199 protein-coding genes, 4 tRNA genes, 2 rRNA genes and 3 pseudogenes (2 of these 208 cut by a window edge) are annotated in these 226163 nt (G+C 30.7%); 104 read left to right on the top strand and 104 right to left on the bottom strand.

What is annotated here, in order from left to right; all coding sequences use genetic code 11:
• Positions 1-1579 (top strand): 23S ribosomal RNA (locus CW731_RS08115); it begins 1305 nt to the left of the window's first position.
• Between the two features lie 111 nt (positions 1580-1690).
• Positions 1691-1800 (top strand): 5S ribosomal RNA (gene rrf, locus CW731_RS08110).
• 265 nt (positions 1801-2065) lie between these two features.
• Here the strand turns inward: rrf and CW731_RS15950 are convergent.
• From CW731_RS15950 to CW731_RS08085, 6 genes are all read right to left on the bottom strand, one after another.
• On the bottom strand, positions 2066-2215 hold the full coding sequence (locus tag CW731_RS15950) for a transposase (protein WP_368356663.1): 150 nt from the start codon (positions 2213-2215) through the stop codon (positions 2066-2068).
• A gap of 1238 nt (positions 2216-3453) precedes the next feature.
• The gene (locus CW731_RS08105; RefSeq protein ID WP_100946249.1) at positions 3454-4917 is read right to left on the bottom strand and encodes a glutamate synthase subunit beta; all 1464 of its coding nucleotides are present in this window, start codon (positions 4915-4917) and stop codon (positions 3454-3456) included.
• A gap of 4 nt (positions 4918-4921) precedes the next feature.
• A complete protein-coding gene (gene gltB / locus CW731_RS08100) occupies positions 4922-9433 on the bottom strand; it encodes a glutamate synthase large subunit (RefSeq protein WP_100946248.1) in 4512 nt (1503 codons plus the stop codon).
• A 215-nt stretch (positions 9434-9648) separates the two neighbouring features.
• Positions 9649-10890, bottom strand: coding sequence for an ammonium transporter (locus CW731_RS08095; protein ID WP_100946247.1), 1242 nt, complete (start codon positions 10888-10890; stop codon positions 9649-9651).
• A gap of 70 nt (positions 10891-10960) precedes the next feature.
• Positions 10961-11299, bottom strand: a complete 339-nt coding sequence (locus tag CW731_RS08090; protein ID WP_100946246.1) for a P-II family nitrogen regulator — start codon at positions 11297-11299, stop codon at positions 10961-10963.
• A gap of 208 nt (positions 11300-11507) precedes the next feature.
• Positions 11508-12317 carry an outer membrane beta-barrel protein gene (locus CW731_RS08085; RefSeq protein WP_232734650.1) on the bottom strand — a complete coding sequence of 270 codons (810 nt, stop codon included), beginning with the start codon at positions 12315-12317 and terminating at the stop codon, positions 11508-11510.
• A 268-nt stretch (positions 12318-12585) separates the two neighbouring features.
• Between CW731_RS08085 and CW731_RS08080 the strand changes: the two genes are divergently transcribed.
• Positions 12586-13368, top strand: coding sequence for a tRNA pseudouridine(38-40) synthase TruA (locus tag CW731_RS08080; protein WP_100947656.1), 783 nt, complete (start codon positions 12586-12588; stop codon positions 13366-13368).
• Positions 13369-13531: 163 nt separating this feature from the next.
• Here the strand turns inward: CW731_RS08080 and CW731_RS08075 are convergent, their stop codons facing one another.
• Positions 13532-14674: an acyl-CoA dehydrogenase gene (locus CW731_RS08075; RefSeq protein ID WP_100946245.1), complete on the bottom strand. Its 1143-nt coding sequence runs from the start codon at positions 14672-14674 to the stop codon at positions 13532-13534.
• Between the two features lie 92 nt (positions 14675-14766).
• Here CW731_RS08075 and CW731_RS08070 point away from each other — a divergent pair, with 92 nt between their 5' ends.
• The 33 genes and pseudogenes from CW731_RS08070 (at position 14767) to CW731_RS07905 (ending at position 50475) form a co-directional block, all read left to right on the top strand.
• Complete coding sequence (locus CW731_RS08070) at positions 14767-15825, top strand: anhydro-N-acetylmuramic acid kinase (RefSeq protein ID WP_100946244.1); 1059 nt, start codon at positions 14767-14769, stop codon at positions 15823-15825.
• A gap of 188 nt (positions 15826-16013) precedes the next feature.
• Positions 16014-17246 carry a Glu/Leu/Phe/Val dehydrogenase dimerization domain-containing protein gene (locus tag CW731_RS08065; RefSeq protein WP_100946243.1) on the top strand — a complete coding sequence of 411 codons (1233 nt, stop codon included), beginning with the start codon at positions 16014-16016 and terminating at the stop codon, positions 17244-17246.
• A 14-nt stretch (positions 17247-17260) separates the two neighbouring features.
• Positions 17261-18664, top strand: a complete 1404-nt coding sequence (gene nhaD / locus CW731_RS08060; protein ID WP_100946242.1) for a sodium:proton antiporter NhaD — start codon at positions 17261-17263, stop codon at positions 18662-18664.
• A gap of 143 nt (positions 18665-18807) precedes the next feature.
• A complete protein-coding gene (locus tag CW731_RS08055) occupies positions 18808-19497 on the top strand; it encodes a MotA/TolQ/ExbB proton channel family protein (RefSeq protein WP_100946241.1) in 690 nt (229 codons plus the stop codon).
• A complete protein-coding gene (locus tag CW731_RS08050; RefSeq protein ID WP_100946240.1) occupies positions 19498-19890 on the top strand; it encodes a biopolymer transporter ExbD in 393 nt (130 codons plus the stop codon).
• Between the two features lies 1 nt (position 19891).
• Positions 19892-20719 (top strand): energy transducer TonB, encoded by an 828-nt coding sequence (locus tag CW731_RS08045; RefSeq protein WP_100946239.1) that lies wholly within the window; start codon positions 19892-19894, stop codon positions 20717-20719.
• 68 nt (positions 20720-20787) lie between these two features.
• Positions 20788-21996, top strand: a complete 1209-nt coding sequence (locus CW731_RS08040) for a folylpolyglutamate synthase/dihydrofolate synthase family protein (RefSeq protein WP_100946238.1) — start codon at positions 20788-20790, stop codon at positions 21994-21996.
• Positions 21997-22056: 60 nt separating this feature from the next.
• Positions 22057-22134: transfer RNA gene (locus tag CW731_RS08035), tRNA-Val, on the top strand.
• Between the two features lie 124 nt (positions 22135-22258).
• Positions 22259-22336 (top strand) — tRNA-Val (locus CW731_RS08030).
• Positions 22337-22683: 347 nt separating this feature from the next.
• A complete protein-coding gene (locus CW731_RS08025; RefSeq protein WP_100946237.1) occupies positions 22684-23619 on the top strand; it encodes a Gfo/Idh/MocA family protein in 936 nt (311 codons plus the stop codon).
• Between the two features lie 23 nt (positions 23620-23642).
• A pseudogene (locus tag CW731_RS15805) lies at positions 23643-23787 on the top strand (glycerol-3-phosphate cytidylyltransferase); the annotation flags it as partial.
• Between the two features lie 5 nt (positions 23788-23792).
• A pseudogene (locus tag CW731_RS15800) lies at positions 23793-23926 on the top strand (UDP binding domain-containing protein); the annotation flags it as partial.
• Between the two features lie 176 nt (positions 23927-24102).
• Positions 24103-25083, top strand: coding sequence for an SDR family oxidoreductase (locus CW731_RS08010; protein ID WP_100946236.1), 981 nt, complete (start codon positions 24103-24105; stop codon positions 25081-25083).
• Between the two features lie 2 nt (positions 25084-25085).
• Positions 25086-26369, top strand: a complete 1284-nt coding sequence (locus CW731_RS08005; protein WP_100947655.1) for a nucleotide sugar dehydrogenase — start codon at positions 25086-25088, stop codon at positions 26367-26369.
• Between the two features lie 80 nt (positions 26370-26449).
• Positions 26450-27499: a dTDP-glucose 4,6-dehydratase gene (gene rfbB / locus CW731_RS08000; RefSeq protein ID WP_100946235.1), complete on the top strand. Its 1050-nt coding sequence runs from the start codon at positions 26450-26452 to the stop codon at positions 27497-27499.
• A gap of 4 nt (positions 27500-27503) precedes the next feature.
• Positions 27504-28382 carry a glucose-1-phosphate thymidylyltransferase RfbA gene (gene rfbA, locus CW731_RS07995; protein ID WP_100947654.1) on the top strand — a complete coding sequence of 293 codons (879 nt, stop codon included), beginning with the start codon at positions 27504-27506 and terminating at the stop codon, positions 28380-28382.
• Between the two features lie 1373 nt (positions 28383-29755).
• Positions 29756-30133 carry an HU family DNA-binding protein gene (locus tag CW731_RS07990; protein ID WP_100946234.1) on the top strand — a complete coding sequence of 126 codons (378 nt, stop codon included), beginning with the start codon at positions 29756-29758 and terminating at the stop codon, positions 30131-30133.
• Between the two features lie 1696 nt (positions 30134-31829).
• Positions 31830-32261: an adenylyltransferase/cytidyltransferase family protein gene (locus CW731_RS07980; protein ID WP_100946232.1), complete on the top strand. Its 432-nt coding sequence runs from the start codon at positions 31830-31832 to the stop codon at positions 32259-32261.
• Positions 32261-33589, top strand: a complete 1329-nt coding sequence (locus tag CW731_RS07975; protein ID WP_100946231.1) for a UDP-glucose/GDP-mannose dehydrogenase family protein — start codon at positions 32261-32263, stop codon at positions 33587-33589. Before CW731_RS07980 ends, CW731_RS07975 begins: the two co-directional genes overlap by 1 nt.
• Complete coding sequence (locus CW731_RS07970) at positions 33589-34620, top strand: NAD-dependent epimerase (protein WP_100946230.1); 1032 nt, start codon at positions 33589-33591, stop codon at positions 34618-34620. The genes CW731_RS07975 and CW731_RS07970 overlap by 1 nt, the downstream gene beginning before the upstream one ends.
• Before the next feature lie 47 nt (positions 34621-34667).
• On the top strand, positions 34668-35927 hold the full coding sequence (locus tag CW731_RS07965; RefSeq protein ID WP_157812208.1) for an oligosaccharide flippase family protein: 1260 nt from the start codon (positions 34668-34670) through the stop codon (positions 35925-35927).
• The gene (glf, locus tag CW731_RS07960; protein WP_100946228.1) at positions 35924-37030 is read left to right on the top strand and encodes a UDP-galactopyranose mutase; all 1107 of its coding nucleotides are present in this window, start codon (positions 35924-35926) and stop codon (positions 37028-37030) included. Before CW731_RS07965 ends, glf begins: the two co-directional genes overlap by 4 nt.
• Positions 37011-38012 carry a glycosyltransferase gene (locus tag CW731_RS07955; protein WP_100946227.1) on the top strand — a complete coding sequence of 334 codons (1002 nt, stop codon included), beginning with the start codon at positions 37011-37013 and terminating at the stop codon, positions 38010-38012. The genes glf and CW731_RS07955 overlap by 20 nt, the downstream gene beginning before the upstream one ends.
• A gap of 64 nt (positions 38013-38076) precedes the next feature.
• Positions 38077-39033: a glycosyltransferase gene (locus CW731_RS07950; protein ID WP_157812207.1), complete on the top strand. Its 957-nt coding sequence runs from the start codon at positions 38077-38079 to the stop codon at positions 39031-39033.
• A 158-nt stretch (positions 39034-39191) separates the two neighbouring features.
• The gene (locus CW731_RS07945; protein WP_157812206.1) at positions 39192-40289 is read left to right on the top strand and encodes a hypothetical protein; all 1098 of its coding nucleotides are present in this window, start codon (positions 39192-39194) and stop codon (positions 40287-40289) included.
• Positions 40286-41521, top strand: a complete 1236-nt coding sequence (locus CW731_RS07940) for a glycosyltransferase family 1 protein (RefSeq protein WP_100946224.1) — start codon at positions 40286-40288, stop codon at positions 41519-41521. Before CW731_RS07945 ends, CW731_RS07940 begins: the two co-directional genes overlap by 4 nt.
• Positions 41518-42354, top strand: coding sequence for a glycosyltransferase (locus tag CW731_RS07935; RefSeq protein WP_100946223.1), 837 nt, complete (start codon positions 41518-41520; stop codon positions 42352-42354). Before CW731_RS07940 ends, CW731_RS07935 begins: the two co-directional genes overlap by 4 nt.
• Before the next feature lie 5 nt (positions 42355-42359).
• Positions 42360-43274 carry an NAD-dependent epimerase/dehydratase family protein gene (locus tag CW731_RS07930; RefSeq protein ID WP_100946222.1) on the top strand — a complete coding sequence of 305 codons (915 nt, stop codon included), beginning with the start codon at positions 42360-42362 and terminating at the stop codon, positions 43272-43274.
• Positions 43275-43277: 3 nt separating this feature from the next.
• Complete coding sequence (locus CW731_RS07925) at positions 43278-44228, top strand: glycosyltransferase family 4 protein (RefSeq protein WP_100946221.1); 951 nt, start codon at positions 43278-43280, stop codon at positions 44226-44228.
• Positions 44229-44241: 13 nt separating this feature from the next.
• Positions 44242-45342, top strand: coding sequence for a DegT/DnrJ/EryC1/StrS aminotransferase family protein (locus tag CW731_RS07920; RefSeq protein ID WP_100946220.1), 1101 nt, complete (start codon positions 44242-44244; stop codon positions 45340-45342).
• A 31-nt stretch (positions 45343-45373) separates the two neighbouring features.
• On the top strand, positions 45374-47269 hold the full coding sequence (locus CW731_RS07915) for a nucleoside-diphosphate sugar epimerase/dehydratase (RefSeq protein ID WP_100946219.1): 1896 nt from the start codon (positions 45374-45376) through the stop codon (positions 47267-47269).
• Between the two features lie 45 nt (positions 47270-47314).
• Positions 47315-48100: a polysaccharide biosynthesis/export family protein gene (locus CW731_RS07910; RefSeq protein WP_100946218.1), complete on the top strand. Its 786-nt coding sequence runs from the start codon at positions 47315-47317 to the stop codon at positions 48098-48100.
• A 2-nt stretch (positions 48101-48102) separates the two neighbouring features.
• Positions 48103-50475 (top strand): polysaccharide biosynthesis tyrosine autokinase, encoded by a 2373-nt coding sequence (locus tag CW731_RS07905; protein WP_100946217.1) that lies wholly within the window; start codon positions 48103-48105, stop codon positions 50473-50475.
• Between the two features lie 57 nt (positions 50476-50532).
• On the opposite strand, the gene CW731_RS07900 is transcribed toward CW731_RS07905, so the two are convergent.
• Complete coding sequence (locus tag CW731_RS07900) at positions 50533-51273, bottom strand: tyrosine-protein phosphatase (protein ID WP_100946216.1); 741 nt, start codon at positions 51271-51273, stop codon at positions 50533-50535.
• Positions 51274-51426: 153 nt separating this feature from the next.
• Between CW731_RS07900 and CW731_RS07895 the strand changes: the two genes are divergently transcribed.
• On the top strand, positions 51427-52281 hold the full coding sequence (locus tag CW731_RS07895) for an N-acetylglucosamine kinase (protein WP_100946215.1): 855 nt from the start codon (positions 51427-51429) through the stop codon (positions 52279-52281).
• On the opposite strand, the gene murF is transcribed toward CW731_RS07895, so the two are convergent.
• Both murF and gldJ read right to left on the bottom strand, forming a co-directional pair.
• Positions 52271-53527, bottom strand: a complete 1257-nt coding sequence (murF, locus tag CW731_RS07890) for a UDP-N-acetylmuramoyl-tripeptide--D-alanyl-D-alanine ligase (protein ID WP_100946214.1) — start codon at positions 53525-53527, stop codon at positions 52271-52273. The genes CW731_RS07895 and murF overlap by 11 nt on opposite strands.
• 65 nt (positions 53528-53592) lie before the next feature.
• On the bottom strand, positions 53593-55272 hold the full coding sequence (gene gldJ, locus CW731_RS07885; RefSeq protein ID WP_100946213.1) for a gliding motility lipoprotein GldJ: 1680 nt from the start codon (positions 55270-55272) through the stop codon (positions 53593-53595).
• Positions 55273-55471: 199 nt separating this feature from the next.
• Between gldJ and porU the strand changes: the two genes are divergently transcribed.
• The 7 genes from porU to CW731_RS07850 all read left to right on the top strand — a co-directional run bounded on the left by porU (position 55472) and on the right by CW731_RS07850 (position 65758).
• Positions 55472-59014, top strand: a complete 3543-nt coding sequence (gene porU, locus CW731_RS07880) for a type IX secretion system sortase PorU (protein WP_100946212.1) — start codon at positions 55472-55474, stop codon at positions 59012-59014.
• Positions 59015-59061: 47 nt separating this feature from the next.
• The gene (gene porV / locus CW731_RS07875; RefSeq protein ID WP_100947653.1) at positions 59062-60192 is read left to right on the top strand and encodes a type IX secretion system outer membrane channel protein PorV; all 1131 of its coding nucleotides are present in this window, start codon (positions 59062-59064) and stop codon (positions 60190-60192) included.
• A gap of 78 nt (positions 60193-60270) precedes the next feature.
• Positions 60271-60753: a cytidine deaminase gene (cdd, locus tag CW731_RS07870; RefSeq protein WP_100946211.1), complete on the top strand. Its 483-nt coding sequence runs from the start codon at positions 60271-60273 to the stop codon at positions 60751-60753.
• Complete coding sequence (locus CW731_RS07865) at positions 60754-61137, top strand: group III truncated hemoglobin (RefSeq protein WP_100946210.1); 384 nt, start codon at positions 60754-60756, stop codon at positions 61135-61137.
• A gap of 127 nt (positions 61138-61264) precedes the next feature.
• Positions 61265-62329, top strand: coding sequence for a 3-oxoacyl-ACP synthase III family protein (locus tag CW731_RS07860; RefSeq protein ID WP_100946209.1), 1065 nt, complete (start codon positions 61265-61267; stop codon positions 62327-62329).
• Between the two features lie 259 nt (positions 62330-62588).
• Positions 62589-64124 carry a glutamine-hydrolyzing GMP synthase gene (guaA, locus tag CW731_RS07855; protein WP_100946208.1) on the top strand — a complete coding sequence of 512 codons (1536 nt, stop codon included), beginning with the start codon at positions 62589-62591 and terminating at the stop codon, positions 64122-64124.
• Positions 64115-65758: a LysM peptidoglycan-binding domain-containing protein gene (locus CW731_RS07850; RefSeq protein WP_100946207.1), complete on the top strand. Its 1644-nt coding sequence runs from the start codon at positions 64115-64117 to the stop codon at positions 65756-65758. The genes guaA and CW731_RS07850 overlap by 10 nt, the downstream gene beginning before the upstream one ends.
• Positions 65759-65845: 87 nt before the next feature.
• Here the strand turns inward: CW731_RS07850 and CW731_RS07845 are convergent, their stop codons facing one another.
• Both CW731_RS07845 and ccsA read right to left on the bottom strand, forming a co-directional pair.
• Complete coding sequence (locus tag CW731_RS07845) at positions 65846-66361, bottom strand: hypothetical protein (RefSeq protein ID WP_100946206.1); 516 nt, start codon at positions 66359-66361, stop codon at positions 65846-65848.
• Between the two features lie 110 nt (positions 66362-66471).
• A complete protein-coding gene (ccsA, locus tag CW731_RS07840; RefSeq protein WP_100946205.1) occupies positions 66472-69615 on the bottom strand; it encodes a cytochrome c biogenesis protein CcsA in 3144 nt (1047 codons plus the stop codon).
• A gap of 110 nt (positions 69616-69725) precedes the next feature.
• Between ccsA and CW731_RS07835 the strand changes: the two genes are divergently transcribed.
• Positions 69726-70301 (top strand): hypothetical protein, encoded by a 576-nt coding sequence (locus CW731_RS07835; protein ID WP_100946204.1) that lies wholly within the window; start codon positions 69726-69728, stop codon positions 70299-70301.
• A gap of 310 nt (positions 70302-70611) precedes the next feature.
• Here CW731_RS07835 and CW731_RS07830 read toward each other — a convergent pair whose 3' ends face one another.
• Complete coding sequence (locus tag CW731_RS07830) at positions 70612-72138, bottom strand: GH3 auxin-responsive promoter family protein (RefSeq protein ID WP_100946203.1); 1527 nt, start codon at positions 72136-72138, stop codon at positions 70612-70614.
• Positions 72139-72321: 183 nt separating this feature from the next.
• On the opposite strand from CW731_RS07830, the gene CW731_RS07825 reads away from it, so the two are divergent.
• Positions 72322-72666, top strand: coding sequence for a hypothetical protein (locus CW731_RS07825; RefSeq protein WP_100946202.1), 345 nt, complete (start codon positions 72322-72324; stop codon positions 72664-72666).
• Between the two features lie 90 nt (positions 72667-72756).
• Here the strand turns inward: CW731_RS07825 and scpA are convergent, their stop codons facing one another.
• The 26 genes from scpA to CW731_RS07700 form a co-directional block, all read right to left on the bottom strand.
• A complete protein-coding gene (scpA, locus tag CW731_RS07820; protein ID WP_100946201.1) occupies positions 72757-74820 on the bottom strand; it encodes a methylmalonyl-CoA mutase in 2064 nt (687 codons plus the stop codon).
• Positions 74813-75133: a hypothetical protein gene (locus CW731_RS07815; RefSeq protein ID WP_100946200.1), complete on the bottom strand. Its 321-nt coding sequence runs from the start codon at positions 75131-75133 to the stop codon at positions 74813-74815. The genes scpA and CW731_RS07815 overlap by 8 nt, the downstream gene beginning before the upstream one ends.
• A gap of 19 nt (positions 75134-75152) precedes the next feature.
• Positions 75153-76505: a methylmalonyl-CoA mutase subunit beta gene (locus tag CW731_RS07810; RefSeq protein WP_100946199.1), complete on the bottom strand. Its 1353-nt coding sequence runs from the start codon at positions 76503-76505 to the stop codon at positions 75153-75155.
• Positions 76505-76819 carry a septum formation initiator family protein gene (locus CW731_RS07805; protein WP_100946198.1) on the bottom strand — a complete coding sequence of 105 codons (315 nt, stop codon included), beginning with the start codon at positions 76817-76819 and terminating at the stop codon, positions 76505-76507. The genes CW731_RS07810 and CW731_RS07805 overlap by 1 nt, the downstream gene beginning before the upstream one ends.
• A 2-nt stretch (positions 76820-76821) precedes the next feature.
• A complete protein-coding gene (gene udk, locus CW731_RS07800; RefSeq protein WP_100946197.1) occupies positions 76822-77427 on the bottom strand; it encodes a uridine kinase in 606 nt (201 codons plus the stop codon).
• Between the two features lie 70 nt (positions 77428-77497).
• Entirely contained in the window at positions 77498-78499 is a 1002-nt protein-coding gene (locus CW731_RS07795; RefSeq protein ID WP_100946196.1) for an NAD(P)H-dependent glycerol-3-phosphate dehydrogenase, read from the bottom strand.
• Positions 78500-78668: 169 nt separating this feature from the next.
• Positions 78669-78742 (bottom strand) — tRNA-Thr (locus tag CW731_RS07790).
• A gap of 254 nt (positions 78743-78996) precedes the next feature.
• The gene (locus CW731_RS07785) at positions 78997-80301 is read right to left on the bottom strand and encodes a deoxyribodipyrimidine photo-lyase (RefSeq protein ID WP_100946195.1); all 1305 of its coding nucleotides are present in this window, start codon (positions 80299-80301) and stop codon (positions 78997-78999) included.
• Entirely contained in the window at positions 80298-80765 is a 468-nt protein-coding gene (locus CW731_RS07780; RefSeq protein WP_100946194.1) for an SRPBCC family protein, read from the bottom strand. Before CW731_RS07780 ends, CW731_RS07785 begins: the two co-directional genes overlap by 4 nt.
• Before the next feature lies 1 nt (position 80766).
• The gene (locus tag CW731_RS07775; protein ID WP_100946193.1) at positions 80767-81228 is read right to left on the bottom strand and encodes a TspO/MBR family protein; all 462 of its coding nucleotides are present in this window, start codon (positions 81226-81228) and stop codon (positions 80767-80769) included.
• 4 nt (positions 81229-81232) lie between these two features.
• On the bottom strand, positions 81233-81406 hold the full coding sequence (locus CW731_RS15570; protein ID WP_157812205.1) for a Lacal_2735 family protein: 174 nt from the start codon (positions 81404-81406) through the stop codon (positions 81233-81235).
• A gap of 5 nt (positions 81407-81411) precedes the next feature.
• On the bottom strand, positions 81412-81885 hold the full coding sequence (locus CW731_RS07770) for a glutathione peroxidase (RefSeq protein ID WP_198519867.1): 474 nt from the start codon (positions 81883-81885) through the stop codon (positions 81412-81414).
• Between the two features lie 5 nt (positions 81886-81890).
• Complete coding sequence (locus tag CW731_RS07765) at positions 81891-82574, bottom strand: SDR family NAD(P)-dependent oxidoreductase (protein WP_100946191.1); 684 nt, start codon at positions 82572-82574, stop codon at positions 81891-81893.
• A gap of 6 nt (positions 82575-82580) precedes the next feature.
• Complete coding sequence (locus CW731_RS07760; protein ID WP_087520715.1) at positions 82581-82796, bottom strand: hypothetical protein; 216 nt, start codon at positions 82794-82796, stop codon at positions 82581-82583.
• Between the two features lie 81 nt (positions 82797-82877).
• On the bottom strand, positions 82878-83102 hold the full coding sequence (locus CW731_RS07755; protein WP_100946190.1) for a hypothetical protein: 225 nt from the start codon (positions 83100-83102) through the stop codon (positions 82878-82880).
• Positions 83103-83104: 2 nt separating this feature from the next.
• Entirely contained in the window at positions 83105-83797 is a 693-nt protein-coding gene (gene folE, locus CW731_RS07750; protein ID WP_100946189.1) for a GTP cyclohydrolase I FolE, read from the bottom strand.
• Positions 83798-83862: 65 nt separating this feature from the next.
• The gene (locus CW731_RS07745; RefSeq protein ID WP_100946188.1) at positions 83863-84132 is read right to left on the bottom strand and encodes a TIGR03643 family protein; all 270 of its coding nucleotides are present in this window, start codon (positions 84130-84132) and stop codon (positions 83863-83865) included.
• A gap of 20 nt (positions 84133-84152) precedes the next feature.
• The gene (locus tag CW731_RS07740; RefSeq protein WP_100946187.1) at positions 84153-84575 is read right to left on the bottom strand and encodes a hypothetical protein; all 423 of its coding nucleotides are present in this window, start codon (positions 84573-84575) and stop codon (positions 84153-84155) included.
• Between the two features lie 103 nt (positions 84576-84678).
• Positions 84679-86169: a cryptochrome/deoxyribodipyrimidine photo-lyase family protein gene (locus CW731_RS07735; protein ID WP_100946186.1), complete on the bottom strand. Its 1491-nt coding sequence runs from the start codon at positions 86167-86169 to the stop codon at positions 84679-84681.
• Complete coding sequence (locus CW731_RS07730) at positions 86159-87691, bottom strand: cryptochrome/photolyase family protein (RefSeq protein ID WP_100946185.1); 1533 nt, start codon at positions 87689-87691, stop codon at positions 86159-86161. The genes CW731_RS07735 and CW731_RS07730 overlap by 11 nt, the downstream gene beginning before the upstream one ends.
• 1 nt (position 87692) lies before the next feature.
• Positions 87693-89003 (bottom strand): DASH family cryptochrome, encoded by a 1311-nt coding sequence (locus tag CW731_RS07725; protein WP_100946184.1) that lies wholly within the window; start codon positions 89001-89003, stop codon positions 87693-87695.
• The gene (locus tag CW731_RS07720) at positions 88973-89113 is read right to left on the bottom strand and encodes a DUF2256 domain-containing protein (protein WP_100946183.1); all 141 of its coding nucleotides are present in this window, start codon (positions 89111-89113) and stop codon (positions 88973-88975) included. Before CW731_RS07720 ends, CW731_RS07725 begins: the two co-directional genes overlap by 31 nt.
• A 2-nt stretch (positions 89114-89115) precedes the next feature.
• Positions 89116-90537, bottom strand: coding sequence for an SDR family oxidoreductase (locus CW731_RS07715; RefSeq protein WP_100946182.1), 1422 nt, complete (start codon positions 90535-90537; stop codon positions 89116-89118).
• An 8-nt stretch (positions 90538-90545) separates the two neighbouring features.
• Entirely contained in the window at positions 90546-91163 is a 618-nt protein-coding gene (locus CW731_RS07710) for a flavin reductase family protein (protein ID WP_100946181.1), read from the bottom strand.
• Positions 91163-92467 carry an AarF/ABC1/UbiB kinase family protein gene (locus tag CW731_RS07705; RefSeq protein WP_100946180.1) on the bottom strand — a complete coding sequence of 435 codons (1305 nt, stop codon included), beginning with the start codon at positions 92465-92467 and terminating at the stop codon, positions 91163-91165. The genes CW731_RS07710 and CW731_RS07705 overlap by 1 nt, the downstream gene beginning before the upstream one ends.
• Positions 92468-92474: 7 nt before the next feature.
• Positions 92475-93128, bottom strand: a complete 654-nt coding sequence (locus CW731_RS07700; protein WP_100946179.1) for a TetR family transcriptional regulator C-terminal domain-containing protein — start codon at positions 93126-93128, stop codon at positions 92475-92477.
• A gap of 227 nt (positions 93129-93355) precedes the next feature.
• Between CW731_RS07700 and CW731_RS07695 the strand changes: the two genes are divergently transcribed.
• The 7 genes from CW731_RS07695 (at position 93356) to CW731_RS07665 (ending at position 105538) form a co-directional block, all read left to right on the top strand.
• Entirely contained in the window at positions 93356-94450 is a 1095-nt protein-coding gene (locus CW731_RS07695; protein ID WP_100946178.1) for a formylglycine-generating enzyme family protein, read from the top strand.
• A 651-nt stretch (positions 94451-95101) separates the two neighbouring features.
• On the top strand, positions 95102-95680 hold the full coding sequence (locus CW731_RS07690; protein ID WP_100946177.1) for an RNA polymerase sigma factor: 579 nt from the start codon (positions 95102-95104) through the stop codon (positions 95678-95680).
• Positions 95681-95783: 103 nt separating this feature from the next.
• Entirely contained in the window at positions 95784-96899 is a 1116-nt protein-coding gene (locus tag CW731_RS07685; protein WP_100946176.1) for a FecR family protein, read from the top strand.
• Between the two features lie 197 nt (positions 96900-97096).
• A complete protein-coding gene (locus CW731_RS07680; RefSeq protein ID WP_100946175.1) occupies positions 97097-100465 on the top strand; it encodes a TonB-dependent receptor in 3369 nt (1122 codons plus the stop codon).
• A 10-nt stretch (positions 100466-100475) separates the two neighbouring features.
• Positions 100476-102140, top strand: coding sequence for a RagB/SusD family nutrient uptake outer membrane protein (locus CW731_RS07675; protein ID WP_100946174.1), 1665 nt, complete (start codon positions 100476-100478; stop codon positions 102138-102140).
• A gap of 46 nt (positions 102141-102186) precedes the next feature.
• Positions 102187-103452 carry a YdcF family protein gene (locus CW731_RS07670; protein ID WP_100946173.1) on the top strand — a complete coding sequence of 422 codons (1266 nt, stop codon included), beginning with the start codon at positions 102187-102189 and terminating at the stop codon, positions 103450-103452.
• 7 nt (positions 103453-103459) lie between these two features.
• Complete coding sequence (locus CW731_RS07665) at positions 103460-105538, top strand: glycoside hydrolase domain-containing protein (protein WP_100946172.1); 2079 nt, start codon at positions 103460-103462, stop codon at positions 105536-105538.
• Between the two features lie 220 nt (positions 105539-105758).
• On the opposite strand, the gene CW731_RS07660 is transcribed toward CW731_RS07665, so the two are convergent.
• Positions 105759-105833 (bottom strand) — tRNA-Pro (locus CW731_RS07660).
• Positions 105834-106027: 194 nt separating this feature from the next.
• On the opposite strand from CW731_RS07660, the gene trxB reads away from it, so the two are divergent.
• Complete coding sequence (gene trxB, locus CW731_RS07655) at positions 106028-106975, top strand: thioredoxin-disulfide reductase (RefSeq protein ID WP_100946171.1); 948 nt, start codon at positions 106028-106030, stop codon at positions 106973-106975.
• A gap of 79 nt (positions 106976-107054) precedes the next feature.
• Here trxB and CW731_RS07650 read toward each other — a convergent pair whose 3' ends face one another.
• From CW731_RS07650 to CW731_RS07620, 7 genes are all read right to left on the bottom strand, one after another.
• Positions 107055-107501: a KTSC domain-containing protein gene (locus CW731_RS07650; protein ID WP_100946170.1), complete on the bottom strand. Its 447-nt coding sequence runs from the start codon at positions 107499-107501 to the stop codon at positions 107055-107057.
• 64 nt (positions 107502-107565) lie between these two features.
• The gene (locus CW731_RS07645) at positions 107566-107958 is read right to left on the bottom strand and encodes a hypothetical protein (RefSeq protein WP_100946169.1); all 393 of its coding nucleotides are present in this window, start codon (positions 107956-107958) and stop codon (positions 107566-107568) included.
• Between the two features lie 14 nt (positions 107959-107972).
• Complete coding sequence (locus CW731_RS07640; RefSeq protein WP_100946168.1) at positions 107973-108932, bottom strand: M20/M25/M40 family metallo-hydrolase; 960 nt, start codon at positions 108930-108932, stop codon at positions 107973-107975.
• A gap of 124 nt (positions 108933-109056) precedes the next feature.
• Complete coding sequence (locus CW731_RS07635; RefSeq protein ID WP_100946167.1) at positions 109057-110853, bottom strand: acyl-CoA dehydrogenase family protein; 1797 nt, start codon at positions 110851-110853, stop codon at positions 109057-109059.
• A gap of 169 nt (positions 110854-111022) precedes the next feature.
• The gene (locus CW731_RS07630) at positions 111023-112213 is read right to left on the bottom strand and encodes an acetyl-CoA C-acyltransferase (RefSeq protein ID WP_100946166.1); all 1191 of its coding nucleotides are present in this window, start codon (positions 112211-112213) and stop codon (positions 111023-111025) included.
• 5 nt (positions 112214-112218) lie between these two features.
• Complete coding sequence (locus CW731_RS07625) at positions 112219-114624, bottom strand: 3-hydroxyacyl-CoA dehydrogenase/enoyl-CoA hydratase family protein (RefSeq protein WP_100946165.1); 2406 nt, start codon at positions 114622-114624, stop codon at positions 112219-112221.
• A gap of 11 nt (positions 114625-114635) precedes the next feature.
• Positions 114636-115094, bottom strand: a complete 459-nt coding sequence (locus CW731_RS07620) for a MarR family winged helix-turn-helix transcriptional regulator (RefSeq protein WP_100946164.1) — start codon at positions 115092-115094, stop codon at positions 114636-114638.
• A 179-nt stretch (positions 115095-115273) separates the two neighbouring features.
• On the opposite strand from CW731_RS07620, the gene CW731_RS07615 reads away from it, so the two are divergent.
• The 4 genes from CW731_RS07615 to CW731_RS07600 all read left to right on the top strand — a co-directional run bounded on the left by CW731_RS07615 (position 115274) and on the right by CW731_RS07600 (position 119664).
• Entirely contained in the window at positions 115274-116203 is a 930-nt protein-coding gene (locus tag CW731_RS07615) for an ABC transporter ATP-binding protein (RefSeq protein WP_100946163.1), read from the top strand.
• A 4-nt stretch (positions 116204-116207) separates the two neighbouring features.
• Positions 116208-117533 (top strand): ABC transporter permease, encoded by a 1326-nt coding sequence (locus CW731_RS07610; protein WP_100946162.1) that lies wholly within the window; start codon positions 116208-116210, stop codon positions 117531-117533.
• A complete protein-coding gene (locus tag CW731_RS07605) occupies positions 117534-118415 on the top strand; it encodes a mechanosensitive ion channel family protein (RefSeq protein WP_100946161.1) in 882 nt (293 codons plus the stop codon).
• Positions 118416-118500: 85 nt separating this feature from the next.
• On the top strand, positions 118501-119664 hold the full coding sequence (locus CW731_RS07600; RefSeq protein WP_100946160.1) for a sigma-54 dependent transcriptional regulator: 1164 nt from the start codon (positions 118501-118503) through the stop codon (positions 119662-119664).
• Between the two features lie 72 nt (positions 119665-119736).
• Here CW731_RS07600 and katG read toward each other — a convergent pair whose 3' ends face one another.
• A complete protein-coding gene (gene katG / locus CW731_RS07595; RefSeq protein WP_100946159.1) occupies positions 119737-121929 on the bottom strand; it encodes a catalase/peroxidase HPI in 2193 nt (730 codons plus the stop codon).
• Between the two features lie 299 nt (positions 121930-122228).
• Between katG and CW731_RS07590 the strand changes: the two genes are divergently transcribed.
• From CW731_RS07590 to CW731_RS07580, 3 genes are all read left to right on the top strand, one after another.
• Complete coding sequence (locus tag CW731_RS07590) at positions 122229-122870, top strand: peroxiredoxin (protein ID WP_100946158.1); 642 nt, start codon at positions 122229-122231, stop codon at positions 122868-122870.
• A 77-nt stretch (positions 122871-122947) separates the two neighbouring features.
• Positions 122948-123256 carry a co-chaperone YbbN gene (locus CW731_RS07585; RefSeq protein ID WP_100946157.1) on the top strand — a complete coding sequence of 103 codons (309 nt, stop codon included), beginning with the start codon at positions 122948-122950 and terminating at the stop codon, positions 123254-123256.
• Between the two features lie 2 nt (positions 123257-123258).
• Positions 123259-123516, top strand: coding sequence for a hypothetical protein (locus CW731_RS07580; protein ID WP_100946156.1), 258 nt, complete (start codon positions 123259-123261; stop codon positions 123514-123516).
• A 141-nt stretch (positions 123517-123657) separates the two neighbouring features.
• Here CW731_RS07580 and CW731_RS07575 read toward each other — a convergent pair whose 3' ends face one another.
• Genes CW731_RS07575 through CW731_RS15660 form a run of 3 tightly spaced genes read right to left on the bottom strand, consistent with a single transcriptional unit; the run spans position 123658 to position 125667 of the window.
• Positions 123658-124713, bottom strand: coding sequence for an FAD-dependent oxidoreductase (locus tag CW731_RS07575; RefSeq protein ID WP_100946155.1), 1056 nt, complete (start codon positions 124711-124713; stop codon positions 123658-123660).
• A 17-nt stretch (positions 124714-124730) separates the two neighbouring features.
• On the bottom strand, positions 124731-125507 hold the full coding sequence (locus tag CW731_RS07570) for an SGNH/GDSL hydrolase family protein (RefSeq protein ID WP_100946154.1): 777 nt from the start codon (positions 125505-125507) through the stop codon (positions 124731-124733).
• Positions 125497-125667, bottom strand: coding sequence for a hypothetical protein (locus CW731_RS15660; protein ID WP_198519866.1), 171 nt, complete (start codon positions 125665-125667; stop codon positions 125497-125499). The genes CW731_RS07570 and CW731_RS15660 overlap by 11 nt, the downstream gene beginning before the upstream one ends.
• Positions 125668-125764: 97 nt before the next feature.
• Between CW731_RS15660 and CW731_RS07565 the strand changes: the two genes are divergently transcribed.
• The 4 genes from CW731_RS07565 to CW731_RS07550 all read left to right on the top strand — a co-directional run bounded on the left by CW731_RS07565 (position 125765) and on the right by CW731_RS07550 (position 130460).
• On the top strand, positions 125765-126688 hold the full coding sequence (locus tag CW731_RS07565) for a DUF368 domain-containing protein (RefSeq protein WP_100946153.1): 924 nt from the start codon (positions 125765-125767) through the stop codon (positions 126686-126688).
• Positions 126688-127695, top strand: a complete 1008-nt coding sequence (locus CW731_RS07560) for a DUF368 domain-containing protein (protein ID WP_100946152.1) — start codon at positions 126688-126690, stop codon at positions 127693-127695. The genes CW731_RS07565 and CW731_RS07560 overlap by 1 nt, the downstream gene beginning before the upstream one ends.
• Positions 127676-128437 (top strand): shikimate dehydrogenase, encoded by a 762-nt coding sequence (locus tag CW731_RS07555; RefSeq protein ID WP_100946151.1) that lies wholly within the window; start codon positions 127676-127678, stop codon positions 128435-128437. The genes CW731_RS07560 and CW731_RS07555 overlap by 20 nt, the downstream gene beginning before the upstream one ends.
• Before the next feature lie 94 nt (positions 128438-128531).
• Positions 128532-130460, top strand: coding sequence for a DUF349 domain-containing protein (locus CW731_RS07550; RefSeq protein WP_100946150.1), 1929 nt, complete (start codon positions 128532-128534; stop codon positions 130458-130460).
• 73 nt (positions 130461-130533) lie between these two features.
• Here CW731_RS07550 and CW731_RS07545 read toward each other — a convergent pair whose 3' ends face one another.
• Both CW731_RS07545 and CW731_RS07540 read right to left on the bottom strand, forming a co-directional pair.
• Positions 130534-131307: a zinc ribbon domain-containing protein gene (locus CW731_RS07545; RefSeq protein WP_100946149.1), complete on the bottom strand. Its 774-nt coding sequence runs from the start codon at positions 131305-131307 to the stop codon at positions 130534-130536.
• A gap of 2 nt (positions 131308-131309) precedes the next feature.
• Positions 131310-132404, bottom strand: a complete 1095-nt coding sequence (locus CW731_RS07540) for a Nif3-like dinuclear metal center hexameric protein (RefSeq protein WP_100946148.1) — start codon at positions 132402-132404, stop codon at positions 131310-131312.
• A gap of 53 nt (positions 132405-132457) precedes the next feature.
• Between CW731_RS07540 and lpxK the strand changes: the two genes are divergently transcribed.
• Positions 132458-133480 (top strand): tetraacyldisaccharide 4'-kinase, encoded by a 1023-nt coding sequence (lpxK, locus tag CW731_RS07535; protein WP_100946147.1) that lies wholly within the window; start codon positions 132458-132460, stop codon positions 133478-133480.
• Positions 133481-133520: 40 nt separating this feature from the next.
• Positions 133521-133997, top strand: a complete 477-nt coding sequence (locus tag CW731_RS07530; protein WP_100946146.1) for a thioredoxin family protein — start codon at positions 133521-133523, stop codon at positions 133995-133997.
• Between the two features lie 68 nt (positions 133998-134065).
• Here the strand turns inward: CW731_RS07530 and CW731_RS07525 are convergent, their stop codons facing one another.
• The 6 genes from CW731_RS07525 to CW731_RS07500 all read right to left on the bottom strand — a co-directional run bounded on the left by CW731_RS07525 (position 134066) and on the right by CW731_RS07500 (position 139147).
• Entirely contained in the window at positions 134066-135166 is a 1101-nt protein-coding gene (locus CW731_RS07525) for an OmpA family protein (RefSeq protein WP_100946145.1), read from the bottom strand.
• Positions 135167-135254: 88 nt separating this feature from the next.
• On the bottom strand, positions 135255-136154 hold the full coding sequence (locus tag CW731_RS07520) for a Ppx/GppA phosphatase family protein (RefSeq protein WP_100946144.1): 900 nt from the start codon (positions 136152-136154) through the stop codon (positions 135255-135257).
• A gap of 6 nt (positions 136155-136160) precedes the next feature.
• Positions 136161-136649: a histidine phosphatase family protein gene (locus tag CW731_RS07515; RefSeq protein ID WP_100946143.1), complete on the bottom strand. Its 489-nt coding sequence runs from the start codon at positions 136647-136649 to the stop codon at positions 136161-136163.
• 35 nt (positions 136650-136684) lie between these two features.
• Positions 136685-137332: a pyridoxamine 5'-phosphate oxidase gene (gene pdxH, locus CW731_RS07510; protein ID WP_100946142.1), complete on the bottom strand. Its 648-nt coding sequence runs from the start codon at positions 137330-137332 to the stop codon at positions 136685-136687.
• A gap of 67 nt (positions 137333-137399) precedes the next feature.
• Complete coding sequence (locus CW731_RS07505; protein ID WP_100946141.1) at positions 137400-138587, bottom strand: TIGR03862 family flavoprotein; 1188 nt, start codon at positions 138585-138587, stop codon at positions 137400-137402.
• Positions 138588-138688: 101 nt separating this feature from the next.
• Complete coding sequence (locus CW731_RS07500) at positions 138689-139147, bottom strand: Lrp/AsnC family transcriptional regulator (RefSeq protein ID WP_100946140.1); 459 nt, start codon at positions 139145-139147, stop codon at positions 138689-138691.
• 160 nt (positions 139148-139307) lie between these two features.
• On the opposite strand from CW731_RS07500, the gene CW731_RS07495 reads away from it, so the two are divergent.
• On the top strand, positions 139308-140111 hold the full coding sequence (locus tag CW731_RS07495; protein ID WP_100946139.1) for a DUF1338 domain-containing protein: 804 nt from the start codon (positions 139308-139310) through the stop codon (positions 140109-140111).
• Positions 140112-140205: 94 nt separating this feature from the next.
• Here the strand turns inward: CW731_RS07495 and CW731_RS07490 are convergent, their stop codons facing one another.
• Positions 140206-140532: a multidrug efflux SMR transporter gene (locus CW731_RS07490; protein WP_100946138.1), complete on the bottom strand. Its 327-nt coding sequence runs from the start codon at positions 140530-140532 to the stop codon at positions 140206-140208.
• A gap of 105 nt (positions 140533-140637) precedes the next feature.
• Positions 140638-142068 carry a sodium:solute symporter gene (locus CW731_RS07485; protein ID WP_100946137.1) on the bottom strand — a complete coding sequence of 477 codons (1431 nt, stop codon included), beginning with the start codon at positions 142066-142068 and terminating at the stop codon, positions 140638-140640.
• A gap of 139 nt (positions 142069-142207) precedes the next feature.
• Between CW731_RS07485 and recR the strand changes: the two genes are divergently transcribed.
• Complete coding sequence (gene recR / locus CW731_RS07480; protein WP_100946136.1) at positions 142208-142825, top strand: recombination mediator RecR; 618 nt, start codon at positions 142208-142210, stop codon at positions 142823-142825.
• A 60-nt stretch (positions 142826-142885) separates the two neighbouring features.
• Here recR and CW731_RS07475 read toward each other — a convergent pair whose 3' ends face one another.
• The 4 genes from CW731_RS07475 to CW731_RS07460 form a co-directional block, all read right to left on the bottom strand.
• Complete coding sequence (locus CW731_RS07475) at positions 142886-143476, bottom strand: CopD family protein (RefSeq protein WP_100946135.1); 591 nt, start codon at positions 143474-143476, stop codon at positions 142886-142888.
• Between the two features lie 127 nt (positions 143477-143603).
• Positions 143604-144620: a ferrochelatase gene (hemH, locus tag CW731_RS07470; RefSeq protein ID WP_100946134.1), complete on the bottom strand. Its 1017-nt coding sequence runs from the start codon at positions 144618-144620 to the stop codon at positions 143604-143606.
• A gap of 54 nt (positions 144621-144674) precedes the next feature.
• The gene (locus CW731_RS07465; RefSeq protein ID WP_100946133.1) at positions 144675-145178 is read right to left on the bottom strand and encodes a TrmH family RNA methyltransferase; all 504 of its coding nucleotides are present in this window, start codon (positions 145176-145178) and stop codon (positions 144675-144677) included.
• Positions 145179-145238: 60 nt separating this feature from the next.
• A complete protein-coding gene (locus tag CW731_RS07460) occupies positions 145239-146123 on the bottom strand; it encodes a helix-turn-helix transcriptional regulator (protein WP_100947652.1) in 885 nt (294 codons plus the stop codon).
• A 205-nt stretch (positions 146124-146328) separates the two neighbouring features.
• Here CW731_RS07460 and hemA point away from each other — a divergent pair, with 205 nt between their 5' ends.
• From hemA to CW731_RS07390, 14 genes are all read left to right on the top strand, one after another.
• Entirely contained in the window at positions 146329-147564 is a 1236-nt protein-coding gene (gene hemA, locus CW731_RS07455) for a glutamyl-tRNA reductase (RefSeq protein WP_100946132.1), read from the top strand.
• A 10-nt stretch (positions 147565-147574) separates the two neighbouring features.
• Positions 147575-149164, top strand: coding sequence for a hydroxymethylbilane synthase (gene hemC / locus CW731_RS07450; RefSeq protein WP_100946131.1), 1590 nt, complete (start codon positions 147575-147577; stop codon positions 149162-149164).
• Positions 149165-149259: 95 nt separating this feature from the next.
• On the top strand, positions 149260-150225 hold the full coding sequence (gene hemB / locus CW731_RS07445; RefSeq protein WP_100946130.1) for a porphobilinogen synthase: 966 nt from the start codon (positions 149260-149262) through the stop codon (positions 150223-150225).
• A 79-nt stretch (positions 150226-150304) separates the two neighbouring features.
• Entirely contained in the window at positions 150305-151594 is a 1290-nt protein-coding gene (gene hemL, locus CW731_RS07440) for a glutamate-1-semialdehyde 2,1-aminomutase (protein WP_100946129.1), read from the top strand.
• 3 nt (positions 151595-151597) lie between these two features.
• The gene (locus tag CW731_RS07435; protein ID WP_100946128.1) at positions 151598-152044 is read left to right on the top strand and encodes a protease complex subunit PrcB family protein; all 447 of its coding nucleotides are present in this window, start codon (positions 151598-151600) and stop codon (positions 152042-152044) included.
• A gap of 5 nt (positions 152045-152049) precedes the next feature.
• Positions 152050-153078, top strand: coding sequence for a uroporphyrinogen decarboxylase (hemE, locus tag CW731_RS07430; RefSeq protein WP_100946127.1), 1029 nt, complete (start codon positions 152050-152052; stop codon positions 153076-153078).
• A 3-nt stretch (positions 153079-153081) separates the two neighbouring features.
• On the top strand, positions 153082-153426 hold the full coding sequence (locus CW731_RS07425) for a 5-carboxymethyl-2-hydroxymuconate Delta-isomerase (RefSeq protein ID WP_100946126.1): 345 nt from the start codon (positions 153082-153084) through the stop codon (positions 153424-153426).
• Positions 153427-153547: 121 nt separating this feature from the next.
• Complete coding sequence (locus CW731_RS07420) at positions 153548-154294, top strand: EI24 domain-containing protein (protein WP_100946125.1); 747 nt, start codon at positions 153548-153550, stop codon at positions 154292-154294.
• Positions 154284-155186, top strand: a complete 903-nt coding sequence (gene hemF, locus CW731_RS07415) for an oxygen-dependent coproporphyrinogen oxidase (RefSeq protein ID WP_100946124.1) — start codon at positions 154284-154286, stop codon at positions 155184-155186. Before CW731_RS07420 ends, hemF begins: the two co-directional genes overlap by 11 nt.
• Before the next feature lie 107 nt (positions 155187-155293).
• Positions 155294-156685 (top strand): sensor histidine kinase KdpD, encoded by a 1392-nt coding sequence (locus CW731_RS07410; protein ID WP_198519865.1) that lies wholly within the window; start codon positions 155294-155296, stop codon positions 156683-156685.
• Positions 156686-156690: 5 nt separating this feature from the next.
• On the top strand, positions 156691-157386 hold the full coding sequence (locus CW731_RS07405) for a response regulator transcription factor (RefSeq protein ID WP_100946122.1): 696 nt from the start codon (positions 156691-156693) through the stop codon (positions 157384-157386).
• A gap of 101 nt (positions 157387-157487) precedes the next feature.
• A complete protein-coding gene (locus CW731_RS07400) occupies positions 157488-158033 on the top strand; it encodes a hypothetical protein (protein WP_100946121.1) in 546 nt (181 codons plus the stop codon).
• Positions 158034-158219: 186 nt separating this feature from the next.
• Positions 158220-159548, top strand: a complete 1329-nt coding sequence (locus tag CW731_RS07395; RefSeq protein ID WP_100946120.1) for a dihydrolipoamide acetyltransferase family protein — start codon at positions 158220-158222, stop codon at positions 159546-159548.
• Between the two features lie 108 nt (positions 159549-159656).
• A complete protein-coding gene (locus CW731_RS07390; protein WP_100946119.1) occupies positions 159657-160391 on the top strand; it encodes a DUF6263 family protein in 735 nt (244 codons plus the stop codon).
• 77 nt (positions 160392-160468) lie between these two features.
• Here CW731_RS07390 and CW731_RS07385 read toward each other — a convergent pair whose 3' ends face one another.
• The 6 genes from CW731_RS07385 to CW731_RS07360 all read right to left on the bottom strand — a co-directional run bounded on the left by CW731_RS07385 (position 160469) and on the right by CW731_RS07360 (position 166175).
• Positions 160469-161155, bottom strand: coding sequence for a GNAT family N-acetyltransferase (locus CW731_RS07385; protein ID WP_100946118.1), 687 nt, complete (start codon positions 161153-161155; stop codon positions 160469-160471).
• A 68-nt stretch (positions 161156-161223) separates the two neighbouring features.
• Positions 161224-162840: a dihydrolipoamide acetyltransferase family protein gene (locus CW731_RS07380; protein ID WP_100946117.1), complete on the bottom strand. Its 1617-nt coding sequence runs from the start codon at positions 162838-162840 to the stop codon at positions 161224-161226.
• A 3-nt stretch (positions 162841-162843) separates the two neighbouring features.
• Positions 162844-163833: a pyruvate dehydrogenase (acetyl-transferring) E1 component subunit alpha gene (gene pdhA, locus CW731_RS07375; RefSeq protein ID WP_100946116.1), complete on the bottom strand. Its 990-nt coding sequence runs from the start codon at positions 163831-163833 to the stop codon at positions 162844-162846.
• A gap of 130 nt (positions 163834-163963) precedes the next feature.
• Entirely contained in the window at positions 163964-164635 is a 672-nt protein-coding gene (locus CW731_RS07370; RefSeq protein ID WP_100946115.1) for a hypothetical protein, read from the bottom strand.
• Positions 164636-164714: 79 nt separating this feature from the next.
• On the bottom strand, positions 164715-165383 hold the full coding sequence (locus CW731_RS07365) for a M15 family metallopeptidase (protein ID WP_100946114.1): 669 nt from the start codon (positions 165381-165383) through the stop codon (positions 164715-164717).
• Between the two features lie 30 nt (positions 165384-165413).
• Positions 165414-166175 (bottom strand): DUF1206 domain-containing protein, encoded by a 762-nt coding sequence (locus CW731_RS07360; RefSeq protein WP_100946113.1) that lies wholly within the window; start codon positions 166173-166175, stop codon positions 165414-165416.
• A gap of 429 nt (positions 166176-166604) precedes the next feature.
• Between CW731_RS07360 and CW731_RS07355 the strand changes: the two genes are divergently transcribed.
• Positions 166605-167051 carry a peptidylprolyl isomerase gene (locus tag CW731_RS07355; RefSeq protein ID WP_100946112.1) on the top strand — a complete coding sequence of 149 codons (447 nt, stop codon included), beginning with the start codon at positions 166605-166607 and terminating at the stop codon, positions 167049-167051.
• Positions 167052-167188: 137 nt separating this feature from the next.
• On the opposite strand, the gene gcvP is transcribed toward CW731_RS07355, so the two are convergent.
• Complete coding sequence (gcvP, locus tag CW731_RS07350) at positions 167189-170026, bottom strand: aminomethyl-transferring glycine dehydrogenase (RefSeq protein ID WP_100946111.1); 2838 nt, start codon at positions 170024-170026, stop codon at positions 167189-167191.
• Between the two features lie 190 nt (positions 170027-170216).
• Between gcvP and CW731_RS07345 the strand changes: the two genes are divergently transcribed.
• Both CW731_RS07345 and serA read left to right on the top strand, forming a co-directional pair.
• The gene (locus CW731_RS07345) at positions 170217-171041 is read left to right on the top strand and encodes a hypothetical protein (RefSeq protein WP_100946110.1); all 825 of its coding nucleotides are present in this window, start codon (positions 170217-170219) and stop codon (positions 171039-171041) included.
• A gap of 135 nt (positions 171042-171176) precedes the next feature.
• Positions 171177-173069: a phosphoglycerate dehydrogenase gene (serA, locus tag CW731_RS07340; protein WP_100946109.1), complete on the top strand. Its 1893-nt coding sequence runs from the start codon at positions 171177-171179 to the stop codon at positions 173067-173069.
• A 216-nt stretch (positions 173070-173285) separates the two neighbouring features.
• Here the strand turns inward: serA and CW731_RS07335 are convergent, their stop codons facing one another.
• Complete coding sequence (locus CW731_RS07335; protein ID WP_100946108.1) at positions 173286-174473, bottom strand: SH3 domain-containing C40 family peptidase; 1188 nt, start codon at positions 174471-174473, stop codon at positions 173286-173288.
• Positions 174474-174581: 108 nt separating this feature from the next.
• On the opposite strand from CW731_RS07335, the gene kynU reads away from it, so the two are divergent.
• The 10 genes from kynU (at position 174582) to CW731_RS07285 (ending at position 183280) form a co-directional block, all read left to right on the top strand.
• Positions 174582-175841, top strand: a complete 1260-nt coding sequence (kynU, locus tag CW731_RS07330; RefSeq protein ID WP_100946107.1) for a kynureninase — start codon at positions 174582-174584, stop codon at positions 175839-175841.
• 21 nt (positions 175842-175862) lie between these two features.
• Entirely contained in the window at positions 175863-177272 is a 1410-nt protein-coding gene (locus tag CW731_RS07325; protein WP_100946106.1) for an NAD(P)/FAD-dependent oxidoreductase, read from the top strand.
• Positions 177273-177415: 143 nt separating this feature from the next.
• A complete protein-coding gene (locus tag CW731_RS07320) occupies positions 177416-177934 on the top strand; it encodes a DUF1697 domain-containing protein (protein ID WP_100946105.1) in 519 nt (172 codons plus the stop codon).
• Position 177935: 1 nt separating this feature from the next.
• Entirely contained in the window at positions 177936-178340 is a 405-nt protein-coding gene (locus tag CW731_RS07315) for a RidA family protein (protein WP_100946104.1), read from the top strand.
• A gap of 49 nt (positions 178341-178389) precedes the next feature.
• Entirely contained in the window at positions 178390-179832 is a 1443-nt protein-coding gene (locus CW731_RS07310; protein ID WP_100946103.1) for an aldehyde dehydrogenase, read from the top strand.
• Positions 179825-180043, top strand: a complete 219-nt coding sequence (locus tag CW731_RS07305; RefSeq protein ID WP_100946102.1) for a DUF6500 family protein — start codon at positions 179825-179827, stop codon at positions 180041-180043. The genes CW731_RS07310 and CW731_RS07305 overlap by 8 nt, the downstream gene beginning before the upstream one ends.
• Positions 180044-180120: 77 nt before the next feature.
• Positions 180121-180897 carry an SDR family oxidoreductase gene (locus CW731_RS07300; RefSeq protein ID WP_100946101.1) on the top strand — a complete coding sequence of 259 codons (777 nt, stop codon included), beginning with the start codon at positions 180121-180123 and terminating at the stop codon, positions 180895-180897.
• 145 nt (positions 180898-181042) lie between these two features.
• Positions 181043-181573, top strand: coding sequence for a 3-hydroxyanthranilate 3,4-dioxygenase (locus CW731_RS07295; RefSeq protein ID WP_100946100.1), 531 nt, complete (start codon positions 181043-181045; stop codon positions 181571-181573).
• 200 nt (positions 181574-181773) lie between these two features.
• Positions 181774-182865, top strand: a complete 1092-nt coding sequence (locus tag CW731_RS07290; RefSeq protein ID WP_100946099.1) for an amidohydrolase family protein — start codon at positions 181774-181776, stop codon at positions 182863-182865.
• Positions 182858-183280 carry a hypothetical protein gene (locus CW731_RS07285; RefSeq protein WP_100946098.1) on the top strand — a complete coding sequence of 141 codons (423 nt, stop codon included), beginning with the start codon at positions 182858-182860 and terminating at the stop codon, positions 183278-183280. The genes CW731_RS07290 and CW731_RS07285 overlap by 8 nt, the downstream gene beginning before the upstream one ends.
• Positions 183281-183331: 51 nt before the next feature.
• Here the strand turns inward: CW731_RS07285 and CW731_RS07280 are convergent, their stop codons facing one another.
• From CW731_RS07280 to dnaK, 17 genes are all read right to left on the bottom strand, one after another.
• A complete protein-coding gene (locus CW731_RS07280) occupies positions 183332-183955 on the bottom strand; it encodes a hypothetical protein (protein ID WP_100946097.1) in 624 nt (207 codons plus the stop codon).
• A 22-nt stretch (positions 183956-183977) separates the two neighbouring features.
• Positions 183978-184397, bottom strand: a complete 420-nt coding sequence (locus CW731_RS07275; protein WP_100946096.1) for a DUF2141 domain-containing protein — start codon at positions 184395-184397, stop codon at positions 183978-183980.
• Positions 184398-184569: 172 nt separating this feature from the next.
• The gene (locus tag CW731_RS07270; protein WP_100946095.1) at positions 184570-186726 is read right to left on the bottom strand and encodes a TonB-dependent receptor; all 2157 of its coding nucleotides are present in this window, start codon (positions 186724-186726) and stop codon (positions 184570-184572) included.
• Between the two features lie 102 nt (positions 186727-186828).
• Positions 186829-187458, bottom strand: coding sequence for a GyrI-like domain-containing protein (locus CW731_RS07265; protein WP_198519864.1), 630 nt, complete (start codon positions 187456-187458; stop codon positions 186829-186831).
• Between the two features lie 10 nt (positions 187459-187468).
• Positions 187469-187933, bottom strand: a complete 465-nt coding sequence (locus tag CW731_RS07260) for a GyrI-like domain-containing protein (RefSeq protein WP_157812204.1) — start codon at positions 187931-187933, stop codon at positions 187469-187471.
• A 188-nt stretch (positions 187934-188121) separates the two neighbouring features.
• Positions 188122-188385, bottom strand: a complete 264-nt coding sequence (locus CW731_RS07255) for a helix-turn-helix domain-containing protein (RefSeq protein ID WP_100946092.1) — start codon at positions 188383-188385, stop codon at positions 188122-188124.
• Between the two features lie 351 nt (positions 188386-188736).
• Positions 188737-189045 carry a hypothetical protein gene (locus tag CW731_RS07245; protein ID WP_100946090.1) on the bottom strand — a complete coding sequence of 103 codons (309 nt, stop codon included), beginning with the start codon at positions 189043-189045 and terminating at the stop codon, positions 188737-188739.
• A gap of 2 nt (positions 189046-189047) precedes the next feature.
• A complete protein-coding gene (locus CW731_RS07240) occupies positions 189048-190343 on the bottom strand; it encodes an NAD(P)/FAD-dependent oxidoreductase (RefSeq protein ID WP_100946089.1) in 1296 nt (431 codons plus the stop codon).
• Positions 190344-190409: 66 nt separating this feature from the next.
• Positions 190410-190934 (bottom strand): hypothetical protein, encoded by a 525-nt coding sequence (locus tag CW731_RS07235; protein WP_100946088.1) that lies wholly within the window; start codon positions 190932-190934, stop codon positions 190410-190412.
• 173 nt (positions 190935-191107) lie between these two features.
• A complete protein-coding gene (locus CW731_RS07230) occupies positions 191108-194965 on the bottom strand; it encodes a T9SS type A sorting domain-containing protein (protein ID WP_100946087.1) in 3858 nt (1285 codons plus the stop codon).
• 100 nt (positions 194966-195065) lie between these two features.
• Positions 195066-195806: a LytTR family DNA-binding domain-containing protein gene (locus CW731_RS07225; RefSeq protein WP_100946086.1), complete on the bottom strand. Its 741-nt coding sequence runs from the start codon at positions 195804-195806 to the stop codon at positions 195066-195068.
• 1 nt (position 195807) lies between these two features.
• The gene (locus tag CW731_RS15565; RefSeq protein WP_157812203.1) at positions 195808-196587 is read right to left on the bottom strand and encodes a sensor histidine kinase; all 780 of its coding nucleotides are present in this window, start codon (positions 196585-196587) and stop codon (positions 195808-195810) included.
• A gap of 585 nt (positions 196588-197172) precedes the next feature.
• Positions 197173-200070: a histidine kinase gene (locus CW731_RS07215; RefSeq protein WP_100946084.1), complete on the bottom strand. Its 2898-nt coding sequence runs from the start codon at positions 200068-200070 to the stop codon at positions 197173-197175.
• 253 nt (positions 200071-200323) lie between these two features.
• A complete protein-coding gene (locus CW731_RS07210; protein WP_100946083.1) occupies positions 200324-202885 on the bottom strand; it encodes a T9SS type A sorting domain-containing protein in 2562 nt (853 codons plus the stop codon).
• A 114-nt stretch (positions 202886-202999) separates the two neighbouring features.
• Entirely contained in the window at positions 203000-203752 is a 753-nt protein-coding gene (locus CW731_RS07205; protein WP_100946082.1) for a LytTR family DNA-binding domain-containing protein, read from the bottom strand.
• 4 nt (positions 203753-203756) lie between these two features.
• A complete protein-coding gene (locus tag CW731_RS07200) occupies positions 203757-206645 on the bottom strand; it encodes a histidine kinase (protein WP_100946081.1) in 2889 nt (962 codons plus the stop codon).
• Positions 206646-206922: 277 nt separating this feature from the next.
• Positions 206923-208818, bottom strand: coding sequence for a molecular chaperone DnaK (gene dnaK / locus CW731_RS07190; protein ID WP_100946079.1), 1896 nt, complete (start codon positions 208816-208818; stop codon positions 206923-206925).
• A gap of 245 nt (positions 208819-209063) precedes the next feature.
• Here dnaK and CW731_RS07185 point away from each other — a divergent pair, with 245 nt between their 5' ends.
• Together CW731_RS07185 and CW731_RS07180 are read left to right on the top strand one after the other, a co-directional pair.
• Entirely contained in the window at positions 209064-209405 is a 342-nt protein-coding gene (locus tag CW731_RS07185) for a DUF2853 family protein (protein ID WP_100946078.1), read from the top strand.
• Between the two features lie 87 nt (positions 209406-209492).
• The gene (locus tag CW731_RS07180) at positions 209493-210917 is read left to right on the top strand and encodes an L-serine ammonia-lyase (RefSeq protein ID WP_100946077.1); all 1425 of its coding nucleotides are present in this window, start codon (positions 209493-209495) and stop codon (positions 210915-210917) included.
• A 59-nt stretch (positions 210918-210976) separates the two neighbouring features.
• Here the strand turns inward: CW731_RS07180 and CW731_RS07175 are convergent, their stop codons facing one another.
• Complete coding sequence (locus CW731_RS07175; protein WP_100946076.1) at positions 210977-211624, bottom strand: vancomycin high temperature exclusion protein; 648 nt, start codon at positions 211622-211624, stop codon at positions 210977-210979.
• Between the two features lies 1 nt (position 211625).
• On the bottom strand, positions 211626-212384 hold the full coding sequence (gene yaaA, locus CW731_RS07170) for a peroxide stress protein YaaA (RefSeq protein WP_100946075.1): 759 nt from the start codon (positions 212382-212384) through the stop codon (positions 211626-211628).
• 146 nt (positions 212385-212530) lie between these two features.
• Between yaaA and CW731_RS07165 the strand changes: the two genes are divergently transcribed.
• Positions 212531-213646 carry a DUF2914 domain-containing protein gene (locus CW731_RS07165; RefSeq protein ID WP_100946074.1) on the top strand — a complete coding sequence of 372 codons (1116 nt, stop codon included), beginning with the start codon at positions 212531-212533 and terminating at the stop codon, positions 213644-213646.
• 3 nt (positions 213647-213649) lie between these two features.
• Here the strand turns inward: CW731_RS07165 and CW731_RS07160 are convergent, their stop codons facing one another.
• Positions 213650-214063, bottom strand: coding sequence for a hypothetical protein (locus CW731_RS07160; RefSeq protein ID WP_100946073.1), 414 nt, complete (start codon positions 214061-214063; stop codon positions 213650-213652).
• Positions 214050-214631 (bottom strand): RNA polymerase sigma factor, encoded by a 582-nt coding sequence (locus tag CW731_RS07155; protein WP_100946072.1) that lies wholly within the window; start codon positions 214629-214631, stop codon positions 214050-214052. The genes CW731_RS07160 and CW731_RS07155 overlap by 14 nt, the downstream gene beginning before the upstream one ends.
• 151 nt (positions 214632-214782) lie before the next feature.
• Between CW731_RS07155 and CW731_RS07150 the strand changes: the two genes are divergently transcribed.
• The 3 genes and pseudogenes from CW731_RS07150 to CW731_RS07140 all read left to right on the top strand — a co-directional run bounded on the left by CW731_RS07150 (position 214783) and on the right by CW731_RS07140 (position 216183).
• A complete protein-coding gene (locus CW731_RS07150; RefSeq protein WP_100946071.1) occupies positions 214783-215133 on the top strand; it encodes a DUF6249 domain-containing protein in 351 nt (116 codons plus the stop codon).
• Positions 215134-215228: 95 nt separating this feature from the next.
• Positions 215229-215592: pseudogene (locus CW731_RS07145) on the top strand (peptidase M28); the annotation flags it as partial.
• Between the two features lie 15 nt (positions 215593-215607).
• Positions 215608-216183, top strand: coding sequence for a YdeI family protein (locus CW731_RS07140; RefSeq protein ID WP_100946070.1), 576 nt, complete (start codon positions 215608-215610; stop codon positions 216181-216183).
• 81 nt (positions 216184-216264) lie between these two features.
• On the opposite strand, the gene CW731_RS07135 is transcribed toward CW731_RS07140, so the two are convergent.
• Both CW731_RS07135 and CW731_RS07130 read right to left on the bottom strand, forming a co-directional pair.
• Positions 216265-217731 carry a sigma 54-interacting transcriptional regulator gene (locus CW731_RS07135; RefSeq protein ID WP_100946069.1) on the bottom strand — a complete coding sequence of 489 codons (1467 nt, stop codon included), beginning with the start codon at positions 217729-217731 and terminating at the stop codon, positions 216265-216267.
• 61 nt (positions 217732-217792) lie between these two features.
• Positions 217793-218917: a VWA domain-containing protein gene (locus CW731_RS07130; protein ID WP_100946068.1), complete on the bottom strand. Its 1125-nt coding sequence runs from the start codon at positions 218915-218917 to the stop codon at positions 217793-217795.
• A gap of 126 nt (positions 218918-219043) precedes the next feature.
• Between CW731_RS07130 and CW731_RS07125 the strand changes: the two genes are divergently transcribed.
• Positions 219044-219919 carry a TIGR01777 family oxidoreductase gene (locus tag CW731_RS07125; RefSeq protein ID WP_100947651.1) on the top strand — a complete coding sequence of 292 codons (876 nt, stop codon included), beginning with the start codon at positions 219044-219046 and terminating at the stop codon, positions 219917-219919.
• A 67-nt stretch (positions 219920-219986) separates the two neighbouring features.
• On the opposite strand, the gene CW731_RS07120 is transcribed toward CW731_RS07125, so the two are convergent.
• Genes CW731_RS07120 through rsfS form a run of 7 tightly spaced genes read right to left on the bottom strand, consistent with a single transcriptional unit; the run spans position 219987 to position 225314 of the window.
• Positions 219987-220601, bottom strand: coding sequence for a YceI family protein (locus CW731_RS07120; RefSeq protein WP_100946067.1), 615 nt, complete (start codon positions 220599-220601; stop codon positions 219987-219989).
• Between the two features lie 7 nt (positions 220602-220608).
• Positions 220609-220875 (bottom strand): acyl-CoA-binding protein, encoded by a 267-nt coding sequence (locus tag CW731_RS07115; RefSeq protein WP_100946066.1) that lies wholly within the window; start codon positions 220873-220875, stop codon positions 220609-220611.
• A 2-nt stretch (positions 220876-220877) separates the two neighbouring features.
• Complete coding sequence (locus tag CW731_RS07110) at positions 220878-221534, bottom strand: phosphatidylserine decarboxylase family protein (RefSeq protein ID WP_100946065.1); 657 nt, start codon at positions 221532-221534, stop codon at positions 220878-220880.
• A gap of 2 nt (positions 221535-221536) precedes the next feature.
• On the bottom strand, positions 221537-222331 hold the full coding sequence (locus CW731_RS07105) for a phosphatidate cytidylyltransferase (protein WP_100946064.1): 795 nt from the start codon (positions 222329-222331) through the stop codon (positions 221537-221539).
• 1 nt (position 222332) lies between these two features.
• Positions 222333-222917 carry a hypothetical protein gene (locus CW731_RS07100; RefSeq protein ID WP_100946063.1) on the bottom strand — a complete coding sequence of 195 codons (585 nt, stop codon included), beginning with the start codon at positions 222915-222917 and terminating at the stop codon, positions 222333-222335.
• Between the two features lie 22 nt (positions 222918-222939).
• Positions 222940-224925, bottom strand: a complete 1986-nt coding sequence (gene ftsH, locus CW731_RS07095; protein ID WP_100946062.1) for an ATP-dependent zinc metalloprotease FtsH — start codon at positions 224923-224925, stop codon at positions 222940-222942.
• A gap of 20 nt (positions 224926-224945) precedes the next feature.
• The gene (gene rsfS / locus CW731_RS07090; protein ID WP_100946061.1) at positions 224946-225314 is read right to left on the bottom strand and encodes a ribosome silencing factor; all 369 of its coding nucleotides are present in this window, start codon (positions 225312-225314) and stop codon (positions 224946-224948) included.
• Positions 225315-225402: 88 nt separating this feature from the next.
• On the opposite strand from rsfS, the gene CW731_RS07085 reads away from it, so the two are divergent.
• Positions 225403-226134 (top strand): biotin--[acetyl-CoA-carboxylase] ligase, encoded by a 732-nt coding sequence (locus CW731_RS07085; protein WP_100946060.1) that lies wholly within the window; start codon positions 225403-225405, stop codon positions 226132-226134.
• Here CW731_RS07085 and CW731_RS07080 read toward each other — a convergent pair.
• Positions 226131-226163, bottom strand: the 3' portion of a protein-coding gene (locus CW731_RS07080; protein ID WP_100946059.1) for an orotate phosphoribosyltransferase. Its footprint extends 357 nt past the window's final position; only the last 33 of its 390 coding nucleotides appear in the window; the start codon falls outside the window, past its right edge; the stop codon is at positions 226131-226133. The two genes, CW731_RS07085 and CW731_RS07080, sit on opposite strands and share 4 nt — an antisense overlap.

Raw genomic sequence — 226163 nt, 5'->3', positions numbered from 1 at the left:
AATGGGGGCGAGAAACCCCCACACCGAAAGACTAAGGTTTCCTCAGCGATGCTAATCAGCTGAGGGTTAGTCGGGTCCTAAGGCGAATCCGAAGGGAGTAGTCGATGGACAACAGGTTAATATTCCTGTACTTCTTATAATTGCGATGGGGTGACGGAGTATTGAAAGCACCGCGAACTGACGGAATAGTTCGTTGAAACATGTAGGTATTAGTTTTGTAGGTAAATCCGCAGAATTAGCTAAAGTGTGATAGTACAACAAATCTTCGGATGCGTTGATAGTGTGCCTAAAAGCTTCCAAGAAAAACCTCTAAGCTTCAGATTATAAGAACCCGTACCGTAAACCGACACAGGTAGTTGGGATGAGAATTCTAAGGTGCTCGAGAGATTCATGGCTAAGGAACTAGGCAAAATAGACCCGTAACTTCGGGAGAAGGGTCGCCCATCTTCGGATGGGCCGCAGTGAAAAGGTCCAGGCGACTGTTTATCAAAAACACAGGGCTTTGCTAAATTGAAAGATGATGTATAAGGCCTGACACCTGCCCGGTGCTGGAAGGTTAAGTGGAGTTGTTAGCTTCGGCGAAGCAGTGAAATGAAGCCCCAGTAAACGGCGGCCGTAACTATAACGGTCCTAAGGTAGCGAAATTCCTTGTCGGGTAAGTTCCGACCTGCACGAATGGTGCAACGATCTGGACACTGTCTCAGCCATGAGCTCGGTGAAATTGTAGTATCGGTGAAGATGCCGATTACCCGCAGCGGGACGAAAAGACCCCGTGAACCTTTACTATAGCTTAGTATTGGCTTTGGATAAGTAATGTGTAGGATAGGTGGGAGACATTGAAGCGGCGTCGCTAGGCGTTGTGGAGTCGTCCTTGAAATACCACCCTTTGCTTATCTAGAGTCTAACTCAGAGATGAGGACAGTGCTTGGTGGGTAGTTTGACTGGGGTGGTCGCCTCCAAAAGAGTAACGGAGGCTTCTAAAGGTACCCTCAGCACGCTTGGTAACCGTGCGTAGAGTGCAATGGCATAAGGGTGCTTGACTGAGAGACATACAGGTCGATCAGGTTGGAAACAAGAGCATAGTGATCCGGTGGTTCCGCATGGAAGGGCCATCGCTCAAAGGATAAAAGGTACTCCGGGGATAACAGGCTGATCTCCCCCAAGAGCTCATATCGACGGGGGGGTTTGGCACCTCGATGTCGGCTCGTCACATCCTGGGGCTGGAGAAGGTCCCAAGGGTTGGGCTGTTCGCCCATTAAAGTGGCACGCGAGCTGGGTTCAGAACGTCGTGAGACAGTTCGGTCTCTATCTGCTGTGGGCGTTAGAAATTTGCGTGGATCTGACTCTAGTACGAGAGGACCGAGTTGGACTGACCTCTAGTGTACCTGTTGTTTCGCCAGAAGCATAGCAGGGTAGCCACGTCGGGAAGGGATAAGCGCTGAAAGCATATAAGCGCGAAACCCACCACAAGATGAGATTTCTTTAAAGGGTCGTTGGAGATTACAACGTTGATAGGTCACAGGTGTAAAGGCAGTAATGTCATAGCCAAGTGATACTAATAACCCATAGACTTATGTACGCTTCTCCCGCTAGCAATAGCGGGAGAGACACACTCTTTTTATTTGACAATTTAGATATTATTTTACCATATGTTAATTTATACGGTTGAACCTGGTTCAACTGAAAATCTTAGGGTGGTTATAGCATTGGGGCTCACCTCTTCCCATCTCGAACAGAGAAGTTAAGCCCAATCGCGCCGATGGTACTGCATTTATGTGGGAGAGTAGGTCGCCGCCTTTCTTAATTCTGATACAATCAGAATTCTATAAACCTCATATCTTACGATATGAGGTTTTTTTATGAAAAATAATTAGAACTTGTTAGAATTGTAAGCAGCCTGTGGGGTATTTTTATGAAAAATAATGAAATATAAACTGGATAATGAATTTTGGAATAAGGAATTTACTAAAAAACTGTTAGGTTTCAATATTTGAAAGGCTATAGCTTCTAATTCCTGCAGATTGTACTTTAAATATAAGATTTAGTAGACGAATTTGTGCTCCTATTATAAAAAATAGTTGAGTATATTTCGATTATGAATAGACATTGTTCTAGCGATACTCTTGAATCTTTTAAAATTTGCTTGTCTCACTTTTTCATCCCATTTTGCAAATCTAATTAGGGCCACCGTTTTGTCTTTTGTTTGATTATAAATCTATACTAAATTTGATGTAATTTGTAAGTCTTCTCTATGTCGGGATAGACTTTTAAAATAATTTCAACTCTTTTATATTTAAGCCAATTACTATTCGATTTATAGTGTCATTTTCTATAGTCTTCCAACGTTATTTAATTCTAATAGTTTAAAGTAGCCAAGGTTAGTTTTTGCGCATGAAATCTATTAATAACTTGTGTAGCTTGTGGGAATGATTTCTTAATAATTAACCCATATCTAGCGTCAACTATTTTAATTTTTCTGTATTTTTAAGTATTTTTATTCCAGTTGTTAGTTTAGTACTTTTAATCATTGTTATGAAAACACCTTTCTTTCCTTTTGTATTCTTATTGGTTACGATTGTATATAAATCGCCATTAGAAAAGCAGTTTTATCTATCGAAGAATATGCTACAGTATTATCTGGAAATAATAACCATTGTTTAACATGCTGTTTTTATTCCATTGTTTGAAGTCACTTAGAGAATCTTTATACTTTCTTTGTGAGTTTCTAAGGTTTACATCATAAAAACCTTATATAAGACCAGTGCTCGTAGCATTATTAGTGACTGATTTATTTAAAAAAAAAAGCAGTAAACTCACTAGTAATCCTAGTGCCTTTTGCTACTAATTACAAATCTCTTGTAACTACTTTTTAGAATTTTAAAAGGAATGTCGTCTAATAAGACGTAGAAAAACGTTTTACCACGGATTAGGAAATCTTTTACTGTAGCCTCTGGAAAAAAAACTTTAGAACTTAACTTCAGGACTTTAAATTCTTCTGGAACCGTATTTAATTCTGTAAAATAGAAGTGAATTTCTCCTTGTTTAAGTTTGTGTTTGGTCAGTTTAAAATAAGTGATAAGAACTTCTAGTAATAATAATTTTATAGTATCAATTTAACTGTCTGAAAATTTGTATTCGAAGTATCATTATTCGTTAATTAATAGTTAGAAAGTAGTGTAATAGACGAGCTTTTCAAGCAAGAAGTTATTGATGTTATTTAAAGAACGTAATTAATGCTTGTCTTGCGTGAAGGATTGAAGTGAAAAGCCCACAGTGAGGAACGAACGAGGACTTGTAGCGGAAAGCCTGACCATTTTTATGCTGATTGTTTATTTATCTGAACCATACTATTTTAAAAAATGGGCACGCCCAAATGAATTGAAATCTTATTTAATAGTAAAAAACTCATCAGGATTACCGATGAGTTTTATTTAATTCTATTTTTTAGAATATTTACATCGCAACTAAATCGCCAGAGACATCTTTTGAAGGTAACTCTGTTTTACCCATCAAAAAGATATCTACTTGTCTGGCAGCTTCTCTACCTTCTGAAATTGCCCAAACAATTAAAGATTGTCCACGACGCATGTCTCCAGCTGTAAATATGTTTTTTACATTGGTTTGATATTTCCCGTACTCCGCTTTATAGTTAGATCGCACATCTTTTTCAATACCTAACTTGTCTGCTAATGTACTTTCTGGACCTGTGAAACCTAATGCTAATAGCGCTAAATCACAAGGCCACGTTTTTTCTGTATCAGCAATCTCTATTAATTCTGGTCTTTGACCTGGAACCATTTTCCATTCTACATTCACCGTTTTTAAAGCAATTAATTTTCCATTTCCGTCTTTAATAAACTCTTTTGTGTTGATTAACCAATTACGATCTGCTCCTTCTTCATGGGAAGAAGAAGTTTTTAATTGTAAAGGCCAATGAGGCCAAGGAGTTGTTGGTGAACGATGTCCTGGAGGTTTTGGCATTATTTCAAAGTTCACCACAGATTTTGCTCTGTGTCTATTTGAAGTACCAATGCAATCTGAACCTGTATCTCCACCACCAATTACAATTACATCTTTACCGGTTGCCATTATTTGGTCTTTTACTACTGCTCCAAACAATACTTTCGTTTGTTGTGTTAGGAAATCCATTGCTTGTACAACTCCATCAGCATCAATACCAGGAGTTGGTAAGCTACGTCTTTCTGTAGAACCACCACATAAAACAATACTATCAAAATCTTTTAAGTCCTTTACATCATAATTTACACCAACATTTACATTGGTTTTAAATATGATTCCTTCTGCTTCTAAAATGGCGACTCTTCTATCAATAATTCCCTTTTCCATTTTAAAATTAGGAATACCGTAACGTAATAAACCACCAATTGCATCATCTCTTTCAAATACAGTAACTGTATGACCAGCTCTGTTTAATTGTTGTGCCGTTGCTAAACCTGCTGGTCCAGAACCTATAACCGCAATTGTTTTATCGGTTCTGTTTTTTGGAGGTTGTGGTTTAATCCATCCTTCTTTAAAAGCACGTTCTACAATATTTTTCTCAATATTTTCAATAGAAACTGGGTCTTCAATAATACCCAATACACATGATTGTTCACATGGTGCAGGGCATAAACGACCTGTAAATTCTGGAAAGTTATTTGTAGAATGCAGTATCCATGAAGCTTTTTTCCACTCACCTTGGTGTACCATGTGATTGAAATCTGGAATTAGATTTCCTAACGGACAACCACTGTGACAAAAAGGAATACCACAATCCATACAACGAGACCCTTGTTTTGTTACCTCTTTCTCTGAAAGAGGAACTGTAAATTCCTTATAATTTTTTACTCTATCTTTTACAGAAGTATATGTTTCATCCTGTCTTTCAAATTCTTTAAATCCTGTTATTTTTCCCATGACATTAAGCTTTTGTTAATTCTTCGAACATTGGTTCTTCTGTTTCTAAACGTTTTAAGGCTTTTTTGTATTCCGTTGGCATCACTTTTACAAAGTTTTTTAAACTTGTGTCCCAATCAGCTAACAAGTCAGTACCTCTTTTACTATCTGTATATAAAACGTGTTTTTCTATAGTTGCTTTTAAGTCTGCCGCAACTTCTTCTGAAATGGTTTCAAATTCGATAGTTTCTGTGTTGCAAAGTCCGTTTACAAATCTATTTTCAGGATCGTATACATACGCAATTCCACCACTCATACCAGCAGCAAAATTTCTTCCTGTTTTACCCAATACAACTACTTTACCACCTGTCATGTATTCACAACAATGATCTCCAACACCTTCTACAACCGCAGTTGCACCCGAATTACGAACGGCAAAACGTTCTCCTGCAATTCCGTTGATGTATGCTTGTCCAGCGACTGCACCGAACAAACAAACATTACCAACTATGGTATTGTTTTCTGCTAAAAAGTCTGCTTTTGCTGGCTTCTTAATAATTAATTTTGCTCCGGATAAACCTTTACCCAAATAATCGTTTGTGTTTCCATCTAGAATAAAGGTTAATCCGTGTGCACCAAATGCGCCAAAGCTTTGTCCTGCAGAACCTGTAAAGTTGATATTCAACGTATCTTCAGGCAAACCTAAATGACCATAAATTTTAGAGATTTCATTACTAACAATCGCTCCAACAGTTCTGTTTGTATTTTTAATTGGATAATCTAAGGTCATTTTTTCTTTTCTATACAAAGCTCTATGCGAGTCTTTTAATATAGTAAAGTCTAAAACACCTTCTAAATTATGATCTTGAGGCTCTGTGTTTTTAACAGTCATACTTTTATACCCAGTTGGTCTGTGTAAAATACTAGATAAATCTAACCCTTTTGCTTTATAATGTTTAATCGCTTTATTTGCGTTGATTTTATGAGTTTGCCCCACCATTTCATCTAAGGTTCTGAAACCAAGTTCTGCCATTATTGCTCTTAATTCTTCTGCAATGTAAAAGAAGAAATTAATTACGTGTTCTGGTGTTCCTTTAAAGTTTTTACGTAACTCTTTATCTTGTGTTGCAATACCAACCGGACAGGTATTTAGATGACATTTACGCATCATAATACAACCAGAAGCAACCAAAGGAGCTGTTGCAAAACCGAATTCTTCAGCACCTAATAGTGCAGCAATGGCAACATCACGCCCTGTTTTTAATTGTCCGTCACACTCCACAACAATTCTACTTCGTAAACTATTCATTACCAAAGTTTGTTGGGCTTCGGCTAAACCAAGTTCCCAAGGTAAACCTGCGTGTTTTAATGAGGTTAAAGGAGAAGCTCCTGTACCACCATCATAACCCGATATTAAAACAACATCTGCTTTTGCTTTTGCAACACCAGCAGCAATGGTACCTACACCAACTTCTGAAACTAATTTTACATTGATTCTAGCCTCACGATTTGCATTCTTTAAATCGTAAATTAACTGTGCTAAATCTTCAATGGAATAAATATCGTGATGTGGAGGAGGAGAAATCAATCCTACAAAAGGAGTTGAATTTCTAACGGCAGCAATCCAAGGATATACTTTTTCACCGGGTAATTGACCGCCTTCACCAGGTTTCGCTCCTTGCGCCATTTTAATTTGAATCTCTTTCGCATTTGTTAAATAATGAGAAGTTACCCCGAAACGACCAGATGCTACTTGCTTAATCGCAGAGTTTCTACTATCACCATTTATATCTTTTTGAAAACGATTTCTGTCTTCACCACCTTCACCAGAATTCGATTTACCACCAATTCTGTTCATGGCAATTGCTAAATTTTCATGTGCTTCTCTAGAAATAGATCCGTAAGACATGGCACCCGTTTTAAAACGTTTTACAATATCTGTCCAAGGTTCTACTTCCTCTAAAGGAATAGGATCTAGGTTGTCAAATTCGAACAAACCTCGAATGGTCATTAAACTTTCTGCCTGTTCGTTTATTGCTTTTGCATAGACATCATAACTTCCTTGATCTGATAATCGTACCGCTTGTTGCAATTTAGAAACCGTAGTTGGGTTGAATAAATGACGTTCACCATTTCTTCTCCATCTATAATCTCCACCAACATTCAGCCCTAAATTTTTATCAATTTGATTGTCTGGATATGCTTGTTTATAGCGTTGGTCTATTTCTTTTTCAATTTCGTACAAACCAATCCCTTCAATTCTAGAAGCAGTATATGGAAAGTATTTTTCTACAAATTGTGAACTAAATCCTACAATTTCGAAAATTTGAGAACCTCTATAAGAGTGTAATGTAGAGATTCCTATTTTGTTCATTACTTTTAAAATCCCTTTTCCAATAGCTTTATTGAAGTTATCAACAGCACCTTGCTCATCCATACCTGTAATAAAACCTTCCTTCACTTGCGTTCTGATGATTTCATTGACCATATATGGGTTTACAGCACTTGCGCCATACCCAAATAAAGTAGCAAAATGATGCGGTTCACGTGGTTCTGCAGATTCAATAATAATATCGAAATAAGAACGTTTACGTAAACGATTTAATTGATGATTTACAAAAGAACAGGCTAACAAAGCAGGAATAGGAGCAAATTCTTGATTTACACCTCTGTCTGAAAGAATGATAATATTATTTTTATCTTCAATAGCTTTTTCAACTTGAATTATAATGGCGTCTAAAGCATCTTCAAGTCCATTTAGTCCTTGTGCCTTTGGATACAAAATTTCTATCGTTTTTGTTTTGAAACTTTCAATATCAATATTTCTAATTTTTTCTAAATCTGCATTAGAAATAACAGGATTCTGAATTCTTAATTTTCTACATTGTCTTTCTGTAATGCTGAAAATATTTCTATCTTTTCCTAAGTTTAAACTGATGTCCGTTACAATTTCTTCACGAATTCCGTCTAAAGGCGGATTCGTAACTTGAGCAAATAACTGTTTAAAATAGTTTGAAATTAATTGTGGTCTGTCTGATAAAACAGCTAAAGGAGTATCTATTCCCATAGAACCTAAAGCTTCTTTACCAACCTGCGCCATTGGCGTAATTACTTCTTGAATATCTTCAAAAGTATAATTAAATAAACGCTGACGTGTTTTTATATCTATGGTTTCAATTGGGCAAGTTTCAATTGTATAAGGAACATCTTTTAAATCTAGATGTGTATTGTCTAACCATTCTTGGTAGGGTCTTTCGGAAACAATTTTACTTTTTATTTCTTCATCCTGAATAATTCTTCCTTCATTCATGTCTACCAAGAACATTTTTCCTGGTTCTAATCTACCATGTTCTTTTACATCTTCTGGCGCAACTTCAAAGACACCAATTTCTGATGACATAATTAACTTTCCGCTTTTGGTAATTGTATACCTAGAAGGTCTTAAGCCGTTTCTATCTAGTAAAGCACCGATGTAATCTCCGTCTGTAAAAGGTACAGAAGCGGGTCCATCCCAAGGTTCCATAATACAACCATTGTATTCATAAAAAGCTTTGCGCTCTTTAGACATGGTTTTGTGTTTTTCCCAAGCTTCAGGAATCATCATCATCATAATTTCGGGTAATGAACGACCGGTGTGCGTTAACAACTCAACAACCATATCCATAGAAGCAGAATCTGATTTTCCTGGTAAAATAATTGGAAATAGTTTTTCCATTTGAAGACCGAAAACATCACTTTTCATGATTTCTTCTCGCACACGCATTCTACTCACATTTCCACGAAGTGTGTTAATTTCACCATTCTGACACATGTGTCTAAATGGTTGTGCTAATTCCCAAGTTGGCATTGTATTCGTAGAAAAACGTTGATGAACCAACGCCAAACGGGTTACTAAGTCTACTTCTTGTAAATCTCTATAATAAGGTCCAATATCTTCTGGCATAATAATACCTTTATAAATAATAGTGGTTATAGATAAACTCGGAATGTAAAAATAATTACATTCAGAAATTTTAGAATTTCTAATAGTATGTTCTGCTATTTTTCTTGCAGCATATAGTTTTGCTTTAAAGGTAGCTTCATCTAATTTTTCATTTTTACCAACAAAAATTTGTTCTATATTTGGTTCAGAAGCCAATGCAATGGGTCCCAGTTGAGTAGCATCTACAGGAACTTCTCTCCATCCTAAAACAGCAAGTCCTTGTGCTTTTATATTCTCTTCAAAAGTAGTTTTACAGAAATTATATTGGTTTGTGTTTTTTGGCAAGAATACCATTCCAACAGCATATTCTCTTTGTTCTGGTATCGAAAAATTACAGACTCTTTTAAAATAAGCATGAGGAATGTCTATTAATAAACCGGCTCCATCTCCTGTTTTTCCATCAGAACTAACACCACCTCTATGTTCTAGTTTTACTAGTATTTCTAGGGCATCATGTATAATCTGATTTGTCTTTTCTCCATTCAAATTACAGATAAATCCTGCACCGCAATTCTCGTGTTCAAATTCGGGTAAATATAAGCCTTGTTTCTCCATTTTTTATTGAATTATATTGGCTAATTTATATTTTTTATTGAGAAAAATTCAGTGTTTTAGGGGTTTATATGTAATTTTTATGATGAAAACAAATTTTTGCTATAAATAATTCAGTAATAATAATTAAAGCTTTTTATATTGAGAAAATGACAAAAAAGAGTCAAAACCTGCAAATTTTTGAAATATGCAGGTATAATATGTCTTTTTTAAATTGATTAATGCTCGTTTAAACGAAAATCTGGATACGCATCCATACCATGTTCATGTGCATCTAAACCTTCTAATTCTTCTTTTTCATTGACCCTGATTCCCATGGTTTTCTTTAATGTGAAAATAATGATAAAAGACGTTGCAATACAAAAAGCGGCATAAGATGCAACACCAATTAATTGACTTAAAAATTGTGCTCCACTTGCTAAGTTCCCAAAAACACCAACAGCTAAAGTTCCCCAAATACCACAAATTAAATGAACAGCAATGGCGCCAACAGGGTCGTCTAACTTCAATTTATCAATGAAACTAACCGCAAAAACAATTAAGATTCCGGCAATACCACCAATTAAGATAGCATCGGTTGGAGACATTTGATCTGCTCCCGCAGTAATAGCAACTAATCCTCCTAAAATTCCGTTTAAGAACATTGTTAAATCTAAGTTTTTATATAAAATTGTAGATACTATTGCAGCAATAACTCCACCAGAAGCAGCGGCCAAACAAGTTGTTACCAATACTAAAGAAGTTAAGCTAGGTTCTGCAGATAAAACAGAACCACCATTAAAACCAAACCAACCTAACCAAAGGATTAAAACTCCAGCAGTTGCTAAAGGAATGTTATGACCAGGTATTGCTTGTATTTTTCCGTTTTTAAACTTTCCAATTCTGGCACCTAGTAAGCAAACGGCAACAAGTGCTGCCCAACCGCCAACAGAGTGCACTAAGGTTGAGCCTGCGAAGTCGTAAAAAGGAGTCGATAATTGATCTAAAAATCCGCCACCCCATTTCCAAGAACCCGCAATAGGATATATAAAACCAACATATAAAACTGTAAAAATCATAAAAGGTAAGATTTTCATTCTTTCTGCAACTGCACCAGAAACAATTGTTGCGGCTGTTGCAGCAAACATTCCTTGGAACAAAAAGTCTGTCCAGAAAGTGTATCCTTTATTATAGGCTAAATCTAAAGTTCCTTTTGCGTTTAAAGGAGAAGAAAGGCCAAATATAAAGTCTCCTAAATATCCAGAAGCATTTGCAGCCCAAGTAGGGTACATTAAATTAAAACCAACTATAGCATATAATAACAACCCAACAGTAATTATAAAAATGTTTTTAAATAAAATGTTGATGGTATTTTTTTGTCTCGTTAAACCGATTTCTAAAAGGGCGAAGCCTAAATGCATAAAGAAAACGAGTGCTGTACAGATCATCATCCATACATTATTTATTGTAAGTAATTCCATGTTTTTTGGTGTAATTTTAATTAATTATTGAAGAGAAATCTGTCTAGATACTGCCAACTGAGACTGAATATTAATTCAGTGTTTCTCTTCCTTTGGCTCCCGTTCTAATTCTGTATGCTTCGTTAATTTCACTTACAAAAATTTTACCATCACCAACATCACCTGTAGCGCCAGCTTCAATAATTGTTTTAATAGTAATTGCTTCGAAATCATCATTTACAACGATGGATAGATACCTTCTTTGAATATCGCTTGTACTATAGCTAACCCCTCTGTAAACATGCCCTTCTTGTTCGTTACCTAAACCTGTAACATCCCAATAAGAGAAAAAGTTTACGCCAACTTCATGCAGTGCATCTTTAACTGCACTAAATTTTGATTTTCTTATAATCGCTTCTATTTTTTTCATGATTGAATAAATTAATGAGTTCGTTTTTTTTTTTTTTTTAAGTATATACAGCAGCTATAGTTAATCCTGCTGCGCTGTTTTTATTAGGCAGATTAGATATAATTCTGTCTTCGGAAGAATCATATCTTATTTCTGTTACAAGTTTTAAGCTATCTTTTAGGTTTGTATTACCTGTTAAAGTGAAAGCATTTGCACTAGCATCAACTATTTATGAAGTTGTTTTGTGAAATTCTGGTATTAACCCTAAAGAAAATGTGTTAGAAAAAGTATTCTGTAAATACAAAGCAATTGATTGGTAATCAATCTCATCGTTATTTGAGTTTGAGTACGCTGCATTAATTCCGAAGAAAAAAGATTCGCTTAAGCTAAAGCCACTTGCGTAATCTAAAAATAAATAATCTGTAGCGCCAACTTGAGTTACAGCACCATATACTAAATTTAAAAACTGACCTTTATAACCTGTTTGAAAACCTAATTGATAGTCGTGAGTTGGATTTGATCCTGTGGTAATTGTATGTGGATTTGTAACTGCTAGCATAAAAGATAAATCATCTGACGCTGCATAATCTACTTTTAAACCCGTATGAGAAAAAGGGCCTGCGTTAAATAAATAAGAAACACTGTAATTGAAATTTCCTACAGGAGAAATTACTTTATACCGAAAAAAGGTGTTAAACTGACCTAAAGTAAATGTTACTTTCTCAGATGATTTATAGTAAACATATAGTTGATTAACTGTACCAGTATACGCATTTGCTCTTGGTCCGTAAGCTAAATCTGCAACTACACCAACTTTTCCTTTTTCATAAGAAAAAATGGTATTTGCCATTCCCAAACCAAATCCGTTTGCAGGAACATCAGATAAAACGCCAACAGTGCCTAAAGAGTTTTTAGAAAGATTACTGCTATAATACGTATCTACACTTCCGCTAAATGTAAAATTTCCTTTGTTCTCTTTTTCTTGACAAGACACTGTTAAACTGCTTGCTAATAATAAAGTAAAAATTATTTTTCTCATAATTTTCGTTTTTTTTATTGTGGTGTTTTATTTTAATGAACAGGTCAAATGTATCTATTTAATTTTATTTATTAGGGGTCTGTTTTTTTAAGTTATACTTTTTTAGTAAATACCCTTAAAAAAATAGAGGTTAAATTATTATAAATATATATTTTAATGAATTAAGGATATGTAATATTGGGTTTGTAAAAAATATAGTTATAATTTTGTGATATTCATAAAAATACATGTTTCGTGAAAAATTATGGATTTATTGTACTTTTGTTCTATGAAATATTCATTTTCTTATATAATTTGTATAGAATTCTTAGGTTTTCGTTTTTCTGGTTGGCAAAAGCAAAAAAATGCAAAAACATTACACGATATGGTTGATAAATCTTTGTCGTACGTTTTTGAAGATTTTGATTTTAAAACGATTGGTGTTGGTAGAACAGATGCAAAGGTGTCTGCAAATTCTTATTATGTACAATTGTTTAGAAATACTAAAATTGAAGAAGTTTCTTTCTTACGATCTTTAAATTCTAACTTTTCTCCTGATTTTAGAGCGAGTTCTGTTAAAGAGGTCGATGTAAAGTATACTATTATTAACACGCCGAAGATTAAAGAATATCATTATTATTTTTCTTTTGGAGAAAAGAATCATCCGTTTGCGGCGCCTTTTATTGTGAATATTGCTGAAGTTCTTGATATTGAAAAGATGAAAATTGCTGCAAAATTATTTGAAGGTGAACATTATTTTCATAAGTACTGTACCAAGCCAACTGAAAATGCCATCTTTAAAAGAGTTATTGATTCTTGTGAAATTGTTGAAAACACTATTTTAACCGCAAGTTTTTTTCCAGAGAAATCTTATATATTAAAGGTGAAAGGAAAAGGGTTTTTAAGGTATCAAATACGATTAATGATGGCAACGTTATTTGAAGTTGGTAAAGGAAATATCGATTTCAATTTTATTGAAGCATCTCTAAAAGAAGATAACGATAGACATTTTATGAGAAACAATGCGCCTTCTTCTGGTTTGCAGTTGTATAATATAGAGTTGAAAGAATAGTTTTTTAAATAAGCCAGCGTGAGCGATAGAAACGGCATCCTTTTTTGAAGAATGAAAAAAAGATATAGTGAATAGCGCGGTTTTTGTTTTTCTCAAAAACACGCCCAAAAGAAAAATCCATCTTATGAAAAGATGGATTTTTGTACATTATATAAGGTGTTGTTTATCCTTTGATAATTCCTCTAGAGATTACAATTTTCTGAATCTCAGAAGTTCCTTCGTAAATCTGTGTAATTTTTGCATCACGCATTAAACGTTCTACATGATAATCTTTTACAAAGCCGTTTCCACCGTGAATTTGTACCGCTTCTACGGTATGTTCCATCGCAACTTTACTTGCATATAATTTAGCCATTGCAGAAGACATGTCGTAATTATTTCCTTGGTCTTTGTCCCAAGCAGCTCTCATAACTAACATTCTTGCAGCTTCAATTTCTGTGTGCATGTCTGCTAATTTAAACGCAATTGCTTGGTGGTTACAGATTTCTGTTCCGAAAGCTTTACGTTCTTTAGAGTATTTTAAAGCCAATTCGTAAGCGCCAGCTGCAATACCTAAAGCTTGAGCAGCAATACCAATTCTACCTCCAGAAAGTGTTTTCATGGCAAATTTGAAACCAAATCCATCTTCACCAATTCTATTTTCTTTAGGTACTTTTACATCGTTAAATTGTAACGTATGCGTGTCTGAACCACGGATTCCTAATTTATCTTCTTTAGGGCCTACGTGAAAACCTTCCATTCCTTTTTCAACAATAAAAGCATTAATTCCTCTATGTCCTTTTTCTCTATCTGTTTGTGCAATTACTAAATAAACATCTGCACGACCACCACTTGTAATCCAGTTTTTTGTACCATTAACTAGGTAATGGTCTCCTTTATCTTCTGCGGTTGTTGCTTGTGAAGTTGCGTCTGAGCCTGCTTCTGGTTCACTTAAACAGAAAGCGCCAACAAATTCTCCTGTAGCTAATTTTGTTAAATATTTTTGTTTTTGTTCTTCAGAGGCATACGATTCTAAGCCGTAACAAACCAAAGAATTATTTACAGATACAATTACAGAAGCAGAAGCATCAATCTTAGAAAGTTCTTCCATAATTAATACATAAGAAATAGCATCCATTCCGCTTCCTCCGTATTTAGGATCTACCATAATTCCCATAAAACCAAGGTCTCCCATTTTTTTTACTAATTCTTGTGGGAATTCTTGTTTATTATCTCTCTCTATTACACCAGGTAATAATTCGTTTTGCGCAAAATCTCTTGCAGCATCTCGAATCATTATGTGTTCTTCTGTTAAACTAAAGTCCATCTATCTATTTATTTGTTATTTTCTTAATATTCGACTTCAAAGATATCGATTTCGTAACATATTTTCAGTAGACTTTTATTATTTTTACGCAAATGAATAAAAGAGAGGTTTTTGTAATAGGTTTAATGTCTGGTACTTCTTTAGACGGAATAGATTTGGTGTATGTGAAGTTTAGGAAGGACGACTATGCGTTTTTTGATATTTTACATGCAGAAACAGTAGCGTATTCTAAAGAATGGAAGCAATTGTTACAGAATGCAATTCATTTTTCTTCGGAAGAATTATTGGTTTTAGATACTACTTACGGCAAACACTTGGGAGGTGTAATTGATAACTTTATTCATAATTATAAGATTGAAAAGATCGATTTTATAGCTTCTCACGGACATACAATTTTACATCAACCAGAAAAAGGAATTACGTTACAAATAGGTTCTGGTGAAGAAATTGCAAAAATAACGAAACAAAAAGTTGTTTGCGATTTTAGAACACAAGATGTTACGTTAGGTGGTCAAGGAGCGCCTTTAGTGCCAATTGGTGATGAATTGTTGTTTTCTGAATATGATTTTTGCTTAAATTTAGGAGGGTTCTCTAATGTTTCTTTTCATAAGAATGGAGGAAGAGTAGCTTTTGATATTTGTCCTGTAAATATTGTTCTGAACTTTTATGCCAATAAAATTGGATTAGAATATGATGCGTCTGGAAAAATTGCATCAGAAGGGAAGATTAACAAACAACTTTTAGAAGCTTTAAATTCTTTAGATTTTTACAAAATAGCACCACCAAAATCCTTAGGATTAGAATGGGTTCAACAAGAAATATTTCCTTTAATAGATAGTTTAGAAACAGATATCTCTGTAATTTTAACAACTTTTGTAGAGCATATTGCAATTCAGATAGCTACTGTAATAAAAAATTCAGATTCTGTTTTAATAACCGGAGGTGGTGTTTTTAATTCTTTTTTAATGAGCCGTATAGAGTGTTATGCTAACGTTAAAATTAAACAGTCATCAGACGCATTAATTAATTATAAAGAAGCATTAATTTTTGCCTTTTTAGGAGTCTTAAAAATTGATAATCAAGTAAATTGCTTAAAAAGTGTCACGGGTGCTAGTAAAAATCATTCTTCGGGAGTAATTTTTTTACCGTAGTTTTTGATTTAAAAAGTTTTAACATTTGTTTTTTTTACAGTAAGTTTGTGGGGTACAGTACAACTATATAATAATTCTAAAAATATTTTAAAAGATGAATCAGCTTTAGCTTCTCTAGATACAAAAGTGCCGTAAAAAATTGCATAAAAGAATTTAGAAATTAAGTTGAAATTTTATAAAGAAATAAGATGAAAGAATTATTAAAAAAATACGAGAACAAACAACCAGAAATCGTTTTTCACTGGAAAGATCAAGAAACAGAAGCAGAAGGTTGGACGGTTATAAACTCATTAAGAGGTGGAGCAGCTGGTGGAGGAACCAGAATGAGAAAAGGCTTAGATAAAAATGAAGTTTTGTCTTTAGCAAAAACAATGGAAGTGAAGTTTACCATTTCTGGTCCCGCAATTGGTGGTGCAAAATCTGGTATTAACTTCGACCCGAATGATCCAAGAAAAAGAGAAGTTTTAGAGCGTTGGTACAAAGCAGTAACTCCTTTATTAAAACATTATTATGGTACGGGTGGAGATTTAAATGTAGACGCAGATAAAGATGTAATTCCTATTACAGAAGATTGTGGTGTTTGGCATCCACAAGAAGGTATTTTTAATGGGCATTTTAAACCTACAGAAGCAGATAAAATTAATAGAATTGGTCAATTGCGCTTAGGTGTAATTAAAGTAATCGAAAATAAAAACTTTTCGCCAGATTTATCAAGAAAATATACCGTTGCAGATATGTTAACTGGTTACGGTGTCGCAGAAGCTGTAAAACATTATTATAATATTTACGGAGGTCATATTGAAGGGAAAAGAGCTATTGTTCAAGGATTTGGAAATGTGGGTTCTGCAGCAGCTTACTACTTAACTCAATTAGGAGCTAAAGTTGTTGGGATTATAGATAGAGATGGTGGTGTAATAAAGGAAGAAGGTTTTTCTATGGAAGAAATGACTGCTTTATTTTTAGCTAAAGATGGAAATAAATTAGTTTCTGAAAATATGATTCCTTTTGAGGAGATTAATGATAAAATATGGAGTTTACCTGCTGAAGTTTTTATTCCTGCAGCGGCTTCAAGGTTGGTTTCTAAAGATCAAGTTCAACAAATGATTGACTCAGGATTAGAAGTAATCTCTCCAGGAGCAAATGTTCCTTTTGCAGACAAAGAAATTTTCTTTGGACCTATAATGGAGTACACAGATAATCATTTAAGCTTATTACCAGATTTTATTTCAAACTGTGGTATTGCAAGAGTTTTTGCCTATTTAATGGAGGCAAGAGTCCCTTTACCAATGCAAGACAAGGCTATTTTTGATGATACATCGAATATTATAAAGAAAGCATTACAAAACACTTTTAAAAAGAGTGCATCTAAAACAAAAATATGTTCAACTGCGTTTGAAATAGCGCTTAAACAATTGATATAAACTAAATAGAGAATATGGAATCAGTAATTATTATAGTATTTGTAATGGGGTATTTGGCCATTACTTTAGAGCACAACATAAAATTAGACAAGCTAATACCAGCACTGGTAATGATGGCTGTATGTTGGGCTTTAGTTGCTTTAGGAGTAGATAATTTTACAAGTTGGTTCGATTCTGGTAAGCACGCTTTAGTAGATGGTTTTGGTGGTCTTGGGCATGATGCTAAAATGCATTTAGTAGAAGAAACACTGCTGCATCATTTAGGTAAAACGGCAGAAATTCTAGTATTCCTTTTGGGAGCAATGACTATTGTAGAGGTTATTGATTATTTTGATGGTTTTTCAACAATTAAAAGTTATATTAGAACAAAGAAGAAATCTAAAATATTATGGATTTTCTCAATATTAGCATTTATATTATCTGCAATTATAGATAATTTAACAGCGACCATTGTTCTGATTTCTATTTTACAGAAAATTGTTAAAAAGAGAGAAGAAAGAATTTGGTTTGCAGGTTTAATTATTATTGCAGCAAACGCAGGTGGTGCTTGGTCTCCTATTGGAGATGTTACTACAACAATGCTTTGGATTGGTAAAAAAGTAACTACTTTAAAATTAGTAGAATACTTATTATTGCCATCTTTATTGTGTATGGCAGTTCCTACATTTGTAGCATCATTTTTACCTGCTTTTAAAGGGGAAATAGATTTTGATGAAAACGAAGTAGAGAAACCAAAAAGTCCGCACAGTGCTAGAATGTTGTATTTAGGTTTAGGAGCTATTGTTTTTGTTCCTATTTTTAAAACAGTTACACATTTACCTCCTTACGTTGGTATGATGTTATCTTTAGCTATTGTGGCTACTTTTGCAGAGATATACAGTCGTTCTAAATTCTCTTTAACAGATTATGATAGTGCGGAGTCAGAAGCACATGCGCATCACAGCCCTGTTCATGCGTCTTTATCTAAAATTGAAATGCCAAGTATTTTATTTTTCTTAGGAATTTTAATGGCAGTTGCAGCTTTAGAGTCTTTAGGAATTTTATTCAATTTTGCCTCAACTTTACAGGAAACTATACCGATGATGGGAACAGAGTTACATGTTGCAGGTAGTACGGGTGTATCTGATTTAGTAGTAATGTTATTAGGAGTTGGTTCTGCGGTAATTGATAACGTACCTTTAGTCGCAGCAAGTTTAGGAATGTTTTCTGAGCCAATTGATAATGAGTTATGGCATTTTATCGCTTTTTCAGCAGGAACAGGTGGTTCTATGTTAATTATTGGTTCTGCGGCAGGAGTTGTAGCAATGGGAATGGAGAAAATAGATTTTTTCTGGTATTTCAAAAAAATATCTTGGTTAGCATTAATCGGTTTTTTAGTCGGTTCTGCTACATTTATGATTACGAGAACACTATTTTAATTCATATAAAATAAAATATAAAATGTCATTTCAGTTTTTATTTGAAATGGCATTTTTTTTGATAATAAATTTGACTTGTTCATTTTGAAGCAATTTTAAAAAAGAATAGTCGTTAGTAAGTTAGAACTTTAAAACAATAGTAAATGTTGTCATTTTTTCAAGAAAATAAAGAGTTGTTAGAGGAAGTAGTTTCCGAAGAAAAAACACTGTCTATCTATAAATTAATTATGGATGGTGGTTTAGGAGGTCAAATAATAATTGCGATCCTTTTTGTGTTACTAACTGTTGGTTTGTATATTTATTTTGAACGTTTCTTTGCTATAAAAGCGGCTTCTAAAGTAGATGAAAATTTTATGAATCAGATTCGAGATTATGTTTCTAATGGTAAACTAGAAGCTGCAGATTCGCTTTGTAAAAGCAAGAATACTCCAACGGCGCGTTTAATCGGGAAAGGAATTTCTAGAATAGGAAAACCTTTAGAAGACATTAATACAGCTATTGAAACCGCTGGTAAATTAGAAGTGTATCAACTAGAGAAAAATGTAAGTGTTTTAGCAACTATTGCAGGTGCAGCACCAATGATTGGTTTTTTAGGAACTGTTATTGGAATGATTATTGCTATCCATGAAATAGCAAATGCAGGCGGACAAATAGATATAAAATTACTGTCAGATGGTTTGTATACTGCCATGACAACCACGGTTGCTGGTTTAATTGTTGGTATTATTGCTTACATAACATACAATCATTTGGTAGTTAGAACAGATAAAGTAGTGTATCAAATGGAAGCAAAATCTGTTGAGTTTTTAGATTTATTAAACGAACCAGTCTAAATGAATTTACGCGGAAGAAATAAGGTAGATCCAACATTCAATATGTCATCCATGACAGATATTGTTTTTTTATTGTTGATATTTTTCATGCTTACATCTACATTAGTAACCGTAAGCGCAATTGATGTTTTACTACCAAAAGCAGGCGGAAAGACAGAAAATAGTAAGTCTGTTGCAGTTTCAATTACTAATAATTCGCTTTTTTATATTGATAAAACAGAAGTGACTGCATTAGAATTAGAAAGTGAGATTTTAAGAAAAGTAGGGGCAGATAAGCAGAAAACAATTATCATTCGAGGAGACAAAGATGTTCCTTATAAAAATGTGATGAAAGTGATTGACATTGCAAATAAGAACAAATTAAAAATGATTTTAGCTGTAAAAGGCAAGTAATATGTTAATTTTAGATACCAAACATAAACGTAAATCGGCAGTAATTACTGCGCTTATTCTGTTGCTTTTAATCTTCGGAATATTCAATTACGGAATGCAATATTTAGACCCGCCAGAAGAATATGGTTTGGCAATAAATTTTGGAGATGCAAATGTTGGTAGTGGAGAGCCTGTTGTAGTCTCTAAAAAAACGGTTCCGAAAGAAGTTGTAAAAAAAGAAGCAGTTGTAGAAGAGGTTAAAGAAACTCCAGAAGAAACCATTAAAGAAGAAATTATTACAAATGATACTTCTAAAGATGTTCCTGTTGTAGAAAAAGTAAAAGAAAAGAAGAAGGAACCGATTAAGGAGGTTATAAAAAAGGAAATTCCGAAAGAAAAACCGAAACCAAAACCATCTAAAGAAAATCAAGATGCTTTAAATAAGTTGTTAAACGGAAATTCATCCGAAGGGAAGTCAAAAGGAGAAGGAGATGATGAGGTTGTGGGAGTAAAAGGTAAAAAAGAAGGAGATCCCAATGCTTCTAATTATTACGGCAATACTGGAAGTGGCTCTGGAGGAGATTATAATCTAGCAGGAAGGAAAGCACTTTCTAAACCAAAAAAACAACCAGATTGCCAAGAAGAAGGTATTGTTGTTGTTCGAATTACGGTAGATAAAAACGGAAAAGTAATTAGTGCAGTTCCTGGTGTAAAAGGAACAACAAATACGGCACCTTGTTTAGCAAAACCAGCAAAAGAAGCAGCTTTAAGAACTACATGGAATTCAGATAAAGATGCTCCAAAAATTCAAATAGGAACTATTATTTATAAGTTTTCTTTGTCTAAATAATCACTTACATTTGTTGTTTATTAATTGTTATGCTTAGCTTGTCGAAGCATCTTTTCAATCCGTTATTAATGACCTATAAAGAAACCTTAGATTGGATGTTTGCGCAATTACCAATGTATCAAAGAGAAGGTAAAGCCGCATTTAAAAAAGATTTAACCAATACTTTAGCGCTATCAAAAGAATTAAACTTTCCAGAAAATAAATTCAAATCGATTCATGTTGGCGGTACAAACGGAAAAGGATCTACAAGTCACATGTTAGCTTCAATTTTACAAGAAGCAGGTTATAAGGTTGGTTTGTATACCTCTCCGCATTTAAAAAACTTTACAGAAAGAATTAGAATTAATGGGGAAGAGATTCCGAAGCAAAAAGTAACTTCATTTATAAATAAGCAAAAAGATTTTCTAGAGAAGCAAAAATTATCGTTTTTTGAAATGACAGTAGGTTTGGCTTTTGATTATTTTGCTACTGAGAACGTTGATATTGCAATAATTGAAGTTGGTTTAGGCGGAAGATTAGATTCCACAAATATTATTACTCCAGAAATTTCTGTAATCACAAATATAGGTCTAGATCATACACAGTTTTTAGGAGAAACATTGCCGGAAATCGCTTTTGAAAAAGCAGGCATTATAAAGAATAAAATTCCTATTATTATTGGTGAAGAGCAAAAAGCTGTAAAAAATGTCTTTTTAGATAAATCGGAAGCAGAAAAAGCACCCATTTATTTTGCTTCGGATGAATCTGCGCTTTATAAAACCGATTTGTTAGGTGATTATCAAAATAAAAATACAAAGACAGCTGTTGTAGCAATAAAAAAGTTAAAGGGATTTCTAGTTTCTGAAGAAAACATTCAAAACGGATTGCTAAATGTTGTAAAAAACACAAGTTTAAAAGGAAGATGGCAGGTTTTACAAGAGCATCCGAAGGTAATTTGCGATACTGCTCATAATAAAGAAGGTTTAAAAATTGTTTTAAATCAATTAAAAAGAGAGCAATTTAATAAGCTTCATATTGTTTTAGGGGTTGTCTCAGACAAGAAATTAGAAGACGTTTTGCCTCTTTTTCCAAAGAGTGCAATCTATTACTTTTGTAGACCAAATATACCAAGAGGACTCTCGGAAGGGGTTTTACAAGAAAAAGCAAAAGAATTTGGTGTAATTGGAGAAAAATATTTTTCTGTTAAAGAGGCTTTTGAAAGAGCGTTACTTAATGCTAATCAGCAAGATATAATTTATATTGGAGGAAGTACATTTGTTGTGGCAGAAATTATTTAAATAAATTATGTTTTTTGTTTTGGTATGTCTAAAATCAGTGTTATATTTGCATCCGCTTTAGGGCAATTAGCTCAGTTGGTTCAGAGCATCTCGTTTACACCGAGAGGGTCGGGGGTTCGAATCCCTCATTGCCCACCAAAGTTAAATCCTTCACACTTATGTGAAGGATTTTTTCGTTTTAAAATGAATTTTAATTTCAGATAAAAATATATAACATTTTGTTTGGTATATCTAAAATCTATGTTATATTTGCAGCCGCTTAGGGCAATTAGCTCAGTTGGTTCAGAGCATCTCGTTTACACCGAGAGGGTCGGGGGTTCGAATCCCTCATTGCCCACCAAAGTTAAATCCTTCACATTTATGTGAAGGATTTTTTCGTTTTTAATGGCTTTAGAGAAAGGGGTAAGTGGTTCTTTTTTGTTATATTTGATTTTCTTGAAAAAGAGTTAAAAAAGAACTCCTAACATGAGTGTAGAGCCAACAACGGGAAAATACTAGTTGCGTTTGTGTTATTTATAGTATCTAACCTGTGTGGATTTCGCTTAATAAAAAAAGGTTGCTTTTTAGTTCATCTTTCTATAGAAAATAACAGGAAATTTTCATTTTGTGAAATTAGGGATAGTTAAGCCTTTTTTCTATGAACAAATTGTGGAGTGTTTTAATATAAGTTAGTAAATCATTATAATAATGAAAAATTTCGCATTAATAGGCGCAGCGGGCTATATCGCACCAAGACATTTAAAAGCAATTAAAGATACTAATAATCATTTAATAGCCGCTTTAGATAAGTTTGATTCTGTAGGGGTTATGGACAGTTATTTTCCTAACGCAGATTTTTTTGTAGAATTTGAAAGATTTGATCGGCATATAGAAAAGTTAAAGAGAAATCAAAATATTAATTTAGATTACGTTAGTATTTGTACACCAAATTATTTACACGACTCTCATATAAGAATGGCCTTAAGAAGAGGTGCTGATGCAATTTGTGAAAAACCAATTGTCTTAAATCCTTGGAATATAGATGCTTTAGCTGCTATAGAAAAAGAATCGAAAGGAAAAATTAATACCATTCTTCAACTAAGATTACATGAGTCTATTATTGAGCTTAAAAATAAAGTTGATGTAGCGAATAAAATAGGCAAGTATGATGTCGATTTAACATATATAACCTCAAGAGGGAAGTGGTACGATGTTTCATGGAAAGGTGATGAGTCTAAATCAGGAGGAATAGCAACAAATATTGGGGTTCATTTTTATGACATGTTATCTTGGATTTTTGGTAATGTGCAAGAAAATATTGTTCACCTTAGAGAAAAAAACAAAGCAGCGGGTTATTTAGAGTTTGAAAATGCAAGAGTTCGATGGTTTTTGTCTATTGATGAGGATGATCTTCCAAAAGAAATTAAAGAGAAAAGTCAAAGAACCTATAGATCAATAACTATTGATAATGAGGAATTAGAATTTAGTAAAGGTTTTACAGAGTTGCATACTGAGAGTTATAAGAAGATTATTTTGAACCAAGGCTTTGGTTTAGAGGAAGTTCGAAGTTCAATTGAAATAGTTCATGATATTAGGAACAAAGAAGTGATAAAAACAGGAGAAAAACACCCTTTTTTAGACTAAAAATATACTATTATTTTTGTTAGATGAAAGTAGGAACTATCTTCAGTTCGTTTGATCTATTGAATGCCAGACATATTACAATGTTAGAGGATATAAAAAAACAGACCTATACAATCTGTAGTAGAAAGATACATTCAATTAAATGAATGTAAATATGTAGATGAAATTATACTTCTAAATATGAAGTGTTACAATGGGGTGATGGGTTAATTTTATTAACAGAGTGGAAAGAATTTAGATCTCCAGATTTTGACGAAATAAAAATTCAATTAAAAAAAAACCTATTATTTTTGATGGTAGAAATTAGTACAATGCATTTAATTTAGCAGCAAAAGGGTTTGAATATTATCAAATAGGTAAATAATAATACTCAGCTATAATGTATATAGCTAAAGAGATTTATTTTCTATAATTTATGTTACTTTTCTCAAAATATTTTTGAAATTAATATTCAATTATTATAATTAAATATAAAAAAATAAAATGGAAATTAATTTAGTAGGTAAAAAGGTTTTAGTTACAGGAGGTGCTGGCTTTATAGGGTCTAATTTATGTGAGCAACTATTGTTAAAAGGAAACAACGTTGTTTGTTTAGATAATTTTGCTACAGGTAAAAGAGAAAACTTAGAAGGGTTTAAGAGTCATAAAAATTTTACGCTATTTGAAGGCGATATTAGAAATTTAGAAGATTGCTTAAAAGCTACTAAAGAAGTAGATTATGTCTTACATCAGGCTGCACTAGGGTCAGTTCCAAGGTCTATTCAAGATCCAATAACTTCAAATGAAGTAAATGTTACTGGGTTTTTAAATATGTTAGTAGCATCTAGAGATAATAATATAAAAAGATTTGTATATGCAGCAAGTTCTTCTACTTATGGTGATTCTGAAGCATTGCCTAAAGTTGAGGATAAAATAGGTAAACCCTTATCTCCGTATGCAATTACAAAATATGTAAATGAACTATACGCTGACATCTTTTCTAAAACCTATGGTTTAGAGACGATTGGGTTGCGATACTTTAATGTTTTCGGTAGAAGACAAGATCCAAATGGTGCTTACGCAGCCGTCATCCCTAAATTTGTGAGCCAATTGATGAATTTAGAGTCACCAGTTATTAATGGAGATGGAAATTACTCAAGAGATTTTACTTATATAGATAATGTTGTACAAGCTAATTTTTTAAGTCTTTTAGCAGATAAAAAAGCAGTTAATACAGTATATAATGTAGCTTTTGGAGACAGAAATACATTAAATGATTTGATGGGATATTTAAAAGAATACTTGTCAGAATTTAATTCAGAAATAAAAAATGTAGAAGTAGTTAATGGACCTAATAGACAAGGAGACATTCCTCATTCACATGCTAGTGTAGATAAAGCAAAAGAATTATTAAATTACAACCCACAGTTTTCTTTACAAAAAGGATTAAAAGAAGCTGTAAATTGGTATTGGAAAAATTTGTAAAAATGAAAAAAGATAAGATCGCTATTATAGGTTTAGGCTATGTAGGTTTGCCATTAGCAAGACTTTTTGCTACAAAATACTCTGTTGTTGGTTTTGATATTGATACAAATAGAGTTACGGAGCTAATGTCTGGTGTAGACAGTACTCTTGAAGTAGATGAAGATACTTTAAAATCTGTTTTAGTTGATGATGTTACTGGGTTGAACGGTTTATTTTGTACAAATTCCTTAGAGAAAATAAAAGATTGTAATTACTATATAATAACTGTTCCAACTCCAGTAGATAAAAATAACAGGCCAATTTTAACCCCTTTAATAAAGGCAAGTGAAACTGTTGGAAGTGTACTTTCAAAAGGAGATGTCGTTGTCTATGAATCCACTGTTTATCCGGGTGCAACCGAAGAAGATTGTGTTCCTGTTTTAGAGAGAGTTTCTGGTTTGAAATATAATATTGATTTTTATGCTGGGTATTCTCCAGAAAGAATTAATCCAGGAGATAAAGAACACACTGTAGAAAAAATTTTAAAAGTAACATCTGGTTCTAATTCAGAAGTTGGTGTAAAAGTAGATACTTTATATAAATCAGTTATTACTGCGGGTACTCATCTTGCGCCAACAATAAAAGTAGCGGAAGCAGCAAAAGTGATTGAAAATTCACAAAGAGATATTAATATTGCATTTGTTAATGAGCTAGCCAAAATTTTTAATTTAATGGGTATTAACACGCATGACGTGTTAGAAGCTGCCGGAACCAAGTGGAATTTTCTACCATTTAAACCAGGATTAGTTGGTGGGCACTGTATAGGTGTAGATCCTTATTATTTAGCACAAAAGGCGCAAGAGTTTGGTTATAATCCTGAGATTATTTTAGCAGGAAGACGTATGAATGACAGTATGGGAGAGTATGTTGCTTCTGAGGTTGTTAAATTGATGATTAAAAGAGATATTCGAATTAAAAATGCTGAAATTTTAGTTTTAGGAATTACTTTTAAAGAGAATTGTCCAGATGTTAGAAATACAAAAGCGGTAGATGTTATATCTTCCTTGAAAGAATTTGGAATTAATGTAACAATATATGATCCATGGGCTAATGAAAAGGAAGTTTTACGTGAGTATAATTTAGTTTCTGTAAAAGAGTTGCCTAAAGAAAAATTTGATGCTGTGGTTTTAACTGTTTCACATAATGAATTTAAAAACTTGGATTTTTTAGCCTTAAAAAAAGAAAACTCTTTAGTTTATGATGTGAAAAATATTCTTGACGAATCTTTAAAGGATAAAACTTTATAATTTTTTATTGCTTCTGTTAGAAAAACCTTGTTAGTATTTAATAAAAGTGAAAGTATAAAAATTGCAGACAATAAATAAGAATGAATAAAAAAATTTTGATTACTGGAGGAGCTGGATTTATAGGGTCACATGTTGTTAGACTTTTTGTAAACAAATATCCAGAATATACAATATACAATTTAGATGTATTAACATACGCAGGTAATTTAGAAAACCTAAGGGATGTTGAAAAAAAATCTAACTATGTTTTTATTAAAGCAGACATAACAAACGAAAATCAAATAAATGAAATATTTGATGAATTTAAATTTGATTCTGTTATTCATTTAGCAGCAGAATCTCATGTAGATAGGTCTATTAAAGACCCTTTGGCTTTTGCAAGAACAAATATTTTAGGCACAATGATTCTCTTAAATGCTTTCAATCGTTTATGGAGTAATAATTGGAGTAATAAGAGGTTTTACCACGTTAGTACAGATGAGGTGTATGGAAGCTTAGGACTCACAGGTTTATTTACAGAAGACACTTCCTACGACCCTAATTCTCCTTATTCAGCATCCAAAGCAAGTTCAGACCATTTTGTTCGTGCTTACGGAGAAACTTATGGTATGCCATATGTAATCTCTAATTGCTCTAATAATTATGGTCCCAATCATTTTCCAGAAAAATTAATTCCATTATTTATAAATAATATTATTAATAAAAAATCACTTCCAGTGTATGGAGACGGTAATTATACTAGAGATTGGTTGTATGTAATAGATCATGCGATTGGTATAGATACCGTTTTTCATAATGGAGCTAATGCGGAAACTTATAATATTGGAGGGTTTAATGAATGGAAAAATATTGACTTAGTAAAATTACTTTGTAGTTTAATGGATACTAAGCTTTCTAGAGAACCTGGTGATTCAGAGAGATTAATCACTTACGTTAAAGACAGGCCAGGTCATGATTTACGATACGCAATCGATGCAACAAAAATAAATAAAGAGTTAGGTTGGTGCCCAACAGTAACATTTGAAGAAGGGCTTGCTAAAACAATAGATTGGTACTTTGATAATAAAGAATGGTTGAATAATGTAACTTCTGGTGAGTATCAAAATTATTATAAAGAATATTATAACTAAAAATATGAAAGGAATTATTTTAGCAGGTGGCTCAGGTACACGTTTACACCCATTAACAATTGCAATAAGTAAACAATTGTTACCTATCTATGACAAGCCGATGATTTATTACCCATTGTCGGTTTTAATGCTGGCTGGTATAAAAGAGATTCTAATTATTTCTACACCACATGATCTTCCTAGCTTTAAAAAACTATTAGGAGATGGTTCGCAATTTGGTATTGAGCTAAGTTATAAAGAACAACCAAACCCAGATGGTTTAGCGCAAGCCTTTATTCTTGGAGAAGAATTTATAGGCAACGATGATGTTTGTTTAGTTTTAGGAGATAATATTTTTTATGGACATGGGCTTACAAACCTATTACAAGCCTCAATAAAGAACGCAGAGACTCAGCAAAATGCAACAGTTTTTGGTTATTATGTTCAAGATCCCGAAAGATATGGTGTTGTTGATTTTGACAAGGATGGAAAAGCAATAAGTATAGAAGAAAAACCAAAAAAGGCGAAGAGTAATTATGCTGTAGTTGGATTGTATTTTTATCCAAATAGTGTTGTTAACATAGCTAAAAAAGTGAAACCAAGTCACAGGGGTGAATTGGAAATTACTTCTGTTAATCAAGCATACTTAAAAGAAGGGACGTTAAAAGTAGAATTATTGGGAAGAGGTTTTGCTTGGTTAGATACAGGTACCCCCGAATCATTGTTAGAAGCTACAAATTATATACAAGCTATTGAGAATAGACAAGGATTAAAAGTAGCTTGTCTCGAAGAAATAGCATATGAAAAAGGCTATATTTCTAAAGAACAGTTATTAGAACTTGCGGAACCGTTAAAGAAAAATGGTTATGGGCAATACTTAATTCAAAGAGTAAAAGAGCTATAACATAAACTTTACACTCACAGAGATTACTTATTTAATTACAAGTTATTTAGTGGTAACATGGGGTGTTTTTTTTAAACTTTTAGACAAGATGAATTCGAGATATTTTAGGTTTCGATGTCAACTTCTATTAGGATAATGAATCGAATTTTTTTATGTTATGTGTTTTTAAGAAGATTGCATCACCAATTATTGCCACACTCACAAATGAAGCTTGTAAGAGTAATTGAAAGTAAAGTAGTACGAAACAGATTTTTTGGAGTTTAAGAATGCAACATTTCGTTGGCTTTTGTTTATTGATGAAAATGAGTTGCCGAAAGAAATAAAGGAAAAAGAACAAAGAAGAAAGAAGCTTCAGGTCTATAGCAATTGATAATGAAGAGTTAGCCTTTAGTAAGGCTTTACAGAGTTACGTTCCGAAAGTATAAAACAATATTGTAATGAGGGTCTCGAGCTTAAGAGCTTCGAGGTGCTATTGTAATTGTTTATGATATTAGAAACAAGGAAACAAACCAATTAGCATATAGCCACTCTTTTTTAAGAAAATAAGCATATACTTATAAGTAAAGATCATAAAATAAAGAATTGATTTTTTATCAGTTGTAGCACAGCTTTAGATTCACTGTCATACTTCTTTTGTGTAAGTTAAACATAAAATATATAAACTCATAAAAACCGTTAAAGTTAAAGTTTAGAAAAGAGATAAATGTCTTTGCAACTACCTGTACCACAGTTGTTTCATCTATTTGTACTGTTTTTTTAAGTAAAATGCAGTCCTCTATCATAAGTTGTTTTAGAATGTTCATTTCTTTTACCTATCAATAACTGAATTTGTTAAAATTATACTGTGAAAAATAAGGAAACTAATAACTAAAAGAAACGCAAGCCTCTTTAAAAGCGTTTTGTGCTGTTCTTTTTTGAAAAACAACATAAATCTACTTGATTTAATGAACTATCGATAGAGCTATCTTTTACTGTTGATAACTCAAGGTAAATAAGTTAGATTAGGTATTGGTGATAGTTGTATCTTTACAAAAGTAAAAAAGCCTTAAAGTTGGTGCTTAAAGACTTTTTTAAAATGGTAACACTTTAAGAAGTGTTTGTTTTGATTCTAGACTTCAAAATTACAATACTTCTTAAAACTTACCAAAAAAATTAGTATAATTTTTAATGCAGTACATCAAACTGCCAGGTAAGGTATGATTTAATTTTATTTTCACGAACTCCATTAGGTAATTGTTACTTAGTGTTTTACTACTTAAAATCGTGAGTGGTTGGGTGCTTGTCACAGAGTTTTTAAAGCGACTATAGAGATGTCTTATAACAATCTCTTTAAATAAAAGTTGTAATTTTTTAAATTTTTAAAGTAAACCATCATGGTAAAAGTAAAATCAATAGAACGTCCAAATCCGCAGGACAGAGTAGCGGCCAATAAGTTTTATGCACAAGCAATTGCAACAGGTACCACCGATTTAGAAAGGTTGGCGTATTTAGTGTCTAATCAAAGTACGGTAAGAGAAGCAGACTGTTATGCAGTTTTATTGTCTTTGTTACATAATGTAGCAGATGAGTTAGCGCAAGGTAAAATTGTAAAGTTAGATAAGTTGGGGTCTTTTCAAATAGGAATAAGCTCAGAAGGGGTTGCTACAAAAGAGGAGCTATCGATAAATGCTATTAAAAAAGCACATATAAATTTTAGACCAGACAAACGTTTGCGTTCGATGCTAAGTAATGTAGATTTCACATTCAATTAATAGGTATTGTACATTGTTTAAAGAGTCCCGATGCTACATCGGGACTTTTTTTTGCCTAAAAACTTCCCATACTTCTCTTAAAAAGAAAGGTAACTTTTTGCAAAAAGGAGCGTTACTTTTAAGTAAAAGAAAGGATACTTTTTTAAAAAGTATCCTTTCTTTTTTTTTGGTCCTTTTAAACAGGTTGGTAAGGTGTTTTTACAGAGCTGTATGCAGGAATGAAAACCCTAAAACTGCCATTGCGTCACTAAAACCCGTCATTACTCCACTCGAATCCGTCATTGTTCCACTCGCATCCGTCATTGCGAGGCACGAAGCAATCTCATGGAGTAGGAGAGAATAACAATACCTCCTCGCAATGACGCTCGAATCTCTCATTGCGTCACTCGAATCCGTCATTGTTCCACTCGAATTCGTCATTGCGAGGTACGAAGCAATCTCATGGAATAGGAGTGAATAACAAACAGATTGCCGCGTCGTACCTCCTCGCAATGACGCTCGAATTTGTCATTGCGTCACTCGAATCCGTCATTGTTCCACTCGAATCCGTCATTGCGAGGCACGAAGCAATCTCATGGAGTAGGAGCGAATAACAAACAGATTGCCACGTCGTACCTCCTCGCAATGACGCTCGAATTAGTCATTGCGTCACTCGAATCCGTCATTGTTCCACTCGAATTCGTCATTGCGAGTCACGAAGCAATCTCATGGAATAGGAGTGAATAACAAACAGATTACCGCGTCGTACCTCCTCGCGATGACGCTCGAATCTCTCATTGCGTCACTCAAACCCATCATTGCTCCACTTGAATCCGTCATTGCTAATTACGAAGCAATCTCATGGAGTAGGAGTGAGTAACAAAACAAATTGCCGCGTCGTACCTCCTCGCAATAACGCTCGAATTTGTCATTGCGTCACTCAAATCCGCTATTGCTCCACTTGAATCCGTCATTGTGAGGCACGAAGCAATCTCATGGAGTAGGAGCGAATAACAAACAGATTGCCGCGTCGTACCTCCTCGCAATGACACTCGAATTTGTCATTGCGTCACTCAAATCCGCTATTGCTCCACTTGAATCCGTCATTGCGAGGCACGAAGCAATCTCATGGAGTAGGAGTGAATAACAAACAGATTGCCGCATCGTACCTCCTCGCAATGACGCTTGAATCTCTCATTGCGTCACTCGAATCCGCTATTGCTCCACTCGAATCCGTCATTGTGAGGCACGAAGCAATCTCATGGAGTAGGAGTGAGTAACAAAACAGATTGCCGCGTCGTACCTCCTCGCAATGACGCTCGAATTTGTCATTGCGTCACTCAAACCCATCATTGTTCCACTCGAATCCGTAATTGCGAGGCACGAAGCAATCTCATGGAGTAGGAGTGAGTAACAAACAGATTGCCGCGTCGTACCTCTTCGCAATGACGCTTGAATCTCTCATTGCGTCACTCGAATCCGTCATTGTTCCACTCGCATCCGTCATTGCGAGGCACGAAGCAATCTCATGGAGTAAGAGCGAATAACAAACAGATTGCCGAGTCGTACCTCCTCGCAATGACGGTTTTGGGTTAGAGGAGGTTCTAAGTTCGATTGAAATTGTTCATGATATTAGAAATACAGGTGTAGCGAATTCAGGTGAAAAACACCCTTTTTTAAACCAAAAAATTAATACTATATTTGCCAAAAATAAAAGATGAGAGTAGGAATCACCTTCAGTGCGTTTGATCTATTACACGCAGGGCATATTACAATGTTAGAAGATGCAAAAAATCAGTGCGACTATTTAATCTGTGCACTTCAAACAGATCCCACAATAGATAGGCCTGAAAAAAACAGACCTGTACAATCTGTAGTAGAAAGATACATTCAGTTGAGTGGCTGTAAATATGTAGACGAAATTGTACCTTATGCTACAGAACAAGACTTAGAAGATATTTTAAGGTCTTTTAAAATTGATGTTCGTATTATTGGAGATGAGTATGCTAGCAAACAATTTACAGGAAGACAATATTGCGAAGAAAAAGGGATTGACTTATATTTTAATAAAAGAGAACATCGTTTCTCTAGTAGTGGCTTAAGAAAAGAAGTGCAAGAAAAAGAAAATTTAAAAGTAAAAGAGAAGTAATGAATATAGCTGTTATTGGCTCAGGCTACGTTGGTTTAGTTTCAGGAACTTGTTTTTCCGAAATGGGAAACAAAGTAATTTGTGTAGATATAGATCAAAATAAAATTAAAAAATTAGCCGAAGGAATCATTCCCATTTTTGAGCCAGGTTTGGAACAAATGGTTCTAAAGAACGTAAAGAATAAGAATTTATTTTTTACAACTAATTTAGAAGAGGCTATTAGTGAAGTTGAAATTGTTTTTATAGCTGTTGGAACTCCTATGGGAGATGACGGTGCTGCTGATCTACAATATGTTTTGGCTGTTGCAAAATCTATCGGACAATTTATGCAAAAAAAATTGGTTATTGTAGATAAATCTACGGTGCCGATTGGAACAGCAGATAAAGTAAGGGCAACTATTCAAGAAGAACTAGATACCAGAGGTATTGTTATAGAGTTCGATGTAGTTTCTAATCCCGAGTTTTTAAAAGAAGGAGCTGCCATAGCCGATTTTATGAAACCAGATAGAGTTGTTATTGGGTCTGATTCGGAGTACGCAATAAATAAGATGAAAGAATTGTATCATCCATTTTGTATGTCTCATGATCGATTTATAGCAATGGACATTCGTTCTGCAGAAATGACAAAGTACGCTGCAAATGCAATGTTGGCCACTAAAATTTCATTTATGAATGAAATAGCTAATATTTGTGAAAGAGTGGGTGCAGATGCCAATCAAGTTAGAATTGGTATAGGTTCAGATGCGAGAATTGGGTATAGCTTTATTTATCCAGGAGCAGGTTATGGAGGGTCTTGTTTTCCTAAAGATGTAAAAGCTTTAAAGAAAATTGCAGAAGAAAATGGGTATAAAGCAAAATTAATTGAATCTGTAGAGTATGTAAATGATGCTCAAAAGTTAGTAATAGCACAAAAAATTGTAAAAAGATTTGGTGAAAATTTATCTGGTTTTACATTTGGGTTGTGGGGATTAGCATTTAAGCCAGGTACCGACGATATGAGAGAAGCACCAGCTATTTATGTAGTAAAGGAACTTGTTAAGAGAGGAGCAAAAGTGAAGGCCTATGATCCAAAAGCGATGGGAGAAGCACAACATTTTTATTTGAAAGATGTTGAAAATATTTCTTATTTTGAATCTAAGTATGATGTTCTAAAGGATGCAAATGCTTTAATTATGTTAACAGAATGGAAAGAATTTCGTTCACCTGATTTTTCAGAAATAAAACAACAATTAATAGCCCCTATAATCTTTGATGGAAGGAATCAGTACAATGCATTTAATTTAGAGGAAAAAGGGTTTGAATATTATCAAATAGGAAAACAAGAATAATGAGAATACTTGTTACAGGAGCCGCAGGGTTTATTGGATTCCATTTATCTAAACGACTATTAAGTAAAGGTTATGATGTTGTTGGGTTAGATAATATAAATGAATATTATGATATTAATTTGAAATATGCACGTTTAAATGAGCTAGGTATTTCAAGAAACGAAGCAGAAGTATTTTTAAATAAAACTGCAGGAATAAAGTTTGGAGATTCTTTTCAGTTTATAAGAATGAACTTAGAAGATCGTGACAATTTACCCAAACTTTTTAAAGATAAAAAAATTGATGTTGTTTGTAATTTAGCAGCTCAAGCTGGTGTTCGTTATAGTCTAGAAAATCCTGAAACATATATAGATAGTAATATTGTTGGGTTTTTAAATATTTTAGAATGTTGTAGGCACAATGATATTAAACATTTATTGTATGCAAGTAGTTCTAGTGTTTATGGTGCAAATAAAAAAACTCCGTTTTCAACTTCAGACTCTGTAGATTACCCTATCAGTTTGTACGCGGCCACCAAAAAGAGTAATGAATTAATGGCACATACGTATAGTCATTTATTTGATATACCTACAACGGGACTTCGTTTTTTTACAGTATATGGACCATGGGGAAGGCCTGATATGGCGATTTATTTATTTGCTGATGCGATTTCTAAAGATCGTCCAATCAAGGTTTTTAATAATGGAAATATGAGTCGAGATTTCACTTATATTGATGATATTATAAATGGTATTGAAATATTATTAGCGAATCCTCCAGAAAAAAATTTGAATGAACCTGCATATAGAATTTCAAATATTGGAAATGGTAGCCCACAAACTCTAGGAGACTTTATTAAGGCAATAGAAATTAGTTTTGGGAAAGAAGCAAAGAAAGAATTTTTACCAATGCAAGCTGGTGATGTTCCACAAACTTGGGCAGATATCTCTGAAATTGAAAAAATAGGATATAAAAGTACAGTAGGAATTATTCAAGGAGTTTCTTGTTTTATTGCTTGGTATAATAAATACAACAAAATTAAATCAAATTAGTTATCTTTATAACAAGGTGATAATGCTTTTTAAAAATTTATATTAGTTTGAATAGGATAGTGATTAAGAGAGTTATAGAAAATAACCTAAAATTAATACATAATTTTGGTTATCTTTTTTTGCTTCGATTTATTAGTATTTTGTTGCCATTGGTAACTTATCCTTATTTAATTAGAGTTTTAGGATCTGATTTATATGGTACTGTATTATATGCTCAAGCTATAATAATGTATTTTTCATTAATTATTAATTTTGGCTTTAATATTACAGGTACTAAAGAAGTAGCAGAAAATATTAATGACAATGTTAAACTTTCAGAAATTGTTTCTTCAATTTATCTAATTAAATTTTTTTTGTTCATAGTTTCATTTTTGTTATTGCTATTTACCTTATGTATAAGCTCTGCTTTAAGAGATATTTCAATTTTGGTGACCTTGTCTTTTTCTGCTTGCTTAAATGAGTTGTTGTTTCCTCAATGGTATTTCCAAGGAGTAGATAAAATGAAATATATTACGATATTAAATGTGTTTTCTAAAATATTATTTACTGTTTTAATATTTTTTATAATTAATACTAAAAATGATTATTTGTTTATACCCATCATTATTGGTTTCGGTGTTCTTTTATCAGGAGTTATTTCTGTCTATATCTTAATTTTTAAAGAGAAAATTACCTTTCACATACCTCAAAAAGCTATTTTAATATTCTATTTTAGAGAAAGTTTACCTCTTTTTATTTCTGCAGCTTCTGTTCAAGTTTATGTAAATGCTAATAAAGTACTGGTAGGTGTTTTTTTAGGAATGAATGAAGTTGCTTATTATGATTTAGGAGAAAAAGTGTTAAACGTAATTAAAATCCCTGTAGGAATGCTAGGTCAAGCAGCTTTTCCAACCTTAACAAGGTTAAAAAGTATTCATAAAATAAATAAAATAATGCTATTAGGTGTCATCATGACACTCGTTTTAATCGTTTTTATTTTCGTGTTTAGTGAAAATATTGTTATTTTATTGGGAAGTCTAGAAATGTTAGAAGCTGTGGAGGTAATGCGTATTCTTGCAATATCGGCTATTATGGTTGCATTAAGTCAATTTTTAGGGACGTCTCGTTTAATTATATTTGGTTACAAAAAAACATTTACAAAGATTATAGCGAGTTCAGGAGTCTTTTTTACGATTATTATTTTAGTGATTTATTTTTCAGATAATCTAAATTTAAATTCACTTGCATGGTCAGCGGTGGCTGTGGAGTGTTGGGTCACATTATTAATGTTAATAGCTAGTTATAAATATAAATTGTTAGTAGAATGAAATATGATTATTTAATAGTTGGGTCAGGTTTATTTGGTGCTGTATTTGCACATGAAGCAAATAATCGTGGAAAAAAATGTTTGGTTATAGATAAAAGATCGCATTTAGGAGGTAATATTTATTGTGAAGAAAAAGAAGGAATAAATGTCCACAAATATGGTGCACATATTTTTCACACAAATGATAAAACTATTTGGGACTATGTAAATTCTTTTGTAGAATTTAATAGGTTTACAAATAGTCCAATGGCAAATTATAAAGGAGAACTTTATAATCTCCCTTTTAATATGAATACTTTTTATCAATTATGGGGTGTAAAAACACCAGAAGAGGCAAAATCTATAATTCAAGATCAAATAAAAGGTTTAAACATAATTGAACCTAAAAATTTAGAAGAACAAGCACTTTCATTAGTAGGTACAGATATTTATTATAAGTTAATAAAAGGGTATACGGAAAAACAATGGGGAAGACCAGCTACAGAATTACCAGCTTTTATAATCAAACGTTTACCTGTTCGTTTTACTTTTGATAACAATTATTTTAAAGATAAATACCAAGGGATACCGCTAGGGGGCTATAATAAATTAATAGATGGTTTATTAAAAGGAATAGATACAAAAACTTCTGTTGATTATTTTAAAAACAAGAAAGAGTGGGATCAAAAAGCTGATAAAATTGTATTTACAGGTAAAATAGATGAGTTTTACAATTACCAATTTGGGAAGTTGAATTATAGAAGTTTGAAATTTGAACACGAAACACTAAATACTGAAAACCATCAAGGAAATGCAGTTGTAAATTATAATGAAAAAGAAGTTCCTTATACAAGAATTATTGAACATAAACACTTTGAGTTTGGGACTCAGTCTAAAACAATTGTAACAAAGGAGTATCCACAAGAATGGGACGATAGCAAAGAACCGTATTATCCTATAAATGACGATAAAAATGGTGATTTATTTTTAAAGTATAAAAAAATATCAAAAAAAGAAGATAATGTTATTTTTGGAGGTCGTTTGGCAGAGTATAAATATTATGATATGCATCAAGTAATTGGTTCAGCGTTAAAAAGAGTTAAGAATGAATTTAAAGACCGATAAAAAAGTTGCAGCAATAGTCGTAACTTTTAATAAAAAAAAATTATTAGTTAATGCAATCCAAGGAATATTAGATCAAGAATTATTGCCTAATCTATTGTTGATTATTGATAATAACTCAACAGATGGCACTTATGATATTTTGCTTGAAAAAGGATGGATTAAAGAGATTAATACGAATGAAAAGGGTGCGAATATTATTTCGACAAAGGAGTATCAATCAAAAGGAGAACATATTTTAATTAAATATGTAAAGAAGTTTGAGAATGACGGTGGCGCTGGTGGTTTTTATGAGGGTATGAAACAAGCATATGATCTTGATTATGAGTGGTTATGGTTAATGGATGATGACGGAGTTCCTGCTAAGGATTGTTTAACATATTTATATGACTACAAAAGTAAAGACACGGTAATAGGTCCATTAGTCGTTGATATAGAAAAACGAAAGACAGCAAGCTTTTTATTTGATAAAGATGGAGATTTAATGAAGATTGAAGAGCTTGAAAAGAAGGATATTATCCTAAATCAATTGACTCCATTTAATGGAACTTTTATTTCAAGACATATAATTGATACAATTGGGTTGATTGAAAAGAAGTTATTTATATGGGGAGATGAATCGGAGTATCAAAATAGAATATTAAAGAATGGGTTTTCTGTTAAAACTGTTACAAAGGCTAAACACTACCATCCTATAAATAAGAAAAAATCAAAATATAGGAGCAGCTTATTTAAATTCACAATTTATGATATCTCTAATCCTAAATTTCAATTTATATTTTTTAGGAATTATATTTATCTAGCAAATAAATACCCTTTAAACGTTAAATTAGGGGTTAATATCTCTCTTGTAAAATGGATATATGAAGCTATTATTAATTCTATATATAACTTTTTTATTGGGGATTTCTATAAATCAAAAATATGTTTATTCGCCATAAAAATGGGGTTAAGAAAAAATTTTTCGTTAAAAAACTTTAAATAGAGTAATTATATTAAGATTTATGGTGAATAACATGTTGGTAAATAGGCGTTTAGTTTCAGTTATAATGTCAATTTATTCAGAGCCTATTGAGTGGATAAAAGAATCTATAAATTCTATTTTAAATCAAACCTTTACTGACTTTGAATTTATTATTATAAATGATAATCCTTCAAGAAAAGAAAACACTGAGTTATTAAAAGACTATCTACAAAAAGATAAAAGAATACAAGTTATTGAAAATAAAGAAAATATAGGGTTAACAAAATCGTTAAATAAAGGTGTGAAAATTGCTAAAGGAAAATATATTGCTAGGATGGATGCAGATGATATATCATTACTTCAGAGATTAAAAAAACAGTTTGATTTTATGGAATCAAATAAAGATTATATTGTTTGTGGTAGTCAAATATCTTATTTTGGAGATAAAATAAAATCATATTCAAATTGGACATATGAAGATAATAATGAACTAAAATCACAATTAGTGCTAAATTCATGTTTTGCTCATCCATCTGTAATGATAAGAAAATCGGTTTTATTTGATAATAATATTTTTTATGATGAAAATTTTAAACAGGCTCAGGATTATAAACTTTGGAGTGATTTAAGTTCCTACGGAAAATTTTACAACATTCAAGAGGTACTTTTAAAATATAGATTAAGTAACCAACAAGTCTCTAAAACAAAAGGTACTTCTCAAAATAAAAATGGTAATAGAATTAGAAAGGGGTATATAGCAACTATTTTACCAAAAAATATAATAAGTATTATAGAAAATGAAAGTTTAAATTTAAATAATTTAAAAGAGATTAAAGAATATTTAAAAACAGCAAATTTATCGAAGTTGTTGTCTAATAATATTATTTTTGTAATTTATTTATCAATTAATAAAAATAGTTTAATTACATTGTTTTATTATTTTTTATCGGGTGATTTTTTCAACAATATTACAACTCCAGGTAATATTTTAAGAGTCATAGAAAATTGTATTTTACCAAATAGAAAGCCAAGTAGGTTATAGTTATGCGTATAATTATTTACATATTACTTTTTTTTATATTATTCAACTTTCCAATACCTGTTGTTTATAATTCAATTGCTTTAGCGATAATAATGATGCTTTTTTTATATTTAAGAAATAACGGGAACAATAAAGATTTGCTTTTGTTAAAAAGAATAATGAAAACAAAACAAGCTTCAGTTATTAAAATATTATTTGCAGGTACCATTATTTTAACTTTTTTATGGGCTTTGTTTCATGGAACCAACGACTTTGGTTTAGTCAAATCTAATTTATTAACTTTTATATCAATATTTTCTACTCTTTGTGCAGTGCCATTGATTGTTAACCACCTTTTTGATAGAGGAGACTATTTACATGAAATAACTAAAATTTTACTATATGTATTCATAATTCAATCAATAATACAATTAATAGCGTTCGTATATCCTCCTTTTTCAGCTATAATAAATATTTTTAAAAAAGACATAATAAATAATAGGGATTTTCAAGGAATTAGGTCTTTAGCTTTAACTGGTAATCCTTTTTTTACTTTGTCAAGTGCCTATGGGCTTATGTTTATTAATTATTTTTACTTATTTAGTAATAAAAAAATTAAATATCCCGTAATTATTTTTATTTTATTACTAGTTGGTTCTTTTTTTGCAGGAAGAACAGCCTTCGTTGGTTTAATCATAGGTGTTGTATCATACTTTACCTATAGTATAGGTAGTTTTAAAAAAATGTTTTTTAGCGTGATATCAATTTCCTTTTATATTCTGATTACTTCTATAATTACCTACATTGTATATTTGTTTCTGATACCTCAAAGTATATTAGTAATCGTTGATGAAAAATTACTCCCTTTCGCTTTAGAGTTTTATTATAAGTTTCAAGAAACAGGTAAATTGACAACTAAATCTACGGATGTATTAAGTAAGATGTATTTTGAAATTTCAATGGATACTTTGCTGTTTGGGGATGGTAAATATTTTAATAACGATGGTTCATATTATATGTATACAGATGCAGGTTATATGAGAAATATTTTATTTTATGGTGTACTTGGTTTTTTTTATATTGTATTTGCCCAAGTATTAATATTAAAAAAAACATTGAGATCTAAAATTGATTTTTCTAGCAAATTATTTTTATTATTTACCTTGTTTTATTTTTTTATATTACATTATAAAGGAGAAGTATTAATGTCTATGCCTATATTACAATCTATTTTAGTTCTTTATTCGTTGAACTACCTATTTATAAAAGATAAATGAAAAATAAAATATTACATATAGGAGAGTCTATTTATGGAGGTGGAGCTGAATCAGTTTTGAGAAATACACTAATAATACTTAAAGAGAATGAAACGGTATTTCAAAATAAATTAATTGTTAATAGTGGGAAAAATGAAGATGGGTTAATTGATTTTTTCTTTCATTCTAAACAGTTAAATCCTTTATCTAAAATTTTTTCTTTTAATAATTATAAAAAATTAAAGCGGTGTTTAAAAGAATATAAACCTAACATAATACATATACATCATTTAGGAAATTTAACTCCATCTATCTTTTTAGCTGTTCTAAAATATAAAAAACATAATAAAGTAAAGGTTTTACATTCTGTCCATACATTTGAATATGTTTGTTCTCATCAAGCTGGTTATGATTATAATAAAGGAATTAAATGTACTGATTGTGCTTCTGAACTTTATAAATATAAAATATTTAAAAGGAAATGTAGCAGAGGAGGTAAACTGCATTTTATAGGTAAAGGTATCACTAGTTTATTTTTTTCTTATTTTACAAGCAGAAATGTAGTAGATCATTGGACAACCCCCTCTATTTTTTTAAGAGATAAAATGCTTTTACAACCAGGCATGAACCCAGAGGGAATTACTGTTTTGAGAAACCCTGTTTTATCACTAAAAAAAAATAAATCTAAAAAAGTATTTTTTAATACTGTCCAGGAGTTTAAATTTGTTTATTTCGGAAGGTTTTCAGAAGAAAAAAATATTGAATGTATTATAAAATCATTCAAAATTGCTTCTGAAAATATAGCTAATTTTAAACTAATCCTAATAGGCCAGGGGTTGCTAGAAAAAAAACTAAAAGAACTTGTTGATTCTGAAAGCTTACAAGATAGAGTAGAATTTATCAATTTTCTTCCTAAAAAAGAATTGGAAGGTGTTTTAAGTACATGTCATGTATCAGTATTAGCTTCAAAATGTTATGAAACGGCTTCTATGGTAATTATAGAGTCAATTCAAAATGATTTAATACCTATTGCCTGTAATCACGGGGGAATGAAAGAAATGTTAGATATCTGTAAATTAGGTTTTTTTTTTAAGGATAATGATTATAAGGAGTTGTCGAATAAAATGATTGATTCTTTTTTAAATTATCACGTACATATCAAAAAAATAGAAAAAAATAAGGACAATATTTTAGAAGAGTTTACAAAGTATAATTACCGCAACAAATTAGTAGAAATATATTCAAAAATATGATCATTCCAGAATTTTCTGTATTAATAACTGTTTATAATAAAGAGAATCCTGTTTTTTTTAAACAGGCACTTGATAGCATTACTTCAAAGCAAACGATTAAACCTTCTCAAATTGTTATTGTTAAAGATGGACCTTTGACAGAGCAGTTGGATGGTTTAATAAACAAATATGTTAATAAATATGGCAGTTTGTTTCATATTATTTCTCTTGAAAAAAATATGAAGCAAGGTTATGCGGCAAACGCAGGTGGTAAAGAGTGCCAGTTCGATTTAATTGCGAGAATGGATGCGGACGATATAGCATTTCCAGATAGGTTTGAACGCCAAATTAAGTACTTAATTAAAAATAATTTAGATATTGTAGGTGGTCAAATCATTGAGTTTAAAAATGTAAAAGAAGAGGTTGTTTCAGTGCGTAAAGTACCTGAAAAGCATGTTGATATTGTTAAGATGATGAAATATAAAATGCCTCTCTCAAATCCTACTGTTATCTTTAGAAAAGAGGTGTTTGATACTATCAATGGATATGATCCAAAATCTATTCCAGAAGATTATGATTTTTTTGTAAGAGCTTGTCAGAAAGGTTTTATTTTTGGTAATGTACCGTTTAATGTTTTATGGTTTAGACTTGGTAGTGATAAAGATCAAGCATTGAGAAGAAGACATGGGGGTAATTATGCAAAGAATGAGTATAAAATGTATAAGAAATTTTATAAAATAGGCTATTATAGTTTTTATGAATTTCTTAAGGTAATTTTAATTAAGATTCCTATTAGATTATTACCTTTTAAATTATTTAAGTTTTTGTATTATAAATTGTTTAGAAAGATATAAACAAGATGAACAAGATATTAATTACAGGAATTACTGGATTTGTAGGGGGCAATCTAAGAAAATATTTAGATGGTAAATTCAATATTCTAGGTGTTTCTAGGTCAAAAGATAGTCAAAGTATTTGTTATCAAGATTTAGGTGCGAGACAATTAAATGACAAAAAAGCCATTATCCATTTAGCTGGTAAGGCGCACGACCTAAAAAAAACATCCGAAGACAAAGAGTATTTCGAAGTAAACACCGAATTAACAAAAACCTTATTTGATCAATTTTTAGAGAGCGATTGTGAAGTTTTTATGTATATGAGTTCTGTAAAAGCTGCTGCAGATGAGGTGAAAGGGGTTTTAACAGAGGATGTTACACCAAATCCTGTAACCGTATACGGCAAATCTAAATTAGCAGCAGAAAATTACATTTTATCAAAAGAATTACCAAAAAATAAAAGAGTTTATATATTAAGACCATGTATGATTCATGGACCTAATAATAAAGGAAATCTTAATTTACTGTACAGTTTTGTATCTAAAGGGATTCCGTATCCTTTTGGTAGATATGAAAACAAAAGATCTTTTGTTTCTGTAGATAATTTATGTTTTATAATCAATGAATTGATTGGAAATACTGAAATTGAATCAGGAATTTATAATATTGCTGATGATGTGAGTTTATCTACTAATGAGTTGGTTCGTATTATAGGGAGAGCTATAGGGAAACCATCAAAAATACTAAACACACCAAAGTTTTTATTAAATCTATTGGCGAAATTTGGTGATATTTTGCCAATACCAATAAACTCAGAAAGACTGCAAAAGCTTACAGAGAATTACGAGGTTTCTAATTTGAAAATTAAAAAAGCACTTCAAAAAGAACTGCCTTTATCAACAGAAAAAGGAATAGAAAAAACAATAGCATCATTTTAATTTATGAATACATATATATTAGTTTTATTAATTTTAATAGTAGCTTCTTACATTTATTTGAAATTAGCAATTAAATTTAAAATTATTGACAAACCAAATGAGCGTAGTTCTCATACAAAAATAACAGTTAGAGGAGGAGGTATTATTTTTCCGATAGCCATTTTATTATTCTTTTTTTTTAATGATTATCAATATCTTTATTTCGTTCTTGGGGTTTTCATAATCTCTATTGTTAGTTTTTTAGATGACATGTATACCCTAAGTTCTAAAATTAGGTTTCCATTTCAAGTTATAGCCGTTTGTCTAATCTTGTATGAAGTGGGCTTGCCTTTTAGTCCAATCTATTTATTTGCTATATCTTTAATAATTGGTGTTTTTTTTGTTAATATGTTTAATTTTATGGACGGTATTAATGGTATAACAGGTTTTTATAGTTTAGCTGTAATTTCAGGTCTATATTTTATAAACTTAAATGAACAGATTGTGAGTTCAGAATTAATAATTTATGTATTCATATCAATATTAATTTTCGGTTTTTATAACTTTAGAAAAAAAGCAATTTTTTTTGCAGGTGACATTGGTAGTATTTCTATTGGAATGCTAATTTTTTTTATAGGTTTATACTTAACTATTCAGTTAAGTTCACCTTTAATAGTCCTCTTAGTTATTGTGTATGGCGCGGATAGTGCGAACACGCTATTGTATAGAAAGTTTTTTACAAAAGAAAGTATTTTTGAAGCACACAGACACCATATTTATCAAAAATTGGTAGACGTTAAAAAAATATCTCACTTAAAAGTAGCTGTTTTATATGCAGTTATTCAGTTAATTGTAAATCTTATAATTTATAAGACCTATCGTTTAGATTTACAAATTCAACTTTTAGTTTTAGTAGTGTTAGTATCAATTTTTATAACAGGATACATATATCTATTCAAAAAACTGAAAGCTTAATTTAAAAGAGTTTATGAATACTAAAATATATCTTTCTGAGCCAAGGTTGGAATATCCATTAAAAATATTGAGTTCAGGTGATAAAAATGTTTTAGAATTTGAAACATCAATAGAAAAATATTTAGGAAATAATAAGCATGTGGCTGCATTAAACTCTGGAACGTCTGCGATACAACTAGCTTTGGTTTTAGCAGAGGTTGCATATGGAGATGAAGTACTTTGTCAGAGTTTTACATTCTCAGCTACAGCAAACCCTATTGTGTATCAAGGTGCTAAACCTATCTTTATTGATAGTGAAAAAGATACTTGGAACATGTGTCCATTTTATTTAGAAAAAGCTATTTTAGAGAGCATTTCTAGAGGAAAAAAGCCTAAAGCAATTATTTTTGTTCATCTCTATGGCATGCCAGCTAGGATTGATGAAATTTCTTCAATTGCAAAAAAATACCAGATTATTTTAATTGAAGACGCTGCTGAAGCATTAGGATCTGAATATAAAGGAATCAAATGCGGCACCTTCGGTGATTTTGGGGTGTTTTCCTTCAATAATAATAAGATTATAACCACTTTTGGAGGTGGAGCACTCGTTTGTGAAAATGAAACAGACAAAGATAGAGCCGTTTTCTTAGCTACCCAAGCGAGAGAGGCGGCACCACATTACCAGCATTCTGAAATTGGATACAATTATAGAATGAGTAATCTGTTAGCGGGAATTGGTAGCGAACAAATGGAAGTTTTAGATGAAAATGTCGAGTTACGTAGAGGTATAAATCAATTTTATCAAGAAATTTTTAAGGAGATTGAAGGTGTTAGTGTTTTTAGGGAACCTACGAAAGAATATCATTCCAATCATTGGTTAAGTTGTATTACTATAAATGAAGTTACAGCGGGTTTTACAAGAGAAGCATTGCGTTTACAATTAGAAAAAGACAATATAGAGTCACGACCACTTTGGAAGCCAATGCATTTGCAACCAGTTTTTAATGATTGTGAATATTATGGTGATAAAGTTTGTGAAAACCTATTTATAAACGGACTTTGCTTGCCTTCTGGTTCTAATTTAACAGAGGCTGATAGAAGTAGAATTACAAATTCAATCAAGAAATTATTGTAACTTCGCAAAGTTGTTTCTATACTTAACTTTAATGATTAAAAATTTTTTTTTAAAAGCCTTAAATAAGTATGCCTCTAAATGGATTGTTCTATTTATAGATGTACTTATCGTATGCATATCGTTTATAATAGCGTACGCTATTCGTTTTAATATTAGCTTAAATTTTGATGTTTCAAGTCTAAAGGAACAAGTACCAGTAGTCATTATTTTATCTTTGGTTAGTTTTCTTTTGGTAGGCTCTTACAAAGGTATTATTAGACATACAGGAACAAAAGATGCGTTTAATGTTTTTTTTGGCGTTACGATATTTAGCATAAGTATAGGGGGCCTAGTAGTAGCAAATCAGTTTTTAGAAATTTATAAGGGTTTTACAATACCGAAATCTATTGTATTAATTCATTATTTGGTAGCCGTTTTCTTGTTAATTATTAGTAGATATGTTTTTAAAGCATTTTACGAAGTACTCTCTACTGAGTTAAAATCAATTACAAATGTTTTAATTTATGGAGCAGGAGATTCAGGAATGATTACTTATGGCGCTTTAAATAGAGAAAGAGGTAATAATTATGATATTTTAGGCTTTATTGACGATGATGTTAATAAAGTTAATAAAAAAATAGATAGAATTAGAATTTTTAATGCGGCTAAAATTGATAAAGAATTCATTGATAAAAATGATATCGATGAAATTATTATATCTATACAAAATATAAAACCCAATAGATTGCTAGAAATAGCCGACGTATTAATGGGTTTAGGTGTCGATGTAAAAATTGTGCCTCCGCTATCGAAATGGATTGGAGGCGATTTACAAGCAAATCAGATAAAACAAATAAATATTGATGATTTATTAGGAAGGGAAGTTATTTCTATTAACAACCCAATTGTAAAAAGAGAGTTTACAGGCAAAGTCGTTTTGGTTACAGGTGCTGCTGGCTCTATAGGAAGTGAGATTTCGAGACAACTCTCTACTTATAATCTTGATTTACTGATTTTAATAGATCAGGCAGAATCTCCATTATATGACTTACAACAAGAACTTGTTCAAAATGGGCAAAACAATTTTAAAGCCATTGTAGCAGATGTAAGAGACCTAAAACGAATGGAAGAAGTATTTAATACGTATAAGCCTCAAAAAGTTTTTCATGCAGCTGCATATAAACACGTTCCCTTAATGGAAAAAAGCCCTTATGAAGCAGTACGCATTAATATTTGTGGGACTAAAAACATTGCAGATTTATCTTTAAAATACAAAGTAGAAAGGTTTGTAATGGTTTCTACAGACAAGGCTGTAAACCCAACGAATGTAATGGGAGCAACAAAAAGAGTTGCCGAATTATACATTAGTTGTCTAAGTAATGAGAAAAGTGATACCAAATTTACAATTACTCGTTTTGGGAATGTATTAGGTTCTAACGGGTCTGTTATACCGTTGTTTAAGAAACAAATAGAGAAGGGAGGGCCTTTAACGGTTACTCACAAAGATATTACACGGTATTTTATGACAATACCAGAAGCTTGTAGGTTAGTGTTAGAAGCTGGTACCATGGGAGTTGGTGGAGAAATTTATATTTTCGATATGGGGAAATCTGTAAAGATATTTGACATGGCTAGAAGAATGATTTCACTCTCTGGGTTAATCTATCCTGATGATATTGATATAAAGATAACTGGCTTAAGACCAGGAGAAAAATTATATGAAGAATTATTAGCCGATGGAGAGAATACAACAAAAACATATCATGAAAAGATAATGATAGCAAAATCTCTAAACCTTAATTATGTACTTTCAAAAAAGTTAATTTTAAAGTTGTGTACAGAGAGTAATAATTTAAAAGATGAAACAATTGTTGAGTCTATGAAAGAAATTGTACCAGAATACATTTCTAATAATTCAGTTTATGAAAAACTAGATGGAAATCACTAATTAATCGATTTAAAAATATTATTTTCGCAAAATATATATATTGATATGAATTTATTTACTACTAAAAGACTTCTTTTTTTTATAATTATAACACTTGCTATTTGTTTTTCTTCTTGTGTTTCTAATAAAAAAATAGCTTATTTTCAGTTTGACGAGATCGATCAAGAAAATGTGAGTAATGTGTATAAAACTGTTTTTAAACCAGATGATTTATTACAAATTACAATCTCTTCAGATGATTTAGAAGCTGTGAAGCCTTTTAATTTACCAGCAGTAGCTTTCTCTGCAGCAAGTAATGCCGTTGTAGGTCAAGCACAGCAGTTAACATATTTAATAGATAGCAATGGTGAAATTGATTTCCCGATATTTGGTAAATTAAAAATAGGAGGATTGACACGGGAAGAGACAATTTACATGTTAAAGTCTAAATTATCGCCAGATTATGTGAAGAACCCTACTGTAAATATTAGAATATCTAATTTTAAAATTACCGTACAAGGAGATGTAAGTAAACCAGGGACCTTTAATATTCCAAATGAAAGAGTTACAATTTTAGATGCGATAGGATTGGCGGGAGATTTAAATATTTCAGGAAAAAGAGACAATGTCTTGGTAATTAGAGAAGAAGGAGCATTTAAAAAAGAGTATAGAGTGAACCTATTATCTAAAAACACCTACACCTCTCCAGTTTTTTACTTGCAGCAGAACGATATTGTATATGTAGAACACAATTATGCAAGAATACAATCTGCTTCATCTAATACAAATACCGGTTTGTTCATTTCCATTACAGGAACATTAATAGCAATCATTACACTTTTAACTAGATAGGAATGCAAAAAAATAATGATACATTACATTCTCAATTAGAGGAGAATGATACCTTAAATATTAGAGAAGAATTAGAGAAGTACTTGTTTCATTGGAAATGGTTTTTATTTGGAGCCATCTTATCTTTAATAGTTGGATATATTTATTTACGCTATACGGCACCAGAATATAGTGCATCTGCAACAATAATGATAAAAGACAATCAGAAATCTGGCATCTCTCAAGAGTTAGAAGCTTTTAAAGATATGGGAATTGTTGGTGGAGGTTCTAGCAACAATACAGACAATGAAATTGAAATTATAAAATCTAGAAAAATTATTGGGCAGGTGGTAGACTCTTTAAATCTAGACATTAATTATTTTGTGGAAGGTAGAGTTATTAACTCTGAAGTTTATAAAAATAGTGCTATACGTTTTAAGTTTATTTTAAAAGAGTCAAGTTTTTTAGGGAGAGATACAGTTTTAACTGTTGTTCAGAAAAATGAAAATCAGTATTCTTTTAAGAATGAAGATAAAGAAATTGTTGCAACGCATAATTTTGGAGAAATCGTTACTTCTAAGTTAGGAAAATATACTGTTGAAAAAACAGCTGATTTTAAGCAAGATATTTTTATTGTTTTAAGTAAAAAATCAGCTGTAATAGACAATTATAGAAAGCATGTAAATATTAGTCCGGTTAATAAAAACTCGAGTGTGTTGGTATTGTCTATAAATGGTGCTGTGCAAGACAAAGCAGAAGATTTTTTAGATGAATTGGTAAGACAATACAACATAGATGCAATTAATGATAAAAACGAAGTTTCAAAGAAGACAAGAGATTTTATTGATGAGCGTTTAAATAAAATACATCAAGATCTAGCTGTCATCCAGGATGATGTAGAGAAATATAAAATTAAAAATAAAATTACAGGCCTTTCGAAAGAGGGGGAGTTAGCATTGGAAAATGCTTCTAGAAATACAGAGAAATTAACAACAGTAAAAGGGGAGTTAATTTTAGCAGAAAGCATCTATGAAAGCTTAAGTAAAGATTCTTCAAAAAATGAAACTCTACCTCAGAATTTAGGTTTTTCAGACACCAGTATTGGTAGTGCTATTGAGAGTTACAATGCATTGGTGCTCGCAAAAAGTAGATTGAGCGTGAATGCTGGAAAGAAAAATCCGCAATTAATTCAATATACTTCAGAAATTCAAATTTTAAAACAGAATTTAAAGAAAAGTATAAACAATTTGGTTTCTTCATTAAAAACAGAATTACAAACGTTGCAAAGTGCAGCATCTGTAGTTACCAATAAGATTTCTGAAATTCCGATATTAGAAAGAGGTTTTATAGACATTGCGAGACAGCAAGAAATTATTTCTACTTTGTACGCTTATTTATTAAAGAAGAAAGAAGAAACTGCAATTTCATTAGCGGTAACAGTGCCAAATGCAAAGATTATTGATAGCGCATATAGTACTGGAATTCCTGTTTCACCAAAGAGAAAAATTATTTATTTAGCAGCGTTATTGTTAGGCTTATTAGTACCTTTTATTATTATTTATTTAAGAAACTTATTAGATACTAAAGTTCATAATAAAAAAGATATTGAAAGTTCTTTAACGGTTCCTTTTTTAGGAGATATTCCGCAGTCGCAATCTAAGGAAAAAATTATTGTTGGGTTTGAAGAAAGGTCAAGTGGTTCTGAGGCATTTCGATTGATTAGAACAAACCTAGACTTCATGCTTGCTGGGAAAACAGGTTCTAAAAAATTTATTTTTATAACTTCTACAACAAGTGGAGAAGGTAAATCTTTTATTTCTATAAATTTAGCGGCTACTTTAGCGCTTTCAGGAAAAAAAGTTTTGTTGTTGGGTATGGATTTAAGAGCGCCAAAAGTTACTGAGTATTTAGGTTTAGAAAGTAAAAAAGGAGTAACAAATTATATAACTAGTAATGACCTTTCTTTAGAGGATCTTAAATTTAATATTCCTGAAGCAAAAGGTCTAGATATTATTTCTTCTGGCGCAATACCACCAAACCCTGCAGAACTATTAAGTAGCTCTAATGTAGAACAATTATTTTCTGACCTTAGTACTACTGAAAACTATGATTATGTGGTTGTAGATACAGCCCCAGTTAATCTTGTTACAGATACGTTATTAATTGCTAAATATGCAGACATGTTTTTATATGTTGTAAGAGCAAATTACTTAGATAAAAGATTGTTGGCAGTACCAGAAGAATTGTATAGAAACAAAAGACTACCAAATATGTCTATTGTCTTAAATGATACAGATCCTAAAAGGAGCTATGGTTACGGTTATGGAGGTTATGGTTATGGATATCTTGCAGAAGAAGAAAAACCATGGTATAGAAAAATGTTTATAAGAAACTAGAGGAACATTAAATAGATAAATAAAAAAGGAGTGATTTTAAAATCACTCCTTTTTTATTTAGTTAAACACACTACTATTATTTTTTAACAAATGATTTATCTTTTTTAAATTTTTTACTGTTCCAATTTTTCTTAAAAGTTGTAAATGATTTTGATGATGCGTGTCAGAACCTACGAAATCATATAAATCTTGTTTTAGTAATTCATTACTAATTTTTTGGACATTCTTACCATATTGTTCTGTTAAAGACAATAAGTTTAATTGGAACAAACAACCTGCTTTTTTCAATTTATAATAATTTTTTAAATCATTATGATAAAAATTATACCGCTCAGGATGTGCTAATACAGGCTTATATCCCTTTAGCTGTATTTCGAATAAGACATCATATAAATTCATCGGAGCATTAAAATAAGACATTTCAACTAATATATAATTGTCCTTTAACGGCAAAATATCATCTTGTTTAAGTCTTTCGGAAAATTGCTCATCCATCATATATTCAGCAGCTGCATCTATTCTGATATCATTATAGCCTCTTTCAATTAATGCTGCTCTTACTTCGTCTAATTTATTTTTAATTGTTTTAGATGAGTTAGGGTAAACGTCTCCTAAAACATGAGGCGTTGTTATAAAGTTTTTAATTCCGTAAGAATACATTTTTAAGATTAGTTCGATAGAATTATCTAAGTTTTTTGCTCCGTCGTCTATACCTGGAAGCAAATGTGAATGAATATCAACAAAGTCTTTAGGGAAGAAATCTACTAAAGGAATTTCTTTTTTCTTTAAAAAAAACATATAATTATATTTAATGCAAAATTACAATAATTAAATCCATTCCTTTAATTTATTCAGATTCAGAATAAATAATTAAACACGAAAACGATTGAAGTTTTAAAAGCTATTGCTAGTTGTTTTAAGTTATTCTATATTTGGTTAAAATAAGAGATTATGATTTTAATTGCAGACGGAGGTTCTACAAAAGCAGATTGGATTGCTATAAATAGTGAGAAAAATGAGGAATTTAGAGTTAGAACTTTAGGTTTAAATCCTGCGGTTGTAGCAGAAGAGGAATTATACAACAGAATTATTAATATGTTTCAACTTATTAATATTAAAGAAAATGTTTCTGAAATCCATTTTTATGGTGCTGGTTGTGGAACACCAAAACCAGCTGCTATTTTAAAAACCATATTGGAGAAAATTTTTGTGAATGCAAAAGTTTTTGTTTCTGAAGATATGTTGGCAGCTGTTTATGCAGCTACCGGAAAAGAACCTGCCATGGTTTGTATTTTAGGAACAGGATCAAATAGTTGTTATTTTGATGGCGAAAATGTACAAATGTTAGTCCCTTCGTTAGGCTATATCTTAATGGACGAAGCTAGTGGTAATCATTTTGGAAAAAAATTAATTGTAGATTATTTTTATAAAAAAATGCCTAAAGCGATTGCTTTAGAATTTGAAAAGGAGTTTAATTTAGATGCAGATTATATAAAAAGAAATGTCTATAAAGAAGCAAACCCGAATATGTATCTAGCTTCTTTTGCAAAGTTTATGTTCGATTTTAAGGATGAAAAATATATTAAGAGGTTAATTAAAAAGGGGTTTCAAGAATTTTTTAAATTCCGAGTATTGCCTTACAATCTCGATAGCGATTCATCAATTTATTTTATAGGTTCAATTGCCCACTACTTTAGAGATATTTTAGACAAGGTTGCTCATAAAAATAATTTAAAAATTACAGATGTAATTCAAAGACCAATAGATAATTTACTTGAATATCATAAAAATAACATTAATATATAACGTTAAGTATTCTTTCTAATTTCATACCTCTAGATCCTTTAATTAATACATATTGATTTTCTAGAGGTTTTTTATTGATGTAACATTTCAACTCTTCAAAAGTTTTAAATGTATGGTTTTTGGTATTTGTTTTATAGAAATTGGCACCAACATAGAGTGTGTTTGAAAAAGAGAAGCTATCAGCTAAGTTCACTATTTCTTGATGTTCTTTGTCGCTTTCTGCTCCTAGTTCGAACATATCCCCTAAAATAACAGTTTTAAATGTTTCTTTAATTTTTGAGAAATTTTCTAAAGCAACCTTCATGCTTGAAGGGTTTGCGTTGTAGGCATCTAAAATGATATGATTGCTTTCTTTTACTATTATTTGAGAGCGGTTGTTTGTAGGAACGTAATTCTCTATTGCCTTTTTTATTTTTAAATAATCAACTTTAAAATAATTTCCAATAGTAATGGCTGCTACAATATTTGTATAATTGTATTCGCCAATTAGATTACTCTTAATTTGAACTGAATTGTAAGATAAATTTACAAATGGATTCGCTTCTAAAAAGGCTATGTCTTCTAAAAATGAAACAATTTTAGTACTTCTAGTCTTTTTAACTTGTATGGCATCGTTAGGGTTGATAAAAGCAATTTTACTGTTTTTATTTAGAAAACGATACAATTCACTCTTGCCTTCAATAACACCTTCAATGCTACCAAAACCTTCTAAGTGCGCTTTTCCGAAATTGGTAACATACCCAAAATCTGGTAGCGCAATTGAACATAGGAACTCTATTTCTTTTTGATGATTCGCCCCCATTTCTACAATACCAATTTCAGTTTTAGGCGTCATAGATAGCAATGTTAATGGCACTCCAATATGATTATTTAAGTTCCCTAAGGTAGCGGTTGTTTTATACTTTTTAGAAAGTATGCAGTTAATTAATTCTTTAGTAGTTGTTTTTCCATTACTACCCGTTAGGGCAATAATTGGTGTTTTTAATTGTAATCTATGGTATTTAGCTAACTCTTGTAGTGTTTCTAAAACATTTTCAACCAAAATAGTTTTATCACTGGTTTTAAATTCCTCTTCATCTATAATTGCATAAGCAGCTCCATTTTTTATCGCTTCACTGGCAAATTTATTTCCATTAAAGTTGTCTCCTTTTAAAGCAAAAAACAATGTGTTTTTTCTAATATCTCTAGTGTCTGTATCTACTAGAAAGTACTTAGAGTATAGATTATAAATTTTTTTAATTTCCATTTTTTAAAGATAAAAAAAGCCTCATTGTTATATACAATGAGGCTTAAATATGTTTATACACTGTATTATCTGCTAGGGGTTCTAGCTGTTCTTTTCTTAGAACTCATTGGTCCTAATTTATCTGTAACACATCTAAAACCGATAAAATTTGTAGCCATGTACTCTGGTAAATACCTTCTCTGTGCAGGGTCTAACCAATATTCTCTGTCTGCCCATGAACCACCTTTGTAAACTCTTGTTTCATCACTAATTAAAGTTCTACGTTTTTTAGCATCATTTGTTACAATATCTCTATTAGAAATAGAATCTCTAACTCTAGTAGGTTTTTTAGGAGAATTATACATACTTGGTCTAGAAGCAAATTGATCTTCATCATCTCTATAGAACCTTGTAGAGTTTAAATCTCCATCACCAATATTTGCATTTTCAGCTTTAGAAAAATTAGTTCTAAATGTAGCGTCATCTTTTGTAATTGGTATATACTTTATACTACCAGGTAACTGTTTTGGTATAATATTTCCATTTGGTAAAGTATCATATTCTACAGCTATATCATTACCAACAATTACCACCTTACCTTCTTCATTAATCATTTTTTTAGTAAATAAGTTTCCTCTAAAATAATTAAAATCATTCGCTTCATTATCTATAATAGGTCTATAAACATCAGCAACCCATTCAGCAACATTACCAGACATGTCAAATAAACCAAAAGCATTTGGTGGATATGATTTTATTCTATTAGGAATATCAGAACCATCAGAACTCCATCCAGGTAAACCACTATATTGTCCTTCGCCTTGTTTAAAGTTTGCTAATTGATCTCCTTTAAACCTTTTCTTTTTTGCTCTGGTATATTTACCATCCCAAGCATATTTCTTTCTACCTCTAATATTATTGTATTCTCTATTTTCTATAATTGCTTTTGCTGCAAATTCCCATTCTGCTTCAGTAGGTAGTCTAAATTTTTGTTGAAGAACACCATCTGCTTGTGTAATTTTTCTACCTTGAAAAGCATCTTTACTCGGTTTTGGGTCACCTTTTTTTCTTAAATTTCTAGTTTTAACCCCTCTTTTGTAAATTGTTGTATCACCATCAAAAAGTCTATCAGAATCACTTAAAAACCTTTCCGTATCGAAAAAATTTCTAGTAGAGTCAGACTCGAAAATGTTTTTAATATGACCTTTGTCAATTAATTTTTTTAAGTTAACTGCGTTCGTTCTCCATTTACAATATTCATTCGCTTGCAGCCAAGTTACACCAACAATAGGGTAATCTGCATAGGCTGGATGACGAAAATAGTTTTCAGTTAAAATATCTGTATTTCCTAAACTTTTTCTCCAAACTAAAGTATCTGGTAAAACTGAATTGTAAATGTGCTTGTATTTATCTTCCGAAGGAGAAAAAACATCTTTCATATATTGTACATATAAAAAATATTCTGAATTTGTAACTTCTGCTTCATCCATAAAAAATGAACGTACATGCATTTTTTTAGGAGTTGTATTCCAATCGAACATTACGTCATCTTGTACTTGTCCCATCGTAAAAGATCCGCCTTCAATAGCAACCATTCCTAAAGGAGGTTCTTGCCCTTCAAAAGAACTGTTTCTTATATAATTTCCGTTTTTAGGGTCATTAAAAGACAAACCTGTTAATCTAGATTTACCAGAGGTAGATCTATTACAATTTGTTAAAAGTAATGTTGTTAATACAACTAGAGATATTTTAATTATGTTTTTCATTTCCTAGAAGAAAATTATTTAGGGTTTTTATTATCGATGCAATTTACAATAATTATAATTTAGTGCAAGAAAAATATAAAATTTAACGCATCATATTATAATCACTTTTTATTAAACGAATGCTTTTTATATTTAGTATAACTTATCTTTACAGTCGTTAAAATATCTCTCATTATTTTGCGTTATTTGAATACTATTTATGAAAAGATTTTTTTTAGTCATATTAACTTTATTTTTGCTTCAATGTACAGTAGCTCAGTCTAGTAGTTCTGTGTTGGCTACTGGAGATTGGTATAAGTTCTCTGTAGATACTACTGGTATTTTTAAAATTGATAAAAATTTATTACAGAGAATTGGTGTTTCTACAAACGGATTAAATCCTAAGAATATTCAAATTTTTGGGAATGGAGGGAGTTTATTACCTGTTTTAAATAGTGATTTTAGAAACAAAGACTTGCAGGAAAACGCTATTTATGTAGAAGGAGAAGCCGATGGAAGCTTTGATAACAACGATTTTATTCTCTTTTATGCAAAAGGACCTCATGATTGGGAAGTAGACCCGACTATAAAGAAAGCAAAACATCGTCAAAATATTTATTCAGATAAAGCATATTATTTTATAACAGTTGGTGATAAACAAGGGAAAAGAATTCAAACAAAAACAAAAAACACAAATACAGCAACTGCACAACTAACTACTTTTAATGATTTTATTTTCTATGAGAAAGATGAGATAAACTTAATAGGAGCTGGAACACAATGGTTTTTTGATGATAATTTTAACATAGAAAACACACAAACTTTTGCAATACCTTTTAAAAATGCTGTTAAAAATACAGACTTAAGAGTTAAAGTTAGAGGCGTTACTATGTCTATAACTACATCGTCTATGTCTGTAAAAGTAAATGGACAAGATTTATATACTATTGGTTATTCGGCAGCAGATACAAGTACTAAGGCTCGTTCATCAGAGAGAACAGCTTCTTATAATAATTCTTCGGATGCCATAATTTTAGAAATCGTTTATAATAATAATGGAAACCCTTCTGCAAATGCCTATTTAGACTATATAGAAATTGCTGGGGAAAAAGAATTAATTGCAGATACGAAGCAATTTTCTTTTCGAAGTTTTAATCAATTTAATACTTCAGGAACTGTTGAGTATCAAATTAAAAATGCAGCGAATATTTTTCAAGTTTGGGATGTGTCCGATTTCTTAGCACCAAAAATTATTAGTAATGATGTAACAGGGGCTAATTTTGTATTTAAAGATGAAGCTAGAGCTAATAATAAGGATGGGAAAGAAGTTTTAAGGGAATACGTTGTTTTAAATGAGTCTGATTTCTACATTCCAGAAACAATTGCAAATGCCAAAGTTATCAACCAAAACTTGCATGCTTTAAAAGACATTAATTATTTGGTTGTTACAAGTTCTGAGTTGGTTTCACAAGCAGAAGTATTGGCAAAATACCATAGAGATAATTCGGGTTTAACCACAAAAGTGGTGGTTTTAAATGAAATTTATAATGAATTCGCTTCGGGCTCTAAAGATATTACTGGGATTAGAGATTTTATTAAACATTTATATGTAGCTGATGCATCTGTAGAAAAAAAACTAAAATACGTTTGCTTTTTTGGTGATGCTTCTTATGATTATAAAGACAGACTTGTAGGTAATAACAACATTGTTCCTGTAAAATTAGCCAAAGAGAGTTTTAATTTGGCAAACTCTTGGGTTACAGATGATTTTTTTGTGATGTTAGAAAATCACGAAGGAACTATGGATGGAGTTTCTAGAGATCCTTCGAGCGATTCAAGCGGCCCTTTTAAATCTTATCACACCTTAGATGTTATTTCGAGTAGAATACCAGTTACAGGAATATCGCAAGCTAAAGATGTTGTTGATAAAATTTTAAGTTATTATGACAAAAAATCGATAGGAGATTGGCGAAACACCATTACCTTATTAGCAGATGATATAGATGAAGTTGGTGAAGAAGTTTTGCAAAAAGGAGTAGAATCGATTGCAGATGAAATTAAAAAAGAAAAACCAATTTTTAATGTAAATAAAATCTATGTAGATGCTTACGTGCAACAAAACTCTTCTGGAGGCGAACGTTACCCAGAAGTAAACAAAGCAATTACAAATGCAATTGAAAAAGGGACCTTAATTTTCGATTATTTTGGGCATGGAGGAGAAGATGGTTTTGCTTCGGAAAGGATTTTAGAAAAACCACAAATTACAGCCTTTAACAATTCGAATACGTTGCCGCTATTTATAACTGTTACCTGCGATTTTTCGAGATTCGATAATCCGAATAGAATTACGGCTGGTGAATTAACACTATGGAATAAGAATGGTGGGGCAGCAAGCATGATAACTACCGGAAGAGAAGTTTATATTTATACAGGACAGCAGTTTAACGAGAAGTTGATAAAGGTTCTATTAGAAGTTAAAGATGAACATTTAATTATTGAAGAAGAGTTAACGATTGCAGAGGCCTTAACAAATACTAAAAATCAATTTTCTAGCAACCAAAAATTCTTTATTTATTCTTTTGGAGATCCAGCAATGAAGTTAGCGATGCCAAAGCCAAATGTTAAAATTACCAAAATTAATGGTAAAGATATTTTACAGCCTATAGATACTTTAAAAGCGCTTTCTAAAGTTAGTATCGAAGGTGTTGTATTAGATAATTCTAATGTAATTTTAACTGATTTTAATGGTTTTTTGTCAACCACGGTTTTTGATAAGCCTTTAAATAAGACAACATTAGATAATGATGGTTTTGGAATAAAAAACACTTTTGATACACAGGATAGTAAGCTTTTTAGAGGGAAATCGACGGTTAAAAATGGGGTTTTTAAATTCGACTTTATAGTACCAAAAGATATTAAGATTGGTATTGAAAAGGAAAAAGACGGAAATGGAAATATTATTTTCGATGGAAACGGAAAACCAGTTTTGAAAAAAGGCAAAGTAAGTTTTTATGCAGTTGATAACAGTACATTTCAAGAAAAAGCGGGTTATAATATTGATATTATTATTGGTGGAATTGATGAAAACGCACCAGAAGATACTGTTGGGCCAGAAGTAACGTTATTTATGAATGATGAATCTTTTATAGATGGCGCCAATACAAATGCGTCTCCTAATTTAATTGCCGTATTTTCAGATGTAAGTGGTATTAATACCACTATAACAGCTGTAGACCATGATATTATAGGGGTTTTAGACGGAGATACATCAAACCCAATTGTGTTGAATGATTTTTATGAAACAGAATTAAACGATTTTACCAAAGGAAAAGTTACCTATAGACTTCGAGATTTAGAGGTCGGTCCGCATACGTTAAAAATAAAAGCTTGGGATACATACAATAATTCATCTGAGGCAACGTTGAACTTTGTGGTTGTGAGTGATGCTATTCTAAATCTAGAAAATGTTTTAAATTATCCGAATCCCTTTGTAAATTATACAGAGTTTTGGTTTAATCACAACAAACCAAATGAACCTTTAGAGGTGCAAGTTCAAATATTTACGGTTGCTGGTAAATTGGTGAAAACAATCAATAGAAATGTACAAACAACAGGTAATTTATCACGGAACATTACTTGGAATGGTTTGGATGATTTTGGTCATAAAATAGGAAAAGGAGTTTATATTTACAAGCTAAGAGTAAAATCGACAAGTAGCGACCTCCTGTCAGAGAAGTATGAGAAATTAGTAATACTTCAATAAAAATTAGATATTTGCAATAAGAACAAGATTCAACATAGATGAAAAAAATGAATAAATTAGGAGTATTATTATTAATTAGTGTTTTAAGCTTCAATAATATGAGCGCACAAACCCAAATAGATACTAGAGATATTGGTGGTATTACAACAGCAGTTCCCTTTTTGTTAATTATACCTGATGCAAGAGCTGGTGGTATGGGAGATATTGGTGTTGCCACAAGCGCAGATGCTTTTTCTTTATTTCATAATCCTGCAAAAATTGCATTTAGTAACAGACAAATTTTAACAGCAATAACCTATTCACCTTGGTTGCGTAACCTAACTGATGATATTTTTACTGGAAGTTTATCTTATATAAATCGTTTTAGTGAAAATGCCGCTTGGGGTGCAGATTTAAAATACTTTTCTCTAGGTCAAATAGATTTAACAGATAGTAGTGGGAACTCTAACGGAATAATAAACCCTAATGAATTGGCATTTACGGGTTCTTATTCTTTAAAGTTAAGTGAAACTTTTTCTATGGGAGTTTCTCTAAAATATTTACGATCTAACCTTACACTTACTGGTGTTTCTGGTAGTTTACAACCTATAAATTCATTTGCAGTAGATGTTTCTGGTTATTATCAATCTTTAGAGGAAAACTACGGTAATTTTAACGGTCGTTATAGAATAGGTTTTAATATTGCAAATATTGGTCCTAAAGTAAACTATACAACAGACGCTAATAATGAAGATTTTATACCGACTAATTTAAAATTAGGAGGTGGTTTTGATTTTATCTTAGATGATTACAATACCATTTCTACCACTTTAGAATTTACAAAATTATTAGTGCCTTCTGTAAATGATGCTGATAATGAACAAGGTTGGATCAACGGAATTTTTAGTTCTTTTGGAGATGCTCCAGGAGGTTTTAGCGAAGAAATGAAGGAAGTTACGTATGCTTTTGGTGCAGAATATTTATACAACAATGCTTTTGCATTAAGAACAGGATACTTTCATGAAAGTGAAGAGAAAGGAAATAGACAGTATTTTACTTTAGGTGGTGGTTTTAAAACCAACGCTTTAAATATCGATTTATCTTATTTAGTAAATGCTTCAGATGTAAATAATCCGCTAGAAAATTCTTTACGATTTTCTTTATCTTTCGATTTAGGTGAAATTTACGAAGAGTATTAATAAACCATATTTTTTTAGTAATTTTATAACACTATTTAAAGCAGTCAATTTAGGCTGCTTTTTTTGACCGCTTAAATTATGAAAGAAATAAAAATTTCTACAACAGCAACTGTTTATAATGATGTTTCAGAATTATCTAGAGAAGACAGAAATTTAATGGAGAAAGCTGTTGAGGCTAGAAAAAAAGCATATGCACCTTATTCTAAGTTTAATGTTGGTGCAGCTTTGTTGTTAGAAAATGGAGAGGTAGTTTTAGGTAATAACCAAGAGAATGCAGCATACCCATCTGGGTTGTGTGCAGAAAGAGTTGCCATTTATTATGCAGGCGCAACTTACCCTGGAGTTAAGATAATGAAGCTTGCAATTTCAGCAAGCTCAACAATAACAAAAGTAGATAAACCTGTTGGCCCTTGTGGTGCTTGCAGACAATCTTTGTCGGAATATGAAATTAAGCAAAAGCAACCATTCCCAGTTATTTTTATGGGAGAAGTTGGTGAGATTGTAAAAACAGCATCTTTACTTTCTTTATTGCCTTTTTCTTTTGATAGTTCATACTTATAGATGAAAAAAGATATCTCATCAAGAAAAGACATTAAATGTATCATCTCAAAATTTTATGAGTTGTTATTGGTGGATCAAAAAATGATTCCGTTTTTCGAGGATATTGTTGCCCAAAATCATCTAGAAGAACACCTAGAAATTATTTCTGATTTTTGGAATGATATTTTGTTTGATACAACCACTTATAAAAATAATACCATGCAAAAGCATATAGACAAAAATGCTTTTGTGAAATTTAAAAAGGAACATTTTACAATTTGGACATCGTATTTATTTCAAACAATTGACGCTTATTTTGAGGGTGAAATTTCTGAAAGAATGAAAAACAGAGCAACCTCAATAGCTACTGTTATGCAGCTTAAAATGAATCTTTATGCTAAGTAGGTGTTTTTAAGTTTATTTGAAAAAGTGTTTTTTGAATATCATTATTCAACATTAGAATTAATGCGATTGAATCTTTGAATTTTGTAAATTTCACGGATTTTAGCAATTAAAAAAGTACCATCAATTTATGATTTCATCAAAAATTACAGGAACAGGAAGTTTTATTCCTTCAATTAAAAAAGAGAATAAAGATTTTTTAGAAACACATTTTTTAAATGAAGATGGTAGTGGTTTTTCTTCAGGAAATGATGTGATTATAGAAAAGTTTAAAAGCATTACCGGTATAGAAGAAAGAAGGTACGCGAAACCAGAACATAAAACTTCTGATATGGCTTTTTTTGCGGCAGAAAAAGCAATTAATGATGCAGATTTAAATGCAGAGGAATTAGATTATATTATTCTAGCACATAATTTTGGAGACTTACAACAAGGAACTATTCAGGGAGACATGCTGCCAAGTTTAGCTACTAGAGTTAAACATAAATTAGGAATTGTAAACCCTAACTGCGTCGCTTATGACATTCTTTTCGGCTGCCCAGGTTGGATACAAGGTGTAATTCAGGCGCAAGCTTTTATAAAAGCAGGAATTGCAAAAAAATGTTTAGTGATTGGTGCAGAAACGCTGTCTCGAATTGTTGATAAATATGATAGGGATTCTATGATTTATAGCGATGGTGCTGGTGCCTGTATTGTTGAAGAAACAGAAGAACAAGATTCTGGAATTATTAGTCACGCAACACAAACTTTCGCAAAAGAAGAAGCTTATTTTTTACATTTCGGAAAATCGTTTAACAAAGAGGAAGATGAAAATGTACGTTATATAAAAATGTATGGTAGAAAAATTTATGAATTTGCCATTACAAATGTTCCTGCTGCAATGAAAATTGCTTTAGACAAAAGCGGAATAGCGATAGACGATGTTAAGAAAATTTTTATTCATCAAGCAAATGAAAAAATGGATGAAGCAATTGTAAAACGTTTTTATAGGTTGTTTCAAAAGCAGGTTCCAGAAGGTGTAATGCCAATGAGTATTCATAAATTAGGAAATAGTTCTGTAGCTACAGTACCAACTTTATTAGATTTAGTTCTAAAAGGAAATATTAAAAATCAAGAAGTAAAAAAAGGTGATGTTGTAATTTTGGCTTCTGTGGGAGCAGGAATGAATATTAATGCAATTGTGTATCGTTTTTAAGTTTCAAACGCTGTAAATTAAAGTAGGCGTTGTCTATATTTCGAACTGTTTTCTTAATACCTAAAGATTTTAGAAATAAGAAAAGGTAGTTGAGTTTTTGAATTAAATTTTAATGTACAGCTACTAACTATGTATTCAGAAATTAATAAAGTTTAGTTAAATAAAATGCGAATTCTCGATAATTTCAACGAATTCTAATTTATCGTAAAAAATATTCATTTCAGCATTTAAAATTTAATCTGAAATGGTATTTTTGCGCATGCAACAACACAACGTACTTATTTTAGATTTCGGGTCGCAATACACACAGCTTATTGCAAGAAGAGTTAGAGAATTAAACATTTACTGTGAAATTCATCCATACAACCATCCACCAGAAAATCAATCAGAATTTAAAGCAATTATTTTATCGGGTAGCCCAAACTCGGTAAGAGGAGAAAATGTTTTACATCCAGATTTGTCAGATATTAGAGGAAAAAAGCCAATGTTAGCCGTTTGTTACGGAGCACAATATTTAGCACATTTTTCTGGAGGAAAAGTAGCGCCTTCTAATACAAGAGAATATGGTAGAGCAAATTTATCATTCATAAAAAATAATGAAACTTTCTTTGAAAATATTTCTGAAGGAAGTCAAGTTTGGATGAGTCATTCAGACACTATAAAAGATTTGCCAACTAATGGAGAATTATTAGCGAGCACAAAAGACGTAGCAAATGCGGCTTATAAAATTAAAGGAGAAGAAACATATGCAATTCAGTTTCATCCAGAAGTTTACCATTCTAAAGATGGGAAACAATTATTAGAAAATTTCTTAGTAAAAATTGCAGGGGTAGCACAAACCTGGACTCCAGATTCTTTTGTAGAAAGTACTGTTGCAGCAATTCAAGAAAAAGTAGGAAAGGATAAAGTTGTCTTAGGACTTTCTGGAGGTGTAGATTCTACAGTTGCAGCAGTTTTATTAAACAAAGCAATTGGTAAAAACCTATATTGTATTTTTGTTAATAACGGTTTGTTACGTAAAAATGAGTTCGATAGTGTTTTAAAACAGTATGAAGGAATGGGCTTAAACGTTAAAGGTGTAGATGCATCGGCACGTTTTTTGAAAGCTCTAGAAGGTGTTTCAGATCCAGAAAAGAAAAGAAAAGCAATTGGAAATTCTTTTATAGAAGTTTTTGATGATGAAGCGCAACAAATTACAGATGTAACTTGGTTGGCACAAGGAACAATATACCCAGATGTTATTGAGTCTGTTTCTGTAAATGGTGGGCCATCTGCAACAATAAAAAGTCATCATAATGTGGGGGGGTTACCAGATTATATGAAATTGAAAATTGTAGAGCCTTTGCGTATGATTTTTAAAGACGAAGTAAGAAGAGTAGGAGCTTCTATGGGAATTGACGCAGAGTTATTAGGTCGTCATCCATTTCCAGGACCTGGTTTAGGAATTCGTATTTTGGGAGACATTACAGCAGAAAAAGTTCGTATTTTACAAGAAGTGGATGCTGTTTTTATAAACGGATTAAAAGAAGATGGTTTGTACGACAAAGTTTGGCAAGCTGGCGCAATGTTATTACCTGTTAATTCTGTTGGAGTTATGGGAGATGAAAGAACTTATGAAAAGGTTGTTGCTTTAAGAGCAGTAGAAAGTACCGATGGTATGACTGCAGATTGGGTGAATTTACCGTATGAGTTTTTACAAAAAATATCAAATAAAATAATAAATCAAGTAAAAGGCGTTAATAGAGTAGTGTATGACATTAGCTCTAAACCACCTGCAACTATAGAATGGGAATAAAATATATGAAACATCTTAAATTTTTTGTTTTTCTGTGTATTCTAACGTTTACCGTATCTTGCGGTCAACAGAAAAAGTACGTTCAATATAAAGTTAAAGAAGGAGAATCAATGGGTGTCATTGCTAAGAAATTGGACATGAAAACCAAAGATTTATTACGTCTAAACCCAGATGTGAGTAGAAATCCTAAAGTAAATACTGTAATTATTATTCCTAACAAAGAACTTAAAAAAATTGGTACAGGAAAAGATAATAGTAACAAAGACATTACATTAGATTCTAACAGTATAAAAGAAGGGGCTGAAACTGTTTTAATTTCTGAAAAAGAAAAACAAAGAAATCTTTTAATTGAAAAATTAGAGAAAGAGTTTAAAATTCACGAAGTTAAAAAAGGAGATACTTTTTTTAGTTTAACAAGGTTCTATAATGTAACTAGAGCAGAGTTAATCACTTTAAATCCTGAATTATCTGAAGGATTAAAATTAGGTCAATTAATTAAAATAATGCCAGTTTCGGCTGTTTTTGAAGAAGAAGATTTTATTTATAAAGATGAAATTGAAGAAGGTGTTTCTATTAAGGCAGCAATAATGCTTCCTTTTAGAGCTGCTGAATTAGATTCTCTTTCAAGTAATGAGATTTTTAGAAATAGCAAATTAGCAAATATTGTAACCGATTTTTATTTAGGTGCAGAAATAGCAATCGATTCTCTTAGAAAACAAGGAGTAGAATTAAATATTGATGTTTTTGATACAGGTGGAAAAAGCACAAAAATAAATACAATAGTCGCAAATAATAATTTAAAGGAAAACGATGTTATTATTGGTCCTTTATATTCTGAGGAGGTTGAGTTCTTAGCAGAAAAAGTAAATACATCTATTGTTTTTCCTGTATATTCTAAAAATCAATCAAAATTTACGTCTAAAAGGATAATTAAGACGTCGCCAAATAAAGATTTATTTAGAGATAAGTTACTAGAATATATTGAAGAGAATTTTAATGATGGTAATATTATTATTGTTGGTGATGGTAAGGCGAATTCTAATTATAGTTCTAATAAAATTAGAGAAATTCTTAAATCTCATGACTCAATAAATAGTGTTCATGTTATTATGCCAAAAGATGGTTATATTAAAAAATCAAAATTTACAGATGTTTTAAAACCAAACATGAAAAATGTTGTTGTGATGACAACGAGTGATAATATTGTTGTTGCTAGTGCAATAAATAGCTTAATTAGTTTGCCTAAAAATACTACAGTAAATGTTTTTACTTTTGATAAAATTAGTGCTTTTACTAAAGTAGATAATGGGAAACTTGCCCAGTTAAGTTTTACTTATGTAAGTGATGAGTATATTAGAGAAGATTCTTTTAAAGCAATGGATTTTAATAATAAATACTTAGCTAAAAATGGAGTATTACCTTCTTACTATGCGACAAAAGGATTTGATATAACGTATGATATTTTAATACGTTTAGCATCGGGTAAAAGTTTGAAATCTACTTTTGAACAAGGGTATTCTTACCGAGTAGAAAGTAAGTTTGATTATACAGGTAAACTTTTTAAAACAACAGAAAACAAAGGGTTGTTTATTGTTAAGTACAATCCAGATTTAACATTAACAAGAATAAAGTAAAGTACGCAATGTTTATTAAAACATAAAAAAATCCGATGAAATTTAATTTCATCGGATTTTTTTATGTTTTAATAAACGGTATAAAGTTTAGATTTTTTTCATCTGTTGCTTCATTTGTTGCATTTGCTCTTTTAACATACCGTGCTTGTCTAGTTTCTTAGCTTCTGCCATTAAGATGGTAGCCTCACGTTTACGTCTTTTAGTCATGGAAATTCCCGCTAATTGTAATTTTGCCATTGCCAAATCATGATCCATTGCCAAACCTAATTTTACAGCTTTACGTAAGTATTTCTCCGCCTGTGTCATATTTGTCTGACTTAACATAATACCATGTAAGTAGTTAAAATAACCTTGTTGTTTAACAATTAAAGCTGCTTCAGGGTTTTTAATATAATCTAGCCACTTCTTAGTTCCTGCAAAATTTTGTTTACGCAGTTGTAAAAAAGCTAGTAAAATAAATTCATTTTTAAAGTAGAATAAAATAAAAAGTCCAGCTAGTAATAAGATAGAAACTCCATTCATAATATTTCCTAGGGTAAATTGATATACTGCCCAAACGGAAATTAAACCCGCTAAAATTAATTTAATATTTTTATGAAACATATATTGTTTTTTCTTTTGTAATATCGAGTAAGCTCGAGAGGTTATAATTGATTTTTTGAAGAGCAAAAATACATTTTCTTCTGAAAATATTTACTGACTTCTCTTTAAAATTATTTTTTATAATATTTTTTATATTTTATAAAAGCAAATGTTCCTAAAATAGCAACAAAACCAACAGAGTAATAAATCGAAGTTGGTGTAATAACTCTATCTCCACTAGCATAAGAATGTAAACCAGCTAAGTAAAAGTTTACCCCAAAATAAGTCATCATAATAGAAGCATATGCAATTATAGACCATAAATTAAAAGTATACCTACCACGTAAACCAGGTATTAAACGCATGTGTAATACAAAAGCATAGATCATAATAGAAATTAAGGCCCAAGTCTCTTTAGGATCCCAGCCCCAATAACGACCCCAACTTTCATTTGCCCACATTCCTCCTAAAAAGTTACCAATAGTTAACATAATTAAACCAACAGTAACTGCCATTTCATTAATAATAGTTATCTCTCTAATATTTAAATCCATTTTCTTTTTGTTCTTGTCATTGGTAAAAACCATTAATAAAAGAGCAAATATTCCTAAAATCATACCTAAAGAAAGTGGGCCGTAACTAGCAACAATAATAGAAGTGTGTACTAAAAGCCACCAAGAATTTAAAACCGGTTGTAGATTAGCAATCTCTGGATCTAACCAGTTTTGATGTGCAAAACCTAAGGTAATAGCAACCAAAAATGTAGTTGCAGTAATTGTAAGTGCAGATCTTCTTCCGATGATAAGACCAAACAACATAGTTGCCCAAGCAACAAAAATAATAGATTCATAAGCATTACTCCAAGGAGCATAACCACTAATATACCAACGAGAAATTAAACTTAGTGTATGAAAAATAAATAAACCAATAACACCAATTGTTAAAACTTTTACTATTGTGTTAATCCATTTTTTAGAATTAAATATTTGCCAAATAACAAATAGTATTAAAAACATACTTACAAAACCGTAATACTTAGAAAGTAACTGAAACGGTTGAACCTTGTTATACGAAATCTCTAAATCTATTTTCTTTTCTGATGGACGAACTTCTGAACCAAATTTTTTCTGAAAGGTTTTAATTCCGTCTAAAATTTTATTTGCTTCAGAGTAGTCATTTGTTTGTTTTGCTTTTTGTAAAAATTGAATATAAACAGGCAAAGACTGACGAACAAAAACAGAATCTGTTCCTTTAAAATTAGCAGCAGAGGTTTCTGGTTGTGAAACCCATTTGTTATTTTCATCACCCGGAATTGGATAAATTTTTAGAATTCCACCACCAATTGCTGAATATAATAAACCAATTCTTCTATCAATATTAATTAAATCTTTTTGAAATTTATTTTTTATTTTCGTCTTTTGTGCTTCCGCAACTTTCTTTTCTATTTTATAAATTCCTATTGGTGTTATAAAATCTGATAAAGCTGCATATTCAGCAGTTTCTGTAACTCCTATAAATTCTCTAATTTCGGTATTTCCTTTTTCTAAATAAATTACAGGAACTTCAAACCAAAGTCTTGGGTTTTCAATAATAGATAATAAAACCTGGCTAGGTTCCATATCTTTAAATTTTTCTGTTTTACTTACTTTTCTTACTAATTCTGAAGCAAAAGTATGTGCAGGTTTCATTCTACCATTATCCTGAATGACCAATTTATTAAAGCTTTCTGCATGTTTTGCATCTACCATATTGGCTTTTAAAATAGAATCTATTTGATGTGTGGTAATTTTATTTGGTTGATGATTATTTGTGTGCTGCCCAAAAGTGAAACTAGATAAAAACAAAGTAGCCACGATAGACATGGTTAATTTCTTTTTTCTAATTTTTGCTAATCCTTTTTTCAGGTCATCAAAACGAGTGTTTTTTGCAAAAAGAATACAAATTAAACCTGTGTATAATAAAGAGTATCCTAAATAGGTTACAAAAGTTCCTAAAAAATCGTGATTTACAGAAAGATGAGTTTCTTCTTTTTCGCCAGTCAAATCATAACTTGCTTGAAAAAACTTATAACCTTTGTGGTCTAAAATATGGTTCATAAAAATTCTATAATCAAAAGTTTCTTTAGGGTCTATAACAGTAACTTCACTTGCGTATGCAGCGGCACTTTCTGAACCCGGATATTTGTCTAACTGAAAATCATTTAATTTAATACTAAAAGGAGTTTCTAATATTTTAGCACCATATAAAACTCTAAAGTTTAAACCACCAACGGTAACCTCCTTAGAACCATCAGAATTAAATTTACCTCCTTTTAATTCTACTCTTTCAGTTTCATTATTTGCAGTGATATCTACCAAAATAACATCTTGTACTTTATCATCTTTTGGCCCACTAATCGTTTTCATAATTCCTTTTTCTGCGGGTTTCGGAATTACAAATTGCATATCGCCAATATTGTGAAGCGTTAAATATTTAAAGTCTTGTAAGGTGTCTTTGTCAATTTTTCCTTTTTTCTGGTCTGCCATTCGAAACCAATCTCCTTCATCTTTAGAAATCATTTTTAAGGTGCCATTTTTATTTGTAAAATTGATAGAAGCATTTTCATTCTCTGCATCAAAACCAATTAAAATTCCATGGATATTTTGTATAGTCCCTTTTTTAATCCAATGTTCATGACGAGTTCCTTCAGAAGATTCTACAAAAAATAAGTGTTCTACACCATTTTCATCTTCAATTAACTTCTTTTCTGCCCAAGGGATATAAGAAACCAAGTCTAATTTAAAATCGATATCGCTGTCTTTGGTTTTAAAATTATCTGAGTAAGACCAAGAATTTGTACCCCATGCAGAAAGCATTATAGGAGCATTTATTTCTGGCTTTTGGCTATTTCCATCATCTACAATAGCGTTTAAGTAGGTGGTCTCTGATAAGAATTTATTTGTAGTTTCTCCTTCTTTAATTAACATTATGCCTTCATAACCGGCGTAACGTGTAATTCCTGCGCCAACAAGAATTAATAAAAAAGCGCCATGAAACATTAAAACGGGCCATTTCTCTTTTTTATATAATCTGTATCTAAAGATATTTCCGAAGAAATTAATTACAAAGAAAACCATAATTGCTTCAAACCACCAAGCATTATATACAAGTGCCTTAGAGGTTTGTGTGCCGAAATCATTTTCTATAAAAGTGGCAATTGCCATGGCTGTGGCAAATATGATAAATAAAACGGCCATTAAACGAGTAGAATAGAGGAAATTGAATATTTTTTTCATCCTTTTGAAGTGCTTTTTAAAAGAGTTACAAATTTAAGCATAAAAGCACAAATGAACTTCTAGATAGCGGTATATTTATGTATTAAAGTCTTAAAAAAAATACAATATTTATGTCTAAATATCATATTATACCAAAATATATAAAAGAAGAAGTAGAAACAGCTTTAAATTACTATCCACAGTTAAAAAATATCCATATAGAATTTAAATTTAAAAAAAATATTAAAAAGTCTACAATGCAAGCGAGACCAACTTTTGATAGTTTTTTTAAATCAAAAAAAAATAGAAAATTTTTGATACTTATTAGTGAGAAGTTTAAAATATCTGACAAAGAGTTTTCTACAAGAGATATTCCAACAGATATTTTTATTGGTTGGATTGGTCATGAATTGGGGCATGTTATGGATTATCAAAATAGAAGCAAACTAAATTTAATTTGGTTCGGAATTAAATATTTATTTTCAGACAATCATATTGTTGAAGCAGAAAGAGCTGCAGATGGTTTTGCTGTGAAACATAGAATGGAGTCTTACATTTTAAAAACAAAGAACTTTATATTGAACCATGCAGATATTTCTCAAGAATATAAAAATAGAATTAAAAGATATTATTTATCTCCAGAAGAAATTATGGTTTTGGTTGAAGATCGAAATAAGGTGGCACAGAATTTAGAGAAAATTAAATAAACTTCTTTAAAAAATAAAAATCTTCATTAACTAGTGAAGGGTTTTACTTTTGTTCTAAGCTATTATAGATGAATATAAATAAATATCTAATTTCATAAATTGAAAGCGTCCCTAATTAGAACCATCTCTTTTAATTCATAGAAAAATCTATCTCAGTTAAAAAGCACCTAATTAATTTACAAAACTATTTTAACTTACAATTGAAGTGTGATATTTACTTTTTCAATTTTCACTGAAATTTTGTTATATTTTACGATCTTTTCTTCTGTGATAGGATTTTTATTAACTATTGTTTTCATTTTTTTTATTTCTATGAATTCTGATTAACAAATTTTTCCCAATCTGCAAATTTATCTTCTTTCATAACACGTTCCATTTTTACTTGGCCACCTTTTTTCTTATTGCTATCATTCCAATCATGAAATTTTTCAACAGGAATTACAGTTACTTTTACACCTTTTAGAGCTTTACTTCTAGCAACTTTATAATTTTTATTAGCATTTTTTAGAAAATCATCTAAAGCTGTTACAATTTTGTTATTATCCTCCTTCATTTCTGTTCCTAAATACCAAGAATGATAAAACTCACCATCTTCAAATCTTTTTGCACAAATGGTGTATTCTGTAATTTGGGTAGAAAATCTTTCTTCTAAATTTTTAATGGCATCATCCATTTTATTAACAGATAATTGAGAGCCAACAGTGTTTAAAAAGAATTTTGTACGCCCTGTAATTTTAATTTCAGCTCTTTCTACATCTGTAAATTCAATAGTATCACCAATTAAATATCTCCAAGCACCACTAACTGTACTTATAATTAAGATATAATCTGTGTTGGTTTCTACTTGCTCTAATGTAAGCGAAGGGGCATTTTGTTTAATAGAGCCATCTTCATTTATGTAAGCAGGATTCATCGGAACAAATTCAAAATAAATGCCATTATCGGTATTCAACTGCATCGCATCTGTCTCTGGTCTTATTTGAGTTGCTATATAGCCTTCAGAGGCTAAATAGGTGTCAATCACAGTAACAGGTTTTCCTAATAATGCTTTAAAACTTTTTTCATAAGGCCCAAAAGCAACACCACCAGAAGTGTAAACTTGTAAATTTGGCCAAATTTCATGAATATTTTCTAAATTATGGAATTCAATAACTTTTTGCATCATCAGTTCTATCCAAGCAGGAATTCCGCTTAGAGCACCAATGTCCCAAGTTTTAGCATTTTCTGCAATGTGCTGTACACGTTCATCCCAATCTTCAATTTTTGAAATTTCCTCGCCAGGTTTGTAATACCCTTTAAACCAAAAAGGAATGTTACTTGCGCTAATTCCGCTAATTTCTCCTTCTAAATGATCGTCTTTCTCGGCAAGATCTGTAGAACTACCTAACATCATAATATCTTTTTCAAAGAAATCTGCTGGTAAATCAAAATTATTTAGAGCAGTAACCTGCTTAATACCAGAACTTTTTATAGCAGCAATCATTTCATCTGTAACAGGAATTTTTTTACTTGTTCTCCCTGTTGTTCCAGAGCTTAAAGCAAAATAAGAAGGATTACCAGGCCACGTTACATTTTCTTCACCATCATGAATTTTATGCCACCATTTTTCATCTAAAGAATTGTAATCGAAATAAGGAACCTTATTTGCAAATGAGGTCTGTAAATCATCATCTAAAAGAATTGTTTTAAAATTATAAGCTTCCCCAAACTTCGTGTCTCTTGCAGTCTCTAATAAATTTTTTAAAACCTCTTTTTGAGACTCTAGATGATTTGCTTCTGAAGAAAAGGTACCTGTTAAAGTAATAATTCCCTTAATAATATTTCCTAAAATTGCCATAATCTTGTTATTTTACACAAAACTAAGTAATTAATTATTTTAAATTTATCGCTAATAAAACTAAAGTTAACTCAAATAAGATATTTATAAGAAGCTCTTTCTATTTGAGCTCATTTTAATAGGGATAGGAGTAAAACAAGATAAATAAAGACCTTAGATTGTAATAAATTTAAAACTCATATTATGAATAACAATGAAAGTACTAACGAATTAGATTTTATAAGAAAATATGAAAAATTAGGCTATGTAAATAGTTATAGAGTTAAAAATGATGTTTTAATTGAAACTAAAACTGATACGGGGTACACGCCATTCGGTATTAAAGTAGTTGCAAAACATAGGTATGAAGGGAATAGTGATCCTTCAGACATGTCTATATTATATGTCATAGAAACCAAAGATGGAACAAAAGGAACAATTTTGGTACCTTTTGGAAATACAAACGAAACGGAAGCATTAGAGTTTTTTAACAAAGTTCCTGAAGAAAATTTTTCAGAATCTGAAAACATTATGTTTCATAATAAATAAGAGGTTATTTAATTAAAAAAGAGAAATTTCGATGGAAGTTTCTCTTTTTTAAGTTAAATATATTTTTTGAATAGGTGAAAAATAATTTAATTATTCGACAACGCTATCAATTAAAATAGTTAACATATCTATAGCTGCTTGTGCAATTTTGGTTCCAGGACCAAAGATACCAACAGCACCGGCGTCATATAAAAATTGATAATCTTGAGCGGGTATTACACCACCAACAATCACCATAATATCTTCGCGTTCATACTTTTTTAGTTCTGCAATAACTTGCGGAACCAATGTTTTATGGCCAGCTGCTAAAGAAGAGATTCCTAAAATATGTACGTCATTTTCTACAGCTTGCTTAGTAGCTTCTTTTGGTGTTTGAAAAAGAGGACCAATATCTACGTCAAAACCTAAATCGGCATAACCTGTAGCTACTACTTTTGCACCTCTGTCATGTCCATCTTGCCCTAGTTTGGCAATCATAATTCGCGGACGTCTTCCTTCCAATTCAGCAAAGTTGTCTGCTAAATCTTTAGCTTTTTTAAATAATGGGTCTTCTTTTATTTCTTTACTATACACGCCAGATATGGTTTTATGAACTGCTTTGTGTCTGCCAAATTCAATTTCTAGAGCATCAGAAATTTCACCTAAAGTAGCTCTGTTTCTTGCTGCTTTTACAGCTAGATCTAGCAAATTTTCTTTACCAGATTTCGCCGATTTTGTAAGTGCTAACAAAGATTTTTTAACGTCCTTATTATCTCTATTCGCTTTTAACTCGTTTAACCTTTCAATTTGAGAATTACGAACGGCTTCATTATCGACTTCTAAAATATGTAAAGGGTCTTCTTTTTCTAATTGATATTTATTTACACCAACAATAACATCTTGTCCGCTATCAATTTTGGCTTGTTTTTTTGCAGCAGCTTCCTCAATTCTCATTTTCGGAATTCCTTTTTCAATAGCTTTCGTCATTCCGCCCAGTTTCTCAACTTCCTGAATTAATTCCCAAGCTTTATTGGCAATGTTTTCTGTTAATTTTTCTAGCTGGTAACTTCCCGCCCAAGGATCTACTGTTTTTGTAATATGTGTTTCTTCTTGCAAGTAAATTTGTGTATTTCTTGCAATTCTTGCAGAGAAATCTGTAGGTAAAGCAATTGCTTCATCTAATGCATTTGTATGTAAACTTTGTGTACCTCCAAAAGCAGCAGCCATAGCCTCAATGGTAGTTCTTGCAACATTATTAAAAGGATCTTGCGCTGTTAAAGACCAACCGCTTGTTTGGCAATGTGTTCTTAAAGCTAAAGATTTTTGATTTTTAGGATTGAATTTTTTCACAATTTTTGCCCACAACATTCTTGCTGCCCTTAGTTTCGCAATTTCTGTAAAGTGGTCCATTCCTATGGCCCAAAAAAAGGACAATCTTGGTGCGAAAGAATCAATGTCCATTCCTGTATCAATACCTTTTTTAATATATTCTAAACCATCTGCAAGTGTGTATGCCAATTCAATTTCTGCAGTTGCACCAGCTTCTTGCATGTGGTAACCAGAAATAGAAATAGAATTAAATTTCGGCATTTTATTACTAGTATATTCAAAAATATCAGCGATAATTTTCATGGAAGGAGCAGGTGGGTAGATGTAGGTGTTTCGTACCATAAATTCCTTTAAAATATCATTCTGAATAGTTCCTGAAAGAGCATTTAGAGAAACCCCTTGTTCTTCTGCAGCAACAATATAAAAGGCTAAAATGGGCAAAACGGCACCATTCATAGTCATCGAAACAGACATTTTATCTAATGGAATTTCATCAAACAAAACCTTCATGTCTTCCACAGAATCTATTGCAACACCAGCTTTACCAACATCACCTTGTACGCGTTCATGATCCGAATCATAGCCTCTATGCGTAGCCAAGTCAAAAGCTACAGAAAGTCCTTTTTGACCCGCTTCTAAGTTTCTTCTGTAAAAAGCATTACTTTCTTGTGCAGTAGAAAACCCCGCATATTGTCTAATTGTCCAAGGTCTTCTAACATACATTGTTGAATATGGTCCCCTTAAATTAGGCGAAATACCGGCAACAAAATCTTCATGAAGAAGAGATTCTTTTGAAGTTTTATTTTTATTAGAAAGCGATATGTTTTTAATAGATTTTCTACTCATTTTCTAGTTTCATTAAACGATATAATTTTAATCCAATAGTTTTAGATAATTTCTCTTTTCTTTTAATTTTTCTTTGACTGAGATAAAAATAAGTTACACAAATAAATAATGTGAATAGAGAACTAGTTGTAATAAAATTTAAAGTTCCTCCAAAATAGCTATAAACTTTACTTTCTAATAGAAAAACAACAACAAACATTAAAAAAATAAACCCAGTTAAATAAACAGGAATAGAATCGTTAATTTTTTTAATTTCTTGTTTTAGCATTTTTTGTTTTTGCTGATGTGCTAAAATTTCTTTGTTTTTACTCACTTTATATTTTTAACATAAACTATTGCTCATTTTTCAATCTTTTCTTTTCAATATTTTCAGAAAGTCGTTTTCTAATAATTGGAGGAAATAATGTTTTAATATTTCTTTGTTTTACAAAAGGATCTAATTCTAGACTTCCTTTCATAAAATTTTCTTTATTGGGTTGTAAATTGGTGCCTAATAAAATTAATTCATTATCATTAAATTGTGCTTCTTCTTTAGTTGCATTTTCTTTTATTTTTCTTTGAATATTGCCTTCTTTTAATTGTTTTAGAAAACCACCACCTTTTTCTATTTGTTTAAATATAATTAAAGCTTTTTCTGCCATTTGTTCTGTAAGAGATTCTATGTAGTAGCTTCCTTCAGCAATGTTTTGTGAATCTTTAAATCCGCTTTCTTGTTGAAGTATCAACAACTGATTTCTGGAAATTCGTTCACCAAAACCATTACTTTCTGCATAAATTTTATCATAAGAAATGTTAGCAATTGTGTTTGATCCTCCTAAAATAGCACTCATACATTCAGAAGTTGTTCTTAACATATTTACATTATAGTCGTAAATAGTTTTATTTCTTGTAGAAGGTTGTGCAAAAATATGAGCTTCAATATTTTCAACCCTATATTCAATTAAAAGAGACTCCCATAAGATACGAAAAGCCCTTAACTTCGCTATTTCATGAAAATAATTACTACCAACAGAAAATTGAAAATGAATTTTACTGGCACTTTCGGCTCCAAAATAATTTAAATATTCATTTGCATGTGCTAAAGAATATGCCAATTGCTGCACTATGTTTGCACCTGCATTTTGATATAAATCTCCAGATACTGAAATGGAGTTTTCTACGTATTCGACTACATTTTGTAATTTACTATAATCTTCCTTTAAATTTACAAACCAATTACCATCTTCTGCAAGATTTCCTATAATATCTATTTGAAAAAAGCACTTATTAGAATTTATATATTTAGAGATTTCATTTATAAAGAGATCGTCTAAAAAATCGAGTTTAAGGTAAATTGTTAAAGATTTGAAATCTATTTCATTTAATAAAACAGTATAATCAAATTTCTTTTTTGCTATAAATTGAATGGCAGTTGCACCTCTTTCTATAGCATCTAATGTTAAAGTATTTGCTTTTTTTTCATCAGAAACAATAATTGTTTGACAAATTTTAAAATCTTCTCTAGGAGTATTTATTTTGTAATGAGTTCTATCTTCTTTGGTGTAAAAAGGTTTTATAGTAATTCCTTCATTCGTTTTCGAGAGTAGCGTTTCATTATAATCAGCACCTTTTAAATCTACTTGAATTTTTTGTTTCCAAGCAGTTGGAGATGTTCTTTCAAATTCACTAAACAGAAATTTACTCATTATTTTATGGTATCAAATTCTATAATATAAATATCTTCGTTTTCTTTTTTCATTAAATATTGTTCTCTTGCAAAACGCTCTAACTGCAAAGAATCGTCTAACTTTTTAATGGTTGCCTTGTCTTCTGCTATTTTTGTTTGGTAAAAAGAAATGGTGTTTTCCAAATCTTTAACTTCTTGGTTAAATTTTCTATGAACCAAATAAGAGTTTTCATCAAAAAATAGCATCCATATTAAAAATGGAATAAAAATTAAGACAAAAGTGTTTGTCAAAACTTTAAAGAATCTATTCTTTTTTAAGGTATTAAAAGACATGGCTATAAACGTTCATTTATAACAGTTCTAACAATATCTATAGCGACATTATTAAACCTATCATTTGGTATAATTAAATCTGCAAAATTCTTCGTTGGTTCTATAAATTGTTGATGCATAGGTTTTAAGGTGGTTTGGTATCTACTTAGAACCTCATCCATATCTCTACCTCTTTCTGTAATGTCTCTTTTTAACCTTCTAATTAGACGTTCATCTGTTTCTGCATGCACAAATATTTTAATATCAAATAAATCTCTTAATTCTTTATTATTAAATATTAGAATTCCTTCCACAATTACCACTTTTCTTGGGTGTGTTTTTATGGTGTCTTTTGTTCTGTTGTGAGTTACAAAAGAATATACTGGCTGATTAATATTGTTACCAGCCTTTAATGCTTTTAAATGTCTAATAATCAAATCGAAATCGATCGCTCTTGGATGATCAAAATTAATCTTAGCTCTTTCTTCATAAGGCAAGTTCTCTGTTGCGTTATAGTAAGAATCTTGAGAAATCACACAAACTTCATCCGTTGGTAATTGTTTAATAATTTGATTTACAACGGTCGTTTTCCCACTTCCTGTTCCACCCGCAATTCCAATAATTAGCATAAAAAATTATATTTTTGATAAAAAATTCGCATAAATGAGTAAAGATATTATAAAAATGTAAATTTAAAGACTATCCGGGTTCTTTTTCAGAACCAACTTCGTGCGTAATTAAATTCTTATAGGCGTCGAAGACCGTATTTCCTTCATACAACACTTTATAAACTTCTTTAGTTATGGGCATGTCTACATTGTAATCTTTCGCTAACTCCATTACTACTTTAGTTGTTTTTACGCCTTCTGCAACTTCATTCATACTGTTAATAATAGCTTCTAATTTTTTTCCTTTTCCTAATTCGAAACCCACATGATGATTTCTACTTTTAGAGCTAGAACAAGTAGCAACAAGGTCTCCTAAACCAGTTAAACCGGCAAAAGTTCTTCCTTTTCCGCCCATTGCAGTCCCTAAACGGGTAAGCTCAGAAAGGCCTCTTGTAATTAAAGCAGAACGTGTATTATCTCCAGCATTAGCGCCATCTCCCATTCCACATGCAATTGCCACTACATTTTTTAAGGCTCCTCCTAATTCACTTCCAATTACATCTGTATTTGTGTATACTCGAAATAGGCCAGAACTAAAAACAGTTTGTAGCTTTTTAGCAATTGTTTTATCTACCATAGAAATTACTGCAGCAGCTGCTTTACCAGAAATAATTTCTTTGGCAAGATTAGGACCTGTTAGAACTCCAGCTGGGTGACCAGGCATAATTTCTTCAATTATTTCTGTCATTCTCATTTTAGTTGAAGTTTCTAATCCTTTTGCTAAACTAACAATAGGAACCCACGGTCTTATAAAGGGTTTTGCTTCTAATAAAACGGCCCTAAAATGTTGAGACGGAATTCCCATAACAATTACATCTGCATTTTCTACAGTTTCTTTTATGGAAGTAGAAGCTTTTAATCCTTTGTGAAGTTTAGCATTGGGTAAATATTTTTCATTAGAATGTTTTTCATTAACTTCTTTTACAATTTCAATATTTCTTGCCCATAGAGTTGTTTCACTATTCTTTGCTGTTAATGAAGCAATAGTCGTTCCCCAAGAACCACCACCTAATAAACCAACTTTAAGTTTCATGTTTTTTTTGTTTTAATAAAAGGATTGATGTAATGCAATATAATGAATTTTGGCTACTTTTTGTAGTGATTTTAGTTGATAAAACTAAGAGGCACTGATGAGCTATTCTCTTACTTTATATGAATAAAAAAAGTCTCAAAAAATAAATTTTGAGACTTTTAATAAATAGAGCCGATGGAGGGACTCGAACCCACGACCTGCTGATTACAAATCAGCTGCTCTAGCCAGCTGAGCTACATCGGCTTTTGTTTTTCGGTGCGCAAATTAAACACAAAATAAGAACACAACCAAACTTAAAACGTTTTTTTTTGCATAAAAAAAACTTCAACCTAAATTGAAGCTTTTTCGTCAAGAAATAATAATTTTACATCGAATAGAAAAATTACAAATTTGTAGTATCTCTATCTTGTGTTTTTAAAACGAAAACTTTTGTTATTTGTTATCTTCAGTTGGTTTTTAATTAAAATATTAAGACTAGCTAGGGCTTAATTACATCTTTAATTTAAAGCATCCTTATAGGCGAGTAAACATCTTTCTCTTGCTTCTTTATGGTCTACCATTTCTTTAGGGTAAGTGAGTTCTTGGAAATCTGGAACCCATTTTTTTATATATTCTAAATTTTTATCAAATTTTTTAATTTGAGTTGTAGGGTTAAAAATTCTGAAATAAGGAGCAGCATCTACACCAGAACCCGCAATCCATTGCCAATTACCAACATTGCTTGCCATTTCATAGTCGTGCAGTTTTTCCGCAAAATAAGCTTCTCCCCATCTCCAATCTATCAATAAATGTTTGCACAAAAAGCTACCTGCCAGCATTCTAACTCTATTGTGCATAAAACCAGTCTGGTTTAATTGACGCATTCCTGCATCAACAAAAGGATACCCTGTTTCTCCGTTACACCATTTTTTAAATTCCTCTTCATTATTCCTCCATTCAATTCTATCATATTTCGCTTTAAAAGAGTTTTTTGATGTATGAGGGAAGTGCCAAAGAATTTGCATAAAAAATTCTCTCCAAATTAATTCTTGCCAAAAGATTTCGTTTTCTTCAGTAATTGCTTTTTCTACCATTTTTCTGATACTAACGGTTCCAAAACGTAAATGTGGACCTAGTTTAGACGTTGCGTCTTGTGCAGGAAAGTTACGGGTGTCTTCGTAATTTTGAACAAGTGATGGCGTAACTGTGTATGCTTCTATTTTTTGATTGGATTTTGTGAAGCCAATATCAGTCAAACTTAGATTTGGTAATTCTTTGTTTTTTACCAAATTCTTTAAAAATGAACTTGTGTAATGAAAGTTTAAATGAACGCTTTTAAATTTCTCTTTCCAAACTTTCATATAAGGTGTGTAAACCACATAGGGTAATCCATCTTTTTTTACAACTTCATTCTTTTCGAAAATTACTTGGTCTTTAAAGGTTTTAAATTCAATATTATTTTCATTTAATAATTGTTGAATGTCTTCGTCTCTTTTCTTTGCATACGGTTCATAATCTCTATTTGTAAAAACAGTGTTTATGTTGTATTTTTCTATTAATTGTTGATATACTTCTAACGGATTCCCTTGAAAAATTGCAATACTACTTTCATTTACTTCCTGTAAGGAAGCGCGCATTTTCTGCAACGTTTCATGTATAAAAGTAATTCTAGCGTCGTCTTTCGATAGTTTTCTTAGAATTTCTTTGTCAAAAATAAAAATAGGTAAAACAGGAGTTTCACTTTTTAAAGCATTGTAAAACCCTACATTGTCATCTAATCTTAAATCTCTTCGAAACCAGAAAATATTTATGGTTTTTTTCATTTTTTATACTCGCCAAAAAGTTCAATTAATTTTTTCTGTCTATAACCAAAAATTTCTTCCAGTTTAGGTTTCACTAAAAACGGATGTACCATTTGACCTAATATTCCCAAAGGAACTTTATAGTCGATAATGTCTTCCAATTCTACACCACCCTCAATTTCTTTTATAAAATGCTTGTGATGCCAAAGCGCATAAGGTCCGTACATTTGCTCGTCTACAAAATATTTCTTTTCTTCTATATGCGTAATTTCAGAAACCCACTTTGTCTTAATACCTAAAAGAGGCGTTACAATATATTGAATGATTTGTCCGGTGTACAAAGGTCTATCTATGTTAGACACGATGTCGAAACTCATGTAATCTGGTGTAATTTTTTTTAAATTTCTTGGGTTGGATAAAAACTCCCAAGCTTCATCTAAAGAAATTGGTAATTGCTGTTTTTTGTGAAGCGTGTATATTTTCATTTTAATTATGGACTAATATATAAAGATTTAAAGAAGTTGCAATACACAACCAAATCATGTAAGGCAGCAATAAATACTTGTAATTATTTACTTTATCACTCCGTTTAAAATAGTAAATAAAGAGGAGAGACGTTAACAATACAATGGTAATTAACCCAAACAAGACCATATGTTGATTGAAGAAAATAAAATTCCAGCTTACATTTAGCACAAATTGAAAAAGAAAAATGAGTTTATTTTTTCGCGTATTTTCTTGGCTAAAAAGTTTTCCTAAATAAATAGAAAAGCAAATCATAATCAATGTCCATGCAATACCAAATACAATACCTGGTGGTGTCCAAGGAGCTTGGTTTAGGTTTGTGTACCAATCAGAAAGCGGTCCATTGTTCATTAACCAACTACCAATTGCTAAACCTCCAAAATTAATAACTAGAAAGAGTATTGTTAGTTTTAGCTGCTTCATGTTTTTATTCTTTTTTCTTTAGAACTTCAATTTGGTTTAAGATATCATCTGCTTCTTTGTACTTTGTATCACTATCGGTTCTATTAATAGATTGAAGTTTATAAGCCTCTTCCATTACTTTTTTATATTTTTCTTGAAGTTTGTCAACCTCAGATTTTTTCTTGAATAAACCAAACATAGCTTTTATATTAAATATTTTGTAATTTTTGAACTTGATGGTTTTGTGATTGAAAAGTAATAATCTACTAACTTTCCTTCAGGCGAAACCAAGTATTTTTGAAAGTTCCATTTTACGGTAGAACTTTTTGTGCCATTTAAACTTTTATCTGTCAACCAAGTGTATAAAGGATGTTGATTATTTCCTTTTACATCAATTTTTTCTGTCATTAAAAAAGAAACACCGAAATTAACTTTGCAAAAAGCTTCTATATCTTCTGCCGTTCCTGGTTCTTGACTTCCAAATTGATTGCAAGGAGAACCAATAATAATTAAGTTTTCTTTGTGTGTTTGATACAATTCCTCTAATTCTTTGTACTGTGATGTAAAGCCGCATTTAGAGGCTACATTTACAAAAAGAATATATTTATTACGATACTCGGATAAGTCAATAGCTTTATTTTGTAAGCTATTGATATTGATTTTATAGATATCTGTCATTTTTTTTAGATTTTGAAACTTACAATTCCACAATCGAGTTCAAAAATTTGACCTGAGATGGAATTTGCTTTTTCGGATATAAGAAAAGTAGCTAAATCTGCAACTTCCTTTGGTTTTAGAAACTTTTTAAGCGGGTGACGTTCGGTGATATTTTCTATCATCTTTTCATTTCTTAAAAGCTTAGATGCTAAATCTGTTTCTGTAACAGTTGGTGCAATCGCATTTACGCGAATTGTTGGTGCTAATTCTGCGCCTAGAGATTTAGTTAAACCTTCTACGGCCGATTTTGCAGCGGCAACACTTGCATGATATGGCATGCCTAATTTTGCTGCTACTGTACTAAATAATAAAATAGATGGGTTTTTTCCGTTTTTTAATTTTGGAAGATATTGTTGAATTGCTTTTACAGCACCCACAACATTTATTTCAAAATCGTCTCTAAAATCGTTTAATTTTAGTCTCGAAATTGGTTTTAAATTAATGCTTCCAGGGCAGTAAATTAAAGTATCTACTGCCTCGATTTCTGGTAAGTCATCTGTAAGAATGTCACAATTATAATGAGTTAGATTAGCGTGAGAAAGCAACGGAGCAGTTCTACTAATGTTTACAACTATATTTTTAGTTATTAAAGATTTTACAATTGCTTGTCCAATTCCTTTGCTTCCTCCAACTATTACTATTTTTTTCATATGCTTTTAAGGTCTTCCTTTCAAGCGTTTTTCTATTTTTTGCTTTACAGCAGTTAAACGCTTCATTTGATCCATTATTTCTAGATCTTTTTCTACTTTATATACTTCGTTTAGCTCTAAAATAAGTGCTTTTACCTCTCTAGATGCCACAATTCTATCACTCGTTGTCTTAAATGAGAACTTTCTATGTTCAAATTCTTCAGCTCTTTCTAATAAATTCATTCTATTTATCTTGTCTTTATTTTATAATTTTTCCAATATAATTATAAAACTTAGATAAGCAATAGAAATCTGAGTTTATTATTAAGCTGTTAAGGGCTTTCCTTTCAAACGTCTTTCAATTCTCTGCTTAATTACAGTCAATCTTTTCATGATATCCATAATTTTAGCATCTTTATTTTCTTTATATACTTCGTTTAAGCTTAGAATTAAGTCTTTCGCTTCTCTAGCTGCCATAATACGGTCGCTAGTTGTTGGGAATCTCTTTTTTCTGGTTTCAAACTCTAAAGCTTTTTCAATTAATTTCATACTTAATAGTTTAAGGTGTTTTGTAATTCAGTTATTTTTTCTTGGTTGTTAAATTTCCCACCAAAGTAGGAAGTTACTGTAGAAGAAGTGTCATCTTTAATTCCTCTAGAAGATACACATAAGTGTTTTGCGTCTATAATAACTGCAACATCTTCGGTGTTTAAAATAGCTTTTAATTCTTCTGCAATTTGGTTTGTTAAGCGTTCTTGCACTTGTGGTCTCTTTGCGTAATACTGTACAATTCTATTTAATTTAGATAAACCAATAACTTTTCCTGAAGATATATAAGCAACATGTGCTTTGCCTATAATTGGTACAAAATGGTGTTCGCAATTAGAATAGAAAGTAATATTTTTCTCTACCAACATTTGGTTGTACTGGTATTTGTTATCAAACAACGCAACTCTTGGCTTATTCGCTGGGTTTAATCCAGAGAAAATTTCATCAATATACATTTTTGCAACTCTTTTAGGAGTTCCTTTTAAGGAGTCATCTGTTAAATCTAACCCCATAACCTCCATTATTTCTGAAAATAAAGATGCAATTTTATCTTTTTTAGTTTCATCAGAGAGTTTAAAAGCATCAACTTTCATTGGTGTTTTTAGACCTGTAAATAAGTGATCGTCACCAACTTCTTGGTGAGAAAAACTATTTAACGCTGCTGATTTTTCTTTTGATGTTGTTTCTGTAATCATGTTGTCTTTTTTATGTGCTGTCTTTAAAGTACTCTAGTCTGAAAGCAAAGCACGATTTTTATTTTCTATGTTATAGAGTTGTTTGATATGGATTTTTGTCTTGAACACTTGAACCGGCCTTTTGCAAACGTTCTTAATTTTTCATGTTTTGTTTTTCTTCCTTGCACTCTTTTTCGCCACATTTTAAAGCTTTTTAGCTTCATTTCTGTTCGCATTAGGTTAATTACTTCTTGTTCTTTTAAGCCAAACTGAAATTCAATTGCCTCGAAAGTAGTTCTATCTTCCCAAGCCATCTCTATTACTCTGTCAACTTCTATACCGTTTAAGTGTTTCATAAATAGATTTAATTTATTGCTTAATAGAAGTCGTAATTTTTATCATTTTCAATTTTTAAATCTAATATTCTTTTAATAAATTTTTTGTTTTCTTTTAAAAGATTATTGTTTTTAAACCTTACAAAATTTCCTTGAGCATGAATACTAAAACCTTCTGTTTTAAATGTATATAATTGATAAAATGGAATTGCCCAACTGTAATTTTTTAATCCTTTATTTATATGAACTATAATGCCCTTTTCTCTAAGTTCTATGTTACCATAATTAATATCAGAGACAGTATTCATAAATGTTAAAAAACCATGACTAACTTCTTCAATTACCATCCTTTTAGAACCTGTGCCACCTTTTTTTATAGATTGAAAAAAAGAGTAAGAATCCCCTAACAGATCATTTATTGTAACTGCTGCATCTCTATTTTTATTTGTAGTGTTAAATATCATTACTCAAAGATACATAAAATATATTTATGTTTAAGTGTTTTTAGTATAAGTTAAACAAAATTAATAGAAAAATTATTTTTTAATGTTTAAATGTAAGTTTCTGTCAATCAGTATTTAGCTTTCTAGTTTTATTAGAAAGTGTGTGTTTTTTTAGAATTCTTTCACTTTCTTGTCTTACCTCTTTATTTTTTCTCATATTCCACAACGTATCACTTGCCTTTTTTCTAGCAACTTTAATATCTACAATAGGATTCGGATAATCTACACCCAACTCAAAATGATTAAACTGTTGGTCTAAAGGTGTCATTAGGTAAGGTTCGTGTATAAACGGGGTTGCTAAATGTGCCAATTCTGGTATCCATTTTTTTATAAAAGAGCCATCTTCATCGTGCTCTAAGCTATTTTTTACTGGGTTGTAAATTCTAAGGATATTTATGCCTGTTTCACCTGCATTCATTTGTAATTGAGGAAAATGAATTCCTGGTTCAAAATCTAAAAACAACGTTGAAAGATGTTGGGATGCTGCTTGCCAAGGTTGCCATAAAATCTGTGTAAAGAAAGAAACCAACATGGCGCGCATTCTAAAATTTAAGTAACCAGTCTCTTGCAGACAACGCATACAAGCATCAATTAAAGGAAAGCCAGTTGCACCTTCTTTCCAGGCTTTCTGATATTCTAAAGAAATACTTTTTTTCAATTTTTGATACCCTTTATTTATGCTCGCGTTTTCCATGGTGTGTTCCATTTCAAATTTTTGAATAAAATGTGCTTGCCATCTTAATCTAGAAGCAAAAGCGCCTAAGTGTTTTTTATTAGTTGCTGTTTTGTGTTTATGTGCTTCTTGAAATATCTGGCGAATTGAAACATTTCCCCATGCAATATATGGTGATAATCTGCTGCAGCTTTCTCTAGCTAGGGCAGGTTTAGAAATATTAAACATATATTTTTCGTGGCGTTTTTCAAAAAAAGTATCGGCATATCTTCGAGCCATTTTTGTACCCCCCTTTTGATAAGGGGTTCTATTTTTAGTTTCTAAATTTACCGTTTGAAAATATTTTTCTAAATGCTGAATTTCTTCAATAGAAAGAAATTTATCAGCATTCAAATCATTTTTAATCTGAGCAGCAAGCATATAATTTTCCCATGTATCAAACCAATCCTCTCTATTTAAGAGTCCTCTTAAAATACCATTATTGCTGTTTTCTACCCAACTTATAGAGTTGTTTCTGCAATATCTTGTAAATTCTTTGTCTCTGTTATAGGTGATTAATAAGCCTGTTTCTTGATGAGAAAATACAGCGTCAATTTTGTAAGTATCAAAAAGCTGATTGAAAGCACTCACAACTTCTGCTTGCACACATAGAACTTTGGTGTTGTGCTTTTTTAAATCAGTATTTAAATCTTCTAAAGATTGTTTTATGAAGTTCCAATGGCGTTCATCATAATGTGCATCGTTAATTAAAGAGTTTTCAAAAACATATATAAAAAGGACGCGTTTGTTAGACTTTATGGCATTGTGAATTGCCTCATTGTCTTGCAGGCGTAAATCGCGTTTAAACCAAACGATATGTATTTCTTCTCTATTAGTATTCATCTAAATGCTCTATAATATGATTTGCTTTTTCTTTAATTTTTATTCGATCTTCAGATGACATTTTGTTTAACAAACTATACATCATTTTCATTCTAAAATTAGAAGCTAATTTTTCTTGTTTTTCGTCCAGAAAATTCCAATAAAGCGTATTAAAAGGGCACGCGTCATCCTCAAATTTTTTCGTTTTTTTATAAGCACAGGCATCACAATAATTGCTCATTTTGCCAATATAACTTCCGCTAGAAACATAGGGTTTTGTGGCTATTTTTCCTCCATCTGCAAACTGGCTCATTCCACGTGTATTTGGTAACTGAACCCATTCTATAGCATCGACATAAATTCCTAAATACCAAGCATCAATTTCATCAGGATGAATTTGTGTTAACAGTGCAAAGTTCCCTGTAATCATTAAACGTTGAATGTGATGTGCGTATCCGTTATCTAAAGAATTATTGATAGCGTTTTTTAAACAATTCATTTTAGTTTCTCCTGTCCAAAAGAAGTTTGGCAATGTATTTTTGTTCTCTAAAAAGTTTTCTTTCTTGTAATTTGGCATCAACATCCAATACATGCCTCTCATGTATTCTCGCCAGCCTAAAATTTGTCTTATAAAACCTTCAACTTGCGATATGTCGATGTTGTCTTTTTGCTTTCTATACGTTTCTAAGACTTTAGTTATAATCTCTTTTGGAGAAATCATTTTTGTATTCATTGCAAAAGAAATTCTACTATGAAATAAGTAGATTTTATCTGTGTGCATAGCATCTTGGTAGTCGCCAAAATGAATCAATAAATGTGAACAGAAATAATCTAATTGTGCTAAAGATTGTTTTCTAGAAATTGGGTATTCAAAATACTTCGGATTGATTTTACCAATCGTTTGTATTCCCGCCTTTGCAATCTCAGCAATAATTTCTTCAACATTAGTGTCAAAATTAATTTCTTGCGGAATTAAGGCGTCACCTTTCCATTTTTTTCTGTTGCTTGCATCATAATTCCATTTACCACCTTCAGGTTGCTTGTCTACCATTAAAATTTGATGTTTTTTACGCATATTCCTGTAAAAATTTTCCATCAAAAATTGTTTTTTACCTTTAAAGAAAACTTTTAAATCTTCTCTCTCAGTATAAAAATGCTCGGTAGAAAATATTTCAGACTCAATTTCTAAGGATGAAGAAAAATCTTTTAATTGTGTATCTAAACGATACTCATCAGGAGCTAGATATTCAAATTTTTCAATGTTATTTTCTGTTATTAAGGTTGATAAATTCTCAACTAAACTTTGTGTGTTTTTTGTATCATTTATATGGAAGTAAATAACGTTGTGTTTTTTATCTTTTAGTTCTTCGGCAAAGTTTCTCATTGCTGCAAAAAAGCCAACTACTTTCTGTATATGATGGGTTATATAATCTGTTTCTTGTCGCATTTCAAACAAACAATAAGTTACATGATCATCTATATTTGAAAACCAAGAATGTTCGCTGTTTAGTTGATCACCTAAAATTAAGCGTAATTTTTTCATGCTAAAAGAGTGTTTTTTCTAACCACATTTTTCTGAATTTATAATTTGAATCATAGCGTTCTGCCTGCAGTTGCGTGTTAAATTTTCGATTTCTTGGGTCGTTTCCAACGCCAGCAACATACATCCAGTTTCCGTAATTGCTGTGAACATCATAATCTAGTAACAGAGATTCGAAATAGGCAGCACCAATTCTCCAATCTAAGAGTAGTTCTTTTGCAAAATAAGAAGCGACATTTTGTCTTCCTCTGTTGCTCATCCAACCTGTTTCTTTCAATTCGATCATGTTGGCGTTTACAAAATCGTCTTTTGTTTCTCCGTCAATCCATTGTTTAATTAATTGTCTGTCTGAATTCCAAGTGTAGTTCTTATCTAAAATTCCGCCGATTTCAAAAATTTTAGAATCGTATTTTAAAGAAATATATTTAAAATAATCTCGCCAAATCAATTCAAAAATCACCCAATAAGTAGATTGATTTGCGCCAAACTCAGCTTCATATTCTTTAATTTTCCAGTAGATGGTTTTTGCAGACAAACTACCATTTGCAAGCCAAGGCGAAAATTTTGTACTATAATCGGTACCAACTAATCCGTTTCTTGTTTTTTTATAAAAATCAACTTTCCTCGTTTTAAAAAAATAGGTATTTAACCTTTCTAAGGCTGCTGTTTCTCCGCCAGAAAAAGGAAAAGCGGTTTTTAAAGGTGTTTCAAAATCTATAAAACCTAATTCTTTTAAAGTTGGGATTTTTGTATTATTTATAATTAAATTCTTTACGCTAAGTTTAGAAATAGAGACTTCTTTTCCAATTTTTACTGTTTTTTCTAATTTTTTCCTAAAAACCGTAAAAACATTCGGAATTTTAGAAAAATCTTTAGAAACTTTTTCTGGATTGTATAGAAACTGGTCATAACTTTCAACAAAAGAAACCTTGTCTAAAAGTTTGTCTTTTAAATATTTATTGGTGGTAACTTCTTCTTTAGTCCATTCTTTTTGAGTGTAGATCGTACTGACAGAAAATTCATCACAAATTTCATGAATTTTATCTGCTGGATTTTCATAATAGGTGAGGAGTGTAATATTTAATTCAGATAAATTATCTTTTAAATCTGTAATAGTTTCGATAAGAAACTGGGTTCTAAATTTTTCTGTTTTTTTAAATCCAAATGCATCAATTTTAAATAATTTGGGGTCAAAAAAATAGATTGCAATTACTTTAGGGTGATTTTTTACTGCTTTATTTATAGAGATATTATCATGCACTCGTAAATTATTACGAAACCATATTAAGCCTGTGTTGTTTTGTATCTCCTGCATCTTTCGCTACAATATTTAACATTCTCCCAGTTCTTTTCCCATTTTTTTCGCCATGTAAACGGTTTTTGGCAAACAAGACATGTTTTTTCTGGTAGGTTTTCTTTTTTCAAAATTATTTATTGATGTTGTTAATCATTCCGTTAAAAACAAACCAATGAAAAGGAATTACTGCGTACCAATACAATCTACCAGCTAGACCATGAGGTCTAAAAGTTGCGGTTTGGTATAAAATACCTTCTTCAACTTTAAACTCTAGCCAAGCTTCTCCTGGTAAAATCATTTCTGCATAGAGTAGTAGTTTTCCGTTTTCTTTATTCGCATAAATTACCCGCCAAAAATCTAAAGCATCACCAGCGTTTAATTCAGTTGGGTGCCTTCTTCCTCTTCTTAAACCAGCACCTCCAAAAATTTGATCAACAAAGCCTCGTATTTTCCATAGAAAAGTACCGTAATACCAACCTGTTTCGCCTCCAATTGCCCAAATTCGGTTGAGGGTTTTTTCTTTGTTTTTAACTTCCCTTTTTTTAAAATCTTTAAAACACCCATATTCTGGAACATTTATAAACTCATGAACGTAATTTTTTAGCTTACCGCTGCTTACATAAGAATCTTTCCAACTAGAAATAATACTATTTTGTTCAATTTTCTTGAAAGCCAACTTAACGGCTTTTTTGTAAGACATTGGTTTTACATCTAACAGTGTGTTAATATTACTTTTTACTCCTATAACTTCTACACCCATAGAGTTTACTAAAGTGCTTGCTAATTTGTAGGAAGTTGAGGTAACAAAATATAGCCAGTAAGAAGATAGTTTTGGTGTCATTACAGGAACGGTAAGTATGTATCTTTTTAATTTTCTTACTTCTGCAAATTGCAATAGCATCTCTTTATAGGTTAGTACTTCTGGCCCAAAAATATCATGTGAAGTGTTGTACAATTCTTTAACACCTAAAGATCTGTGTAAAAAAGTTAATACATCTCTAATTGCTAAAGGTTGTGTTTTTGTATTTAACCATTTAGGAGCAATCATTGCAGGAAGTTTTTCTACAATATCTCTAATTATTTCAAATGATGAGCTGCCAGAACCAACAATAATACCTGCTTTAAAAGTGGTAAGTGCATATTTTTCTGAGGCTAATGCCTTTTCGACATTTTTTCTTGATAATAAATGTTTCGAAAGTTTCGTGTCGTTGGTTATTCCGCTTAAATATATAACCTGTTTTGCAGATGAATGTTCTGCAAAATTTTTAAAATTGAAAGCACACCTTTCTTCTAAAGCATGAAATTCTTTAGCAGAATTAGACATCGAATGAATTAAATAATAAGCGGCATCTATATCTTTTGGAATGGTATTTAAGGTAAGCTCATTTAAGAAATCTGCCTCTATTAATTCGATATTTTCCTGGTTTTTATAATAGTTTTGTGCTCTTCCTTTGTCTCTAACAGGGCAAACAATTGTATGTCCGTCATTTAATAATAGCGGAATTAACCTTTTACCAATATAACCTGTTGCTCCTGTTACAAGAATTTTCATACACCTTTCTATGTTTTTGGCCTTTGGTAAGACAATTGTTTTTTAAATTTTGGAATAGCATATGTATCTAGACCATTAATTGTTGCGATATTTCCTTTAGACAAATTAATCAATCCATCTTCTTGTAGTAATTCATCATGAATATATAATTCTTGAATTTCTGCAACAATTAGCATTACATCATTAGAAGAAACGTACACTTCTTCTACAAACCTCATACTCATTTGTACAGGCGAATCTTTTACAAATGGAGCTTTAAAATCACCTTTGTATTCTGCTTCTAAATTAGTTACATCAAATTCAGAAATATTTTTTGGATATTTTGCAGAAGTATGATGTGCGTCTTCAATAATATCTTCGTAAATATGATTGATGGTAAAAACACCAGTATCTTTAATATTTTTATAAGTGTCTCTAGGAACTGTTGTTGGGCGTAATATAAAGCCTAAGGTTGGGGGATTAGAGCCTAAATGGGTAACTGAGCTAAAAACGGCAACGTTTGCAATTCCTTCTTCAGATATGGAACCTAGTAAATTAGCCGATTTAAAACCAGAACAACTATTTATTAAATTTATTTTATAAATTTTTTCTAAATCTTGTATTTGCTTAAAAGTAAAAAATGCCATTACAAAGATTTAAAATTATTGATTTTTACATTTTTAGCTTTTAAATCGTGCATTAAATTATACAAGCCGAAAAAGGTTCTGTTTATATAAATAAAGTGCTTAGAACCTCTGTTTCCATTCATGTTTTTTAACTCCGTACTTTTTGCATATTTGCTACCTAGATCAGATATTTTACCGAAAAACTCTTCATCTGAAAAATCGAAAACTTCTTTATTTAATGGTTGTGTAAAAAGACTCAACATTTCATGAAACATGGCTCTAAAAAAGTCTAATTCTTCTTTAGAATCATCTTCTCTTAATATTTCTAATTCATATAGTTTTTGTTCAAAAAGAACAGGGTCAGAAATGTTTTCGGGCTTAGCTAATTCAAAATAAGGCGTATAAAATTCCATTGGAATGGTTTTCATACAGCCAAAATCGATTACAATTAATTCGTCTTCTGGTGAAACTAAAAAGTTCCCAGGATGCGGGTCTGCATGTACTTTTTTCAATTTATGCATTTGAAACATGTAAAAATCCCACAAAGCTTGTCCTAGTTTATTAGAGGTTTCTTGCTTGTCTGTAGAAAATTCAGATAAGTGAACACCATTCATCCAGTCCATTGTAATAATTCTATCTGAAGATAAATCTGAATAATATTCAGGGAAATTTAAGTTCGGAATGTGTTTACAAGCAGCTACAATTTCTTTACTTTGTTCAACTTCTAAAATGTAATTGGTTTCTTCAACTAACTTGTTTTCTACTTCTTCAAAATATTTATCAGAATCTTTTCCTCTAATATTAAACATTTTAACAGCAATTGGTTTTACTAAAGACAAGTCTGAAGCAATACTATCTGCAACACCAGGATATTGAATTTTTACAGCTAATTTTTTGCCATCTTTTTCTGCTTTATGAACTTGCCCAATACTTGCTGCGTTTACAGAAACAGCATCGAATTTGTCGTAAATTTCACTTGGGTTTTTTCCAAAATATCTCTTAAACGTTTTTATAACTAATGCAGGTGAAAGTGGAGGTACAGAGAATTGAGAAAGCGAGAATTTTTCTACGTATGCTTTTGGTAGAATACTTTTTTCCATGCTAAGCATCTGTGCCACTTTTAAGGCACTTCCCTTTAATGTTTTTAAGCCGTCGTAGATGTCTTCTGCATTATTTTCATTTAGTCTAGCTTTTGCTTCTAATTCTGTTTTGGTAAGTTTATCACCATAATATTTTAAATAATTTACACCAATTTTAGCCCCAGTTGTTACTAGTTTAGAAGCTCGTTGTATTTTTGATGTTGGTATGGAGTCTATTGTTTTCATAGCTTCTTTACTTGAAGTTAATTTTTTCTTTTAAAATAAATTTGCCAAAATCGATGATACTTTTTAATGGTTTTATATCCATTAAATCGAAACGAGCATTGATAGATTTTTCTATAAAGATATCAGTTTTTTCAAAAGATGGAGATGTATCATCTAGCCAAAATTTCATCGTAATAATTAAGTGCATCCAAGAAGATTCTTGTATTGTTTTATCTTGAATTTTTCCTAACTGTTCTTGATTTAAATCAATTTTTTCGATTCCAATATTATTTACAAAAGTTTTATAGTCTTGCTTTAGATGTTTAAAAGGTTTTAAGTTTTTTAAATCTCCATTTTCTTTAATAGCATAAACCACATAACTTCTATTTGCTGTTAATACTTCAAAGAAAGTAAAGTAAAAACTTAACAATTTGTTTCTTGCATCATAGTCTGGGTATTCTTCACTTTTAGCTAAAACTTTAATTGTATTATTAAAAAATTCACTAAAAATAGATTCTTCAATTGCTTCAAAAGAACCATAGAATTTATAGAAATCTGATTCCTCAAAATTGTTTTCCTTAGCAAAACTGAAAACAGATTTTGGGTCATGATTATTTTCTAGTACAAACTCCATGTACCAAGAAATTAAGTTGTCTTTGGTGATGTTTTTCTTACGAGCCATAATTATTAAATTTTATGTAAAGATACAATTGTTTAACTATAATTCAAATATGTTAAACAATAATATTTTGTTAATAACGTAAATGAATTAAAATGAAGCATCTCTAAAATTAGTAGATAGTAAATTACCACTAAAATTAGAATTTTTATTTCAATTCATAACGTATTTTTGTAAATAGTTTTCTAGATTAACATTAAGCATAAAAAGTAATTTTGTAATTTTAAGATATGATTTTTAAGTTGAGGTTTCCTTGTACAATTTTTCTCGTTTTTTTAACTCTCTTAATTTCTTGTAAAAAGAATAAAGCCACTAAATTCAATGGAGGTGAAGTAAGTGAGACAGAAGAAAATACTGGTGTAAAACCTCCAGAAGGAATGGTTTGGGTTGCCTCTAAAACATTTTTAATGGGAGCGAAAGAAGGTGATAAATTTGCCATGATGAGAGAGAAACCTGCTCATAAAGTATATGTAGCTGGTTTTTTTATAGATGCACATGAAGTTACCAACCAACAATTTAGAAATTTTGTAATAGCAACTAATTATATAACAACCGCAGAAAAACAAATTAATTGGAATGAAATTAAAAAAGATTTACCTCAAAATACACTAAAACCAGCAGATTCTATTTTACAACCAGGAAGTTTAATTTTTAATAAAGATGCAGGTAAAATAGTTACTATGAATAATTACCAACAATGGTGGACATGGAAAATTGGTGCAAATTGGAAACAACCAGAAGGACCTGGGAGTTCTATCGAAGGAAAAGATAATTTTCCTGTTGTTCACATTAGTTATGATGATGCTTTAGCCTATTGCAAATGGTCTAGCAGAAGGTTGCCAACCGAAGCAGAATGGGAATCTGCTGCGCAAGGAAACAACACAAATAATATTTTTACTTGGGGAAACAACCAAGCAGGTTTAAATGCAAATGCCAATACTTGGCAAGGTGAATTTCCTGTAAAAAATATTTCTGAAGACGGTTTTGAATATATTTCCCCCATAAAATCATATCCAGCAAATAATATTGGCTTGTATGATATGGCGGGTAATGTTTGGGAAATCACGTCAGATTTATTCAATGTAAATTATTATAAAGGCTTAAATCCCAATGAAGTTTTAAGGAATCCGAGAGGAGCAAGAACATCATATTCACCTTCAAGTCCGTCTCAATTAGAACATGTTATGAAAAGTGGTTCTTTCTTATGTCACGAATCTTATTGTGCAAGTTTTAGAATTTCTGCCAAAATGGGAATGGAACCAAGTTCAAGTTCAGACCATATTGGCTTTAGAACGGTTGCAACAAAAGAAATGTTAATGAAATAATATAGGTTGAATGATATTGGGTTTCAACAAAAAGACTTGATAAATTATTATTATAGTATTGAGTTGGAGTATGAAGAAAAATGAACAGAAATTTTAGAATAATTTACGAATCAATTTGTTCCATCTATTTCATCATAATATGATCAACTTAAAGATTTAAAATTAGAAGGAATATTCAGATAGTATACGAATGGTTTCCATTTGCATAATACTCAAGATACCCATTATTGTAAAATTTGATTATTTCTTGTCAACAACCAAACTTATTACCTAGTTTTAGATGTATTTTTTATAAGAGTAATTTTCAAATTCTGAATTACTATTTACTGTATGCTCTTTTTTCTTTTAATCAGCTGAAATTTGTGCAGGTTTAGGGTATCCTTTTTCGTTAGTTTTGTGGGTAAGTACATGATTTGTATTCAGTGTGAATCGATCATAATGAGCACTAACCATCTCCCTTATATGTAGTTGTTGAGTATAAATTTGGTGATTTTACAGCTGTTTATTCATAACCAAAATCTCCAGAATTAACCTATAGATATATTTTAGGTAAGACATAAACTATTCATATAGTTAAATTAATAGTTTCTTAATGAAGAATTTTGTTTTTCATTAAATTCTTTTCCTAATTTTCACGAAAATTCCATTAAAGTGAGGTTAACTGATATATATGATGTAAGCGATGCTCAACTATTACTATTAATGAAAAATGGAAATGAGTTTGCTTTTAATAAGCTGTATGATAGCTATTGGAAAAGACTTTTTTTATACGCTTTAAATATTTTAAATGACAAAGGGTTAGCGGAAGATGTAGTACACGAGATATTTACTAATATCTGGATTAAAAGAGAATCTTTAGACATTACTTCTTTTGAAAACTATTTATTCGTTTCTGCAAAAAACAGATCAATTTCTCTTTTTAGAAAAGTGAAATTTACAGAGCTAGACGAAAATATTATAACTAATTTATCTCTTACACCCGAAATAGATGATACTATAAATGTGAGGGATTTAAAGTACACTATAGAAAATGCTGTTAAAGATTTACCAAGCAGATGTAGAGATATCTTTTATTTGAGTCGTTATGATGATTATTCGAACTTAGAAATTGCTAATTACTTTAAAATTTCACAAAGAACTGTAGAAAACCAACTTTACTTAGCTTTAAAGCATTTAAGAGCAGTAATTAGTAAGACAATCAGTATTTTACTTCTTTTTTCCTTTTTTTGATAGATTACCGCTTTGTTTCTTTAACGTTATCAGTTGGTTAAATAAGACTTTTTCTATGTGAGAACTTTAAGGGTCTTGCGTCTTTCTATTGTAAAAAGATATTATGACAAAAAAAGAGTTTTTAGAATTAGCTAAAAAACACCAAGAAGGTGAGTGTTCTGAAAGAGAAAAAGAGATACTATTCTCTTTTTGTGATAAAGTACAATTTAAAAATTTATTAAATACATGGAATGTTTCTGAAGAGGAGCAAACCAGAATAGCTGTTTTAAGAAAAATAAGGTTTACAGTAAGATCTCACAAAAAACAACAAAAGAGAAAATCTAACCTTTTAAAAATAAAAGCCTTTGCACTTATTATTGGATTACTGATAACAGGTTATTATTTACAATACACTACAAAAACAATAATACCTACAAACGCAATAACTTTAAAGTTAGAAGACGGGTCAATAGCGGTTATTGATGAGAAATCAGAAACCAACTCTTTTTTAAATAAGAAAGGAAATTTATTAGGAGTTCAAAAAGGAAAGCGTTTGGTGTATGAAAAAGGAAAAGCGACTAAAAAGGTTGTTTACAATACACTATCAGTGCCTTATGGTAAAAGATTTGAATTAGAATTATCTGATGGTACAACGGCATATTTAAATGCAGGAACTTCTATAAAATACCCTGTTAAATTTTTAAATGGAATGGAAAGGAAAGTTTTTATTACGGGAGAAGCTTACTTTAAAGTTACCAGAGATAGTGCTCATCCATTTATTGTAAATGCAGATAAATTAAATGTAAAAGTATTGGGTACTGCATTTAATGTTCAGGCGTATCCCGAAGATACTGTTTCAGAAATTGTTTTAGTAGAGGGGTCTGTTGCATTGTATAAAGACTCTAAAAAAACAGGAAATAAGACACTTTTAACTCCAGGTTTTAAGGCGAGTTTTAATAGACAAAATAGTGCTATTACTACTAAAAAAGTGTTAACAGGTGTATATACTTCTTGGATAAATGGAGAGCTTGTTTTTAGAAATATGACTTTTGAAAATATTCTAAAAAAACTAGAAAGACATTATAATATAGAAATTTTAAATAACAATAGTAAGCTTTCTAAAACCCTATTAAATGCCAGTTTTGGAAATGAATCTATTGCCGTGATTTTAGAAAGTTTAAAAGAAAACTACGGAATTGAATATGTCATTTCAGGAAAAAAAATAACGATAAACAATTAAAACAAAATTTTAAGGCCAATGAATTGAAAAAATTGAATGCTAAAAAACAAAAGAATCGGAAAATGTTACGAGCATTTCCCGACTATAAAACAGTGCTTAAATTAAATACAAACACATATTAACACCATAAAAGTATGAAAAAACTTCTTACTAAAACAAAAAAAAATCCCTATTGTATAGGTAAATTCGATTTAAAGATGAAATTAACCTCTTTATTTCTTTTAATTACATTATTCACATTACAAGCAAATGAATCTTATTCGCAACATACAGAAGTATCTTTAAACTTTAAAAATGTTTCTATAAGTGAAATTATAGATGAAATAGAAAGTACGACCGAGTTTCGTTTTGTTTATAAAATAAATGATGTAGATTTTAAAAGATTAATCACCTTAAAAGCAAAGAAAGAAAAAGTAACAGCTGTTCTAACGCGTATTTTTAAAAACACAGATGTAACTTTTAATTTTAAAGACCGTTTGGTGTATCTGGTAAAACGAAAAAACAGCAAATTACCATCGCGTGAGATTAGTGTTCGTGTTGAGGAACAGACTTTAACGGGTAAAATAACAGACGAAGCTGGTCAGCCTTTGCCTGGTGCTAGTATTTTAGAAAAAGGAACAGCAAATGGTGTAACAACAGATTTTAATGGTAAGTTTTCAATTACTGTAAATAGCACTAATTCAGTTATTGTTATATCTTATATTGGGTATAAAACACAAGAAATTACTATAGGTAATCAAAAAGAAATACAGGTACAATTAGAGCCAGATACAGCTATTTTAGGAGAGATTGTTGTTGTTGGTTACAGCACAGAAAGTAGAAAAAATGTAACAGCATCTGTAGCTTCTATTTCACCTGCGGAAGTTAACACTAAGCCAGTAGCAAACGTAGCAGAAATGTTAGAGGGGAGACTTCCAGGGGTTCAGATTATGAGTGATAATAGCCCAGGAGGAGGAACTTCTATTAGAGTAAGAGGGTTTAGTACAATTAATAATAACGACCCATTAGTGGTGGTTGATGGAGTACCAGTTTCTAATGGATTAGATGGTCTTAACCCAGCAGATATAGAAACGATACAAGTTTTAAAAGACGCAGCATCCTCTTCTATTTATGGTTCTCGTGCAGCAAATGGAGTAGTGGTTATAACTACTAAAAAAGGAAGCACCAAAGGTAGTTTTAAAACCACATTAGATATTTACAGTGGTTTGCAAACCTCTTTTAACCTACCAAATACTTTAAACGCACAACAATATGGCGATTTACTTTGGCAAGCGACAAAAAATGATGGAAAAATACCTAGTAGTGATATTTATGGGAATAATCCAAACAAACCAATTTTACCAGAATTTTTAAATGCAGACAAAACAATTCGAAGTGGAGATGTAGATTGGATTAAAGAAATTATGCAGGTTGCTCCTGTACATTCTTATAATTTAACAATATCTAAAGGAGATGCAAAATCACAACAATCTTTTGGTTTAGGGTATTATAACCAAGAAGGAATTATAAAACATACAGGTTATGAGCGTTATTCTGTTCGTTTAAATTCAAGCTATAAAGTCTTAGATTTTTTAACCATTGGGCAAAACTTTACAACATCGTATAAAGAACGTGTTTCGGTAGGTACAAACTCGTCATTAGGTAGTGTTGTTTATAATGCGCTACAATTTCCTTCCATAGTTCCTGTAAAAGATATTCATGAAAATTTTGGAGGGAATCCAATTAATGATATCGCTAATCCATTAGGTAGTTTATATAGAAGTAAAGACAATGTGATAAAAAGTATTCAAGCAATTGGTAACCTATTTGCAGATATTAAGTTGGGGGATTTTAGTGCAAAAACTTCTTTAGGTATTGATTACCAAAGCAACAATTCTCGTAGTTTTTCTCCAGCTTATGATGAGATATTAGCACAAAACAATACCAATTCTTTAAGTACAAGAAATAGTTTCAACTATCAGCTAATTTGGACAAACACTTTAAATTATTCTAAAAAAATAGGATTACACAATCTTAATGTTCTTTTAGGTCAAGAAGCAATCAAGTATTATTATGAGGGTTTTGGCGCATCTAGACAGAATTTTTTATATGAAGATTTAAATTTCAGGTATTTAAGTAATGGTACAGAAAACCAGTTAAATAACGGAGGAGCAAATGAATGGGCTTTAAGTTCATACTTTGGTCAAGTTAAATATAATTATAATAGAAAATATCTATTTACAGCAACAGTAAGAAGAGATGGTACTTCTAGGTTAGCAAATAATAATTATGGAACTTTTCCAGCTTTTTCAGTAGGTTGGCGTGTAGATAGAGAAAACTTTTTTAATTTAGGAGATGCATTTTCTTCATTTTTAATACGTGGTAGTTGGGGGCAAACAGGTAACCAGCAATTACCTTCTTATTCGACTGTAGATAGTTATAGCAATAATAATGCAAATTCAGATTATGCAATTGGAGGAAACCAAAACACTGTTTCTACAGGTCTTACTCAGACACGTGTGCCTAACCCTAATTTAAAATGGGAAACTACTACAGGTACAACCATAGGTGTAGATTTAGGTTTTTTGAATGATAAATTAGAGGTGTCTGCAGAGTATTATACAAAAAAAACAGATGATATTTTAATTTACAATATTATTCCACTTACCTACGGTGGTACTAATGACGGACAATGGATTAATGATGGGCGAATGGAAAATACAGGTTTTGAATTGAACCTTAATTACAAGGATAAAATGAATGACCTTGGTTATGCTATAGGACTTAATTTTACAACCTATAAAAATGAACTTACTGAATTAAATAATGTTCCTTTTTTAGGAATACCGAGTTCCTCTCTTCATTCTGTTAATTTTGATCAAGAAGTTTCTAGAAGTGCTGTTGGGCAACCAATTGGTTCTTTCTATGGATACAAAACAGATGGTTTATTTCAAAGTGCACAAGAAGTTACAAATTATGCGCTACAACCAAATGCAAAGCCAGGTGATATAAGGTTTGTAGATGTTGATGATAACGGTGTTATAGATGATAAAGACAGAACATTTATTGGTTCTCCGCACCCAGACGTGTTGTTAGGTATGAATCTAAATTTCGATTATAAAAATATTGATTTAGGCATGTTTTTTAATGCTAGTTTGGGGAATGACTTATACAATTTAACAAAGTATAAAACTCATTTTTTCAATCAGTCTGCTTATAATAAGAATGAAGATTTGTTAAACGCATGGTCTCCAGATAATTCAAATTCTTCCATTCCTAGATTGTCTTTAGATGATCCTAATAATAATATTAGACCTTCTTCTTTTTATGTGGAAGATGGCTCTTATATTAAATTAAATATGTTACAACTAGGTTATACTTTTACTCAACCATTTATGAAAGGTAAAAAACTTAGAGTATATGCACAGTCTACTAATGTCTTTACAATAACTAATTATAGTGGAATGAATCCTCAAATCGGTTTACAAAATTATTCCTCAGACAATAGAAATTTAGACATCGGAGTAGATCGTGGAATTTATCCTCCATCACGCACATTTACAATAGGTCTTAATCTAAAATTTTAAAAAATATATTATGAAACGTATCTATAAAATTAAATACATACTTTTAATTGGTATTGTTATTCAATTATTCTCTTGTTCTGATGAATTTTTAGAAGAAACAACCTATGGCGAAGTAGCGCCTTCAGAAATTGTAAAACCAGAGAACATAGAAAGAGCTATTATTTCAGCTTACAGTGTTTTAAATGGGCAATTTGATGGCGCAAGTAATGCTTATAATTCTCCGGATTCTAACTGGAGCTTTGGAGATGTAGTCTCAGATGATTGCTATAAAGGAGGTGGTGGTACTGGTGATCAAAATAATATTCACCAAATGGAAATTTACGCTACAAACCCTACAATTATAGATGTAGAGCGTAAATGGTCTGCTCTTTATGAAGGTGTTAAAAGAGCTAATGAAGCAATACGATTGTTAAATGCATCTGAAGGTTTTGGTGCCACTTTAAAAATTCAAAGATTAGCGGAATTATCTTTTCTAAGAGGGCATTATTACTTCGAGTTAAAAAAAATCTATAATAGAATTCCATATATAGATGAAACAGCAAAAACAGTTTCAGATTACGCAAGATCTAATACAGAGTTTACTTCGGAAGAGTTATGGGAAAAAATTGAAGGAAATTTTCAAAAAGCATACAACGGACTACCTGAGACCCAAAAAGAATTGGGAAGACCAACTAAAACTGCAGCCAAAGCTTATTTAGCAAAATGTTACTTATTTCAGAATAAATGGCAAAAAGTAATCGATGCTACGAATGAAGTGATGACAAAGAACCATGGTTTAATGGATGATTTTAGTCAATTATTCCTTCCTGAAAATGACAATAATAAGGAAGTGATATTTGCAGTTCAGCATTCTATAGATGATGGGCAACCGAATAATTATAATGGAAGCATTGGAGATCGATTAACAGCTCCAGGAGGCCCATTTTATTCTCAATATGGTTTTCATAGACCTTCACAGAACCTAATTAATGCATTTAAAACATCAAATTTAGGATTACCAGTAGAAGGTAATATAGATGTAGCTACTAATGATTTTGTTGACCCAAGGTTAGATATTACTGTAGGTAGACCTAATATTCCGTATAAAGATTTAGGTATTTTGTATGAAGAAAGTTGGGCTAGGGATTTAGCTACTTATGGTGCTTTCGGGCCTAAAAAGCGTATTGTTTCGGCAAAATCTCCTTTTTATGTAAAAACGTGGCCTTATGTTAATGCGCTTAACTACTATATTATTAGGTATGCTGAGGTTGTATTATGGAAAGCGGAAGCTGAAATGGAGTTAGGTAATTTAGAAAATGCTAGAGCTTTAATAAATCAAATTCGTCAGCGTGTTATTAATTCTGAAAATGTGAAAAATTTAGAAGGTACTGCAGATGCTGCTAAATACAGTATTGCAACTTATGATAAAACATGGACAAATCTTGAAGCTGCAAGAGCTGCAGTCTATTTAGAAACGAGATTAGAATTAGCAATGGAGGGCCATCGCTTCTTTAATTTAGTTCGTTGGGGAAAAGCAAAAACGATTATAGATGATTACTTACAAATTGAAAAAACAAAAAGAAGTCACCTTGTAAATGCAAAATTTGTTGCAGGCAAAAATGAATATTGGCCTATTCCACAAAGATATATAGATGGAGTTCCAGCAGGAACTGTTACTCAGAATAATGGTTATTAACAAAATAAAGGAAACTCGAGAGAGTTTCCTTTTTAATTTTTTTAAAATGAAAAGAATTTATGTACTTCTATTTTTTGCAAGTTTACTAAACATTACTACAGCTCAAGAGAACTTAGGTTTTAATTCAAACTTTAAGCAATCAATATCTAACTCTAAGGTTCAAGATCAGAATTTTTATCTTTTTTCTGCGATTCAGAACAATCTAAAATTGGTGTCTTTTTTAGAAAACAACAACAAGTTAAATGCAATCTTTAAGAACAAAAAAGAGAGCATAACAGCAAGTTTAAAGAGTGATGAAGTTGAAATTGAATCACTAATTAATGCGTACAAATTCTCTGATGATGAAATTAAAAATATTTCTTCAATACTACGTAAAGAGACAACACTTAATAAAGAATTAGAGCTATTAATAACTAAAAACTTACGTCCTTCAGGAAAATATGAAAACTTTAAATCTTTAGAGAATTCAGATTATATTGTTGCTGCTTGGAAACTTTGTGCAAAAGGAATCAATCAATCCTTATCTGTTTATGGTTTAGGAGAAAAAGGGCGTTACCCTAAAATAGATTCTGTTTCTTATGATGTAAAAGACAAGCACTATAAAGGGGCTTTATTAATGTGGAGTGATATGTTAATGCACAAAAAAGAAGCGTCTACAGCTCTGTTTTTTCAACCTTCTTTAGATTTTACATTAGCTCTTTTATACCTGAATCATAGAGATGAATCTGCACGATATGAGCCACTAGATTCAGGAGCGAATAAAAAAACGATTGCTACTGTATCTCAAATAAATTTTGATGAGTTTCCGTATTCTTCAATTTTAATTTTAGGAAATGGGCCTGAGAATAATAAAGATACCTTAACGGCTTTGGGTAAATTAAACTTACAGTTAGGTGTTCTTGAATATCAACAGGAAAAAGCACCATTAATTATCGTTTCAGGAGGCCATGCGCACCCCTTTAGAGCTCCTTTTGCCGAGGCAATAGAAATGAAAAAAGAATTGATAAATCGCTATCACATTCCTGAAAACAGAATACTTATAGATCCTTATGCTAGGCACACAACTACAAATCTTCGTAATGCATCTAGATTAATTATCAATAGCAATATCCCTTTTAATAAATTAGCACTTGTTGTAACAAATAATGGACATAGCAAGTATGTTGGAAACGATAATTTTATTGAACGTTGTATAGAAGAACTGGGTTATATTCCTTCATTTATTTTAAAAAGAATTAATTCTACAACATTAGAATATCAACCAAAAATAGAATCATTACATCAAAATCCATTAGATCCTTTAGATCCATAAATTAACTATGAAAAAGCATAAAATTATTGTATTTGTTAGCTTATTTCTTATTATTCAGGTAGTTGAAGCTCAAGCTGAACAACATGTAACTTCAGGTAAAAGATTAGTGGAACTTGTTAACGTCTTTTTAGGTACTTCTGGAGATCACGGACAAATGTCTCCGTCTGCTTCATCTCCATTTAATATGATGAGCATGGGACCGCAAACAAACCCGCACATTCATACTGGTTATGAATATTATGCAAAAGAGTTTTTAGGTTTTACAACTACTAGAATTGAAGGTGTTGGCTGTAGAGGAAGTGGCGGAAATATTTTAATAGCACCTTTTATAAAGGATTCAAAAAAAACAATTCTTTTAAAAGATAAAGAAAAAGCGAAGCCAGGTTTTTATTCGGTTTCCTTTGAGAATGGAATTAGTGCAAAAATGAGTGTAAAACATAATTTTGGTATTCAAAGTTATCGTTTTCCAAAGACCAAGAGTGGCCTTAAAATAGATTTGTCTTTTGCAATGCCAGATAGATTTGTAGCTGAAGAAAACAAGGTAGATAATAATGTTATTACAGGTTGGATTGATACAAAAACTACTTGTGGCAAAGGTATTTATCGAATTTATTATGCCTTAGAAATAGAGAATATGAAGTCTCTAAAAAAGATTGATGACCATATATTTATAGCAGAGAGAGAAGATTTAAATGAAACAATGCAAGTCCGTTTAGGTTTTTCATCTGTAAATACTAAATATGCGTTAGAGAAAATTGAATCAATTTCTATTTCAGTATTAGAAAAAGAAACAGAAAAAGCGTGGGAAGAACTTTTAAATACCATAAAAGTTAAGGGTGAAAAAGATAGAGAAGCTCTTTTTTATTCCCTTTTATATAGAGGTTTACAAGCACCTTATTTAATTTCTGAAAAAGATGGCACGTATGCTGCAATAGACGGATCTATTCAAAAATCAAATCATAAGATGTACAATGGTTGGGCAATTTGGGATAATTATCGAGAGCAATTACCAATGTTGTCTTTGTTTTATTCAAATGAATATAAAGACATCTCCAAATCTATTGCAAACTTGTATTTATACGGTAAAAATGATTGGGCAACCCAACACGAACCTTCACCTACCGTTAGAACCGAGCATGCTTCAGTTGTATTATTAGATGCGTATAAAAAAGGATATCAACTCGATTTAAAAAGCATAAAAGATTCTTTGGTTGCAGAAGCTGATAAACTAGATTATAATTCACCAGATAAGGCGTTAGAATCTTCTTATGATAATTGGGCAATGAGTGAATTAATGAAAGCTATTGGAAATCTTCCTTTAAGTAAAAAGTATAAAGAGAAAGCTTTAGAATATAAAACGTATTGGAAAAAAGACTTTTCAGATCTTTCAAAAAAGGATGTAGATAACATGCAAGCAAGAGGTTTATACCAAGGTACAATTTTACAATATCGTTGGTTTGTTCCTTTTGATGTAAAGGAGTTAAAGGAATTAGTAGGAGGAGAAGCTGCGTTTACAGATCAGTTAGATTCTTTTTTTGATAGCTATAGTTACAACCATGCTAATCAACCAGATTTACAAGTACCAGGCATGTACAATGCATCGAAGCAGCCATGGAAATCTCAAAAATTATTCAGAAATATTATGTTAGACACGGTAGTTCAAAATTATTTTAATGATAACAGCAAAGGTATTGATCCGTATATCGGTAGAATTTACAAAAATAAACCAAAAGCATATATACGTACCATGGATGATGATTCTGGTACCATGTCTTCTTGGTTTGTTATGCGAAGTTTAGGTTTTTCAGCAGCCAATGTAGGTTCACCTGTTTATTATCTTACAGCACCTATTTTTAAGTCTGTCTCAATTAATTTTCCAAATAAGAAAGTTTTAAAGATCAATGTAAAAAATTATCATAAAGATCATTTTTATGTAAAATCTGTAGTCTTTAATGGAGAAAAATTAGATAGGAACTGGCTTACTCATCAAGAAATTATAAATGGTGGAGCATTAGAAATAGAAACATCTTCGAAGCCAAATTTGGAATGGGGAACTAAAAATCAATGGATTTCTACAGTAGATTAATCTACTTAATAATTCTGAGTTTAAAGTGAAATAAAACGGTTTGGTTATCTTTTAATTGAAAATTGAAGTTTAAGGAGGATGTCATGTTTTTTTCTATTATAGAATATAAGAGTCTGGTAAGTTTTGGTCTTGATTTTGAAGGAACTATTATTTAGCAATTATTTCGATGCTCTAAAAACTAAAAAAAACCTTGTAAATCATAAGATTTACAAGGTTTTTGTCGGGGTGGCAGGATTCGAACCTGCGACCTCCTCGTCCCAAACGAGGCGCGATGACCGGGCTACGCTACACCCCGAAAATGATTACTCATTTAAGGACTGCAAATATACACTCTTTTTGTAAAAAACAATCATTTTTTTAATAATTATTATTCATTACAAAAAGTTGATTAACTCTAATTATGTTTCCATTATTAAAATTTATAAACATTCGTATTTATAAGCACCAAAAAATGATACTTTTACATTTCTAAATTCGATACAGAATATTATGTCAGATACAATAGAAAAAATAAAATGTTTAATTATAGGTTCTGGTCCTGCGGGTTATACTGCAGCAATTTATGCAGCCAGAGCAGATATGAAGCCTGTAATGTATACAGGAATGCAAATGGGAGGTCAATTAACTACAACAACAGAGGTAGATAATTTTCCGGGTTATGCTGATGGTACAGATGGTACTGCAATGATGGAAGATCTAAAAAAACAAGCAGAACGTTTTGGTACAGAAGTTCGTTTTGGATTGGTAACTAGTGTAGAATTAAGTGATAAAGTTGGTGGAATTCATAAAGTTATTGTTGATGAGTCTAAACATATAGAAGCAGAAACAATAATTATCTCTACAGGAGCAACTGCTAAATACTTAGGAATAGAAAGTGAACAACGTTTAATTGGAGGAGGAGTTTCTGCATGTGCAACTTGTGATGGTTTTTTCTATAAAGGACAAGATGTAGTTGTTGTTGGAGCAGGAGATACTGCTGCAGAAGAAGCTACTTATTTATCAAATATTTGTAGAAAAGTAACAATTTTGGTTCGTAAAGATTTTATGAGAGCATCTAAAGCAATGCAGCATAGGGTTGAAAAAACGGCTAATATAGAAGTTTTATACAATACGGAAATCGATGAGGTTTTAGGTTCTAATGTTGTTGAAGGGGTTAGAGCAATCAATAATAAAACAAAAGAAACACATGATATTTCTGTAACAGGTGTTTTTATTGCGATTGGACATACACCAAATTCAGACTTATTTAAAGGTATTTTAGATATGGATGAAACAGGATATTTAATCACAAAAGGAAAATCAACAAAAACAAACTTACCAGGAGTTTTTGCTGCAGGAGATATTCAAGATAAAGAATACAGACAAGCAGTTACAGCAGCAGGTACAGGTTGTATGGCTGCTTTAGATGCAGAGCGTTATTTAGGAGCTTTAGAATAAGTAACCTTAAATTAGAACATAAAAAAAGAGATTACATTCAAATGTAATCTCTTTTTTTATGTTCTTTTAAAGAAAGTTATTAAACTGTAGCAGAAGCTTTCATAGATTTTCTGTAAGTAAAAGAATTAAAAATATTTCTCTTACCAAAATTATTCATAGATTTTGCATTTACAAATTTTCCGAAAAGAATTTTACTAACACCAAAGTATTCGTATTTATTTCCGTCTGTAAAAGTAACTTCTAATAACATACTTTTATGATGCCAATCTGCAACTTGAGATTCTGTTATTGTTGTTTTATAAGCGTCTAAGTTAGCTTCTTTTGTTTCTGGGGCGATGCTAACTAAGAAATGATACCCATCTATAATTTGAGTACTCATAACATCTGCTTCATCCTTTTTTTCTTGTTCTTGAAATTTATCTGGATGCCATTCTTTTACTAAACCTCTGTAAGCCGTTTTTAATTCTTTTAAATTAATTGGACCTTCTACTTTAAAAAGTTTTTTATATTCTTTAATACGTTTCATTCTTGTGTTTTCAAATTGCGTGCAAAAGTACTGATAAAAAAGAGATTAGCTATTTAAAAAAGCTTTATTTTTTTAATAATTTGATGAATACGTATGAAAAGAACAAAAAGAAGAGAAAGTCGTTAATGCCATAGATGGCGTAGAAAATTCCTGCCATCTTATCTTCATCAAAAATTGTTGAAACATTATTTTCTAATTGCCATTGTATCCAAATAATTCCGTAGATAAGTTTTTCAATAGCAAAAACGGCAACGATCCATTTTACTTTAGTATAATCTTTTGCAACAGCAATATATGCAAAACCCCAAACAAGAATCATTAACAATCCGAAATTAGACATCACTACATTGTCATATTTTGGAATAAATTCATTCGTAAAAAATCTTGACAGTATTAATACAGCAACAATATTAGAAAGCCCTGATAGTATAAAACCTCTTGTAATTGTGTTTTTCATGTATAAAATAGGGATTAATTTAAATAAGAATCATAATTTTCGATCGCTTGAACAATTAGTTTTACAGCATCAACATAAAATTCTTGATTCATGTTCTCAAAAGTATCTGTTGGTTTGTGATAATCTTTGTGATCTTCCACTCCAAAATAAATAAAAGGTATTTTCTCTTTATGAAAGATTCTGTGGTCGGAAGAAAACGTCCAATCATCTAAGTTTTTATCATCAGGATTGTCATGACCAAACAATAATGTAATTGGAGATGTTATATTTTCTAAAGGTTGTTTTAATTGTGGGTAATGAAACAAACCAGAAGCATATAATTGTTGCTTATTGTTATTTGCAATCATGTCCATATTAATGTTTAAAACAATATTTTCTTTGTTAGGATAATTTTTTAAAAAATAATCTGCTCCCAAAGAACCAATTTCTTCTGCATCAACAGCAGCGAAAACTAGCGTATGCTTAGGTGAATGCTGCTTAAAGTATTTAGCAATCGCAAATAAAGCAGCTGTACCAGAAGCATCATCATCTGCACCATTGTATATTTTACCATTTTTAATTCCTAGATGATCTAAATGACCAGTAATTACAATTGTTTTTTTGATTTTTCCTGAAATTTTTCCAATTACATTTCCACCAATAACTAAGGTATCCCCAGTATTTGAAAGGTTAGCAATAGAGTCCTTTAAAGGGAACATTCGTTGTCTTTTTTTACCAGAGAATTGGTATTTAAATTGTTGTGTAAAAGAACCACCTAAGAAAGGTTCTAAACCTAGTTCATTAAACTTATTGTCAATAAACTTAGCCGCTTCGTAGTTTCCAGGCTTAGAAAACCCTCTTCCTTCTAAAGAGTCACTTGCTAAAAATTTTACAGCTTTTAACATCATTTTCTCATCAATTTTATTTTTTTCTGATGATTTGCAGCTTGACATTAATATTAAAAAAGATAAAATAAATAAAAAATTAGTTTTCATATAAATGGATTTTAAACGAAGATAGTTATTTTGTTACAAAAAAAAAGACCATCTCTAAAGATGGTCTCTCAAACAAACAACTAATTCTTAAAACCTTGATAGTTTAAGAAATTTTTAAATATTTTTAAAAACAGTATTTATTTTCTGCTTTTACTTTTTCTGCGATTTCGTTACGTAAATCTACAATATCTGGGTAGTTTGTGTATTTAGTAAAACGTTTTAAGCCCATTAACATCATACGTTGCTCATCACCTTCGGCGAAAGAAATAATACTTTCTTTCCCTTTTTCTTCAATAATATCTACTGCATGATACAAGTATAATTTAGACATTGCAATTTGTACAGATTGCGCTTCTTTACTAGTACGTTTTACATTCTTCTCAGTTCTTAAAATAGCAGATTCTGCCATGTAAATTTCAATTAAAATATCTGAAGCTGCAATTAATAACTGTTGATGTTCGTCTATTTCTTGACCATATTTTTGAAGTGCTGCACCTGCAACCATTAAAAATGTTTTCTTCAATTTTGCAATCATGTGCTTTTCTTCAGAAAATAATTCAGAATAATCTGGCGTATCAAAAGAAGGAATCCCCATTAAACTATTTGCTACTTCTGTTGCAGGCCCTAATAAGTCTACATGACCTTTCATTGCTTTTTTAATTAGCATACCTACAGAAAGCATTCTGTTAATTTCGTTCGTTCCTTCGTAAATACGAGCAATTCTCGCATCTCTCCAAGCAGATTCCATAGGCGTTTCCTCAGAGAATCCCATTCCACCAAAAATCTGAATTCCTTCATCTGCACAACTTTGTACATCTTCAGAAACAGCAACTTTTAAAATAGAACATTCAATAGCATATTCTTCAACCCCTTTTAGTTCTGCTTCTTGGTGTGTGTTACCAGCTTCAACTCTCATTGCAATTCTATCTTCGATATTTTTTGCAGCTCTATAGGTAGCAGATTCACCAACGTAAGCATTGGCAGCCATTTCCGCTAATTTTACTTTAATTGCACCAAAATCTGCAATAGGAGTTTTAAATTGTTTACGCTCATTAGCATATTGTACAGCGTAATTTATAATTCTACGCTGAGAGTCTAAACAGGCTCCCGCTAACTTAATACGTCCTACATTTAAAGCGTTCATTGCAATTTTAAAACCTTCTCCACGACCAGCTAACATGTTTTCTGTAGATACAACTGTATCGTTAAAAAACACTTGTCTTGTCGAAGAAGCTCTAATCCCTAATTTATGTTCTTCTTCACCTAAAGTAATTCCATTCGGATTTTCTTTATCGAATTCAACGATAAAACCAGTAATGTTTTTATCATTTTCTATTCTAGCAAAAACAATCATTAAGCGACAAAAACCTGCGTTAGAAATCCACATTTTTTGACCGTTAATCTTATAAGATTTTCCATCCGCAGAAAGTTCTGCAGTTGTCTTTCCTGAATTTGCATCAGAACCAGCTCCTGGTTCGGTTAAACAATATGCACCAAACCACTCACCTGTAGCTAGTTTAGGAACGTATTTTTGTTTTTGTTCTTCGGTTCCATATAAAGTAATTGGCATGGTACCAATTCCTGTATGCGCACCAAAAGCAGTACTAAACGAACCTGTACCACTTGAAATATAATCACAAGTTAATAAGGTAGAAACAAATCCCATTCCTAGTCCTCCATATTCTTCAGGAACAGCAACGCCTAAGAAACCTAATTCACCAGCTTTACGCATCACTTCTTCAGTTAAAGCATAATCTTTAGCTTCGAAACGTGCTTTGTGAGGAATGATTTCTCTGTCATTAAATTCCATCACTGCTTCTTTCATCATTTGTTGCTCCTCTGTAAAGTCTTCTGGAGTAAACACATCTTCGCAATTTGTTTCTTTTACAAGAAACTGACCACCTCTTAATAATTCTGACATTTTTATTTTGTTTTAAGATTATAGAAGAAAAAAATAGAGAATAGACATTTTTGCTATTTTAAAACTCCAATGTTACTCTCTGGAATTCTTCTATTTTATCTTCTAATATTGTTGATTTATATTTTTTAATAATTAAGAATCTTACGTCTTAACTTATACTTGTTTTAAATTATGAAAGAAATTCAAATACACCAGCAGCACCCTGTCCTGTTCCAACACACATAGTTACCATTCCGTATTTATTTTTCAGATCTCTTTTGCGCATTTCATCAAATAACTGCACAGATAATTTTGCACCTGTACAACCTAACGGATGCCCTAATGCAATGGCACCACCATTTACATTCACAATTTCTTGATTCAAATTCAACTCACGCATAACTGCCAAAGATTGAGAAGCAAAAGCTTCATTCAATTCAATTAACTCAATATCGCTTTGTTGTAAACCTGCTTGCTTTAAAACCTTCGGAATCGCAGCAACAGGTCCAATTCCCATAATTCTTGGTTCTACACCAGCTGCAGCATAATTTACGACTCTTGCAATTGGTTCTAGATTTAATTCTTTCACCATTTCTTCACTCATTACCATTACAAAAGCTGCACCATCACTCATTTGTGATGAGTTTCCAGCAGTTACACTTCCTCCAGCTGCAAAAACTGCACGAAGTTTGGCTAACGCTTCTTTTGAAGTTCCTGCTCTTGGCCCTTCATCTTTATTTACGGTGTAGTTTCTTGTAGCTTTTTTTCCATCAGCACCTAAGTACGTTTCTTCAACATTAATAGGAACTATTTGATCTTGAAAACGATTTTCTGCTTGCGCTCTTAAAGCTTTCATGTGAGAATTAAAAGCAAATTCATCTTGGTCTTCTCTAGAAACTTTAAACTGTTTGGCAACAGCTTCCGCAGTATTTCCCATTCCCCAGTAATAATCTGCATGACCATCTTTTACTGTATCATAATTCAATTCTGGTTTAAAACCAGTCATTGGAACAGAACTCATACTTTCTGCACCACCTGCAATAATACAACTTGCCATTCCTGCTTGAATTTTAGCGGCTGCCATTGCAATTGTTTCTAGTCCAGATGAACAAAATCTATTTACAGTAACTCCAGGAACATCCACAGAATTTAAACCTATTAAAGAGATAAAACGCGCCATGTTTAACCCTTGTGCGCCTTCTGGCATTGCGTTTCCTACAATTACGTCATCAATACGTTTTACGTCTAAATTCGGTAATTCTTTCATCATGTGCTGAATGGTTTCTGCACCTAACTCGTCTGCACGTTTAAAGCGAAAAACACCTTTTGGAGCTTTTGCAACTGCAGTTCTATATGCTTTTACTATATATGCTGTTTTCATGTTTTTTAGTTTCTTAATGGTTTCCCAGTTTTTAACATCGATTGAATACGTTCTAACGTTTTACGCTCTGTACAAAGTGATAAAAACGCTTCTCTTTCTAAATCTAATAAGTATTGTTCAGTAACCAATGTTGGTTCAGATAAATCTCCACCAGCCATTACATATGCTAGTTTATTGGCGATTTTCATATCATGTTCAGAAATGTAGTTACTATCTTGCATTGCATCTGTTCCAACTAAAAACATTCCTAAAGCTTGTTTCCCTAATACTTTTACGTCTTTTCGAGTTACAGGTTGTGTATAACCACTTTCTGCCATTAATTTTGCATGTGCTTTTGCTGTAGCAATTTGTCTTTCTTTATTCACTACAACAACATCTTTTCCTTTTTGAAGTAAGCCTAAATCGAATGCTTCATAAGCAGAAGTAGATACTTTTGCCATACCAATGGTTAAGAAGTTTTCTTGTAAAATGTTTAATTCAACATCTCCTTTATGAAAAAGGTCTGATGCTCTTAAAGCCATTTCTTTAGAACCACCACCACCAGGAATTACACCAACTCCAAATTCGACTAATCCCATATAAGTTTCTGCTGCTGCAACTACTTTATCTGCGTGTAAAGAAATTTCACAACCACCGCCTAAAGCCATTCCATGCGGAGCAGAAATAGTTGGTATTGATGAATAACGCATGCGCATCATGGTGTCTTGAAAATATTTAATAGCATAATTTAATTCTTCATATTCTTGCTCTACAGCCATCATAAAAATCATACCAATATTTGCCCCAACAGAAAAGTTTGGTGCTTGGTTACCAACAACCAATCCTTGAAAATCTTTTTCGGCTAAATCAATGGCTTTATTTAAACCAGCCAAAACATCACCACCAATGGTATTCATTTTAGATTGGAACTCTACATTTAAAATTCCGTCTCCAATATCTTGAACAGAAACTCCTGAGTTTTTGAAAACTTCAGTTGTTTTTCTAATATTATCTAAAATGATGAATGATTCTTGTCCAGGTTTCTTTGTTTGAGATTTAGAAGGAACGTCATAAAAATAAGTTGCGCCTTCTTTTACAGTGTAAAAAGATTTAGAACCAGCAGCTAACATTTCTGTTACCCAAGTAGCAGGTGCAGCGCCTTCAGCTTTCATTAATTCGATACCTTCTTCTACACCAACAGCATCCCAAATTTCGAAAGGTCCGTTTTCCCAACCAAAACCAGCTTTCATAGCATCATCAATCTTATACAATTCATCAGAAATTTCTGGAATTCTATTTTGAACATACGCAAACATGGCTGCGAAGTTCTTTCTATAGAATTCACCAGCTTTATCTTTTCCGCCAACTAATACTTTAAAACGATCTATTGGTTTGTCTATTGTTTTTGTTAATTCTAAAGTTGCGAATTTTGCTTTTTTAGAAGGACGATATTCTAAAGTATCTAAGTCTAATGTTAAAATTTCTTTTTTACCGTTTGCGTCCACAGATTTTTTATAAAAACCTTGCCCTGTTTTACTTCCCAACCATTTGTTTTCCATCATGGTATTGATGAAACCTGGTAACTTGAAAAGTTCATGTGCTTCGTCGTTAGGGCAGTTTTCGTAGATTCCGTTTGCAACGTGCACCAACGTATCTAAACCAACAACATCTACCGTTCTAAAAGTAGCCGATTTTGGTCTACCTATTACAGGTCCTGTTAATTTGTCTACCTCTTCAACTGTTAAACCTAATTCTTTTACTTGATGAAATAAAGATTGGATTCCGAAGATACCAACTCTATTCCCTATAAATGCAGGTGTATCTTTTGCTAAAACAGAAGTTTTGCCTAAGAATTTTTCACCATACATCATTAAGAAATCTGTAACTTCTTGTTTACAATCTGGCCCAGGAACCACTTCAAAAAGTTTTAAATATCTTGGAGGATTAAAAAAGTGAGTTACCGCAAAATGCTTTTGAAAATCTTCACTTCTTCCTTCATTCATAAACTGAATAGGAATACCAGAAGTGTTTGAAGATATTATTGTTCCTGGAGTTCTATATTTCTCTAGTTTTTCAAAAACAATTTTTTTAATATCTAGTCTTTCAACGACAACTTCCATAATCCAATCTACATCCGCAACTTTTGCAATATCATCCTCTAAATTACCTGTGGTAATTCTGTTTGCAAATTTTTGATGATAAATAGGTGAAGGTTTCGATTTTAAAGAAGCTGTTAATGCATCATTTACTAAACGATTTCTAACAACTTTGTCTTCTAACGTTAGTCCTTTTGCTTTTTCTTTGTCAGTTAATTCTCTTGGAACTATGTCCAATAAAAGAACTTCTACACCAATATTAGCAAAATGACAAGCAATACCACTTCCCATAATTCCGGAACCAATAATTGCTACTTTTTTAATTCTTCTAGTCATTTGTTTGATTTTTATACTGCTTTTTTGCTGATTTCTTTATAAATTTCTTTGTCTGCAATTAATTTATTAATTCTTGATGTTACATTAAAAAAGCCTTCTAAATCTTTTTCTGTAACATTGTTTACCACGGTTTCATTAAATTGAATTACATGACCTTTAGAGACTTTACGCATCTCTTTGCCATATGCTGTTAACTTTATAATAACACTTCTACCGTCATCAGGGTTTTTTTCTCTAGAAATAGCTCCTTTGTCTTCCATGTTTTTTAAAATTCTAGAAAGACTTGTTGGTTCCATTCCCATTAAAGGACCTAAAGCTGTAGAAGGTGTGCCTTTTTCTTTATCAATATTTAAAAGAACAAATGCTGTAGCCATTGTACTATCATGCTTTACAGCTTGTTCATTGTACACTTTTGCGACAGCTTGCCAAGTTGCCCTTAATTGATGATCTATCGATTTATGCTTATTCATTGGTTCAAATATAACTAAATTTATTATGCATGCATAGTAAATTACAATAAAGTTATGCATGCATAGTAAATTTTAACATAATATTAAACTGTAACGTTTTTACATGTTGGTATACTAATAAATAGAAAATATGTAGATTTGTGCGCAATTCTACTATAAGAATAAATGAACTTTTATCGATGAAAAATTTATTAGAAATAAATAATGTAGTAAAAAAATATGGCGATTTCACTGCCTTAAATGATGTTTCTATTCACATTCCTAAAGGAAGTGTTTATGGCTTATTAGGGCCAAATGGTGCAGGTAAAACATCTTTAATTAGAATTATTAATCAAATTACAATGCCAGATAGCGGTTCTATTTTTTTAGATGGAGAAGTTTTGGCACCAAAACATACGGCACAAATTGGATACTTGCCAGAAGAACGTGGTTTGTATAAATCGATGAAAGTTGGTGAGCAAGCTTTGTATTTAGCGCAATTAAAAGGATTGAGTAAAGCTGAAGCTAAAAAACGTTTGAAATACTGGTTCGAAAAATTTGATATTTCTGCTTGGTGGGGAAAAAAAATTGAAGAGCTGTCTAAAGGAATGGCGCAAAAAGTACAGTTTATTGTTACGGTAATGCACAATCCTAAATTATTAATTTTTGATGAACCTTTTTCTGGCTTCGATCCTATAAATGCACAATTAATCGCGAAAGAAATCTTACAATTGCGAGATGAAGGCGCAACGATTATTTTTTCTACCCATAGAATGGAATCTGTAGAAGAAATGTGCGATGAAATTGCATTGATTGATAAATCGAACAAAATTTTAGACGGAAAATTAGACGATATCAAACGTGAATTTAGAACGCATACGTTTCAAGTTGGTTTGCAGACAGCGAATCCTAAAGAAGTAGAAGCGAAGTTGAAAGAGAATTTTGAGGTTTCTCCTTCAAATTTTAAATTATTAAATGATAGTTTAACTTTAAATGTAAAATTAACTGAAGGTAATTCTTCAAATGATTTGTTATCTTTTTTAACAAGTAGAGGAGAGGTACAGCATTTTGTAGAATTAATACCAAGTGCAAACGATATTTTTATTCAGGCAATAAACAAAAATAGTTAAGAGAATGAGCAAGTTAAAACTAATTATACAGAGAGAGTTTATTGCGAAGGTTCGTAACAAATCATTTATAATGATGACTTTTTTAAGTCCGTTATTAATGGTTGGTATGGGCGCTTTGGTTTATTTTTTGATGCAAAAAAATGATGAAAAAATTAAGGAAATCGCTTATGTAGATAACTCCGGAATGTTCTCGAAAGAAGATTTTAAAGACACCAAATCAATTCATTATTCAGATTATACTGCTTTGGGTATTGAAGAAACTAAGAAAAAAGTAGAGAAAGGTGATTATTACGGAGCCTTAATTATTCCGAAGCAAGATAGTTTAGAATTATTGGCAAAATCAATCGAATTCTATTCAACAGATTCTCCTGGAATGTCTGTAATGAGTTCTTTGGAAAATAAGATTGAACATAAAATTAGAAATGAAAAATTAAATAGTTTTGGTTTTGATTTAGAAAAAATTAAAGCATCTAAAATTAACACAGATATTAAGATGTTTAACTTTTCTGGTGAAGAATCGTCAAAATTAATAAACGGATTAAAAATTGGTGTTGGTGCTATTGCAGGTTATTTATTAATGATGTTTGTAATGATTTACGGTACCTCTGTAATGAGAAGTGTTATTGAAGAAAAAACAAGTAGAATTATAGAAATTATTGTTTCCTCGGTAAAACCTTTCCAATTAATGATGGGTAAAATATTAGGAAATGCATCTGCAGGTTTATTACAGTTCTTTATTTGGGGAATTATCCTTTTTGTTATTGTTACTGTGGCTTCATCTATTTTTGGAGTCGATATGGTAGAAATGCAATCTGCAAGAGTTCCTGCAGAACAAATGGATGCTGTAAAACAAGCAACAGATGGAGATAAAGGACAACTAATTATTCAAGAAATTTTGAAATTGCCTATTTTAAAAATGTTTGTATTGTTCATTTTTTACTTCTTAGGTGGCTTTATGTTGTATAGTTCTTTATTTGCCGCAGTAGGTGCGGCTGTAGATAATGAAACAGACACACAACAATTTATGTTGCCAATAATGGCACCTTTAATTTTAGGTGTTTATGTTGGTTTTGCAACGGTAATGAATGATCCTCATGGCTCTATTGCGGTGCTCTTTTCTCACATTCCATTTACGAGTCCTATTGTTATGTTAATGAGGGTTCCTTTTGGCGTTTCTTGGACGGAATTAGCAATTTCTATGATGTTACTGTTAGTCACTTTTGTATTTATGGTTTGGTTGGCTGCTAAGATTTATAGAGTTGGTATTTTAATGTATGGTAAAAAACCAACTTATAAAGACTTATATAAATGGTTAAAATATAAAGGATAGATGCAAGATAAAGTAGAGCAAATTAAAGAATCTATTGAAAAAGAAGCAAATTCTATTTTAGAGTATACTTTTAAGTTTAGTAATGAGATAAGTATTACTGTTAAAGGTTTAATATTTGTTGCAGTTGCTCTTATTTTAACTGCTTTTGTATTGCGTTTAGTAAGAAGGTTTATTACTAGAAAAATGCCAGAAAATGATAAAGTTAAATTTGTTAGTGTTTTTGGTTATTTAAGGTGGCTAGTATTTTTGGTTATTTTTTTAATTGCTATGGATACTTCAGGAGTAAATGTTACTGCTATTTTTGCTGCATCAGCAGCACTTTTAATTGGTGTTGGTTTGGCTTTACAGACCTTGTTTCAAGATATAATTTCAGGAATCTTTATATTAGTAGACAAATCTGTTCATGTTGGTGATATTATTGAATTAGAAGGGCAAGTTGGTAGAGTTTTAGACATAAGACTTAGAACTACAAGAGCTGTAACTGTAGATAATAAGGTTTTGGTAATTCCGAATCACTTATATTTAACCAATATTTTGTTTAATTGGACAGAAAACGGAACAGAAACAAGAGAGTCTGTAACCGTTGGTGTTGCTTATGGAAGTGATGTAGAACTTGTAAAACAAATTTTGTTAGATGCTGCAAAAAAGCAAGATAAGATTTTAAAAATATCAGAATCTAAAGTGCTATTTACCGATTTTGCAGATAGTTCTTTAAATTTTAAACTTGTTTTTTCATTAAACGATAGTTTTGAAACAAGATTTGTACAAAGCGATTTGCGTTTTGAAATAGATAAGAAGTTTAGAGAAAACGGTATTTCAATTCCTTTTCCTCAAAGAGATGTACATGTTTTTGGAACAAATAATAAGGAAGATAAAAATTAATAAACAGTTGCTAAGTTAAAATTTTAGTGTTGAATCTTTTTTTCAACAAATTTTAAGACTTTGAGGCTTTAAAACTAAAAAATACATGAGTAAGATATTAATAATTGAAGATGAAGCAGCTATTAGAAGGGTTTTAACAAAAATTATTTCTGAAGAAAATGAAGCTTATAATGTAGAGGAAGCAGAAGATGGATTGTTAGGAATCGAGATGATTAAAAATAACGATTATGATCTAGTTTTATGTGATATAAAAATGCCGAAAATGGATGGTGTTGAAGTTTTGGAGAAAGCGAAAAAAATAAAACCAGAAATACCCATTGTTATGATTTCTGGTCACGGAGATTTAGATACTGCAGTAAATACAATGCGTTTAGGTGCGTTTGATTATATATCTAAACCGCCAGATTTAAACCGACTTTTAAATACGGTAAGAAATGCTTTAGATAAGAAAGTATTAGTTGTAGAAAATAAAAGGTTGAAGAAAAAAGTAAGCAAAAGTTACCAAATGATTGGTGAAAGTGCTGCTATTTCTCATATTAAAGATATTATTGAAAAAGTAGCAGCTACAGATGCAAGAGTTTTAATTACTGGACCAAATGGAACGGGAAAAGAATTAGTTGCACACTGGTTGCACGAGAAATCTGATAGAGTTAAGGCTCCAATGATTGAAGTAAACTGTGCTGCAATTCCTTCAGAATTAATAGAAAGTGAATTGTTCGGACATGTAAAAGGTTCTTTTACAGGAGCAAATAAAGATAGAGCGGGTAAGTTTGAAGCAGCCAATGGAGGTACTATTTTTCTTGATGAAATTGGAGATATGAGTTTGTCTGCACAAGCAAAAGTATTACGTGCTTTACAAGAAAATAAAATTCAACGAGTTGGTTCGGATAGAGATATAAAAGTAAATGTTAGAATTGTTGCGGCAACGAATAAAAACCTAAAAGTAGAAATTGCTGAAGGTAGATTTAGAGAAGATTTATATCATCGATTGGCCGTTATTTTAATTCAGGTTCCTTCTTTAAATGATAGAAGAGAAGATATTCCTTTACTAGTAGATTTTTTTACAACTAAAATTTCTGAAGAGCAAGGAACACCAAAAAAGGCCTTTTCTTCAATAGCAATTAAATTATTGCAAGAATATGATTGGACGGGTAACATTCGTGAATTAAGAAATGTTGTAGAGCGTTTAATAATTTTAGGAGAGAAAGAAGTTTCTGCGAATGATATCAAATTATTTGCAAGTAAATAGTTAGCGGAAGTCAAAAAGTAAAAAGGGGAATCAACGAATATTGATTCCCTTTTTTAATGCATTTATTTACTTTTATTTTTTAAGATCAAATCGGTCTAGATTCATAACTTTCGTCCATGCTGCAACAAAGTCTTTAACAAACCTGTCTTGCCCGTCATTAGCACCATATACTTCAGTAATTGCTCTTAATTCTGTATTAGAACCAAAAATTAAATCAGCACGTGTTCCTATGAATTTCACTTCGTTCGTTTTACGATTTCTACCTTCAAAAAAGCGGTCATCTTCAGAAGTAGCTTTCCATGTGTAGGTGAAATCTAATATATTTTTGAAGAAATCGTTTGTTAAACTCCCAGGGTTATCTGTAAATACTCCATTAGTCGATCCATCGTAATTCGCGCCTAAGACCCTTAAACCGCCAACTAGAACAGTCATTTCTGGAACAGATAAAGTTAACAAATTCGCCTTGTCAATTAATAAATCTTCTGCAGCTATTTTTAAGTCCGATTTAATATAATTCCTAAAACCGTCTGCTATAGGTTCTAAATAACTAAACGCTTCAATATCTGTTTGTTCTTGCGAAGCATCACCTCTTCCAGAAGTAAACTCAACTTCTAGAGTACTTCCTACCTTTTTAAGACCTTGTTCTATCCCTACATTACCTGCTAAAACAATTAAATCTGCTATAGAAATTTCACCTTTAAAATCGCTTTTAACACCTTCTAAAATAGTTAATACTTTATTTAGTTCTGTCGGGTTATTAACCTCCCAACTTCTCTGTGGTTCTAGACGTACACGAGCACCATTGGCACCACCTCTTTTGTCTGAACCTCTATAAGTAGAAGCAGAAGCCCAAGCAGTAGTAACTAGTTGAGAAATTGTTAAATCAGAATTTAAAATTAATCCTTTTAAAATAGAAATATCTCCTTCACTTAAAGTATAATTAACCGTTGGTACTGGATCTTGCCATAATAATTCTTCCTTAGGTACTTCTGGTCCTAAATAACGAGAAACTGGTCCCATATCACGGTGCGTTAACTTATACCAAGCACGCGCAAATGCATCTTCAAAAGCTTTGTGGTCTTTATGGAAACGTTTAGAAATTTCTAAATAAGCAGGATCTACTTTTAAAGCGATATCTGCAGTCGTCATCATTAAATCTTGTCTACCATTTGCGTCTCCAGCTTTCGGAGCTCTTTTAGCATTTGAAGCTGCTGTTGGTTTCCATTGGTGTGCACCTGCCGGACTTTTAGTTAATTCCCAATCGTAGTTTAATAAAACATCAAAATATTCATTGTCCCAACGTGTTGGGTTTGGTGTCCAAGCCCCTTCAATACCACTTGTAATTGTATCGTCTAAAACGCCAGTTCCGAATGAATTTTTCCACCCTGTACTCATTTCTTCAATAGCTGCACCATGTGGTTCTTTACCAACATATTCACCAGGATCTGCTGCACCATGTGCTTTTCCGAAAGTATGCCCTCCAGCAACAAGTGCTACCGTTTCTTCATCATTCATTGCCATTCTACCGAATGTTTCTCTCACATCATGCGCAGAACCCATTGGGTTAGGATTGCCATTTGGTCCTTCTGGGTTTACATAAATCCACCCCATCATCACTGCTGCTAAAGGATCTTCTAGGTCGCCATTTTCATAACGGTCTTTATTTTCTCCCCATTCAGTTTCACTTCCCCAGTAGGTATCTTGCTCTGGTTCCCAAACATCTTCTCGACCTCCAGCATAACCAAAAGTTGGGAATCCCATAGATTCTAAAGCACAGTTTCCTGCAAGAATCATTAAATCTGCCCAAGATATTTTATTGCCATATTTTTGTTTGATAGGCCATAAAAGTAAACGTGCTTTGTCTAAATTTCCATTATCTGGCCAACTATTAATAGGAGCGAATCTTTGGTTTCCTGCTCCTGCGCCTCCACGGCCATCACCAACTCTATAAGTACCAGCACTATGCCAAGCCATACGAATCATAAATCCTCCATAATGCCCATAATCTGCAGGCCACCAATCTTGCGAATCTGTCATAAAATTAAGAACATCTTGCTTAAGTGCTTTAAAGTCTAAACTATTAAATGCTTTTGCATACTCAAAATCTTCCCCCATTGGGTTAGATTTTGTTGCATTTTGGCGTAAAATATTTAGTTTTAATTCATTTGGCCACCAATCTCTATTTTTAACTCCACCACCCGAGGTATGTTTCTTTGTGCCGCTAAAAAAAGGACATTTGCTAATATCTCCGCTATTATGATCCATATAATAAGTTTTAAATTTAATTTTTGGTAAAACTACTTCTTAGATAAGTTTAATTTATATAAATAAAATTGATAGTTTTTATTTTAAGATAACTAAATCTTATTTTAAGTATTGAAGTTACGCTTTTTTTCAAACATGAATCAGTAATAGTGTAAAACTATTCCGTTAATCTAAAGATATAAATAAAATTTATGACAACATAAAAAGTTATCATTAAAATAGTTGCTTTCTTTTTGCTTTCCTTTCTATCTTTGTACCAGTTAAAAATAGCATATTAATAATTATAAAATTTATATAGAATGGCAACAATAGTTGGTAAAAAATTTCCAGATTTAAACGTAGATGCAATGAATGAAATGGGTGATACGTTTAAGTTAAACGTGTTAGAAGAAGCTATAAATAACAAAAAGAAAGTGTTGTTATTCTGGTATCCAAAAGATTTTACATTTGTATGTCCTACAGAATTACACGCTTTTCAAGCGGCTCTAGCTGAGTTTGAAAAAAGAAATACAATTGTAATTGGTGCTTCTTGTGATACACCAGAAGTTCATTTTGCATGGTTAAGTACTTCTAAAGATAATGGAGGAATTGAAGGAGTTACATACCCAATTTTAGCAGATAGTAACAGAAACTTATCTTCAATTTTAGGTATTTTAGATATTACTAATGAAACTTTTGATGAAGCTTCTCAAACGATTCAAGTAGAAGGAGATAATGTAACTTACAGAGCTACTTATTTAATTGATGAAGAAGGAACCGTTTTTCATGAAGGAATTAACCACATGCCAGTAGGTAGAAATGTAAATGAATTTTTACGTTTAATTGATGCATATGCTCACGTACAATCTCATGGAGAAGTTTGTCCTGCAAACTGGGAAGAAGGTAAAGAAGCAATGGCTCCGAATGCAAAAGGAACTGCTGCGTATTTGGCATCTAACTAATTAATATTAAATAAGGATTTCGTGTTATAGTTGGGGGATTATAGCATGAGGTCCTTTTTTCAAAAAAAAACAAAACTATGGTACAAGAATTAACAGAAGATAATTTACAAACAATTGTAAATGGAAACGATAAGGTAATTGTACAATATTCTGCTACTTGGTGTGGAAATTGTAGAATTATGAAGCCTAAATTTAAAAAGTTAGCTTCAGAAATGGACAATATAAAATTTGTAATTGTTGATGCAGAAAAATTTCCAGAAAGTAGAAAATTAGCAGATGTAAGTAATTTACCAACTTTTGCGATTTTTGTAGATGGAGAAAAGAAAAATCAAACGCAAACAAATAAATTTGATGTGTTGAAGGAATTGGTAAACGAAATTGCTTAATCATGAAATTACCTGTAATTAAACACCTTACTAACTTTATCGAAGTAAACGATCAAGATTACTTATTAGAAACTATTGAAACTTTAGAGGCTTTAACAGAAGTTCCATCTTTAAAAGATGAAGAACTAGATGTTATTGGCGAGTTAATTTCTAATATGTATGGTGCTCTTGAAGTAGATAAAATGGTAAAAGAAGGTACACCAAAAAAAGAAGCGTTAAATACTTTTATGAAACGCGTTTTAGGTTCTATAGATAAATAGTAACCATTATAATATATAAAATCTCAAGTGAAAGCTTGAGGTTTTTTTGTTTTATGATGTCTGGTCGAGCGCAGTCGAGACCTTTTTTACCCATTGATTGAGTTTGGTGAGAAAGGTGTTATTGGTTTGTAGAAAAAGCTATTAAAATTTATTTTTTAAGTATTCTACAATCTGATTTCCTCTATAAATAGCACCTTCCATATAACCACCATAGCTTGGTGATGTTTCTGAACCTGCAATTATAAATTTACCATTTAAAAATTCTTGTTGATAAATAGAATGTCCGTTATTAAAATGCGGAGTGATAAATCTATCATTTTCAAAATTGATGAGTTCTTCTTTGTTCCATACTTTTTCTTCGTAACAAAGATAGTTTGTGCCATCTTCGCCAAAGAACTTAAAGAGTTGTTCTCGTATTTTTTCTTCTCTTATTTTTTTGGACTCATTTACTAAGCCTCCATGTAAAAACCCCATTAAACCAAAACGGTTATTCTCGAAGTTCGTATGATCATATATTTCTGTAAACGGACCAACATTACTAAAGCAAACGCCAGACAACCCTTTTTCTTTCCAAAAAGGAGTTTCATAAACGAGTACAAATTTTATAGAATCTTTCATCCAAGTATGAGTATTGTTTGCAATCTGGAGAAGGTTTGTGTCTAATTCCGAAGAAAACGAAACAGAATTCACCAATAACTGAGGCGGAATTGTAGAAATAACAATAGCTGCACTAAATTCTGATTTTTCGGTGATTACTTTTATTGAAGTTTCATTGTCATTAATTTGAAGTACTTTTTGATGTAGTTGCAATTCTTCCTCTAAAAAACCTTCCGTCAATTTGTCTAAAATAGTTGCAGTTCCACCAACAACTCTATAGCTAATTTCTTGGTTTTTTGGAACCTGAAAACGTTGAGGTAAATCGGTCTTTGTCGCTTCAAACAAAGCAGCACCATTCATGTTTTGCTCAAATAAAGAGACGTTTAATTCTTTACAAACTTTTAATAATTCTTCATTATATTTCCAAAGCCAAGTTGCACCTAACTCAACTTTTGTTTCATTTACTTTTTTAGTATAAATTCTACCACCAATTCTATTATTAGCTTCTAATATTCGGATTGAAAACCCTGCTTTCTTCAATTTATAGCCTAAATAAATACCAGAAATTCCCCCACCAAGAATAATTATTTTTTTCTTCATTTTAATAAAGATAAATCTTACTTATTTAATTCCGATTTAATAAAAAGAGCCATTTCTTTTCCCCAAACATTATAAGTCAATTCAGATGGATGAACACCATCACTAAAATAGATTTTAGAATTGTTATTAGGTAAAGCATGTTTTTTACTCCACTTATCTAGCGTAATAACTTCATTATAATAATAAACGTTCTTCTTATCTTTAATTATAGTTTGTAATCTTTCGCCTAAAATTTCAACTAAATTACCAATTACAAATTTTATAGGTTTTGTAAATGCGGGAAATTCCTTTATCGGAGGCATACTTGTAAAAAATATTGGTGTTCCAGGAAATTTGTTCTCTAGTAAAAATATAAGCTTTTCAATAGCTAAACCCCATTTTTTAGGAGAGTTTAAAGTAAAAGCATCATTACCTCCCATTCCTACTACAATAATATCTGTAGAAGTTTCTTCAATTTTAGGAATAATTTTTTCACAAACCCTATCTAGGGTATAGCCACTTCTAGCATAAACGCGCCAATTTATATTTGTCTTCATTTCAGCAGAAAGAGTGTTTACTAGCGCGCCGGTAAATCCGTTTTTATGAAAATCGACACCTACACCAGCAATTGTGCTTTCTCCAATAGAAAGTATATTTAGAGCTGTATCGAAATTACCGTTTACAAAGCCTTTTGGCTCTTTAGCTTCTGGTAGTTTGGGTACTTTTTTTCGAATATTTTTTCCTTGAAAATATAAAAAGGGCAGTAAAGGCACAGAAACAATTGCACCTAAGATATATTTTAATTTATTGGTCATTTTCCTTTTCTTCTTTCTCTTCGTTTACTTTTTTAATTATAGCCTTTAAACGCTCTTTATTAAGTTGCTTTTCTAGTTTCACTTTGTTAATTTTTCTATTCATTAACTTTGTGTGTTTGGCTTTGTTTAGCGTATTTTTTGCTTTTCCTTTCTTTGGCATTTGCTGTATTATCAATAAAAGATACAAATAGAATAAACGATTCTATTTTTTCTTCAAATTCTATTATCTTCGTTTTCTACAAAAATAAGGAATTATAATGGGAAGAAATTTAAAAGAGTATATAGTAATTGGATTGAAAGGAATGGCAATGGGGGCTGCTGATGTTGTTCCTGGTGTTTCTGGCGGAACAATTGCATTTATTTCTGGAATCTACGAAGAACTGTTAGAATCTATAAGTAACGTAAATTTTAAATTATTTAAAACATTAAAATCAGACGGAATAAAATCCGCTTGGAAACAAGTAAATGGCTCTTTTTTACTAGCACTTTTTGTAGGGATTTTTATCAGTATAATTTCTTTAGCAAAAACAATTAAGTGGTTGTTAGAAAACGAACCTGTTTTATTATGGTCTTTTTTCTTCGGATTGGTTTTGGCAAGTATTATATATATAGGAAAACAAGTAGAAAATTGGAATGTTAAAATTATCATTTTATTTATTCTAGGTATTTTGTTTGGGTATGTAATTACAGTTATTCCGTCTACAAACGTGGGTGAAATTAATTATTTATTTTTAATTTTTGCAGGAGCAATTGCATCCTGTGCAATGATTTTACCAGGAATTTCGGGTTCTTATATATTGCTATTAATTGGTGTTTACCCTATTGTTATGACAGCAATAACTACCAAAGATTATAAAATAATTGGCGGAATTGCTGTAGGAGTAGTTGTTGGATTACTTTCTTTTTCAAAATTATTAAAATGGCTTTTTACAAATTATAAAAATGAGATGCTAATTGTTTTAACAGGAATTATGTTGGGTTCTCTAAATAAAGTTTGGCCTTGGAAAGAAACCGTTTCAACTTATTTAGATAGTCATGGTGTTACAAAACCATTATTAGAACAAAGTGTTTCGCCTTTTTCTTTTGGCGGAGATCCGAAATTAATAATGGCAATACTACTTTCTGTTCTTGGTTTTTGTTTAATTTTATTGATGGAGAAATTGGCATTTAAAAAGGAATAATGGAAATAGAAAGAACTTTTTTACAGAGATTATACCTTTTCTTAAAAGGATTGGCAATGGGCGCTGCAAATAAAGTTCCAGGTGTTTCTGGCGGAACAGTTTCTTTTGTTTTTGGCTTTTATGAAGAATTGATTTATTCCTTTAGGAAAATAAACTTTACAGCATTTAAACTTTTGATAAACGGAAGGTTTGGAAGTTTTTATAAATATGTAAACGGTCAATTTTTAATATTGATTATGGGAGGAAGTATTTTTAGTTACTTCAGTATTTCTCTTGTTTTAGATTACTTTTTGCAAAATTATGAACTCTATGTTTGGAGTTGGTTTTTTGGGATGATTATTGGCTCTATTTATTACATTGGTAAAGATTTTGGCGAATGGAATCGAACGAATATTATTTCTCTAATTATTGGAGCTTCTGTGGGTTTAGGAATCAGTTTTTTAACACCTGCAGGAGAGAATGACAACCTTTGGTTTGTTTTTATTTGCGGAATTATAGGTGTTTCTGGAATGACGCTTCCAGGGCTTTCTGGGTCTTTTATACTCATTTTAATGGGTAATTACGTATTACTTTTAGTAGATGCTGTAAATGAATTATTTTACGTAGTTGCCAATGTAGTTATAGGTAATTTTGATGTTTTATCAGATCCAGAAAAAATTAGATACCTTAAAATAATTTCTGTATTTACAGCAGGTTCTGCTTTTGGATTGGTTTCTATTAGTCATATTTTAGGCTATGTTTTAAAAAGATGGAATACTATTGTAACTGCCGTAATAATAGGTTTTATTACAGGTTCTTTGGGTATTGTTTGGCCTTGGAAAAAAGCATTATATCTAATAGAAAATGATAAATTCTCTTTAGATAAAAACGGAAATAAAATTATAGAAAACTACAATCGGTTTATTCCAGATTTCTCATTAGCAGAAACATGGTTTGCCATTTTTTACATCATTTTTGGTATTGCTTTAATTTTAATAATAGATTATTATGGAAGAAAAAAGAAATAAAGTTTTCGGTCTTTTAGGAAAAAATATTTCCTATTCATTTTCTAGAGGATATTTTACTAAAAAATTTGAAACTTTAGATTTAAAAAAATATGAATATAAAAACTTTGATATTCAAGAAATATCAGACTTTCCTTCAGTCATAAAAAATGAAGCATTTTTAACAGGAATGAATGTGACCATTCCTTATAAAGAAGAAGTAATACAGTATTTAGATAAATTAGATAAAACGGCTAAAGAAATAGGAGCAGTAAATACCATTAAATTCACCAAAAGAGGAAATTTAAAAGGGTATAATACAGATGTAGTGGGGTTTGAAAAATCTATTTTCCCTTATTTGAAAAAACATCATAAATATGCTTTAATTTTAGGAACTGGTGGTGCATCTAAGGCTATTGCTTATGCGCTTAAAAAAAACAATATTAAATACAAGTTTGTTTCTAGAAAACCTTCAGGTAAAAAGGAAATTTCTTATCAAGATTTAGCGGAAGAAGTACTATGCAAGCATCACATAATTATTAATTGCACGCCTATAGGAACTTCACCAGATGTACATTTATTCCCAGACATTCCATATCAATTCCTAACAGAAAAACATTTACTGTTCGACTTAATTTATAATCCAGAAGTTTCTACTTTTTTATCCAAAGGAAAAGAAAAAGGAGCCACTATAAAAAATGGATACGAAATGTTAGAATTGCAAGCAGAAGAATCTTGGAGAATTTGGAATAAATTCAAAAAATAATTTTAGCTCCACTTTTTGTATACCTAATAAGTTGTGAGTATCTTTATAAACTATAATAATAGTGTATTATTAACCGAACTTAAACATTGTAGATATGTTAGATAATAATGAAGGAAACGTTGAAAAAACGGTAGAAAAAATTGAAGAAGTTGTTAATGAAACTACAGATTCAAAGGAAGTAAAAACGGAAGTTGTTTTAGAAACAACAGAAGTTACTTTAGAAATAGTAACTGAAAGCGCTAAGGCAATTGAAGAAGTTGAAGATTCTGTAGTTAAAAATGAAGAAGACACAGCGAAAAAAGAAGTAAAAGAGGAGAAAACTACTGTCTTAGATTATACTACTTTACCTTTAGAGGAATTAGTTAACGAGTTACAAAAGACATTATCTAACAACCCTGTAAATAAAATAAAAGACCAAGTAGAGGCTATAAAAAGTGCTTTTAATACAAAGTTTGGTGCTTTATTAGCTGAAAAGAAAAAAGTTTTTTTAGAAGAAGGAGGAAATGCAATAGATTTTCAGTTTACTAGTCCTTTAAAAGGAGCATATAATACCTTATTATCAGACTATAAAAAACAAAGAGATGCGCATTACAATGCTATAGAAAAGCAGATGAATGATAATCTAGATAAAAGAACTCAAGTTATTGAGGATTTGAAAAATCTTATAGAGGACGCAGATGCTAATACAATGTATAAAGAGTTTAGAGTTTTACAAGATGCTTGGCGCTCAATTGGGCCAGTTTCTAAAACTCGTTACAATGATACTTGGAAAACATACCATCATCACGTAGAGCGCTTTTACGATTTACTACATTTAAGTAATGATTTTAGAGATTTAGATTTTAAGAATAATTTAGAAGAGAAATTAAAAATTATAGTAAAGGCAGAAGCTTTAGCCGAGTATACAGATGTTAATGATGCTTTTAAAGAGCTGCAAGATCTACATAAAATATGGAAAGAAGATATTGGACCTGTTGCAAAAGAAGTAAGAGAAGACGTTTGGCAAAAGTTTAGTGCTGTTACTAAGAAAATACATGATAAACGTCATGAGCACTTTCGTGATATGAAGTCTAAGTATCAAGAAATTATAAATAAAAAATTTTTAGTTATAGAGCGTTTAGAAGCATATGATACTTCAAAAAATAAAACGCATAAAGATTGGCAAAACAGCATTAACGATATAGAGAAGTTAAGACAAGAGTACTTTAATGTTGGTAAATTACCGTATGCTAAGAGTGAAGAGGTTTGGCAAAAGTTTAAAACAGCAACAAAGAAATTTAATAGTTCAAAAAATCTTTTCTATAAAGATGAAAAAAATGAACAACAAGAAAATCTAAAAAAGAAGCAAGCATTAATAGAAGTAGCAGAGTCTTTAAAAGAAAGTGAAGATTGGAATGTGGCAACCGAAGCGATGAAGAAAGTACAATCTGATTGGAAGAAAATTGGTCATGTACCAAGAAAATTCTCTGATGATATTTGGAACAAATTTAAAGCGGCATGTAATTCTTATTTTGACAGGTATCATGATCAAAAAAATGCTGTTAGTAAAGAACAACAAGCTACCGTAGATGCTAAAAAATCTTTTATAGAAAGTTTAAAAGAAGAAAAGGAGCATACGAAAGAAAGTGTTTTAGAAGCTATTAAAACATGGCAAGAACTAGGGCAATTACCTAGAAATGTTAGGCATTTAGAAGGTAAGTTTAATAAACAAATAGATAGATTATTAGAAACGTTGTCTTTAGGTAAGAATGAAATTTCTATGTTGAAGTTTACAAATGTTGTAGACGGTTTAGTTGCTAATGAAGATTTTAGAAAATTAGATTCAGAGCAATTATTTGTTCGAAAAAAGATTGACGAAGTTGTAAAGGAAATGCAGCAATTAGAAAATAATTTAGGTTTCTTCTCAAATGCAACAGATGACAATCCTTTGGTGTTAAATGTAAAGAAAAGAGTGCTTGAGTTTAAAGAAGATTTAAAAATCTGGAAAGAAAAATTAAGTTATATTAAAAAGTTAGATTACTAGCTTATTACAAAATAGTAGGTATAAAAAAACTCGAAGCTAAGCTTCGAGTTTTTTTATGAAATATTGTAAAAGATTAAGAAAATAATTTATCCATTTTTTCTTTCTCTTCTTCAGCCAATGCAGCATCTACTAAGATACGTCCACTATGCTCATCTATAGTTATCTTTTTTCTGTTTGCAATTTCTAGTTGCACCTGTGGTGGAATTGTAAAGTAAGATCCTCCAGAAGCACCTCTTTCGATAGCAACAACAGCCAAACCATTTTTAACTTTGGTTCTAATTCTTGTATAAGCAGAAAATAAGTGAGTATCTAAAGTTTTAGCAAATTCTTCAGATTTTTCTCCTAAAAGTTTTTCTTCTTTTTCAGTTTCTTTTAAAATTGCGTCTAATTCAGCCTTTTTATGACCTAAATGCTTTTCTTGCTTCGCTAATTTTTCTTTAGTTCCGTCAATTACTTCATTTTTTTGAGCAATTTTAGCCCTGTACTCGTTAATTCTTTTTTCAGCTAATTGAATTTCTAAATCTTGAAATTCGATTTCTTTAGATAATGAGTCAAATTCTCTGTTATTTCTAACATTTTTTTGTTGCTCATCATATTTTGTCATCAAAACTTTAGAATCTTCGATTGCTTGTTTTTTATTGTTGATTTCTGTTTCTAAATTAGAAGCATCTTCAGCTAAATTAGCAATTCGGGTATTTAATCCGGCAACTTCATCCTCTAAATCTTCAACCTCTAAAGGCAATTCACCTCTAACGTTTCTAATTTCATCAATTCTAGAGTCTATTAATTGTAGGTCATACAATGCTCTTAATTTTTGCTCTACTGAAATTTCTTTCTTCTTTGCCATGTTTATATGTAATGAATTGGATTCGTACTTTTTTCTGATAAAATGACTGCAAAATTACTAAATTTTTTCGTAAGATAGTCAACCAAAAGGTTTTTTGTAAACTGTTCGCTCTCATAATGACCAATATCTGCTAATAAGATGCTTTTTTCTGCTTTAAAAAACTCATGATACTTAAAATCTGCACTTACATATGCATCTGCTCCAGCTCTTTTTGCATTGGAAATGGCAAAACTACCAGAACCACCTAAAACTGCTACTTTCTTTACCTTTTTATTGATGAGTTCGGAATGGCGAACACAATCGGTTTTCATGGTTTCCTTTAGAAATAGTAAGAAATCTTTCTCATTCATTTCTTCTGGAAGTTCACCAATCATTCCCAACCCAATATCTTGATGTACGTTTTCTGTGGTAATTAATTCATAGGCAACTTCCTCATAAGGGTGTTTTTCTTTTAAAACTTTTAATATGGAAGCTTCATTTTTACTTTCAAAAACAACACTAATTCTTGTCTCTTTTTCTGTATGTACTTTTCCTTTTTCTCCAATAACAGGATTCGAATATTCATTTCCTCGAAAAGTTCCTTCTCCAATTACATTAAAGGAACAATTATCATAGTTTCCAATGTTTCCTGCGCCAGCTGTAAAAAGAGCACTTCTTAACTCGGCTGCATCTTGTGTAGGTACAAATGTGGTTAATTTTTTTATAATTCCTTTTTTAGGAATTAAAATTTGAAGATTCATCAAACCTAAAACTTCGCACATTTTTGCAGACACGCCATTTTTAGAGTTGTCTAAAGCGGTATGTGTAGCATAAATAGCAATGTCGTTTTTTATAGCCTTTAAAACCACTCTTTCCACGTAAGAATTTCCGTTTAATTTTTTTAATCCGCCAAAAATTATCGGATGAAAACTGATAATTAAATTACAGTTTTTAGCAATTGCCTCATCTACGGTTTCTTCTAACGTGTCTAGTGTAACTAGAATTCCAGAAATATCTGTCGTATAATCTCCTACTAATAAACCAACATTATCAAAATCTTCAGCATAATTTAATGGTGCCAGTTCTTCTAAATAATTTGTTACTTCTCTTATCTTCATTCGATTCTCTTTTCTAAAACCAAAGTTAACATTTTTAATGTATTTTTACAGCAATGAAAGTACTTCGTTTTTTACTCTTTCCATTTTCAATTTTATACGACTTTGTAACTAGAATTCGTAATATATTTTTTGATATTGGCGTTTTTAAACAAACATTATTTAAAATACCTGTAATTATTGTAGGTAATTTAAGTGTTGGTGGAACAGGAAAAACACCACAAATTGAGTATTTAATTCGTTTATTAAAAGACAGTTATAAAACGGCAGTTTTAAGTAGGGGTTATAAAAGAGAAACAGTAGGTTTTGTTTTATTAAATAAAAACCATGCTGCTGCAGATGTTGGAGATGAACCTTTGCAATATTTTAAGAAGTTTAAAAATATTAATGTTGCTGTAGATGCAAATAGAGTAGAAGGTATTACAAATTTAATTTCAGAAGTAAAACCAGATGTTGTTTTATTAGATGATGCTTTTCAACATCGAAAAGTAAAAGGAAGTTTTTACGTCTTACTTACAAAATATGATGATTTATTTGTTGATGATTTTTTATTACCAACGGGCAATTTAAGAGAAAGTAGGCAAGGAGCAAAGAGAGCAGAAGTAATTTTAGTAACTAAATGTCCAGAAAATTTATCTAAAGATAAGCAAGATACTATAAAACTAAAACTTAGTAAATTCAATAAAAAAGTATTCTTTACGAGTATTTCATATGCTGATAAAGTTTTAGGCTCAGTAGAGATACCAACTTTAGCATTAAAGAATTTTGAGGTGTTATTAATTACAGGAATTGCAAACCCAACACCATTGCTAAATTACCTAGAAGGTTTAAGTGTAAAGTTTCAGCATTTAAAATATGCAGATCATCATCATTTTTCTGATGTTGAAGTTAAAGATATTCAAAAAAAGTTTGATGAAATTCAATCTTCAAAAATAATTTTAACTACAGAAAAAGATTATGTAAGATTGGTAAATCATCTAGAAAACTTATCTTATTTACCTATTGAGACGTCTTTTTTAAATAATGAAGATGAAGTGTTTAATACACTTATAAATAATCATATAAAAGGTAGTTTTTAAACTTGGTATTATTTTTGATATTTTTGAACAAATTATTAGAATGAAAAAAATATTTTTATTTTCTGTTATTATTTTATTATCAAAAGGCATCTCTGCTCAAGAAGATGTTGAACACTTGTCTTTTAAAGATGTTGTTCATGTTAATTGGGAATCTTCTTTTAAAGAGGCTTTAAGTAAGTCTAAGGAAGAAAAGAAACCGATTTTAATATATTTTACGGGTTCAGATTGGTGTGGGCCATGTAAAGTCTTAGATAAGAAACTGTTTCACTCAGCTAAGTTTAAAGAGTTGGCAGATAAAGATTTAATTTTATATGAGGCAGATAACCCAAGAAATAAAGATCTTGTTAGTCCAAATAAATTAGAAGAAACACATAAACTTATAAGAAAATACAAAGTAAAATCATATCCTACTTTAGTTTTTGTTAATCATAGAGGAAAAATGATTGGCTATAAAAAAGGATTAATTCTAACAGAATATTATTATCCATTTATAGAGTCTGTAATAGAGAATTATTAAGAAAAAATAGTAAAATAAAAAAAACCGAAGCAAGTTGCTTCGGTTTTTCATTCAATAAAAAATTGAATTTATTTTTGATTAATGACTCTAAAAGTGGTTCTTCTATTAGCTCTATGTTCTGCTTCTGTACAAGAAACTCCATCGGCACATCTGTTCGTTAATTTAGATTCTCCAAGACCGTTTCCAGTTAATTGACTAGGGTTAACTCCTTTAGAAATTAAGTAGTTTGTAACTGCTTGTGCTCTTCTTTCAGATAAGTTTTGGTTGTTAGCTTTTGTTCCTCTTGAATCTGTATGAGACTCAATTGCTACAGCAACACCATCTTTTAAGATTGGTAATAAACGAGCATCAATAATTCTTTTTGCTCCATTTGTTAAAGTTGCACTTCCTAAATTCCAGTTAATTGGTAAAGGTGTATTGTTAACTAATTCACATTCTACTTCTTTCCAGGTAGTTAAACCTCCTTTGTTTACTAAAACTTCTTTAGTAACCGTTTTGTATTTAGCTGCTACAGTAACTTCTTCTTGATAAGCATCTTTTACTAAAACTATTTTTTTAATAGATCCATAAACAGCTGGAATATCAATAGTTTTTGTAGTTGGTCCAGAAACCATAACTTTTTTTGTATATGTTTTATCATAACCAGGAATTTTAACTGAAGCGGTAGAAGCATCAGAATTTAAAGTAGTTAATGGAACAGTTACAAATTTCGCAGGAATTGGCTTGTAACACCAGTATCTACAGTCATTAGGGTCGCTAGATTCACAATCAGGTGCTTTTTCACTCATTTCCCAAACTGCTGACGCAGCTTTGGTTTCAATAACTTGAGAGTCTGGGCTAAAAGTGGCCTTAATTGTTCTTAACTTGTTCGAATCTTCTTTACCAATATATGTTTCAGTTTTAGTTTCCCAAACACTTGGTACAATTACTAAACGTTGATCGGCTTCTTTAACGAGTACTCTTTCTGTAACAGTTTTGTAAGTTGCAGGGTATGTTACAATTTTCTTGTAAGCAGGAGCTATCTCAATTGTTACGTCTTCGTTTTTCCATACTTCAGGAGTTTTACAACGTACGTAACATTTTCCTGGTTCTGGGTTTGCTGGTAAATCTTGAGCAAATGCAATTGCTCCGAACATTAGTAATGCTCCGCTAAATAAAATTTTTTTCATAATTAACTAGTTTTGATATTAGTATATAATATGAGACACAAACTTTTCTGTGAAGTCACCTATAAATCAAAAAAAGTTAAATATTTTTTTATAAAGTACTGTAGTATAGTGTTTTAATTATTCCGTCTGAAAGACCAATTTTTGGAACATATATTTTTCTAGCTCCACTCCATTTCATTGCAGATAAATAGATTTTTGTTGCTGGTATTATAACGTCTGCCCTATCAGGGTTTAAACTTAACTCAGAAATTCTATCATCATAACTCATATTCTTTAAAAATTGATATTGAGCATTTAGATAAATAAAAGATATAGGTTTTCCTTCTGTTCTACCAGACATTTTAAAGATTTTGTTAATGTTTCCACCAGAACCAATTAAGGATACTCCTTTTAAATCTTTTGTGTTCTTTTTAATCCACTTTTCTACGCCGGCAAAAATTTCTTTGTTTTCAGTTTTTTTATTATTTAAAAGACGAACGGTACCCATTTTAAAAGATTTCGAACTTATAATTTTACCTTTAGAGAATAAGGTAAACTCTGTGCTACCTCCACCAACATCTACATATAAGTAAGAATTATCTCCTTCAATTAATTCATTTAAATCTGTAGAAGATATAATAGCAGCTTCTTCTTTACCGCCAATAATGTCAATTTTTACGCCTGTTTTTAATAGAATTGCTTCAGTAACTTCATTTCCATTAGAAGCTTCTCTCATTGCAGAAGTTGCACAAGCTTTGTATTTTTCGACGCCATGAACCTTCATTAGTAGCTTAAAAGCTTCCATCGCATTTATCATTCTAGTAATATTAGCATCACTAATAATACCTTCATTAACAAATACATCTGCTCCTAAACGAATGGGAACACGAACTAAAGAAGATTTTTTAAATTGAGGCTCTTTATCTTCAGAAATAATTACGTTTGAAATTAGTAGCCTAATGGCATTAGAACCGATATCAATTGCCGCGAATTTTTTTATTTCTAACAAATTTTTTTATTTATGATTTTTAGGAAACTCTACCATAATGGTTTTTCCTCTTCTTATATTTTTCCAATGTTTTTCATCAAATTGCAGTGCAATTACACCACAAGTAGGTACATGTGCTAAAGGTTTGTTTCCAAATTCATTTACAAAGGTATTAATACCATGGTCGTGACTAAAAATAATAGCAGAACTAAAACCATCATCTAAAGCATTTACGGTTTTCACTAAATAACCATCACTAAAACTATATAATTGCTTTTTTATTTGAAGGTTTGCATGTGGAAAACCAAAGTTTTCACAAAAGATTACAGCTGTGTGTAAAGCCCTGTTTGCGCTACTTGTTATAAATACATCTGGTTTATCTAATTTTTTAGATAAAATTTTAGACATTAAATGAGCATCTTTAATACCACGTTTTTTTAATGGTCTGTCAATATCTTCAATTCCAGAGTATTCCCAAGAAGATTTTGCATGTCTAACAATGTAGAGTGTTTTCATTTAATTTTTTAATTGTATCGGGTAAATATAAAAATTTATGGTGCTAATCTTTCAATTTTCCAAGAAAAATCTTCAGCTAATTTATATCTAATCCTATCATGTAATCTATTGGGTCTCCCTTGCCAAAATTCTATAGAAACTGGTTTCACTAAATAACCGCCCCAATGTTTTGGTCTTGTAATTTCTTTGCCTTCAAATTCTTTTTCGAAGGATGATAAATTTTCTTCTAATTCATTTCTAGAAGCTACCACAGTACTTTGGTTTGAAGCCCAAGCGCCTAACTTACTTCCGTCTGGTCTCGATTCGAAATAACCATCAGATAAGTTTTCTACTTGTTTCTCTGCAATTCCTTTTATAATAATTTGCTGTTCTAAAGCAGGCCAAAAGAAAGACAAACAAATGTTGTTGTTGTCTGCGATTGCTTTTCCTTTTTCAGAGGTGTAATTTGTGTAGAAAATGAACCCTTCCCAAGTAAATTTCTTTAATAAAACGATTCTATTTTTAGGGAAACCATCTGTACCAATTGTAGAAATATTCATGGCATTCGTTTCGTCTACCATTTCAGAATCATCTGCATTTCTAAACCAGGTTTGAAATAATTCCATTGGGTTTTCGGGACAATTACTTTCTAGAAGTTCTTGTTTTTCGTAAGATTTACGATAATTTGATAAGTCTTTAGACATTTAATTTATTTGAATAGAGTAAAAATACAGAATATTTTAAGAGTACAAACACAGTAAATGGTAGTTTTTATTCAATTTTATTGATGTGTTTCGCAAGAAAAACTCCAGAACTTGCACAGGCTTGTAATAAATAACCTCCAGTTGGTGCGTCCCAATTTAGCATTTCTCCAATACAAAATTGATTTGGAATTTTTTGTAATTGAAAATTGCTGTCCACTGCATTTAAATCGAGACCTCCAACAGTAGAAATTGCTTTGTCTAGAACTCCTAAAGCTGTAATTTCTAAAGGAAATTTTTTAATGATTTTTGATAAGATTTCTGAATTTAAATAAGCTTCTTTAGAAAGATAATTTTTTAATAAATCTATTTGTGTATTACTTAATTTTAATTCTTTCTTTAGAATCTGTGTGGTGTTTTTAAAGCTTGATTTTCTCATTTTAGAGGAGATTTTCTCTAAAGTAAATGCGGGTTTAAAATCAATATAAACAATTGCTTTTTCTTTTAAGTTTAATTGCTTTCTAATTTGCGGACTCAAACCATAAATGGCATTTCCTTCTATGCCAAAATTAGTGATTACTGCTTCACCTTTTTGTGTTTTTTCTAAACAAGAAATGGCAATGTTTTTCAACGGGTTTCCTTCATTACTTTTAATGAATTTAGAATTCCAATCAATTTTAAAAGCACAATTAGATGCTTCAAAAGGAATTATTCTTATCCCTTTTTTTTGAAATGTTTCTAACCAACTTCCATCAGAACCTGTAATTTTCCAGCTTCCGCCACCTAAGGCAAAAACGGTATAATCTGAAGAGGTAATTTTATTGTTTATAATAAGATTATTTTCAGCATCCCAACCCGAAAATGTATGTCTGTATTTAAAAATAATTCCCTTCTCTTTGAGGTGATTTAAAATGGAGTTTAAAACAGTAATTGGCTTTATTCCTTCTTCAGGATATATTCTTTTACTACTTCCTATATAGGTTGGAATTCCTATAGTTTCTAACCAATCTCTAAAATCATTATTTGTAAAAGCTAACAGCGATTTTTTTAAAAAATTATTTGGTGTATAACGATTAATTAATTCAGAAATTGCTTCTGAATGTGTAAGATTAAAACCACCTTTACCTGCAACTAAAAATTTTCTACCAGCTGTTTTATTCTGTTCATAAATAGTAACATCGAATTTATGAGTATCTAAAAAAGCTGCTAAAAGTAAAGATGAAGATCCGCCACCAATAATAGAAATTGATTTTTTCATGTTATACTTTTCTATATAAAGACAGTTCTAAAAAAGGCATATTAATTATAATTTTTTCTTATTTAAAAGAGATTCGCTTTTTATGGTTTCTCGTTTTTATATTATTTAATGGGAAGGTTTCTTTTAAAACCAGTATCGAAACATATAAATGTATCGGTGCCAGAAACTCCATTAATTAAATGAACTTGTTCGTATAAAACCTCACGTAAATGTTCATTATCTTTTGCAAATATCAGAATAAAAATGGCATAATTTCCAGAAACATAATTACATTCTACAATTTCATTAATTTTTATTAATTCTTCCATTACAGATTTTGCAAATCGAGCTTCACGCAAACGAATTCCTGTATAAGATTTTGTTTTATAGCCTAGTTTTTTTTCATCTAGTAAAAATTCTGCATTTTTAATAATCTCAGCATCTGTTAACTTTTTTATCCTTTGATGTACTAATGAATTTGAAATTTTTAACTCTTCTGCTATCTGAGAGAATGCTTTTCTTCCATCTGTTTGTAGTTGAATAAGTATTTGCTTATCTATATAATCAATTTGATTTTCCATTACACTTCGCTTTGTTAAATTATGGTCAATATTTCTTTATGAGTAATTTATAAAATTATATTGACATATAATTACTTTTATTGATGTAAAATTAATTACATAAGACGTATTTGTGAATTAAATTGATTTATTTTTGTGACTTGTAAATATAAAAAATAGAATGACTACAACTGAAATTTTTGACACATTATGGATGGAATACACACAAAGAACTCCGTCTGCCCAAAAAATAAAAGATTTATTTATTGATAAAGGAAATAAAATTATTAATGATCATGTTGCCTTTAGAACCTTTGACGATCCTCGTGTAGATATTGACGTTTTAGCAAAACCTTTTTTAGCGGTTGGTTATATAGAAAGCGGAGAATATACTTTTGTAGCAAAGAAATTGTATGCAAAACATTTTGAACACGCAACAGATAAAAATGCGCCTAGAGTATTTATAAGTCAATTAAAAGTTGCAGAATTTTCTACGGAATTACAAGCAGAAGTAAAGAAAATGATTGATGCAATTCCTGAAAATGAATTAAATTCTGGGGAATTGGTTTTTAAAGGAAGGTTATGGGAGCAACCTAGTTTTGTTGTTTATGAAAAGCTACAGGAAGAAACAGAATATGCTGCTTGGTTGTATGTAAATGGATTTTGTTCAAATCATTTTACGGTTGATGTAAATGAACTGGATACTTTTAGTTCTTTACAGGAAGTAAATCTATTTTTAAAAGAAAACGGATTTAAAATGAATACTTCTGGCGGAGAAATTAAAGGAACACCAGAGGAATATTTAGAACAATCTAGTGTTTTGGCAGATAGAATTCCGGTTGTGTTTAAAGAAGTAACCAAAGAAATAACTTCTTGTTACTATGAGTTTGCTTTTAGACATGCAATGAAAAATGGTAAATTATTTTCTGGTTTTATTGCAGGTTCTGCAGATAAGATTTTTGAAAGTACAGACATGAAATTATAATTTTTAAAAGAATTTCACTTTAGATGAATAAAAAAAAGAATCAGAATCATAAACGGTTCTGATTTTTTTTTGCAACAAGTGGTGTTGTTTTCTTTCAGTTCGAGACTACTTTTAATCCAACGATCGAAGCTATTAAGGTTGTAATAAAAAAGAGTCGCCAAAAGGTAGCAGGTTCTTTAAATAGAAAAATTCCTATTAAGACTGTTCCAACGGCACCAATTCCAGTCCAAACAGCATACGCAGTTCCAATTGGTAATTCTTGTGCTGCCTTTACAAGTAAAAACATACTGATTGTTAGACAGACTAAAAAACCAATATACCAATATGTTGCTTCGGCTCCACTGGTTTCCTTCGCTTTACCAAGACATGTAGCAAAAGCTACTTCAAAAAGTCCTGCAATAATTAATAGCATCCAATTCATATTAATGTGAGATTTTTATAACATGTAGTTTTTATTGAGTTGTGTATTTTGACTTATAAAGCGCTAATAATTTTATGTTGTTTATTAAAGTTAAAAATAATCAAATTATTTTTTAAATAGATATAATCCTAAAAAGGTAACAAAACCGTTTAATATTAAAAGTGAAAATCCGAAATCGAAACCAACATGTTCTAAAGCTAAATAATTTACAAAATACGTAATAAACGGGGAAGCTAAACAAATAAAAGGTACCATTTTGTCTTTTATATTTATCTTGGTAAATAAGCCAAAAGCATACAAACCTAGTAGTGGGCCATAGGTGTAATTGGCAAACGTAAATATTTTTGCAATGACACTTTCATCTGCAATAAAGTATTTAAAAACAAGAATAGTTGCTATTAATATAAATGAGAAAAGGATATGTATTTTCTTTCTTATTTTCTCTTGCACTTTTTTGTCTTTCTTTTTATCAATCTCTAAAATATCGATACTAAAAGAAGTGGTTAAAGAAGTTAAAGCAGAATCTGCACTTGAATATGCTGCTGCAATTAAACCGAGTAAGAAGAAAATAGCAGTAGCCAAACCTAAGGTTCCTTTGGTTGCAATTATTGGAAAAAGTTCATCTTTATGAGCGTCAATTCCGTTTTTTTGAGCATAATCTGTTAATAAAACGCCCAAAGCTAAAAAGAAAAAATTAACAATTACCAAAACAATGGTAAACCAAAACATGTTTTTTTGCGCATCTTTTAGATTTCTACACGTCAGGTTTTTTTGCATCATATCTTGGTCTAAACCTGTCATAACAATAGCAACAAAAGCACCTGCAAGAAAACGTTTCCAGAAATAATTGCCAGCATTTATATCGTCAAAAAAGAAAGTTTTAGATAATTCACTATCTGCAACGTAAGAAAAGATATTACTAATTTCTAGTTCATCGGAAATTGTATAAATACAAACGCCAACAGCAATCAACATAAATAAGGTTTGTAAGGTGTCTGTCCAAACAATAGTTTTAATTCCGCCTTTAAAAGTGTACAGCCAAATTAATAGAATAGTGATTGAAACGGTTACCCAAAACGGAATGCCATAACTATCAAACAATAACAATTGCAATACATTAGCAACTAAAAAGAGCCTAAAAGCAGCACCAATAGTTCTAGAAAGTAAGAAGAAACTTGCACCAGTTTTATAAGAATATTTACCAAATCTATCTTCTAAATAAGTATAGATAGACGTTAAATTCAATCTATAATAGAGTGGAAGTAAAACCAAACCAATTACAGCATATCCAACAACATACCCTAAAACCATTTGAAAATAACTCATATTTTGGCCTTCTACCCAACCAGGAACAGAGATAAAAGTAACACCAGAAAGAGATGCGCCAATCATACCAAAAGCGACTAAATACCAGGGTGAAGAATTGTCTGCTTTAAAAAAAGTTTTGTTGTCTGCAGATTTTCCTGTGATGTAAGAAATTAACATCAAAACAGAAAAATAAGCAATAATTAAGATAATAATATGAATAGGTTGCATTCTTTAATTTTATAATTTTTTGATGCACGAATATAAGATTTTTGAAGAATAGAAAAGCGGGAAAAGAAAAGAGAAGTGTGAAAAAGTCTTTTTTATAATTTCTATGCTCTTTTCTCTATAATAACTTAAATTTGCAGTTATGGATTTTTCGTCGAAATTATTAGAAAATGCTGTGAATGAAGTTTCACGTTTGCCCGGAATTGGTAAGCGAACTGCGTTGCGTTTGGTGTTGCATTTGTTAAAGCAACCTTCAGATAATACAAAGTATTTGTCTGAAGCTTTGTTACATTTAAGAAACGATGTAAAAACCTGTGAAAAATGCCATAATATTTCGGATACCTTATTATGTGATATTTGTCAGAACCCGAGAAGAAATGCAGACATTGTTTGTGTTGTAGAAGATATTAGAGATGTAATGGCAATTGAGAGTACGTCTCAATACCAAGGGTTGTATCATGTTTTAGGCGGTAAAATTTCTCCTATAGAAGGAATTGGTCCTCAGAATTTACAAATAGAATCTTTGGTTCATAAAGTTGGAAATGGAGAAATTAAAGAATTAATTTTTGCTTTAAGTTCTACCATGGAAGGAGATACCACCAATTTTTATATTTTTAAACAAATAGAAAAATTTGAAATTACAACATCTACAATTGCTCGTGGAATCTCTGTGGGTGATGAATTGGAATATGCAGATGAAGTTACTTTAGGAAGATCTATTGTTAATAGAATTCCGTTTGAACAGAGTATTAGGAGTTAAAGAATAGTTAATCGTTTTCATTAGTAGTTTACAGTGAGTTACTGCTACTGAAAACGATTACTAAAGACTTTTTTTATTATCATTGTCTAAAACTTCTTTCTCGGCTTTTTCCCAAGATCTTTTCTCACGAATCTTTTTGTAAAGTTTGATTCCCAACATCATTAAAATACCAAAAAGAATAATTCCTACAACGCCCCAAATCCAATTAATAGCACTCTTTACTGTTACTAAAAATACGATTGCAAATAGAATTATTGTTGAGATTTCATTAAAAATTCGCAATTTGAAAGCAGAATATTTAATAATGTCTTTTTGAAGTTTGCTATAAATATTCTGACAAAAACCATGGTAAAAATACAAGGCCAAAACGAAGGCAAGTTTTACCAACATCCAAGGTTCTTGTAAATAATACGGATTTTGATAGAGCATCCAAAAAGCAAAAATACTTACCAAAATAGCTGATGGCCAGGTAATAATGTACCATAAGCGTTTGGTCATTAATTTGTATTGCGTTTGCAGAATAGACTTTGCTGGTTCTAATTTTGTTTCTGCTTCTGTTTGGTAAATAAACAGTCTAGGAATATAAAATAAACCAGCAAACCAAGTAACTACAAAAATGATGTGTAAAGCTTTTACGTATAGGAAATCCATATATAATTATGTATTAAATTTTATAGTCTTGTAATTTGTTAGCAAACTGGTTTAGCCCTGATTGTAATGGCATCCTTTTTTATTTTTCTTAAAAAAGATATAATGGAAAGCAGGAAATAGCTTCTTATTACTTATTTTTCCAATCATTAATCCAAGAAACCATAACATCTACCCAATCGTCATTGTCGTTCATACAAGGTATGTGTTTGTAATCTGTACCGCCAAACTTTAAAAATTCTTCTTTACCTTCCATGGCAATTTCTTCTAAAGTTTCTAAACAATCTGCAACAAAAGCAGGTGTAATAACGGCTAATTTTTTCTTTCCTAATCCTGGGAATTTCTCTAATTCGAAATCTGTGTAAGGTTTTAACCAAGGATCTTTTAACAAACGAGATTGAAATGAATTACTATGATTGGTCTCATCGAAACCTAAATTTTTAGCAATTGCTTTTGTAGTTTCGAAACATTGATGTCTATAACACGTGTGGTGTGCTACAGAATTGCGTTCGCAACAAGAACCGTCTAATTTACAATGACTTTTTGTTGGATCGGATTTTTTGATATGACGTTCTGGAATACCGTGATAAGAAAATAAGACATGATCGTAATCAAACCCTTTTAAATGATGTGCAATATTATCGCTCATCGCTTTGATGTAATCTGGTTTGTTGTAGAAAGGAGGTAAAGTTGTTAGTTTTACTTCCGGATATTTTTCTGCCAAAATTTCTTCAGCCAAAACAACAACAGTTTCAAAAGAAGACATGGCGTAATGAGGGTATAGAGGAACTAACATTATTTCTGTTACACCTTTATCTACAAGATTTTTAATTCCTTTTTCCATAGACATAGACCCGTAACGCATTGCTAATTCAACTGGAATGTCTACTTTTTTGGATACTTTTTTCGCAAACCTTTCTGAGATAACAACTAAAGGAGAACCTTCTTTCCACCAAATTTTCTTGTAAGCAGCACCCGATTTTTTAGGTCTTACATTTAAGATGATTCCTTTAATTAGTATCCAACGTTTCCAAAACGGAATGTCTATTACACGCTCGTCCATTAAGAACTCACCTAAATATTTTTTCACGTCTTTTGTGTCTGTAGAATCTGGCGATCCTAAATTGTTTAGTAATATTCCTTTCATTTACTTAAAGTTGAAAAATTGAATTTTTTTATTGATGTTTTTTTTAATTTTAACTTACCTATTTAATTGATTGGTAACTTCGTACAATGTAATTGCCAAACTATGAATAACATTCATACTAGAATTTCGTCCAAACATTGGTATTGCAACAGTTTCGTTAACCAATTCTATGTTTTCAATTCCATTTCTTTCGCTACCCAAAAGTAGTACGATTTTTTCATGATTTTTAAAATTAAAATCTTGAATATTTATGCTTTTATCAGTAATTTCTATGCCAATTATTGTGTTGCCTTCTGCTTTTAGTTGGCTTATAAGTGCATCAAAATTATGATAAGATGCATGTTCAATCTGATTTACGGTATTTCTAGCCGTTTTTTTTACAATCCTATTTTCTATGGAAGGTGAGATTTCGTGGAAATAAATTTTAGCGACTCCAAAGCTTTCTGAAATACGAAAACACATTCCTATGTTTTCTGGAGTTCTAATGGCATCACAAACAATTGTTATTGGAAACTGTTTTTGATTGTTTTCTATGTCGTAATGTGTTAGTTGCTCCAAGTTAATTTAGTTTCAAGATTTTAAAGTTTAATTTGTCTTTTTTATAAGTTTTTATTTTACTTATTTATTTAAACTCATTACATATTTCTTTGGCGTTGTGCCAAACTTCTTTTTAAAAGCTGCAATAAAATGACTCGCAGTGCTGTAGCCAACTTGTAAGCCAACTTCATTTACATTATATTGATTACTTTCCAATAGTTTACGGGCATGTTCCATTTTATAATCAAACAAAAAACTATAAACAGTGTCACCGTAAATTTGTTTAAAACCTTCCTTTAATTTTTTTAAGTTTAAACCAATCTCTGCAGCTAATTCTTGCAAGCTTGGTGGTTCCGACATTCTAGAAATTATAATCTCTTTTGCTTTTCTAATTTTCAATACATTTTGTTCATCTACTAAAAAAGGGCAATATTCTGCATCGATATTTTCGTCTTTATGAAAATGAAGACTTAACAATTCGTAAATTTTTCCTTTAACATAAAGTTCTCTAATAGAGCTATTTATATTAGAGTTAATTATTTGTTGTAAAACAATGCCAACTGTTGGTTTTATCTCTGTATCGTCATAAAATTTTCTGTTACTGTTTTCATCACTTAAAAAAGGGATGTAACCAGATTCTTTAGAAAATAATGAGTGAAATTTTTCAATAGAAATTAATAAAGAAACTAGGGTTGTTTTAGGTTGAATTGCTAAATTAATTGGTAATGTTCTCTGCGGATTGTACAATAAAATAGATCTATTATCTAAAACATCAAAAGAATAATCTCCAGTATTAAATAGAAATTTAGAATTACCGCGCAAACAGAAGTGCATTTGAATAAATCTACTGTCAATTTCTCTTTCAAAATTAACAACCTCTTTGCTTTCGTTCTGAAAATGAAGTACATAAAACCCTTTCTCTAAAGTGATTTCATCAAAAGAACTTTCTCCGACATTTTTAAACATACTTTTCTTAATTTTTGAAGATCTTTTATTTAGAATCATTCTATATAAAAATAATCTAAAACCTTGTTTACGTTACAAAAATAAGGGTTTTTAGAAGTTTTATCAAAAAAAAATAAAGAAAAAACATACAACGTTATTAAAAGTTCTTTGAGCGACATTTTTATCTTAATGAAGTTTTTACTTTTGTGGCATCTTTTAAAGATTTATGAAAGAACTAGGCCAAGAGCACTTTTACAATATTGGGGTAAGTTATAAAAAAGCAGACGCAGAAATGCGCGGTAAATTTTCTGTATCTAAAGAAAATCAAATCGCACTATTAAATGCAGCTAAAGAAAGAGGGGTTACTTCCATTTTTATAATTTCTACATGCAACAGAACAGAGATTTTTGGTTTTGCAAATCGTCCTTGTTTATTAATAGAATTACTATGCGATTTTTCTGAAGGTACCGTAAAGGAATTCAATGCTATTTGTAATATAAATAAAGACCAAGAAGCAATTAGTCATTTATTTAGAATTGGCACAGGATTAGAAAGTCAAATTTTAGGAGATTATGAAATTGTTGGTCAATTAAGACAGTCTTTTAAATTAGCAAAAGAATTAAAAACTACAAATTCTTACGTAGAACGTTTGGTAAACTGTGTTTTACAGGCAAGTAAACGTGTTAAGAATGATACAAAATTAAGCTCGGGTACAACTTCTGTTTCTTATGCAGCTGTTCAATACATTATTAAAAATTTACCAGATTATAATTCTAAAAATATTCTTGTTTTTGGTTTAGGTAAAATGGGAAAACATACCTGTAAAAATTTATCAGAATATACGCAAAACAAACAAGTTTGTTTAATTAATAGAACTGAAGAAAAAGCAATAGCGTTTGTACAAGAACATAATTCTATTCGCAAATCTGAAATAGAGAATTTACATGAAGAAGTTTCTAAAGCAGATGTTTTAATAGTTTCTACAGGTTCAGACAAGCCAACAATAACAAAAGAACACGTTTCAGAAGGTAAAGAAATTTTAATTTTAGATTTATCGATGCCAGAAAATGTGGCAAAAGAGGTGTCTAGTTTAAAAGGAATTTCTTTAGTAAATGTAGATGAACTTTCTAAAATTACAGACGAAACGCTAGCCGTTCGTCAGCAAGAAATTCCGTTTGCAAAACAAATTATAGAAACACATAAAGAAGAATTTAATAGTTGGTTAAATCACAGAAGATTTACACCAGCAATTGCTGCCCTAAAGTTATCTTTAGAAACTATTAAAAACGATGAAATTAATTTTCAGAAAAAGAAAATTAGTAACTTCGATGAAAATCAAGCAGAAATCTTAACTTCACGTTTTATTCAAAAAATTACCACACAGTTTGTTAAACACTTAAAAGATGAAGATACTTCTGTTTCAGAAAGTATAGAAGTCATTCAGAAAGTGTTTCAATCATAATTAAAACTCCATGCAAAAAATAATAAGAATAGGTACTCGCGATAGCCAATTGGCGCTTTGGCAGGCTAATAAAGTGTCTAAAGAATTAGCAGAATTAGGTTATGAATCTGTTATAATTCCTATAAAATCTTTAGGAGATATCGTTTTAGATAAACCGTTATACGAATTAGGGGTTACAGGAGTTTTTACAAAAAACTTAGACCTAGCAATGTTAAACGGCGATATTGATATTGCTGTACATTCTATGAAAGATGTACCAACAGCTTTACCAGAAGGTATTGTGCAAGCAGCTGTTCTAAAACGTGCAGATTATATCGATTTGTTGGTTTTAAAAGATACAGAAGAGTTTTTCGGACAACCAAACGGAATTATTGCAACGGGCAGTTTACGAAGAAAAGCACAATGGTTAAACCGTTATCCAACGCATAAAGTAGAGGGTTTAAGAGGAAATGTAATTACTCGTTTAGAAAAACTAGATAATAGTGAAACTTGGAATGGAGCATTATTTGCTGCTGCAGGTTTAGAAAGATTAGAATTAAGAGATGCAGAGGCTATTCCTTTAACTTGGATGATTCCTGCGCCAGCACAAGGTGCAATTATGGTGGCAGCTTTAGAAAAAGATGACTATGTATTAGATGCTTGTGAACAATTAAATCATCATGAAACTAAAGTTTGTGTTGGTGTAGAACGTGAGTTTTTAAGATTGTTAGAAGGTGGTTGTACAGCGCCAATTGGTGCTTTAGCTTATGTTGATGCAAGAACTGAAGAGGTAAACTTCAAAGGGGTTTTATTGAAAAAAGACGGTTCTAAAAAAATTACAGTAGAAAAAACTGCAAAATTAGGAAGCCATAAATTTTTAGCCAAAGATTGTGCCGATTATGTAATTAATAGAGGTGGAAAAGAGTTAATGCAAGAAGATGAAGAAAGCGAAGCTAAGATTGCTTCAGTTTATTCTACAAAGAAACTTTCTGAACTTCAAAAAGAAACATTGTCTTCTGCCATTGGTATAAAAGATAGTGATTTTATTAAAATGCGTTTCAATAGAATACCAGCTAAAGTGATGAAGAGCCAGCATGAAAATGTGGTGATTACAAGTCAGAATGGGGTAGAGGCAATTTTAAACTCTTTTACAAAAGACGAAATTAATTTTAAAAACATCTTTTGTGTTGGTAGAAGAACTAAAAAACTTATTGAAAATAGAATTGGGAAAGTTACACATGTAGCTAAAAATGCATTGAAACTAGCAGAATATATTTCAAAAGAAACAGAAATTAAAGAAGTCTCTTATTTCTGTAGTGATGTAAGATTAGATGTTTTTCCAACGTATTTACAAGCACATGAAATTGTTGTAAATGAAATTGAAGCATATAAAACAATGTTGAATCCTGTGAAAATTGATGCAGAAGTTACAGGTGTTTTGTTTTATAGTCCTTCAGGAATTGAAAGCTATTTAGAAGAAAATACAAAAGACAAAGTTGCTTTCTGTATAGGAGAAACTACAGCTGTAGAAGCAAGAAAGCATTTCGATAAAGTTGAAGTTGCAAATATACCAGATGTAGAAAGTGTTTTAGAATTAGTAAACACATATTATTCAAAATAGCAAACGTCATTGCGAGGAAAAATGACGAAGCAATCTCAGGATTAAGAAGCAGATTACTTCTCTTAGCTCGTAATGAAACAAAGAAATAAATTTTTATGTTTCGTACAAGAAGATTAAGAAAATTAGAAGGAATTAGAAGATTAGTTAGAGAGACAAAACTTTCTGTAGATGATTTTGTATATCCGCTTTTTATTGAAGAAGGAGAAAATATAGAAACAGAAATTGTTTCGATGCCAGGAATCAAACGTTTTTCTTTAGATCGAATTTCTAAAGAATTAGATGAAGTTGTTTCTTTAGAAATTCCTGCAGTTTTATTATTCGGAATTCCTTCTCAGAAAGATGATGAAGGAACAGAAACTTGGAATGATAACGGAATTATGCAACAAGCAATTCGTTTTATCAAGAAAAATTATCCGAGCTTATACGTAATTACAGACGTTTGTTTTTGCGAGTACACTTCTCATGGGCATTGCGGAATTATTCATGACAATGATGTTGATAACGATGCAACTTTAGTAAATCTAGCAAAACAAGTTATCTCGCATGCAAAAGCAGGAGTAGATATGGTTGCGCCATCAGGAATGATGGATGGTACGATAGCTATGGTTCGTGAATCTTTAGACAATACAGGTTTTACAAACTTGCCAATTATGGCGTATTCTGTTAAATATGCATCTGCTTTTTACGGTCCTTTTAGAGAGGCCGCAGATTCTGCGCCAACATTTGGAGACAGAAGAACGTACCAAATGGATCCATCAAATAGAGATGAAGGAATGCGTGAAGCTACTTTTGATGATCAAGAAGGAGCCGATATTTTAATGGTAAAACCAGCATTGTCTTATTTAGATATTATTAGAGATTTAAAAAACAATTTCGATCGTCCGATTGCATGTTATAATGTAAGTGGAGAATATGCAATGGTAAAAGCCGCAGCAGAAAAAGGTTGGATTGATGGCGAAAAAGTAATGATGGAAAGTTTACTGTCTATGAAAAGAGCAGGAGCAGATATTATTATTACATATTTTGCTAAGGAAGCAGCGAAAGTATTATTGAAGAAATAACGTCATTACGACGAAGTAATCTCTTAATTAATAAACAGATTGCTTCACTACGTTCGTAATCACAAAAAGTATAGAAAACATGAAATTCAAAAAATCAGAAAAATTATATAGAAAAGGATTGGTACATCTTGTTGGGGCAGTAAATTCTCCGGTAAGAGCTTTTTCATCAGTTGGTGGAAATCCGTTGTTTATCAAAAAAGCAAAAGGAACAAAAATTACAGATGTTGATGGAAACGAATTTGTAGATTTAGTACTTTCTTACGGACCAATGATTTTAGGGCATCGTCATAAAAAAGTACAAAAAGGAGTTGAAAAGGCATTGAAAAATGGCTATTCTTTTGGAGCTTCCACAGAAAACGAAATTAAATTAGCGAAAATTGTTTGTGATGCTTTTCCAGGAATGGATAAAGTCCGTTTTGTGAATTCTGGAACAGAAGCTGTTATAAGTGGTGTTCGTTTGGCAAGAGCATTTACAGGAAAAGATAAAATTATTAAATTTTCTGGTTGTTACCATGGGCATCAAGATTCATTATTAGTTGCTGCAGGTTCTGGTTTGGCAACATTAAGTATGCCTGGTTCTAAAGGAGTTCCTGAAGGAGCAGTAAAAAATACGCTAATTTCTAAATATAATGATTTAGAAAGTGTAAAAAAACACTTTGAAGAACATGATGATATTGCTGCTGTAATTTTAGAGCCTATTTGTGGTAATATGGGCGTTGTAATTCCGAAAGATAATTTCTTGGTAGAATTAAAAGAATATTTAGCCTCAAAAGGAGCTTTATTAATTGTTGATGAAGTAATGACAGGTTTCCGTTCTAAGTTTGGTGGAGCACAAGAATTATTAGGTGTAGAAGCAGATATTACATGTTTAGGGAAAGTAATTGGAGGAGGTTTCCCAGTAGGAGCTTATGGAGCAAGAAATGAAATAATGCAAGAAGTTGCGCCTTTAGGTGGCATGTATCAGGCAGGAACGTTAAGTGGAAACCCGATTGCTATGGCAGGAGGAATTGCTACTTTAACAGAATTGAAAAAGCAAAATCCTTATAAAAAGTTTGAAGAAATAGGAAGTATTTTAGAAGTGATTTTATTAGAAACTGCTAAAAAATACAATGTAGATGTAACTGTAAATCGATTCGGTTCTATGTTAAATCCTTTTTTTACAAAAACAAACGTAACAAATTTTGAAGAAGCTCAAACTTCAGACACAGAAAAATTTGCTGTTTTCTTTTGGGAAATGATCAAAAACGGAGTTTTCTTACCTCCAAGTCAATTTGAAGCATGGTTTTTATCGTCTGCTTTAACAGACAAGGATATTCAAAAAATAGCAAACGCAGTTGATAAAGGGATGTTGGCTATTTCAAAAATGTAAATTATGAAACTATTTATTACAATTATTTTTAGTTTATTGTTAACAGCTTGTCCTAAAAATGAAGAAGGAGGTTTCACTTCTCTTTCAAAAGGAAATTTATTTGGAGCCGGAGATGAGGGGTTTAAAAAAGAAAATATTGTTATTTCTTCTCAAGTTGAATGGAAATCATTTTTATTAAAACTAGACAGTGCTAATAAAGTTTCGGAAACATTTGAAAATGCTATTGATTTTTCAAAAGAAATGATTGTTGTAGTTGTTGATAAAGTTAGAAATACAGGTGGGTTTTCAGTTGAAATTGTTGAAGCTGTAAAGGAAGGAGAAACTTTTTTAATTAAAGTGAGTTCTACATCACCAAAACCAACGGATATGGTTACTATGGGAATTATACAGCCTTATCATATAGTAAAAATTAACAAGACAAAGAAGGAAGTAAAATTTATAGAGCTATAGAAATCATGATAAAAAACGATTTATTTTTAAGAGCATTAAAAGGAGAAACAGTAGACAGACCACCGGTTTGGATGATGCGTCAGGCAGGAAGATATTTACCAGAATTTCAGGTAATCAAAAAGAAATACGATTTCTTTACCCGTTGTCAAACTCCAGAATTAGCATCAGAAATTACAGTGCAACCAATTCGTAGATACGGAATGGATGCTGCAATTTTGTTTTCAGATATTTTGGTAATTCCTCAAGCAATGAATATTGAGGTACAAATGAAACCAGATTTTGGTCCTTATTTGCCAAACCCAATTCGTACTCAAAAAGATTTAGATAGTGTAATCGTTCCAGATGTAAATGAAGCTTTAGGCTACGTAATGGAAGCGATTAAAGTTACCAAAGAAAAATTGAATGATGAAGTGCCTTTAATTGGTTTTGCAGGTTCACCTTGGACAATCTTATGTTATTGTGTACAAGGGCAAGGTTCTAAAAACTTTGACAAAGCAAAAGAATTGTGCTTTACAAACCCTGTGGTTGCACATTCATTATTACAAAAAATTACAGATACTACAATTGCATATTTAAAAGCAAAAGTAAAAGCAGGTGTAGATGCAGTTCAGGTTTTTGATTCTTGGGGCGGAATGTTATCTCCAGTAGATTATCAAGAATTCTCTTGGCAATATATGCAACAAATTATAGATGCTTTAAAAGACGAAACGCCTGTTATTGCATTTGGTAAAGGTTGTTGGTTTGCCTTAGATGAAATGTCTAAATCTGGTGCTTCTGCATTAGGTGTAGATTGGACTTGTTCACCAAGAAATGCACGTTATTTATCTGGAGGAAAAATTACATTACAAGGTAATTTCGATCCAACAAGATTGTTTTCTCCGCCAGCAGTTATCAAAAAAATGGTGCATCAAATGATTAATGAATTTGGTAAAGATAGATTAGTTGTAAATCTAGGGCATGGTATTTTACCAAACATTCCGTTAGAAAACGCAAAAGCATTTATTGATGCTGTAAAAGAATATAAAGCAAATTAAAAAATGCCACATTTTATTTTAGATTGTTCAGAAAACATTTTAGAATTACGAGAACCAAGAAAAGTTTTAGAAGCCGTTTTTGAAACGGCTTTTTCTACGGGTTTATTTGATAGAGATGATATTAAGGTACGCTTAAATCCGTTTAAACATTCATTGGTACAAAGTGAAGCAGCAGATTTTATTCATGTTTTTGGAAATATAATGGAAGGAAGAACTGGTGAGCAAAAATCAGATCTTTCTTACGCAATTGTAGCTACTTTAACCACCTTGTTTCCAGAAGTACCCGTTATTTCTATGAATGTTAGAGACTTTGAGAGTGCATCATATTGTAATAAAACGATGATTTAAGTACATAATTTGGGCGTTACTTTATGCTGAAAAAAATCAGCATAAAGTCGCGCTTTTCGTTATATCTTTTTGTGAAAAACAAAAAGGATGCCACTTCAATCGCTAACGCAAACCAAGGCTAATGATTAAAAATATACTTTCAGGAATAACAGCATATTCAGGTTCGTTTAGTTTAATCTCTAAACTTAAACTCTGGAGATATTTTGTAATTCCAATAGTAATTAGCATTTTAACAGCAACTATTATTGGTTTTTTTGCCTATGGATTATCAGATAATATTGGTTATTTTTTAGCAAAAATATGGATTTGGGATTGGGGTAAAGAAGCATTTACTACATTCACTTCGGTTATAGGAGCAATCTTTGTTTTAGTAATAGGTCTAATTCTTTACAAACATATTGTTTTGGCATTATCAGCACCGTTTATGAGTGCTGTTTCAGAAAAAATAGAAATTCATATTAATGGAGATGTAAAACATCAACATCGAAAAACGAGTTTTCAAGAACAATTATGGCGAGGAATTCGAATTAATATTAGAAATTTAGGAAAAGAACTTCTAATTACAATTCCTATTTTACTGCTTAAATTCATTCCTGTAGTAAATATTTTTTCTACAATCTTACTATTTTTAGTACAAGCGTATTATGCCGGTTTTGGTAATATGGATTATACGTTAGAAAGACACTTTAATTATAAAGAGAGTCTTAATTTTGTTAGCAAAAATAAAGGCATTTCAATAGGAAATGGAATTGTTTTTATGCTGTGTTTGTTAATTCCGGTTATGGGAATTATTATCGTTTTACCACTTTCTGTAACAGCTGCATCAGTAAAAACAGTAGCCTTATTAAATAAAGAAAATGAAAGATAAGTTTTATAAATACATAGAGAATTTACAAGACACAATTACCTCGAAGCTAGAGAAAGTTGATGGACTTGCAAAATTTGAAGAAGATATTTGGGAGAGAGAAGAAGGCGGAGGAGGAAGAACTCGAGTAATTGAAAATGGAAATATATTTGAAAAAGGAGGTGTAAATATTTCTGCAGTTCATGGAGAATTACCAGAAGTCTTAAGAAATCAGTTTAAGGTAAAAGAAGGAAATTTCTTTGCCTGTGGTTTAAGTTTGGTTTTACATCCAACAAACCCTTTTGTACCAACGGTGCATGCAAATTGGCGTTATTTCGAAATGTATGATGAAGTAGGTAATATTGTAACACAATGGTTTGGTGGCGGGCAAGATTTAACACCTTATTATTTATTTGAAGAAGATGCAGTTCATTTTCACACGGTTTGTAAATCTGCATGCGATAAACATAATGTAGATTTTTATCCGAAGTTTAAAAAAGTTTGTGATGAATATTTTTGGAATTCACACAGAAATGAAGCCCGTGGAATTGGAGGTTTATTTTTCGATTATCAAAAAGAAACAGAAGGTTTTTCGATAGAAGACAGATTCAATTTTGTAACAGAAGTTGGTAATAGTTTCTTAGAAAGCTATGTTCCTATTGTAGAAAAGAGAAAAGTAATTGAATTTACAAAAGAGCACAAAGATTGGCAAGAAATAAGAAGAGGTCGTTATGTAGAATTTAATTTAGTACATGACAGAGGTACTTTGTTCGGGTTAAAAACAAACGGAAGAATAGAAAGTATTCTAATGAGTTTACCGCCAATTGTGCAGTGGAAATACAATCATCAGCCAGATGAAGGTTCTGAAGAAGCTAAATTATTAGAAGTTTTAATGAAGCCTAAAGATTGGGTTTAAGAAATAAAAAAGCACAAGACTAATTCGGTTTTGTGCTTTTTTAGGTTAATGGAAAGTTAATGACCATTATTTTTAATAATAATAGTGTCAATTTCTTACTTTTGATAATGCTCAAAAAAATTAGACTTCTTATAATTGCATCAATTTTAGGATTGCTAGCTTTATCTCTAATTCAGGGGTATTTAATTAATAATACCTATAAACAAAAAAAAGATGTCTTTATCTCTGAAACGAGAAAAGCTATTTCAAGATTAGATGATTTTTCTCCAAGTTTAGATAAAATGAATGATGTTTGGCAAGATCATTTTCTAAATATTATTGCAGATTATTACGTTAAAAAAATTTCTAAATCAACTGTTTTAGAAAAATTGAATTCTATTACAGATTCTATTAATGATACCTACATTAAAAATTATAACAAAGAATTATTAAATAAAAATATAGGTTATAACTTAAAATTTCAGAAACAAGTAAAGACAATTATTCTTTTAGATAGTATTAGAAATGATACCATTTTTAATTCAAAATTGAAGTCTTCCTTTCGTTTACTAGGAGAAGAATTTTCAATAAAAGAAGGCCATAAGGTTAGTAACTCTTTATGGATGACGGATCATAATTTTCAACGTCTGGTTAACGGAAAAGAAAAGTCAATCACTTTTAATTTACAATTCGAAACTGAAGATCGAATGAATATTGAAGGCTGGGAGAAAATTGTATTACGTAAGATGACCAGTTTGTTAATTCTTTCCGTTTTTATCTTTTTATTAGTTTTCGGCTTGTTATATTACTCCATTAAAAATTTAATAACTCAGAAGAAAATTGCAGATATAAAAACCGATTTTGTAAACAACATTACACACGAACTAAAAACACCTCTAGCTACATTAACTTTAGCTACAAAGATGTTGAAGACAAAAGAAATTATATCTAAACAAGGAATTTTTGAGAATACTGTAAATACAATAGAAAGACAGAATATTCGCTTGCAGAAATTGATTGACCAGGTACTGAATAATTCTTTAGGTTATCAAGAGATTCAGCTTCAAAAAGAATTGGTAAATAGTAAAAAATATTTGAATTTGATTGTTGCAGATTTTCAACTTTCTTTAGATTCTAAAAGTATAAAGTTCCATAAGAGCATTAATATTAATCAAGAAATTTTTATTGATAAATTTTATTTTACAACTGCCCTATTAAATATATTAGAAAATGCAGTTAAATATGGAAAAGAGCATTTAGAAATCAATATTTTTTCTAAAACGGATGAGAATTTTATAATTTTAATTTCTGATAACGGAATTGGAATACCGAAAAAAGAACAACCATTTTTATTCGATAAATTTTACAGAGTTGGTAACAAGGAAGTCCATAATGTAAAAGGGCTAGGGCTTGGTTTGTATTATACAAATCAAATTATAAAAGCGCATAACGGAATAATTTCTGTTGAAAGCGAAGTAGGAAAAGGAACAAGTTTTACGATTGAAATTCCATTAAACTAAAATGAATGTCTATTCAAAAACATATTTTATTAGCAGAAGATGATGTAGATTTTGGCAGCATTCTAAAACAATATTTAGAAATGTCTGGGTTTACAGTTGAATGGGCAAAAGATGGTGAAGAAGCTTTTACTTCATTTAAAAAAGGAGGTTTTAATATTTGCGTTTTAGATGTAATGATGCCAAAATTAGATGGTTTTTCTTTGGCTGAAAAAATTATAGAAATAAATCCTGAAGTTCCTTTTATTTTTTTGACTGCTAGAAAAATGAAAGTAGATAAACTAAAAGGGTTAAAACTAGGCGCAGACGATTATGTTGTAAAACCATTTGAAGCAGATGAATTGGTTTTAAGATTAAATAATATTCTAAAGCGAACTCAAAAAACTTCAGTAATAACCTTTACATATGAAATTATTTCTATAGGGAATTATGAGTTTAATACAAGACGTTTAGAATTAAAAATCAATCAAAATTTACAACAACTAACAGAGAAAGAGGGAGAATTAATTCAGTTTTTAGTACAACATAAAAATCAACTTTTAAAAAGAGAGGAAATTTTAAAAGCAGTTTGGGAGAATGATGATTTCTTTTCAGGAAGAAGTATGGATGTTTTTATAAGTAGAATTCGTAAATATTTTAAAGAAGATACCTCAATTTCTATAGAAAGTATCCGCGGAGTTGGCTTAGAATTTAAGGTTGGTTAATGCTTCTTTTGTTAACGTTAAAGCTGGGTTAACAGATTGTTTTTCTATTGTCTAATTATTTTTTGAATTTACATTTGTCACATAATTTAAAAAACAATAGTATGATAAAAGTATTTTTAACCACAGCAATCAGTTTATTTTTAATGAGTAGTTTATTCGCGCAAAGAACTTCTTCAACAACAAAAAGTAATACGTATTCAATAAATTTTGATACTGATGACAAAGCAGATAATTCATCAGTATCAATAAAAAGGAATGATGATATATATAAGTTTTCGGCAAGGTTTCATGAAAGTAAAACAGGAAACATCAAAAAAATGTTAGTTGATAAATTAGGAGATACAGGGTTAACAATTTTTGGAGATGTTTATAGATGGATAAAAAATGAAAACGGTGATAAACTGTATGATTGTAAGTTGACAGATAATACCTTGAAGATTTATGTTGATAAAGAGTTTGCAAATTCTAATACTGTTGTTATGATGGAAGAATTAGGAGCTTCGTTAAAAGAAGCTATTTCTGGAACAGATTCTAAAGAAGAGGGAAAAAAGGATGCAGAAAGAGCGTTTAAAATAGCGGAGAGAGAACTAGAGAAAGCGAAAAAGGAATTAGAAAAGGCCAAAAGAAGGTTGAAAAATAATAATTAGTTATTTTGTTATTAAATCAATAAAATTTTAGCTAAAAATAGAATTATATTTAATTTAATTCGTTTTTATCTTTTTATTTTGCGAATAGTTTAATCCTTATAAAACTTTATGATTATTTTTCACTCATAATATGAGTGAAAAATCATCCGTTTTTAGTACTTTTGCAATCTCTAAAATCAGATAGAAATGGCAAGGTTTGAATTAAAGTTACCAAAAATGGGTGAAAGTGTTGCAGAAGCAACGATAACTTCTTGGTTAAAAGAAGTAGGAGATACCATTGAATTAGATGAAGCTGTTGTAGAAATAGCTACAGATAAGGTAGATTCTGAGGTTCCTAGTGAAGTAGAAGGAACTTTGGTAGAAATTTTGTATCAAAAAGATGATGTTGTTGCTGTAGGAGAAACTATTGCTGTAATTGAGACAGAAGGTGGTGAAACAACGGTTTCTAAGCCATCAAAAAATGAAACTTCAAAAGGAGAAGAGAAATCTAATGTTTCTGCTGTTGAAAAAACAATTGAAAAAGCGGTAGAAGTTATTGCTTCACCAATTTCAAAAACTTCAGATTCTGGTAAATTTTACTCTCCATTAGTTAGAAACATTGCGCAAAAAGAAAATATTTCTATGGAAGAATTAGAAAATATTTCTGGTTCTGGTAAAGATGGCAGAGTGAATAAAGAAGATATTTTATCATATATCGAAAATGGGAAGCCTATATCTAAACCTCAAGCAACAAAAGTAGTTGAAGAGAAGGTTTCAAAACCAATTCAAAAAGAAGTACAAAAAGCTTCACCTGTTTCTGTAAACGGAGAAGATGAGGTAATTGAAATGTCTAGAATGGGGAAACTAATTTCTAAACATATGGTTAATTCTGTGCAAACTTCTGCGCATGTACAGTCTTTTATAGAAATTGATGTTACCAATATTGTAAAATGGAGAACAAAAGTGAAAGATGCTTTCTTGAAAAGAGAAGGAGAAAAATTAACTTTTACGCCAATTTTAATGCATGCTGTTGCATCTACAATAAAAAAATATCCAATGATTAACATTGCTATAGATGGCGATACTATCATTAAAAGAAAAAATATTAATTTAGGTATGGCTGCAGCTCTACCTGATGGAAATTTAATTGTACCTGTTATTAAAAATGCAGATTTGTTAAATCTTGTTGGAATGACAAAATCTGTAAATGATTTAGCAGGAAGAGCAAGAAACAATCAATTAAAACCAGATGAAATTCAAGGAGGAACTTATACAGTAACTAACGTTGGTAGTTTTGGTTCTGTAATGGGGACACCAATTATAAACCAGCCACAAGTTGCAATTTTAGCATTAGGAGCTATCAGGAAAGTTCCTGCGGTTATAGAAACACCAGATGGGGATTTTATAGGAATTAGACAAAAGATGTTTGTTTCTCATTCGTATGATCATAGAGTTGTAAATGGTGCTTTAGGAGGAATGTTTATAAAAACCTTAAAAGAAACTTTAGAAGCTTGGGATATGAACCAAGAGTTTTAAATAGTAAATTATAAATAGATTTAAAAACGCTCACAATTTGTGAGCGTTTTTTGTAAAAAATACTATATTCGTCTTCTAAAAATAATTATAAATATAAAACAAAAAAAAATGAAAAAATTGTTATTCTTATTTGTGTTAGCAACAACACTTACTGTTACTGCACAAGAATCTGTATTATTAAGAGCTAATTACAGCAAAGGGGATGTTTTATCAGTGAAGTTAGATGTCTCTCAAGACATGGGGGCTCAAGGTGGTGTAGACATGAAAATGACTATGGATATGGTTGTAACAGGTAAAGAAGGAGATGTTATTACTACAGAATCTAAAATTAAAGCTATAGATATGAATATGCTTCAAGGAGGTATGGCTATGAGTTTTAATTCATCAATGAAAGAGGAGGATTTAGATCAAATGGGTAAAATGATGAAACAGCAGTTTGACCCAATGATGAAAGCTACTATTATTTCTAAAATGTCTACAGAAGGCGAAATTTTAGAAACTAAAGTTGAACCATCTACACCTGCTATGGATCAGTTTACAAAACAAGTTAAGGGTGTAAAATACCCAAAAGAGAAAGTTTCTGTTGGTTCTTCATGGACAGATGAAACGAATGAACAAGGAATGGAGGTTAAAACAACATACACTATTTCTAAAATAGAGAATGGAAAGGTTTATATTGATGTTATTGGAGCTGTTTCCGGTATGGGAACTGGAGATGTAAAAGGAAATTTAATAGTTGATGTTAAAACAGGGATTCAGGATACTGCAAATACAGAAATGGCTTTAAGTGCAAACGGAGCAGATATTAAGATTTCTACAAAAAGTACCACAACTAAAATGTAATTGTAAAGAATTATTATTTTAAACAAAAAATGCTTTGAGTTTTCCTCAAAGCATTTTTTATGCATTACATTGGTTTATTATTTTCTACGGAATAACCACCAATTCATATCTCTCGTTAATTTATAGCCTAATTTTTTATAAAGAGGGATTGCAGGATTTCCTTTGTTAGTATGTAAAATTGGAAGCTTTTTTTCTTTTAAAATATCTTTAGTTACATAAGAAATCAATTGTTTAGCATACCCTCTTTTGGTATAATCAGGATGTGTAACAACCGAGCTTATTTCTATAAAATCGTTCGTTTGCATTCTTTGACCTGTAATTGATACCAATTTGTTTTCTTTAAAAATACCATAGAATTTTCCCATATAAAAAGATTTTCTCTGATAAAAACCTGGCATCACTAACCAAATTAAATCATAGACTTCATCTATATACTTTTCTGTTAATAGAACAATATCTTCTGTGTTTTCTACGTCTACTAACTTTTCTAATACCATTTGACAACCATCAATTTTCCTCTCAAGAACAACATGATTTGTATCTATAATCGGATTTTGTTTTTCTGAAACCAAAAAAAAACTTTCTGCTATTTTAGCATATTCATTCAATGCATTTTCCGTTTTTGTTTCGTCAAAGAAGGCTCCAAATATGCAAATATCTGGTTTGTAAAATTGAACACCGTCATATGTTATTAAAGATTTATGATGCGTTTCGTTTAAGGAATACCAAACGGGATTTTTTAATTTTTCTTCTAATTTTTCCATCTAAAATAAGTATATAAAAAAAAGCTCGCAAACTGCGAGCTTTTTTATAAAATATAGTTTTAAAAAGCCTAAGCTAACATTGTAACTGGGTTTTCTATAAACGTTTTTAAAGTTTGTAAAAATTGAGCTCCAACAGCACCATCTACAGTTCTATGGTCGCAAGTTAAAGTCAATTTCATAGTATTACCAACAACTATTTGTCCGTCTTTAACAACTGGTTTTTCAACTATTGCACCAACAGATAAAATAGCTGAGTTAGGTTGATTGATTATAGAATTAAAATTTTCGATACCAAACATACCTAAGTTAGAAACAGTAAAAGTACTACCTTGCATATCTGCAGGAGCTAATTTTTTATTTCTTGCTTTACCAGCTAAATCTCTAACACCTGCACCAATTTGAGTTAAACTTAATTGATCTGTGTGCTTAATAACAGGTACTAATAACCCATCATCAACAGCAACAGCAACCCCTACGTGAATATGGCTGTGATAAATTGTGTTTGCATCTGTCCAAGATGTATTAACTTGTGGATGCTTTTTAAGTGCCATTGCACATGCTTTTACAACCAAATCGTTAAATGATACTTTAGTTTCTGGAATTGCATTTATGGTTTTTCTAGAAGCCATTGCATTGTCCATGTCAACTTCAATATTTAAGCTGAAATCAGGTGCAGAAAATTTAGAATTACCTAAAGATTTTGCAATTGCTTTACGCATTTGAGAATTCTTAATTTCTTCAGATTTTTCTTCACCAGCAGCAACAAAATTTGTAGCGGGAGCAGCAGGGGTAGAAGTAGTAGCTTCGGCAGTTTTAGCAGCAGGAGTATAGTTTTCTACATCCTTTTTAATGATTCTTCCGTTTTCACCAGAGCCATTAATATCTGCTAAATTAATTCCTTTATCAGAAGCAATTTTCTTAGCTAATGGAGAAGCAAAAATTCTTCCACCATTACTATTCGTAGTTGTATTTGAAGATTTTGTTTCTTCCGCTTTAGCAACAGGTTTTTCCTCTTTCTTTTCAGAAGTTGAAGCAGCAGGCTTTTCTGAAGAAGCACCACCATTAGCAACTAATGCAGAAACATCCGTACCAGCAGGACCAATAATAGTTAATAAACTATCTACAGGCGCAGTTTCTCCTTCTTGAACACCAATGTATAAGATGGTTCCTTCATAGAAACACTCAAATTCCATAGTTGCTTTATCTGTCTCAATCTCAGCAAGCATATCACCTTCCTCAACAACATCTCCAACTTTCTTTAACCATGTAGACACAGTTCCATCAGTCATTGTATCACTTAAACGAGGCATTGTAATTACTTGAACTCCATCAGGAATTTCAACTATATTCTCTTCGGGTGTAGTTTCTTCTTCAACATCATCTTCTTCTGTCGTTTCCGTTTCAGAAGTTTCTTTACTACCATTTAGAATTTCAGAGATATCTTCACCTTCTTCACCTATAATAGCTAATAAAACATCAACCGGAGAAGTTTCTCCTTCTTGAATACCAATATGTAATAAAGTTCCTTCATGGAAAGACTCAAATTCCATTGTTGCTTTGTCAGTTTCGATTTCAGCTAGAATATCACCTTCTTCAATTTTATCTCCAACATTTTTTAACCATTTTGCCACAACACCTTCTTCCATGGTGTCGCTTAATCTGGGCATATTTATAATTGTAGCCATATCTTAACTTATAAAAGGATAATCTTCTTGTTCATATACCATATCATACATCTGTTGAATTTCTGGGTAAGGAGATTCTTCTGCGAATTTCTCACACTCGTTTACTCTAGCTTTTACGTCTTTATCAATAGCTGCTATTTCTTCTGCTGTAGCGTATTCGTTTTCTTTAATAACATCTAAAATTTGTGTTATTGGGTCTATTTTTTTGTACTCTTCTACTTCATCTTTGGTTCTGTAGTGTTGTGCATCTGACATTGAATGACCTCTATATCTGTAAGTTTTCATTTCTAGAAAAGTAGGGCCATCTCCACGTCTTGCTCTCTGTATTGCTTCATCTACTGCTTCAGCAACCTTTATAGGATTCATTGCGTCAACTGGTCCACAAGGCATTTCATATCCTAAACCAAGTTTCCATATATCGGTGTGATTTGCTGTTCTTTCTACAGAAGTTCCCATTGCGTAACCATTGTTTTCAACAATAAAAACTACAGGTAACTTCCACAACATTGCCATGTTAAAAGCTTCATGTAAAGAACCTTGTCTTGCAGCACCATCACCAAAACAAGTTAATGTTACAGCATCACTTCCTTTGTATTTATCTCCAAAAGCAATACCTGCTCCTAGAGGTATTTGTCCACCAACAATTCCATGACCTCCATAAAAACCAAATTCTTTAGAAAAAATATGCATAGAACCACCCATTCCTTTAGAAGTTCCGGTTACTTTTCCAAACAATTCTGCCATCACCTTTTTAGGATCTTCACCCATACCAATTGGTTGTACATGATTTCTGTAAGCAGTAATCATTTTATCTTTAGACAAGTCCATTGCATGCAGAGCACCAGCTAAAATTGCTTCTTGACCATTATATAAATGTAAGAAACCTCTTACTTTTTGTTGAATGTAAACTGAAGCTAATTTGTCTTCGAATTTACGCCAAAAAAGCATGTCTTTGTACCAGTCTAAATAGGTCTGTTTGGTAATTTTTTTCATTCTTTATGATTATTGTTTGATGTAAAATATATATGATATTTTTATATAATGCAAATACAAAAATAACTGTTTTATATAGAATAAAAAAACTTGATTTTATGAATTTAACTCTAACGTTTTCGTAGCTTGTTTATTTGTCTTTTGCTATGACTAAAGTAGCCTTCGCATCTGTAGCTAAATTCCATTCATTTGAAGATAATAGTATGCCGGTATCATTGTATATTTTAAATGCAGCGGTGTTAGGACCAGAAGTGCCTTGATTTAATGCTACAAACGAAATTTTATTAATACCTACTTTTAAAGGAATTGTAAAACTTTGATATTGTTGTTTTAAAACAATATTTATTACAACGGGTACGTCATTTACCATAATTGTAACTCTATCACCATCAGGGTATTGAAAGTCTCTACAAATAATATTTACACTACCAGAATTTGTTCTAAAACTGCCTAAGTCTTGATCTATTACAGGATAAATATATTGACCATTTATTTTTTTAAAGGCTTTTAAAAAACGAGCTTCACTTATTTGTTTCTGTGTAATGATGCCTTTATTATTTAATTTTTCTTCTTCCTGACTCTTTTTTAATTTTTCTTGCTCTTTATCAAACGCTTTTTTAAAACCGTCATTTCCATGTAATTCAATAGAATTAGGTTTTTCTACAGCTTTAGAGTTCTTAAAAACAATAGCTTTTATCTTTCCCTTCTCTTTAGTACCATTACCTTTATCTAACTGAGCAACAAAAGTTGTTGTAGATAAAAGGCAAATTATGAAGGTGAAAATTTTAATTTTATATTTCATTTAGAATAAATTTCTAACCATTTTAAAGCAAATATAATGCCGATTTAAATTGAAGATGTGTAGATTTTGTTAAAACTTATTAATTAACAAGAAAGTTGAAATAAGTATTTCTAAAGGGCTCATTTCTTAAAGTAAAATGCCACCATTCATTTTCGTATGGTTTAAAGTTATTTGCTAACATTATTTTGCGAAGCAACATTCTATTTTCTTTCTGTTTTTTTGAAATATTTTTATAGGAATAATGAGATTGAGTTCCGAAGAAATCATAAGAGCTTCCCATGTCTAGTTCTTTACCTGTTTTAGAATTAATAATTGTTAAATCTACTGTACTTCCTCTAGAATGACCCGATTTTGAAGCAATATAACCTTGTTTAAAAAGTTTCGATTTTGAGACGTTTGGGTAGTATTGATTCTTCATTAAAGTGTCATTCAAAACTTTTGCCCATTTTACAAAATGATTTACGGCTTGTTGTGGTCTGTATGCATCAAATATTTTAAGACCTAAACCTTTTTTTAATAATTCTTGTTGAATTTTTTTAAGCAATTTAGCAGCTTCCGAAGATACTATAATACAATTGCTTTTGTAGCCATCTATAGGTTTTCCAATAAAATTATTAGAAGAAAGGTAACGCAATTCAATTTCTATAGAAGGCACTATACTATCTAAATAGACAAAACCTTTAGGTATGTTTTGAGAGAAGTTAACAAAACTAATTCCTAACAAGATAAATAAAATTAATTTTTTCATACATCAAAAATACATAAAAAACAGTAATTTTTAATACTCACTATATCTTGCGTAAAAGTATTGGAAAATACCATAGAGTAGAAAACCTAATGCCATAATTGCCATTAAAATGTTTCCAAAACTAAGGTTGTGTAAATAGCTAAACATTTCTTGGGTGCCTTTTATTTTTTCTGCATTTTCCTCTGAAGCAGCCTTAAAAATAAACCATGCAAATATTAAAAACGAAATTCCTCTAGATAAAATACCATATTTACCAGTTGTTTTCAAAAAAGTAAAAGATTTAATGTTTGCATTTTTTTCTATGTATTTTAAATATTTTTTTTGATAAACGATGTAAAATTGATTTAAAGCAGATAAAAAAATAATACTAGCAATTACATAGATAATATAATTACCAATTTCTAATTGTAAAACTTTTGCAGCTAAAGTTTTCTTAGAGACTCCTTCTTTAGGTTGATTAAAAACTTTATATAAAATAGAGATAGCAAACGAACCATATATAACTCCTCTTATAAAAAAATCGAGCATTAGAAAATATTTAGAAAAATTAGCTCCTTTTTTGATAACAAAATAAGATTTATAAAAACGCCAAACGGAATATGAAAACATGCCTAAACCAACAATTAATAAAAGGAATTTTCCAAAAACCTGACTTTCTAAAAAAGAGATTACTCCATTTTTATCAGATACTTTTCCACCTAAATTTAAGGCAGCTAAAAAAGTAAGGATACCTAAAATTGCGTAAACAATTCCTTTTGTAATAAAACCAAATTTTCTAATTTCCTGAATCATAAAATGTAATTACTGCGAATTTAGATTAAAAGAAGCGGATTCTCTTTAAAATTGATTTTATTAAGAATCATCGCAAATCGATAATTTTCTCATGTTCACTAATTTTTAATTAAATGAAGAGTTTTTTTTTATAGTTTTGACATAAAGGTTCTGTTTTTTTATTTCAACTGACATATTTACTGATTGTATTATTTTTTTTTTGATATTATTTTGAATTCGTTTATAAAGCTATACTTTGTTACTATCAAAGAATCACAGCGTGTTTATTGTGTTTTAAACGCTTCTAGTTTGTAAGATTGTAAATTCTTATTCTAGGTTTTTACTTCTTTGGCTTGATTTTGGCGGCTAATGTTAAAGTAAGTTTAAACTAAAATATTTGCAGTGTAATAATTACGCAAAGAGTATTTTTTAAAATTAAATAATTATAGTATGAGTCAAGTTAAAGAGAACAACACAGTAAAAGTAAATTATACAGGTAAATTATCTGATGGACAAATTTTCGATACTTCTGAAGGAAAAGAGCCAATCGAATTTACTTTAGGTCAAGGAAGATTAATACCTGGTTTTGAAAAAGGATTAATCGATATGAAATTAAATGAAAAAAAGACTATCACAATCGTTAAAGAAGAAGCGTATGGAGAAGTTAATAAAGATTTAATTCAAGAAGTGAAGAAAACTGAACTTCCTCAAGATATGGCTCCAGAAGTTGGTATGGGCTTAGTTTCTAAATCTCCAGATGGTCAAGAAATGAACTTAATGGTTGTTGAAGTTAAAGATGAAAGTATTGTTATAGATGGAAACCATCCTTTAGCTGGTAAAGATCTTATCTTTGATCTTGAAGTTGTTGAAATTAAAGAAACAGAAGTTACAGAATAAAAAGAACTATTTTTTATAGATTATCTAACAGCCCTTACTTTTAAGTAAGGGCTGTTTTTTTTTGAATAAAAATATAATGCAAAAAAACCACCTCTATTTGAGGTGGTTTTAAAATATCTATTTGCAAAAAATTACTACTACATATAATCTTCAATTGGGTTACAAGAACAAATTAAGTTTCTGTCTCCAAAAGCATCATCGACTCTTCTTACCGTTGGCCAAAATTTGTTGTCAGCAATATATTCTAAAGGAAAAGCTGCTTGTTTTCTAGAGTAAGGCAATTGCCAATCATCAGAAGTTAGCATTTCTTGCGTGTGAGGTGCATTTTTTAAAGGATTGTTAGCATCCTCTTTTGTTGCATTTTTAATTTCTTCACGAATAGAAATCATTGCATCACAGAAACGGTCTAATTCAGCGATACTTTCAGACTCTGTAGGCTCAATCATCATGGTTCCACCAACTGGAAAAGAAACTGTTGGTGAGTGGAAACCATAATCCATCAAACGTTTAGCGATATCTACAACTTCAATTCCGTTTTGTTTAAAGTCTCTACAGTCAATAATCATTTCATGCGCTGCACGACCTTTTTCTCCTGTATATAAAGTAGAATAATGTTCTCCCAAACGCTCTTTAATATAGTTTGCATTTAAAATTGCCATTTTTGTAGAATCTGTTAACCCTTTAGCTCCTAGCATAGTAATATACCCGTAAGAAATTAAGCAAACCAAAGCAGAACCCCAAGGAGCAGCAGAAATTGCTGAAATTGGACTTTCTCCTCCTGTCTTAATAATAGGATTTGATGGTAAAAAAGGAACTAATTGTGGTGCAACACAAATAGGACCAACTCCAGGACCACCACCACCATGAGGAATAGCGAATGTTTTATGTAAGTTTAAGTGACAAACATCTGCACCAATTGTTGCAGGGTTAGTTAAACCAACTTGAGCATTCATATTTGCACCGTCCATATAAACTTGTCCGCCATTGTCATGAATAAGCTGTGTAATTTCTTGAATTGCACTTTCAAAAACTCCATGAGTTGAAGGGTAAGTTACCATTAAAGCAGCCAAATTATCTTTGTGTAAAATTGCTTTTTCACGCAAATCTTCTACATCAATATTACCTCTTTCATCTGTTTTGGTAACCACAACCTTCATTCCTGCCATAACTGCTGAAGCAGGGTTTGTACCATGTGCAGAAGCTGGTATCAAGCAAATATTTCTATGTGCATCATTATTTGATTGATGATATGCTCTAATAGTCATTAAACCAGCAAATTCACCTTGTGCACCAGAATTTGGTTGCAGAGAAGTACCAGCAAAACCAGTAATAATATTTAATTGATGTTCTAGGTTTTTTAAAATCTCTTGGTAACCTTCTGCTTGATTTAATGGGACAAATGGGTGAATGTTCCCCCATTGTGGATTACTTAAAGGTAACATCTCTGAAGCTGCATTTAGCTTCATTGTACAAGAACCTAAAGAAATCATAGAATGATTCAACGCTAAATCTTTGCGTTCTAATTTCTTAATATATCGCATCATATCTGTTTCAGATTGATACGTGTTAAAAACTTCGTTCTCTAAAAACGACGTATTTCTCTGTACGTTTTTCGGAAGAATTTCTGTAGTTTCAGCTATTTTTTTATTTTCTATATTAAAAGCTTCTTCAAAACAAGAGATTATTGCTCTTAAAGATGTAGAGTCAATAGTTTCATTAATAGAAATCGAGACATGGTTTGCATCGACATAATTAAAGTTAATGCTTTTTGCTTCTGCAACTGTTCTTAATTTTTCTGCTTCAACCTCAATCAAAATAGTATCAAAATAAGCAGCATTCAATTGTTTGAAACCTAAGTTTTCTAGAGTATTTGCAAGTGATTTTGTGTGATTATGCACATTGTTTGCAATAAATTCTAGACCATCTTTACCGTGGTAAACAGCGTACATTCCTGCCATAACTGCTAATAAAACCTGCGCAGTACAAATATTAGAAGTAGCTCTTTCACGTTTAATGTGTTGTTCTCTGGTTTGTAAAGCCATTCTTAAAGCACGCTTTCCATCTGTATCTTTGGTAACACCAATAATTCTTCCTGGAATACTTCTTTTATAGGCTTCTTTAGTTGCAAAATAGGCTGCATGAGGGCCTCCGTAACCTAAAGGGATTCCGAAACGCTGTGTAGTTCCTACAACAACAGATGCGCCAAATTCTCCTGGTGCTTTTAATTGTACTAAGGATAAAATATCGGCTGCAACCGCTATTTTTATGTTGTTATCATTTGCTTTTGCAACAAATTTCTCGTAATCAAAAATTTGCCCAAATTTCCCAGGGTATTGTAAGATTGCTCCGAAAAATTCATCACCAAAATTAAAATCTTCATGATTTCCAACGACTAACTCAATACCAATTGGAGTTGATCTTGTCTGTAATAAAGATAAGGTTTGTGGTAAAATTTCATCAGAAACAAAAAATTTATTAGCACCTGCTTTTTTCTTTGCACGTTCTCTAACATCATATAATAAAGCCATTGCTTCTGCAGCAGCGGTAGATTCATCTAATAAAGAGGCATTTGCTAGCTCCATTCCTGTTAAATCGCAAATCATCGTTTGGTAATTTAACAACGCTTCTAATCTACCTTGTGCAATTTCTGCTTGGTAAGGTGTGTATGCTGTGTACCAACCTGGGTTTTCTAAAATATTACGCTGAATTACACTTGGTACAATTGCTTCATTGTATCCTAAACCTATATAGCTTTTAAAAACCTTATTTTTTTCTGAAAGTGCTTTTATATGCGCTAAATACTGGTACTCGCTCATAGCGGGTTCTAAATCTAAAGGCTTTTTTAGCAGAATGTTGTTAGGTACAGTTTCATCAATTAATTGCTCTAAGTTATTAGCTTTAATAGTTGCTAACATTTTTTCTTGTTCCTTTTTATTAGGACCAATATGTCTACGTTGAAACGAATTTGTATTCATTTATTTAGTTTTGTTACCGATTTATTTCAATCGATTTAGTGTTGTTTATTATATTTTCAAAAAAAATAAGAATTTTTGACTTTTCAAAAATAAGAATTAAATAAATTAATTGCTGTCTGAAAATGAATAAAAAGAAGTTAATTATTAACCAAAAAATGAATGTTATGAACAGAAATGTTATTTTTGTTTTATGAGGTTTTTAAAGTTATTTTTTAATTTTTACATAAATTCGAGTATTCATGTAGGTTTAGCGGTTTATGCGTTTGTTAGGATAACGGAACAATACTTTGAACTTCCTTATAATGAAGATTTAGATTTATTTATTTTTTTCGGAACAATTACAGGCTATAATTTTGTGAAATATGCAGGTGTTGCAAAACTGCATCATAGAAGTTTAACCTATAATTTAAAAATAATTCAAGTATTTTCTTTTTTTTGCTTTTTAGCAATGTGTTATTATGCATATCAAATTCCTAGTAGAACGTTGCTTTATGTGGTTCCTTTTACACTACTTACGCTTTTATATGCAGTTCCTTTTTTAAGCGGATTTCATAAGAGTTTGCGTGAGGTGAGTTATTTAAAAATAATAGTAGTAGCAATTGTTTGGGCAGGTTTTACGGTTTTAATACCTTGTGTAGATGCTGGTAAAGAAGTTTCATTAAATAGTATTTTATTGCTATTGCAACGTCTTCTAATTGTGGTGGTTTTAATTTTGCCTTTTGATATTAGAGATGTAAAATATGATGTTATTTCTTTACAAACCATTCCAAAGAAAATTGGTATTGAAAAAACAAAAAGACTGGGTTTAGGGTTGATGGTTTTTGCCTTGTTAATAGAATACGGAATCAACACAAATGCTTTTTCTAAAAACGTGTTTATGATTTTCTTTTTTTTGGTTTTAGTTTTCTTAATGAGGTCTAAGATCAATCAATCTAAATACTATAGCTCTTTTTGGGTAGAATCTTTGCCTATAATTTGGTGGCTACTCCTTTTAGGATTCCGTAATTTAGGATAATTTTAAAGATGTTTTTTGTCAACTTGAAAGTTATTGGCAGGTATTTTAGAAGATATCATAAAACTTTAGATTTGCTTTCTGTTATCCTACTATATTTGTAGATTTACAGTGAATAAATCAACTAAGATTTTAAAAATGATTACCACTAAAAGAAATTATATTTTCGATTTTGACAGTACATTAACAAGGGTAGAAGCTCTGGATGTTTTGGCGGAAATAACTTTGAAAGACAATCCTAAAAAAGACGCTATAATTCAAGAAATTATAGATATTACCAATTTAGGAATCGATGGTGAAATCTCATTTACAGAGTCTCTAGAAAGAAGAATCCAATTATTAAAAGCGAATAAGGCAGATTTAACTAACTTAGTAGTCGCTTTAAAAAAGCAAGTTTCTAAATCCATAGAAAGAAATAAAGAATTTTTTGCAGATTTTGCTAATGATATTTATGTTATTTCCTGCGGATTCAAAGAATTTATAGATCCTATTGTAGAAGAATACAATATACCTTCTGAAAGAGTGTTCGCAAATACGTTTGAGTTTGCAGAAGACGGTAAAATTATTGGCTTCGATGCGAATAACCCATTGTCGAAACACAACGGGAAAATTCAATGTTTAAAAGACATGAATTTAGAAGGAGAAATACAAGTAATTGGAGATGGTTATAGTGATTATGTAACTCGAGAAGCAGGTGTAGCAGATACCTTTTTTGCATACACAGAGAATGTTTCTAGAATAAAGACAACAGAAAACGCAGACCATATTGCTCCGAATTTAGATGAATTTTTATACATAAACGATTTGCCAAGAAATATTTCATACCCAAAGAACAGAATTAAAATTTTATTGCTAGAAAACGTACATCCAGATGCTTTTACAAAGTTATCTACAGATGGTTTTACAGTAGAAACAGTTTCTAAGAGTTTGTCTGAAGACGAATTAATAGAGAAAATAAAAGAGGTACACGTTTTAGGAATTCGTTCTAAAACAAACGTAACCAGAAAAGTAGTAGAAGCAGCCGAAAAATTAATGGTGGTAAGTGCATTTTGTATTGGTACAAAACAAATAGACTTAGAAGCTTGTAAAGAAAATGGAGTTGTTGTTTTTAATGCTCCTTATAGTAACACACGTTCTGTGGTTGAACTGGCTATTGGAGAAATTATTATGTTAATGCGTAGTGTTTTTCAAAGAAGTACAGAAATTCACAACGGACAATGGAATAAAACAGCAGAAGGTTCTAGAGAGGTTCGTGGTAAAAAACTAGGAATTGTAGGTTATGGTAATATTGGTAAGCAATTGTCTGTTTTAGCAGAAGCTTTAGGAATGGATGTGTATTATTATGACGTAGAAGATAAGCTATCATTAGGAAATGCAACGAAAATGAATACTTTAGAAGCGTTATTAGAAATTTCTGATGTAGTTACATTGCATGTAGATGACAATGCTGCGAATAAGAATTTCTTCGGTGAAAAAGAAATCTCACAAATGAAAGATGATGCACATTTAGTGAATCTTTCTCGTGGGTTTGTAGTAAATATTGGAGCTTTAGCTGCGGCTTTAAAAAGCGGGAAATTAGCAGGTGCCGCGGTAGACGTATATCCTGAAGAACCAAGGAAGAATGGAGAATTTCTTACAGAATTAAAAGGATTACCAAACGTAATTTTAACACCACATGTTGGTGGAAGTACAGAAGAAGCACAAAGAGATATTGCAGATTTTGTGCCAAGTAAAATTATGGCATATATTAATTCAGGGAATACAGTAGACGCTGTAAATTTTCCTAATATTCGTTTACCAAGACAAACAAAAGCACACCGTTTTTTACATATTCATAAAAATGTACCAGGTGTTATGGCGAAAATTAATAAGGTTTTAGCAGAGTACAACTTAAATATTACAGGGCAATATTTATCTACCGATCCAAAAGTAGGTTATGTAATTACAGATTTAGACAAAGAATATAATATAGAAGTAATAGAAGAATTAAGAAAAATAGAAGGCACTATTAAGTTTAGAGTGTTGTATTAGTAGCGTTTTTAATCTTTTATAATACTAGACCTCACAGATTTATAAAACCTGTGAGGTCTTTTAATATGCTGTTATTAATAAGAGATTATTAGGGTTGAGATTGCTTCGTACCTTGCAATGACAGTCCGTAGGAAGTGATACATTAAGTGTAAAAATATTTGCTCAGCGAAACTCTGCGAAAACTATTTGTGTGTCTCAGCGAAATAACAACACTAATTATAACTTCATTTTCTCCTTCAAATCAATAATATCTTTATCTTTAATACCTAGATAACGCTTACTCCCTAAATAACGATTCTTATTAAACTCGTCATAATTAGCTTGCAAAGAATCCATAGAACTAAGATGTACATTTCCTGCAGAATGAATAAATTCCATTTTATTATTTCCTAACCAAATACCAACATGGGTAACACGTTGGTTTTTTGTTGTCGTTGCTTTTGTTCCGAAGAACAATAAGTCTCCTTTTTCTAAACCATCAAAAGTTAAATTCGCATCTACCGTTTTACCCGCATTTATTTGCTGAGAAGCATCTCTAGGAATTATAAAACCATTCATTAGATACACCATTTTTGTGAAACCACTACAATCTATTCCTTTGGAAGAAGTTCCGCCCCATAAATAAGGGAAACCTTCTAGTTTTTTAGCTGCAATTTCTATATTCTCTTTAGAAGGTTGCAGTTTTTGCAGCCAATTTTTATACACAATTCCTTCACTTTTTTTAATAAAACCAGTTCTGTTATCAGGGTATTTAACTTCATAAAAAGAAGCGTCTTCAGATAAATACTTTAAAAGTCCGCCTAAAGTAATATCAGAAACAATCGTTGAGTTGCTGTTTCTTTTAGCATACACATACCCGAAATTTTTCGTGAAAATCACTTTTTTAGAAGCATTCCAAGTATCAAATTCACCTTTGTTCATTCTATAAATTCCGCCTCTATCTACCCAAGAAATATAGCTGTCCGGAGTTTGAATTCTATAGAAATCGCCTTCTTTATCTAAAATTTTTAAAGACATTCCAAGCAAACCTTGTGTTCCTAATTCTGCAGAATGTTTTGGTGCAGAACGAATATTAATTACAGAGTTTCTAGCAACGGCAAACATCTTATTGCCAACAACTGTGTCTGGTAAAACACGAATGTTATTTATAAACTGCACATCTAAAGATTTTAAACTATCTAATAATTTTTGATACCCTTCTTTAGAATCTGTCATACCAGATGCAATAATTTTATCATCCAAACTATCAAATTTTATATCAAAAATAGCCACTCTTTTATCTGGTGCATATTGTGCTTTTATGCTTTTATTTACACCTTCTAGACCTGTTACTCGAAGAGAATTATTACTACAAGAAACATATAAAAAAATAGTTAGTAGTGGTATTAGTTTTTGAAATTTCATTGTTTTGGTTTTCAATATTGATAAAAAATAAAGGTAGTAATTTATTCAATAAAATTTAATTCTAAATTTAGATTGTTTTATATTTGAAGACACTCATTTTTTTAATTGATGAAATATCAAAATAATTTAGCATTTGCGAAGCAGCAAGATAAAGAAGATACACTTTTTTATTTACGAAATCGATTTCATATTCCGAAGGATAAAAACGGAAATAATTGGTTATATTTTACAGGTAATTCATTGGGGTTACAACCAAAATCGACAAAAGAATACATTAATCAAGAATTAGAAGATTGGGCAAATTTAGGTGTCGAAGGTCATTTTGAAGCAAAGAATCCGTGGTTGAATTACCATGAATTATTAACCGATAAAATGGCGAAAATTGTTGGTGCAAAACCCGTTGAGGTTGTGGTAATGAATACACTTACTACAAATTTGCATTTGTTAATGGTCTCGTTTTACAGACCAACAAAACTAAAATATAAAATTGTTATAGAATCAGACGCGTTTCCATCAGATCGATATGCTGTGCAATCTCAATTGAAATTTCACGGTTTCTCTGAAGAAGATATTATCGAATGGAGACCAAGAAAAGGAGAAGATTTATTAAATATAGAAGATTTAGAAACAATTGTTTCTGAGCAAGGAGATGAAATAGCACTTTTATTAATTGGCGGCGTAAATTATTATACGGGTCAGTTTTTAGATTTTAAGAAAATTGCAGCAATCGGACATTCAAAAAACTGTATAGTCGGAATAGATTTAGCACACGGAGCAGGAAATATTCAACCTAATCTACATGATTCGGACGTGGATTTTGCAGCTTGGTGTACCTATAAATACTTAAACTCTGGACCAGGAAGTCTAGGCGGATTGTTCGTGCACGAGAAACATGCTAAAAATAAAGAATTACCGCGTTTTGCAGGTTGGTGGAATCATAACAAAGAAACCCGTTTTAATATGCGAATGCCTTTTGATGTAATGGAAGGGGCAGAAGGATGGCAGTTATCGAATCCGCCAATATTATCTATGGCAGCAATTAAAGCTTCTTTAGATTTATTTGATGAAGTTGGAATGGATGCTTTGAGAGAAAAATCAGAAAAACTAACAGGTTATTTCGAGTATTTAATAAATGAAATTGATTCTGATGATATTAAAATTATCACACCAAGCAATCCAAAAGAAAGAGGTTGTCAATTATCAATTCAAGTAAAAAATGCGGATAAAAGTTTGCACAAAAGACTGACAGAAAAGCATGTTATTACAGATTGGCGAGAACCAGATGTTATCCGTTGTGCACCAATACCAATGTACACTTCTTTTGAAGATGTGTATCAAATGGTCTCAATTTTAAAAGGATTGTTATAAGTTTAAGTTTTAGAAAATTAAATGAAAAAAAAAGATAAAATATTAATAATAGGAGCAGGACTTTGTGGTTCATTGTTAGCATTAAGACTTGCGCAAAGAGGTTACAAAGTAGAAGTTTACGAAAGCAGACCAGATTTAAGAACTACAGATATTTCTGCAGGAAGAAGTATTAATTTAGCCTTGTCAGACAGAGGTTTAAAAGCGTTGCGTCTATGCGGAATGGAAGAAAAAGCGAGAGAAATCTGTATTCCAATGTATGGTAGATTAATGCACGATGTTGCAGGAAATACCTTTTCTTCCAATTACTCAGGTAGAGAAAATGAATATATCAATTCCATTTCTAGAGGAGATTTGAATGCGATTTTATTAGATGAAGCAGAAAAACATGAGAATGTAAATATTCATTTTAATAAAAAGTGTAAAAATGTAGATATCGAAAACAAAATTGCTCATTTTAAAGATTACAAAACCAAAGAAGAATTTTCTGTGGATGCAACCGTAATTTTTGGAGCAGATGGCGCAGGTTCTTCTTTGAGAAAAAGCTATATTTCTGAACGTAAATTCTTGTTTAGTTACGCTCAAAATTATTTAAATCACGGATATAAAGAACTAGAAATTCCTGCAGATACAACAGGGAAACATCAAATAAGTAACGCGCATTTACATATTTGGCCTCGTGGCGATTTTATGCTTATTGCTTTGCCAAACATGGATGGAAGCTTCACCGTAACCTTATTTCTAAGTTATGACGAAGGTGAATTTAATTTTGAAAACTTAACTTCCGAAGAAAAAATCACAGCCTTTTTCCAAAAAGAATTTCCAGATGCCTTGGCGTTAATTCCAAATATAACAGCCGAGTTTATAAACAACCCAACAGGACCTTTAGGAACTGTAAAATGTTCGCCTTGGAGCTATCAAGATAAAACCTTGTTAATTGGCGATTCTTCACATGCAATTGTACCGTTTTACGGACAAGGAATGAATGCTTCGTTTGAAGATGTTTTTGTGTTAGATGAAATATTGAATCAAAACTTAGGAGATTGGGAATCCGTTTTTAAAACGTACCAAAAGGCTAGAAAACACGATACAGATGCCATTGCAGATTTAGCAATTGATAATTTTCATGAAATGAAAAATCATGTTGCAAATCCGCTTTTTAAAGAGAAAAGAAAGATAGAAATGGACTTAGAAAAAGCGTTTCCATCTGAATATTCTTCTAAATATTCTTTAGTAACATTCAATGAAAATATTGGTTACAATGAAGCTATGAAGAGAGGAAGAGCGCAAGATAAAGCCTTATTAAATTTAATTGCAGACGATACAATTCACACGCATTTAGATATGACCAAAAAAGAATTGAAAGTTATTTTAGAGAAAGTAATTGTAGAAACAAATACTATATTACAAGAAGATAAAATTGCAGGAATGTAATTTTTTTAGAAGCTAATTCCTGCTTTACGCACTCGCTTTTTTGTGAAAAACAAAAAGAGCTCAAACAAATGCTTCAATCAGGGCTAAACCAATTAATAAAAACTATTAATTTAGAAGTAAGAAATAGAAAGTTTACAAGCTAAATGAAGAAATACATTATCTTATTACGCGGAATAAATGTATCAGGAAAAAACAAACTTCCAATGGCAGATTTACGCGAATTATTAAAAGATTTAAAGTTTCAAAATGTACAAACTTATATACAAAGTGGAAACATTATTTTAGATTCAGATAAAAGTAAAGATGCTATTTGTAATCAAATAAAGGAAGGAATTAAGACTAAATTCGAATACGATGTACCTGTTTTAGTAAGAACAATTCCTGAATGGGAAAAAGTAATAAAAAATTATCCTTTTTCAAAAGAAAATGAAAAAATAGTTGCTTTTTCATTTCTTAATAAAGTATCAAACGAAACAATACTTGAAGTTAAAAATATAGGAGAAGATAAATATAAAATAGTAGATGATGTTGTGTATTTAAATTGTGCATCGGGTTTTGGTAAAACAAAATTAACAAATAGTACTATTGAGAAAAAACTGAATGTAATTGCAACCACAAGAAATTTAAGAACAACATTAAAACTGCTAGAATTAGCAAAATAGTATGTCAGAAAAAAAAGTAACACCAAGAGGCGCATATCCGCATGTAAAAGTTGTGGGCGATTTTATATTCGTATCAGGAACAAGTTCTAGAAGAGCAGATAATACCATTGCTGGAGTAGATATTATTGATGAAATGGGAACGAAATACTTGAATGCAGAAACGCAAACAAGAGAAGTTCTAAAAAATATCGATAAAAATTTACAAACTGTTGGGGCAAACATTAAAGACGTAGTAGATGTTTCTACATTCTTAGTAAACATGAATGACTTTGCAGGTTATAATAAAGCCTACGCAGAGTTTTTTGAGAAAGAAACGGGGCCTACAAGAACCACAGTTGCTGTGCATCAATTACCACACCCAGATTTGGTAGTAGAGATTAAGGTTATTGCGTATAAGAAGAAATAATTTAGACCTCACAGGTTTTAAAAATCGATGAGGTCTGTTAAGATATAAAATGAAAATAAAAAACTACATCAACGGAGAACTGGTTGCACCAGAGGCAGGAAAGTATTTAGACAATTACAATCCTGCGAATGGAGAAGTGTATAGTCAAATACCAAGTTCAACAAAAGAAGATGTAGAAAAAGCATACGAAGCTGCAGCAATTGCATTTCCAAAATGGTCCGAAACTACATTAGAAGAACGGAGTGAAATTTTATCTAAAATAGCCGATTTAATTTTAGAGAAGTTAGATTTCTTGGCTAAAGCAGAATCAAAAGATAATGGAAAACCAGTAAGTTTAGCAAAACAAGTTGACATTCCTAGAGCAGCAGCAAATTTTCAGTTTTTTGCAAATGCAATTGCGCAGTTTTCATCAGAAGCACATGAAAGCGTTGGGTTTAATGCGATGAATTTTACCTTACGCCAACCAATTGGAGTTGTCGGTTGTATTTCTCCTTGGAATTTGCCTTTGTATTTATTCACCTGGAAAATTGCACCAGCAATTGCTGCAGGAAATTGTGTTGTTGCTAAACCAAGTGAAATTACACCAATGACCGCTTTTTTATTAGGAGAAATATGTAATAAAGCTGGCCTACCAAAAGGAGTCTTAAATATTGTTCATGGCTTAGGAACTTCAACAGGACAAGCAATTGTAGCGCATAAAAATATTAAGGCAATATCATTTACTGGTGGTACAACAACGGGCGCTCACATTGCAAGAATTGCGGCGCCAATGTTTAAGAAACTGTCTTTGGAATTAGGCGGTAAGAATCCGAATATTATTTTTGCAGATTGCAATTATGAGAAAATGTTAACAACAACTGTCCGTTCTTCGTTTGCGAATCAAGGTCAGATTTGTTTGTGCGGAAGCAGAATTTTTGTGGAAGAAAAAATCTATGAGAAATTTAAGAAAGATTTTGTAGAAAAAGTATCTCAATTAAAAGTCGGAAATCCGTCTGAAGCAACTACAAATATCGGGGCATTGGTTTCAAAAGAACATTTAGAAAAAGTGAAAAGTTATATTGATATTGCCGAAGAAGAAGGAGGAAAGGTTCTTTTTGGAGGTAATAAAGTTGAGGTAGCAGGAAGTGAAAACGGCTATTATTTACAACCTACTATTATTGAAGTTTTTAATAATAAATGCAGATTAAATCAGGAAGAAATTTTTGGACCTGTTGTAACTATTATGTCTTTTAAAACAGATGAAGAAGTCTTAACTTTAGCAAATGATGTAAGATATGGATTGGCAGCAACATTATGGACGAACAATTTAAATAGAACGATGCAATTTTCGAAGCAATTACAGACAGGAATTGTTTGGGTAAATACATGGATGTTACGTGATTTAAGAACACCTTTTGGTGGACAAAAAGACTCTGGTGTTGGCAGAGAAGGAGGTTTTGAAGCTTTACGTTTTTTTACAGAACCTAAAAATATATGTATACAATATGAATAAAGATATCAAAGACAAAATTATTGAAGTTTGTGATGAAAAAATAGCAAAAAAAGGAACGAACGTGGGTTTGTCTTTTTATGCGTTTTTCAAGAATAAAAATGAGACTCCGATTTTACTAATGGAAATTGCAAAATGGTGGATTGAAACACACAAATTAGATCATTTTGAAAAAGCAGTAAAGATTAAACAAATGATTTTAGATAATAAATAAGACCAAGAGAAAAGAGTCAAGAATATAGAGATACAGTTCTTAATTCTTGCACATTATTTCTTACATCATATAAAAATATGGAATTAAACTTAAAAAATAAAAATGCACTTGTTTGCGGAAGCACACAAGGAATAGGAAAAGCGACTGCGATTTTATTAGCACAAGAAGGAGCAAACGTAACTTTAATTGCTAGAAATGAAGAAAAGTTAAAAGCAGTTTTGGCAGAATTACCAAATAATAATCAATTTCATGATTATTTAGTGGCAGATTTTTCGAAACCAAATGAGCTAAAAAATGTTTTAGAAAAGTCAGATTTACAGTTTCATATTTTGGTGAATAATACGGGAGGTCCAGCAGGTGGCCCAATATTTAACGCCAAAATTGAAGAATTTGAAAGTGCTTTTACACAACATTTAAAATGCAATCATATTTTGGTGCAAACGTTGGTTCCTTTTATGAAAGACCAAGGTTTTGGTAGAATTGTAAATGTAATTTCTACTTCAGTAAAACAACCGTTGGACGGTTTGGGAGTTTCAAATACCATTCGTGGTGCTGTTGCAAGTTGGTCTAAAACCTTAGCAAATGAGTTGGGTGGCTTTGGAATTACAGTAAACAATGTATTGCCCGGAGCAACAGGAACCGAAAGATTGAAAGAAATCATCAAAAATAAATCGGCTAAAACAGGTTTGTCTATTGAAGAGGTTTCAAAGAATATGAAAAATGCTTCACCAGCAAAACGATTTGCAAAACCAGAAGAAATTGCAGCGGCAATTGTGTTTTTAACAAGTGAAAAAGCAAGTTTTATAAACGGAATTAACGTTCCGGTTGATGGTGGAAGAACGAAAAGTTTGTAAGTTTAACGAATTTTGCGTTAGGGATTGAAGCGGCATCCTTTTTAGAGGTTTGAGTACTTTTTTCTTTTTTGAAAAATGTATCGAGAACAACTAAAAAGATATAGCGAAAAGCCCGACCTTTAGGGAACGCACAAAATATAATAATATGAGCAATTTAGTACAACCTTTAAATTTTAAAAAGTGGATTGATGAACATCGTCATTTATTAAAACCGCCAGTTGGAAACAAACAAGTTTGGGATAATGGCGAATTTATTGTGATGGTTGTTGGTGGTCCAAATAATAGGAAAGATTATCATTATAATGAAACTCCAGAATTTTTCTATCAAGTTGAGGGTGATATGATTTTGAAGATTATTGATGGAAAAGGAGAAATGATTGATGTAGCAATTAATGAAGGAGATATTTATTTATTGCCTGGGAAAGTGCCACATTCGCCACAAAGAAAAGAAAATACGGTTGGGTTGGTTATCGAATATCCGCGTTCTGAGGGAATGTTAGATGCGCTAGAATGGTATTGCGAAAACTGCGGAAATAAATTGTACAGCGAAGAATTTTTAGTCAAAAATATTGAAACAGACATGCAGAAAATATTTGACACCTTTTATTCAGATAAAGAAAAATGTACCTGCGATGCTTGTGGAACCGTGATGGGGAAACCAGATAAAGTTAAATAACTTGTCATTAAGAGGAAGAATGACCAAGGAATCTCTTTGTTGATAATCAAGGTTGCCATAGAAAGGTGAAAAAATAGTCGTAAGAAAGTATTAAAAAAATAAAAAGTTCATCATTTAGGATGAGGAACAATCCGAAAATTCGGAAGAAGTAGTCTTTTAACTAATTAGAGGTTGCTTCGTAAACTCGCAATGACAAAATAATGACAAAACGAAAACTACGCATAAACGGACATTCACATTTATTACCTTATCCAGAAGAAATTCCTCAATTTATGAAGGACAAAGAAATTTTCTGGGTAGATGATGAACGCAAACACATGTTGCAAAAAGGATGGAAACGTCCTGTTACAGACTCTAGTTTTTTCTTAGATGAGAAATTATTGTGGATGGAGAAAAATAAAATAGACCATGCTGTGGTTTTAAACCTTTCTCAATTGTATGGTAATGGTTTGCGTTTGGAAGAAATGAAAAAAGCACTGCGTTTTCAGAATGATTTTAATGCGAAAGTAGAACACAATCATCCAGATAAATTTACCTGTGGTTTTGTAGTACATCCTGGTTTTATTTATGGCGCTTTAGATGAGATGAAACGTTGTGTAGAAGAATTAGGCTTAAAAGTTTTGTGTCTACCAACTCATTTTATGGATTCTATTGGGCAATGGCGTTGTGTTTTTGATGAAGAAAATGATCGGATTTTCGAATTAGCGGACAAGTATAAATTGGCGATAGAAATTCACCCGTATGACGGCGATAAAATGATTAAATTAGAAAATACCAATTGGCGTTTTCATTTAATTTGGATGCTGGCACAATGTGGAGATGCGTATCATTTTTATACCTTAAACGGTATGCAAGAACGTTTTCCGAACATTAGAACTTGTTTTGCGCACGGAGGACAACTAGCACAAATGAATTTAGGAAGAAGAATTCAAGGTTTTGATGGCAGACCAGATCTATTTGAAGGGAAAACGCATCCAAGAAAAGCAGTTGGTCATAAGAATATCTTTTTTGATACCTTGGTACATGATACAGATTCGCTTAAATTAATGATTGATAAACAAGGTTCTAATCAGGTTATTATGGGCTTAGACGATCCGTATCCTTTAGGAGAAATGGAAAGTGATGCACAATCATCATATCCTGGAAAAATTTTAGATTTAGCAAAGGATAGAAACATTATAAACGAGCAACAATACCATCAGATATGGGAAGATAACACATTACGTTGGCTTTTTGGAGACGATGAAAAAGCAAAACAAGATTTGATTGCTAAAATAATAAAAAATGACTAAATGGTTGTTAAGAAAAGCTTCTGGCTCTCGATCTAAACATAAAGAAACTGGTGACTTTTCTACTAGAAGAAATGCTGATTTTAACGAAGGTTTTGACGATTTGCCAATGCGAGAGTCTATTCAGGGGAAAAATACGAAAAGAACATATTTAGATACTAGTTTGGTATATAGATGGTTGCAAACAAAGGTCAATCAAAATTTTGATGCTGTGTATTCTGAGTTTTTAACAAGGATTCAGCCAAAATACTTAGACGCATATAGAAACTGTATTTTTGAATATTTAGAGCCAAGTAAGACGGTTGTTTTTGAAGAAGAAATTATTTACGGAACACTACATGATGCAAGGGTAGTTTTGCCTTATGGAAAGAAAAAGCTATATGTAGACCCTACTTCTAATTTAATAAAAAAAGTATAAGATAATTTACAGTAGCAGTTAAAAATGAAAACTGTTACTGTAAATTGAAAACTATTTTTCACATCGTTTTAAAACTTGTTCAGCTCTTTCTATGATGAATTTTGGATAAAATTCTTCTTCAATTTTTTCTTCTTTCCCTAATTTAATTGCTCTTTTAATTTCGTTACAATATGGTTTTGTAGACTTGCCAAAGAATTTTGCAGTTCCCATATTCCATTCTGCATTTCCTAAAATTACTCTTGGGTTTTTTGGCGCAATTTGCAATGCTTGTGCATAGAGTTGATTGTTTTTTCCGGATAAAGTCATTCCATATTTTTGACCGTCAAAAGCAATATACCCCAAATTTAAAAGTGCTTGTGTAATTATAATTTCCGGATTATTTTCTGAATTCGACTTTGCAGTATCTAAAAACGTTTGTGCTTTTGTTAATTTAGCTTTTAGAACAGCTTCCTCTTTTAAGCCAAAACTACCTAAAATTTCTACCGTTGCAGCATAATAGGCAGGTTTCCATTTTGTTGGTGCTGCTTTTGATATTCTTTCAAATAACTGTGAAGCCGCTGTCATTTTACCTTCTTCCCAAAGAGAAAAAGCTTTTTTCATTCCTGTTTGATATTTTGTTTGCGCAGAAATTCCTGTCGCAATGAAAATTGCGATAATTAAAATTAATTTTTTCATGTTAAAAAGTTTAGGTTAGTTGTTATATTTTAATTTCAATTGTTTTGTTTTCTGATAATTGAAATTTGGCATCATCGTATTTTGGAGGTCCCATAAAACCTCTTGCATTGTTAGAGCAACCGTAATCTTCTTTCGGGATTCCAAAGAAATTAGTATCCATTTTTTTGTTATTATTTTCATCATGAATAAATGAAACTGCATATTCGCCTTTTGGTAAGTTTTTAAAAATAACTAAAGATTTTTTATTTTCAATTTTTACAATATCACCTTTAAATTGATTTTTTAAAAAGCGTTCTTTTTTATTGTAAATACCAATCATTAAAGTTCCTTTATCTGACTTTAAACCAGAAATGTTTACCGTTAAATCGAATGTTTTTTCTTGTGCGTTTGTAGTTAGAATTCCACTAAAAATGAAAGCGAATATTAAAAGTAATTTTTTCATGATTGTTATTTTATTAATAATTCAAATATCTGATGTTTCTGCTTATCTAAAACAAGAAACATACCGAATTGTTGTTTTTTGTTTCTGAATTGTTGTTTTAATGCCATTGCGAGGAAGAGAAAGGTTTTTTTTTGATATATGAACAGATTGCTTCGTTCTTCGCAATGACATTTTATAGATTATCTAACTGATTGGTTTTTTTATTATCACTAATTGTCCAGAAAAAACCTACAAAGAAGAACCTGTCTGCATTTGGTGTAATTGCTTGTCTATTGAAATTGCCATTAGGTTCTGCAGTGTTCTTATAATTGTAACCAAATACATTTTGTGTTGCTAAAACATTGTTTACAGAGAAATATAAGATTTTTTGCTGATCAATTAAATACGCCCAATTTATACTTAACGAGTTGTAATTTTTTGTTTTGTTGTTTAAGAATCCTGCTTCGTTAGGATTTGTGTAGTTTCTGCCGGAAGCAAAATTGTAGCTAAAACCAATTTGACTTTTCCAATCTGCTACCCAATGTTTTGCAACCACAGACAAGTTATGTTTAGATGCAAAACTAGGTCTTACCGCAATTGGGTAATTTTTGTACTCTCTTTTTGTGTCTAGATAAGAATAGGAAACCCAATAATCTGTATTTTTTATTTTGCCGTTTTGTCTCCAGAAAACATCGAAGCCTTTTGCATACCCGTTTCCGTTATTGTTAAAGTTACTTGTTATTATTGGTCGATTGTCATCATACGTTACCAAATCTTTGTACTCTTTTAAATAGGCTTCAATTCTAAAAATTTGACCTTGTTTTGTAGCTTGATAATTGGCAATTAAATGCGATGTGTTCTCTGCTTTAAAATTTTGACTGAATTTTAAATATTCATTTTTAGGGTTCTGGTAAAACTGACCATAAGCTAAAGAAAACTGCGAGTTTTTACCTGCTTTGTATGCTAAAGAAACTCTTGGTGAAATGGTGAATTCATTTAATAATTCTGAATGTTCTGCACGAATTCCGATTTTAGTTGCCAAATTCTTAGAGAAAAAAATATCCGTTTCTGCAAAGGAAGCAAAAATGTTATTGTTAAATCCGTATTCGAATTTATTACTATTATTTGCAGTATAATCTTCATTAAAATTGGTCATAAAATATTCTGAACCAAAACTAATTTTGAATCGACTGGAAAACTGTTTTTTAAGTTTCACTTTAAAATGCATTGAGTTTTCATTATCTGTAATTAAATCATCAATAATTTTAATATTAGAATGGTCGTTTGTAAAACTCATACCAGTTTCGAGTCTCCAATTATCACCAAATTTGTTCTTGTAGGAAGTGTTAAAATAAAGGTTTCTGTTTTTTAGTCCGAAACGAAATCCATCCACAAAATTAATATCGTCTTGTATTAATTCGAAATCTGTATAGCTAAAAGCACCATATAATTTTAATAAAGATTCATTCTTAAATTTATGTCTGTAAACCATTTCTCCGCTTAAAGATTGTACAGGTTTTTTCCAGGTATTTCTATCAGGAAAAGCTTCTTGATAAGGCGCTAAATTAATATAAGAAGTATTTACACTAAGTGAATTATTACCCCATATTTGTGTGTTTCCAACACCTAAACCTAATGTCATAAAAGACAAATCTGTTTTTTCTTCCAAAGGTTCATCAATAGTATTTAATTGTAGAACGCTCGATAATGCTTGTCCGTATTCTGCGGAATACCCACCCGTAGAAAAAGAGATTCCTTTAAATAAGAAAGGGGAAAAGCGTCCGCGAGTAGGAATGTTTTTTGCTGAGGCAGCATAAGGCGTAAAAACACGAATTCCGTCTATAAAAATTTGAGTTTCTTCTGCTTCGCCACCACGAACAAAAAGGCGTCCATCTTCATCTACTGTAGAGGTTCCGGGAAGTGTCTGCAAAGCACCCATAACATCGCCTAAAGCACTTGCGGTGGTAACAATGTCTAAAGGTTTTAAAACGGTAACTTTTGCTTTTTCACCAGCTTCAAAAGTTCCAGCATTTATAACCACGGCATCCAGAGAATTAACATCGTCTCTTAGTTTTATTTTTAAATTTTTGAAGAATGAAACATCCGTAGTTTTAATATAGGTTTCAAAGGAGATAAAAGAGATTACTAAAGTTTGTGTTCCTTTTTCTGATGTAGAAAAAGAAAATTCTCCTTTTTGGTTTGTTGAGGTTCCATCATAAGTTCCGTCTAAATAAACATTTGCTCCAAAAATAGGAGTGTTTTTTGAGTCTGTAACTTTACCAGAGATTGTTGTTTGTGCAATTAATGAAAATTGACAAATTGTTAGTAGAATAAATAATACGCGTTTCATCAGTAGTTGGTTTTTGATGATACAAAGATGTAGCGTTGTTTTATTATAAAATAAAAACAAATACCGAGTTGTAATTTTTAAATGATGAATTGTAAAAATGAATTATTTTAATTTAAATCGCAATACCGTTTTTAGTTTTTCTGTAGAGACTTTTCTAAAATCGGACAAGTATATTTCTCGATGAACTTTCGATTGTCTTTTTAAATTTGAATTTTCTGCAAACTCTTCCATTATTTTAAATGTTCTTGCTTCATCGTCATAAGAACCAACGTGTAGCATTTGTATGCAATTACCTTCTGTGATTTTCTCGAATTTTACTAGCGATAATAAAGGGTTTGGTTTCTTTAATTTCACCTGTTTAATTGTATCTAAAGCATGTTTTTTGGTAACAAAACTAGGTTGTCTTATCATTAATGTAAAAACCAAATCGTCTTTATTTAGTTTTGAAGCTTCTTTGTAAGTTTTTTTTGCTTCATCAGAAATATCCCAAATACCTTCTAAAGGGTATACAGTATAGTCATAATATTCTTCTAAAATAGGGTTTTTCTTTAATCCCATTTTAACGCCATAAGACAAAGAATATAGTACGCTAATATATTCTGAAAAATGTTTACTATTTGGGTTCCCCTTTCCGGAAATAGTAAAAAAATTATATTCAGAAATTTTTATTTGTTCAGGTTTTCCTTTAGGAATATAAACTTGTTTTTCCTTTTTTCTCCATTCGTGTTTCATGATTAATATTTTACAAAATAGGAATACATAGGTCTACAATAAACTTGTTTTCTGGGTGTTCTGCTGCATTGTTATAATAGATTTCAAAAGGATCAATTTTCGATTTTTTATAACCATTTTCAACCATCCAAACAAAATTAGCTTCCCAAGCTTGCTGAAATTCGTTGGGAGTAATTTCTAACCTAGAGACAATGCTTTTTGTAGATGCTATGGTTCGTAAATTTACTTCTCCATCAATTTTTATAGGATTGTTAAGAACAATACAAGCACTCATTCTTATATTATTTGGATCTGTAATTTTAGGGCTGTCATGATAAATAGTAAGCATTTTTGTTTTTGAATTCATCAAGCCTTTTGGAGCTGCCCATTTAACCAATTTGTTATAGATACTTCCGATAACTTCCATTTTTCCTTTATGAGAAATGTAGGCTGATTCTAATTTTTCAATTTGTTTTACTTCCGTATTTGTTTTCATTTTTAACCAGTTTAAAGCATTGTTTATGCTGCAAATATACTGCTCAAAAGTAATGGTGACTTTTCCATTCTTGCTTTCGGTTTTGCTAATCTTGCTATATTTTTCGAAACTTTCAGTTTTAAATTTGTTTGGTGATATTCCGTAGAACTTCTTAAAAGATTTAGAGAAAGAAGACAAACTACTAAAACCTACTTTTCTGCAATTTCTGTGCTATTTTTTTCTTTTTGATGTAATAAATAAGAGGCAGCTTTTTCAATTCTCTTTCTGTTAATGAAGTTGTGTACCGTTTCTCCAACAACAATTTTAAACAATCGATGAAAATGAAAAGGAGAAAAATGAGCTTTTTCGGCAATGATTTCTAAAGATAGTTTTTCAGATAAATTACCTTCAATAAATGTAATTGCCCTATTTAAACGAGCAATATTTTCTTTGGCAATTTTAGAAGGTTTCATTTGTCTATTTTTTGAAGTTGGTAAAATACCATTCCACCTGCAAAGTATAAAAGAATATCTATATAGTCCTTTGTATATCTTGCTAAATAATTAGGAAATATAAACTCAAAAAGGATGCTGTATAAAACACATAAATAAAGAATAATTGGAAGGCTAATTTTGTAACCTTTATCATTTTTAGACCATTTTAAAACCTGTAAACAGCTGAAAAGCACAATAGGAATGATTAAAAAATCGTTCACATAAAACCGAATAAATTGGGGCAATATAACGTTAAAATAAGAAGCTAAATAAACGAAGCTTCCTATTAAAAGTGAGAAAATAAAATATTTGAAGCCTATGTTTTTCATACTAACCAGCAGCTACCATGGCAATAAACCAAGCTAAACCAACACCAATTGCACTTACAATTGTAATGGCAGAATATAAAATCCAGCCAAATATTTTGTATAAAATATTAGAATGATTTTTTAATCTTTCAGCTAAATTCGGATTTTCTTTCTCAAAGATAGCTTCATCAACTTCTTTTTTCTTGACAGCAGCCACTTTTAATTCTCTTTTTTTCTGATGAGAAATAAGTGTGTTGCAATTCTCGCAATAGTCTTTGTTTGTATTAAAAACCCCACAATTAGGGCATTTTATAATTCTCTTGTTCGCCATAATTAGTCTTTAAAAGAATACCTATTTTTCTTTTTATAAGGTCGAATAATTAATCTAGTTTCTCTATCGAAACGAATGTAATTATACACCCAGTTTAGAAATACAATTGCTTTGTTTCTAAAACCAATTAAAGAAAAAAGATGTACAAACATCCATACAAACCAAGCAAAAACTCCTTGAAATTTCCATTTTGGTAAATCTACTACTGCTTTATTTCTACCAATAGTTGCCATAGCACCTTTGTCATTATAAACAAATGGTTTCAATTTTTTGTTGAATAATTTTGCTAAAATGTTTTTAGCTACTAATCTCCCCTGTTGAATTGCAGGTTGTGCCATCATTGGATGACCAAAGGGTGTTTTTTCTGATGCCATACAAGCAATATCACCCACTGCATAGATATTTGGATGCTTTAATACCTGACTGAATTCATTTACTTTTATTCTTGCAGCTCTTTCAATGACGCATTCTGTATTTAGACCATCAATCATTTCACCTTTTACACCAGCTGCCCAAATAACAGTTTCAGCCTTAAAATTATCTGCGCCGTTTGTGGTTACTGTTTTTCCATCATAATCTAAAACACGCAAATTCTTCCAAACATTAACACCTAATTTTATTAGAAAATCTTCTGCTTTTTCAGAAGCTTTTGCACTCATTCCTTTTAAAATGCATTCAGAATTTTGTATGAGGTTAATCTGCATTTGACGAATATCTAAATCTGGATAATCTTTAGGTAAAATTCCTTTTTTCATTTCAGCCAAAGCACCAGCTAATTCTACGCCTGTTGGTCCACCACCAACAATTACAAAATTCATTAACGCATTTCTTTCTTCAATATTTGATGTTAATAAAGCTTCTTCAAAGTTCTCTAAAATTAAACTTCTAATGTTTAAAGATTGCGGAATAGACTTCATTTCCATCGTATATTTTTTGATGTTGGTGTTACCAAAAAAGTTGGTTGTAGAACCAGTAGCTATAATTAATTCATCATAATCTAAGTTACCAATAGTAGTTTCTATAGTATTGTTTTCTGGGTTTATTTTCTCGACTTCAGCTAATCTAAAATAGAAATTATCTACATCATTAAAACGTTTTCTTAAAGGAAAAGCAATAGAGTCTGGTTCTAAACCACCAGTTGCTACTTGATATAATAAAGGCTGAAATGTGTGGTAATTATGTTTGTCTATTAAAACAACTTGTAATTCTTGTTTTTCTAATCCTTTTGCAGCAGCTAAACCTGCAAAACCACCACCAATTATAACAACTCTTGGAAAACTAGTTTGAGGAATGTTCATGTAGATTATTGACTTTAGGATTCTTAGAATTTATGAGGTACAAATTTACGGAAAAGTGATGATTTCTTATTTGAAACTTATCTTTATTTCTTGAAGTGTTTTAGATGAACTAATAAATTCAGAAATAACTTTAAAACGGATTTCTTTTGCTTCTAGGTCGAAATGCTTTGTCCATTTATCATCTTTAAATAAATGTGTTATTTGTTTTACTTTCTGTTGTGCTTCATTTAAAGTAAAAAGTAAGTTATTTGTTCCTGTTTTTTTAGGATGAATATCTGCTGTTTTTTCTTCAAAATTTACAGTTATAAAAAATATTTTTTCATTTGAATTGATAGGGTAGAAGTTTGCCCATTTTGCAAAACCAATAACTATTTGTTGATTTTTATAATCTTCGTTTGCAATGATTTTCCATCTGCAATTAGCAACGCGTCCCCAATGATTCGATTTTCTATACACACCTTCATCAGTATAAAAATACATACTTTCAGATTTACTTTTATAGTTTGTGTCTTCAGGAAAATCAAAATTTTCTATTTGTTTGAATTCACAAAATGTATGTTTAAAGAAATTGGTTTTGTTGTAGGTTTTCAAAATTGTTATTACTTTTTGCAAAGATAATTAAAACGTTTTTGCGAAAGAGGAACTAGAGAAGCAATCTGTTTAAATATAATACAGAATATTTCATTTCTTGCAGTGACGAACTAAAAAAACGCAATCAAATTAATGATTGCGTTTTAAATAATACTTTCTCTCTTTTTTTGAACCTATTTTTTTATAATTTTTCTCATTCCTATTTGGTTTGTTTCTGTAGTTATTTTAACAAAGTAAATTCCAGAATTTAAGTTGCTAATATTTAACTCTTTACTTAAAGAACTCTTTACTTTTTGTCCTCTTAAATTGTAAACTTCAATCGACCTAATGTTTTCATCAATTTTAATATTTACAATCCCGTTTGTAGGATTTGGTTGTATTAAAAAATCAACTCTATTCTCATCAGAAATACTTGCTGTTGCATTACAGTTTGTACTATAATTAGCGGTAATATCTTTGTTCCATATTGGTGAAGCCGGAGTAAAACCAGCGTCTATTTGAATACAAGTTAAATCTGGGTTTCCATCTGTACCCATATAAGTGAAATTTGAATTATTACCATTGGCTACATTTAAATTGATTAATTTACTATTTCTAATAAATAAATAAGTTAAAACAGGGTTTTGAGATACATCTAAACTAGTAATTAATGTTTTATAAAGTCGAAGAGTTATTAATGATGAATTATAAGTAACATCAAGAGCAGTAAGCTCATTATCATTACAAACTAATTCTTTTAAGCTTGTATTTGTAGAAAGATCTAAACTTGTTATCTTATTTATTTGAGCATCTAACTTTATTAGTTTTGTTAAACCAGTAGTATTTAAAGATACTATTTGATTTATTCTACAGTTTACTTCAGTTAAATTAGGGGTGTTAGATAAATCTAGCGCAGTTAATTTATTATTAAAACAAACTAACTTAGTTAACGTTGCGGTTTGTGGTAATATTAATGTTGTTAAACTTGCTGCTTGTTGCGAGCAATCGATTTCTACTAAAGCGGTGTTATTAGATAAATCTATAGAAGTTAATTTGTTTCTGTCTACTGTAAATTTGGTCATTTTTGTAAATGCCTCTATTCCTGTTAAATCTGTAATATTCCTGTAAGTTATAGTTAAAGCTCCACTAAAAGCATTTGCTTCTGTACATTGTATTTGGCCATCATTATTTAAATCAATATTTGTGGCATTATTTAATAGTGCATTTTTAAAATTAGTATCAGGTGTATTTAAAATACAGATTATACTAAAGTTAGCTGCTATATTTTTAACGGCATCCATAGTTACATTAATAGAATTTGTGTAACCACTTACATCTCCAGACCAACCATCAAATTGATATCCAGCATTTGGAGTTGCTGTTAAGGTGACCACAGTGTTATGAATATAAGTACCATTTATTGGAAATGGGTTACTTGTTACTACTCCGTTTGTAGATGTAACAGTTAATATATGTTTTAGTTGACTAAAATTTGCTGTAACTATTTTATCTTCATCTAAAGTAACATTAATTGGGTTTGTAGTTCCTGTAGCATTTCCAGACCAACCATCAAATTGATATCCAGTGTTTGGTATTGCTGTTAAGGCTACAACACTTCCATCATTATAAGCTCCGTTTATAGGGTTTGGATTTGAATTACTAGTTACGGATCCATTTATAGAATTTATTTTTAATATTTTTGACGTAGAAACAGGAGAACCATATTCATAAGCACCTATATCTATTGTTGTGTTAAATATTCTATCGTTTCTTAAAATGTCTGTATTTCCGAAAAAATAAATGTTATTTCCTGCATTTATTGCAGGTGATGTTGCTTGTAATGAAAAATCTGTTGGACTTACAAATAATGGATCTGCTGTAGCTGTTGCAACTTTACTACTTATACTATCATCATTAAAATTATAGGAATCAATAGAATTATTAACAACTAACGAATTTAAAGGATTTTTGTATAAATCTGTAATAGATCTTGTTTTTGCGCCACCAACTGTAGTATTATCCCAAAAAATACAGTTATTAACAGTTGCATTAAATGTACTACTAATTCCTGGTTGTTTACTAATAGCTACTGTAGCTCTACTAAAATTGTTTAATGATTGGTCTGTACCTAAATCTAAATTGTTTACATACGTATTATTTGTTAATTTTAGTGAAACGTTAGACGTATTGTCAATAACTCTAATCCAAGATGCGCTTCCTCCTAGTCCTTTTACTGTTGAACTTAAATCTCCTGCTAAATTACCATCAAACAAAGAGTTTGCCACAGTGATATCAACATTTGTATTGGCTCTTACAAAACTATAAATACCACTTGCCCAACGTGACATATTGTTAATAAATTGAGAGTTTTCAATAATTAAAGTTCCTCTATCTCCTGAGGTGTTATTTAATTCGAATTCTGCTATTAAACCTGCATTGTCATTTCTAGAAACATTGTTTTTAATGATACAGTTTTTTATACTTAATTTCGTTACCGTTTTTTCTTTAACTATTGCACCACCTCTTTCTGTACCACTTAAATTATTATGAGCATCACTAATAATTAAACCATCTAATAATAAATTATTTCCTGTTGCAGTTACGTTAATAATATGATGGCTATTATCTGCATTTCTAGTAGTATTTGCGTAATTATTAGCATAATCGGTAACATTAACATCATTTGCTTGTAAATCACCAGATAAAATAGTTTTGTTTGCTATAAAATCTCTTTGATTACGTGTTGTTTCTGTACCTATAAAACCACCATAAATTCTTAAATCTTTTTTATTTATTGTGTAGTAAACAGTTCTATTAGAAGTATGAGGTTTGTAAGTACCAGCTGCCATCCAAATCTCTTCACCTGCAAGTGTATTTGTAATTGCATTGTCTAAATTTGTATATGCATTTGCCCAGTTACTACCATTGTTATTGCCTGTAGCATCAGATTTTACAAAAGTAGGTAATCCTAAGTTTTTAAATACAACTGGGTAAGACCATGTAGAAAAGCTACCTGTTCCACAATTTTTTCTAATATATACATTGTAAGTTTCTGCTACTGTACTAGAAATAGAAATCGTAGATCCACCAGAAACACCTGTAGTAATAGTTGCATTTGAAAAAGGCTCGGAGGCTTTATGGTATGCAATATCTACAGTTTGTGTACCAGAAATTTTTACATCCATATTTGTACCTGTAATGTTAGTCGCAGACAAGTAAGTGTTACTTATTTCTTTACAAAAATTATTGTAGTCTCCAATACTATTAATTTCTGCATCTGTAAGTAATCTTTTATAAACAAGTACGTCATCAATAACATCTTCATATCTGCCATTATTTGGAGCTGCACCGTTTCTTAAATTTCCAAGTACAAAAAGATTTCCATTTGCATGCCCGTTGGTTACTTTAAGTTGTCTATTTTGGAATGTTCTTGGGCGGTTATTTTTTGTGTTGTTACTATCTATAGTTCCGTCTACGTAAATTTTTATAACATTGTTTATACCTTTACTAGTGCCAACATTATCTGATCTATTATAAATAGAGACAACTAAGTGATGCCAGTTACCATCGCTTATAATTGCATTAGAAAGAATACTATGTTTTACTACTGATGTTGCACCATTATAATACGTAAATTGATAACCAGCTTCTACTCTAATTTTGCCTTCTTCTAGTCTTATCGAAAGTCCTCCCCAACCAACTGCAGTAGTACTTGCTCTTGCACTTTTCTCTAAAATAATCTTTGTATCGTTAGAGTTTGTAGTTGTTTTTACCCAAAAACTAAGGCTAGTATCTGTTGTAGTATTCGGAAACGAGAAGTTACTACTTAAGGAGCTTCCGTTAAGCTGTAATGCACTTGTTGGAGCATTTCCAAAACGATCATTAACTTCTGTAAAAGGAGTGCCTGTATGCGTTAAATTATTTCCGTTTACCCCGTCTGTAACTAAACTTCCATTATCAAACCCATATTGAACTAGAATATCGGAGGTAGGAAACTGAGCATTCATAAAGCTACTAATTAATAGCGATAGCATAAGTATTTTTTTCTTCATAACATTTATTTTTGATTAATGTGAAGTAAAAAAAAGCTATTTGCTTGTAAAGAATATTAAATAAGTTCCGAGTGATTTGTTTTAGTTTCCGAATGTATTTTTAAGTGAAGAAAATAGCTTCAAATTTTTCTTTGTAACTTTTACTAATAGGTATTTCAAATTCATTTTTTAATTGAATTTTTTTATCTTTTTTAGAATACATTTCTATAGCAGAGGTATTTACAATCCATGATCTATGTGTTCTTAAAAAATCTTGTTCTTTACAAAGTAGGTCTTCGTAATAACTTAGTTTTTTTGCAGCAACATATTTTTTACCATTAATTGTATGAATTATAGTGTACATCCTGTCTGCTTCTATACATAGAATATCTCTAAGGTTTACAATTACATAATCGCTTTTATAAGGAATTGCGATTTTTTGTATTTTTTCTCTGTTATCATTTAAGAGGTCTAACTTGTTATTTTTTTTTCCACTAATTAATAATTTAGATACTTTTTCTACCGCTTTTTGAAGCCTATTTATATCTATAGGTTTTAAAAGGTAATCTATAGCAGAAACTTCAAAAGCCTTAATAGCATATTTATCATAAGCTGTTACAAATATTATTTGAAAATTAATATTGGTAAAAGCATCTAACAGTTGAAAGCCATTTTTTTGTGGCATTTCTATATCTAGAAAAATAAGTTGAGGTTTGTGTTTATTTATTTGAATGATAGCATCGTCTACATTTTTTGCTTCAGAAACTATTGTAATATTTTTACAAAATTCGGTTAATAAATAGCGTAAATTTTCGCACGCATTTACTTCATCATCAATAATAATTGCATTTATTACATTCATATTATTTTGTAAAAGGAATTTTTAAAATAACTCTAGTGCCTTCTATGACATCTTCATATGTATAATCTATCTCAATATTGTAGAGCTCTTTTAATAGAACTAATCTTTTGTTAATGTTGTCATTTAAGGAATTTGTAACTACTTTACTTTGATGAATGTTTTTAATATTTTTCAAAGCTTCAAAACCAATACCATTGTCTTCAATAATACATTTTAAAAAATCTTCTTGAAAAAAATCGATGCTAATTTTTTTACTTCCTTCTTTTTTATGAAGTAGACTATATCTTAAAGAATTTTCTATAAAAGGCTGTATAACCATAGAGGGAATTTCTATGTTCTCTATTTTTTCTGTTCCAATTATTTGGTAGGTAAACAATGCTCCGAAACGTAATTTCTCTAATTCTAAATATTTTTTTAACATAGATAGTTCTTTTTTAAAAGAGACAAAGCTTTTCTCGCTAGTGTTAAGGTTATCTCTCATTAGAGAAGAAAATTTAGTAAGGTAGTTATAAGCCTCTTGTTTATTGTCTTTTAAAATCAAATTTTGAATTGAGTTAATAGCATTAAATAAAAAATGAGGATTCATTTGAGCTTTTAATGCTTTTAATTGGAAATTCGATAATTCAATTTTTTTAGCTTCTTCTAATTCTAAATAAGCCTGTTGCAATTCTTTTTTGTTTTTTAATAATTCTTTTTCATTTTTTCTATTTATACTATCAGAGTAATTTAGAATAATAAAAGCACCTGAAAAAGCACAAAATACTAATATAGGTAAAATCATTCCTTCAGGATAGTGTTTAAAATACAAGTTAGGAACAAAATACAAGATAAAACAAAGTATTAGAATACTTATATTTATCCATTTCTCTTCAATTAAAATAAGTGCCACTAAGGGATAAATAAAATAAAAATTTTCAATAAGGTTTAATGGTGTTGTATAATTAGAAAAAACATAGGTTATTACTATTATAGCAGATAGAAACAGTACTCTTGCAATAATGTAATATCTTTTCTTTTGAAAATAAAAAATAAAAAATATTATAACATAAGAAATTCCATGTAATACTAAACTGCTTTTTAATTCTCTTTTAAAAAATAGGTCGAAGAGAGTAATTGTCGGTATCATAAGACACCATGTAAAACAAAAAAAGTTTAAGAGTTTTATTCTTTTATTTTCTTTTACTGAATTGATTTTATTTAGACCAATATTAAATATACTATCGAAATTTATTTTCATTTATATAAGTGTAAACACCCTTGTGTATAATATACTGAAAAAGCGACTTTAGTTAAAGTTACTTTTTTAGTCTTAAATTTTAAGAATAGAATTTCCGAACTATTTTAAATAGTTTCCCAGAAAAATATTTTAGTTATAGGGTATTTTTATAACTACTCTGGTGCCTTCTTGTACTTTTTGGTAAGTAATACCTATATCGGTTTTATAATATTCTTTTAAAAAAATCATTTTTTCTTCTATTGCACCTGTAGAAAAAGACTTTTTATAGTGTTGCTTGTTTTTATTAATTTCCTTTGCTTTCTCAATACCAACACCATTATCTTCAACGATGCATATTAAAGACGTAACTGATTTTTTAAAACTTAACAATAGTTTTCGTCTACCTTCTTGCTTATTCAACAGGCCATGTTTTATTGCATTTTCAACATAAGGCTGAATAATCATTGTTGGTATTTTTATTTCTGAAATATCATTTATTAAATTTATATCATATTCGAAATTATCACGAAACCTTAACTGTTCTAATTCTAGATATTTTGTTAGCATTTTTATTTCTTCTTCTACCGTAACAAAACTTTTTTCACTCATATTTAAATTTTCTCTTATCAGTAAAGAAAACTTAGTTAAGTAATCATAAGCATCATGTTTATTTCCTTTTAAAACTAAATTCTGAATTGAATTTAAAGCGTTAAAAGTAAAATGAGGGTTCATTTGTGATTGTAAATTTTTTAGCTTTGAATAAACGAGTTGTTTTTGGATTTGCTCTTTTTCTAAAAGTTCTTTTTGCCTTAATCGTATCTTTTTTACTCTTAAATTAGAAAGGTGCCTAACAATAGCAGTTACCAACAAAATAAGACTTAATCTAAACCACCATTCCTTATAAAAAGGTGGTTTAACTATTATTTTAATAGATTTAATGGTAGTTGTTTTATTCTCGTTTATATCAGTTGCTCTAAGTTTTAATGTATAATTATCAGCTGCCAAGTTGTTAAATATTAATTGACTTGCTTTTACTTCAAGATTGTTCCATTTAGAGTTGTTTGAGGCGTCTATTAATTTGTATTGATAGATTAAATTATCTTCAGATAAAAAACCATTATTATGAAAGTTAAATTCTATTTTTTTTACACTTGAATTTAATTCGTATTTTTCTTTCTCTGGTACTTCAACGTTGTCAACTAAAATATTTTTAAAATAGAAATCGTAAATAGTTCTTTTTTTAAATGCTTTTTCTTTATTTAATTTAAAAAGGCCCTTGTTGGAACTAAGAAATAATTCATTTTTAAAAGGAATTATTTCAGAAATATTTAAAGAATTTAAACCATCTTTTTGAGTTAAATTTTTAAAGGTACCTGTTATTGTATTTAATACCTGTAAACCTTTATCGTTTGAAATCCAAAGTAAATTACCATCTCCTTTTATTTTACCTAGTCTATTTGATAACAATCCATTTTTATTTGTATAATTAATTGTTTCTTTATTTTTTTTTACTCCTATTAATCCATCTTTAAATGTAGATATCCAAATAGTACTATCATCGGTTTTATCTATATCAATTGCAAAAATCGGTTTATTATTAAACGTGATTTTAGAGGAAATATAATCTTCATCGTACTTTTTAAGGCCAGTTATAGTACCAACATAAATTTCTTTTTCTTTACGATTGTAATAACTGGTGTATGCCCTATTTCTATTTAAATAAGTTACATTTTTATCTTTTGTATTTATAATAGTTGTAGATTGATGAGAAGGTCGTAATAAAAGGTTGTCGCCTAAGTAAGATAAGTCTTTTGCATTATGCCCCAATTTATCTTTATAAAATTTATCTTTCTTTTTATCATAAATTAAAAAAGATCCATTTAAACTTAAAAAAACTTTTTCACTTCCTTCAGCGATTGAAAAAACTTTTTCTTTTAAGTTATTTTTTTTAAATTTTAGCTTATTTGTTTTTACATTTAAAATAGCAATATCTCCTTTTGTAGAACCAAAAATAAGAGCGTTGTTTCCAAGACGACTCATTGCACTTATATTGGTTTTATTTGGTTCTAAATCGTATTTTTCAATATTAATATTAGGAATTATATAGACACCATCCCTTAGACTAGTAATCCAATAGTTATTATTTCTATCTTTTAAAATACCTGTTATTGCTTTCTCTTTAAAATAAGTGTTTTCTAATTGAAATTTTCCTTTTTTAAAACGATATACAAATACTCCTCCGTATGTACATACCCACAACTTATCGTCTATTTCAACAAATTTAATAACAATATTGTTTTCTAGATTCTTTGGTAAACTAAATTCTTTTAAGCGATTAAATTCTTCGTAAAATAGCTTCGGTTTTGGTTTCGGTTTTAAGCCATTACTATTATAAGCGTATATTAAGTTTTTTTTATTAAAAGAACTTAACGTCCATTTATTATAACTAGACTTATTATATTTATAGAAAGACTCTTTTATAATTTTTTTTTTATTTTTTGAAACAATTTTTAAATCGTCACCTTCTAAAAAAATAACAGTATCATTTCTTACCTGAAAGTCAAGAAAAGATGTCTTACTGTCAAATAAACGCGTTTTTTTTAAAGTATTTATATCAATTTCTATAAAACCAGATTTTGTACTGACTACTATTTTATTTTGATAGAATGAAAAAGTAGTTAAAAAATTACTGCTATCTCCTTCCTCTAGACTTGTAAAAAGAATTAGCTCATCATTTTTAATGTAGAAGAATTGGTCTGAAATATTATTACACCATAACTTACCTGTCGAATCTATTTTTAAACCAAATACTGAAAGTCCTTGTTTATCTGGGTGCGTGTAGTTTTTAAACTCCTTTCCATCATAACGAAAAAGCCCTTTGTTTGCTGCTAACCAAATAAAACCTTGTGAGTCTTCTACAATATCATAAAACTCAATATCTGGTAACCCATCTTTCTCTGTTAGGTGAGTAAATATAGGGTGTTGAGCTTTTGCATTTTTATTTGCAAATAAGAGTATTAAAAGAATTAATAGATGTATATACTTCACAATAAATCAAAACTACATTTTTAATTTGAGTAAATAAGTTTCAAATAAATAATAAACGAATCTTTTGTTCATTTTTATTGAAAAAATTAATGCATTGCAAAAATTAGTTTATTAAAAATAAAGTAGTCTAAATAATTTCCGAATACTACTAAATTACTTCCTAAAGGTTTCAAATATTTTTTTTTTACAAAAAAAACGCAATCAAATTAATGATTGCGTTTTAAATAACTTTTTCTTTTTCTGTGAGGAAATACTATTTCTTCACAATTTTTTTGATACCGACTAAATTTTTGTCTGTAGTTATTTTAATAAAATAAATTCCTGAATTTAAAGAGTTGATATTTAGTTTTTTAAATTTACTAGAAGCTGCTTTTTGACCTTGTAAATTAAATACTTCTATTAGTTTTATATTTTCATCAGTTTTAATATTTACAATTCCGTTTGTTGGGTTAGGATATACAGAGAAATCTATTTTACTTAAAGTTGCTATTCCTGCAACTGCAGATGATCCAAATTCATATGCTCCTAGATCTACAGTTGTATCAAATATTCTTGAATTACCAAGTATATCTGCATTAATATCTGTAGGCAATTTAGCATTATCTCCTGTGTTAATTGCAGGTGAATTTGCTTGTAAACTAAAATCTGTAGCACTTGTAAACAATGGGTCGGTAAGTACTATATTTTGTTTATATGTTACTTTAGAAAAACCATCTGCATCTAAACTATTATTAACTAATATGTTTGTTACTGGAGGATACCCATTATTACCATTTCTACCGATTGCAGGAACTATAGCGCTGTTTCCGTCTGTGTTGTTCCAAAATATAGTGTTATCTACATTTATTTTAATAGTTCCTTTGGTTTGCCCTATATCTATAACCGAAACATCATTTCCTGCGGAAGGAGTACGATTTATGGTGTTATTAACAAAAGTATCATTGGTAAATGAAGTATTTATTGTACAAGTACCTGCATCATTTCTAAACCAAAACATCCCCGATCCATTAACGTTATCTACAGTATTATTGGCATATAATGAGTTTACACTATTAAAAGTAAGTGTTCTGGCTGAATTAGGCCTACTATAAAGTACTGTAGAAAATTTTGCTAAATTATTTTTAAAGGTTGAGTTAGAAAACGTAATAGCTACATTACCAGTACCATCTATAGCACTAACAACACCTGCACGAGTAACTACATTTCCTGTTAGTGTACAATTATTTAATGTTATTTTTTTTACGCTTGGCAATACCGTAACAGCACTCCCTTCTTGTAATGCACTTGTAGATCCATTTCCGTTTGCATTGGCAATAGTAATACCGTCTAATACAACATCTTCTCCACCAACTTTTACAATATTATAGCTGTTATCTGCTTTTGTGGTATTGCTAAAAGAAACTGCACCTGCATCATCTCCATTTAAATCTCCTGAGAAAATGGTTGGGTTATTTGCAATATCTCTTTGTGTTATTGAAGTTTCTGTACCTGCAAAACCACCGTATATTTTTAAACTATTGTTAGAGATTATATTGAAAGATTTTGCTCTATCAGAAGCATCTGGAGTATAGGTTCCTTTTGCAATCCAAATTTCGGTTGTTAAACTTCCTATGTTTTCTAATGCATATTGAATACTAGAGCTTGCGTTTGCCCAAGAACTACCATTGTTGTTTCCTGTCGCATTTTTATCAACATAAATTATTGGCTGATTTACAGGAGGAATAATAGTGAATTTTCTAACTGAAGCTTTTACGCCATCTAAATATAAAGCATACAAATTACCATTCACTTTATCTATTGCCATATTAATAAAAAAGTTACTACTATTACTAGTTATTCCAGTATCTGGTAAAGTAGACCAAATACCTATGTAAGAATTAAAGCTTTCAAAAACAATATTTTCTGTGTTTTTGTCTGCATACATTATATATAACTTATTATCTACAAAGTTTTTTCTAAATTGTACAATATCATTAGCTGCATCTATTCTTTTAATAAATGTACTGCCATTATAAACTACTATTTCATTTGCAGGGTATAGATTCTGGTTGCTGTCATATTTGTTTGTAATATCATATGCAGCAACATAATTATTATCAGAAATTCCAGAAACATTTGTTAAAGTAAGACTTTCTCCACGATAAGTGTCTGGTGATATTCTAAAATCTGTAGCAGCATAACTATCGATTGATAATTTAGCAATATTCCACAAATTTCGAGTTTGAGCTACTTTATGGGCGATATAAAATTTATCAAAGGAATTATAATCAAATAGACTTCCATTATTTTCACTGTTGTATTTTGGACCATTTAATTTATTTAAAGTTCCTGCAGATTTTTTTTCAATAACAACAAATTTTTTGCTTGTTATTTCATAACCAGAAACTCTTATATCTCCAGAAGTATTAAATTGAATTTGTACTTTAAGGTCTGCTAAAACCACATTATGGTTAAACTCTAAAGTCCAAGTTGTGCCATCAAAAGTATACACATACAAAGTAGAATCTGTTGTGTCTCTATAAGCTACAATTGGTTGGTTGTTGTTGTGGTTTATTTGCAAGGCAATATTTGCTGCATTTAAACCAACTAATGCTCCTTGAGCTACCCAATTACTACCATCAAATTTTTGAACAGAAATTTTACTAGAACTTAAAGGTTCTATAATTGCAACATAAGCCTCACCTGTTGTTGGGTGTGTTGCAATAGCTCCATCAGAGGCAAAATTGGTAAATTGTGCAGCACCAACTTGAGACCAGTTTTGTGCAAATGTTACACTACTTATTAAAAGTAGTAATAAAAATAATTTTGTTTTCATTTTTTCTTTTTTTAGTTTATTAGAACAAAAATGAAAAAAGTACTAGAAGGTTTTATAAACTATTTAGTGAACCGTACTATTTTTTTAGTGAATGGTGTTTTTTTAAGAAAGAAATTAAAATATGCGGTTTATCATTTCTAAAAAAGCTTCTTTTCTATCCCTAGCTATTGGAATTGTTCTTTTGTTTTGCATTACAACATGTAAACCATCTTTTTTTACTAGTTCATCCATAAATTTTAGATTTATTAAGAATGAACGATGAGGTTTGTAAAACATCGATTTATCAATTAATTGATCTGTAAAATGCTTTAATGTTTTACAAATTATTTCTGTTGTACCACTAATTAAATGTACTTTAGTATAAACACCGTCTGCTTCAAAAAAAAGTATTTTATCGTATGATATAAATTTTATTCCTTTTGGTAATTCTAAAGCAATTTTATTAATTGCCAATTGCTGAAAAGATTTTTCTAAAGTTATTATTTTCTGTTTTACAAAAGATTTTTCAGAAATTACTTCTACTTTATTTACAGCAGATATAAGTTCGTCTGAATCTATAGGTTTTAATAAATAATCTATAGCAGAGGTTTTAAAAGCTTCTATTGCATATTGATTGTAAGCAGTTGTAAAAACAATTTTAAAATCTATGGGTTCTGCTTTAAAATAATCTAAAATTTCTAAGCCAGATTGTTGTGGCATTTCTATATCTAATAGTACCAATTGGGGTTTTTTAGATTTAATAATAGATACACCTTCACTAAGGTTAGATGCTTGGTAAATATATTTAACACCAGTGCATTCTTCAACTAACAAAGTTGCTAAAACATTTCTTGCATGGCTTTCGTCGTCTATAATTAAAACTTTCATAAACTTATTGTATTGGTATTTTAATAATTATTTTAGTACCTTCTGGTGTATTATTACTATCTTTTTTATCTATTATTTCTATCTCTATTTTTTCTGAATTAGTAGAGTTAATTAAATCTATTCTCTTTCGATTTGCTTGTGTAGCAAAAGATTTTGGTAATTTAATTCTACTTTTTATTTTTTCTGAAGCAGTTCTTCCAATGCCATTATCATCAATAATGCATATTATTTTTTTTGTTGATGAACTTAAAGAGAAGCTTAAATTTAAAACCTTGTTATTTTCTTTATGTAATAACCCATGTTTTAAAGCATTTTCTACATAAGGTTGAATAAATAAAGAAGGCACATAAGTAGATTGTGTTCGAATATTATCATCAATAGAAATAGAAAAAATAAGATTATCATTAAATCTGTCTTTTTCTAATTCTAAATATAGTTTTAAAGCTCTAATTTCTTCTTCTAAAGTAATATTAGTTTCTTGGCTATGTTCTAAATAAATGCGAATTAATCTAGAGAATTTTACTAAAAACTGTCTTGCTAATTTTTTTTCATTTAAAATAATATAATCCTGAATAGAGTTTAGTGCATTAAAGATAAAATGAGGATTCATCTGAGATCTTAAGTTCTCTAATTGAGAAAAAACTAAAGCTTTACTTATTCTTTCTTTTTCTAATTCTTTTGCTTGTATTTTTTTTAATCGTTTTGTTTTTGTTTGCGTGTAAAATACTGCAAGTGCAATTAATATAATTGTAATTAATATTAAAAACCACCACCTTTGGTAAAAAGGAGCAAGTACTTCAAAATTTATTTCTACTATTTCAGAATATTTTTTACCAAACCTATTTTTAGCTCTAAGTTGAAACTGGAACTTACCAGGTGCTAAGCTAATAAACTTAACAAAATCTACGTCTTCTCTTAATGCAGACCAAGTTTTATCTTTGCTAAGTTTGTATTCATATAATATATGTTTTATAGATTGAAACTCTTTTGTATTAAAACTAATATCTACACTACTTTTGTTATGTGCTAATACATACTTCTTTTTAACTTCTACTGGTTTTCCTTGTATGAAAATATTAGTTATATAGATATCTGGTGTTGCTCTTTCTTTAAAAATTTTGTTTTTATTAAAACCATAAACACCCATGTTGTTCGTATAAAGTACTTGGTTTTTTAATACTTCTATATCTTTAATTTTATAAGAATTTATACCATCTTGTTTTGTAAGACTTTTTATTTCATTTACTATGCTGTTATAGTATTGTAAACCATTATTTGTAGAAATCCACAAGGTTTCATTATCTGCTGCTATGCAGTTTATAACATTAGATGCTAAACCATTAGTTTTATTTAAATTAAAAATAACGGTATCATTTTTAATTCCTAAAATACCATTATCGTAAGTGGCCACCCAAATAATACCATTAGAAGTTTCTATAATATTAAAACCATAAATAGGTTTGTTTTTAAAAGTTATACTAGGTAGTTGCTGGTATTTACTATCGAAAACTTTTAAACCTTCTATGTCTGCTAAGTATATTTTATTATTAAAAGAAGAGTAAATAGATTCATGAGATCTAACATTTGTTATTCTTTTTTCTTTTTTTAAACGAGTAATAGTTGTACCAGAATGGTTACTTATTAGATATGTAGAATCGTTTATAAATGCAACTGATTTTACTGCTCCTAACTTATTTAAATAATCTCTTTTATTATTTTTTTCAGTATAAATTAAATTTTGATAATCTGATGCGTATAAAAGTTTTTTGTTTTTTGAATTATACTCTAAAGCTCTTATAGGTGTTTTATCATTTAGATGAATTGGTGTTAGTGTATTGGTATATATATTTAGTTCTAACAGATTTCCATCTCTTTTAGCTAAAAAACAGACAGAATCGTTCTTTTTTTCAATTATCTGTACATCGTTAAAAGTATTAAATTGTTTTAAATGTTGATTTGGTATAAGGTAGAGTCCGTTTTTTAATGTAGAAACCCAAACATTATTATTTTTATCTTCTATTATATCTGTAACAATTTCATTTTTTAGATAATGCGTTTTAATATTTAATTCTTTATTTTTATAAGTAGTAATAAAAACCCCTTTGTTTGTCGCTAAATATAGATTGTTGTTTATTACTGTAACTCTATCTATTTTAGAGTTTATAATTTCTTTTGGAAGCTTAATTTCAGTAGTATTTCTTTTTGTTGAATTAACTAAAATTAACTGAGAATTGTTTAAAACATTATCTCTAAAAACAATTAAGGTTTGATCTTTAAATTTAGTGAAATGTGTAAAGAATTTTAGTTTTTCTTTACTTTTTAAAGGGAAGTTTGAGGTTTTAAATAAAGAATCTAAGAGAACTACATGGTTGTTTTCATTTATAAATAAAAATTTGTTAGCTAATGGAATTCCAATATTGGTGGTACCTATATTAAAAAGTGTTTTTACTATTTTTTTTGTGTCGATATCTACACAAAAAATAGTATTCATTTTTCTTATTAAAAGATTATTTTTAAAAAAACTATAATCCGCAAGTTGTCCCTTTAATTCTTTTTGATAATCTTTAAAAAGCTTTAGTTTATCACCATCAACAAAGAAAAACTGACCAGCAATATTATTACACCAAATATTTCCTTTTGGGCCTAGTTTTAAATTGAATAAAGATTTTCCCTTTTTATCAGGATGAGAAAACTGTTTGAAAATTTTACCATCATATCTATGAAGGCCATTATCTGAAGCAAACCAAATAAACCCTTTAGAATCTTCTTTCATAGAGTAAAACTCAATATCTGGAAGCCCATCTTTTTCTGTAAGATGAATAGATACTGGTTCTTGTGCTTTAATAGTAAAGTGGACAAGAAATATGAGATAAAAGAGTTGTATAAATTTCAAAAACTTTTTTTGGACATAAATCTACAAATTTATATGGTTTTCATCTTTGTTTTTTTAGTGAAAGGAGCATTTACAGTAATGAATGGTTTTTACTTTTTTAGTTCTTTAAACAAAAAAAAACGCAATCAAATTAATGATTGCGTTCTTATATATTTAAGAAAATATGCTTTTCTTTTAAATAAACCTCAAATCAAGTTTAGAAAACCTTTATGAGATCCCGCAGAAAATCGGGATAAGCGATATGTAAGAATTTGTGGAAACAAATTCAATATTTTGCTTACTTTACTTCTTCGAAATCTACATCTTCAACATTATCTCCTTGAGCATCAGCTTCTGGTTGACCTTGTTGAGCATCAGCTCCTTTAGCTCCATTCTCAGCAGCATACATTTCTTCAGATGCAACTTTCCAAGCTTCATTAATAGTTGCTAAAGCAGTATCAATTAAAGTTAAGTCTTGAGATAAATGAGCAGCTTTTAATTCTACTAAGGCAGCTTCAATTGGTGCTTTTTTATCTGCAGATAATTTATCACCAAATTCAGTTAATTGCTTTTCTGTTTGAAAAATCATAGAATCTGCTTCATTAATTTTTTCTGCAGTTTCTTTTGCTTTTTTATCAGCATCAGCATTTTCTTCTGCATCTTGCTTCATTTTTTCGATTTCTTCTTCAGATAAACCAGAAGAAGCTTCGATTCTAATCTCGTGAGATTTGTTTGTTCCTTTGTCTAAAGCAGAAACTTTAATAATACCATTTGCATCAATGTCAAAAGTTACTTCAACTTGAGGTACACCTCTTTGTGCAGGAGGTAAACCATCTAAATGGAAACGACCAATAGTATTGTTATCTGCAGCCATAGCTCTTTCACCTTGTAATACGTGAATTTCTACTGATGGTTGATTGTCTACTGCTGTAGAGAATACTTGAGATTTTTTTGTAGGAATAGTTGTGTTTGCATCAATTAATTTTGTGAAAACATTCCCCATAGTTTCAATACCTAAAGATAAAGGTGTAACGTCTAATAACAATACATCTTTAACATCTCCAGATAAAACTCCACCTTGTATTGCAGCTCCTAAAGCAACAACTTCATCAGGGTTTACACCTTTACTTGGTGCTTTTTTAAAGAATTTTTCAACAGCTTCTTGTACAGCAGGTATTCTTGTAGAACCACCAACTAAAATAACCTCATCTATTTCATCAATAGTTAAATCTGCATTTCTTAAAGCAGTCTGACAAGGCTCTATTGTTCTTTTTACTAAATCATCTATTAATTGTTCAAATTTAGCTCTAGACAATGTTCTTACCAAGTGTTTTGGTCCGCTAGCAGTAGCAGTAACATAAGGTAAGTTAATTTCTGTAGAAGCAGAAGAAGATAATTCAATCTTCGCTTTTTCTGCAGCTTCTTTTAAACGTTGTAAAGACATTGGGTCTTTACGTAAATCTAAATCTTCATCAGCTTTAAACTCTTCTGCTAACCAGTTAATTATTTTTTCATCAACATCATCACCACCTAAATGTGTATCTCCAGCTGTAGCTAATACTTCAAAAACACCATCTCCTAATTCTAAGATAGAAACATCATGAGTTCCACCACCAAAATCAAAAACAGCAATTTTTTTATCATCGTTAGATTTGTCTAAACCATAAGCTAAAGCAGCAGCTGTTGGCTCGTTTATCATTCTTTTTACTGTTAAACCTGCAATTTCACCAGCTTCTTTTGTAGCTTGTCTTTGTGCATCGTTAAAGTATGCTGGTACAGTAATAACTGCTTCAGTAACCTCAGTTCCTAAATAGTCTTCAGCAGTTTTTTTCATTTTCTGTAACACCATTGCAGAAATTTCTTGTGGCGTATATAAACGACCATCAATATCTACTCTTGGCGTATCATTATCTCCTCTTACTACTTTATAAGGAACTCTTCCTGCTTCTTTAGAAGACTCAGAAAATTTGTTTCCCATAAAACGTTTAATAGAATAAACCGTTTTAGTAGGGTTTGTTACAGCTTGTCTTTTAGCTGGGTCACCAACTTTACGTTCTCCTCCTTCAACAAAGGCAACAATAGATGGTGTAGTTCTTTTTCCTTCAGCATTAGGAATTACAACTGGCTCATTTCCTTCCATTACAGAAACACATGAATTTGTTGTTCCTAAATCGATTCCAATTATTTTACTCATAATATTTATTTTAATTTTTTAAAAATTCAACTTTACAGTTTCTATTAGTCAAACTACGTGCCAACTGCTTTTTTTATAGAAAATGTCAGTTTTATTATTTTTGTTGAAACATATATGTGACATTTTGACATTTTTAGAGTCTAAACGAATGAGTAGAAGAATATTTGAAATCCTAAATTATTTTACTATATTTGGGTAGTTCTTTTAGAATCAAAAATTTATAAAAATAATTAAACTGAAAAAAAATGAGTAAATTTGACGAAAAAGTAGCTTTATACAAGAAATTTATGGACGATAGAGATTTGCGTTCTAATTCCGATTTATTAGCTGCTGTAACAAAAGGTTTAGGTCCATCTATCTACAAAGTAGATGCAGAAACCGTTTCTGGTTCAGATGCTAAAGAATTGGCAACAGTTAAAAACAATTTCTTAATTAAAAAATTAGGAATGGCAGATAGCAAAGAATTAGACGCTGGTATAGAGGAGGTAATGGAAAGAATTGGTAAGTCTGAAAGAAAAAAGTACAGAGCAGTAGTCTACTATATGCTAGTTAAAAAGTTTGATAAAGAGTCAGTTTACGGAATGTAAGAATATCTTTTTTAATTATACAAAAAAATCCAACTCATTGCGTTGGATTTTTTACATTTACAGCATATAATTTAATCATTTTTACGAATGTCGCAATTTATTAGTGTTTTCGATATGTTGAAGATTGGTGTTGGTCCATCAAGTTCACATACATTAGGTCCTTGGAGAGCCGCAGAACAGTGGGTTCTGAAATTAAAAGAGAATAAAAAATTTCATTTAGTTGATGCAATTCAAGTCGATTTATATGGTTCTCTTTCTTTAACAGGAAAAGGACATGCCACAGATTTGGCAATTCAATTAGGTTTAAGTGGAGCAGATCCAGAATATGTGCCAATTGAAAATATTGGTGTTATAATTAACGACATTAAAGAGAAAGAATTACTTTCTCTAAATGATGAAAGAAATGTTCCTTTTTTTAAGGATTCAATCATATTTAACAAAGAATTTCTTCCTTTTCATGCAAACGGAATTAAATTTAGAGGTTTTTTAAAAGGTGAAGAAATTTCCACTCAGACTTATTATTCTATTGGTGGAGGTTTTATTGTGCAAGAAAATGATCATCTAGAAGAAGAAATAGAAATTACAGAAAAGAATTTTCCATATCCTATTAATAGAGCAATTCAATTAGAAGAATATTGTGAGAGAGATAATTTATTAATTTCAGATATAGTTTTAAAAAATGAATTGGAATTACGTACTTCAGATGAAATTGATTTCGAGTTGAATAGAATTTGGGACACCATGTTAGAGTGCATGCATATTGGTTGCCATACAGAAGGAAGGCTTCCTGGAGGGCTAAATGTAAAAAGACGTGCTTTTGATACACATAAAAAATTAATTAAAGACACCATCTATACAAACCCGAAAGAATGGATTACTGCCATAAGAAGTACAGAAGTAAAGTTTAGAGAAATTTTAAAATGGGTAAGTTGTTTCGCCCTTTCTGTTAATGAAGTAAACGCAGCTTTAGGTAGAGTTGTAACTGCACCAACAAACGGAAGTGCAGGTGTAATTCCTGCAGTTTTAATGTATTATTTGGTAATAGAAAATCACGAAGCAGATTTTAAACAAATTAAAAAATTCTTATTAACTGCTGGTGAAATTGGTAGTATTTTTAAGAAAAATGCTACAATTTCTGCAGCAATGGGAGGCTGTCAGGCAGAAATAGGTGTTTCTTCTGCAATGGCGGCAGGGGCATTAACAGAATTATTAGGTGGTACACCAGCACAATGTTTGTCTGCAGCAGAAATTGCAATGGAACATCATTTGGGTCTAACGTGTGATCCTATTGGAGGTTTAGTGCAAGTACCTTGTATAGAAAGAAATTCTATGGGCGCAATAAAGGCAATTCATGCCGCAGAAATTGCTTTAGAAACCGACCCGAAGGACTCTCTGGTACATTTAGATAAGGTTATTGATACCATGTGGGAAACTGCAAAAGATATGCATAAAAATTACAAAGAAACTTCTGAAGGAGGTTTAGCTGTTAATGTAGGTTTGGCAGATTGTTAGTGTTTTAGTAAGCCGTTAACAGGTAGAGACTACCTGTTAACAGCTTATTCGTGGTTAATTTATTCTACCTTTATTTTTTTTCCTAAAAATTTAGGTTTTACATTACATAGTATATCCACAAAAACTTTAACCCTTGCGAGATACTCTCTTAATTGAACCTTTAATCCATATTTACCATAAATACCTTTTGCATTAAAACCAACTGCTTTAATGTTAAAGTATTCTGCCAAATAAATGGCTCTTTCATTATGAAATTTTTGAGATATAATTGTCACGGAATTCTGACCAAAAATTTCTTTTATTCTAACAACAGAATCTAGAGTTCGAAAACCTGCATAGTCTAAAAATATTTTGTTTTCTGGAATTCCTGCTTTTATCAGGTCATTTTTAAAATCTGTAGGTTCATCATAATTTTTAGAACTGTTGTCTCCGCTAATTACAATGTACTCGATTTTTTCAGACTTAAATAATTCAATGGCAGCATTTAATCTATATTTATAATATAGGTTTATTTGTCCGTTTCTTAATGTTTTAGAAGTTCCTAAAATTAAACCAACTTTATTTTTTGGAATATTTTTAGTTTCTGAAAATATTTTTTCTTTTGCATTTTTTTGAACTAATTTATGAGATAAGAAGATGCAAAAAACACAAAGCAAAATAAAACAAAAAGATATTTTTAATAATTTTAGAAGGGTTTTCTTTTTCATTTTAACGTGTAAAAACCAATTCAGTTTCTGTAGACATTTCTTCAGAAAAACGATATTTATCAACGTTAAAACCTTTTAAATCTTCAATAGTATTCACATCGTTGTCAATAATATAGCGCACCATTAATCCGCGAGCCATTTTAGCGTAGGTCATCACAATTTTATATTCACCATTTTTTAAATCCTTAAAAACAGGTGTAATCATTGGTACTTTTAAAATCTTTTTAGGCAATGCTTTAAAATACTCTGTACTCGCTAGATTTACTAACAATTCATCATCTTTTAATTCTTCATTTAGAGAATTGGCAAGTTCATCATTCCAAAATTTATAGAGGTTTTCTGTGCTGCCTACTTTTAATTTTGTACCCATTTCTAATCGATACGGCTGAATTAAATCTAGCGGTTTAAGTAAACCATACAAGCCAGACAAAATTCTTAAACGTTCTTGTAATACGGGTATTTTATCTGCGGATAAAGAGTTTACATCAATTCCTTTAAAAACGGCACCCGTAAAAGAATAAATAGCTTGTTTTGCATTTTCTTTGGTAAAAGGAGTTTCCCAACTCTGGTTTCTATCATAATTTAGTGCAGCTAAATCATCAGAAATTTTCATTAATTCAGATAACTTCTTTTTAGAAATTGTTTTTAATTTCTTGTTTAGTTTTTTAGATTGTTCTAGAAAGCGAGGTTGTGTATGTAAATCTGTTGGCACTTCACTTTCGAATTCTAAAGATTTTGCTGGAGATATTATGATTTTCATTTGTTAAATTTGAAAAATAAAATTATTAATTTTGTCTGATAAAAATACAAAGTATTACAGTAATTTTACAGGAATATGAGAAGTAAATACTGATATTTCTATCAATAAAATTTATTTATCTTCATACATAAAATTAATAGTTTTTAATGATTAAGAAAAGAATAAAATATAAAGAATCTTACTTTTATAAACAGGTAAAAAAACATCAAAAATATGCACCACTTTTATTTTTTATAGGTGGTTTTGTTTGGGATTCTCTTACGTTAGGTAGAATAGACAGATTCTATGATATTGTAATTCTGTGTACTTACATGACACTATTAACTATTAGTATTTATATTTATAACTTGGTAGATGGAGACAAATGGAAAAACACCTTATTTAGAAAATATGAAGCTTATCTTCCGCTTGGAATTCAGTTTTTTTTAGGAGGCCTTACAAGTGCTTATGTAATTTACTTTTCTAGAAGTGTTTCTTTATCTAAAACAGCTTCCTTCTTTTTAATTCTTCTTTTTTTACTGTTTGCAAATGAATTTTTTAAAAAAAGAATTTCTAATAAATACCTTCAGTTTGGCGCCTATTATTTTGTGAACTTTACTTTTTTAAGCTTTTTTGTTCCAGTTATTTTAAAAAAAATGAGCACTGAAATTTTTATTATTTCAGGCTTTATAAGTTTAATTTCTACTTTTTTACTAATTATTCTAGTGTATCGAAATAGTTATTCAACCAGAACCGAAATGGTAAAATGGAAAATGATTGGTTTAATATTTAGTATCTATCTGTTAATTAATACATTTTATTATTTTAGGTTGATTCCTCCTGTTCCTTTGGCATTAGATAAAGGGTTGGTAGCACATAATATTAAAATAGAAAATGGCAATTATACCGTTTCTTATGAAGTTGATGAATGGTATGTTTTTTGGCGAGACCATAAAATTGATTTTAATAGAAACCTGAACAAGCCTGTATATATATTTACATCCATATTTGCGCCTACAGATTTAAAAAAGAAAATTTATCATCAATGGAAATGGTATAATACGAATACTGATGAGTGGCAAAATTTAGATAAAATTGGTTTTGAAATTACGGGTGGTAGAGATAATGGTTATCGAGGCTATAGTTTTAAAAATAATATAATTGATGGAGAATGGAAGGTGGAAGTAATTACAGAAGAAGGTTTGGTTTTAGGTGTGGTTGGTTTTAATATTAACACCTCTAATACGATAAACATGCATAAAATAGTACAAAGAAAGTTTTAGAAATTAGGAATCGAATTGCTTATTAAAATGATTTTTTAAATATGCAATTTGTACAAAGACTAAAATAGAAAAGGTAACAACAGCAAACATAATTGTTGATGATATAGAGATATTACCAAACAAGTTTGGAATTTCTACTTTTGGCATAAAACGATAATCTAGTACAGGAAAATTAACTGTATCGGTGCTTTTACCTTTCAATAAAAACCATAAACAAGTAGCTACAAAGCCAAAAGAAATAAACCATATTTTCTTAGAAATTAATGGTACTGTTTTTAAAACGGATTGTTTTTCTTCAGTAAGAATTGCATCCATAATTGAAGAGGTAAAATCAGCCTTTGTTTTGTCTAATTCAATTTCTTGTACATACTTTTTTAAAAAAGTATCTTCTTCCAGGTGTTGTTTATTTTTTTCCATAATGCGCTATCATTTCTGGTTCAAATTTTTCTTTAACAATCGATAATAAATGTTTTCGTCCTCTGTGTAATTTTACTTTTACATTGGCTTCAGAAAACTGAGTTATGTTTACAATCTCTTTCAAACTTAATTCTTTATAATAAAAAAACCATAAAATAGTTCGTTCTTCTTCTGGCAATTCATCTAAACAGTCTTTTAAAATTGTTGCTCTATCTTGCCTTTCTATCGTTTTTAAAACATCATCTGTAGAACAGACATTAAAAGAGAGCATGTTTTCTATAGAATCGGTTTTATAATCCTTTTCATTTTTCTTAAACCGGTCTAAACAATTATGATACGTAATTGTATACAACCACGTAGAAAACTTAGAATCTCCTTTAAATTTAGATAAATTTTTATACGCCTTTATAAAAGTATCTTGACTCACTTCTTCTGCTTCCTCTCTATTTTTAACCATCTTTAAAGCAACCGTAAATACTAAATTTTTATAAGCATCTACCAATTCTGCAAAAGCATTGGTGTTTCCCTGTAGAACTTTTTGTATTATTAATTGGTCTTGGTTGGTCATCTAGTGTATGACTGTAAAGAATGAAAAAAGGTTACACATTTATATAAAAAATAAATAAAATTAAAAAGTTTAAACTTTCTGTAACCTTTAATAGAAATCCTTCGTCAAAGCTACAAACACAATAAAATTAATCATTTAAATTTATAATAGTATGGAAGTAGCAATTGTATTTATGTTTTTATTCGCAATAATTTTTGGAATATTTTATTTATTCTTTTCAACAAGAAATAAAGAACGCTTAGCATTAATAGACAAAGGGGTAGATGCCACAATTTTTATGAAAGGACAGCAAAACAGAAAGGCAGCGCCTTTTTGGAAAATTTTAATTCTTAATTTAGGTTTATTAGCAATGGGAATTGGTACAGGAATGTTTGTCGGTTCAATTTTATATAAACACCTAGGATTTGAAAATGAAGTTGCCTACATAGGCTCTATGTTTTTATGTGCTGGAGGGGCTTTATTAATTGGGTTTCAGCAGACAAAGAAATTGGATAAAGAATAACTTTTCAAATTATAATTAAGATACAACCATTTCATTTATATGAAGTGGTTTTTTGTGTTAGAGAAAGCCTGTACCTTTATAGAAAACTTTTTAAAGTGAAAATAATAATCCTTTTAGTGCTATTTGTTACACTATCAATTTCAGCACAAACAGATGCTAAAATATATGATATTATAAATGCTGTTTCTGCGGAAAGAATTAAAGCAGATGTAAAAACATTAACAGAATTCGGAACAAGAAATACATTTTCAGACACTATCTCGAAGACAAGAGGAATTGGTGCGGCAAGACGTTGGATAAAGTCGGAATTCGAAACCATTTCTAAAGCCTGTAATAATTGTATCGATGTTTCTTATCAAAAGGATTTTGTTACAAAAAAAAGCAAACAGGAGAGTGCCTCATGATGCTTGGGTTGTAAATGTCGTGGCAATTCAAAAAGGAACAAAGTATCCGAATAAAATTTTAAGATAATACATGTTAAAGAAACCAGAATTATATTTTAAAAATGATGTTGAATGGCGAAGTTGGTTGTCTGAAAATCATACTTTATCTGAAGGGGTTTATCTTATTTTTTATAAAGTAGAAAACGAAGAAGCATCAATGCGCTGGGAAGAAGCAGTAAAAGTTGCCTTGTGTTTTGGTTGGATAGATGCTACTGTAAAGAGTTTAGGGAATGGAAAACGCAGACAATATTTTTGTAAAAGAAATACGAAAAGTATTTGGAGCGCTTTAAATAAAAAATATATTGAAGTATTAATTTCTGAAAACTTAATGCATAAAAAAGGTTTAGAAATTATTGAAATAGGCAAACAAAATGGCTCTTGGTCTGCTCTAGATGAAGTTGAAAAAGGAATAATTCCTGAAGATTTACAACTTGAATTCAATACCAATAAAGTAGCTTTTGCTAATTATAAAAATTTTGCACCAAGTTATAGGAAAAATTATTTGTATTGGTTGTATCAAGCCAAAAGAGAAGCAACAAGACAGAAAAGAATTACAGCAATTATCTCTTTTTGTGAGCAAAATATAAAATCTAGAGATACTTGGTAGTCTTAATAAAAGACCTCACAGGTTTTTAAAACCTGTGAGGTTTCAGTTTTTTTTTAGCCTGAGCTTGTCGAAGATTTTTTATTACAATCCGCTAATAAAACTACCATAAGGATCTTTAAATTGCGTTCCTTCTGCAAAACGATATTTGCTTAATTTTTTAAACTCGACCAAACCCCACAAGACAAACTCTTTCATAAAATAAGTATCAGCTTCATTCCTATTTGGCTGGTATTTTTTGATGAAATTATCTAAAGGTTTTATTTTATCTAACGCTGTTTTATATTCTTCTTCAGAATGTTCATCTAACAATTCAAAATCTTCTTCGGCATTAAAAAACCAAGAAATAATAGCATCATAAGGCGTTTCTTCATCTTGTTTCTCTAATTTTTTAATTTCAGGAAAGTAAGTAGGAAATAAAGTGATCACTGCTTTTTTTATCAAACTCTCTGCAACTACGTGCGCGCCTTCTTGTTCGCCTTCATATACCAATTCTACTTTACCAGTAATTGCAGGTATAATTCCGTCGAAATCATTCAGACGAATCATTGTTTTATCATCACCAGAAAGTAATGCCCTTCTTTCTGCAGTACTTAATAAATTCTCAAAAGCAGAAATACTTAAACGTGCACTTACACCACTTTTAGCGTCGATATATTCACTTTCTCTCGCTTCAAAAACAATTTGCTCTAACAAATCTTTCGCTAATTCTGGCACTTCTATAAAATCTTTCTGAGCACTTGCTTTGTTTGCTTCTTGTTGTGTAATGGTTTTTGCCGTTTCTAAATCCTCGGGATAATGGGTTAAAATCTGCGAACCAATTCTATCTTTTAAAGGCGTAACAATACTTCCTCTATTGGTGTAGTCTTCTGGGTTTGCAGTAAAAATAAATTGCATATCTAAATTCAAACGCATTTTAAACCCTCTAATTTGAATATCGCCTTCTTGTAAAATATTAAATAAAGCCACCTGAATTCTAGCTTGCAAATCGGGTAACTCATTAATTACAAAAATACAACGGTTTGCTCTAGGAATCATTCCGTAATGAATCACTCGATCATCTGCATAACTTAACTTTAAATTGGCAGCTTTAATAGGATCTATATCTCCAATAATATCTGCAACAGTAACGTCTGGGGTTGCAAGTTTCTCTGCAAAACGCTCCTTTCTGTGCATCCAATAAATTGGTGTTTCATCTCCTTTTTCCTTGATCAATTCAATTGCAAATCTTGAAATGGGATTTAATGGATCATCATTAATTTCCGAACCTTCTACCACAGGAATGTATTCGTCTAATAAATTGACCATCAATCTTGCCAAACGTGTTTTTGCTTGTCCTCTTAATCCTAGTAAATTAATATTGTGTTTACTTAAAATAGCTCTTTCTAATTCTGGAATCACGGTATTTTCATATCCATGTACGCCTTCAAAAACAGTTTCTTTGCGCTTTATTTTTTCAATAAGATTTTCTCTTAATTCATCTTTTATACCTCTAGAAGTATATCCAGATTTTATTAACTCGCCTAATGTCTTTATGCTTTCTAAATTCATTTCTTTATTTTAGATGAAACAAACTTTGCAACTTTATATATTGCAATTTTGTAACTTGTTTTTAACCTTTAATCCTTTTCTTTCTATTGGTTTCGTAATCTTCAAAAATCATTTCTCCCAAACCTTTTAAACCTGTGTAAAATGCTTTTCCTTGATTGGCTTGTGTAAAAGCTCTTACAAATTGCATTAAATACGGATCTTGTGCAATCATAAAAGTGGTAATTGGAATGTGCAATTTTCTGGCTTGTTGCGCCATTGCATAACATTTATTTACAATGTATTTGTCTAAACCATTACTGTTCTTGTAATATTGACCATCGGGCAGACGCAAGCAGCTTGGTTTACCATCGGTAATCATAAAAATTTGTTTGTTGGTGTTTCTTTTTCTACGAAGTAAATCCATCGCTAAATTTAAACCAGCAACGGTATTTGTATGATAAGGCCCCACTTGTAAATAAGGTAAATCTTTAATTTTAATAGACCAAGCATCGTTCCCAAACACAATAATGTCTAAGGTGTCTTTCGGGTAACGCGTGGTTATTAATTCCGCCAAAGCCATCGCAACTTTTTTGGCAGGTGTAATTCTATCTTCGCCATAGAGAATCATCGAATGGCTAATATCTATCATTAAAACAGTACTCATTTGACTTTTGTGCAGGGTTTCTTCTACCACCAAATCGTTTTCGGTTAGACTAAAATTATCCATCCCGTTATTTATTTGAGCATTCTTAATACTTTCAGTAACAGAAACCTTGTCTAAAGCATCTCCAAATTGATAGGCTCTTAAATCTCCTGTATGTTCATCTCCAATTCCTGGAGATTTATTTTTATGATTTCCAGCGCCACTTCTTTTAATTTTTCCGAAGATATGATTTAAGGCTTGTTGCCTAATCGCACGTTCTGTTTTCGGAGTAATCTTTGTTTGACCAATTCCATCACCTTTTAACTCTTCTTTGATGTAGCCTTTCTTTTTTAAGTCTTCAATAAAATCATCAATGGTATAGTTTTCATCGGTCAACTTATATTCAACATCTAGAGAACGCAACCAATCGATGGCTTCATCAAAATCGCCAGAAGTATGTGTAATTAGCTCTTTAAATATTTCAAAAAGCATCTCAAACGGAGATTGATTTTCTAATTCATAGGTTTTAAAGACAAAACCTTTTCTTTTTTTATTGTTTTTCATCACTATAAAAATACGACTTTAAGAAACGTTTAAAAAAGTATTTAGATTAGTTTATTAGATATTTGTATAGATTTGTTTTATGAAACACTAAAAAAAGTAAACAAAAAAAATAATTATCTTTACAGCATGGCAAAAATATTAATTACAGGAGGTACAGGCTTAGTAGGAACTCGATTAACAGAATTGTTAATCGATAAAAACCATGAAGTAAGAGTTTTAAGTAGAAATCCGTTAGCAGAAAATGAATTTGAATGGAATATTTCTAAAAATTTTATTGATGCTAAAGCTCTTGAAAATATAGATTATATAATTCATTTAGCAGGTGCAGGAATTGCAGACAAACGTTGGACAGTAGAAAGAAAAAAAGTGATTATTGACAGTAGAGTAGAAACAGCTAATTTATTATTCAATAAAATAAAAGAACAAAAGATCTCTTTAAAAGGATTTATATCTGCTTCTGGAAGTAATTATTACGGAGCAAAAACTACGGATAAAATTTATAAAGAAACAGCTGCGGTTGGCAATGATTTTTTAGGTGAAGTTTGCCAAAAATGGGAAGCAGCAGCCAATCAATTTAAAGTATTAAATATTCCGGTAACAATTCTAAGAACAGGAGTTGTTCTATCTAAAAAAGGAGGTGCTTTAGACAAAATGAAAACACCAGTAATTACACCTTTAGGGTCAGGAAAACAGTATATGCCTTGGATTCATGTAGATGATTTATGTAACTTATATATAAAAGCTGTTGAAGACGATTTTACAGGCATATACAATGCCGCGTCACCAGAATATCATACCAGTAAAACCTTTTCTAAAACATTGGCAAAAGTTATCAAAAGACCTTATGTACCAATTGCTGTTCCTGGGTTTTTATTAAAATTGATTTTTGGAGAATTGGCAATTATTTTGTTAGAAGGAAGTAGATTGTCATCAGAAAAAATAGCACAAAAAGGCTTTGTTTTTAAATACAGAGAATTAAAAGTAGCTTTAGAAAATTTATAAATGCAAAAAAGGATACATTTTTAAAGTGTATCCTTTTCTATATGTATAGATATTGTTTAAGAGTGTCTTAAAATTCTGAAATAATGTTTAAAGCAACATCACTCCATGTTTTAGAAACTCCGTCGGCACCTGTATGCAAAGCTTCGCAAACTTTATTTAAAGAAGCTAAAGCGTCTAATGCATTCCATTTACTTACATCCATCGTTGCGCTCATTGCAAAAGTATTGTTTACAATAGTATATTTAAAAGGAACTTTTTCTGAAACTCCGTTCATTTTAATCATTGCAGAACCAATAGAGTCGTTTTCTATCATTAATTTACCAGAAAGTAATTTTGTGTTACTCATTACATCAAAGAAAAATTTCTGAATTTTATAATCTCTACTAGAATCTTTTGTAAAAATACTACTTACAGGAATTGAAAATTCAGTATTATGTAGTGCCTCTTTAATCGTATTTCCAGCACCGCCAGAAGTAATTTCTATTTGCCTAAATTGACCACCAACGGGTGTTTTTTCTGTAAATTTATAGGCTGTAAAATTAATTTCATTGGTTGCTTTTTTTAATGAAAAAGCAGCGTTTTTTTCAGCGTCAGTGGTTTTGTCAGTTTTTTTATCAGATTTACAAGAAGTAAAACTTACACTTAATGAAATTGTTAGTAATAGAATAAATACTTTTCTCATGTTTTCTTTATTTATTGTTATTTAATACTGAGTTTGCTAATTTGATATATTCTTTTTTTGCTTCGTTAGAAGACATGTCTTTTATTTGCATCCATGCATTTATTTTAAAAGCATTTCTAACATCTGTTTCACCATCAAAAGGAAGATTGCTGCCAAAATTTGCTTGTTTATAATATGCATAAAATTTTAGCATAATATCTGGTGCTACAGCTTCCTCTAATTTAGAAATTTGACTAAAGGCTTCTTTAAACGCTATGTCTAAATCAGAATTCATATTTATTTTTTTGCAACTACTTGAGTTCCTCCTTTTACTTTATCACCTAATTTTACAGTCAACTCTGTACCAAGAGGTAAATACAAATCTACTCTAGACCCAAATTTTATAAAACCGGCGTCTGTACCTTGTATTACTTCATCACCTACTTTTGCGTAGTTTACAATTCTTTTTGCTAATGCACCTGCAATTTGTCTGTAAAGAATTTCACCCATAGCATCGTTTTCTATTACTACAGTTGTTCTTTCGTTCTCTGTAGATGCTTTAGGATGCCACGCAACTAAATATTTTCCTGGATGATATTTGCTGTATTTAACAACACCACTCATAGCATATCTTGTAACATGCACGTTAATTGGAGACATAAATATAGAAACCTGTAATCTTTTATCTTTAAAATATTCTGGTTCTTCAACTTCTTCTATAACAACAACCTTACCATCTACTGGCGCAATAATTGTACGTTCATCTAAACTAGTTGCTCTTTTCGGGTTTCTGAAAAATTGCAATACAGTAAATAATAAAACTAAAATTACTATTTGAATGGCTTTTACCAGCCAAATAATTTCAATAAATTTCTCTGCTAATAAAATACCTACAATAGATAGTATAAAAGCAATTACAATAATCTTATAACCTTCTTTGTGAAAACGAATCATACTTAAATAATAAAGTTAATATACAAATATACAAACGGAGCAGCAAACAACAAGCTATCTAACCTGTCTAAAATTCCTCCATGACCTGGCATAATAGTACCACTATCTTTTATTTTTGCTTGTCTTTTTAGTTTCGATTCTACTAAATCTCCAATAGTTCCAATAATAGCTACAATTGCAGCAATAATTAACCAATTAATTAGAGATAAATCTGAATTAAATATGCTAATTATATATCCAGCTATGAGGGCAAAAATAAAACCACCTATAAAGCCTTCTATTGTTTTTTTTGGTGAAACAGAAACAAATAATTTTGTCTTACCAAAGTTTTTTCCCACTATAAAAGCAAAACTATCGTTTACCCAAATAAGCACTAAAATAGAGATCATTAAATATGGGGTGTAGTTTTGATTGTAAAAAGGTAATAAAATTAAGAAACAAAATGAGAATATTAAATATCTAATAGTTAGACCTAGTTTTTCTCTTTCAGTAGAAAATATAATTTCTTTTTTTCTAAAAAGTTGATAAATAAGGTATATTGAAGATAATATGTTTATTCCTAAAATAATAGCAATAGCATAGCTATCGGGTCTTTTTAGCATTAAAAATAAGGTGATACCAAATAGTATATAAGAAATTATACTTTTAAAGTTTATCATTTTAGCAAGTTCCCAAATAGCAACGAGACCAAAAAGGGAGACCAATGTAATATAAGATTCTTTAGAAAAAAGAATAGCAGATATAAAAATTAAAACATAAATGATTCCAGAAAAACTCCTTCTTAAAAGGTTGCGCATATTATAAATCTTCTAACAGCAGCAAATATAAGTTTTTTGAGTTACTGTTACCGTAGTTTAAAAAATTATCATCTATTTTATTAATCTCGTAATCTTTAACGGATGAAATGTTAGTGGGTAATATACCTTTAGAATTTGTTTTTATGCCCGTTAAACCTTCATTTGTATTTCTAACAAGTTGACTAGTTGTAGCGTATACGATAAAGTTTTCAGAATGTTCAGATAACTTATTACTTTTTAATTGATTTGATGAAAAAAGAATATCTCCATTGTCAGCAATTAAATGTTCGCAAGTAGTGAAAAAAGGAAGCGATTTTTTGAATATTGAGTCAACAGCAACCTCTTTTTTATTAAGATAAGGAAGTAATTCTGCATTTGTAACTGAAATTTTACTCCAGTTATTTTCAAATAAGATACTTTTTATGTTCTCTTTGACTTCTTCTTCTTTAAGACAGTATAGAAATTTACCCCCTTTTTTAATAAAATTATGCACGAATAAGTCATCCAAAGACAAATTTACTTCTTGTCTTTGGATATCTTTATCTTCTTTAATAGGTATGTTAAATAGTTTTTTAAAAAATTTCATTCTTTAATTGTCGAATATTAAATTATTCTTCAGTGCTTTTTGCTACTGAGGGAACATTTACTTCTTCTTCAATTTTTTTTTCAACTTTTATTACTGCATCTAGTTCTTCAAAAGGTCTTTTTCCAAATATTTTTAATAAATCATCTTTAAAGATAACTTCCTTTTCTAACAGTAATTCTGCTAATGTAGTTAGTTTTTCTTTATTGTTTTCTAATAATTCAATGGCTCTTTGGTATTGAGCTTCAATCATTTTAGAAATTTCTTTATCAATTGTCCTAGCAGTATCGTCACTATAAGGTTTTACAAAAGAATCGTTCCCAGAAGAATCATAATAAGTAATATTTCCTACTTCTTCGTTTAAACCGTACACTGTAACCATAGCTCTAGCTTGTTTGGTTACTTTTTCTAAATCGCTTAATGCTCCTGTAGAAATTTTATTAAAAATAATTTTCTCTGCAGCTCTACCACCTAAAGTAGCACACATTTCATCTAGCATTTGTTCTGTCTGCACAATTAATCTCTCTGCAGGTAAATACCAAGCAGCTCCTAAAGATTGTCCTCTAGGTACAATGGTAACCTTTACCAAAGGTGCTGCGTGTTCTAGCATCCAGCTTATAGTTGCATGACCCGCTTCATGAAAAGCAATAACTTTCTTTTCTTTCGGTGTAATTACTTTGTTTTTCTTTTCTAAACCACCAACAATTCTGTCTACAGCATCTAAGAAATCTTGATGATGAATTGCTTTTTGCCCTTTTCTAGCAGCAATTAAAGCAGATTCATTACACATATTAGCAATATCTGCACCAGAAAAACCAGGAGTTTGTTGCGCTAAAAAGTCAACTTTAACATCATCTGCAAGTTTTAAAGGCTTAATATGAACTTCAAAAATTTCTTTTCTTTCATTAATGTTTGGTAAATCTACATAGATCTGTCTGTCAAAACGACCAGCACGTAACAATGCACTATCTAAAACATCTGCTCGGTTGGTAGCAGCAATTACAATTACATTGGTATCTGTACCAAAACCATCCATTTCTGTTAATAACTGGTTCAATGTGTTTTCACGTTCATCGTTACCACCAGTCATACTGTTTTTTCCACGCGCTCTACCAACAGCATCAATCTCATCAATAAAAATAATTGAAGGTGATTTCTGTGCAGCTTGTTTAAATAAATCTCTTACTCTAGAAGCACCAACACCTACAAACATTTCTACAAAATCTGAACCAGATAATGAGAAAAAAGGAACATCTGCTTCACCAGCAACGGCTTTTGCTAGTAATGTTTTCCCTGTTCCAGGAGGTCCTACTAATAACGCTCCTTTTGGTATTTTACCACCCAAAGAAGTATATTTTTCTGGGTTTTTTAAGAAATCTACAATTTCTTGAACTTCTTCTTTTGCGCCTTCTAAACCAGCAACATTAGCAAAAGTTGTTTTTACTTTTGTGTCTTTGTCAAATAATTTCGCTTTCGATTTTCCGATGCTAAAAATTTGACCTCCACCACCAGAACCAGCACCACCACCAGACATTCTTTTCATAAAGAATAACCAAACAGCAATTAATATAATAAAAGGCAAGAAACCAATTAAAGTATCTACCATACTAGTTCTACTTTCATTTTTTAAGTCGAAAGTAAGTTCATTATCTTTTTTAGCTTTTTCTAAGTCATTCTCAAAATTTTGTAAATCTCCAAAATTGTATTCGTAAAGAGAAGTACCCTTTCTGTAAAAAGCAGAGTTTATTAATTTCTGATATTTAGATTTTTTTATTGCTTCTTCTTTTATAAAAATCTGAGCGACATTATTATTTACTACTATAATTTTAGATATATCGTTCTCTCTTAAAACTTCATTAAATTCATTTTTTGAGATACTTTTAGTAGCTAAATCTCCACTACTAAAAAACTGAAAACCAATTAATAGTACTATTACTGCACCGTAAATCCAATAAGCGTTGAATTTAAATTTGGGCGTATTTGTATTCTTATCTTTTTTATTTTCGTTCATTTTTTATAAAATCTAAAAATTTATGCTGGTTTTATTTCTGTGATTTTTGCATCTCCCCAAAGGCTTTCGATATCATAGAAATCTCTAATTTGCTTTTGAAAAACGTGTACTACAACATTTACATAGTCCATTAAAACCCACTCAGCGTTGTTTTCCCCTTCAATATGCCAAGGCTTGTCTTTAATTTGTTTGCTAACTATTTTTTGAATAGAACCAGAAATTGCTTTTACTTGTGTGTTCGAATTACCAGAGCAGATTATAAAATAATCGCAAACGGTATTCTCTATTCCTCGTAAGTCTAGTAATTGAATGTCTTCTCCTTTAACTTCTTCAATACCCTGAATTATTACAGAGATTAAATCGTCTGTACTTACTTGCTTTTTAGTCATTAATTTTTTTCTAAATTTAAACGCAAAGTTATTATATTTTTGCGACTATTTTGTGTATTATTGAACTACTTTACACTTTATTTAACACTTGAAAACAATCAAACTTAATGCCATCGATTCTACCAATTCTTTTTTAAAAGAATTGGCGGTAAATTCTACTGTAGATAATTTTACAATTGTTGTTACAGATAGTCAGTTAAAAGGAAGAGGGCAACAAGGCAATAGTTGGGTGTCTGAGCCTTGTAAAAACCTGATGTTTAGTGTTTTTGTTAGGTTTGAAGGCTTGGGTGTTTTAGAGAAAAAGTACTTAAATTTTGCCGTTTCTTTAGCTCTTTTTGATGCTTTAGAAGATGTAAGTATTCCGTCTGTTTGTATCAAATGGCCCAACGACATTCTGTCAGGAAACAAAAAAATATGTGGTATTTTAATAGAAAATAGTTTAAAAGGTACAGAAATTTCATCTTCTGTAATAGGTATTGGGCTAAATGTGAATCAAACGATATTCCCAGATTACCTAAAAAAAGCGAGCTCTTTAAAATTGATTACCGATAAAAGTTATAATTTAGATAAACTCTTAAAACAGATTATTTTAAAATTTAAAGCTAGAATAGCATTGTTAAATGCTAAGAACTTTAAAACTTTAGAAGTGGATTATCTTAATGTTTTGTATAAAAAAAACATCCCCACTATGTTTAAAGATAGTGAAGACGTTTTATTTATGGGAATTATTCGTGGCATTTCTAATCATGGAAAACTTCAAATAGAAACAGAAGAAGAAGTCATTTTAGAATTTGGTATTAAAGAAGTTTCTTTTCTCTAAAGTTTACCTATATTTTCAGATAAAGTATC

The sequence above is a fragment of the Polaribacter sp. ALD11 genome, assembly GCF_002831685.1.
In the GTDB taxonomy this organism is placed as follows: domain Bacteria; phylum Bacteroidota; class Bacteroidia; order Flavobacteriales; family Flavobacteriaceae; genus Polaribacter.
This window is presented reverse-complemented; position numbering and strand designations above follow the sequence as displayed.

Excerpts from the sequence above, each read along its gene's own strand:
- CW731_RS07180 (WP_100946077.1), top strand. The coding sequence starts at position 209,493 with ATGTCGCAATTTATTAGTGTTTTCGATATGTTGAAGATTGGTGTTGGT.
- CW731_RS07435 (WP_100946128.1), top strand. The coding sequence starts at position 151,598 with ATGAAACTATTTATTACAATTATTTTTAGTTTATTGTTAACAGCTTGT.
- porV (WP_100947653.1), top strand. The coding sequence starts at position 59,062 with ATGAATAAATTAGGAGTATTATTATTAATTAGTGTTTTAAGCTTCAAT.
- CW731_RS07270 (WP_100946095.1), bottom strand. The coding sequence starts at position 186,726 with ATGAAACGCGTATTATTTATTCTACTAACAATTTGTCAATTTTCATTA.
- CW731_RS07500 (WP_100946140.1), bottom strand. The coding sequence starts at position 139,147 with ATGGAAAATCAAATTGATTATATAGATAAGCAAATACTTATTCAACTA.
- hemL (WP_100946129.1), top strand. The coding sequence starts at position 150,305 with ATGAAATTCAAAAAATCAGAAAAATTATATAGAAAAGGATTGGTACAT.
- lpxK (WP_100946147.1), top strand. The coding sequence starts at position 132,458 with ATGAAAGTACTTCGTTTTTTACTCTTTCCATTTTCAATTTTATACGAC.
- CW731_RS07795 (WP_100946196.1), bottom strand. The coding sequence starts at position 78,499 with ATGAAACTTAAAGTTGGTTTATTAGGTGGTGGTTCTTGGGGAACGACT.
- CW731_RS07395 (WP_100946120.1), top strand. The coding sequence starts at position 158,220 with ATGGCAAGGTTTGAATTAAAGTTACCAAAAATGGGTGAAAGTGTTGCA.
- CW731_RS08010 (WP_100946236.1), top strand. The coding sequence starts at position 24,103 with ATGGAAATTAATTTAGTAGGTAAAAAGGTTTTAGTTACAGGAGGTGCT.
- CW731_RS07475 (WP_100946135.1), bottom strand. The coding sequence starts at position 143,476 with ATGGATTTCCTATACGTAAAAGCTTTACACATCATTTTTGTAGTTACT.
- CW731_RS07860 (WP_100946209.1), top strand. The coding sequence starts at position 61,265 with ATGATTTCATCAAAAATTACAGGAACAGGAAGTTTTATTCCTTCAATT.
- CW731_RS07360 (WP_100946113.1), bottom strand. The coding sequence starts at position 166,175 with ATGATTCAGGAAATTAGAAAATTTGGTTTTATTACAAAAGGAATTGTT.
- CW731_RS07930 (WP_100946222.1), top strand. The coding sequence starts at position 42,360 with ATGAACAAGATATTAATTACAGGAATTACTGGATTTGTAGGGGGCAAT.
- CW731_RS07805 (WP_100946198.1), bottom strand. The coding sequence starts at position 76,819 with ATGTCTTTTAATACCTTAAAAAAGAATAGATTCTTTAAAGTTTTGACA.
- hemE (WP_100946127.1), top strand. The coding sequence starts at position 152,050 with ATGATAAAAAACGATTTATTTTTAAGAGCATTAAAAGGAGAAACAGTA.
- hemB (WP_100946130.1), top strand. The coding sequence starts at position 149,260 with ATGTTTCGTACAAGAAGATTAAGAAAATTAGAAGGAATTAGAAGATTA.
- CW731_RS07490 (WP_100946138.1), bottom strand. The coding sequence starts at position 140,532 with ATGAATTGGATGCTATTAATTATTGCAGGACTTTTTGAAGTAGCTTTT.
- CW731_RS07990 (WP_100946234.1), top strand. The coding sequence starts at position 29,756 with ATGGTAAAAGTAAAATCAATAGAACGTCCAAATCCGCAGGACAGAGTA.
- CW731_RS07265 (WP_198519864.1), bottom strand. The coding sequence starts at position 187,458 with ATGAAACACGAATGGAGAAAAAAGGAAAAACAAGTTTATATTCCTAAA.
- ftsH (WP_100946062.1), bottom strand. The coding sequence starts at position 224,925 with ATGAACGAAAATAAAAAAGATAAGAATACAAATACGCCCAAATTTAAA.
- hemC (WP_100946131.1), top strand. The coding sequence starts at position 147,575 with ATGCAAAAAATAATAAGAATAGGTACTCGCGATAGCCAATTGGCGCTT.
- CW731_RS07280 (WP_100946097.1), bottom strand. The coding sequence starts at position 183,955 with ATGAAAAAATTAATTTTAATTATCGCAATTTTCATTGCGACAGGAATT.
- CW731_RS07615 (WP_100946163.1), top strand. The coding sequence starts at position 115,274 with ATGAAAAATTTATTAGAAATAAATAATGTAGTAAAAAAATATGGCGAT.
- CW731_RS07585 (WP_100946157.1), top strand. The coding sequence starts at position 122,948 with ATGGTACAAGAATTAACAGAAGATAATTTACAAACAATTGTAAATGGA.
- CW731_RS07630 (WP_100946166.1), bottom strand. The coding sequence starts at position 112,213 with ATGAAAACAGCATATATAGTAAAAGCATATAGAACTGCAGTTGCAAAA.
- CW731_RS07945 (WP_157812206.1), top strand. The coding sequence starts at position 39,192 with ATGAAAACAAAACAAGCTTCAGTTATTAAAATATTATTTGCAGGTACC.
- CW731_RS07550 (WP_100946150.1), top strand. The coding sequence starts at position 128,532 with ATGTTAGATAATAATGAAGGAAACGTTGAAAAAACGGTAGAAAAAATT.
- CW731_RS07355 (WP_100946112.1), top strand. The coding sequence starts at position 166,605 with ATGAGTCAAGTTAAAGAGAACAACACAGTAAAAGTAAATTATACAGGT.
- CW731_RS07230 (WP_100946087.1), bottom strand. The coding sequence starts at position 194,965 with ATGAAGAAAAAAATACTTATGCTATCGCTATTAATTAGTAGCTTTATG.
- CW731_RS07380 (WP_100946117.1), bottom strand. The coding sequence starts at position 162,840 with ATGGCTACAATTATAAATATGCCCAGATTAAGCGACACCATGGAAGAA.
- CW731_RS07310 (WP_100946103.1), top strand. The coding sequence starts at position 178,390 with ATGAAAATAAAAAACTACATCAACGGAGAACTGGTTGCACCAGAGGCA.
- CW731_RS07740 (WP_100946187.1), bottom strand. The coding sequence starts at position 84,575 with ATGATATTTAACACTACAAATAAAAATAGAGATGCAGCAGTTACAATA.
- CW731_RS07405 (WP_100946122.1), top strand. The coding sequence starts at position 156,691 with ATGTCTATTCAAAAACATATTTTATTAGCAGAAGATGATGTAGATTTT.
- CW731_RS07590 (WP_100946158.1), top strand. The coding sequence starts at position 122,229 with ATGGCAACAATAGTTGGTAAAAAATTTCCAGATTTAAACGTAGATGCA.
- CW731_RS07320 (WP_100946105.1), top strand. The coding sequence starts at position 177,416 with ATGAAGAAATACATTATCTTATTACGCGGAATAAATGTATCAGGAAAA.
- CW731_RS15570 (WP_157812205.1), bottom strand. The coding sequence starts at position 81,406 with ATGTTTGGTTTATTCAAGAAAAAATCTGAGGTTGACAAACTTCAAGAA.
- CW731_RS07645 (WP_100946169.1), bottom strand. The coding sequence starts at position 107,958 with ATGAAAAACACAATTACAAGAGGTTTTATACTATCAGGGCTTTCTAAT.
- CW731_RS07225 (WP_100946086.1), bottom strand. The coding sequence starts at position 195,806 with ATGAATGTAATAAATGCAATTATTATTGATGATGAAGTAAATGCGTGC.
- CW731_RS07460 (WP_100947652.1), bottom strand. The coding sequence starts at position 146,123 with ATGTTTAAAAATGTCGGAGAAAGTTCTTTTGATGAAATCACTTTAGAG.
- CW731_RS07700 (WP_100946179.1), bottom strand. The coding sequence starts at position 93,128 with ATGGCTCGTAAGAAAAACATCACCAAAGACAACTTAATTTCTTGGTAC.
- CW731_RS07400 (WP_100946121.1), top strand. The coding sequence starts at position 157,488 with ATGATAAAAGTATTTTTAACCACAGCAATCAGTTTATTTTTAATGAGT.
- CW731_RS07545 (WP_100946149.1), bottom strand. The coding sequence starts at position 131,307 with ATGGCAAAGAAGAAAGAAATTTCAGTAGAGCAAAAATTAAGAGCATTG.
- CW731_RS07255 (WP_100946092.1), bottom strand. The coding sequence starts at position 188,385 with ATGAAACCTTCTAAAATTGCCAAAGAAAATATTGCTCGTTTAAATAGG.
- CW731_RS07275 (WP_100946096.1), bottom strand. The coding sequence starts at position 184,397 with ATGAAAAAATTACTTTTAATATTCGCTTTCATTTTTAGTGGAATTCTA.
- CW731_RS07295 (WP_100946100.1), top strand. The coding sequence starts at position 181,043 with ATGAGCAATTTAGTACAACCTTTAAATTTTAAAAAGTGGATTGATGAA.
- recR (WP_100946136.1), top strand. The coding sequence starts at position 142,208 with ATGGATTTTTCGTCGAAATTATTAGAAAATGCTGTGAATGAAGTTTCA.
- CW731_RS08075 (WP_100946245.1), bottom strand. The coding sequence starts at position 14,674 with ATGGACTTTAGTTTAACAGAAGAACACATAATGATTCGAGATGCTGCA.
- murF (WP_100946214.1), bottom strand. The coding sequence starts at position 53,527 with ATGGAAATTAAAAAAATTTATAATCTATACTCTAAGTACTTTCTAGTA.
- CW731_RS07735 (WP_100946186.1), bottom strand. The coding sequence starts at position 86,169 with ATGAATACTAATAGAGAAGAAATACATATCGTTTGGTTTAAACGCGAT.
- CW731_RS07625 (WP_100946165.1), bottom strand. The coding sequence starts at position 114,624 with ATGACTAGAAGAATTAAAAAAGTAGCAATTATTGGTTCCGGAATTATG.
- hemF (WP_100946124.1), top strand. The coding sequence starts at position 154,284 with ATGAAAGATAAGTTTTATAAATACATAGAGAATTTACAAGACACAATT.
- CW731_RS07810 (WP_100946199.1), bottom strand. The coding sequence starts at position 76,505 with ATGAGTAAATTTCTGTTTAGTGAATTTGAAAGAACATCTCCAACTGCT.
- CW731_RS07935 (WP_100946223.1), top strand. The coding sequence starts at position 41,518 with ATGATCATTCCAGAATTTTCTGTATTAATAACTGTTTATAATAAAGAG.
- CW731_RS07335 (WP_100946108.1), bottom strand. The coding sequence starts at position 174,473 with ATGAAATTTCAAAAACTAATACCACTACTAACTATTTTTTTATATGTT.
- CW731_RS07905 (WP_100946217.1), top strand. The coding sequence starts at position 48,103 with ATGCAAAAAAATAATGATACATTACATTCTCAATTAGAGGAGAATGAT.
- gltB (WP_100946248.1), bottom strand. The coding sequence starts at position 9,433 with ATGGAGAAACAAGGCTTATATTTACCCGAATTTGAACACGAGAATTGC.
- CW731_RS07140 (WP_100946070.1), top strand. The coding sequence starts at position 215,608 with ATGTTAAAGAAACCAGAATTATATTTTAAAAATGATGTTGAATGGCGA.
- CW731_RS07755 (WP_100946190.1), bottom strand. The coding sequence starts at position 83,102 with ATGAAATTAATTGAAAAAGCTTTAGAGTTTGAAACCAGAAAAAAGAGA.
- CW731_RS07290 (WP_100946099.1), top strand. The coding sequence starts at position 181,774 with ATGACAAAACGAAAACTACGCATAAACGGACATTCACATTTATTACCT.
- CW731_RS07160 (WP_100946073.1), bottom strand. The coding sequence starts at position 214,063 with ATGGAAAAAAATAAACAACACCTGGAAGAAGATACTTTTTTAAAAAAG.
- CW731_RS08005 (WP_100947655.1), top strand. The coding sequence starts at position 25,086 with ATGAAAAAAGATAAGATCGCTATTATAGGTTTAGGCTATGTAGGTTTG.
- CW731_RS07125 (WP_100947651.1), top strand. The coding sequence starts at position 219,044 with ATGGCAAAAATATTAATTACAGGAGGTACAGGCTTAGTAGGAACTCGA.
- CW731_RS07775 (WP_100946193.1), bottom strand. The coding sequence starts at position 81,228 with ATGAAGCAGCTAAAACTAACAATACTCTTTCTAGTTATTAATTTTGGA.
- CW731_RS07345 (WP_100946110.1), top strand. The coding sequence starts at position 170,217 with ATGAGGTTTTTAAAGTTATTTTTTAATTTTTACATAAATTCGAGTATT.
- CW731_RS07970 (WP_100946230.1), top strand. The coding sequence starts at position 33,589 with ATGAGAATACTTGTTACAGGAGCCGCAGGGTTTATTGGATTCCATTTA.
- CW731_RS08025 (WP_100946237.1), top strand. The coding sequence starts at position 22,684 with ATGAAAAATTTCGCATTAATAGGCGCAGCGGGCTATATCGCACCAAGA.
- CW731_RS07210 (WP_100946083.1), bottom strand. The coding sequence starts at position 202,885 with ATGAAAACAAAATTATTTTTATTACTACTTTTAATAAGTAGTGTAACA.
- serA (WP_100946109.1), top strand. The coding sequence starts at position 171,177 with ATGATTACCACTAAAAGAAATTATATTTTCGATTTTGACAGTACATTA.
- hemH (WP_100946134.1), bottom strand. The coding sequence starts at position 144,620 with ATGAAAGGAATATTACTAAACAATTTAGGATCGCCAGATTCTACAGAC.
- hemA (WP_100946132.1), top strand. The coding sequence starts at position 146,329 with ATGAAAGAACTAGGCCAAGAGCACTTTTACAATATTGGGGTAAGTTAT.
- CW731_RS15660 (WP_198519866.1), bottom strand. The coding sequence starts at position 125,667 with ATGCCAAAGAAAGGAAAAGCAAAAAATACGCTAAACAAAGCCAAACAC.
- CW731_RS07915 (WP_100946219.1), top strand. The coding sequence starts at position 45,374 with ATGATTAAAAATTTTTTTTTAAAAGCCTTAAATAAGTATGCCTCTAAA.
- CW731_RS07505 (WP_100946141.1), bottom strand. The coding sequence starts at position 138,587 with ATGAAAAAATCAATTTCTATTATTGGTGGCGGATCTTCATCTTTACTT.
- CW731_RS07130 (WP_100946068.1), bottom strand. The coding sequence starts at position 218,917 with ATGAAAAACAATAAAAAAAGAAAAGGTTTTGTCTTTAAAACCTATGAA.
- CW731_RS07565 (WP_100946153.1), top strand. The coding sequence starts at position 125,765 with ATGGGAAGAAATTTAAAAGAGTATATAGTAATTGGATTGAAAGGAATG.
- CW731_RS07390 (WP_100946119.1), top strand. The coding sequence starts at position 159,657 with ATGAAAAAATTGTTATTCTTATTTGTGTTAGCAACAACACTTACTGTT.
- CW731_RS07600 (WP_100946160.1), top strand. The coding sequence starts at position 118,501 with ATGAGTAAGATATTAATAATTGAAGATGAAGCAGCTATTAGAAGGGTT.
- CW731_RS07305 (WP_100946102.1), top strand. The coding sequence starts at position 179,825 with ATGAATAAAGATATCAAAGACAAAATTATTGAAGTTTGTGATGAAAAA.
- cdd (WP_100946211.1), top strand. The coding sequence starts at position 60,271 with ATGAAAGAAATAAAAATTTCTACAACAGCAACTGTTTATAATGATGTT.
- CW731_RS07155 (WP_100946072.1), bottom strand. The coding sequence starts at position 214,631 with ATGACCAACCAAGACCAATTAATAATACAAAAAGTTCTACAGGGAAAC.
- CW731_RS07635 (WP_100946167.1), bottom strand. The coding sequence starts at position 110,853 with ATGTCAGAATTATTAAGAGGTGGTCAGTTTCTTGTAAAAGAAACAAAT.
- CW731_RS08090 (WP_100946246.1), bottom strand. The coding sequence starts at position 11,299 with ATGAAAAAAATAGAAGCGATTATAAGAAAATCAAAATTTAGTGCAGTT.
- CW731_RS07605 (WP_100946161.1), top strand. The coding sequence starts at position 117,534 with ATGCAAGATAAAGTAGAGCAAATTAAAGAATCTATTGAAAAAGAAGCA.
- CW731_RS08055 (WP_100946241.1), top strand. The coding sequence starts at position 18,808 with ATGTTGTCATTTTTTCAAGAAAATAAAGAGTTGTTAGAGGAAGTAGTT.
- CW731_RS07120 (WP_100946067.1), bottom strand. The coding sequence starts at position 220,601 with ATGAGAAAAGTATTTATTCTATTACTAACAATTTCATTAAGTGTAAGT.
- pdhA (WP_100946116.1), bottom strand. The coding sequence starts at position 163,833 with ATGAAAAAAATTACCAAACAGACCTATTTAGACTGGTACAAAGACATG.
- CW731_RS07670 (WP_100946173.1), top strand. The coding sequence starts at position 102,187 with ATGAAAAGAATTTATGTACTTCTATTTTTTGCAAGTTTACTAAACATT.
- CW731_RS07100 (WP_100946063.1), bottom strand. The coding sequence starts at position 222,917 with ATGAAATTTTTTAAAAAACTATTTAACATACCTATTAAAGAAGATAAA.
- rsfS (WP_100946061.1), bottom strand. The coding sequence starts at position 225,314 with ATGACTAAAAAGCAAGTAAGTACAGACGATTTAATCTCTGTAATAATT.
- dnaK (WP_100946079.1), bottom strand. The coding sequence starts at position 208,818 with ATGAGTAAAATAATTGGAATCGATTTAGGAACAACAAATTCATGTGTT.
- CW731_RS07620 (WP_100946164.1), bottom strand. The coding sequence starts at position 115,094 with ATGAATAAGCATAAATCGATAGATCATCAATTAAGGGCAACTTGGCAA.
- CW731_RS07770 (WP_198519867.1), bottom strand. The coding sequence starts at position 81,885 with ATGACAGATATCTATAAAATCAATATCAATAGCTTACAAAATAAAGCT.
- CW731_RS07370 (WP_100946115.1), bottom strand. The coding sequence starts at position 164,635 with ATGAAATATAAAATTAAAATTTTCACCTTCATAATTTGCCTTTTATCT.
- CW731_RS08040 (WP_100946238.1), top strand. The coding sequence starts at position 20,788 with ATGACCTATAAAGAAACCTTAGATTGGATGTTTGCGCAATTACCAATG.
- CW731_RS07785 (WP_100946195.1), bottom strand. The coding sequence starts at position 80,301 with ATGAAAAAAACCATAAATATTTTCTGGTTTCGAAGAGATTTAAGATTA.
- CW731_RS07640 (WP_100946168.1), bottom strand. The coding sequence starts at position 108,932 with ATGAAAACTAATTTTTTATTTATTTTATCTTTTTTAATATTAATGTCA.
- CW731_RS08105 (WP_100946249.1), bottom strand. The coding sequence starts at position 4,917 with ATGGGAAAAATAACAGGATTTAAAGAATTTGAAAGACAGGATGAAACA.
- CW731_RS07745 (WP_100946188.1), bottom strand. The coding sequence starts at position 84,132 with ATGAAACACTTAAACGGTATAGAAGTTGACAGAGTAATAGAGATGGCT.
- CW731_RS07825 (WP_100946202.1), top strand. The coding sequence starts at position 72,322 with ATGAATAACAATGAAAGTACTAACGAATTAGATTTTATAAGAAAATAT.
- CW731_RS07315 (WP_100946104.1), top strand. The coding sequence starts at position 177,936 with ATGTCAGAAAAAAAAGTAACACCAAGAGGCGCATATCCGCATGTAAAA.
- trxB (WP_100946171.1), top strand. The coding sequence starts at position 106,028 with ATGTCAGATACAATAGAAAAAATAAAATGTTTAATTATAGGTTCTGGT.
- CW731_RS07110 (WP_100946065.1), bottom strand. The coding sequence starts at position 221,534 with ATGATTCGTTTTCACAAAGAAGGTTATAAGATTATTGTAATTGCTTTT.
- CW731_RS08065 (WP_100946243.1), top strand. The coding sequence starts at position 16,014 with ATGAAAGAATTATTAAAAAAATACGAGAACAAACAACCAGAAATCGTT.
- CW731_RS07835 (WP_100946204.1), top strand. The coding sequence starts at position 69,726 with ATGTCTAAATATCATATTATACCAAAATATATAAAAGAAGAAGTAGAA.
- CW731_RS07715 (WP_100946182.1), bottom strand. The coding sequence starts at position 90,537 with ATGAAAATTCTTGTAACAGGAGCAACAGGTTATATTGGTAAAAGGTTA.
- CW731_RS07425 (WP_100946126.1), top strand. The coding sequence starts at position 153,082 with ATGCCACATTTTATTTTAGATTGTTCAGAAAACATTTTAGAATTACGA.
- CW731_RS07695 (WP_100946178.1), top strand. The coding sequence starts at position 93,356 with ATGATTTTTAAGTTGAGGTTTCCTTGTACAATTTTTCTCGTTTTTTTA.
- CW731_RS07865 (WP_100946210.1), top strand. The coding sequence starts at position 60,754 with ATGAAAAAAGATATCTCATCAAGAAAAGACATTAAATGTATCATCTCA.
- guaA (WP_100946208.1), top strand. The coding sequence starts at position 62,589 with ATGCAACAACACAACGTACTTATTTTAGATTTCGGGTCGCAATACACA.
- CW731_RS07610 (WP_100946162.1), top strand. The coding sequence starts at position 116,208 with ATGAGCAAGTTAAAACTAATTATACAGAGAGAGTTTATTGCGAAGGTT.
- CW731_RS08085 (WP_232734650.1), bottom strand. The coding sequence starts at position 12,317 with ATGAGAAAAATAATTTTTACTTTATTATTAGCAAGCAGTTTAACAGTG.
- CW731_RS08050 (WP_100946240.1), top strand. The coding sequence starts at position 19,498 with ATGAATTTACGCGGAAGAAATAAGGTAGATCCAACATTCAATATGTCA.
- CW731_RS07240 (WP_100946089.1), bottom strand. The coding sequence starts at position 190,343 with ATGAACATTCCTCAAACTAGTTTTCCAAGAGTTGTTATAATTGGTGGT.
- CW731_RS07420 (WP_100946125.1), top strand. The coding sequence starts at position 153,548 with ATGATTAAAAATATACTTTCAGGAATAACAGCATATTCAGGTTCGTTT.
- porU (WP_100946212.1), top strand. The coding sequence starts at position 55,472 with ATGAAAAGATTTTTTTTAGTCATATTAACTTTATTTTTGCTTCAATGT.
- CW731_RS07845 (WP_100946206.1), bottom strand. The coding sequence starts at position 66,361 with ATGTTTCATAAAAATATTAAATTAATTTTAGCGGGTTTAATTTCCGTT.
- CW731_RS07725 (WP_100946184.1), bottom strand. The coding sequence starts at position 89,003 with ATGCAGGAGATACAAAACAACACAGGCTTAATATGGTTTCGTAATAAT.
- CW731_RS08045 (WP_100946239.1), top strand. The coding sequence starts at position 19,892 with ATGTTAATTTTAGATACCAAACATAAACGTAAATCGGCAGTAATTACT.
- CW731_RS07675 (WP_100946174.1), top strand. The coding sequence starts at position 100,476 with ATGAAACGTATCTATAAAATTAAATACATACTTTTAATTGGTATTGTT.
- CW731_RS07525 (WP_100946145.1), bottom strand. The coding sequence starts at position 135,166 with ATGAAAAAAATTTTATTTAGCGGAGCATTACTAATGTTCGGAGCAATT.
- CW731_RS07530 (WP_100946146.1), top strand. The coding sequence starts at position 133,521 with ATGAAAAAAATATTTTTATTTTCTGTTATTATTTTATTATCAAAAGGC.
- CW731_RS07830 (WP_100946203.1), bottom strand. The coding sequence starts at position 72,138 with ATGGCAATTTTAGGAAATATTATTAAGGGAATTATTACTTTAACAGGT.
- CW731_RS07285 (WP_100946098.1), top strand. The coding sequence starts at position 182,858 with ATGACTAAATGGTTGTTAAGAAAAGCTTCTGGCTCTCGATCTAAACAT.
- ccsA (WP_100946205.1), bottom strand. The coding sequence starts at position 69,615 with ATGAAAAAAATATTCAATTTCCTCTATTCTACTCGTTTAATGGCCGTT.
- CW731_RS07515 (WP_100946143.1), bottom strand. The coding sequence starts at position 136,649 with ATGAAAACACTCTACATTGTTAGACATGCAAAATCTTCTTGGGAATAC.
- rfbB (WP_100946235.1), top strand. The coding sequence starts at position 26,450 with ATGAATAAAAAAATTTTGATTACTGGAGGAGCTGGATTTATAGGGTCA.
- CW731_RS07150 (WP_100946071.1), top strand. The coding sequence starts at position 214,783 with ATGGAAGTAGCAATTGTATTTATGTTTTTATTCGCAATAATTTTTGGA.
- CW731_RS07495 (WP_100946139.1), top strand. The coding sequence starts at position 139,308 with ATGACTACAACTGAAATTTTTGACACATTATGGATGGAATACACACAA.
- scpA (WP_100946201.1), bottom strand. The coding sequence starts at position 74,820 with ATGAGTAGAAAATCTATTAAAAACATATCGCTTTCTAATAAAAATAAA.
- CW731_RS07665 (WP_100946172.1), top strand. The coding sequence starts at position 103,460 with ATGAAAAAGCATAAAATTATTGTATTTGTTAGCTTATTTCTTATTATT.
- CW731_RS07135 (WP_100946069.1), bottom strand. The coding sequence starts at position 217,731 with ATGAATTTAGAAAGCATAAAGACATTAGGCGAGTTAATAAAATCTGGA.
- CW731_RS07685 (WP_100946176.1), top strand. The coding sequence starts at position 95,784 with ATGACAAAAAAAGAGTTTTTAGAATTAGCTAAAAAACACCAAGAAGGT.
- CW731_RS07910 (WP_100946218.1), top strand. The coding sequence starts at position 47,315 with ATGAATTTATTTACTACTAAAAGACTTCTTTTTTTTATAATTATAACA.
- CW731_RS07385 (WP_100946118.1), bottom strand. The coding sequence starts at position 161,155 with ATGGAAAAATTAGAAGAAAAATTAAAAAATCCCGTTTGGTATTCCTTA.
- CW731_RS08080 (WP_100947656.1), top strand. The coding sequence starts at position 12,586 with ATGAAATATTCATTTTCTTATATAATTTGTATAGAATTCTTAGGTTTT.
- CW731_RS07730 (WP_100946185.1), bottom strand. The coding sequence starts at position 87,691 with ATGAAAAAATTACGCTTAATTTTAGGTGATCAACTAAACAGCGAACAT.
- CW731_RS07900 (WP_100946216.1), bottom strand. The coding sequence starts at position 51,273 with ATGTTTTTTTTAAAGAAAAAAGAAATTCCTTTAGTAGATTTCTTCCCT.
- CW731_RS07560 (WP_100946152.1), top strand. The coding sequence starts at position 126,688 with ATGGAAATAGAAAGAACTTTTTTACAGAGATTATACCTTTTCTTAAAA.
- CW731_RS07780 (WP_100946194.1), bottom strand. The coding sequence starts at position 80,765 with ATGAAAATATACACGCTTCACAAAAAACAGCAATTACCAATTTCTTTA.
- CW731_RS08095 (WP_100946247.1), bottom strand. The coding sequence starts at position 10,890 with ATGGAATTACTTACAATAAATAATGTATGGATGATGATCTGTACAGCA.
- CW731_RS08070 (WP_100946244.1), top strand. The coding sequence starts at position 14,767 with ATGAATAAAAGAGAGGTTTTTGTAATAGGTTTAATGTCTGGTACTTCT.
- CW731_RS07580 (WP_100946156.1), top strand. The coding sequence starts at position 123,259 with ATGAAATTACCTGTAATTAAACACCTTACTAACTTTATCGAAGTAAAC.
- CW731_RS07575 (WP_100946155.1), bottom strand. The coding sequence starts at position 124,713 with ATGAAGAAAAAAATAATTATTCTTGGTGGGGGAATTTCTGGTATTTAT.
- CW731_RS07185 (WP_100946078.1), top strand. The coding sequence starts at position 209,064 with ATGAGTAAATTTGACGAAAAAGTAGCTTTATACAAGAAATTTATGGAC.
- rfbA (WP_100947654.1), top strand. The coding sequence starts at position 27,504 with ATGAAAGGAATTATTTTAGCAGGTGGCTCAGGTACACGTTTACACCCA.
- udk (WP_100946197.1), bottom strand. The coding sequence starts at position 77,427 with ATGCTAATTATTGGAATTGCGGGTGGAACAGGAAGTGGGAAAACGACC.
- pdxH (WP_100946142.1), bottom strand. The coding sequence starts at position 137,332 with ATGTCTAAAGACTTATCAAATTATCGTAAATCTTACGAAAAACAAGAA.
- CW731_RS07705 (WP_100946180.1), bottom strand. The coding sequence starts at position 92,467 with ATGAAAACAATAGACTCCATACCAACATCAAAAATACAACGAGCTTCT.
- CW731_RS07105 (WP_100946064.1), bottom strand. The coding sequence starts at position 222,331 with ATGCGCAACCTTTTAAGAAGGAGTTTTTCTGGAATCATTTATGTTTTA.
- yaaA (WP_100946075.1), bottom strand. The coding sequence starts at position 212,384 with ATGAAAATCATAATATCTCCAGCAAAATCTTTAGAATTCGAAAGTGAA.
- gcvP (WP_100946111.1), bottom strand. The coding sequence starts at position 170,026 with ATGAATACAAATTCGTTTCAACGTAGACATATTGGTCCTAATAAAAAG.
- CW731_RS07680 (WP_100946175.1), top strand. The coding sequence starts at position 97,097 with ATGAAATTAACCTCTTTATTTCTTTTAATTACATTATTCACATTACAA.
- CW731_RS07765 (WP_100946191.1), bottom strand. The coding sequence starts at position 82,574 with ATGAAAAAAATAGTAATAGTTGGAGGAAGCAAAGGAATTGGACAAGCA.
- CW731_RS07165 (WP_100946074.1), top strand. The coding sequence starts at position 212,531 with ATGATTAAGAAAAGAATAAAATATAAAGAATCTTACTTTTATAAACAG.
- CW731_RS07895 (WP_100946215.1), top strand. The coding sequence starts at position 51,427 with ATGATTTTAATTGCAGACGGAGGTTCTACAAAAGCAGATTGGATTGCT.
- CW731_RS07950 (WP_157812207.1), top strand. The coding sequence starts at position 38,077 with ATGTCAATTTATTCAGAGCCTATTGAGTGGATAAAAGAATCTATAAAT.
- CW731_RS07975 (WP_100946231.1), top strand. The coding sequence starts at position 32,261 with ATGAATATAGCTGTTATTGGCTCAGGCTACGTTGGTTTAGTTTCAGGA.
- CW731_RS07710 (WP_100946181.1), bottom strand. The coding sequence starts at position 91,163 with ATGGCATTTTTTACTTTTAAGCAAATACAAGATTTAGAAAAAATTTAT.
- folE (WP_100946189.1), bottom strand. The coding sequence starts at position 83,797 with ATGATTACAGAAACAACATCAAAAGAAAAATCAGCAGCGTTAAATAGT.
- CW731_RS07365 (WP_100946114.1), bottom strand. The coding sequence starts at position 165,383 with ATGAAAAAATTAATTTTATTTATCTTGTTAGGAATTAGTTTTGTTAAC.
- CW731_RS07325 (WP_100946106.1), top strand. The coding sequence starts at position 175,863 with ATGAAAAAAAAAGATAAAATATTAATAATAGGAGCAGGACTTTGTGGT.
- CW731_RS07410 (WP_198519865.1), top strand. The coding sequence starts at position 155,294 with ATGCTCAAAAAAATTAGACTTCTTATAATTGCATCAATTTTAGGATTG.
- CW731_RS07940 (WP_100946224.1), top strand. The coding sequence starts at position 40,286 with ATGAAAAATAAAATATTACATATAGGAGAGTCTATTTATGGAGGTGGA.
- CW731_RS07980 (WP_100946232.1), top strand. The coding sequence starts at position 31,830 with ATGAGAGTAGGAATCACCTTCAGTGCGTTTGATCTATTACACGCAGGG.
- CW731_RS07245 (WP_100946090.1), bottom strand. The coding sequence starts at position 189,045 with ATGGCGAACAAGAGAATTATAAAATGCCCTAATTGTGGGGTTTTTAAT.
- CW731_RS07955 (WP_100946227.1), top strand. The coding sequence starts at position 37,011 with ATGAATTTAAAGACCGATAAAAAAGTTGCAGCAATAGTCGTAACTTTT.
- CW731_RS07175 (WP_100946076.1), bottom strand. The coding sequence starts at position 211,624 with ATGAAAAAGAAAACCCTTCTAAAATTATTAAAAATATCTTTTTGTTTT.
- gldJ (WP_100946213.1), bottom strand. The coding sequence starts at position 55,272 with ATGAAAAACATAATTAAAATATCTCTAGTTGTATTAACAACATTACTT.
- CW731_RS07920 (WP_100946220.1), top strand. The coding sequence starts at position 44,242 with ATGAATACTAAAATATATCTTTCTGAGCCAAGGTTGGAATATCCATTA.
- CW731_RS07850 (WP_100946207.1), top strand. The coding sequence starts at position 64,115 with ATGGGAATAAAATATATGAAACATCTTAAATTTTTTGTTTTTCTGTGT.
- CW731_RS07570 (WP_100946154.1), bottom strand. The coding sequence starts at position 125,507 with ATGACCAATAAATTAAAATATATCTTAGGTGCAATTGTTTCTGTGCCT.
- CW731_RS07925 (WP_100946221.1), top strand. The coding sequence starts at position 43,278 with ATGAATACATATATATTAGTTTTATTAATTTTAATAGTAGCTTCTTAC.
- katG (WP_100946159.1), bottom strand. The coding sequence starts at position 121,929 with ATGGATCATAATAGCGGAGATATTAGCAAATGTCCTTTTTTTAGCGGC.
- CW731_RS07650 (WP_100946170.1), bottom strand. The coding sequence starts at position 107,501 with ATGAAACGTATTAAAGAATATAAAAAACTTTTTAAAGTAGAAGGTCCA.
- nhaD (WP_100946242.1), top strand. The coding sequence starts at position 17,261 with ATGGAATCAGTAATTATTATAGTATTTGTAATGGGGTATTTGGCCATT.
- glf (WP_100946228.1), top strand. The coding sequence starts at position 35,924 with ATGAAATATGATTATTTAATAGTTGGGTCAGGTTTATTTGGTGCTGTA.
- CW731_RS07260 (WP_157812204.1), bottom strand. The coding sequence starts at position 187,933 with ATGAAAACAAATACGGAAGTAAAACAAATTGAAAAATTAGAATCAGCC.
- CW731_RS07760 (WP_087520715.1), bottom strand. The coding sequence starts at position 82,796 with ATGAATTTATTAGAAAGAGCTGAAGAATTTGAACATAGAAAGTTCTCA.
- CW731_RS07115 (WP_100946066.1), bottom strand. The coding sequence starts at position 220,875 with ATGAATTCTGATTTAGACATAGCGTTTAAAGAAGCCTTTAGTCAAATT.
- CW731_RS15565 (WP_157812203.1), bottom strand. The coding sequence starts at position 196,587 with ATGATTTTACCTATATTAGTATTTTGTGCTTTTTCAGGTGCTTTTATT.
- CW731_RS07485 (WP_100946137.1), bottom strand. The coding sequence starts at position 142,068 with ATGCAACCTATTCATATTATTATCTTAATTATTGCTTATTTTTCTGTT.
- kynU (WP_100946107.1), top strand. The coding sequence starts at position 174,582 with ATGAAATATCAAAATAATTTAGCATTTGCGAAGCAGCAAGATAAAGAA.
- CW731_RS07540 (WP_100946148.1), bottom strand. The coding sequence starts at position 132,404 with ATGAAGATAAGAGAAGTAACAAATTATTTAGAAGAACTGGCACCATTA.
- CW731_RS07300 (WP_100946101.1), top strand. The coding sequence starts at position 180,121 with ATGGAATTAAACTTAAAAAATAAAAATGCACTTGTTTGCGGAAGCACA.
- CW731_RS07555 (WP_100946151.1), top strand. The coding sequence starts at position 127,676 with ATGGAAGAAAAAAGAAATAAAGTTTTCGGTCTTTTAGGAAAAAATATT.
- CW731_RS07205 (WP_100946082.1), bottom strand. The coding sequence starts at position 203,752 with ATGAAAGTTTTAATTATAGACGACGAAAGCCATGCAAGAAATGTTTTA.